The sequence below is a fragment of the Leclercia sp. LSNIH1 genome (assembly GCF_002902985.1).
In the GTDB taxonomy this organism is placed as follows: domain Bacteria; phylum Pseudomonadota; class Gammaproteobacteria; order Enterobacterales; family Enterobacteriaceae; genus Enterobacter.
Window position 1 is genome coordinate 4,112,307 of the sequence record NZ_CP026167.1, and the last position, 230,686, is coordinate 4,342,992.

Genomic DNA, 230,686 nt, shown 5'->3' on the forward strand with positions numbered 1-230,686 from the left:
AGGCGTGGGACAGCTGCGCTCTGATGCTGAACAGCCAGCCGGAACAGGCGCTCCCGACGCTTATCGATCAGGGCGATGCCGATCAGTTCCTGGCGACCCAGCTCCAGCCAGCCGTACTGGCGGAAGCGGCACGGCAAAAAGCCTGGCCGCTGACGTTACGTATCCAGCCGGGGTACGATCACAGCTATTATTTCATTGCGTCGTTTATTGAAGATCATCTGCGCTTCCATGCGCAGCAGCTGTTGAAGTAAGTGCCAGCCTCATGCCCGGTGGCGCTTCGCTTACCGGGCCTACAAAACCCACACCAGCCCTTAGGCCGGGCAAGCGCAGCGCCGCCCGGCGTTTCAACCATCAGAACTGGTAATCCACCGCCATAAAGTAACGGCGTCCCTCTTCGGTATAGGTGTAGTCGTCGCGGCTGAGATCTTTATCCAGCAGGTTCATGACGCCCGCACGCAGCTTAACGTTTTTGGTTGCCTGCCATGCACCACCCGTGTTCCACACCACATAGCCACCCGGCGTTGCCGCGCCATCGGTAATCGCGCGTTTCTCACCCGTGTAATTCCCCTGCACGTAGAAGGACCACGCCTGGGTCGCCTGCCAGTCCAGCGTGCCGTTTGCGGTATGGAACGGCAGCTCGGAGAGCGGCTTGTTGCCGCCGTTGCTGATATCACGCCCGTCGTTATAGGTGTAATTCAGCGTCATTCGCCAGTCTTCGGCAATGGGGAACTTAATCTCCGTCTCCAGGCCGCGGATACGCGCCTTATTGACGTTGTAGTAGCGGAATACCGGCTCACCGTCACCGTTCAGCCCGACATAGTTAGGGTAGCTCTGCGCCTGGCTAACGCTGGCGGTACGGCTGATGCTGATCCGGTCATCAACGTCGTTCTGGAAAGCGGTGATGCTCCCCTGAACGCCCTCTAACCATCCCTCTTCCCCGCTGTAATACAGCCCCAGCTCGAAACTTTCGCTGGTCTCTGGTTTCAGATCCGGGCTACCGACAATTTCACAGGCACCGCGGCAGGAGCCGGTGGTCCAGTCCGGACTCAGCTGCAACAGCGACGGCGCTTTGAATGCCGTTGCCCAGCCGCCTTTTACCGTTACGGTATCGGTGGCGTTATAAACCAGGTAAGCACGCGGGCTCCAGTGATCGCCGTAGGTTTCATGGTCATCCATGCGTACGCCGGTGGTCAGGGCCAGCGGTTCGAAGATCCGCCATTCATCTTCCAGGAACAGCGCATACTGGCTGGCCGAGGTATTGCTGCTGCTGCCGCCGGTAAGGTTGACCGGATCTTTCAGCTTGTCGTGACGCCACTCTCCGCCGAAGGTCAGCAGCTGGTTAATCTCCCCCAGCGGCAGAACATATTTGCCGTCAATGGAGTTGCTTTCGGACGTAATCGGGTTGGCATTGCCCGGGTTTTTGTTATCCACCTTCTCGCCGTAGAATTTTAGCTCGCTGTTGCCCAGCCCCCAGCGGCCATTGTGGCTCAGGGAGTAGTTCTGACGCTCCAGGCGGTTTTTATCCAGCGAGTCGGAATCCCGATCCTGACGGTCAAAACCATACCCGGCGGTGAAATCGTGGTTTTCGTTCGGGGTCCAGGCAAATTCCACGTTGGCATCACGGCTGGTGAAGCCTTCGATACGCGGGGTTTCGCCCGTGGCGCTGGTGGAAGAGGACTGCGGATCGTCTTTATCACGCTGGGAGACGCTGCCGAAGGCTTTCAGGCCGAGGAGGCCATCCACCAGCGGGCCGCTGGTATAGAACTGCCCGCCGTAGGTGTCGCCGCGATCGCGATGTTCCTGAATAGTCGTGTCGGCAGTGAGGGTGCCGGTCCATTTCTGGCCGATCTTTTTGGTGATGATATTGACCACGCCGCCCAGGGCATCGGAGCCGTAGAGGGAGGACATCGGCCCGCGCACCACTTCGATGCGCTCGATGGCATCCACCGGAACCCAGTTCAGATCAAAGTCGTTATGGCGGAACACGGCATTGCGCGAGTTGACGCGTTTGCCGTCGATCAGGATCAGCGTATAGCTGCTGTCCAGCCCGCGGATACTGACGCCCTTGCGGTTGTCCCCTTCGTTGGTTAACTGCACGCCCGGCACGTCCTGTAACACATCTTTCAGGTTCTGCACCGGCTTACGCTGCAGATCCTGCTGGGTGATGACGCTGATACTGGCGGGGGCATCCTTCAGGTTTTGCTCGTTGGCCGAGGCGGTAACGACCATCGTGTCGCCAGATTCCACCGCCGCAACCGGCAGCGCCAGGGAAAGAGCAGACGCGCACAGCCCTCCCCGAACGAAGGGATTCAACCTAAACATTCCATTTCTCCATGAGGTAAACACAGCAAAATCAAATATGTACTGCTCACATTGCATTGCATGCCGCCCGCTTCTTTGGGCGGGTCGGTCTGGTAATTCTTTGCAGGTGTGGCCGCACCCCCTCCCCTGACCAGGGCGAGAAAGTTGACTCCTTCATCCTTTTGATTACTTTGCTAATGATAAAGCAAACGATAACTATTATCAATTCAATTGTTAAAAGTTATGTCAAGAGAGCATACTGTGGAGAAATAAAAAACCCGCTCGGCTGAGCGGGTTAGAGAGAGGTGATGCGCTTATTTTTTAAAGCTATTCGGGAATTCCATTTCGCTGTAGCGCACAAACTTCGTTCCTTTCGCCAGCTTGTAGCCAAACCAGATGATCAGGAACAGCGGGATACCGATATAGGTGGCCGCAACGCCGCCCCAGTCGATGGTGTCGGCCAGGAAGGCTTCGTAGTTCTGGCCGAGGGTGATGATCAGACAGAGCACAAAGGCGAAGATCGGACCCAGCGGGAAGAAGCCGGAGCGGTATGGCAGGTTGTTAATATCGTAACCCTGCTTCACGTAGCCGCGACGGAAACGGTAATGGCTGATGGCGATGCCCAGCCAGGCGATGAAGCCCGTCATCCCGGAGGTATTCAGCAGCCACAGGTAGACGGTCTGGTTGCCGAACATTGAGGTCAGGAAGCACAGGCAGGCAATCACGGTGGTGGCATAGAGCGCGTTGCGCGGCACACCGCCCCGGGAGAGCTTCGCGAAAATACGCGGCGCTTTGCCATCGCAGGCCAGAGAGTAGAGCATACGGGTAGAGGCATACATCCCGGAATTACCCGCCGACAGCACCGCCGTCAGGATCACCGCGTTCATAACCGCTGCCGCAGAGAGCAGGCCGGCATGCTGGAACACCAGGGTGAACGGGCTGACGCTGATATCTTTCACATCGTTACGCAGCAGGCTCGGATCGGTATATGGAATGATCAGGCTGATAATCAGGATGGCGAACACATAGAACAGCAGGATACGCCAGAAGACCTGACGCACCGCGCGCGGGATGTTCTTCTCCGGGTTTTCAGATTCACCGGCAGCAATGCCGATAAGCTCCGTCCCCTGGAAGGAGAAGCCGACAATCATCGCCACGCCAATCATCGCCGATAATCCCCCCGCAAAGGGTGCATCGCCAACCGTCCAGTTGCTCCAGCCCGCAGGCTCGCTGCCCTGGAAGATACCGACGATCATCGCCAGGCCGACGATAATAAAGATGATCACGGTTGCCACTTTGATCAGGGAGAACCAGTATTCGGCCTCACCAAAGCCGCGCACGGAGATGTAGTTGAGCAGGAAGATCACCGCCAGGAAGAGCGCGCTCCAGATCCAGCCCGGCGTGTCCGGGAACCACCATGTCATGACCAGCTGTGCCGCCACCAGGTCCACGGCGATGGTCACCGCCCAGTTGTACCAGTAGTTCCAGCCCAGCGCGAAGCCAAAGCCTTCTTCAACGTATTTCTGGCCGTAGGTAGAAAAAGAACCGGATACCGGCATGTACGCCGCAAGTTCACCCAGGCTGGTCATCAGGAAGTAGACCATCAGACCGATCAGGATATATGAAAAGAGCGCGCCGCCAGGACCCGCTGCTGAAATCGTCGCGCCAGAGGCGACAAAAAGGCCTGTACCGATAGAGCCGCCAATGGCGATCATCGTCAGGTGACGCGCCTTGAGTTCGCGACGTAGCGCGGGCGCTTCTGTGGTTTTAGTTTCGGAAACCATGTGAAAATGCTGTCCATTCAAAAAATGAGGCGCGATTGTAGCAGACGATCGCCGGCTCTTCCGGCACAAATGCCCTGTTATAAGAGAGCTTCATGACCGGTCCAGGATTATAAGTAAAGCAGAGAATAGTATTGATGCGAGTAATGACTACCGGCGGACAAAACGCCGCCGGGCAGGATTACATTTCGCAGTAACGCAGAAAACGCTGGAGGGAATTAGAGAGGTGCTTCTGGCGGTGATGGATGCGCCACAGGGTGCGCACCAGCTTATTGGGCAATGGCACGGGGATCTCCACCAGCGTTCCGCTCTCCAGCTGTTCGGCAATCACCCGCCGCGACAGGCAGCTGATGCCAAGACCGTGGCGCACCGCATGTTTGATGGCCTCTGAATTGCCGAGCTCCATGCCCATATGGAACTGCGGCAGATGGGAGAGCAGCAGATAATCGACGATCTCACGCGTGCCTGAGCCCTGCTCGCGTAAAATCCACGGCGCCTGAGCCAGCCGCTCCAGGGTCACCTCCTGCTGTAATAAAGAAGAGGCCGGCGAGGCGAAGACCACCAGCTCATCCTCCAGCCAGGGCTCAGCAATAATGTCGGCGTTGTGGCATGGCCCTTCGATAAGGCCAATATCCACCCGAAAATCGATCACCGCGGTGATCACATCCTGGCTGTTGCCAACGCTCATCTCCAGCGGCAGGGTCGGGAAATCCCGGCGATAGCGGGCAATCACTTCAGGCAGGATATAGTTGCCAATGGTGCTGCTGGCGTAGACACGAATGGCGCCGTTATCCTCGCGAAAGAGCTGTTCAATTTCGACCGTTTGCTCCAGCAGCGCCAGCGCGCGCGGGTAGAGCAAACGTCCATGCTCGTTCACCACCAGCCGCTTCCCTACCCGGTCAAAGAGCTGAACCCCCAGCTGACCTTCAAGATCGGTTAACGCGGCGCTGACGGCGGACTGAGAGAGTGCCAGCATCTGAGAGGCCTGCGTAGTCGATCCGCTTTTCAGCACTTCGGCGAAGACTTCAAGCTGGCGTAAGGTAATGTGCATAGTCGCTATCCGGTAAGGTAAGCACCCTGCTTACCACTTATAAAGATTAATTATAAATATATAATCAATTTTATTTTTAAGCCAGCGCGCCGTAACCTTTTAGCCAGAGAAAAGGAGACGGTTATGACAACACTCACCCTACAGCATCATCGTACCGTGTGGCACTACATCCCGGGCCTGGCGCTCAGCGCGCTGGTCACCGGTGTCGCATTATGGGGCGGCAGCATCCCGGCGGTTGCAGGCGCCGGATTCAGCGCCCTGACCCTGGCTATCCTGCTGGGGATGGTGGTCGGAAATACGGTTTATCCGAAGATTTACAAGCCGTGCGACAGCGGCGTCATCTTCGCCAAGCAGCACCTGCTGCGACTCGGGATCATCCTGTATGGCTTTCGTCTGACCTTCGCGCAGATTGCCGACGTCGGAGTAAGCGGTATTGCGATTGATATCTTAACCCTCTCGAGCACCTTTTTACTGGCCTGCTTTATCGGCCAGAAGGTGTTCGGGCTCGACAAACAGACCAGCTGGCTGATTGGTGCAGGCAGCAGCATCTGCGGCGCCGCGGCGGTGCTGGCCACCGAGCCGGTGGTAAAGGCCGAGTCCAGCAAGGTGACCGTGGCGGTGGCGACGGTGGTGATCTTCGGTACCCTGGCGATCTTCCTCTATCCGGCCATGTATCCGCTGGTAGCCCACTGGTTTAGCCCGGAAAACTACGGCATCTACATCGGCTCGACGATGCATGAGGTCGCCCAGGTGGTCGCGGCGGGTCACGCCATCAGCCCGGACGCAGAAAATGCCGCGGTGATCGCCAAAATGCTGCGGGTGATGATGCTGGCCCCGTTCCTGCTGATCCTGGCCGCAAGAGTGAAACAGCTTGCGCCAGCGGGCAACGGTGAGAAGAGCAAAATCACCATCCCCTGGTTCGCCATTCTGTTTATTGTGGTCGCGGTGTTTAACTCGTTCCATCTGCTGCCCAAACCGGTCGTGGATATGCTGGTGACGCTGGATACCATCCTGCTGGCAATGGCGATGGCGGCGCTGGGCTTAACCACCCACGTCAGCGCCCTGAAAAAAGCCGGAGCGAAACCGCTGCTGATGGCGCTGCTGCTCTTTGTCTGGCTGATTGTCGGCGGGGGCGCCATTAACCTGGCGGTGCATAGCCTGATGGCATAAACCGCTGTAGCCTTATCCTGTTAACCCGCTATCATATGCGTTTGCGGGTTAACAGGAGTCCCTTTATGAAATATGTTGGAGCGCACGTCAGCGCTGCCGGCGGTCTGGCAAATGCCGCTATTCGCGCCGCCGAAATCGAGGCGACCGCCTTCGCCCTGTTCACCAAAAATCAGCGCCAGTGGCGCGCCGCGCCGTTAACGACTCAGGTGATTGATGAGTTCAAAGCGGCCTGCGAAAAATACCATTTCTCCCCCGGCCAGATCCTGCCCCACGACAGTTTCCTGATTAACCTCGGTCACCCGGTACAGGAGGCGCTGGATAAATCCCGCGCGGCCTTCCTCGATGAGGTACAGCGCTGCGAGCAGCTCGGTCTGACGCTGCTGAACTTCCATCCCGGCAGCCATCTGGCGCAGATCGACGAAGATGCTTGTCTGGCGCGGATCGCCGAGTCGATCAACATCGTGCTGGCACAGACCCAGGGGGTGACGGCGGTGATTGAAAATACCGCCGGACAGGGCAGCAACCTCGGTTTCCGCTTTGAGCATCTGGCCGCCATCATCGATGCCGTGGAGGATAAATCCCGCATCGGCGTCTGCATTGATACCTGCCACGCCTTTGCCGCCGGTTACGACCTGCGCAGCGCGGAAGCGTGTGCAAAAACCTTCGCCGAGTTCGAGCGCGTCGTGGGCTTTGAGTACCTGCGCGGTATGCACCTCAACGACGCGAAAAGCACCTTTGGCAGCCGCGTTGACCGTCACCACAGCCTGGGTGAAGGCAACATCGGCCATGATGCGTTCCGCTTTATCATGCAGGATCCGCGTTTCGACAACATTCCGCTGGTGCTGGAAACCATCAACCCGGATATCTGGGCCGAGGAGATCGCCTGGCTGAAAGCGCAACAGCATGCCGAGGCGACCGCAGAATGATGAACGAAAGGGAAAAGCAGATCCTGAAGATCCTGCGGCGCAACCCCCTTATTCAGCAGCATGAGATCGCCCAGATCCTCGATATCAGCCGCTCCCGCGTCGCTGCGCACATTATGGACCTGATGCGCAAAGGAGCGATCAAGGGCAAAGGCTATATCCTGACCGAACAGGATTATTGCGTGGCGCTCGGCGCCATCAATATGGATATTCGCGGGGTGGCCGATATTCGTTTTCCTGAACCCTCCTCCCAGCCGGGAGCCATTCAGTGCGCGGCGGGCGGCGTGGCGCGTAACATCGCCCACAACCTCGCGCTGCTGGGGCGCGAGGTGCACCTGATCTCTGCCGTGGGCAGCGATTTTTATGGCGAAACCCTGCTGGAGCAGACCCGCCAGGCGGGCGTTAACGTGCAGAGCACCATCCGCCTGCACGGACAAAGCACCGCAACCTATCTGTCGATTGCCAGTCCGCAGGACGACACTGTGCTGGCGATCAATGATACCCATATCCTGCAGGGGCTGACGCCGCAGCTGCTGAATCACTCCCGGGAACTGCTGGCCCATGCGGGCGTCGTGCTGGCCGACTGTAACCTCACTACGGAAGCGCTGGAGTGGGTCTTTACCCTCGCCGGGGATGTGCCGGTGTTTGTCGACACGGTTTCAGAATTTAAAGCCGACAGGATCAAACCCTGGCTGTCGCGCATCCATACCCTGAAGCCGACGCTGAAGGAGCTGCAGATCCTGGCGGAGTGCGAGGATCGCACGAGTGCCCTCGCCGCCCTGCATGAGAAAGGGGTGCAGCGGATTGTGGTCTGTCTGGAAGATGATTCGGTGCTCTGCAGCGAACAAGGCGCGGAGCCGCTTCTGCTATCGCCGCTCACCCACCCGGTGGTTGACCGCTTTGGTGCCGATGACGCCTTTATGGCGGGGTTGATTTATGGCTTCCTCGACGGGAGCGATTTTACGGAAAGTGCCCGGTTCGCGAGTGCCTGCGCGGCGCTCTCCCGCGCCAGTGAAAGCATCAATAACCCGACGCTGTCGGTAGATAACGTCCTGTCGCTGCTGGAGAGCCAGCCGTAAACAGGCCGGGTAGTTGCCCTACCCGGCCTGCGTCACTAGCCTGCCAGACCAATAAAGAAGCCCGCAATGGTGGCGCTCATCAGGTTAGAGAGCGTGGCCGCCACCAGCGCCCGCACGCCCAACTGGGCAATCTCCGGGGCGCGCTGGGGCGATACCGCAGAAAAGGCGCCCACCACCACGCCAATCGAGCCGAAGTTGGCAAAGCCGCACAGAGCAAAAGAGATGATGGCGATGGTCTTCACATCCAGCTGACCGGCGGTTTGCAGATATGGCGAGAAGTTGAGATAGGCGACAAATTCGTTAATCGCCAGCTTCTGTCCAATCAGGCTGCCTGCGAGCGTGGCATCCTGCCATTCGACCCCCATGAGCCACGCCAGCGGTGCCAGGGCATAGCCAAACAGCCCTTCCAGGCTCAGGCTTTCAATACCCAACCAGCCGCCAATGCCGCCCAGCATACCGTTCAGCAGGGCGATGATCGCCACAAAGGCCATTACCACCGTCGCAACCCCGGCGGCGATTTTTAACCCGGTCATCGCCCCGGTCGCCGCGGCTTCGATAATGCTTTTCGGCGGCGTGTCGCTGAACGACAGGTTATCGAAGGTGACCTGTGACGCCTCCGTGGACGGGCTCAGCAGACGGGCAAACAAAATCCCGCCAGGAATGGCCATTAACGAGGCGGCGAGCAGGTAATCAATCGGCACTCCCATTCCGGCGTAGCCAATCAGCATCGAACCGGCAATGGACGCCATCCCGCTACAAATAGCGGTAAACAGCTCATTGCGGTTCAGCTTATCGACGAAGGGTTTCACGATCGCCGGGATCTCGTTCTGGCCGAGGAAGATGGTGGTCACCGCCACGAAGGATTCAATTTTACTGATACGCAACGCTTTCTGGAAAATGGAGCCCAGAATACGGATCAGCAGCCCCATCACCCCGATGTAGTAGAGCAGGCTTATCAGCGCGGTGACAAAGATAATGGCGGGCAGCACCCGGAAGGCAAAGACGAACCCGGCACCGTCAAACAGCGTATCCATTTTGGGGCCAACCAGCGCGCCAAAGATAAAAGCACTACCGGCATCGCTGTAGGACATTACCTTGCTCACCCCTATCGCGGCCTGTTCAACCAGCCATTTTCCTGGCGGGAAATAGAGCATGATGCCGCCAATTGCCACCTGCAAAATGAAAGCGGCGCCAACGGTACGCAGACTGATACGGCGTTTATTGACCGACAGGAGGAAGGCTATTGCTAACAGCACCGCCATACCCAGCAGACTTCTCATTACATCCATAATGATTTCCTTACCTGAAAACCCGGCGACTGGCCGGGTATCCGTGATTCCACTGTGAAGACAGGCGACGGCAAACTGCCTGTGAAAAGATTACGCGATGCGCTGGTACGCCTTCGCGATGTCGCAGGCCAGACGGGCGTTGTTAAAGACCAGCTGGATATTGGATTTCAGGCTGTCGCCACCGGTTAATTCCGCCACGCGGGCCAGCAGGAACGGCGTGCTGGCTTTGCCGGTCACACCCTGCTCTTCCGCTTCTTTCACCGCCTGATCGATAGCGCCGTTGATGGTCTCTTCAGGCATCGCAAACTGTTCCGGGATAGGATTCGCCACCACCAGGCCGCCGTTAAGGCCGGTCTGCCATTTCACCGCCATTGCGCGTGCGATGGCTTCAGCGCTGTCGAGACGGATGCTGACCTCAAACGGGCTGGTGCGACAGAAAAAGGCAGGCAGGGACTGGGTCTGATAGCCAATTAACGGTACACCGTTGGTTTCCAGATATTCGGTGGTTAACCCGAGGTCGAGAATAGATTTCGCCCCGGCGCAAACCACGGCGACATTGGTTTTCGCCAGCTCCTGTAAATCGGCAGAAATATCAAATGTGTGTTCCGCACCGCGGTGTACACCGCCAATTCCGCCGGTAGCAAAGACCTTAATCCCGGCCATTGCCGCAATAATCATGGTGGAGGCAACCGTGGTCGCGCCATTAATTCCTGCGGCAACCACAAAAGGTAAATCCCGGCGGCTGACTTTGGTCACCGCATGGCCTTCACGGCCTAACAGTTCAATTTCTTCTTTGCTGAGCCCCACTTTCATTACGCCACGAATAATGGCGATAGTGGCGGGAATAACCCCCTGCTGGCGGATCGCATCTTCAACTTCCAGCGCCGTCTGGGCATTTTGCGGGAAAGGCATGCCGTGAGAAATAATGGTGGATTCAAGGGCCACAACCGGCTTGTTATTATTTAAAGCGTCCTGAACCTCAGGAGAAATTTGCAGGAACTCAGCAGATAATTTTAATTCAGACATGTTCTCTCTCCATTAATGCGTTAACATTTTCAGCCGATAAGTCGGGGTTATTGGTATATACGGAAGCGAGCGCCAGCGACGAGCAGCCCTGGGCAAAACGAACGGAATGGGCAAATGTGGCTCCTTCCAGCCAGCAGAAGGCGAGCCCCGCCATCATCGCGTCCCCCGCGCCGGTGACATTGACAAGCCGGGTTTTAAACGGGGCTGACCAGCCGCTTTCGCCCCCTTTCTCGCTGTAATAAACGCCGTCGCCGCCCATGCTTAATACCAGCCGGAACAGGCCGTGCTGGTGAAACCAGGCCGCGACTTTCGGGGCATCCGCCGCGCAGGAGAGCGGAATGCCGCTCAGGGTTTCGGCTTCAATCCGGTTGGGCTTCAGCGTGTGGATATGGCCCAGCCAGTCGCGCACTTTGTTGCATTTCCAGGCCGAGACGGGGTCAACGAATACCGGTGCCTGGCCTGCATTTTCAAATATCCAGCCCAGCGCAGATTCACTGAGATTACAGTCCACCACCACCGCGTTTGCCGCACGCAGAAAGGCCAGGTGGTGGGCCAGATAGTCCGGATTGATGTAGTCAGAAATAGCCATATCATTAATGGCTACCAGCATTTCGCCGGTATTATCCAGCAAGGATAAATAACTGGAGGTGCCTTCGCCCGCGATCACCTGACATTTTTCCACCTGTACGCCAGCGGCCTGGGTTTGTGATAGCAGCGACTGACCGTAAAAGTCATCGCCGACCGCCGAAAGTAGCCAGACATTTTTTCCCAACAGCGCAAGGTTTTGCGCAATATTCCGCCCAACGCCGCCGGGGGTAAATTTAATTTTCCCTGGGTTAGAGTCCGCATAATTAAGCGAGGCGTGTGAATACCCCGCAACATCCATATTCGCAGAACCAATAACAGCAATATAATCCTTTTCACGCATAGAACATCCTCTGGCACGCCGGCCATCGCAATGATAATTAAGCGAGTGAGTGACTTTTAATTCTATTAGAGCACATGTTTATATACGAACACGTGTTTATAGTATTCGCAGGAAGGGTAAAGTAAAGCGGTGGAAAAAAGGGTGTGAAATGGTTATGAACAGAATCACAATTTTTTGTAGAGAGAGTTTTGCTGTCTACAAAAAACTGCGAACAGTAGCACGATAAAAAGCAAAAAAAGGGCAGAGTCGCCTCTGCCCTTTTCGGATGAAGAAAGATTATACTGCTTTTGCGGCAACCGCTTCAGCTTCCGGGCGTTTCAGCACCGCGTAAGAGAGGCCCGCTACCAGGGTACCGGCGATAATCGCAAACAGGTAACCCAGCACTGGCGTAATGGCGCCCGGGATCAGCAGAACAAACAGACCGCCGTGCGGCGCCATCAGTTTCGCGCCAATCGCCATGGAGATAGCGCCGGTCACCGCGCCACCGACGATACAGCATGGCAGAACGCGCATTGGGTCACGGGCAGCGAACGGAATTGCCCCTTCAGTGATAAAGCACAGGCCCAGTACCAGCGCCGCTTTACCGCCTTCCTGCTGCGCCTTGTCGAACTTACGACGGGCAACGATAGTCGCCAGGCCCAGCGCCAGCGGAGGCACCATACCCGCCGCCATAATGGCAGCCATTGGCGCATAGGTCTGGGTACTCAGCAGGCCGACACCGAAGGCGTAAGATGCTTTGTTCACCGGACCACCCATATCGGTACACATCATCGCACCGAGGATAGCACCCAGCAGGACCGCATTGGCGGTGCCCATGGTTTGCAGCCAGTGGGTCAGGCCTTCGAGGATACCCGCAACCGGTTTACCGATCAGGTAGATCATCGCCAGGCCAACCACCAGGCTGGAGATCAGCGGAATGATCAGGATCGGTTTCAGGGCTTCCATACTCTGCGGCAGTTTCAGCTTCGAGCTAATCAGCTTCGCCATGTAGCCTGCGAGGAAGCCCGCGATGATCCCGCCGATAAAGCCAGAGCCGGTGCTCACAGCCAGCATACCGCCGATCAGACCTGGAGTCAGACCCGGACGGTCAGCAATAGAGAACGCAATGTAACCCGCCAGGACCGGCACCATCAGCGCGAACGCCGAGCCGCCGCCAATCTGCATCAGCGCCGCCGCCAGGGTACCCGGCTCTTTAAAGGCTTCGATACCAAAGGCGAAGGAGAGCGCGATACAGAGACCGCCCGCCACCACCATCGGCAGCATATAGGAGACGCCCGTCAGCAGGTGACGATACGCGCCAGCGGACTCTTTTTTGCCTTCAGAAGCCGCAGCCGCGGTGTTGCCGGCAGGCTGGAACGGTTTCGCTTCGGCCTGGGCTTTATCCAGCTCTTGCGCGGTTTTCTTCAGCGCCAGACCGGTGGAGGTGCGGTACATCGGCTTACCGGCAAACTTCGCCAGATCCACTTCGATATCTGCCGCCACAATCACCAGATCCGCAGCCGCCACCTCTTCCGGGGTGATCGCATTACCTGCGCCCACGGAGCCGCGGGTTTCAACTTTTACCCACCAGCCGCGTTTTTTGGCTTCAGTTTCAATGGCTTCAGCCGCCATAAAGGTGTGCGCTACGCCGGTTGGGCAGGCGGTAACCGCCACCACGCGTTTCGGACCCGCAGCAACAGCCGTCTCCGCCGCTGCGACAGGTGCGGTATAGAGTGCCGCATGGCCTTTCGCTTCGCTCAGGAACAGTTCCGGGTGTGCAACGGCGCGGTTGATATCGCCCAGCCACACTTTTTTGCCGTTCAGCGAACTGTCGGCGGGGATTTTGTCGCCGAGAACGATAACCAGTTCGGCATCGCCCGGGTTGTCGATGAAATCAAGGTGTGCTTTATGTCCCGCCGAACCGAGCAGGGTTTTCGCCATATAGGCGCGCGCCTGTCCGAGTGCAGAGTCAATAATCAGCAGCGTTTTCATTATGCCTCTCCTGCTGTCAGTTAAAGGGTTTTAAGTCAACGCGCGCCATCATCGCGGCCAACTGGGTACGATCGGTAATACCGACATTGCTCTGGCTGACGGCCAGGGCTGCAACGGCGGTGGCAAGACGTAAAGTATGTTCACTGGATTCGCGCATCAGCAGGCCATAAATCAGCCCGCCAACCATCGAGTCGCCGGCACCAACGGTGCTGACCACTTCCATCGACGGCGGTTTCGCTATCCATTCGCCGGAGGCGTTAACCCACAGCGCGCCCTCTGCCCCCAGGGAGATGACCACATGAGCGATACCCTGCTCACGCAGCGCATGGGCGGCTTCAATCACATCCTTTAATTCTGGCAGCTTACGGCCTGCCCAGATCTCAAGTTCGCGACGATTAGGTTTCACCAGCCACGGTGCGGCTTTCAGACCGGCCACCAGCGCATCGCGGCTGCTGTCAAAGATGATGCACGGGCACTGGCTGCGCAGACGCGTCATCCAGTCGGTAAAGGCTTCCGGGCTGACGCCGGACGGCAGACTGCCGCTGACGCAGACCATGTCGAACTGACCCAGCCAGCTCAGGGAGTCATTCACAAAACGTTCCCAGTCCGCCTGGGTCACTTCAAAACCGGAGAAGTTCAGATCGGTGACTTCGCCATCTTTCTCGGTCAGCTTCACGTTGATGCGGGTACGCCCCTGCACCACCTGGAAACGGTTGGCGATCCCCAGCTCGCTGAACAGCTGCTGGAAACCATCCTGGTTATCTTTGCCGAGGAAACCGCCGACGGTGACGTCGATACCCAGATCCTTCAGCACTTTGGCAACGTTAATCCCTTTACCTGCCGCGTGCAGGCCAGTGGTACGCACGAGGTTGACTTCGCCGCGTTCAATTTCCGGGCAAAAGCCCACGAGGTCGTAAGCCGGGTTCAGCGTAATAGTGGCAACACGTCTGCTCATTATGCGCCCTCCCCCAGACCCGCCGCGATGGCTTCGCCAATCGCTTTCAGCGCCTGTTCAGCATCCGCACCCTGCGCGGTGAAGCGCAGGCGATGCCCTTTCTTCACGCCCAGCGCGACGACTTTCATCAGGCTACGGCCGTTGGCCGGTTTACCGCTGCCGTCGAGGTTGGTGACGGTCACGTCGCTGTTGAACTGCTTAATGGTATTGACCAGCATGGTGCCAGGACGGGCATGCAGGCCGTGTTCGTTGCGCACGACAAACCCGGCGCTCAGCAGTTCATCGGTGTTCACATCATCGCTGGTCAGCAGCGCCAGCAGGGTCGCAGCATCCGCTTTCAGCAGTTGTTCAGCTTTTTTGTTCAGCAGCAGATCGCTAAGGCGCTTCAGCACCTCAACCGGCTGTTCATCGGCCATGGCGACGGTCACCAGCATCGCCGTGGTTTCGCCGGCGGTATCGAATGCGGTTGTTGCACGGCTGACGGCGATAGCGCTGCGCAGGTTGCCTTCAGCACAGTCGTTCAGCCAGACGCCCTGACCGAGATTCAGCGGTTTATCGTTAATGGCGTGGGCCACGAAGGCGGTATCCACCGCACCGGCCTCTTTCAGGCGACCGGCGTTCAGCGCCTGCAGGGTCACCAGATCGGAGGCGGCTACGTCGAGCGTCAGCGTCTCGTTATCCAGCTTCAGGGCTTCGCTCTGCTTTTCACCCATCAGCAGGGCGCGCAGCTCTTCGGCGGTGGTGGCGGATTTCAGCTGTTCAGCCACGGCGTCGTCGCTCAGGACGTGCGTCAGCTGACGCAGCAGACCGAGGTGTTCGTCGCTGCTGGCGGCAATGCCGATGGCAACATAGGCTACCTGGCCTTCACCCCAGAGCACGCCCTGCGGGAACTGATAGACCTGAACGCCGGTTTTCAGCACCTGATCGCGGGTATCGGTGGTGCCATGCGGAATGGCGATGCCATTGCCAAGGAAAGTAGAGGTCTGCTGCTCACGCGCCAGCATGCCGTCAACGTAGCCGCTAGCGACATTGCCCGCCTCTACCAGCGCGGCAGCAATCTGCCGGATAGCCTCTTCTTTAGTGCCGGCCTGTTCGCCGGGATGAATGTCCTGCACGGATAACTGGAACATGGTTCTCCACTCCTGCTGAAATTGAATCGTTTCAGCTTAAATGTGAATAAAGGCGCCAATCCGTTTGGGTTAGGTAAACCAATTAGCGCTGAAACGTTTCAAGAAGTCTTGCGCTTTCCAGGCATCCTTGCAAGTAAAGCCGCATTTCAGCTTGCAGAATTTAGAGTTACAGCACATTTTTGCTTCAGGCCGCTGCCTTCAGGGGTGAACAGCCGTTCAGCTTCAGCAACTTCAGCAAGCGCAGCGACGGACTGAAAACACGTTTTGATTTTTTGTGGGGTAACTGGCGAGGATATCTGTCTATTTTATGACAAGCGGCGTAAACTCCGCGTCTCTTCATATCACTGATACAGAAACATGCACACCACTCCCGCAGCCGCCTCACCCAAGCCATTTGATTTGACCTCATCGGCGTTTTTGATTGTTGCTTTCCTTACCGGCATTGCCGGCGCGTTACAGACCCCGACGCTGAGCCTGTTCCTCACCAACGAGGTGCATGCCCGCCCGGCCATGGTGGGGTTCTTCTTCACCGGCAGCGCCATTATCGGCATCTTGGTCAGTCAGTTCCTGGCCGGTCGCTCAGATAAGCGGGGCGATCGCAAATCCTTGATCGTCTTCTGCTGTCTGCTGGGTGTCCTGGCCTGCCTGCTGTTCGCCTGGAACCGTAACTACTTTGTGTTGCTGTTTGTCGGCGTATTCCTTAGCAGCTTTGGCTCTACCGCCAACCCGCAGCTGTTTGCCTTAGCCCGCGAACATGCCGACCATACCGGTCGCGAGGCGGTGATGTTCAGCTCGATCCTGCGTGCCCAGGTGTCGCTGGCCTGGGTCGTGGGGCCGCCAGTGGCCTATGCGCTGGCGATGGGCTTTGGCTTCCCGGTGATGTATATCAGCGCCGCCGTGGCGTTTGTGGTCTGCGGCGCGATGGTCTGGTTTTTCCTGCCGACGATGCGCAAGGAGCCGAAGCTGGCAACCGGGGTGCTGGAGTCGCCGCGCCGCAACCGTCGCGACGCCCTGCTGCTCTTTACCATCTGCACGTTAATGTGGGGCACCAACAGCCTCTATATCATTAACATGCCGCTGTTTATCATTAATGAGCTGCATCTCTCCGAGAAGCTGGCGGGGGTAATGATGGGAACCGCTGCCGGGCTGGAGATCCCGACGATGCTGATTGCGGGCTACTACGCAAAACGCTTCGGTAAGCGCTTCCTGATGCGCGTTGCCGCCGTTGCCGGTTTGCTGTTTTACGTCGGGATGCTCACCGCGCACACGCCGGTAGTGTTACTTGGGTTACAGCTGCTGAACGCCATCTATATTGGCATTCTCGCCGGGATCGGCATGCTCTATTTTCAGGATCTGATGCCGGGTCAGGCTGGCGCGGCCACCACGCTTTATACCAACACTACCCGCGTCGGCTGGATCATCGCAGGCTCCGTGGCGGGCGTCGTGGCCGAGATCTGGAGTTATCACGCGGTATTCTGGATTGCGCTGGGGATGTGCATCCTCACCACGCTCTGCCTGACGCGCATTAAGGATATTTAAGGCGCGGTAAGCGTCTCGAGTTCGAGCAGCCAGGTCATGGCCTGGCCGCGCGTATCGCCGCACATCTCCCGCGACGGCTGCAGGCCAGCACACACTTTCGGGCGCGAGCTCGAGCCGAAAATTTTGCAGCGCTGTTGCGCGTCCAGCTGCACGCAGGGGGTATTGGCAGGCTTGCCGTTGGGCATCCCGGGAATGGGGCTGGTGATGGAGGGGGCGGTGCAACATGCTCCGCAGTCCGGACGGCAATCCATATTCGTACTTTACCTGAAAGAAAGCCGCTCCCGCGGGCGTGACGGGCACAGTAACACCTTTTACGTATTGATAGCAAAAGCCACGAAATCCACTTGCCTGAAATGCCGCGCGCGAGTACTTTGACGCGATATTTTTGACCTTCCCGTTAACAGGATTACTGCAATGCCAAGAGCGAACGAAATTAAGAAAGGTATGGTGCTGAATTACAACGGCAAATTGCTGATTGTAAAAGACATCGATATTCAGGCACCCAGCGCCCGTGGCGCAGCAACGCTGTACAAAATGCGTTTCGCCGATGTACGTACCGGTCTGAAAGTTGAAGAGCGTTTCAAAGGCGACGATATCGTGGATACCGTTACCCTGACCCGTCGCTATGTCGATTTCTCGTATGTTGATGGCAACGAGTACGTCTTTATGGATAAAGAAGACTACACGCCATACATCTTCACCAAAGATCAGATTGAAGAAGAGCTGCTGTTTATTCCGGAAGGCGGCATGCCGGACATGCAGGTTCTGACCTGGGATGGCGTTCTGCTGGCGCTGGAGCTGCCGCAGACCGTCGATCTGGAGATCGTGGAAACCGCACCGGGCATTAAAGGCGCATCCGCGTCTGCACGTAACAAACCGGCGACCCTGACCACCGGTCTGGTTGTGCAGGTGCCGGAATACCTCTCCGCAGGCGAGAAAATTCGTATCCATATCGAAGAAAAACGCTATATGGGTCGTGCTGACTAAGTGCGGGCTGTTTTGCCCGGTGGCGCTACGCTTACCGGGCCTACAAAAAACCGGCCATTGAGCCGGTTTTTTTGTGTCTGCTTTTGTAGGCCGGGTAAGGCGAAGCCGCCACCCGGCAATACCGGTTAAAGAAGCTCAGGATATTTGGTCATCTTCAGCGCCAGCTCCACGCCGCGCACTTCCGCCATCCCTTTCAGACGGCCAATGGCCGAATAACCCGGGTTGGTTTTCTTACGCAGATCGTCCAGCATCTGATGCCCGTGATCCGGACGGAATGGAATAGGACGCAGATCTCCCGCCTGCTTACGGCGCTTCTCTTCACGGAGAATGGCATCCACGACTGCCACCATATTCACGTCACCGCCGAGGTGCGCCGCTTCGTGGAAGGTCTTCGGATTCTCTTCCCGGCAGGTTGCCCGCAGGTGGGTAAAGTGAATGCGGTCGCCAAAGGTTTCAATCATCTGCACCAGGTCGTTGTCGGCCCGCACGCCGTAGGAGCCGGTACACATGGTGAAGCCGTTGCTGATGCTGTCGACCGTCTCTTTCAGCCACTGCATATCCTCAATGGTGGAGACGATACGCGGCAGGCCCAGGATAGGACGCGGTGGATCGTCCGGGTGAACGGCCAGACGCACACCCACCTCTTCCGCTACCGGCACAATAGCGCGCAGGAAGACGGCCATATTTTCCCGCAGCTGGGCTTTGTCGATGTTGCCATACTCCGCCAGGCGCGCGCGGAACTGGTCGAGGGTGTAGCCCTCTTCCGCCCCCGGCAGACCAGCGATGATATTGCGGGTCAGCTTTTCGATATCCGCTTCGCTTGCCGCATCGAACCACGCCTGCGCCTGCTGCTGCTCTTCTGCAGTGTAGTCAGCTGCTGCGCCTTCACGCTTCAGGATGTGCAGCTCGAACGCGGCAAAGGCGATCTGGTCAAAACGCAGCGCCTTTGAACCATCCGGCAGCTGATATTCGAGGTCGGTACGCGTCCAGTCAAGGATGGGCATAAAGTTGTAGCACACGGTATCAATGCCGCAGGCCGCGAGGTTGCGAATGCTCTGCTGGTAGTTGGCGATCCAGGTCTGATAGTCGCCGGAGTGGGTTTTAATCTCTTCGTGAACCGGAATACTCTCCACTACCGACCAGGTGAGTCCTTTTTCGGCCAGCAGCGCCTGACGCGCTTTGATCTCTTCTACCGGCCACACCTGACCGTTAGGAATATGGTGCAGCGCGGTGACAACGCCCGTTGCGCCAGCCTGACGCACGTCATCAAGCGAAACAGGATCATTGGGTCCGTACCAACGCCAGGTTTGTTCCATCGATTCACCCTCTAAAGTTGTTATACCAATATTTCGTCATGTGATGACGACTACCATACATGCATGCGGAAACAGGTCAACTCGCCTCGCAATATTGATTGATCCATCTCACAGTTCCCGGATATTTACGGCTTACCAATTCAATTTGCTGTCATATAACTTTACACTCACCTTGTTAATTAATGGTTAATCAGGTGTTTATTTCATGAAGACAATTGCCACCACCGCGCTACCCGCTCACGTGTTGCAGCCGCAGTACGATCGCCAGGCGTTACGCTCCCGTATCGTCCATTTCGGCTTTGGCGCCTTTCATCGCGCCCATCAGGCCCTCCTGACCGACCGGGTGCTCAACGTCAAAGGCGGCAACTGGGGGATCTGTGAGATTAGCCTGTTTAGCGGCGATACGCTGATGAGCCAGCTGCGCGCGCAGGATCATCTCTTTACGGTGCTGGAAAAAGGCGCCGACGGAAATCAACCGATTATCGTCGGGGCGGTACATGAATGCCTGAACGCTAAACTCGATTCGCTGGCGGCCATTATTGAGAAGTTTTGCGAGCCGCAGGTAGCGATCGTCTCCCTGACCATCACGGAAAAGGGTTACTGCATCGATCCGGCCACCGGCAAGCTGGATACCCGCAACGAGCGTATTATTCACGATCTGGAGTACCCGGATGCGCCGCACTCGGCGCCGGGTATCCTGGTCGAAGCCCTGCACCGCCGCCGCGAGCGCGGCCTGGCGCCGTTCAGCGTGCTTTCCTGCGATAACATTCCGGACAACGGCCACGTGGTGAAAAATGCGGTGCTGGGGATGGCCCACAAGCGCTCGCCAGAGCTGGCGGAGTGGATCGCCGCCAACGTCAGCTTCCCGGGCACGATGGTGGACAGGATCGTACCCGCCGCCACCGACGACTCCCTTGCGGAAATCGCCCGCGAAGTGGGCGTCGAGGATCCGTGCGCCATTAGCTGCGAGCCGTTTATTCAGTGGGTGATCGAAGATAACTTTGTTGCCGGCCGCCCGGAGTGGGAAGTGGCCGGAGTACAGATGGTGCAGGACGTCCTCCCCTGGGAGCAGATGAAGCTGCGCATGCTCAACGGCAGCCACTCTTTCCTCGCTTATCTCGGCTATCTGGCCGGTTTCGCCCATATTAATGACTGCATGGCCGACAGCGCGCTGCGTGACGCCGCCCGTCGTCTGATGCTTAACGAACAGGCGACGACGCTGCGCATCACCGGGGTGGATCTGATCGCCTACGCCGACAGCCTGATTGATCGCTTCGCCAACCCGGCACTGCAACACCGCACCTGGCAGATTGCGATGGATGGCAGCCAGAAACTGCCGCAGCGAATGCTGGAGAGTATCCGCCTCCACCTTCAGCGTGACACCGCCTGGCCACTGCTGGCGCTGGGAGTCGCCGGGTGGATGCGCTACGTCAGCGGCGTGGATGATGCGGGCAATGCCATTGACGTGCGCGATCCGCTAAGCGATAAAATTCGCGCCATCATCGAGACCAGCAGCGAGGAGGAGCGCGTGACCGCCCTGCTGGCGCTGAATGAAATTTTTGGCCACGACCTGCCTCAGGAACCCCGGTTCGTGGAGGCCATCACCCAGGCTTACCAGCGTATCAGCCAGTCGGGCGCGCGCCAGGCGATTATCGACACGCTGTCGCTTTAACCTTTATTGCGCTTAAGGCGAGCGGGAAGTCTTCCGTTCGCCCTTCCCCTTCCCAATGCTGTTCTTTTCCGCCAGGATTATTGATAATTGTTATAGCATTACATTTATCACCCTGGAGCACCTGTGACTAAAACCAACCTCATTACCGGTTTTCTCGGCAGCGGGAAAACCACGTCAATACTCCACCTGCTGGCCAATAAAGATCCTGACGAAAAGTGGGCCGTGCTGGTCAATGAATTTGGCGAGATCGGCATTGATGGCGCGTTGATGGCCGATAACGGGGCGCTGATAAAGGAGATCCCAGGGGGATGCATGTGCTGTGTCAACGGCCTGCCGATGCAGGTGGGGCTGAATACCCTGCTGCGACAGGGCAAGCCCGACCGGCTCTTGATTGAACCTACCGGGCTCGGTCACCCAAAGCAGATCCTCGACCTGCTGACCGCCCCGGTCTATGAGCCGTGGATCGATTTACGCGCCACCCTGTGCCTGCTCGATCCCCGTCAGCTGCTGGACGAAAAGTTTGTCCAGAACGAGAATTTCCGCGATCAGCTGGCCGCCGCCGACATCATCATTGCCAATAAAGAGGACCGCGCCACCCCGGAAAGCCGCGCTGCACTGGAACTCTGGTGGCAGCACTTTGGCGGCGAGCGCCAGCTTGCGCACACCACCCAGGGAAGTGTGGACAATGCCCTGCTCGACCTGCCGCGGCGTAATCTTGCTGAATTGCCCGCCAGCGCAGCCCATTCCCACAGCCACGGCGAAAAACAGGGTCTGGCGGCACTGAGTCTGCCTGCGCACCAGCGCTGGCGTCGCAGCCTGAATAGCGGCCAGGGGCATCAGGCCTGTGGCTGGGTCTTCGACGCCGACACCTGCTTCGATACCATCGGTTTACTGGAGTGGGCGCGGCTTGCCCCGGTTGAACGGGTGAAAGGGGTAATGCGTACCCCCGATGGGCTGGTACGGATTAATCGTCAGGGGGAAGATTTCTTCATCGAAACGCAGGGCGTGGCGCCGCCGGACAGCCGAATAGAGTTAATTAGTGCGGTTAACACCGACTGGAATGCCTTACAGTCGAGCTTGTTGAAGCTTCGTTTAAGTTCGGGGAACTAACGTTGCCCTGATTGAATTACTTACGGCGTGATGATGAAAACCCGACTTTTCCCCATTTTATTGCTTAATGTCGCCGGTGTGGCGCTCTTTTTATCCTGGTATCTGCCGGTCAACCACGGTTTCTGGTTCCCGCTGGATAGCGGCATATTCCACTTCTTTAACCGGCAGCTGGGAGAGAGCCGCGCCTTCCTGTGGCTGGTGGCGATCACCAATAACCGTGCCTTTGACGGCTGCTCGCTGCTGGCGATGGGTTATCTGATGCTGACGTTCTGGCGAAAAGAGAGTCCCGCCGGGCGTCGCCGTATTCTGATGATCGGCCTGGTGATGCTACTGACCGCGGTGGTGCTGAACCAGCTGGCGCAGGCCTTAATACCGGTGAAACGCTCAAGTCCGACGCTATTTTTCCCGGATATTTATCGCGTCAGTGAATTGCTGCATATTTCCACAAAAGATGCCTCTAAAGACAGTTTCCCAGGCGATCACGGAATGATGCTGCTTATTTTCAGCGCTTTTATGTGGCGTTATTTCGGGCATAAGACTTTCGCATTAGCCCTGATTATTTTTGTGGTTTTCGCATTCCCTCGGGTAATGATCGGTGCGCACTGGTTCACTGATATTGCCGTCGGGTCGCTTTCGGTGGCGTTGATTGGTCTTCCGTGGTGCCTGATGACCCCATTGAGTGAGCGTTTAATCGCCTTCTTTAATCGTTATCTGCCCGGCAATAAAACAAATTCGAAACAAGTTACTAACAGAAATTAACAATAACCATCAGGGATCATTACCGATCCCTGATAGATTTCCCCCTCGATTTCAGCGCCTTTGTCATCTTCCTGTCACATTAATCACGTTAGAAATTAATGCGTTGTACAGAACTTAACCTAAATTACCCTGCCCGACCACTCTCCTGTCAACGTACTTTTACTATCACAATTACTTATAAAAAAAGTGCGTATTTTTACTCGCATTACCCGCCTCAATCAGGTAATCTCAGACTCGTTTTACCTCAGCGCCACAATTATTATCGTTGTAAATAAATTTGTGCGATTCGCCACAGATTTGACCATAAAGAATTGTCTGATAGTGCGCAGGTATTTAGTCTCGTCTCGCTTGGCATTTTTTATAACGATATTTGTCGTTAAGGACTTCAAGGGAAAATAAACAACATGGTCAAATCTCAACCGATCTTGAGATACTTCTCACGGGTAATCCCGGCGATTGCAGTCGCGGTTCTGCTTTCAGCTTGTAGCGCATCGAACACCGCAAAGAATATGCATCCTGAGACGCGTGTTGTGGGGTCAGAAGACGCCTCTTCACTGCAAGCTTCTCAGGATGAATTTGAAAAAATGGTCAGCAATCTGGATATCAAATCCCGATTAATGGACCAGTATGCCAGCTGGAAGGGCGTGCGCTATCGCCTGGGCGGCGAAACACGTAAAGGCATTGATTGTTCCGGTTTCGTACAGCGTACCTTCCGCGAACAGTTTGGTTTAGAACTTCCGCGTTCAACCTATGAACAACAGGAAATGGGCAAATCGATTTCACGTAACAGCTTACGTACCGGCGATTTAGTTCTGTTCCGTGCGGGTTCAACCGGCCGTCATGTCGGCATCTATATTGGTAACGACCAGTTTGTCCACGCGTCCACCAGCAGTGGTGTGACGATCTCCAGTATGAACGAGCCATACTGGAAAAAGCGCTATAATGAAGCGCGTCGTGTACTGACTCGCAGTTAACCGCCTGTGCTGTCCGTTTCCCTTGACTGACAGCATGGAAAAAAGCACTGCTATGGCAGTGCTTTTTTTTTATCGCAGGACGCGATAATTCTGGACGGCTCGTTCCAGGTTATAGTTTTATCGTTGCGTGAGTTTAGCCGTCATGATAATGCGGGCGGCAAATCAGGATCCCATAACGTTTATGTTTACCCGCCATTTATCTTCCCGCCGAAAGGTGCTGATGCTCAGCGTACTTTCAGCTCTTATCGTCGCCCTGCTCTGCGGCGGTATGCAGTTTTTTTTCAGTTACCATAAACGTGCAGTGAAATACGATAACCTGATTAAAGACCTCCATGACTACATCGAAAGTTATTTTAAAGAGCTGCGCGTTTCTGTTGATGAATTACAGCCACTGACGCTCAGCGAGTGCCAGGATGTACGATCTGAACTCACCTCCCGCGCGTCATTCAGCCTGAACGTCCGCGCCTTTCTGCTGGTGAAAGATAAAATGGCCTTCTGCTCATCAGCAACCGGGCCGATGCATGTCCCGCTCAGCGAACTGGTGCCGAAAATCGACGCAACTAAAGCGGTAGATATGGCCCTGCTGCCGGGTACGCCAATGATGCCGAAAAAACCGGCCATTGTGTTGTGGCATCGTAATCTGCTGATGAAAGATGGGGGGATATTTACCTCCATTAACCTCAACCTGACCCCTTATCTGCTCTACACCGCCCGCCAGGATGAGTTTGCCGGTATTTCTCTGATCATTGGCGATACGGTTTTTTCGACCTATTCAAACCGCATCACCCACGTTTCGGAGCTAAAAGAGCGCCCTGCGCGCTCAAGCAAAATCGAAGGACTGCCGCTCACCGTTAATCTCTACGCCGAAAGCTGGACGATGGAAGATCTGGTCTTTGCACTACTGTTTGGTCTGTTGTGCGGTTCCAGCATCGGGGTACTCTGCTTCTACTGGCTAATGATGCGCGCCAACCCGCGTAAAGAGATCCTGACCGGCATTAAGCAGAATCAGTTTCATGTGGTCTACCAGCCAGTGGTAGGTGCCAGCGATTTGCAGATGCGGGGCGTGGAGGTGTTGATGCGCTGGCAGCATCCCGGCGCGGGGGCGATCCCGCCGGATGCCTTTATTAACTTTGCAGAGGCCCAGCAACTGATTGTGCCGCTGACGCTGCACCTTTTCGATCTGATCCTGCGCGACGCACCGGCGTTAGCGAAACGGCTGCCGCCAGGCTCCAAGCTGGGCATTAACATTTCGCCAGGCCATCTGCACGCCGAGAGCTTTAAAGATGGCATGCGCAAATTTGCCGCCTCGCTGCCGCCGGATCATTTCCAGATTGTGCTCGAAATTACCGAGCGCGACATGCTCAATCAACGGGAAGCGACAAAGCTGTTTGAGTGGCTGCATCTGGAAGGTTTTGAAATCGCCGTGGATGATTTTGGCACCGGACACAGCGCCCTGATCTACCTTGAGCGTTTTACTATGGACTACCTCAAAATCGACCGGGGTTTCGTGAATGCTATCGGGATGGAAACTGTCACCTCGCCGGTACTGGATGCGGTGCTGACCCTGGCGCGGCGGCTGAATATGGTGACCGTCGCCGAAGGTGTCGAAACCCCCGAGCAGGCGAAATGGCTGCGCGATCACGACGTCAATCTGCTGCAGGGCTACTGGATAAGCCGACCCCTGCCCCTGGAGCAATTCCTGAACTGGCAACCTGATATTCACCTTGATCGCGAATAATTGCCCAACCACCGCTACGTCACTTATTATTCAGGTATCTTGCCCGGGCCGAACAGAGAAGGAAAACGTAGCGTAATGATAGTGCGCATTGTGGTGCTGATGGTGGCGTTAATGAGCGGGTTCAGTCAGGCGCAAACCATTAAAGAGAGCGACGCCTTCGCGGTTATTGGCGAGCCAAAATATGCCATCAATTTCGATCACTACGATTACGTCAATTCTGCCGCGCCTAAAGGGGGCGCTGTGACCCTGGCGGCAATTGGCACCTTCGATAATTTCAACCGTTATGCGCTGCGCGGCGTGGCGGCAGAAAGAACCGACGCCCTCTACGACACCCTCTTTACCACCTCAGACGACGAGCCCGGCAGCTATTATCCGCTGGTGGCCGAGACCGCCCGCTATGCCGATGATTTCTCCTGGATGGAGCTGACAATCAACCCGCAGGCGCGGTTTCACGACGGTACGCCGGTCAAGGCCAGCGATGTTGCCTTCACCTTTCACAAATTTATGACCGAGGGCGTCCCCCAGTTCCGGCTGGTCTACAAAGGGGCGACGGTAACGGCCATCGCGCCGTTGACGGTGCGCATTACCCTTGCCAGCCCCAATAAAGAGGACATGCTGAGCCTGCTCACCCTGCCGGTAATGCCGGAAAAGTTCTGGAAAGATCATAAGCTCAGCGATCCGCTCTCCACCCCACCGCTGGCAGGCGGCCCGTATCGCATCACTCGCTGGCGGATGGGGCAATATGTGATTTATTCCCGGGTAAAAGATTACTGGGCGGCAAACCTGCCGGTAAACCGGGGCCGCTGGAATTTCGACACCCTGCGCTACGACTACTATCTGGATGACAACGTGGCCTTTGAAGCCTTTAAAGCGGGTGCCTTTGATATGCGGGTAGAGAGCAGCGCCAAAAACTGGGCCACCCGCTACACCGGGAAGAATTTTGACCGCCACTATATCGTAAAGGAGTCCTTTAAAAATGATTCCGCCCAGGATACGCGCTGGCTGGCGTTTAATATTCAGCGCCCGGTATTTACCGACCGCCGCGTGCGCCAGGCCATCACCCTCGCCTTCGATTTTGAGTGGATGAACAAAGCGCTCTTTTATGGCGCCTACAGCCGTGCCAACAGCTATTTCCAGAATACCGAGTATGCCGCGCAGGGCTACCCGGATGCCGCGGAGCTGACGCTCCTCGACCCATTAAAAGATGCAGTTCCCCCGGAAGTGTTTACGACTCTCTTTCAGCCCCCCGTCTCGAAAGGCGACGGCTTTGATCGTAACAATCTGCTGAAAGCCAGCCAGCTACTGGACGAGGCGGGCTGGGTCATCCGAAATAAACAGCGGGTCAATAAGCAAACCGGCAAACCGCTCAGTTTTGAACTGCTGCTGGCTTCCGGGGGCAACAATCAGTGGGTACTGCCGTTCCAGCACAACCTGGCGCGGCTGGGCATTACCATGAATATCCGCCAGGTGGATAATTCACAGATCACCAACCGGATGCGCAACCGCGATTACGATATGATGCCGCGCCTGTGGCGGGCCATGCCGTGGCCGAGCAGCGATCTGCAGATCTCCTGGGCCTCTCAGTACATTGATTCCACCTACAATTCACCGGGGGTGCAAAACCCGGCGGTGGATAAGTTGATTGCGCAGATCGTCGCCGCGCAGGGGGATAAAGCCAGACTGGTACCGCTTGGCCGGGCGCTGGATCGGGTTCTGACCTGGAACTATTACATGCTGCCCATGTGGTTTATGGGGGAAGACAGGGTCGCCCGCTGGGATAAGTTCGCCCTTCCCGCCCAGCGCCCGATTTATTCTCTCGGGTTTGATACCTGGTGGTATGACGTTAACAAAGCGGCGAAATTACCCGCCGAACGGCGTTAAGGATACGCAATGGGCGCATATTTACTTCGTCGTTTACTGCTGGTGATCCCCACTTTGTGGGCGATCATCACCATCAACTTTTTTATCGTGCAGATTGCTCCAGGCGGCCCGGTGGATCAGGCGATTGCCGCCATCGAGTTTGGTAACAGCGGGACGATGCCCGGCGGAGGCGATGCGGGCATGCGCGCCAGCCACGCCCGCACCGGGGTCGGCAATATCAATGAGAGCCACTATCGCGGCGGGCGCGGGCTCGATCCTGAGGTGATCGCCGAGATCACCCAGCGGTACGGCTTCGACAAACCGATCCATGAGCGCTACTTCAAAATGCTGGGCGACTATCTGCGCTTCGATTTTGGCGACAGCCTGTTTCGCAGCGCGTCGGTGCTGCATCTGATCAAAGAGAGCCTGCCGGTCTCCATTACCCTGGGGCTATGGGGAACGCTGATCATCTATCTGGTCTCCATTCCGTTAGGTATTCGTAAGGCGATGGATAATGGCAGCCGGTTCGACATCTGGAGCAGCACCTTCATTATTATTGGCTATGCCATTCCGGCATTCCTGTTTGCCGTCCTGCTGATCGTCTTTTTCGCCGGGGGTAGCTACTTCGATCTCTTCCCGCTGCGCGGGCTGGTCTCGACCGATTTCAGCAGCCTGCCGTGGTACAAAAAGATAACCGACTACCTGTGGCACATTACCCTGCCGGTGCTGGCGACGGTGATCGGCGGCTTTGCGGCCCTGACCATACTGACCAAAAACGCCTTTCTCGATGAGATCCGCAAGCAGTACGTGGTCACCGCCCGCGCGAAGGGGGTGAGCGAGCGACGCATCCTGTGGAAACATATTTTTCGCAATGCCATGCTGCTGGTCATCGCCGGTTTCCCGGCCACCTTTATCAGCATGTTCTTTACCGGCTCCCTGTTAATTGAGGTGATGTTCTCCCTTAACGGCCTGGGTCTTCTGGGCTACGAGGCCACCGTCTCGCGGGATTACCCGGTGATGTTTGGCACGCTCTATATTTTCACCCTGATTGGCCTGCTGCTGAATATCCTCAGTGATATCTGCTATACGCTGGTCGATCCGCGTATTGATTTTGAGGGTCGCTGATGCTGCGCTTAAGCCCCGTCAACCAGGCCCGCTGGGCTCGCTTTCGTCACAACCGCCGCGGCTACTGGTCGCTATGGATTTTCGCCCTCTTTTTTGCGCTGAGCCTCTGTTCGGAGATCATTGCCAACGACAAACCGCTGCTGGTGCACTTTAACGATCGCTGGTACGTGCCGGTTTTCAAGAATTACAGCGAGAGCGACTTTGGCGGCCCCTTTGCCACCGAGGCGGATTATCAGGACCCGTGGCTACAGGCGCAATTGAATGAGCACGGCTGGGTGCTCTGGACGCCGGTCCGCTTTGGCGCCAACAGCATTAACTTTGCCACTACCACCCCGTTCCCGTCGCCACCCTCGGTACAAAACTGGCTGGGTACCGATGCCAACGGCGGCGATGTACTGGCGCGTATTCTGTACGGTACCCGCATTTCTATACTGTTTGGCCTGCTGCTGACCCTGTTTTCCAGCGTCATGGGAGTGCTGGCCGGGGCGATCCAGGGCTATTACGGCGGCAAGATTGATCTCTGGGGACAGCGGTTTATCGAAGTGTGGTCCGGCATGCCAACGCTGTTTTTAATTATTCTGCTCTCAAGCGTGGTGCAGCCTAACTTCTGGTGGCTACTGGCTATCACGGTGCTGTTTGGCTGGATGGCGCTGGTAGGCGTGGTGCGGGCGGAGTTTCTGCGCACCCGCAACTTCGACTACATTCGCGCCGCCCAGGCGCTGGGGGTAAGCGATCGCGGGATCATTTTCCGCCACATGTTGCCTAATGCGATGGTCGCCACCCTCACCTTCCTGCCGTTTATTCTGTGCAGCTCTATTACCACCCTCACCTCGCTCGATTTTCTCGGCTTCGGCCTGCCGCTGGGCTCGCCTTCTTTGGGGGAGTTGCTGTTGCAGGGCAAAAATAACCTCCAGGCACCGTGGCTTGGGATCACCGCCTTCCTCTCCGTTGCTGTGCTGCTCTCATTGCTGATTTTTATTGGCGAAGCGGTACGCGACGCCTTTGATCCAAATAAGGCGGTTTAAGATGACGCAGCCTTTACTTCACATCGACGCGCTCTCCGTTGCTTTTCGCCAGCAGGGCGAGCTACGCACCGTGGTGAATGATATCTCCCTGGAAATTGACGCCGGCGAGACGCTGGCGCTGGTCGGCGAGTCGGGTTCCGGAAAGAGCGTCACCGCCCTGTCGATCCTGCGTCTGCTCCCCGCCCCGCCGGTGGTCTATCCCCAGGGCGATATCCTGTTTCACGGCCAGTCCCTGCTCCATGCTGACGAGCGCACGCTGCGCGGGGTGCGCGGCAATAAGATCGCCATGATCTTTCAGGAGCCGATGGTGTCGCTGAATCCGCTCCATACTCTTGAAAAACAGCTCTACGAGGTGCTTTCCCTGCATCGCGGTATGCGTAAAGAGGCGGCTCGCGGAGAGATGCTGGATTGTCTCGAACGCACCGGGATCCGCAACGCCGCAAAACGGCTTGCCGATTACCCGCACCAGCTTTCGGGCGGTGAGCGCCAGCGGGTGATGATTGCCATGGCGCTGTTGACCCCTCCGGAACTGCTGATCGCCGATGAGCCCACCACCGCGCTGGATGTTACGGTGCAGGCGCAGATCCTGCAGCTATTACGCGAGCTGCGCGACGAGCTGAACATGAGCCTGCTGTTTATCACCCACAATCTCAGCATTGTGAAAAAGCTGGCCGACCAGGTGGCGGTGATGCAGAACGGTCGCTGCGTGGAGCAGAACCGCGCCGCGCCGCTGCTTGCCGCACCGCAGCATCCCTATACCCAACGCCTGCTCAACAGCGAGCCCGCAGGGGATCCCGTCCCGCTGCCGCAAGATGTTCAGCCGCTGCTGCGGGTCAAGGATCTCTCGGTGGCGTTTCCGCTACGTAAAGGCATCCTGCGCCGGGTGGTGGATAACAAGCAGGTGCTGAACAACGTCAGCTTTACCCTGCGCCCGGGTGAGACCCTGGGGCTGGTGGGTGAGTCTGGCTCCGGCAAGAGCACCACCGGGCTGGCGCTGTTACGCCTGATCGCCTCGAAGGGGGAGATCCTGTTTGACGACAAACCCCTGCATGAGTGGGATCGCCGCCAGATGTTGCCCGTCCGCCACCGGATGCAGGTGGTTTTTCAGGATCCTAACTCTTCTCTTAACCCGCGCCTCAACGTGCAGCAGATCATTGAGGAGGGGCTGCGGGTACACCAGCCTGGCCTGAGCCTGCAGGCGCGTGAAGAGGAGGTCATTCGGGTAATGGGCGAAGTGGGGCTCGACCCGCAGACCCGGCATCGTTACCCCGCCGCCTTTTCCGGCGGCCAGCGCCAGCGGATCGCCATTGCCCGGGCGCTGATTTTGCGCCCGGAGTTGATAATTCTGGATGAGCCGACCTCATCCCTCGATAAAACCGTGCAGGCGCAAATCCTGGCGCTGCTAAAAGATTTACAGCGAAAACACCGTCTGGCCTATATTTTCATCAGCCACGATTTGCAGGTGGTACGTGCGCTATGTCACCAGGTGATTGTGTTACGTCAGGGAGAGGTGGTCGAGCAGGGAGACTGTCAGCGCGTGTTTGCCGCGCCGACGCAGGAGTATACGCGTCAGCTGTTAGCGTTACGCTGACGCTCAGAAAGGATTCTGGCCAGAAAAAGGCTCGGCGATAGCCACACCGACGTTTTTCAGGCGGCAGGTTGCTGCAAACTCATCCTGGCTTTTCACGAACAGGCACGGCTCGCCTTCGCACTCCAGCACCGAGCTGTAAAGCTCAATGTCCGTCAATGCCTGGCTCAGCTTTTCCATCAGCGGCCATGCGTTGCCCTCTTCCGGGCTCAGCAGTTTGAGCGCCACCAGACAATTATCAGGGGTTGTTCCACTTTGCGGAATCGGTTCAACCTTCGAGCCTGCAAAACCAGCCGACCAGCGATAGCTCTGCGGCAAGCGATGCACAATTGAGAGCTGTAATGTATTCACGTTTATTCCCCGGAAGCAAATTTACTTCACAATCTATTTACATTTATAGTAACACAACATTAACCGCCTGCTCTGTTTTTAATAAGAAAACGCTTACACCCACTATTCATGGGTGCAGGGGCCTTGTTTTTCAGGGCTTTCTGACGGTGTTTCAGGTTTATAGCGGCGCTATATGTACCCGTTTCTGTGATCTAACACAACCTTTTTAACTACAAAGATGTGACTATTTACACAAATAGATTTTACATAAAAGAAACAAACAAGAGGTCAAAGAACCGCCTTTTAATTGACCTGCATCAAAAAAGGGCCCCGACAAGGCCCTTTTTTGTGCATCATTTCACCAATTTCTTTGGCCGGCTGGCATAAAGGCAGAAAAGAATCGAGCCGGTGGCGCACAGCGCGATTGACCAGAGCATCGGCCAGGAGCTGTTAAACGTCGCCAGTGAAAGCAACGCGCCGACAATGGCGCCGATACCAAAGCGGAAGGTCCCCGCCAGTGAAGAGGCGGTACCGGCCATATGCGGGAACTCGTCGAGGATGACCGCCATAGCGTTGGACGAGACCATCGATATACAGCCAACAAAGGCCGCAATACCGATTACCAGCGCCCAGAATCCGATATCAAAGTAAGCGGTTACCACCATCCACACCGCCATCACAAACTGGATCCACAGCCCGATACGGAACATATTCAGCGCCCCTACCCGGCGCACGAAGCGGCTGTTGATCATCGTCAGCACGAAGATGAATACCACGTTCAGCGCGAAATAGTAGCCAAATTGCTGCGGTGAGACATGGTTAAGCTCAATGTAGACAAACGGCCCGGCGCTGAGGAATGAGAACATCCCGGCAAAGCTGAAACCGCTGGCCAGCATGTAGCTCAGCACGCGCTTATGGCGAAACAGCGAGGCAAAGTTGCCAAGCGTGGTGCGAATATGAAACTTCTGCCGGTGTTGTGCAGGCAGGGTCTCTTTAATAAAGAAGAAGATCATTGCCGAGGCCAGCAGGGCCGCCAGCGCCAGGATCCAGAAAATAGCGTGCCAGCTAAACCAGACCAGCACCGCTCCCCCGACCATCGGCGCCACCAGCGGCGCGACGGTGGTCACCAGCATGACGAATGACATCATGCGGGAGAACTCCTCCTTCGGGTAGATATCGCGCATCAGGGCATTGATGACCACGCTTGCCGCCGCAGCCGCCAGGCCGTGGAAGAAACGCATCACAATAAGGTAATCGACAGATTGCGCCATCGCGCAGGCCATCGCCGCGCCGGCGAATACCAGCGTACCGCCCAGCACCACCGGTTTGCGCCCCAGGCTGTCGGCCATTGGCCCGTAAAGCAGCTGACCGAGGGCAAAACCGAGAATATAGCTGCTGAGAGTCATCTGTACGCTGCCTGCCGGCACGCCAAACTGCTCGGCGATCACCGGCAGTGCGGGCAGATACATGTCGATGGACAGCGGCATCAGCATGGCCAGCAGGCCAAGAATAAAAACAATGCTGAACGACGAGTGTGGCCTGGTGGTCACAATTAACTCCTGAAATTAGCGTGAAGAGAGGCCAACGCTGGCAATTTCTTCTTCCGTCAACGGGCGGTATTCGCCTGGCTCAAGGTCCGGGTCGAGAGCGATAGCCCCGATCCGTTCGCGATGCAGACCGACCACGTGATTTCCCACGGCGGCAAACATGCGCTTCACCTGATGATAGCGCCCTTCACTGATGGTCAGACGCACTTCGGTTGGGGTAATAACTTCCAGCACGGCGGGTTTGGTCAGATCTTTTTCATTATGCAGCTGGACGCCGTGGGCGAACTGCTCTGCCGTACTGTCGCTCACCGGATTTTCCAGCGTCACCCGGTAGGTCTTTTCGCAATGGTGGCGCGGTGAGGTGATGCGGTGTGACCACTGACCGTCGTCGGTCATCAGCACCAGGCCGGTGGTGTCGATATCCAGACGCCCGGCAGCATGCAGTTTGTGAGCGACCGGCTCATCGAGAAAATAGAGCACGGTGGGATGGTCGGGGTCTTCGGTGGAGCAGACATAGCCTTGCGGTTTATTGAGCATGAAGTAGCGCGGGCCGTTCTGCTGGGTCAGCGAGTTGCCTTTATACTCCACCTGATGCTCAGGCTGGAGTTTAAACGCGCTGTCTCGCACAATGTCGCCATCCACGGTAACGTGGCTGCCGCGGATCAGACGCCCGGCAATAGCGCGGCTTACGCCGAGTTGCTGAGCGATAAACTTATCAAGTCGCATGAAATATTTTAAACCTTACAGGGGCCAGGAGCCGGACAATGCGTCCGGAAAAGAAGCAGTCAGGAACAGTCCAGTATAACGGGCTCTGTGCGCCACTCAAGGGAAAAAGTTTCGTGGCATAATATGAGCGAGATAACCAAACCGAGACCCCATGACCTTTACACTTCGCCCCTACCAGCAGGAAGCCGTGGACGCTACCCTCGCCCACTTTCGTCAGCATAAAGAACCGGCGGCCATTGTCCTGCCCACCGGCGCGGGCAAAAGTCTGGTGATCGCCGAGCTGGCGCGCCTGGCCCGGGGCCGCGTGCTGGTGCTGGCGCACGTCAAAGAGCTGGTGGCGCAGAACCATGCCAAATATCTGGCGCTGGGTCTGGAGGCTGATATTTTTGCCGCCGGCCTACAGCGTAAAGAGAGCCACGGTAAAGTGGTCTTTGGCAGCGTGCAGTCGGTGGCGCGCAATCTGGATAAATTCCAGAGCGAGTTCTCCCTGCTGATTGTCGATGAGTGCCACCGTATCAGCGATGATGACGATAGCCAGTATCAGCAGATCCTGACCCATTTGAAAAATGTTAATCCGCAGATCCGCCTGCTGGGGCTTACCGCCACCCCGTTCCGCCTCGGTAAGGGCTGGATTTATCGCTTTCATTACCACGGCATGGTGCGCGGCAATGAAAAGGCGCTCTTCCGCGACTGCATTTACGAGCTGCCGCTGCGCTACATGATCAAACATGGCTACCTGACGCCACCGGAACGGCTGGATATGCCGGTGGTGCAGTATGATTTCAGCCGGTTGCAGGTGCAGAGTAACGGCCTCTTCAGCGAGGCGGATCTTAACCGCGAGCTGAAAAAACAGGATCGTATTACCCCGCATATCATCAGCCAGATCATGGAGTTTGCCGCCACGCGTAAAGGGGTGATGATTTTTGCCGCCACCGTGGAGCACGCCCGGGAGATCACCGGCCTGCTCCCCGCCAGCGAGGCCCGGCTTATCACCGGCGAAACGCCAGGCAGCGAGCGCGATCGGCTGATTGAGGCGTTTAAGGCGCAGCAGTTCCGCTATCTGGTCAATGTGTCAGTGCTTACTACCGGCTTTGATGCCCCGCACGTGGATCTGATTGCCATTCTGCGCCCGACCGAATCCGTCAGCCTTTACCAGCAGATTGTTGGCCGCGGCCTGCGCTTAGCCCCCGGGAAAACCGACTGCCTGATCCTGGATTATGCCGGGAACCCGCACGACCTGTATGCCCCGGAGGTGGGTACGCCAAAAGGCAAAAGTGACAACGTGCCGGTACAGGTGTTTTGCCCCGCCTGCGGCTTTGCCAATACCTTCTGGGGTAAAACCACCGCCGACGGCACGCTAATCGAACACTTTGGCCGTCGCTGCCAGGGCTGGTTTGAAGATGACGAGGGCCATCGCGAACAGTGTGACTATCGCTTCCGCTTTAAAAACTGCCCCCAGTGCAACGCCGAGAACGATATCGCCGCCCGCCGCTGCCGCACCTGCGATGCGGTGCTGGTCGATCCCGACGATATGCTGAAAGCGGCCCTGAAGCTGAAGGACGCCCTGGTGCTCCGCTGCAGTGGGATGGCGCTGGCACACGGTGCCGATGACAAAGGCGAATGGCTCAAAATCACCTACTACGATGAAGATGGCGCCGATGTAAGTGAGCGCTTCCGTCTGCACACACCCGCCCAACGCACCGCCTTTGAACAGCTGTTTATCCGCCCGCATACCCGCACGCCGGGCGTGCCGCTGCGCTGGATCACCGCGGCGGATATCGTTCATCAACAGCCGCTGCTGCGCCACCCCGATTTTGTGGTGGCGCGGAAAAAAGGGCAGTTCTGGCAGGTGCGAGAAAAAGTGTTTGATTATGAGGGCCGCTTCCGCCGTGCCAATGAATTGCGGGGATAGCGGGACTTTTCATTGATGTGAAAGCCATTTGAGTATAAAATGCCGCCCGCTTCACATCCGTGAGGCAGAACACTCACCTGTTGCTGGGTCGCCTGTAGCAGGATTTTTTATACAGAGAGAAATCAATGTTCACTATCAATGCAGAAGTACGTAAAGAGCAGGGTAAGGGTGCGAGCCGCCGCCTGCGCGCAGCTAACAAATTCCCGGCCATCATCTATGGCGGCGAAGCTGCTCCTGTCGCAATCGAACTGGACCACGACAAAGTGTGGAACATGCAGAACAACGCTGAATTCTACAGCGAAGTGCTGACTCTGGTTGTTGACGGTAAAGAAGAGAAAGTTAAAGCTCAGGCAGTACAGCGTCACGCTTTCAAGCCAAAACTGACTCACATCGACTTCGTTCGCGCGTAATCGCAAACTTGTCGAAAAAAAACCCCGCATTGCGGGGTTTTTTTATGGCCGTTATTTGCCGCCAGAGGTGCGACGCTGCAGCTGATCCCGCAGATTTGGCGGCGTGCCTTTAATGGTCAGCGTGTCGGTCGCCGGATCCCAGAAAATGCGCTCGCCGAGCAACATGGCATCAAAGTTGATGGTTAATCCGCCGCCGCTACCGGCAAATTTGGTGAGCTGACGCAGCGTACTGCGATCCGCCGGGAAGCTCTCTTCCAGCTCGTAGCCTTTCTCCGCCGTAAAGTCCTGGAAGCTCACCTCGCTGACGCCCGCCAGCTCTTTGGAGAGCGATTCCAGTTCAATCTCTTCGCCCGCCTGTTGCTGTTCGTTGCAGTAGGCATAAACCTGCTGGCGCACGTTCTGGCGTTCCGCTTTATCCAGCTCGGCTTCTGCGGTGAAGTCATCCACCGCCTGCAGCAAACCTTTATTCTGCGCTTTGGCATTCAGCCCTTCGCTGGCGCCGAGGAAATCCATAAAGAAGTCGGCCACCTTGCGCCCTACCCGGCCTTTCAGGAAGGTCAGATAGCGGGTGGATTCAGGATTGGTTTCCCATTCGGTCAAATCGATGCGCGCCACGATATCCGCGTGGTTGATGTCCAGATAGTGGGTCGAGCTGATATCCAGCTGCTCGTTGACGCGCATGCTGCTTAAGTTGTTCAGCACCGCCACCAGCAGGTACTCGACCGCCAGGTAACGATAATGGCAGAACAGGACGATGCCGCCGTCGGCAAACGGATATTTTGCCAGCTCATCGCGCAGGCGGCCGGTGGCGGCCCGGCTGAACGCGAGAAAATCGTCTTCACCCTGACGCTGCTGGCGCAGCGCCTGCGCCAGTTCGCTCTCTTCGCTGAACAGGCCGTAGGCTTTGTTTTTGGCACTGTAAACCCGATGCAGCTCCGCCATCATGTCAACAACGGTAGGCGTCGGCTCCAGTAACGAATCGCGCAGCACCAGCTCAAGGGTTTGCTCATCACGCTTGATAAGCTGGTGCAGAGCAATCTGGTTGATATCCAGACTCATGTTAAACTCTCCTTTTAGACCGGGCCGTATTCAACCACCCCCCAGTCATGTATGCAACCGAAGATAAAAAAGGGGAAAAAAAGCTGTTGCTACGGTAATATGTTGCCCTTTCCTCCACAAACAGATTTAGATTTATGCCACAACTCTCCCGCTACAGTGATGAACACGTTGAACAAATGCTCAGTGAGCTGCTCAACGTACTGGAAAAACATAAGGCGCCGACCGACCTTTCCCTGATGGTTCTGGGAAATATGGTGACTAACCTTATCAATACCAGCGTTGCGCCGGCCCAGCGCCAGGCGATCGCGAAATCTTTCGCTCAGGCCTTACAGTCCTCGGTTAACGACGACCAGGCGCACTAAGGGAAACAAACGACAGTTTATGGTGACGAATCGTCAGCGCTACCGTGAAAAAGTCTCCCAGATGGTTAGCTGGGGGCACTGGTTTGCCCTGTTTAACATTCTGCTGGCGATGGTGCTTGGCAGTCGTTATCTGTTTGTCGCCGACTGGCCGACGACGCTTGCCGGACGGGTCTTCTCCTGGATAAGCGTCATTGGCCATTTCAGCTTTCTGGTCTTCTCCACCTATTTACTGATCCTCTTCCCGCTGACGTTTATCGTCATGTCACAGCGGCTGATGCGGTTTATCTCCGCTATCCTCGCCACCGCAGGCATGACGCTGCTGCTTATCGACAGCGAAGTCTTTACCCGTTTTCACCTGCATCTTAATCCCGTCGTCTGGGAACTGGTGATCAATCCCGACCAGAACGAAACGGCGCGCGACTGGCAGCTGATGTTTATCAGCGTGCCGATTATCCTGCTGATTGAGATGCTGTTTGCCACCTGGAGCTGGCAAAAACTGCGCAGCCTGACGCGGCGCCGTCGCTATGCCAAACCGGTGGCCGCCCTCTTTTTTGTCGCCTTTATCGGCTCGCATTTTATGTATATCTGGGCGGACGCTAACTTCTACCGCCCCATCACCATGCAGCGCGCGAACCTGCCGCTCTCCTATCCGATGACCGCTCGTCGTTTCCTGGAGAAACACGGTCTGCTGGATGCCCAGGAGTATCAGCGCCGCCTGATTGAACAAGGGGATCCTGAAGCGGTATCGGTACAATATCCGCTGAGCGATCTGCGCTACCGTGACATGGGTCAGGGGCAAAACGTCCTGTTGATCACCGTCGACGGTCTGAACTACTCGCGCTTTGAGAAACAGATGCCAGCCCTGGCGGAGTTCGCCGAGAAGAACATCAACTTTACTCAGCACATGAGCTCCGGTAACTCAACCGATGCCGGGATCTTTGGCCTGTTCTACGGCATTTCACCTGGCTATATGGACGGCGTGCTGTCATCGCGTATCCCTGCCGCGCTCATCACCGGGCTCAACCAGCAGGGCTACCAGCTGGGGCTGTTCTCTTCGGATGGCTTCAGCAGTCCGCTCTATCGCCAGGCGCTGTTGTCCGACTTCTCTCTGCCGACCGCACAGAGCCAGTCCGACGAACAGACCGCCGGGCAGTGGATCAGCTGGCTTCACCGTTACGCGCAGGACGACAACCGCTGGTTCTCCTGGGTTGCTCTGAACGGCACGACGCTGGATGACAGCAACCAGAAAACCTTTAACCGCCGCTATGCGCAGGCCGCAGGCAATGTTGATACCCAGATTGCCCGGGTGCTGGACGCGCTGCGGGAATCGGGCAAGCTGGAGAATACCGTGGTGGTGATCACCGCCGGTCACGGTGTGCCGCTGGGCAGCGAGCGCAACGATGTCGACTGGGCGCGCCCTCGCCTGCATGTTCCGCTGGTGATCCACTGGCCTGGTACGCCATCCCAGCGCATTAACATGCTGACCGATCATAAAGATGTGATGACTACCCTGATGCAGCGTCTGCTCCACGTCAGCACGCCAGCCAATGAGTATTCCCAGGGTCAGGATCTGTTCAGCGCAACGCGTCGTCATAACTGGGTGACGGCTGCCAGCAACAACACGCTGGCCGTTACAACGCCAACCCTGACGCTGGTGCTGAACAGCAACGGTAATTACAAAACCTATAACCCGCAGGGTGAGAAACTCAACGACCAGACGCCGCAGTTAAGCCTGCTGCTACAGGTGCTGACGGATGAGAAACGGTTCATTGCTAATTGATTTAATATTAATCAGTTAGCCAGAACCACCCTTGCATTAAACGCGGAAATAGGTAGTATAAATTTCACGTGTCGGCACGTAGCGCAGCCTGGTAGCGCACTGTCATGGGGTGTCAGGGGTCGGAGGTTCAAATCCTCTCGTGCCGACCAAAATTTCCCCAAAAAAAACCAACCTTCGCGGTTGGTTTTTTTATGCCTGCAAGAGATGGCTAAAAAGCCAGCCCGATGGCAGGCTGGCTTTTGCACGAACATGCTGCTGATTAGATTTCCGGGGTATGCTTGTACCCGGTCAACATCAGTATCAGGCTCTCTTTAGAAGAGGCAGGGCTGAACTGATAGTGATTACCCTGACGGTCGCCACCGATATACCAGGAGATTTCAGTCTTGCCCGCCGCCAGCGCTTTGCGCACCGCCTTGTCGACATCCACCATCCGGTATTCGCGCTTGTTGTTGAGATAGAGCAGCGCATCGGACGAGTAGTTACAGGCCGGACGATTTTTCCAGGTGACGGTGGCGGGATCCCAGTCGTTGCTCGCCGGATAGAAGAAGATCTGATCCGCGCCGTTAGCCTCGACTTTTCCGCCATAGATCCGCACCCGGTATTTGAACAGAGAAGGATCCTGGCCTTCAGGCAGCGCAGGGATCGTAAACTTAACCAGACTCATCGTTTCGCTGTTACGGGTGCGGCCGCCGTTTTTCCAGTTATCCTGCACCAGCAAGGTCTGCGCCCCAGGTACCGGGGTATCTGGCGTCTCGCTACTCACCCAGACGTTTGCCAGCGCCTTTGAATAGCCGTAGGGGACGTTAGTGCCGCAGTCCATGCCCTGATTCATGCACATCTCAGTCATAAAGCGGGCACCCTCTTCAGTCCAGCCATTCATAAAGTCGGCGTGGGCGGTATAGAGGCTGCCCCAGTGCTCTTCGCGCACATCGCCATTCATGGTGGGATCGAGCGACAACTGGGCTTTGGCGGTATCCAGGGAGGTGATCCCGTGCAGCACCCAGGCCACGTTCATATTTACCGTCGGGATTTTCACCGGATAGCCGGACGGGCACTGCCCTTTCACATCGTAGGTCGCATTCGCCATGCCATGGTGCGGCTGCAGGTGGATACCATCCCAGCAGTTAGGGAACTGGATCCCGATATTAAACTGCACCGCATCTTTGGCTTTTCTCAGCCCACACACTTCACCGACTTTATTGCTGTAGCCTCTGCCGTTAGCGCATAAAAAGGTTATGCGGGCGTTAGGCCCGGTACCGTGGTGATCGCCCGCCAGCAGCGCCAGCCCTGCCGGAAATGGGCTGAGCGGGAACTGTTCCACGTTAGACGCCTGGTAATAGGTTTTTTGGTAGGCGGGTTGAACCACCGTCCCGTCCGGCAGGCGCAGCGACGGCGCCCAGTAAGCTGAGCTGTCGGCTTTGTTATCGCAGGTGGTTTCTGACTGCTTACGCAGTGATTGATAGGTCGAATGGGCGTCCGTGCGGGTGTTGCCGAAAAAGTCGTGCCACATCGCCTGGTTGGTTTTGCCAAACATCATAATGGCGTCATCGCCCAGAGTATGGCTATAAGCACAAACCACGTGCGCCTGCGGGCCTGCATGGGCATAAAGTGACGGCAACAGCAGGGCTGACGCCATCGCGGTATAAAGTGTGGTCCTTTTCATAAGTATCTCCTGATAGAAAGGACCACATTGGTAACAAAACGGCACTCACGCTTCGAATGATTTGCGCAATATTTTTCTGCGCTTGCGCGCTTTACAACGCCGCGGGGGGGTTGCGCAGATATCCCAGCGTCAGCAGGCAGATCGTCGCCCCGGCATAAAAGGTATATTCCGCGCCCCACGTTTCCCAGATGATGCCAGCCCCCAGGCTGGCAACCAGCAGCGCCACGCCGCTCACCATACTGAACAGGCCAAACGCCGTACCGCGCAGGTCGGGGGGTGCCGTCTTCGCAATCATCGCGGTCAGCAGCCCCTGGGTCATCCCCATATGGATGCCCCACAGCGCCACGCCGGCAATAATCCCGATCCAGTGGGTGCTCAGCGCCAGTACAATATCGGCGGCGATCAACACCGCCAGTCCCCACTGGAGCAGGCGCGTATGGCTCATGGCATCGGAGAGTTTGCCAAACGGATAGGCCGAAAACGCGTATAGCAGATTCATGGCGACCATCACCAGCGGGATCAGCGCCAGCGGAATGTCCGCCTGCTGGGCACGCAGCACCAGAAATACCTCACTGAAACGGGCGAGAGTAAAGACAGCGCCGAGGCCAATTACCCACCAGCAGCTGGCGCCGAGGCGTTTCAGGTTCTCTTTTTTGATGGGATTGGACCGTTTATGGGCAACAGGCGTGGCGGGCTCATGCAGGCCCACAAAGAGCAGTAAGACGGCCAGCACGCCGGGGATGACGGCGATCCAGAAGATAGTGCGGAAATCATCGTTCCACAGCAGCATCATGCCGACCGCCAGCAGTGGGCCGAGAAACGCGCCAATGGTATCCATCGACTGACGCAGCCCGTATGCCGCCCCGCGCAGTTCCGGCGGCGTGACGTCAGCTACCAGCGCGTCGCGGGGGGCACCGCGGATCCCCTTTCCTACCCGATCAATCAGACGCGCCCCGAGGATCATCCCCGACGACGAGGCGATCGCAAACAGCGGCTTACTGGCCGCACCCAGACCGTAGCCCAGCAGCGCCAGCCCTTTGCGTTTCCCCAGATAGTCGCTGATGGCACCGGAAAAAACCTTAATGATAAGCGCGGTGGCTTCCGCCAGCCCTTCAATCAGGCCAATGAAAATGACGCTGGCGCCCAGGGTGGTCACCATAAAGAGCGGCAGCAAGCTATGGATAATTTCCGATGAAATATCCATCAGCATACTGACGCCGCCAACAACCCAGACCCCTTTTGGGATCCGGCTCAGCGTGGAAAACCGAGAAACCATGCTCCACTCCTGTAAACGGGGAAAAAATCATTTAACCCGAAAACGGCACAGGAGTGAAACAGGCATTAATCGCGTTGGCGACTCAGTGTTTATCGCTCCCGCCGAGGAAAAATATGCCCAACGGGATAGCCAGCAGCACGGTAAAGACCGTGCTGTAGACCAGCACCATCGCCGACTGCAGCACGTACATGCTGGTGGTCCACTCCGTCAGTGGGATATTGTACTGCTCAACCACGCCAATAATAGTCACACGGCCTACCCCCATCACCGCGATCAGAAAAACCGTCAGCAGTGCCAGCAGAAATTTTTTCCCCGCCGGGGTGTTGAGTTTATTACGTACCATGCGTGTTTCCTTCACAGATAGATAACAATGATTGCAGCTCACCCTACCACGATCGTTCCCCCGGGGCCAATACAGAATTTAAAACCAAATCACAAGGCACTTACCAGTTATATAAACCAGTTAAAAATAAAATTAAGGTAAAAAACACCATTCATGGTAGTGTATGGCCACCGTTTGACATAAAAAGGAATCACTGTGAAAAACGCCGCTAAAAGTCTCATCACTCTGCTGGCTCTGACCTGCGCCAGCGCATACGCCACCCCTGCTGACCAGCCGCTCAGTAAAACGGCCCCCTACCCGCAGGCGGAACAGGGGATGAAGCGCCAGGTCATTGACCTGCCTGAGCAGAAAGATGAAGCGAATTACAAGGTGGAACTGCTGATCGGCCAGACGCTGGAGGTGGATTGCAACGCGCACCGCCTCGGCGGTCAGTTAACCAGCAAGACGCTGGAAGGCTGGGGATATGACTATTACATCTTTGATAAGGTCACTTCGCCGGTTTCCACCATGATGGCCTGTCCGGACGGGAAAAAGACCACAAAATTCATAACCGCGAATCTCGGCGAGCATAGCCTGCTGCGCTACAACAGTAAGTTGCCGATTGTGGTTTATACGCCTGCGGATATCGAGGTGAGATACCGTATCTGGCAGGCTGACGAGAAGGTTGAAAGCGCCGTCACGCGCTAATAAAAAAAGCCGGGTAAATCACCCGGCTTTTTAATATCAGAGTGCGATATCCGCAACCGGTTTGCTTTCCGGCTGGGAGGTCGCCTGCGCCTCAGGCTGAGGCGCCGCATCCGGTGCCTGCGGTTTTTCATACTTCAGCTGCAGCACGCGGCTGGTGTACTCCAGCTCCTGCTCGGTGGCCTCAACGTTGCCGTTCAGCGCCGTACCGTATGAAGGAATAATGGTCTTCAGCTTCGCCTGCCACTCCGGGCTGGCGACTTTGTCTTTAAACACTTTTTCCATCAGGTGCAGCATAATCGGTGCCGCGGTGGAGGCGCCCGGGGAGGCTCCCAGCAGCGCGGCTACAGTGCCTTCTTTATCACTGACCACTTCAGTGCCCAGACGCAGCACGCCGCCTTTTTCCTCATCACGCTTGATGATCTGCACGCGCTGGCCCGCCTGCCACAACCGCCAGTCCGCTTTCTTCGCTTCCGGATAGTACTCTTTCAGCGCCGCAAAGCGATCGTCATCGGAGAGCATCACCTGGCTAATCAGGTATTTCACCAGATCGAAGTTATCCAGACCAACATCAACCATCGGACCCACGTTTGAAGTGGTGGTGGAGCTGAGCAGATCCCACAGCGAACCGTTCTTCAGGAATTTGGTCGAGAAGGTGGCGAACGGCCCGAACAGCACCACGCTCTTACCGTCGAGAACACGTGTATCGATATGCGGCACCGACATCGGCGGTGCGCCCACGGACGCCTGACCATAGACCTTCGCCAGATGGCGATTCACCACCTCCGGGTTTTCCGACACCAGGAACTGGCCGCCAACCGGGAAGCCCGCGTAATTCTCCGCTTCCGGAATACCGGTCTCCTGCAGCAGCTTCAGCGCCGCGCCGCCCGCACCGATAAAGACAAACTTCGCCTTAATGACGTGCTCTTCTTCATTGTGCTTCAGATCGGCGACGGTCACGCTCCAGGAGTTGTCCGCGTTGCGCTTAAAGCCGCGCACTTCGGTATTCAGCGACAGCGTAAAGTTCTCTTTTTTCTGCAGAGAGCCCACCAGCTGACGGGTAATTTCGCCATAGTTAACGTCGGTACCGATTTCCGTACGGGTGGCCGCCACCTTCTGGTTCGGGTCGCGCCCTTCCATCACCAGCGGCGCCCACTCTTTGATCTGGGCGTGATCTTCGGAGTACTTCATGCCGCGGAACAGCGAGCTTTGCTGCAGAGCAGCATAACGTCCGCGCAGGAAGTTCACATTGTCGTCTCCCCAGACAAAGCTCATGTGCGGGACGGTGTTAATGAAACTGTGTGGATCGTGCAGCACACCGCTGTTCACCTGGTGAGACCAGAACTGACGAGAGATCTGAAACGCTTCGTTGATCTCCACCGCTTTCTCAATGCTGATGGAGCCATCTTTCTTCTGTGGGGTGTAGTTCAGCTCCATTAACGCGGAGTGGCCGGTCCCGGCGTTGTTCCAGCCGTTAGAGCTCTCCTGCGCTACCCCGTCCAGGCGTTCAACCATGGTCATGGACCAGTCCGGCTGAAGCTCCTGCAAATAGGTTCCCAGCGTGGCGCTCATGATCCCGCCACCAATTAACAGAACGTCCGTTTCCTGCTCTTGCGATGCCTGAGCCTTCGCCGCCGTGGAGACAGCACTAAGGCTTGCCGCCGCAGCCAGCAGCAGGGCAGTCATTTTTTTCATAATTAATGCCTTCGTAATACGCGTTTGTTCGCTATTTATGCAGATGAAGTCGAGTGCGGCGCCACGGTAGCAATAATTAAATATTGTTTAAAGGTTAAATAATTATTGTAATTATGATAATAAATGTCGCTGCGTTTGTAGGGGTATGGCTAACCCGGTGCTGGAAAAGTGCGCCATTTCTCGCTACTATGCAGCGCTTTGTGATCGCGCGCACAGATAGCTCTGGGCTGCACTCATTCTCCTGACCTGCGAAAAACTATGTCTTCAGTACACGCTTCTCCTTCTGCGCTCTCTATCCTGCGCTCTCCATCGCTGTTTATGCGTGAAACCCTTGCCGGTGTTATCACCGCCCTGGCGCTGATTCCGGAAGTGATCTCGTTTTCCGTCGTCGCGGGAGTCGATCCGAAGGTGAGCCTGTTCGCCTCGGTGGTCCTCTGCCTGGGGCTGTCGGTGATGGGCGGTCGCCCGGCGATGGTGACGGCCGCTGCGGGCTCCGTGGCGCTGGTGATTGGGCCGATGGTGCATCAGCATGGCGCGCAGTATATTCTGCCGGCAGTGCTGCTGGCGGGGCTTATCCAGATCCTGTTCGGCGCGCTGGGAATGGCGCGTCTGATGCGTTTTATTCCCCAGGCGGTGATGACCGGGTTTGTTAACGCCCTCGGGATCCTGATTTTCTTTGCCCAGGTGCCGCATTTCTGGAGCAGAAGCCCGCTGATTGTCGGCCTGTTCGTCCTGACCCTGCTGATTGTGCTGTGGGCGCCCCGCTACATTAAAAGTATCCCTTCCCCGCTGATCGCGATTGTGGTCCTGACGCTCTATACCGTCACCAGCGGCCAGCTGCTGCCGACCGTGGGGGATGAAGGGTCAATTGGCGGCGGGCTGCCGGGGATCACCCAGATGCTGGTGCCGCTGAATCTGCACACCCTGAGCATTATCTGGCCCTGCGCCCTGAGTATCGCCTTTGTCGGCCTGATGGAGTCGCTCCTGACCGCGAAGCTGGTGGATGAGCTGACGGCAACCCCGTCCAGCAAGCGCCGCGAGAGCATGGGGCTGGGCGTGGCCAATATCATGGCGGGCTTCTTTGGCGGGATCGCCGGTTGCGCGATGATCGGTCAGACCATCGTTAACGTCGAAATGGGCAAAGGCCGCAGCCGCGTCTCCACCTTTGCCGCCGGGCTGGTACTGCTGGTGCTGGTTACCGCCCTGAGCGAAGTGATGGCGAAAATTCCGATGGCGGTGCTGGCGGGGATCATGGCGATTGTCGCCATTAAGACCTTCAACTGGCAGAGCATTCGCCCTGCCACGGTGAAAGGCGCGCCGGTTGCGGAAACGCTGGTGATGCTGGTGACCGTCGGGGCCACCGTTTCAACCGGCAACCTGGCAATTGGCGTGGTAGGCGGGATTATCATGATGGTGATCCTCCCTGCCCGCCTGCGACGCAAACACGCCGTTACAGCAGAAACAGTGTCGCCAGCCCAAGGAAAATAAAGAAGCCGCCAGTATCGGTAATGGCGGTGATCATCACGCTCGACCCCACTGCGGGGTCGCGCCCGAGGCGGGTCATGATCATCGGGATGAGAACGCCCATCGTCGCCGCCACCAGCAGGTTCAGCACCATCGCCAGAGTCATTACCCCACCCAGCGCCATATCGCCGTACAGCCACCAGGTCACGCCCCCCATGATGCCGCCCCACACCAGGCCATTAATCAGCGCCACGCCGAGCTCACGCAGGATCAGAAAGGTAAAGTTGCCCGGCTGAATATGCTGAAGCGCCAGGGCGCGCACGATCATGGTGATGGTCTGATTACCGGTATTGCCGCCAATGCCCGCCACGATGGGCATCAGCGAGGCCAGCGCCACCAGCTGGGAGATGGTGTGTTCAAATCCGTCAATGACCCGTGAAGCGATGAAGGCGGTGCAGAGGTTGATCGCCAGCCACGCCCAGCGGGTTTTCACCGCCTTGCTCACCGGGGCATAGACATCCTCTTCGGCACTTAACCCGCCGAGGGCACGCATATCGTTATCGGTCTCTTTGTAGACCACGTCGACGATCTCATCGATGGTCAGGCGCCCCAATAGCTTACCCGCCGGGTCTACTACGCCCGCGCTGAGAAGGTTGTCACGTTCAAAGGTGCGGGCGGCTTTTTCGGCGTCATCTTCCGGGGAAAAGAGCATCGGCTGCGTTTCCATCACCTCGCTGACCAGGGTCTGGGTGCTGTTAAGCAGGATAGTCTGTAGCTCAAGCTCGCCGAGTAGGGTTTTATCCCGGGAGGTCACAAACAGCTTATCGGTGTTCTTTGGCATTTTGCCCAGACGTCGCAGGTAGCGCTGGACCGCGCCCAGCGTGACGTCAGGGCGCACCGTAATGACGCTAAACTCCAGGATTGCACCGACGCGGTCCTGCTCATAGTGCATCACCTGTTGGACCCGGGCACGATCCTGAGGCGGCAGCGACGCCAGCAACTGTCCGGTCAGGTTGCGCGGCAGGTGCTGGACCATGTAGAGCTGGTCGTCGATATCCAGGGTGCGTACCGCGTCGAGAATGGCCTGGTCGCTCATCTCGTCGATCAGATCGTCCCAGACGTTTTCGGAGGCTTCCAGCAGTACCTGACCGCGCTCGTGATCCTCTACCAGCCGCCACAAAGCGTGGCGCTCTTCCGAGGGCAGCGCTTCGAGGGTGTCGGCGAGATCCGGCGGCGGCAAATGGGCTACGAGCGCCCCTACCTCAGCAATATCGTCGGCTAACGTCCCGACATCATATTGCTCAGCCAGGGTCAGTTTACCCAGCAGGGTGGAAGTGAGCGCTTTGTCGGTGGTCATCAGCCAGATCAGGCGCGCACGCTCTTCATCGCGCAGCCTTGCGCTGTTTTTGGTTAATCCAGACATTAAATATCAATCCATTAAATAAGTTGGCATTAAGCATAGCGTGGGGTTGTGTAAATTTTAATAAACGGATGAGAGGAGAGGTTAAAAAAACAGCAGGCGGGGAAAACAAGATCGCAGGCCGGGTGAGGCGAAGCCACCACCCGGCACAGTTACGCTCAGGCGGTACGGGCTACCGCATCACGCGACGCGGCATCACGCTCCGCGCCGGTCAGTTCCGTCAGCTGGCCGCTGCGCATCTCAAGCAGACGGTCAGCATGGATAAAGTAGTGGTCGTCATGGCTGATGGCGAAGATGGTTTTGCCCATCTGCTGCATCAGCGGCAGCAGCACCTGGTAAAACTCGCGACGGAAATGCGGGTCCTGATCGGCAGCCCACTCATCCAGCAGAATAATGTCACGCTCTTCCGCCAGCGCCAGCAGCAGCGCCACGCGCTTCTTCTGGCCTTTTGACAGCTTGAGGTTGAGGATTTTGCCATCCTGCAGCTCCAGCTTGTGGGACATTTGCAGATGCGCCAGCCACTTCTCCACCAGCGCCGGATCGGCCTGCTTGCCTTCCGGGCCCAGCAGTTGATCGAACAGCCAGACGTCGGTAAACACCGCCGAGAAGAGCTTGCGGTAATCCTCCGGTTTTTCAGCGCTGAGCGGTTTACCGTCCAGCAGGATCTCGCCCGACTGGGGCTGATACAGGCCGGTCAGCAGCATCGCCAGCGTCGATTTGCCGCTGCCGTTGCCGCCAATCAGGAACAGCAGCTCACCGCGCTTAAGGGTTAAATTTACCGGCCCGACGGAGAAGGCGTTGTCCTGATACTGGAAGGTGACGTTGCGCAGCTCCAGCGTCTGCCAGTTTGGGAAGGCCTCAGGGCGCGGGAACTCAGGTTTGTACGGCGCCAGGGCAAACTTGCGCAGTTTGTTAAAGGCCACCTGGGCGCTGAGCAGGGTCGGCAGCGCACCGACAGCCGAGAGCAGCGGCGTGCGCAGGAACAGCAGCGTCAGCGAATAGGTCGCGGCGACGTTGGTATCCGCCCAGCCGAGGCTGTTTGCCATCCAGAAGACCAGGCCAATCGCCCCCAGCATCATGATATTCGACCAGTTGACCGCGCTCAGGTGGAAGGTATCGGCCCGGACGATATGGTGGCGATACTCACGGGCATCCGGGATATAGAGATTATTGAAGATGTGCTCGGCGCGCTCGCGGTTCAGGGTCAGCTCTTTGCGCCCTTCCAGCACCGTCTGATAGTCGTTGTAGAGCTTATCTTCGGTTTCGCGCAGCACCGCCATATGTTTGTAGACGCGCGACACCAGCAGGTAGCCGCCCCAGATGGTGATCGCAATCCACAGGGCAGTGATGGCCAGCATTTTGGTGGAGAGCCAGGCCAGATAGACCGCCGATCCAAAGGTCAGGATGATCCCCTGCACCAGCTCCGGCAGACGCACAAAGGCGATGGTGATCGAACGTACGTCGCTAGTCAGTCCGGCCAGCAGCGAGGCGCTGCCCAGTTGCTCGACGCGTTCAACCTGAGTATCCAGAATCCGCTTGATGAACTCGCTGCGCAGGCGGTAGACAAAGTGGTGACCGAGCGTCGTGAGCGCCAGCTGCGAGCCGAGGGTGACGGCCATCAGCAGGACCAGCAGGCCGAGAAATTCCGGCAGCACCATCAGGGTGGTATCAACAGTTTCAATCAAACGCAGGTTGATAAAGGCGATAAGCCCAATACCCAGCGCGGCGCTGAGCAAGCTCAATGCCATCACCGCGATAAACGGCCAGCGGTATTGGCGCCAGACCAGTAACAGGAGTTCCATGCAGAGCAATCCAGACAAGAAAAAACAGCCAGCAGTGTAAACTGCTCGCCGTTTACATCAAGAATAATTCTTATTTTTATTCGCTATCCGCCGCCTGGCGGAAGGTCAGGTTGTAGCGACAGTCGCCGGTAAGAGGATGCGTACCAGGCTTAAGCGGCTGAATACCATGATAAAACAGTCGTGATGCCCCACCCCAGACCACCACGTCGCCATGCTCCAGCAGCAGACGTTTAAGGGGATCGTTACGCCGTAATCCGCCAAACTGGAATACCGCCGGCAGGCCGAGGGAGACTGAGACAATCGGCGCCCGCAGGTCCGCTTCATCTTTATCCTGATGCAATGAGAGCTTAGCCCCAATCGCGTAGCGGTTGATGAGACAGGCATCCGGCTGGAACTCAGGGTAGCCCGCCGCGCAGGCAGCATCGTGGCACAGGGTAGCGAACGCCTCCGGCATCGGCGGCCAGAGGGCATCGGTAAGCGGGTCTTTCGGGGAGTAGAGATAGCCCCGCTGATTGGTGGTCCAGCCCAGCCCGCCGCAGTTGGTCATTGCCACCGACATGGTGTAGCCCCCGGGGGTGACCATCTGGCGGAACGGCGAGACGGTAGCCACCTGTTCGATTGCCTGCATTAATGCAGGCGCCCCAGCCCGGGCGAAGCGGCGCAGGATCACCGCACCGGGCGCCAGCGGCTCCTGCCAGGGTTGTTCATCTGCAAAGAGATCGAGCATCACACCTCCTCTTTTTTCGCTTCCCGACGCAGCAGCGCCGCTTTGCGGGCCGTGCCCCAGCGGTAGCCCGAGAGCCCACCATCACTACGGACCACCCGGTGACAAGGGATGATAACCGCCAGCGTGTTGGCGGCACAGGCCCGGGCCACCGCCCGCACCGCGCCAGGATGGCCAATGGCGTTTGCCACCTGTTGATAGCTTGCCGTCTCGCCGCTACGTATGGCTCGCAGAGCTTGCCAGACCTGGCGCTGAAAAGCGGTGCCGCGAATATCCAGCGGCAGGGGGAGCGCCACGGCGTGGTTATCCACGCTGGCGATCACCCGGGCGACGCGGGCGGCAAAGGCGGCATCTGCCTGTTCCCGCCGGGCGTGAGGAAAAAGGGTCTCCAGCTCGGCAATCAGCGTGCTGTCGTCATCGCCGGGTAAAATGGCGCAGATCCCCCGCACGCTCTCCGCCACCAGGCACCGCCCCAGCGTACAGTCGCTCAGGGCGTAGCGCACGGTGGTCTCTTCCCCGCCGTTGCGGTACTGCTTCGCGGTCATCCCCAGCGTGGCATCGGCGTTGCGATAGTAGCTGCTGCTGTCGGGGAAACCCGCTGCCAGCACGGAGTCAGTAATTTTATCCCCCTGCGCAAGGGCATGGCGTAGCCGTTTCGCCCGGGCCGCCTGCTGCCAGGCTTTCGGGGTCATTCCGGTCGAGGATTTGAACAGACGATGAAGATGATACGGGCTCATCGCCACCTGCTGCGCCAGCTGCTCAAGGGTCAAAGGTTGCTCCTGCTCCAGCAACCGGCAGGCTTTTTCGATGGTGGCGGCGCGCTGCGCCTGCGGGTCCTGTTGATCCGGGCGACAGCGTTTGCAGGGGCGAAAACCCGCCAGCTCCGCACGGTGGGCATCAGGATAAAAGCGGACATTCTCACGCAGAGCATGGCGAGCCCGGCAGGAGGGACGGCAGAAGATGCCGGTGGTCTGCACGGCAAACACAAACTGACCATCGGCACTCTCATCGCGGGCCAGCACCGCCAGCCAGCGTTCATCATCATTATTCAGGTTCGGCTTTTTCATGATCGGCTCCTACTGTAAGCATACTCATAGCCTGCCTGAGCGCCAGCCGACAAAAACCCGCAACCTTGCTTTTTAATTCTTCCCGTTAACGAGGAAACTGGCGAACTGCGGGGACATCCAGGTTTTGAAGCCCTCCCCTTCCCGGGTGATCATATAGACAGCCAGCCCTTGCTGACGCACGACCTCTTTGGCTTTTTCCGTCCCCAGCACCATCAGGCCGGTATCCCAGGCATCGGCCTCCAGGGCCGTCGGGGAGATTACCGTCACCGACACCAGGTTGTGGGTAATCGGACGGCCGGTCTGCGGATCGATTACGTGCGAAATGCGTTTTCCGTCCAGCTCATAATAGTTGCGGTAGCTGCCGGAGGTGCTGATCCCGTGGCCGTTGATATCGAGAATGGCCTGCACGGCGTTTTGCTCATCGGTCGGCTTCTGGATCGCCACGCGCCAGGGCTTATCGCTGGCGTTCATGCCCCGGCTGACCAGCGCCCCGCCTACCGACACCAGATAGCGCGAGATCCCCTCTTCGGCCATTAGCCGGGCCAGGTGATCGGCGGCGTAGCCTTCGCCCACCGTGGAGAGATCGACAAACAGATCGGGAATATCTTTTTGCAGATACTGCTGGCCGGACTGATTAATCACGGACAGATGCTGCAGCCCCGTTTGCGCCCGGGCATCGTCAATCTGCGCCTGATCGGGGGTTTTCACCGGCTGCTTGTTTGGGCCAAAGCCCCAAAGGTTAACCAGGGGACCGACGGTAATATCCATTGCGCCGTTAGTTTTGTAGCCCACCCGCAGCGATTCGGTGACAATGTCCGCCATCGCTTCGCTCACCGGCCAGGGCGACGTACTCTTCGACTGATTAAAGCGCATCAGTGCGGAGTCGTTTTTATAGGTGGACATCAGTTGGTCATCGCCGTCCAGCTGAGCCTGGATCTTCCCACGCAGCTCTTCCGCCCGGGCAGCGGAGAGATCGATGGCGCTGACGCGCCAGAAGGTGCCCATCGTTTTCCCTTCCAGCACCGTCGCGGCGGCGGTTTCGTTCTTTGCAGAGGGAGCAGGTGCGTCACACGCGGTCAGCATAAAAAGTGTTGCCAGCAAGCCGACACGTAAAAAAGTAATTTCCATTCGTTATTATCCTCAAGCCTGAGACCGGCAAGAGTACACCAAAAAGCAGGCTTTGTAAGGGCCTGACGGTAAAACCAAAAAAAGGGGCCATTTGGCCCCTTTCGCAAGAGTACGTAAGACTTAGAACTGGTAAACCAGACCCAGTGCTACGATGTCATCGGTGCTGATGCCTGCACGGTCGGTGAAGGCGTTTTCATCCAGCAGGTTGATTTTGTAATCAACATAGGTGGACATGTTTTTGTTGAAGTAGTAAGTCGCGCCCACATCAACATATTTCAGCAGATCCTGGTCGCCGTTGCCTTCGATGTCCTTACCTTTAGACTGCAGGTAAGCCACGGATGGACGCAGACCGAAGTCGAACTGGTACTGTGCAACCACTTCGAAGTTCTGTGCTTTGTTGGCAAAGCCGTAAACAGCATTAGCGCGGTCGGACTGAGAGTCACCGAAACGGGTTGCATTGTAGGTCTGGGAGTACTGCGCTGCCAGGTACAGGTTGTTTGCGTCATATTTCAGGCCGCCGCTGTACACTTCAGCACGGTCGCCACGGCCGTAAACGCGTGGACCGTTCTGGTCTGCGGTACGTTTAGAAGAGGCTGCTGCCGCACCTACGCTGAAGCCTTCGCCCAGATCGTAAGTCAGGGAGCCGCCGAAGCCGTCGCCGTTCTGTTTCAGCAGGCTACGACCGCCCACGTTTTCACCGCTGACGCTGCCGTTTTTACCCTGATACTGCAGAGCAAAGTTCAGGCCATCAACCAGACCGAAGAAGTCCTGGTTACGGTAGGTAGCAACGCCGTTACCACGGGATTGCAGGAAGTTATCGGCACCGTAAGTGTCGCCGCCGAATTCTGGCAGAACGTCAGTCCAGGAGGTGACGTCATAGATTACGCCGTAGTTACGACCGTAGTCGAAAGAACCTGCTTCAGCGAACTTCAGACCTGCGAAGGCCACACGCGTCCAGGACTGGTTCTCGCTCTCGCTGGTGTTGCCCTGAATCTGGTATTCCCACTGACCGTAGCCAGTGATCTGGTCGTTAACCTGAGTTTCGCCTTTGAAGCCGAGACGCATGTAAGTCTGATCGCCATCAGCGCCATCGTCATCAGAGAAATAGTGCAGACCGTCTACTTTACCGTAGAGATCTAATTTGTTGCCGTCTTTGTTGTAAATTTCAGCCGCATTCGCTGCGCCTGCTACCAGCAGTGCTGGTACCAGGAGGGACAGTACTTTAACTTTCATTATTTTAACCCTCTGTTATATGTCTTTTATTACCACTGCTTACTGATTAACCCTCTTAACCAGTCGGCAAGTTCATTCTCCGCAAAAAAACAGAATAATCCAATAAGAATATGATACGAAAACTTTTAAGATGTTTCATATTGCCACATAGATGTTTCAATTTGTAAATTTTGGGGAACTTTTTGGCCGCACATTTAGTTAAAAAATAGAGCACCAATAATCAAAAACACAAAATAAATCATAAAAATCAGTTGGTTATCCAAAAACAAATTATAGCACTGATTGATAAAACAAAAACCGCAGCGGCGACTAAAATATTTACCGCTATCATCATTAACTTTATTTATTACCGTCATTCAGATTTGAATGTCTGTTTATCCAGAATTGAACCGAATGCAATGCATTCGGTTTTTTTTACTCATCTTTACGCAAACTTGAATAATTTGTGCTACCTGCCTGAAACTATAACGACTATTAATTAAATCTTCGCTTGCTATTTTTAGGCGCATAAATTTCATGGTGATTTTAATTTCTTGTTTATTCGTGCTATTTTTTTCCTATATTGAGACTTATTTGTACACTTTTTATCTGAGCGTACAGATTTAAAACAGTCCATTTTCGTCTCACAGCGACATGAAAAAGTCAGCCCCGGTAGTGGCGTGAGGCTGGAAATTCGATTATTACGCTTTATACTGCCCTATTCGCCTGAAGCGCAGCCATAACGGGTTAAACACATCAATGAGTCAGTCTGAAACCACAGCCGCGAACAAGTTTTCCCTGCTCCCGGGCAGCATTACTCGTTTCTTTCTTCTATTGATCGTTGTGCTGTTAGTGACCATGGGCGTAATGGTGCAGAGCGCCGTGAACACCTGGCTCAAAGACCGCAGCTATCAGATTGTCGATATCAGCCACGCGCTGCATAAACGCATCGACACCTGGCGCTACGCCACCTGGCAGATTTATGACAACATCGCGGCAACCCCTACCACCTCCTCTGCTGAAGGTTTGCAGGAGACGCGCCTGAAACAGGACGTCTACTATCTTGAGAAGACGCGACGCAAAACCGAAGCCCTGATTTTCGGTTCCCACGACAGCGCCACGCTGGAGATGACCCAGCGCATGTCGACCTATCTGGATACGCTTTGGGGCGCTGAGACTGTTCCCTGGTCGATGTACTATCTCAACGGTCAGGACAACAGCATGATCCTGATCTCCACCCTGCCACTTAAAGATCTCTCTTCCGGGTTTAAAGAGTCTACGGTGGGTAATATTGTCGACTCCCGTCGCGCGGAGATGCTCCAGCAGGCTAACGCTTTGGATGAGCGCGAAAGTTTCTCCTCCCTGCGCCGACTGGCATGGCAAAATGGCCACTACTTCACCCTGCGTACGACGTTCAATCAGCCAGGCCATCTGGCCACGGTGGTGGCCTTTGATCTGCCCATCAACGATCTGATCCCGCCGGATATGCCGCTGGAAAGTTTCCGCCTGGAGCAGGACAATAGCGTGCAAAATATGCGCGCGCCAACGGATAAAGAGAGCCCTGACAGCGTCTCCATCTCCTTTAATGGTTCGAAAATCGAAATTGCTTCCGCCCTGAACACCACCGGCATGCGTCTGGTCTGGCAGGTGCCTTTCGGCACGCTGCTGCTGGATACGCTGCAAAATATCCTGTTGCCGCTGCTGCTCAATATTGGTCTGCTGGCGCTGGCGCTGTTCGGTTACAGCACCTTCCGTTCGCAGCCGGGTCGCCAGAGCGATGTTCCCGTGGCAGCCGGTACCCATAATGAGCTGCGCGTCCTGCGCGCGCTGAATGAAGAGATTGTCTCTGTGCTGCCGCTCGGCCTGTTGGTGCACGATCAGGAGGCTAACCGCACGGTGATCAGCAACAAAATCGCCGACCACCTGCTGCCCCACCTGAATCTGCAAAACATCACCAGCATGGCGGATCAGCACCAGGGGGTGATTCAGGCCACGATTAATAATGAGCTGTACGAGATCCGCCAGTTCCGCAGCCAGGTGGCGTCGCGCACGCAAATATTCATTATTCGCGATCAGGATCGCGAGGTGCTGGTGAATAAAAAGCTCAAGCAGGCGCAAAGGCTGTATGAGAAAAACCAGCAGGGCCGCGCAGCGTTTATGCAAAATATCGGCGAAGCGTTCAAGCTGCCGCTGAAGGCGCTTGCCAGCGAAGCCGCCCATTTATCCACCCCGGAGAGCATGCAGCTGTCCGCTCATGCCGATACGCTGGTACGGCTGGTGGATGAGATCCAGCTTGCCAACATGCTGGAAAATGATACCTGGAAGAGCACGGCGTCGCTGTTTTCCATTCAGGATCTGATTGATGAAGTGGTGCCGGAGGTACTGCCTGTCATCAAGCGTAAAGGGCTTCAACTGCTGATCAACAATCCGCTGCGCGCGAACGATGAGCGTCATGGCGACCGCGACGCCCTGCGCCGCATTCTGCTGATGCTGATCCAGTACGCGGTCACTACCACCCAGATCGGCAAAATTACCCTTGAAGTGAGCAGCGATGAATCGGCTGACGACCGCCTCACCTTCCGCATTCTGGATACCGGCGAAGGGGTGACGGCCAGCGAAATTGATAACCTGCACTTCCCGTTCCTCAACGAGACTCAGGGCGACAACTATGGCAAAGCCAATGCCCTCACCTTCTGGCTCTGCGATCAGCTGGCGCGTAAGCTTGGCGGCCATCTGAATATCAAAGCGCGTGAGTCGCTGGGCACCCGTTACTCTCTTCACGTTAAAATGGCGGCCAGCCCGCAGGATGCGGAGGAGGATGAACGCCTGCTGGATGATGTGGTAATAATGGTGGATGTGACCTCAAATGAGATCCGTAATATTGTGGTTCGTCAGCTGGAAAACTGGGGTGCGAGCTGTATCTCGCCGGACGAACGGCTGGCAAGTCAAGAATATGATCTCTTTTTAACAGATAATCCGTCTAATCTTACTGCCTCGGGCTTGCTTTTAAGCGATGATGAGCCAGGCGTGCGGAAAATTGGCCCCGGCCAGGTGCGCGTCAACTTTAATATGAGCAATGCTATGCAGGAAGCTGTACTACAACTAATAGAAGAGCAACTGGCGCAGGAAACGATCCCGGAATCCCCACTGGGCGGCAATGAAAATGCTGAACTTCATGCCAGCGGATATTATTCGCTCTTTGTAGACACAGTTCCAGATGATGTTAAGAGGTTGTATACTGAATCGGCCGTGAACGACTTCGCGGCGCTGGCTCAGACAGCACACCGGCTCAAAGGGGTGTTTGCCATGCTTAATCTGGTTCCAGGCAAGCAATTATGTGAAACGCTGGAACATCTTATTCGTGAGAAAGATGCCGCCAGCATAGAAAAATACATCAGCGACATTGACGCCTACGTCAAAAGCTTGCTGTAGCAAGGTAGCCCTATACATGAACAATATGAACGTAATTATTGCCGATGACCATCCGATTGTACTGTTCGGTATTCGCAAATCACTTGAACAGATCGAGTGGGTGAATGTAGTTGGCGAATTTGAAGATTCCACAGCACTGATTAATAACCTGCCTAAGCTTGATGCGCACGTGCTCATCACCGACCTTTCCATGCCTGGAGATAAGTACGGTGACGGGATTACGCTGATCAAATACATCAAGCGCCATTTCCCGAGCATTTCGATCATCGTGCTGACCATGAACAATAACCCGGCGATTTTAAGTGCGGTTCTGGATCTCGATATCGAAGGCATCGTCCTGAAACAGGGCGCGCCGACCGATCTGCCGAAAGCGCTGGCCGCGCTGCAGAAAGGGAAAAAATTCACGCCGGAAAGCGTCTCCCGCCTGCTGGAAAAAATCAGCGCCGGCGGTTACGGTGACAAACGCCTGTCGCCAAAAGAGAGTGAAGTCCTGCGTCTGTTTGCCGAAGGTTTCCTGGTAACCGAAATTGCCAAGAAGCTGAACCGCAGTATCAAGACCATCAGTAGCCAGAAAAAATCGGCGATGATGAAGCTGGGTGTGGAGAACGATATCGCCCTGCTGAACTATCTCTCTTCCGTGACCCTGAGTCCGGCGGATAAAGAGTAATGAGCTACATGCCCGGCGGCGCTTCGCTTGCACGGGCCTACAGGTAGCGTAGGCCGGGTAAGCGTCAGCGCCACACGGCAATAATAAAAAAGCCCATTTCTGGGCTTTTTTTATCCCCGCGCTCTTCTCACCCGCTCCGCATATACCGACAGCGTCTGTTTCAGGACATCCAGCGTTACCGGCTTGGAAAGACAGCTATCCATCCCCGATTCCAGACAGCGCTGCTTCTCCTCTGCCAGCGCGTTAGCGGTGACACCCACCACCGGCAGCGTCAGACCGAGCTGGCGGATACGCTGGGTCAGGCGATAGCCATCCATATTCGGCATGTTCACATCACTCAGGACAATGTCGATATGGTTTTTGCTCAGCACATTGAGGGCATCCACGCCGTCATTCGCCGTTTTACACTGATAGCCCAGCGAGCCGAGCTGATCGGCCAGCAGGCGGCGGTTAATCGGATGGTCGTCCACCACCAGGATCATCATATCCTCATTCAACGACTGCTCAGATTCCGGCGACGGCAGCGAGGCTGTTCCGTCCGCGCTGTCCATTTCCACACGATAGATGCGCGCCAGCAGCGTAATCAGCTCATGTGGCGAGGCCACGCTGTTCACCCATTCGCCGTGCGCACGCTCCAGGGCGATACCGATATGGCGCCGGCAGAAGATCACCGCCGCTTTACCCTGCCACGGCTTCGTCAGCTCATCGTCGGTGAGAAGCATATCTTCCGCGTCCGGGGTTTGGCCGGCGTAGCGCGCCACCCGAATGCCGTATGAGCCCAGCAGAGACTCCAGGTAGGCATACAGCGAGGCATTATTCACCGCCAGCCAGCAGCGTTTATCGCTTAATCCCTCAATCAGCATGTTGCCCGGAGACTGCGCCGCATAAAGTGGAATACGGATAGTAAACTGACTGCCCATGCCCGGTTCGGTATCCACCGAGATATCGCCGTCCATCATGCTGATCAGTTTTTCACAGATCGCCAGCCCCAGCCCGGTGCCCTGGAAGTTGCGCTGAACCCCCGTCCCCACCTGGAAGAACGGGTCGAAGAGTTTGACCACCTCTTTTGCCGGGATCCCCACCCCGGTGTCGCGCACGCGAATGCTCAGGTAGTCCCCTGCTTTGGCGACATGCATCACAATGCAGCCCATATCGGTGAACTTAATGGCGTTGCTGAGCAGGTTGGAGATCACCTGCTGCAGGCGCATCGGATCGCCCTGCAACGTTAGCGGCACGTCTGGCTCAATAAAGCAGTACAGCCCCAGCTGCTTACGCACCACCAGCGGCAGGTAGTTGGCGCTGATATGGTTCATCACCTCGCGCGGCGAAAATTCGCGCGGTTCAATTTTTAGCTGCTCGGACTCGATCTTAGAGAAGTCGAGAATGTCGCTGATGATTTTCAGCAGCAGGCTGGAAGAGTTGTTCATCGCCGTCACCAGACGGTCAACGCCACGCGGCAACTCTTTGGTCTGCAGCAGATCGAGGTTACCGATAATCCCGTAGAGCGGAGTACGCAATTCGTGACTGACGGTAGCAAGGAACATCGATTTCGACTGGCTGGCCTGTTCGGCGGACTGGGCCATATCCTGCAATGACTCTTCCATTTTGACGCGCGCGGAGACATCCACCAGCACGCAGATCGCCACGTTCTCATTGCGATAGCGCGAATGGACAAAGCTTATCTGCAGGTTGGTGTTGTTACTGGTCAGGACATCGACGAAGTTGACCTGCTGCCCACAGATAATCTGCGTCAGCCGCTGTCGGTCCTCATGGGTGAGCATATTGAGATAGTTATGCGCCAGCTCGTTACTGAGGATGTTGGTCCCGTCAAGGGTGCGTAAAATACAGATCCCCACCGGCGCAGAGGCAACAATCTTACGGTTAAACTGCTCATGCTCTTCAAGACGCTGGGCATCGATCTCCGCCGGAATAAAGATTTTACGCTCGTACATCCGCGCGAGGGTAAATAGCGCAATCCCCACCAGCACGTTCAGCAGTACCGAGTTGAGGATCAGCATCCGAATACGCTCCAGCACCATATCCACCGGTACGGAGTAAACAATGCTCAGCGACGAAGGCGGCAGGCTTTTTTTCAACACCAGGTCACGAAAACCGGCGCTGTAACCAAACCATGAGCGCTCCTGCATCCAGCGAGGATCAACCTTCAGCCGCGATTCCGGCCCGGCCAGCGAAATAAGAGAGTGGCCATTTTCATCAAGAATGGTGACGCCCATCGGCAGATTACCCGGGGTGAAAAAGTTCTCCATGCGGATAGTCTGCTCGATACCGAGCATCGCCTGCAGACGGTTGCCCAGATAGACCGGCGTCAGGGCATAGAAGTACCCTACCCCTGAACGCGGCCCCTGGCTTATCCAGAACAGATTATTACCGCGTTCATCCTGCGGCGCGTTACGGTACTTGATGATCCGCTCGTGCAGGCTTTTCAGCGCGCTGTCACGATCCACCGGCACATCGCGCAGGCCAAAATCGGCCATACAGAGATTTTCGCTGCCAATCAGGAAGACGCGGTTCAGGTCATAGGCTGCCGAGAAGTTATCGCGCCAGTAGCGCATAAACCAGGCCAGTGACTCCAGCGATCCCCGCCATGCGGAGCCCATCGCCGAGCAGTCAGAGTCGGGGAAAAGCGGCTCAAAGTTGGGAGCGTCCGCCTTACTGTCGCGCCCGCGGATAGCCAGAACGCCATTCTCCGCCGTCAGACGGTTCTCGGCGATATACTTGAGCTCCTTCATGACGTCCGCGGTGCGCTGAATATAGCGCTGGGACTGGTCGAAGCTGAGGTTAAACTCCTGACGGATCTCCGCCTCCTTCTGGTGCAGCGCATTGACGATGTAAAACACTGAAAATAGCGCGATAAGCACCCAAATCAGGAGCGCCAGCGCCCGAAAAAGATAGCGAGAAACTTTCAGCGTGGTTCGAAAGGAGACGAGGTATTTCAAGGGGGCGAGGCTCCGCCGTCAGGTTGACAAGGAATGGGTTAAGGTAGCGGTAAATCGCCGCCGTCGCAACGTTCGGTTGTCTGCAATTCAGCGCCGCGACAAAAGAAAAGGGCCGGAAACCGGCCCTTTGTCGTCAGAAGAGATTACTCTTCGGCATCATCTGCCGCATCATCGTCGATTTCCGCTTCCGGCGCGATTTCATCGTCACCTTCTGCCACGCTACCGTCGATTGAATCGAGCTCTTCGTCATCCACTGGCTCAGCAACACGCTGCAGACCCACCACGTTTTCATCTTCCGCAGTACGGATGAGGATCACACCCTGGGTGTTACGCCCGACCACGCTGATTTCCGACACACGGGTACGCACCAGCGTACCGGCATCGGTAATCATCATGATCTGGTCGGCATCATCGACCTGTACCGCGCCCACAACGGAACCATTGCGCTCGGTGACTTTAATCGAGATAACGCCCTGCGTGCCACGGGACTTGGTTGGATATTCGTCCTGGGCAGTACGCTTACCGTAACCATTCTGGGTGACGGTGAGGATTGCGCCTTCGCCACGTGGAACAATCAGGGAGACCACGCTGTCTTCGCCCGCCAGTTTGATCCCGCGGACACCGGTCGCCGTACGGCCCATGGCGCGCACCGCGTTCTCTTTGAAGCGCACCACTTTACCGGCGGCAGAGAAGAGCATCACTTCATCGGAGCCGGAGGTCAGATCCACGCCAATCAGTTCATCGCCTTCGTTCAGGTTGACGGCGATAATGCCGGCAGAACGTGGGCGGCTGAACTCGGTCAGGGCGGTTTTCTTCACCGTACCGCTGGCGGTCGCCATAAAGACGTTCACCCCTTCAGCGTACTCGCGAACCGGCAGGATCGCCGTAATACGTTCGTTTTGTTCCAGCGGCAGCAGGTTGACAATTGGACGTCCACGGGCGCCACGGCTCGCTTCCGGCAGCTGATAAACCTTCATCCAGTACAGACGGCCCCGGCTGGAGAAGCAGAGGATGGTGTCATGGGTGTTGGCCACCAGCAGGCGGTCGATAAAGTCTTCTTCTTTAATACGTGCCGCTGATTTGCCCTTACCGCCACGACGCTGTGCTTCATAGTCGGTTAACGGCTGGTACTTCACGTAGCCCTGGTGAGACAGGGTAACCACAACGTCTTCCTGGTTGATCAGGTCTTCGATGTTGATATCCGCGGAGTTGGCGGTAATTTCCGTGCGACGCTCGTCGCCGAACTGATCGCGGATCAGCTCCAGCTCCTCGCGGATCACCTCCATCAGACGATCGGCGCTGCCGAGGATATGCAGCAGCTCAGCGATCTGCTCCAGCAGCTCTTTGTACTCGTCGAGCAGTTTTTCATGCTCAAGGCCGGTCAGTTTCTGCAGACGCAGATCCAGAATCGCCTGGGCCTGCTGTTCGGTCAGCCAGTATTTGCCCTCGCGAATACCGTACTGCGGCTCCAGCCACTCAGGACGCGCGGCATCGTCACCGGCACGTTCCAGCATCGCAGAGACGTTGCCCAGATCCCACGGCTGGGCGATCAGGCCCGCTTTCGCTTCGGCAGGGGTTGGCGCACGACGGATCAGTTCGATGATCGGATCGATGTTTGCCAGGGCCACCGCCAGCGCTTCAAGGATGTGCGCACGATCGCGGGCTTTACGCAGTTCGAAAATAGTCCGACGGGTCACCACTTCACGGCGGTGACGCACGAACGCGCTCAGAATGTCTTTCAGGTTCATGATCTTCGGCTGACCATGGTGCAGTGCCACCATGTTAATACCGAAGGAGACCTGAAGCTGAGTCAGGGAATAGAGGTTGTTAAGCACCACTTCCCCTACCGCGTCACGTTTGATTTCAATCACGATACGCATGCCGTCTTTGTCAGACTCATCACGCAGCGCGCTGATACCTTCAATACGTTTCTCTTTAACCAGCTCGGCAATCTTCTCGATCAGGCGCGCTTTGTTCACCTGATACGGAATTTCGTGGACGATAATGGTCTCACGGCCAGATTTGGCATCCGCTTCGACTTCGGCGCGGGCACGAATATAGATCTTGCCGCGACCGGTACGGTAGGCCTCTTCGATACCGCGACGGCCATTAATGATGGCGGCGGTCGGGAAGTCCGGGCCCGGGATGTGTTCCATCAGCCCTTCAATGCTGATCTCTTCATCCTCGATATAGGCCAGGCAGCCGTTAATCACTTCGGTGATGTTGTGCGGCGGAATGTTGGTCGCCATACCTACGGCGATACCGGACGAACCGTTTACCAGCAGGTTAGGGATCTTCGTCGGCATAACGTCAGGAATTTTTTCCGTGCCGTCATAGTTGTCGACAAAATCTACCGTCTCTTTTTCCAGATCGGCCATCAGCTCATGGGCAATCTTCGCCAGGCGGATTTCCGTATAACGCATTGCCGCAGCGGAGTCGCCGTCGATAGAACCGAAGTTACCCTGACCATCAACCAGCATGTAACGCAGCGAGAACGGCTGCGCCATACGGACGATAGTGTCGTACACCGCGGAATCACCATGAGGATGGTATTTACCGATTACGTCACCAACGACACGGGCAGATTTTTTGTACGCTTTATTCCAGTCATTGCCCAATACGTTCATGGCGTATAGTACGCGACGGTGTACCGGCTTAAGTCCATCGCGGACATCCGGCAGCGCACGGCCAACAATGACCGACATCGCATAATCCAGATAGGAGCTCTTCAGCTCTTCCTCGATGTTAACCGGTGTAATTTCTCTCGCAAGGTCGCTCATCTAACCGCTATCCCTCTACTGTATCCCGGATTCAAAGGTCGGAAATTATAACACACCCGCTTAGGTTTAAACTAATTTGCTTTGTTATCCTGATATACTTCCTCGTCTTTAAATTACGGAGTAAAAGCGTCCATGAATGCGGAAAAATCCCCGATGGCTGACAACGTCGACCACGAAGAGATCGCCAAATTTGAAGCCGTGGCCTCGCGCTGGTGGGATCTTGAAGGTGAGTTCAAACCGCTGCACCGCATTAACCCTCTGCGCCTGGGCTATATCGCGGAGCGTTCCGGCGGCCTGTTCGGTAAAAAAGTGCTTGATGTGGGGTGCGGCGGCGGCATCCTGGCCGAGAGCATGGCGCGCGAAGGCGCCACGGTGACCGGGCTGGATATGGGCTTCGAGCCACTGCAGGTAGCACGTCTGCACGCGCTGGAGAGCGGTATCCAGTTGGAGTACGTGCAGGAAACGGTTGAAGCCCATGTGGCGGAGCACGCCCACCAGTACGACATCGTCACCTGCATGGAGATGCTGGAGCATGTTCCCGATCCGCAATCGGTGGTGAAAGCCTGTGCCGCGCTGGTGAAGCCGGGCGGTCAGGTGTTCTTCTCCACCATCAACCGCAACGGCAAGGCCTGGCTGATGGCGGTGGTTGGCGCAGAGTACGTGCTGCGAATGGTGCCAAAAGGCACGCACGATGTGAAAAAATTCATCAAGCCGGCAGAATTACTGAGCTGGGTCGACAACACCTGGCTTAAAGAACAGCATATGACCGGCCTGCACTACAATCCCCTGACCGAGAAATTCAAACTGGCGCCAGGCGTGGACGTTAACTACATGCTCCATACCACCGCCAAAAAAGAGCAAGAGTAATTACTCTTTTTCTGACGAATGCGCAGCAGTTTGTTGCGCATTTTTGACAGCCCGTTGAAGAAATCAGCAGTCGATCAAATTTTCATTTTTTTTTCTGGAATATTGACATGTCTTCCAGGCCTTACGGTACGAGGACTTACGCTTTTTTACGCTTTAACAACCTCAATTTAACCTCAAAATCAACTCTTGTACTCAAAAGAATCCTTACTAGAATACTCACCATCTTGCGTTATCCTTATTGTAAAACCCCTATATGTAGTATTTATCCACAGAAGGCTGTGGATAAGCGGGGGATATTTTCATTTTCACGGACAGGTAAAAACCCACATGAATCAGAGTCTGCTGGTGACAAAGCGCGACGGTACCACCGAGCGTATCAATCTGGACAAAATCCATCGAGTTCTCGACTGGGCAGCAGAAGGACTGAATAACGTATCGATCTCCCAGGTTGAACTGCGCTCCCATATCCAGTTCTATGACGGCATCAAAACGTCTGATATCCACGAAACCATTATCAAAGCCGCGGCGGATCTCATCTCCCGCGACGCGCCGGATTATCAGTACCTCGCTGCCCGTCTGGCGATTTTCCACCTGCGTAAAAAAGCCTACGGTCAGTTTGAGCCGCCAGCGCTGTTCGATCATGTCGTGAAGATGGTCGAGCTTGGCAAGTACGACACGCATCTGCTGGAAGACTACACGGAAGAAGAGTTCAAGCAGATGGACGGGTTCATCGATCACTGGCGTGATATGAACTTCTCCTACGCCGCGGTGAAACAGCTGGAAGGGAAATACCTGGTCCAGAACCGCGTGACCGGCGAGATCTACGAAAGCGCTCAGTTCCTCTACATTCTGGTGGCGGCCTGCCTGTTCTCGAACTACCCGCGTGAAACCCGTCTGGAATACGTGAAGCGTTTCTACGATGCGGTTTCCACGTTCAAGATTTCTCTGCCAACGCCAATCATGTCCGGCGTTCGCACCCCAACCCGCCAGTTCAGCTCCTGCGTGCTGATCGAGTGCGGCGACAGCCTGGATTCCATCAACGCGACCTCCAGCGCCATTGTGAAATACGTTTCCCAGCGTGCCGGTATCGGCATCAACGCCGGTCGCATTCGTGCGCTGGGCAGCCCAATTCGTGGCGGTGAAGCGTTCCACACCGGCTGTATCCCGTTCTACAAACACTTCCAGACCGCGGTGAAATCCTGCTCTCAGGGCGGCGTGCGTGGCGGTGCAGCTACCCTCTTCTATCCAATGTGGCACCTGGAAGTAGAAAGCCTGCTGGTGCTGAAAAACAACCGTGGCGTGGAAGGCAACCGCGTGCGTCACATGGACTACGGCGTACAGATCAACAAGCTGATGTATACCCGTCTGCTGAAAGGTGAAGATATTACTCTCTTCAGCCCGTCCGATGTTCCGGGCCTGTATGATGCCTTCTTTGCCGATCAGGATGAGTTCGAGCGTCTGTACAGCAAATATGAAAAAGACGACAGCATCCGTAAACAGCGTGTGAAAGCGGTTGAACTGTTCTCCCTGATGATGCAGGAACGTGCCTCTACCGGCCGTATCTACATTCAGAACGTCGATCACTGCAACACCCACAGCCCGTTCGATCCGGTCGTTGCGCCAGTGCGCCAGTCCAACCTGTGTCTGGAGATCGCCCTGCCGACCAAACCGCTGGAAGATGTGAACGACGAAAACGGCGAAATCGCCCTGTGCACGCTCTCCGCGTTCAACCTGGGCGCCATCAATAGCCTGGACGAACTGGAAGAGCTGGCGGTGCTGGCGGTTCGCGCCCTGGATGCGCTGCTGGATTACCAGGATTACCCAATCCCGGCGGCAAAACGTGGTGCGATGGGTCGTCGTACCCTGGGTATTGGCGTCATTAACTATGCTTACTGGCTGGCGAAAAACGGCAAACGCTACTCCGACGGCAGCGCTAATAACCTGACGCACCAGACCTTCGAAGCCATTCAGTACTACCTGCTGAAAGCCTCGAACGAGCTGGCGAAAGAGCAAGGCGCCTGCCCGTGGTTCAATGAAACCACCTATTCCAAAGGCATTTTGCCGATCGATACCTATAAGAAAGACCTGGATGCGATCGCCAACGAGCCGCTGCATCTTGACTGGGAAGGCCTGCGCGAATCCATCAAGACCCACGGCCTGCGTAACTCCACGCTCTCTGCCCTGATGCCGTCCGAGACCTCCTCGCAGATCTCTAACGCCACCAACGGTATTGAGCCGCCGCGCGGTCATGTCAGCATCAAAGCGTCGAAAGATGGGATCCTGCGCCAGGTGGTACCGGATTATGAGCTGCTGAAAAACAACTACGAGCTGCTGTGGGAGATGCCAAATAACGACGGCTACCTGCAACTGGTGGGGATTATGCAGAAATTTATCGACCAGTCGATCTCTGCCAACACCAACTACGATCCGTCACGCTTCCCGTCCGGGAAAGTGCCGATGCAGCAGCTGCTGAAAGACCTGCTCACCGCCTACAAATTTGGCGTGAAGACCCTGTACTATCAAAACACCCGCGACGGTGCGGAAGATGCGCAGGACGATCTGGCCCCGTCCATTCAGGATGATGGCTGCGAAAGCGGCGCATGTAAGATTTAATGTAAATGCCGGGTGGCGCTACGCTTACCCGGCCTACGATTTTGTTTGCCCGATCTACAAAATCTCTCACAGGACACACTCATGGCATACACCACCTTTTCACAGACGAAAAACGACCAGCTCAAAGAGCCGATGTTCTTCGGCCAGCCGGTCAACGTGGCGCGCTACGATCAGCAAAAATATGACATCTTCGAAAAGCTGATTGAAAAGCAACTCTCTTTCTTCTGGCGTCCGGAAGAAGTTGACGTTTCACGCGACCGCATCGATTTCCAGGCGCTGCCGGAACACGAAAAGCACATTTTCCTCAGCAACCTGAAGTATCAGACGCTGCTGGACTCCATCCAGGGGCGCAGCCCGAACGTGGCATTGCTGCCGCTGATCTCCATCCCGGAGCTGGAGACCTGGGTCGAGACGTGGGCGTTCTCCGAGACGATCCACTCCCGCTCCTATACCCACATCATCCGTAACATCGTCAACGATCCGGCGATTGTCTTCGATGATATCGTCACCAACGAACAGATCCTGAAGCGTGCGGAAGGCATCTCCCACTTCTACGACGATCTGATCGAGATGACCAGCTACTGGCACCTACTGGGTGAAGGCACCCACACCGTAAACGGCAAAACCGTCACCGTGAGCCTGCGCGAGCTGAAGAAGAAGCTCTACCTGTGCCTGATGAGCGTGAACGCGCTGGAAGCGATCCGCTTCTACGTCAGCTTCGCCTGCTCCTTCGCCTTTGCGGAACGCGAGCTGATGGAAGGCAACGCCAAAATCATTCGCCTCATCGCCCGCGATGAAGCCCTGCACTTGACCGGTACCCAGCATATGCTGAACCTGCTGCGCAGCGGCGTGGACGATCCGGAGATGGCCGAGATTGCGGAAGAGTGCAAGCAGGAGAGCTATGACCTGTTTGTCCAGGCGGCACAGCAGGAGAAAGAGTGGGCGGAATATCTGTTCCAGGGCGGCTCCATGATCGGCCTGAACAAAGATATTCTCTGCCAGTACGTCGAGTATATCACCAACATCCGCATGCAGGCGGTCGGCCTGGATCTGCCGTTCCAGACCCGCTCCAACCCGATCCCGTGGATCAACACCTGGCTGGTCTCTGACAACGTGCAGGTGGCGCCGCAGGAGGTGGAAGTGAGCTCCTACCTGGTCGGTCAGATTGACTCCGAAGTCAACACCGACGATTTGAGCGACTTCCAGCTCTGATGAGCCGCGTAACGCTTCGTCTTTCTGGCACAGAGCTTCTGTGCCAGGAAGAGCACCCCTCCCTGCTTATTGCGCTGGAATCCCACCAGATTGCCGTTGAATACCAGTGCCGCGAAGGCTATTGCGGCTCCTGCCGCTGTCGTCTGGTGACCGGTCAGGTTGACTGGATAACTGAACCACTGGCCTTCATCAACGACGGTGAAATTTTGCCCTGCTGCTGCCGGGCGAAAGGGGATATAGAGATCGAGATGTGATTGTGCCGGGTGGCGCTTCGCTTACCCGGCCTACAAAACCGCAGTCCATAGGCCGGGTAAGGCGCAGCCACCACCCGGCAATTTCAGCCTTTATCCTTCAAAAAGCTCACCGCTTTATCCGGGAAGTCCGTAAACAAACCGTCCACGTCCGCCTGCTTATATAACACCTCGTAAAGCTGATTCACGTCTGTGGCGTACGGCGGCAACTGGTCAGCACGCACCGTATACGGATGCACCTGCATCTTGCTGGCATGCGCCTCTTTCACCATCGCCGTTAGCTTCACGTGGCCCGGGGTTGAACCTTCCGCCACCAGCATGTGGTAATCGGGTCCGATCCCGTCGGCGTACTGCGCGATCTGCTTCATCGCACCCGGTTTGAACATCCAGTCGTAGTTGTAATTTACCCACTTGCCGTCTGCCTGCTTCTCCTGGGTTTCATTCCAGTCGGTATAGGCGATCAGCTGAACCAGATTGAGATCCATCCCCATCTTTGGCTCCAGCTCGGTTTTGATGCGCTTCAGTTCCGCGGCGTCAAAACACTGGAGCCAGACTTTGTCCTTCTTGCTGGTGTAGCCGTACTGCTTCAGCACCTCCAGCGTTTTCGCGGCGATATCCTTCCCTTCCTGGTGATGGAACCACGGGGCTTTAATTTCCGGATAGATACCGATATTTTTGCCCGTCGAGTGGTTCAGCCCCTGAACAAACTCAATCTCTTCCTGGAAGGTATGGATGCGGAACTCAGATTTGCCCATCGGGAAACGTCCCGGATAAACCTGCACCTTCTTGCCGTTTTCAATCTCGAAGCCCTCGGTAAACTTCAGAGAGCGGATTTCATCCAGGGTGAAGTCGATGGCATAAAAACGGCCATCTTTACGGGCGCGGTCCGGGAAACGTTCCGCCACATCGGTCACCCGGTCAAGATAGTGGTCATGCAGGACGACCAGCTGGTCGTCCTTTGTCATTACCAGATCCTGCTCCAGATAATCGGCCCCCTGCGCATAGGCCATCGCTTTCGCCGGCAGCGTATGCTCCGGCAGATAGCCGCTTGCGCCGCGATGGGCAATAACGATTTTATCCGCCGCCAGGGCGGATCCGGTCATCAGGCCCGCCAGCAACAGACCGGCCGCTATTTGCGTGAATTTCATGGCAGTGCTCCTTATTGACGACGCGCCAGCACGTCCGCGTGGTGACGTTTTTCACCGATCATCACAACAATCAGCAGCAATACCGCCAGCACGCTGCCGCCGATCATCACCATAAAGCCGCCGTCCCAGCCGAAGAAGTCAACGGTATAGCCTACGATGGCGCTCGCCGCGACCGAACCGCCCAGGTAGCCGAACAGACCGGTAAAGCCTGCCGCCGTGCCTGCCGCTTTTTTCGGTGCCAGTTCCAGGGCATGCAGACCAATCAGCATAACAGGGCCATAAATCAGGAAGCCGATGACGATCATACAGGCCATGTCCACGCCCGGGTTGCCCGGCGGGTTGAGCCAGTAGACGACGGTGGCAATGGTCACGAGGGTCATAAAGAAGACGCCCGTCGTGCCACGGTTGCCCTTAAACACTTTGTCCGACATCCAGCCGCAAATCAGCGTCCCCGGGATCCCGGCGTACTCGTAGAGGAAGTAGGCCCAGGAGGATTTATCCAGCGCAAAATGCTTCACCTCTTTCAGGTAGGTCGGCGACCAGTCGAGGATGCCGTAACGCAGCAGGTAAACAAACACGTTCGCTACCGCGATGTACCACAGCAGTTTGTTCGGCAAGACGTACTTCATGAAGATCTGCTTTGCCGTCAGCTCTTCTTCGTGCTTCTCGCTGTAATCATCCGGATAGTCGTTTTTATACTCTTCAATCGGCGGCAAACCGCAGGACTGCGGCGTGTCGCGCATCAGCGCAAAGGCGATAATCGCTACCAGGATTGCCCCAAAGGCTGGCATATAGAGCGCCGCGTGCCAGTCGTTGAACCAGGCCATCCCCAGCAGGAACAGCAGCGGTGGAAGCCCGCCCCCGACGTTATGGGCGCAGTTCCAGACCGACACGATACCGCCGCGCTCTTTCTGCGACCACCAGTGCACCATGGTGCGTCCGCACGGTGGCCACCCCATCCCCTGGAACCAGCCGCAGAGGAACAGCAGCACAAACATAATGGCGATGCTGGAGGTCGCCCACGGCACAAAGCCCATAAACAGCATGACCGCTGCCGCCAGGATCAGGCCAGCGGGCAGGAACACGCGCGGATTCGAGCGATCCGACACTGACCCCATAATGAATTTCGAAAAACCGTAGGCGATAGAGATCCCCGACAGCGCGAAACCAAGATCGCCGCGTGAGAAGCCCTGTTCCACCAGGTAGGGCATGGCGAGTGCGAAGTTTTTACGTACCAGATAGTACGCCGCATAGCCAAAGAAAATCCCCATGAAGATTTGCCAACGCAGACGGCGGTAGAGAGGGTCTATCTCTGCCTCTGGCAGTCGCGCCCGATGTGGCGCAGGTTTAAAAATACTGAGCATAACAGCCTCCGTGGCCTTTCAAAAAGTGACCGGACATCACGCGCCCGGCTAGAGAGGCGGGGATGTTAAGAAATCACGGTGATTGTTACTGTGAATCAACGCACAGATTGTTACAGAAATATGACAGAATGCGCAAAAAAGCGCATTAAATCACGTTTCACTTTCGAATTTCGCTCGTTTGTGTTCGATATCAAACAAACCACAGTTTTTATGTGGCTAAATGAGACAAAACGAACACTGAGGGATGGCAATGACAATTCACGATCCACGCTATAGCGATGTGATTATCATTGGCGGGGGCGCGACCGGCGCAGGCATCGCCCGCGACTGCGCGCTCAGGGGGCTGAGCGTCACGCTTCTGGAGCGCCATGATATTGCAACAGGCGCAACCGGACGCAATCATGGTCTGCTGCACAGCGGCGCCCGCTACGCCGTCACCGACGGCGAATCGGCCCGCGAATGTATCGCCGAAAACCAGATCCTCCGGCGCATTGCCCGTCACTGCATTGAGCCCACCGACGGTCTGTTTATTACGCTTCCCGAAGACGATCTCGCCTTTCAGTCAACCTTCATTACCGCCTGCCAGGCCGCAGGCATTCAGGCGCAAGCCATTGATCCTGCCCTCGCGCGCCGCATCGAGCCTTCGGTTAATCCAGCATTGACCGGGGCGGTGAAAGTTCCGGACGGCACCGTGGATCCGTTTCGCCTGACGGCGGCCAACATGCTGGACGCCCGCGAGCATAGCGCGCGGATCCTGACCGGCCATCAGGTCACCGGGCTTATCCGTGAGGGGCATCGCATCGTAGGTGTGCGGGTCCTGGATACGCATTACAACGAACACCACGAGCTCTATGCCGCCGTGGTGGTCAACGCGGCGGGGATCTGGGGGCAACGCATCGCGGAATACGCCGATCTCTCTGTGCGCATGTTTCCGGCCAAAGGCTCGCTGCTGATCCTCGACCACCGCATTAATAACCATGTCATCAACCGCTGCCGCAAACCGTCTGACGCAGATATCCTTGTACCGGGCGATACCATCTCGCTAATCGGGACCACCTCCACCCACATTGACTACAGCGAGATTGATTTCAATCGGGTCACCGCAGAAGAGGTCGACATCCTGCTGCGCGAAGGAGAAAAACTGGCGCCGGTGATGGCCCAGACCCGTATCCTGCGCGCCTACGCGGGTGTGCGTCCGCTTGTTGCCAGCGATGACGATCCGAGCGGACGCAACGTCAGCCGTGGCATTGTGCTGCTTGACCACGCCGCGCGCGACGGGCTGAACGGCTTCATCACCATAACCGGGGGTAAATTGATGACCTACCGTCTGATGGCCGAATGGGCGACGGATGCCGTCTGCCGCAAGCTGGGCAATAGCGAACCGTGCGTGACCGCGGAACAGCCCCTGCCCGGCTCGCGCCAGTCCACCGAGAAAACAGTGCAAAAAATTCTCTCCCTGCCCGCCCCCCTGCGCGGTTCGGCTGTCTATCGCCATGGCGACAGAACGCCGTTGTGGCTGGGCGAAGGACGGCTGAGCCGCAGTCTGGTATGCGAGTGCGAGGCCGTTACCGCCGGGGAAGTGCAATACGCGGTGGAGAATCTGACGGTGAATAGCCTGCTCGATCTCCGTCGCCGCACCCGCGTCGGGATGGGCACCTGTCAGGGGGAGCTGTGTGCCTGCCGTGCCGCCGGGCTGTTGCAGCGTTTTCATACCACCACCGCCACCCAGTCGCTCGATCAGCTCAGCGATTTTTTAAACGAGCGCTGGAAAGGCATTCAGCCTGTCGCCTGGGGCGATGCCCTGCGTGAAAGCGAATTTACCCGCTGGGTGTACCAGGGGCTTTGCGGTCTGGAGAAGGAGCAACGCGATGAAATTTGATACGGCGATCGTCGGCGGCGGGCTGGCGGGTCTGCTCTGTGGCATCAAACTCACGAAGCAGGGACTGCGCTGCGCCATTATCACCCGGGGCCAGAGCGCCCTGCACTTCTCGTCGGGCTCGCTGGATCTGCTGGACGAAACGTACCGCGAAAAACTGCCGGCAGAGCATCCTTATCACCTGATCGGCGCGCAGCACATTGACCGCTTTGCCCTGGAAGCCGAATCTCTGCTGGCTGATTGTGGCGCACGTATGCAGGGGAGCGCCAGGCAAAATCACGCGCGCGTCACGCCGCTCGGTACGCTGCGCGCCGCCTGGCTCAGCCCGGAAGAGGTCCCCGTTGCCCCATTCAAGGCCACGCGCGTGCGGGTGGTGGGTATTAGCGGTTTTCTGGATTTTCAGCCCCATCTGGCGGCGGCTTCGCTCAGTCGCCAGGGGGTCAACGCTGAAACGGCAGAGATTGACCTTCCTGAGCTGGATCTCCTGCGCGACAATCCCAGCGAGTTCCGCGCGGTGAATATTGCCCGTTTGCTCGATAACGAAGAGAAATGGCCGCTGCTGTATGAGGCGCTCAAACCGCTTGCAGAGGGATGCGATGCGCTCTTTATGCCAGCCTGCTTTGGCTTAGGTGATAACCGGCTGTGGTGCTGGCTCTCCGATCGCCTGCCCTGCTCGCTCGGCCTGCTGTCGACGCTTCCCCCTTCCGTGCCCGGCATTCGCCTGCATACCCAGCTTCAGCGCCAGTTTGTGGCCCAGGGTGGCGTGTGGATGGCGGGCGATGAGGTGAAAAAAATCACCCTGACAGACGGCACGGTGAGCGAAATCTGGACCCGCAACCACGACGACATTCCGCTTCGCACGCGTTACGCGGTGCTGGCAAGCGGCAGTTTCTTCAGCAACGGTCTGCTGAGCAGCCGGGAGGGCATTCGCGAGGCGATTATGGGGCTGGATGTGCGCCAGAGTGCCTCCCGCGCGGACTGGTATCAGAGCGATTTCTTTTCCCCGCAGCCCTGGCAGCAGTTCGGCGTGATTGTGGATAACCAGCTGCATCCGCAACTTTCCGGAAAGCCAGTTCCAAATCTCTACGCCATCGGTTCGCTTTTGGGCGGATACGATCCTATCGCCCAGGGCTGCGGCGGCGGCGTCTGCGCCATAACGGCGCTCTATGTAGCAGAGCAGATTTGCCAGCGCACGGAGGCTGAACAATGAACGACACCCGCTTTGAAAGCTGCATCAAATGCACGGTCTGCACCACCGTCTGCCCGGTCAGCGGCGTTAACCCGCGCTATCCCGGGCCGAAACAGGCCGGACCGGACGGCGAGCGCCTGCGTCTGAAGGACGGCGCGCTGTACGATGACGCGCTGAAATACTGCATCAACTGCAAACGCTGTGAAGTCGCCTGCCCGTCGGATGTGAAAATCGGCGACATTATTCAGCGCGCCCGGGCACGCTATAGCACGCAAAAACCGTCGCTGCGCGATGCCATTCTCAGCCATACCGACCTGATGGGCAGCGTCTCCACGCCGTTTGCCCCGCTGGTGAACGCCGCGACCTCGCTGAAACCGGTGCGCCAGCTGCTGGATGCCACGCTGAAGATCGACCATCACCGCAGCCTGCCTAAATATTCCCACGGCACCTTCCGCCGCTGGTACAAATCCGTAGCGGCAGACCAGGCGCGGTATGCCGACCAGGTGGCGTTCTTCCATGGCTGCTACGTGAATTACAACCACCCGCAGTTGGGCAAAGATCTGCTGAAAGTGCTGAACGCCATGGGGACAGGCGTGCAGTTGCTGAGCAAGGAGAAGTGCTGCGGTGTGCCGCTGATCGCCAACGGGTTTACCGATAAAGCGCGCAAACAGGCCAGAAGCAACGTCTCGTCGCTGCGCGAGGCCATCATCGATAAAGGCATTCCGGTGCTGGCCACCTCCTCGACCTGCACCTTCACGCTGCGCGATGAGTATCCGCACCTGCTGGAGGTGGACAATACCGGCCTGCGCGAAAAGATTGAGCTGGCGACGCGTTTCCTGTGGCGCAAGCTGGACAGCGGGCAGACGTTACCGCTGAAAAACTTACCCCTGAAAGTGGTCTACCATACGCCCTGCCATATGGAAAAAATGGGCTGGTCGCTCTACACGCTGGAACTGTTGCGGTTAATTCCGGGGCTGGCGCTGACGGTGCTGGATTCGCGCTGCTGCGGCATTGCGGGGACGTACGGCTTTAAGCGTGAAAATTACGAAACATCACAGGCGATTGGCGCGCCGCTGTTCCGCCAGATTGAGGAGAGCGGCGCCGATATCGTGGTGACCGACTGCGAAACCTGCAAGTGGCAGATAGAGATGTCCACCAGCAAGCGCTGCGAACATCCCATCACGCTGCTGGCGAAGGCGTTGGGTTAGCTATCGCCGGGGCCGCCGCCCCGGCAAACCGGTTACTCAACGAACAGCGATTCCACCACGTTGATCCAGCCGTGCTCGCTGGCCACCTCCTTACCTGCCAGCCAGCGACGCAGCATGTTCAGCGCCATCATGGCGCAGACCTCCTGACGCACCGCCAGGCTGTGGCGGCTGATACCCATTTTGACTCTTAAGGCATGGGTCCCTTCCGGCGTGGCGAGCGCAAAATTGAGATACTCTTCATCCAGTCCCCCAACAAACAGCGCCAGACCGGCAAAATGTTTCACCCGGCGTTCTGACGCCCAGCGTGCCGTCTGCGCCAGCGTCTCCTGCTGGAAGGGCACCACTTCGCTGGCCAGCAGTGGGGCACTGGCCCGGTTTAACTGCAACGCCAGCAGGCCACCGGTAAACTGCTCGCTCAGGGTAACGCTCAGCTGGCGCGACTGCAGATGCTTCGCAATCTGCGCTGGTAGCCCTTCCGTACCCTCGAAAATAAGACTTTCGCCCGCCACGCGCTGCACTTCCGGCCAGAGCGCCAGCATCGCCGCTTTCTGCGTCGCAGGCCCGGTCAGCTTGAGTTCAATGATCGGCATGGAAGAGCGATAGCCCATGGATACCCCCGGTGGCAGCGGCAGGTGATCGAGGCTCTGCGCCAGATCGCTTTCCGAGCGGCCAAAGGTGGTCAGGCGCAGGCAGACTGGCGGTTCAGGCAGGGTAAAACGTTGACGAAGGCGCGGCAGGATCTGCTGTTCGACCATCACTTTAAATTCAGACGGGACACCCGGCGTGAAGAACATCAGGCAGCGGTTCAGTTGAACGGCGAAACCGCAGGCGGTACCCACCGGGTTATCGACCAGTTCGGCGCTGGCCGGGATTTCAGCCTGTTTGCGGTTGCTGGGGGCCATCACGCGGCCACGTTCGGAGAAGAAACGCTCCATCTGGGCCAGCCACGCCTCATGCAACACCAGCCCTTCGCCTTTGGCGGTCGCGGCAGCCAGCGCGCTGAGATCGTCGCCGGTGGGGCCGAGCCCACCGTTCACAATCAGCACGTCGCAGTGTTCGCTACGCTCGCGCAGAACAGTCACCAGCGACTCAAGACTGTCGCCTACGGTATTGCGGCGCGTTAACGGTAATCCTTGCTCAAAGAAAAGATCGGCAAGCCAGGCAGCATTGGTATCAATAATCTGTCCATGCAGCACTTCGTCGCCGGTGGATAACATCTCCACGTTAATCATTGTGTTCTCCCGCTTATATGGTGAAAACACTATAGCGCAATCACCGGCACGGAGAGGAGAGAAACTGGCGCGACGGACGCCGCGCCGGAGGGGTTAGAAGCCTGCGCTGACGCCCACGTACGGGCCGTCAGCCAGCGCGTTGTCGCGGTTGCCCTCTTTGCCCGCCAGGTTCAGATAACGATAGCCCGCTTCGATGGTAATCGGACGCATGATGGTCCAGCGCGCACCCGCGTTAGCTTCTTTATAGCTGTCGATACCGCTGGAGAGGGAGTCCGGAGAGTAGTAATACTCGCCGAACAGGCCGAAGCTGTCGCCAATTTTCCACTGCAGACCGCCGCCCACTGCCGCCGCGTAACCTTCGTCACCGTCGTTCGGGTTGGTATAGATGCCTTTACCGCCGACGGTCGCCAGGAATGGACCAAGCGGAACGTTAAAACCGAGGCCCAGGCTTGCCGCATCGCCATCGTCGTCGTTATGCGTCCAGCCGCCGGTCATCGCCAGGCCTGCGCTATCCGTGCCAAGACCAAAGCCCAGGTGGGTATAGTCCTCGCCCGCCGAGCCGTTGAAGGAAATAGCGTTGGCCGCTGCCGATACACACATCAGGCCTAAGCCCATTAATGCCACTTTTTTCATTGTCGTGATCCCGCACAATTTGTTCACAGATATCCAAAACCGCGAGATTTTAACCTGACTGGCTATGGGATCAATGGACTCCGTGTGCGTCGGACAATTAGTTTGTAACGATTTGATAATATCAACATTTACGTCATCAATAAAAAGCGCATTTTGACGCACAGACCGCCCAGATTTTCACTGGCCATCAGTTGAAGATGGCTGCGGTGCAGGCGGGCGATATCGTTGGCCAGCGCCAGCCCAATCCCGGACCCGGTGGCATCTCCTACATTATCCAGCCGATGAAACGGCAGCATGGCCTGGGAAATCTGATCTTCAGCAATTCCCGGTCCGCTGTCCTCCACGCTCAGCTCAACAGCGTCGTTAACCGTGTGCAGAGACACGGTGACGATGCCCTGCTGCGGGGTGTATTTGATCGCATTCTCCAGCAGGTTGGCGCACAGTTCGCCCAGCAGCACCTCATCACCTTCAATCATGACGGATTGCTGAATGCCGTCATAACCTAAATCGATCCCCTTGCTGCGCGCCTGCGCCAGCCGGGAGAAGCAGCAGTTCTGCACCACCTGAACCAGATCCACCGGGGCAAACTGGCGCTCTCCCTGCTCTTTGTGCTTCACCGTGGAGAACTGCAACAGCCGTTCAGTAAGGACGATGGTGTTGTCCAGCGTCACGTTCATGGCGCGTAAACTCTCCTGCCACAGGGCCGGATCGTTTCGCGTCAGGGCAACGGAAACCTGGGTTTTGAGCACCGCCAGCGGCGTTTTGAGCTGATGAGAAGCATCGGCGTTGAAACGCTCCTGGCGGGAAAGCACGCCGCGTAATCTGTCGATATAGCGGTTAAAGGCCACGATCAGCAGCCGCGTTTCTGACCAGGGCAGCAGCTCCGGCAGCGGGGCCAGCAGCCCTGGCTCACGGCGCACCATCAGCGAGGAGAGCTGACGCATCGGGCGCAGCACGCGGCGCAGCAGCCAGGCGGTTAAGACCAGCGTCAGCAGCACCAGCAGCCCCTGCGAAACGAGCGATGAAAACAGGAGCTGTGTGGCGAGATAGCGCCGCGACTGCAAGGTTTCGGCGACGTAGATCTCCGCCATACCGGAAACATTGTCTTCGTTAATTGGCTGGAGCAGCTTCGCCACGCGGATCGCCTGGCCGCGATACTCAGTATGATAAAACCAGGCCAGCGCGGGATAGTGCGTGGTGCGCGACGTGGAGCGGGGCATATTCGGCAGATCGTCATAGCCGGAGATCACCCGCCCCTCCGGGTCAACCACCTTGTAATAGAGGCGATCGTTCATGTTCAGCTCGAAGCTGTCGAGCACCACCCAGGGAACATCGACCAGCAGCTTGCCGTTGTGCACCTCCAGCCGCTCAGAGACGGTACGCGCCGACGATAACAGCGTGCGGTCGTACGCCTGGGTCGCCGCCTGCAGGGCGCTGACGTAACTGTTAAAGGCCGACAATCCCCACAGCAACAGCAGCGGTAGGCCGAGAAAAAGCAGCAGTTGCAGATAAAGCGACTGAGGCTTAACCCACTTCATCGCCGCACTCCAGCACATAGCCCAGCCCGCGCAGGGTGGTGATCCGCACCCCGCTGCCAGTCAGTTTTTTGCGCAGGCGATGAATGTAGAGATCGAGACTCTCGGGGCTGACGTCATCATTCAGGCTAAACACCTGATCGAACAACTGCTGGCGGGAGACGGGCCGGGTGCGGCGATGCATTAGCACCTTCAGCAGTGACAGTTCACGCGGGGTGAGCGAGAGCGGCTCATCGCGCAGCAGGAAAAAACCGTCGTCGTCATACTCCAGCTCCCCAAGACGCTGGCGTTCCTGGGTTCGCCCCTCGCTTCGGCGCAGCAGGGCGCGAAGCCTGGCGTCCAGCTCCTCCAGCTCAAACGGTTTTGGCAGATAATCATCCGCCCCGGCGTTCAGGCCTTTCACCCGATCCGCCACGTTGCTGCGTGCGGTGAGAAACAGCACCGGCAAGGTCTGGCCGCGTTTTCGTAAACGGTGTACCACCTCCAGGCCGTCAAAACCGGGCATACCGATGTCCAGTATCGCCACCGCGTAGTTTTCCCCCTGCAGCAGATGATCGGCAGCGCGCCCGTCAGAAACGCAGTCTACGGCAAAGCCCTCCTGCACCAGCGCTTTCTCCAGCCAGTGAGCCAGCTCACGATTATCTTCCGCCAGTAAGAGACGCATATCACATCCTGTAAAGTTGGTGTCGCGTTGAAAGGGAAATGAAAGGTTATTGTTTTAACAATCACGCAACGGAACCGCTACAAGGTGGTTCACATAATCAGAAAAAAACCCGTACCCGTACCCCCGGATCGCCGGCGTGAGGATAAACGATGAAAAAACAATCACTTTCAACGGTTGCTGCAAGCGTATTAATGTTGAGTGCCTCTGTTGTCCAGGCCCAGGACGCCCCGTCCCGCACCGAATGTATCGCCCCGGCCAAACCGGGCGGCGGTTTTGATCTCACCTGCAAGCTGATTCAGGTCAGCCTGCTGGAGACGAAGGCCATTGAAAAACCGATGCGTGTAACCTACATGCCAGGCGGCGTGGGCGCGGTGGCCTATAACGCGATCGTCGCGCAACGACCGGCGGAAGCCGGCACGGTGGTCGCCTTCTCCGGCGGCTCGCTGCTGAACCTTTCCCAGGGCAAGTTTGGCCGCTACGGCGTGGATGACGTGCGCTGGCTGGCCACCGTCGGTACCGACTACGGCATGATCGCCGTGCGCGCAGATTCCCCGTGGAAATCCCTGAAAGATTTGCTCACCGCCATGGAAAAAGACCCTAACAGCGTGGTGATTGGTGCAGGCGCCTCCATCGGCAGCCAGGACTGGATGAAAGCCGCCCTGCTGGCGCAGCAGGCGAAAGTGGATCCGCACAAAATGCGTTACGTGGCGTTTGAGGGCGGCGGTGAACCAGTGACGGCGCTGATGGGCAACCACGTGCAGGCAGTTTCCGGTGACCTCAGTGAAATGGTGCCCTACCTGAACGGGGATAAAATCCGCGTGCTGGCGGTCTTCTCCCAAAACCGTCTGCCCGGACAGCTGGCAAACGTGCCGACTGCAAAAGAGCAGGGTTATGACCTCGTCTGGCCGATTATCCGCGGCTTCTTTGTCGGGCCAAAAGTGACCGATGCCGAATACCAGTGGTGGGTCGACAACTTTAACAAACTGCAGCAGACAGACGAATTTAAAAAGCAGCGCGATCTGCGCGGGCTGTTTGAGTTCAACCTGAACGGTAAGCAGCTGGACGAGTATGTCAAAAAACAGGTGAATGACTACCGCGAGAAGGCAAAAGCGTTTGGCCTGGCCAAATAACCGGAGGCGCTATGAGCGATCGCATTTTTGCCGGGATCTGGTTGTTGCTCTGCATTGGCGGGATGTTCGTCGCCTGGCAGATCCACAGCGAATACAGCTATGAACCCGTGGGGCCCCGCCCCTTTCCAATGGGCATTGTCGGCCTGATGCTGCTTTGCTCGGTGGCTATGCTGTTACGCCATCCGGATACCGTAGAGTGGCCGCCCAGACGCATTTTGCAGCGGCTGTTGGTAATGGTCATTGTGCTGCTGATGTATGCCTGGGGCTTTGAATGGCTCGGCTTCCCGGTGGCGACCGCCATCCTGACGATGGTGATCGGCATGCTGTTTAACGCCAGCCTCCCTGCGGCGGGGATCTCGGGTGTGGTGATGGGCATTTTCCTGTGGTACGCCTTTGACCGCCTGCTGGATGTGACGCTGCCGCTTGGCGCCTGGCTTAATTAACGGAGCACGCTATGGATACCTGGATTTACCTCTCACAGGGGTTCGCCGTTGCGATGACCCCGGAAAACCTGGTGATCGCCCTGATCGGCTGCTTCGTCGGGACGATCGTCGGTCTGCTGCCCGGACTTGGGCCCATCAACGGGGTCGCTATTTTGCTCCCGCTGGCGTTTGCCCTGCATCTGCCTGCGGAATCAGCGCTGATCCTGCTGGCGACGGTCTACATCGGCTGTGAATATGGCGGCCGAATCTCGTCAATACTGCTCAACGTGCCCGGGGATGCGGCGGCCATTATGACCGCGCTGGATGGTTACCCGATGGCGCGGCAGGGGCGCGGCGGCGTGGCGCTGTCTATTTCCGCCGTCAGTTCGTTCTTTGGCTCGCTGATTGCCATTGGCGGCATCATTCTGTTTGCGCCTGCGCTGGCCCAGTGGTCGCTGGCGTTTGGTCCGGCAGAGTATTTTGCCCTGATGGTCTTCGCCATTGCCTGTCTCGGCAGCATGATGGCGCAAAACCCACTGAAATCGTTTTTGTCTGCGCTGATTGGCTTAGGGTTAGCCACCGTCGGCGTGGATGCCAACACCGGGGTCTATCGTTTTACCTTCGACAGCGTTCACCTCTCCGACGGCGTGCAGTTTATCGTGGTCGTGATTGGTCTGTTCTCTGTCTCTGAGATCTTACTGATGCTGGAACATACCAGCAGCGGGCAGACGCTGGTGCGTAAAACCGGCCGGATGCTCTTTAACGCCAAAGAGGGCGCGCAGTGTATCGGTACTACGCTGCGTTCAGGGGTGATTGGTTTCTTTGTCGGCATTCTGCCGGGTGCCGGAGCAACCATCGCCAGCGCCATCACCTACATGACGGAGAAAAAGCTCAGCGGCAACAGCGACAGCTTTGGCAAAGGCGATATTCGCGGCGTCGCCGCACCTGAGGCGGCCAACAATGCCTCGGCCTGCGGCTCGTTTATTCCCATGCTGACGCTCGGCGTACCCGGCTCCGGTACCACGGCGGTGATGATGGGGGCGCTGACGCTCTACAATATCACCCCAGGACCGGCGATGTTTACCGAACAGCCGGACATCGTCTGGGGTCTGATTGCGGCGCTGCTGATTGCTAACGTCATGCTGCTGGTGATGAACATCCCGCTGATTGGCCTGTTCACCCGTATGTTGACCATTCCGCTGTGGTTCCTGGTCCCCGCGATCGCGGCCGTCTCGGCGGTGGGGGTGTATGCAGTACACAGCACCACCTTCGACCTGATTCTGATGGTGGTGCTGGGGGTGTTCGGCTACATCTTGCGTAAAATGCACTTCCCGATGTCGCCGCTGATTTTAGGGTTTGTGCTGGGTGAGATGCTGGAGCAGAACCTGCGCCGCGCTCTGTCCATCAGCAATGGTAATGTCTCCATTCTGTGGGACAGCAACGTGGCGAAGATCCTGCTGACGCTGGCGATTGTGGTGGTGGTCGTACCGCCGGTGCTGCGCCTGTTTCGCCGCCGTCAGCGTAAGCCGCAGCCCGATATCGGCTAATTACCCTGACAGTTGGGCATTCACCCACTGTGTTAACGCCTGGCGGGAGATCTTAATCCCGCCATTTTTTAGTTCTGCTGGCAGCACCAGCCAGTGCACGGGCTGCTCAAATCGCGCCATTTTGCCCTGTACCCACTCCGGGAAGCGGGTGAAATCCGTTCCCGGTTCACACTCCACTACCGCCACCGGACGCTGACCAAATTCGGCGTCATTCAGCGGGACAATAAAGACCTGGCTGATGTGCGGATGGGTCGCGATAATCCGCTCAAGGCTCTCCGGCTGAATGCCCTCGCCTCCGCTGAAAAAGAGGTTATCCATCCGACCGAGGATCGTCAGGCGACCCTCATGCAGCTCCCCGCGATCGCGGGTGGCAAACCAGCCCTCAGAATTTGTGAGCGGCAGCAGCGCGCCGTCGCGCCAGTAGCCTGAGGCCATGCTTTGCGCCCTGATCCACACTTCACCGTTAACAACCTGCACCTCCCTGCCCGGCAATGCGCAGCCCACGTCCGGCTCACCGTCAGCCTCTTTCGCGCAGACGGTAGAGGCAAACTCCGTCAGGCCGTAGCCACAAAACGTAGAAATACCCTGCGCGCGCGCCTGTTGCGTCAACTCAACGGGGATGGCGGCCCCGCCCAGGAGTACCGCTTTCAGCGCGATGTGCTGGTGTGTATTGAGCAGACGCCAGAGCTGGGTTGGCACCAGCGAGGCATGGGTACACCCCTGCAAGGCCTGCTCCAGCGGCTGCTTCTCGCGCACGGTTAAGCGCGCGCCGGCCTGCAGCCAGCGCCATAAGATCCCCTGCCCGGAGACATGAAACAGCGGCAGCGAAAGCAGCCAGTCATCATCCTCGCCGTAGGGCATCAGCGCGAGGACACCCTCAGCGCTGGCAAGATGCGCCCCGCAGGTATGAACGGCCGCTTTCGGCAGCCCGGTAGAGCCGGAGGTGAGCGTCATTGAGGCCAGCCGCTCAGGCTGCCATGCCACGCTGTATTCGCCAGACTGTGCATGCATGCCAAGCGCGGCGAGTCCCTCATAGTGACCATCCAGCACCAGCGCAAAACGCAGCGTCATTTGCAGAAGCAATACCTCCAGCAGTGGGCGCGGGAGCTGGGGGTTAACGGGAAGAATACGCGCGCCGCACTGGAGCAGCGCCAGCCATGCCAGCAGGGTCTGCGGGTGATTATGGGCAAGCAGCAGCACGCCGTCACCCGCCTCCACGCCCTGCTGATGAAACCCTGCAGCCAGATTGTCGATGCGGGTGCAGAGCTGTTGCCAGCTCAGCACCTCGTCGTTGAGACGCAGAGCCGGTTTATCAGCACGCTGCTCGCGCCAGTGCCGCCACGGCCAGTCACTAAAACTCATTGCAACGGCTCCAGCGCCTCAACGCCCGCGCACGGCAGGGCGCTACCCGGCCACGGGCGAATAAGCTGGGTTTGCATCAGGTTTAACGTATCCAGCCCCGGGATGGTGTCGGGCGTTAACCAGGCGGCAATACGCGCCAGCTGCGTTAGCCCAAGGCTGGATTCGATGGAGGAGCTGATCACCGCCGTCAGCCCTGCGCTATGCGCTGCCGCCACCTGGGCACGCACCTTCGCCAGACTGCCCGTTAGCGTCGGTTTTATGACCACGGCGCTGACGCCCGGCTCGGCGGTAAAGGCAAAGTCCGCCTCGCGCAGGCTTTCGTCCCAGGCGATGGCTATGCCGGTTTCGCGGGCAAAGGCGCGTGAATCCTCACGGGTTTTGCACGGCTCTTCCAGAAAAGCGATGCGACTGCGGTACGCCGGATTGACGTACTTCGCGAACTGCTGCGCCTTAAGCGGCGTCCAGGCGCGGTTGGCATCGAGACGCAGACGCAGATCGGGGATTGCCTCCAGCAAGAGGTTAGCGACCATGCCGTCGCGTACCGCTTCGTAAAGACCGACTTTGATTTTCACCACTTTCTCGCCGGGCATAGCGCTGAGCAGTGCAAACAGCTCATCCGGATCGCCGGTACAGAGCGGCGCGGCACGGTAATCGGCCTTATCAGGCAGGCTGCCGTCGAGCTCTGCGAGCGCACAGCTGATGCCGAACGCGGCGGAAGGGACGTCGGGCTGCGGCGGATTCAGGCCTGTACGCCATTCCTCTACCCATGCCACCAGCGCAGCCTGCGCCTCCTCCAGCGACTCCAGGCTAAAGCCCGGCAGAGGCGAAATCTCGCCCCAGCCCTGCCCTTCGCCCTGCTGCAGTTGCACGAAGAAACCATCACGGGTTTTTAACCGCCGTTCACGCAGCACCACGCCCGCGTCCATCGGTATCTGCCAGCGGTAAACCTGCGCGCTGCGCATTACGGGTTCCGTTTGTATTTGCTGAAGTCCGGCTGGCGCTTCTCGTTAAACGCGTTGCGTCCTTCCTGACCCTCTTCAGTCATGTAGAAGAGCATGGTGGCGTTACCCGCCAGCTCCTGCAGACCGGCCTGGCCGTCGCAGTCGGCGTTCAGGGCCGCTTTCAGGCAGCGCAGCGCCATCGGACTGTTCTGCAGCATTTCACGACACCAACGCACGGTCTCTTTTTCGAGGTCGGCAATCGGCACCACGGTGTTCACCAAGCCCATATCCAGTGCTTCCTGAGCGTTATACTGGCGGCAGAGGAACCAGATTTCACGCGCCTTTTTCTGACCGACAATGCGCGCCATGTAAGAGGCACCCCAGCCGCCGTCGAAGGAGCCGACTTTTGGTCCGGTCTGGCCGAAGATGGCGTTCTCTGCGGCAATGGTCAGATCGCACATCATATGCAGCACGTGACCACCGCCGATGGAGTAGCCCGCCACCATTGCGACAACCGGTTTCGGGCAGGTGCGGATCTGACGCTGGAAGTCGAGCACGTTCAGGTGATGGGTACCCGCATCGTCCTGGTATCCGCCGTAGTCACCGCGTACTTTCTGATCGCCACCGGAGCAGAACGCTTTTTCACCTTCCCCGGTCAGGACGATAACGCCGATGTTGTCGTCATAGCGCGCATCCGCCAGGGCCTGAATCATCTCTTTGACGGTTAACGGGCGAAACGCGTTACGCACCTCTGGACGGTTAATGGTGATTTTGGCGATGCCGTCAGTGGACTTGTGGTAGCGAATGTCGGTATAGCCTTCGGAGCAGTCCAGCCATTCCACCGGTGCATAGAGCATGTTTTCATCAGGGTAGATCATAGAGTGTCCTTAATTGAAAGAGGGAGTATCTGGGCCAGACGCTCAGCCACCGCAGCGGGGTTTTCCCGATGGGCGTTATGTCCGGCGTGAGGAATTTCATGGCGGGTGGCGGTAAGCTGCCGGGCAATATCCCGAAACTTAGGGTCCTGTTCGCCATAGAGATAGAAAAAAGGAAGTGCGCACGAGGCGAGCTCAGGGCGTAAATCGGCTTGTTCGGCAAGCGACGTCGCCTGGAGCATGGCGGCCAGAGCTGGACCATTATTCTGGCTACGCAGGGCGACAAGCTGTTCGCGCTGCGCGGGGGTTAGCGAGGCAAATACCGGCTGCTGATACCAGTCGTCAAATACCGACGCCAGAGGTTCATGGCGCAAGCGTGCCGCCCACTGCGCATCGGAGGCGCGACGGCTCGTCCGCGCGTGTTCATCGCTCAACCCCGGATGCGCCCCCTCCACAATCAGCCCCTGTAGCCCCCCGGGCCGCTGGCAGGCGTGATACATCGCAATGCGGCCGCCGAGGGAGTACCCCACCAGCCAGTAATTTAGTATGTTGTAACTAATCAGAGTGCGATTGAGCAAGCCGTTGAGATGATGGAAATCACTCACCACAATGGAGGCCGACTCTCCGTGTCCCGGGAGATCGAGATAGAGGCGGGAATAATCGCTCAGGCGCTCCCCTGACACCTGCCATTCGCGGCAATCGCCGGAAAAACCGTGCAGGAAAACCAGCCAGGGTTTATCCGGCTGACCTTTACGCTGGGTTCCCGCGAGGATCATAGATGGCTTACCTGCGCCAGCAGGTTTTGCAGCATCTGCGCCCCGTCGCTGTCGTTTACCACCACCTCGATTAGCGTGGTGCCGGGTTTGCTCCACGCCGTGCTGAGCGCGCTCTCCAGCTCCGCCCAGTTTTCCGGGCGCTGATACTTGAGGCTGAACATCGCCGCCGCATGTTCAAACTGCACGTTCTGCGGCATCAGATAAAAGCGTTCCCGTTCGCTCTGCGGCGTCGGCAACAGGGAGAAAATCTGGCCGCCATTGTTGTTGATCACCAGCAGCACAAAGGGCGCCGAAGCCTGACGAAGCAGCGCCAGCGCGTTCAGATCGTACAGCGCCGAGAGATCGCCGACGATCGCCAGCGTCGAACGGGCATTCGCGCGCTGAACCCCTGCTGCGGTTGAAATCAGCCCGTCGATACCGCTGGCGCCACGGTTACTGAATACCGGGTAGCCCGCCGGCAGGCGGGAGAAAGCGTCAATCAGACGCACCACCAGGCTGTTGCCCACAAACAACTGCCCCTGTTCGGGCAGATAGCGATGGATGCGGTGGGCCAGCTGCGCTTCACCGAATGCGTCGCTGTGTTGCGCCGTCAGTTCCCAGGCCTGGCGAGAGAGTTCAGGAATGTCGGTTGCCCAGGGGGCACGTTTTTCCGCCGGATGCAGCTCCAGCCACTCGGCCACGCTGGATACCAACCGACGGCCACGATGGTGCGCGGGATCCAGCCGCCCTTCGCGGGAATCGACCAGCCAGTACTCTTCCGGCCTGCAGGTGGCCTGCCACTGCAGAAGACGTTTACCCGTCAGGCTGCCGCCAAGCTGCACCACAATCTGCGCCTGCTCCAGTTCGGTCACGGCTCTGGCGTTGCCGAGCCAGAGATCCGCGCACGGCAGCGGCTGGCCGGTCTGGGAGAGCACGTCGCCAATCAGCGGCCAGCCAAGCCGTTGCGCCCACTGCGCTACCTGCTTGCCTTCCTCGGCGCTCATCCTGCCCGCGATGACCACACCGCGTTTCTGCCGCCAGAAGAACCAGTCGCGCTGTTGGGGGCTTGAAAGCGCCGCCGGAGCGCGCAGCCAGGGTTTATCGCTCTGCCACCAGTCGCCCAGCGCCTGCTGCCACTCAAGATCGGTATCATCCATTTCGCCATACAGCGGCTCGGCAAACGGACAGTTGATGTGCAGCGCCCCGGCACGCAGTCCGCCCAGGGCGTTATCCACCGTCGAAACCAGCCAGCGGGCGGGAATATCGCGGGTCGGACGCGGCAGCGACAGGGTTTCTGTCGGATGGGTGGCAAAAATCCCCGACTGGCGAATGGCCTGATTGGCGCCGCAGTCGATCAGCTCCGGAGGACGATCTGCCGTCAGCAGCACCAGTTTTTCACCGGTCAGACCGGCTTCGATCAATGCGGGATAGAGGTTAGCCACCGCCGTGCCGGAGGTCACAATCACCGCCACCGGCTCATGGCTGGCTTTTGCCAGCCCCAGCGCCAGATGGCCGAGACCGCGCTCATCAAAATGGGTGTGATGAATAAAGGCGCGGTTTTCGGCGGCGGCCAGGGTCAACGGCGTTGAGCGCGAGCCGGGCGCAATGCAAACATGCCTGACGCCATGGCGGGTCAGGGCTTCAAGGATCACCGCCGCCCAGCGCCGGTTAAAGGAACTCACTGACATGGAATTGTCCGGTATCAATATTGCGACGTAGTATAAATAATAGAGAAAGATGTAATTTTGATATGAATCGGGAATGTATGACTCAGTATTAATCCTTTAGGAGCAGAGAGCGCAGCCCGGCTGCTTTATTTTCAATCTCCTGCCACTCCTGATCGGGGTCAGAACCGCTGACGATCCCCGCCCCGGCATACAGGCGAACACAGCTCTCCTCAACGCTTGCCGAACGCAGCGCCACGCAGAACTCGCTTTGTGCTAACGAGAGATACCCGGCGGAACCGGCATACCACTCCCGGTCGAAGGGTTCATTGTGGGCGATGAAATCCCACGCCGCCTGGCGCGGCAGACCGGCAACGGCCGCGGTAGGCTGCAGGCGCAGCAGGCACTGTTCATCGTCCGGCTGTTGCAGCGCGGTCCAGATGCAGCGGCGTAAATGCTGAACCTTCCGCAAGCGCACGATTTGCGGCGGGAGGACATCAAGCACCCCGTTTTCCCGCTGCAGGCGCTGGCAGATGTCCTCAACCACCAGCATATTTTCCCGCTGGTTTTTATCGTCGGTCATCAGCCAGTTACCCAGCCGTGCGGCATGGGCATCGTCCGGATGGCTGGCAACGGTACCGGCCAGCGCTTCGGTGCGCAGCAGCAAACCGCGCCGCCGCCACAGCCGTTCCGGCGATGAGCCGAGAAACGCCCGGCTGGCATCAGGGCGCATAAAGAAGTGATAGCACTGGAAGTTGACCTGCCGGCTGGCCGCCATCAGCGCGGCGGGGTTTACCGCCTCGTTAAACTGCAAATCTGTCGCCCGGGCCAGCACCACTTTATCGAATGCCCCCCGGCCGATAGCCTCTGTCGCCCGGGTAATCAGCTGAAGCCAGCTGGCCCGGTCAGGGAGATGCGTTTCGCTCACCACCGCCTGCGTGACCGGGGCGACAGGCTGGCTCTCCGCCAAAGTCTGCATAAACTCCCGCGCGCGCTGGGCCTCCGCTTTCAGGGAGGTGTCGCTCCAGAGCACCAGGCGCAACGTTGCGGTCCCGCCGAAGCGCTGCCACAAAAGGCGCGGCAGGAACAGGCTGCCCTGCTTTGGATCGAAGGCATTAACGCCCACCACTCTCAGGTCGGGTGCGTGTGGATAACGGTTTAAAAACTGACGGGCAACGGATAACGAGGAGAAATGCGTTATCGCTCCGAGAGCAGCATACTCTTCGTCGCCATTGCGCTGCTGCCAGTAGAACTGCGGGTAGATGTGCTGGGCATTCAGCCAGCCGAGCGGATCAAACGCGTCGTTGAGGGCAAAGGAGACATCGAGATAATGCAGGCCTGGGGTATCGGGAAAATCGTCAGCTAATTGTTGGCAAAGGCCTTTCAGCGCGGTGGAAATCGAGTGCACGCGAACTTCTCCCAGCTCAAAAACCTCACATTATAAGGGGTACTAAACAGAAAAAGCAGTACCCCGAGTTGGCAGGGAGAAGCGTTCGTGCTGTGTTGTTAACGGCGGGCGAGTAAAATACCCAACACCAGGCCGGCGGCGGCGCCTACGCCAATCCCCTGCCACGGCTTTTCACGGACATAATCATCCGCACGATAGACCGCTTTTTTGGCCTTGTAATAGTATTGATCGGACGCATGACCCACGCGCGTTTTCACATCATGCAGAGCCTGCTCAGCACGCGCTTTTAGCTCAATGTATTTCTGATCGGCCGGATCGCCGGAAGAGCGTAAGACCTCCTCCAGGGTTTCACTCAGCAGGGTCAGATCGTCATCTACATGGTTATCCGATGATTGATAAGACATAGTGTTCTCCATGTGGTTGCATCAGTTCCGTAACTATAGACAATGCTTGACGATTCCGCCTGCTACGCTTGTTGTACCTCTTTCGCCATACCCACGTGCGGAATGCCATCTTCGTCGTAGATATCCGTCACCTGCACAAAGCCAAAACGGGCATAAAAAGTGTGCAGATGCGCCTGCGCCCCGAGGTATAACGCCTTGTCGGGCCAGTTATTTTCGCAGGAACGCAGCGCGTGCTCCATCAGGGCATAGCCCAGCTTCTCGCCCCGCACCTCGCGGCTGATAATCACGCGGCCAATCACAACGGGGGAGAAATCGTCGTCACTTTTCAGAATCCTCGCATACGCCACCAGCCGGTTATCTTTCCAGCCGAGGATATGGCGGTTCTCCCCCACCAGGTCTTCGCCGTCAATGTCCTGATAGGGGCAGGTTTGCTCAACGACAAACACCTCACAGCGCAGTTGAAGTAAGGCGTAAAGCACAGGAACGGACAGCTCGCTATGGTGCAGATCTTGCCACTGGATCATTGGGGTCTCCTTATCGTGAGGGGAGCCGTTATACTAATGACTTTTCGTCCCCGGTGCAGAGGCTGAGTGCATTATGGAGCTGTTTTTTTTAGGAACATCCGCTGGCGTACCGACCCGTACGCGCAACGTTACCTCAATTTTGCTGGATCTCCAGCACCCCACCCGCGGCGGGCTGTGGATGTTTGACTGCGGCGAAGGCACGCAGCACCAGCTGCTGCGCACCGCCGCGCATCCCGGCAAGCTGGATAAAATTTTCATCACTCACCTGCACGGCGATCACCTTTTTGGCCTGCCGGGGCTGCTCTGCAGCCGCTCGATGGCGGGCAATATCCAGCCGCTGACCATTTACGGCCCGCCCGGTATCCGGGAGTTTGTTGAAACCAGCCTGCGGATCAGCGGCTCGTGGACGGATTATCCCCTCGAGATTATTGAGATCAAACCGGGCGTGGTGTTCAAAGATGATGCTTACACGGTAACCGCTGCGGCGCTCAATCACCCCGTGGAGTGTTACGGTTTTCGCATTGAAGAGCGGGATAAACCCGGCGCGCTGGACGGTGCCGCGCTGATTGCCGCGGGAGTGCCCTTCGGCCCGCTGTTTCAGCAGCTAAAACGCGGCGAAAGCGTCACCCTGGAAGATGGCCGGACCATCAACGGTGCGGCGTATCTCTCCCCGCCCCGTCCGGGTAAGAAGCTGGCCCTCTTCGGGGATACCGCCCCCTGCGACAACGCCCTTGCGCTGGCTCAGGGCGTCGATCTGCTGGTGCATGAGGCCACGCTGGAGGTAGCGATGGAGGAGAAAGCCAATAGCCGCGGCCACAGCTCCACGCATCAGGCGGCCAGGCTTGCCCGCGACGCGCAGGTAAAAAAACTGATCGTCACCCACGTCAGCTCCCGTTACGACGCCGAAGGCTGCGCCATGCTGCTGGCGGAGTGTTGCGCCATCTTTGCTGCCAGCGAGCTGGCAGAAGATTTTGCTACCGTGCGCGTTTAATGCTCTGGTTTTCCCCGAAACTGCCGATAACCCTATCAGGCCGGTATTTTTCACTGAGGGGCAAACATGGATAACTTCCAGAAAGACATTGATGACAGGGCAAATCTTACTCTGTCGAACCGATTTGAGCTGCTGCTGTTTCGTCTTGGCCGCTCAATGAATGAAAACAAATCTGAGCTGTTCGGCATCAACGTCTTTAAGCTTCGCGAGATTGTGCCCATGCCCTCGTTCACCAAACCGGCGGGGATGAAGTCGCCCCTGATGGGTATGGTTAATATTCGCGATCAGGTGATCCCGGTTATCGACCTGGCCGCGGTGGCAGGCTGCAAGCCAACGACGGGGCTGAACATTTTGCTGATCACCGAGTATGCCCGTAGCGTCCAGGCGTTTGCCGTGGAGTCGGTCGAAAATATCATGCGCCTGGACTGGAAGCAGGTGCATGCGGCGGAAACCGCGGTCAGCGGACGCTATATCACCAGTATCGCCTGTCTGGATGAGAAGACGGATACCAACGATCTGGCGATGGTGCTGGACGTTGAGCAGATCCTCTATGACATCACTCCGGCTAACCACGACCTGCATGCTACCGATCTGAAAATCACCAAATTCAATATCAAGCCGGGTGCGGTGGCGATTGTGGCAGAAGACTCCAAAGTGGCGCGCTCAATGCTGGAAAAAGGGCTGCAGGCGATGCAGATCCCGGCGCAGCTGCATATCACCGGCAAAGAGGCCTGGGAGAAGATCGGCGTGCTGGCCGCGCAGGCCCAGGCGGAAGGGGTGCCCATTACCGATAAGATCTCGCTGGTGCTGACCGACCTTGAGATGCCGGAGATGGATGGCTTTACCCTGACGCGCAAAATCAAAACCGACGCCATCCTGAAGGATATTCCGGTGGTGATCCACTCTTCCCTGTCCGGTAACGCCAACGAAGATCATATCCGCAAGGTGAAAGCCGATGGATACGTGGCGAAGTTCGAGCTGAACGAGCTGTCATCGGTGATTGAAGAGGTGCTGGAGCGCGCCAACAAGAAAATCGACGGGCCGCTGATTAGCCGTAAGCAGCTGGCTTAAGCCCGGCGGCGCTTCGCTTGCACGGGCCTACGGTTTTGTAGGCCGGGTAAGCGCAGCGACACCCGGCAATAAAAAAACCCGCCGAAGCGGGTTTTTTTTTCTGCCGTTTTTACATCAGCGGCATCGCATGCTGCACGATGGTGATCAGCGGCTGCGGATAGATACCGAAGATCAGCACCAGCAGCGCGGAGATGAGCACCACAATACCGCCGGCGCTGTACTGCCAGTTGCCTGGCGCATCGCGGTTGAGCTGCTGAGGCGCACTCAGGTAGAGGCTCACGGCAACGCGCAGGTAGTAGTAGAGACCAATCGCGGAGCCGATAACGACACCCGCCGTCAGCCACCACAGACCGGCCTGCACACCCACTGCCAGCACATAGAACTTCCCGATAAAGCCGAGCGTCATCGGGATACCTGCCAGCGAGAGCATCATCACGGTCATCACCGCGGAGAGGATCGGACGGTGCCAGAACAGACCACGGTAGGAGAAGAGCGAGTCGGCATCCGGGCCACGGTACGGGCTGGACATCAGGCTCACCACGCCGAAGGCGCCGAGGCTGCTGAACAGGTAACCGGCCAGGTAGACACCCACGGTCTCCATGGACATCTGACCGCTCTGCAGGGCAATCAGCGCCACCATCAGATAGCCGAGGTGGGAGATGGAGGAGTAACCGAGCAGACGCTTGATGTTGGTCTGGCTCAGCGCCATCAGGTTACCGAAGATGATGGAGACAAAGGCGATCACGCCCAGCACTACGCGAACCGCTTCGCTGTCACCCACCGGGGCGTAGAGGAACAGACGCATCACCACCCCGAAGATAGCGATCTTGCTCGCCGTCGCCAGGAAGGTGGATACCGGCGCTGGCGCACCCTGGTAGACGTCTGGCGTCCACAGGTGGAACGGCACCAGAGAGAGTTTAAAGCCGAGGCCAACAATCATCATGCCCAGACCCGCCAGCAGCAGCGGCTCATGCAGCATGCCGTCGCCGAGGCTCTTGCCGAGCGCTTCAAATGAGAGGTTACCGGACTGAGCGTAGAGCAGCGCAATACCAAACAGCAGGAAGGACGAAGCAGCAGCAGACAGGATCGTATACTTGATACTCGCTTCCAGAGAGCGCTTCTGGCGGAAGGCATAACCAATCAGGCCGAACAGCGGCAGCGAGATCAGCTCAATACCGAGGAACAGCGCCGCCAGATGGTTGGCATTCGCCAGCAGAATGCCGCCCAGGGCCGCAATCAGAACCAGCAGGTAAAACTCTTCTCTGTTGTCGTTGTACCCTTCCAGCCACGGGTAGGCAAAGGTGCAGGTCGCCAGACTGGCTAACAGCACCAGCCCGGTGTAGAGCATGGCGAAGCCATCAACGCGCATCAGCGGCGTGACGTCCATCGCCCCCGCCTGGCCAACAAACCAGAGGGAGACTAACGCAGCGTTCAGACCCAGAACCGCCAGCGTGGCATTCAGGAAGTGATTGCGTCGCCACGCAATGGAGAGCATCACAACCACCACCGTCAATCCGACGATCAGCAGCGGTAGCAGCGCAATCAGTTGTTGTGGAGTTATTGTCATGGCGATTTACGGCCTTGTAGTAGAAGCAGAATTAACAAACCACTGCTGGATATTACCCATCGCGGAGTGCGAGGTATCCAGAATCGGCTGCGGGAAGAAGCCCAGCAGCACCAGCAGTACGACCAGCAGCAGGATGATGAACAGCTCGCGCAGCGACATCCCCGGCAGTTCTTTGGCAGCGATCTCACTCTTCGCTTTACCGAAGTAAGCGCGGTGCAGCATCGCCAGCGAGTAAACGGAGGCGAACACCAGACCGAAGGTGGAGATGACGGTGATCGTCGGTACCACCTTGAAGCTGCCGAACAGGATCATAAATTCGCCAACGAAGTTACCGGTCCCCGGCATCCCCAGCGTGGCAACCGCGAAGAACATCGACATCGCTGGCAGCCACTTAATTTTGCTCCACAGACCACCCATCTGACGCATGTCACGGGTGTGCAGACGTTCGTACAGCTGACCACACAGGATGAAGAGACCGGCTGCGGAGAGACCGTGGGCAATCATCTGGATCACCGCGCCCTGGTAGGCCAGCTGGCTGCCGGTGTAGATAGCAATCAGCACGAAGCCCATGTGGGAAACGGAGGTGTAGGCAATCAGACGCTTGATGTCGTACTGCGTGAAGGCCATCCAGGCACCGTAGAAGATACCGATCACACCGAGCCACATGGCAATCGGCGCAAACTCTGCGGAGGCATTCGGGAACAGCGGCAGCGCGAAACGCAGCAGACCGTAGGCCGCGGTTTTCAGCAGGATACCCGCCAGGTCAACGGAACCCGCCGTTGGTGCCTGGGAGTGCGCATCTGGCAGCCAGCCGTGCAGCGGCACCACCGGCATCTTCACCGCAAACGCAATGAAGAAGCCCAGCATCAGCAGGTATTCTACGCCGTGGGACATTGGGGTCTTCAGCAGGTCCTGATAGTTGAAGGTCCAGACGCCGGTCGCGTTGTAGTGCACGAAGACCAGCGCCAGGATGGCAATCAACATCACCAGACCACTCGCCTGGGTATAGATGAAGAACTTGGTGGCCGCCGTGATACGCGTTTTACCGTCGGATGCCTTATGGCCCCACAGCGCGATCAGGAAGTACATCGGCACCAGCATCATCTCCCAGAAGAAGAAGAAGAGGAACATGTCGATGGCAAGGAACACGCCGATCACGCCGCCCAGGATCCACATCAGGTTCAGGTGGAAGAAGCCCTGGTATTTTTCGATTTCTCGCCAGGAGCAAAGCACCGCCAGAACGCCGAGCAGACCGGTCAGCACCACCATCAGCAGCGACAGACCATCAATCGCCAGATGGATGGTGATACCGAAACGCGGGATCCACGGCAGAATAAATTCAGACTGCCACTGCGGAATGCCCGCAGACTGGGTCAGTGAATAGCCGCCCTGCAACCAGAGTTGCAGACCGAGCGCGAGCGTCAATCCCATGGTGATCAGCGCAATCCAGCGCGGCATCTTCACGCCAAAGCGTTCGGTCTGCCAGCACAGGAACCCACCGATAAAGGGAATTAATATTAGCCAGGGTAGTAACATGGCGATTTGCATTCCTTTTTAAGGCCCCCAGAAGGGGCCTGATTTTCAACGAATTCGAATAAAATTCACTTAACGATCAACGCAATACCATCAGCAGCGCCAGCACCACAACCGCGCCGATGCTCATGGACGCTACATACCAGCGCAGATACCCGTTCTCGCTGAACAGCAGGCCTTTACCTGCCAGGCGGGAAAGGATGGCCGGGATGTTCATTACCGCGTTCAGCGGATCGCGTTTGATAAGCCACGCAATGCCGAGGAACGGTTTCACGAAGATCATGTCGTACAGCCAGTCGAAGCCCCACGCGTTATACCACCAGGTGCCCAGCAGACGGCCCGGCGCACTGTTGGCAACCGAGGTGACCAGGGTACGTTTGCCCAGCCACAGCCATGCCGCAATCAGGATACCCGTGATAGCGACCACACCGGAGGTGATTTCAAGCGTCAGAACGCGACCGTGCTCAAGCTCGGTGGTGTCTGGCAGTACGCCCTGCAGCGGTGGCACAATCATCGCGCCAACGAAGGTGGAGAGTACCAGCAGCACAATCAGCGGCAGGTGGTGGGTAATCCCCTTCCCTGCGTGAGCGTGAATTTGTTCTTTACCGTGGAAGACGATGAAAATCATACGGAAGGTATACAGGGAGGTCATAAACGCACCGACCAGACCCGCAACCATCAGATTGATATGCCCGTTCGCCATGGCCCCCGCCAGGATTTCGTCCTTACTGAAGAAGCCCGCGGTGATCAGCGGCAGTGCCGCCAGCGCCGCGCCGCCCACCAGGAAGCAGACGTAAACCAACGGGATGGACTTACGCAGTCCGCCCATTTTGAAGATGTTCTGCTCGTGGTGGCAGGCCAGGATCACCGAACCGGACGAGAGGAACAGCAGCGCTTTGAAGAACGCGTGCGTCATCAGGTGGAAAATAGCCGCGTCCCACGCCTGTACGCCCAGCGCCAGGAACATGTAACCGATCTGGCTCATGGTGGAGTAAGCGAGAACGCGTTTGATGTCGGTCTGGACCAGCGCGGCAAAGCCTGCCAGCACCAGCGTCACCGCACCGACGATACCCACCAGATGCAGAATTTCCGGAGTCATCAGGAACAGGCCATGGGTACGCGCAATCAGGTAAACACCGGCGGTCACCATGGTGGCGGCGTGGATCAGCGCGGAGACAGGGGTTGGACCCGCCATCGCGTCGGCAAGCCAGGTCTGCAACGGCAGCTGTGCAGATTTACCCACAGCGCCACCCAGCAGCATCAGGGTTGCCCACCACAGCATATTGTTGCCGGCTTCGAAGTGCGCCGGTGCCAGTTCCACCATCTCGCGGAAGTTCAGCGTGCCCAGCTCGTTGTAGAGAATGAACAGCGCGAAGGCGAGGAAGACGTCACCCACACGGGTCACAACGAACGCTTTCATGGCCGCTGCGCCATTCTTCGGATCGGTGTAGTAGAACCCGATCAGCAGGTAAGAGCAGAGACCCACCCCTTCCCAGCCGAGGTACATCAGCAGCAGGTTATCCGCCAGCACCAGTACCACCATGCTGGCGATAAACAGGTTGGTGTAGGCGAAGAAGCGGGAGTAACCCTCTTCACCGCGCATATACCAGGAGGCGAACATATGGATCAGGAAGCCGACACCGGTGACCACGGAGAGCATGGTCAGAGAGAGGCCATCCAGCACCAGATTAAAACCGATGTTGAAATCACCCACCGACATCCAGGTCCAGAGTGGAACGCTGGAAGCCTGACGTCCGTTATTAAAGAAGTCGATCCCCGCATACGCTGTGACCAGTGCGGCCAGGCCCACAGAGCCCATGCCGATGGTCGCAGAGAGATTCTCAGACCAGCGGCCGCGTGAGAACGACAGCAGCAGGAAGCCAATCAGCGGAAAAATAATGGTTAAGGCAAGCATGTTCATCCACGCAACTCACTTACTGAATCGATGTTCAGGTTCTGGCGGCGACGATGGAGCTGCAGCAACAGCGCCAGGCCAATACTCGCTTCCGCAGCCGCGAGGCTGATAGCGAGAATGTACATCACCTGACCATCGGTCTGGCCCCAGTAGCTACCGGCAACCACAAAGGCCAGCGCGGAAGCGTTGATCATGATCTCCAGGCCAATCAGCATAAACAGCAGATTGCGGCGGATAACCAGACCGGTTAAGCCCAGCACGAATAAAATCGCGGCGAGGATCAGTCCGTGTTGTAAAGGGATCATGCGTGATCCTCCGTTTTTCTTTTCGCGCTGTCGTCCTTACGGTTGCTCAGCACTTCACCCATGCGCTCTTCGCGACCCACGTGGAAAGCAACGACCAGGCCTGCCAGCAGCAGCATCGAGGCCAGTTCCACCGCCAGTACGTATGGCCCAAACAGGGTGACACCCACCGCTTTGGCGCTGATTGGCGTGCCGTCGATACCCTGGTCGTTCACACCCAGAATGGCGTAAACGATCACCGCCAGCATGATGGCCGACAGAATTGCCGGGCCAATCCACACCTGCGGTTGCAGCCACTGACGTTCCTGCTCGATCTCAGAGCCGCCCAGGTTCAGCATCATCACCACGAAGACGAACAGAACCATGATGGCCCCGGCGTAAACGATGATTTCAAGCGCACCGGCAAAGTGTGCGCCCAGCGCAAAGAACACCCCGGAAATAGCCAGCAGCGAAATGATTAAATAGAGCAGCGCATGCACCGGGTTGGTGTGCGTAATCACTCGCAGCGTAGCCAGGATGGCGATCAGGCCACAGATATAAAAAGCGAATTCCATTGCCCCTCTCCTTACGGTAACAGGCTCTTGACGTCGATAGGCTTGGCTTCGTTCTCTGCTTCGCCCTTATCTTTGCCGTCGATTGCCATACCCGCCATCCGGTAGAAGTTATATTCCGGGTATTTGCCCGGACCGGAAATCAGCAGATCCTCTTTCTCGTACACCAGATCCTGACGTTTGAATTCACCCAGTTCGAAATCGGGGGTCAACTGAATCGCCGTGGTCGGGCACGCTTCTTCACACAGGCCGCAGAAGATGCAGCGTGAGAAGTTAATGCGGAAGAACTCAGGGTACCAGCGACCGTCCACCGTCTCTGCTTTCTGCAGAGAGATACAGCCTACCGGACAGGCTACCGCACACAGGTTACAGGCAACGCAGCGCTCCGAACCGTCCGGATCGCGCGTCAGCACGATACGGCCACGGTAGCGCGGCGGCAGATATACCGGTTCTTCCGGATACATCCGGGTTTCGCGTTTAGAAAACGCGTGCAGGCCGATCATCCAGATACTGCGTACCTGGGTGCCGAAACCTACCAATAATTCTTTTAAGGTCATGATCTCAAAGCCCCTTATGGCTGCTGCCAAAGAATGACAGCCGCCGTTACCAACAAGTTGACGAGCGTCAGCGGCAGGCACACTTTCCAGCCGAAGGACATTACCTGGTCATAACGCGGACGTGGTAATGCAGCGCGAATCAAAATGAACATCATCATGAAGAACGCGGTTTTCAGCGCGAACCAGATGAACGGCGGTAAGAACGGGCCATGCCAGCCACCAAAGAACAGCGTGACCATCAATGCGGAAATGGTGACGATACCGATGTACTCGCCCACGAAGAACAGACCGAACTTCATACCGGAATATTCAATGTGGTAACCGTCAGCCAGTTCCTGCTCGGCTTCTGGCTGGTCAAACGGGTGGCGGTGACACACTGCCACACCGGCGATAGCAAAGGTAACAAAACCAAAGAACTGCGGGATAACGTTCCAGATGTCGGCCTGGTTGTTGACGATGTCGGTCATGTTGAATGAACCGGCCTGCGCCACCACGCCCATCAGGGAGAGACCCAGGAACACTTCGTAGCTGAGCGTCTGCGCAGACGCACGCATCGCACCCAGCAGGGAGTATTTGTTGTTACTGGACCAGCCTGCAAACAGTACCGCGTAAACCGCGAGACCTGCCATCATCAGGAGGAACAGAATGCCGATGTTCAAATCAGCGACCACCCAGGTCGGGCTGACCGGAACGATAGCAAACGCCAGCAGCAGCGAGGTAAAGGCGATCATCGGTGCCAGAGTAAAGATCACGCGATCCGAGAAGCGCGGGATCCAGTCCTCTTTGAAGAACATCTTGATCATGTCCGCGACCAGCTGGAGTGAACCACCCCAGCCCACGCGGTTCGGTCCGTAACGGTTCTGGAACAGACCGAGCAGACGACGTTCACCAAAGCTCATGAACGCACCGCAGGTGACCACCACCAGCAGGATAACAACCGCTTTCAGGATGCTCAGCAGGATATCGATAAGATCCGGCGTTAACCAACTCATGCTTTTGCCTCCTGCAGGTTATCAAGACGCGCGCCGGCCAGCACCGGGGCGATGCCAGGCATACCCATCGGCAGACCCACCTGCCCTGCTGTCAGACCTTCAGAGATAATCAGCGGCAGGCTGATTGTCTGGCCTTCATAGCTAAAGCTGATGTTCGCGCCCGCGTTGACGCCAAGCTTCGCGGCGTCTGCCGGGTTGAGCTTGATGTAAGGCTGCGGCATGCGGGTCTGGAAGACCGGGGAACGCTGTGACAGCTCGTCGCTACCAAACAGATGGTAGTACGGCGCAATACGCCAGTTACCCTCTTCTGCCTGGAAGCGTGCCGGAACGGTGGAGAAGAACGCCAGACCGGTTTCGCTGGCTTCAATCAGGCGTACGCCCGGATCGCCGTGGCGCAGAGAACCACCCACTTCAGCCTGGAACTTGTTCCATGCCTGCGGGGAGTTCCAGCCTGGCGCCCATGCGAATGGGATCTGCGAACGTGGCGCAGACGGCTGGTTGTTCCCTTCCATCGAGAAGGCGAACATGGTGTCTTTATCCTGCGGCTGACGCGGTTCGTGTACGCTGATATTGGCGCGCATTGCAGTACGGCCACTGTAGCGATGCGGTTCACGCGCCAGTTTCTGGCCGCGAATACGGAAGCTCGCTTCCGGCGCCGCATCTTTGATGCCTGCCAGCTGCGGCAGCTTTTCAATAACGGCGTCGATCACGTGGTCGAGCTGCGTCCAGTCCACCTCACGGCTCAGCACGGTGCTGTGCAGGGAGTGCAGCCAGCGCCAGCTTTCCAGCATCAGGGTGGTATTGTCGTAGTAGGCCGGGTCATAAACCTGGAAGAAGCGCTGGGCGCGGCCTTCGTTGTTAATCACCGTCCCGTCGCTTTCCGCGAAGCTTGCCGCAGAGAGCACCAGGTGCGCTTTGTCCATAATGGCGGTGCGCTGATGGTCGATAACCATCACCAGCGGCGCCTTAGAGAGCGCAGCATCTACGCGTGCGGCAGAAGCATGGCGGTGAAGATCGTTTTCAAGTACGACAACGGCATCCGCAGAGCCAGATTCCAGTTCACTCAGCGCCTCTTCCAGAGAGCCGCCGCCGATCATACCCAGACCAATGCTGTTTACCGCACGGGCAATCATGGTTACGCCAACGTCGGCGCCACGGCCTTTCAGCGCTTTGGCCACGTTCGCTGCCGCTTCAATGATCTCGCTGCTGCCGGCGTTGGTACCGGAGATAATCAGGGGTTTCTTCGCACCGGCCAGCGCCTGCACGATAACGTCAACTTTGTTCTGCAGATCGCGATCCAGCTCAACGGCCGGGGCACTGCTGTCCAGGCCGTTAGCAATAGCAAAGCCGAGACGGGCCTGATCTTCCACCGGCGCGCGGTAGGTCCAGGCGGCGATGTCGTCGAGACGGGTGTCATCAACGTTGGTCACGAACAGCGGATGCTTCGCGCGCTGACCGATGTTGAGGATAGCCGCGATCTGCCAGTCAGCCACTTTCTGTGCCGCTGCCATTTCACGCGCTTTCCCTTTCACCGCCTGACGAACCGCCAGGGCTGCGCGAGCGCCGGTCTGGGTCAAATCTTCGCCCAATACCAGTACCGCATCATAGGATTCGATTTCGCGCAGCGCCGGGGTATGGATACCGCCTTCGCGCAGCACTTTCAGCACCAGCTGCAGACGTTCCTGCTCGCCCTGGGCGATACCGGTGTAGAAGTTATCCGCACCCACCAGCTCGCGCAGCGCGAAGTTGCTTTCGATGCTGGCGCGCGGGGAGCCGATACCGATCACTTTCTTCGACTGGCGCAGAATATCCGCCGCGCCCTGCATCGCCTGTTCAGCGTTCAGGGTGATGAAGTCATCGCCACGGCGCTGAACCGGACGACGCGGACGGTCTTTCAGGTTCACATAGCCATAGCCGAAACGACCGCGGTCGCAGAGGAAGTAGTGGTTAACAGTACCGTTGTAACGGTTTTCGATACGACGCAGTTCGCCGTAACGTTCACCCGGGCTGGTGTTACAGCCCAGCGAACACTGCTGGCAGATGCTTGGCGCAAACTGCATGTCCCACTTACGGTTGTAACGCTCGGAGTGAGTTTTATCGGTGAAGACGCCGGTCGGGCAGATCTCTACCAGGTTACCGGAGAATTCGCTCTCAAGCGTACCGTCTTCCGGACGACCGAAGTAGACGTTGTCATGCGCGCCATAGACGCCCAGATCCTGACCATCCGCGTAGTCTTTGTAGTAACGCACGCAGCGGTAGCAGGCGATGCAGCGGTTCATTTCGTGAGAGATGAACGGCCCCAGATCCTGGTTACGGTGGGTACGCTTGGTGAAACGGTAACGACGGAAGCTGTGCCCGGTCATCACGGTCATATCCTGAAGGTGGCAGTTACCGCCCTCTTCACAGACCGGACAGTCGTGCGGGTGGTTGGTCATCAACCACTCCACCACGCTTTCGCGGAACTCTTTGGCTTCCGCATCGTCGATAGAAATAAAGGTACCTTCGGCGGCTGGCGTCATACAGGACATTACCAGGCGACCACGCGTGTCTTCCGCGTTTTGATATTGCTTCACCGCACACTGGCGGCAAGCACCGACGCTCCCCAGCGCCGGATGCCAGCAAAAATACGGAATATCAAGGCCGAGAGACAGACAAGCTTCCAGCAGGTTGTCCGCCCCGTTGACCTCATATTCTTTGCCGTCTACATGAATCGTAGCCATTAGCATGCTTCCAGTTGTCTCGGTCGAAACCGAGCGTTAATCAAAATTCTGTTTTTACCAGCGCGCTTTCAGCAGGTTCGGCTGAATCCCATTGATTGAATGGGTATTGCTGAACGGCTGCTTGATGCCTGCTTCGAATTCGTCGCGGAAATACTTAATCGCGCTCTGCAGCGGCTCAACCGCACCTGGCGCATGCGCACAGAAGGTTTTACCTGGGCCCAGGAATCGACACAGTTGCTCAAGTGTCTCGATATCGCCAGGCTGGCCTTCGCCACGCTCAATAGCACGCAGGATCTTCACGCTCCACGGCAGACCGTCGCGGCACGGCGTACACCAGCCGCAGGACTCGCGGGCAAAGAACTCTTCCAGGTTACGCACCAGCGACACCATGCCAATCTCGTGGTCGACGGCCATCGCCAGCGCCGTACCCAGACGGCTGCCTGCTTTACCAATGCTTTCGAATTCCATCGGCAGGTCAAGGTGCGCTTCGGTCAGGAAGTCTGTCCCTGCCCCACCCGGCTGCCAGGCTTTGAATTTCAGGCCATCACGCATACCGCCGGCGTAGTCTTCAAGAATTTCACGGGCGGTGGTGCCGAACGGCAGTTCCCAGACGCCAGGGTTTTTCACGCGGCCGGAGAAGCCCATCAGCTTGGTACCGGCATCTTTACTTGAGGAGATGCCCTGATACCACTCCACGCCGTTGGCGAGGATAGCCGGAACGTTACACAGGGTTTCGACGTTGTTCACGCAGGTCGGTTTACCCCATACGCCTGAGCTCGCCGGGAATGGCGGCTTGGAGCGCGGGTTGGCGCGACGCCCTTCCAGAGAGTTAATCAGCGCGGTCTCTTCCCCGCAGATATAACGCCCTGCCCCGGTGTGCACGAACAGCTCGAAATCAAACCCGGTGCCGAGAATGTTTTTGCCAAGCAGGCCCGCTTCGGTCGCCTCGGCAATCGCGCGACGCAGGTTCTCTGCCGCTTCGATGTACTCGCCGCGCAGGAAGATGTAGCCGCGATAGGCTTTCAGGGCGAAGGCGGAGATCAGCATGCCTTCCACCAGCAGGTGCGGCAGCTGCTCCATCAGCAGGCGGTCTTTATAGGTGCCCGGCTCCATCTCATCGGCATTACACAGCAGGTAACGGATGTTCATGGATTCGTCTTTTGGCATCAGGCTCCACTTCAGACCGGTGGAAAAGCCTGCGCCACCGCGCCCTTTCAGGCCAGCGTCTTTAACCGCGTTAACGATCTCATCCGGCGCCATGCCGGAGAGGGCTTTACGCGCCCCGGCATAGCCGTTTTTGCTCTGGTACTCTTCGAGCCATACCGGCTGTTTGTCATCACGCAGACGCCAGGTCAGCGGATGCGTCTCAGCAGTACGAATTACAGTTTTCATTTGTACTGCTCCAGCAGGTCAGGAATGGCTTCCGGCGTCAGATAACTGTGAGTGTCCTCATCAATCATCATGGTCGGCCCCTTGTCGCAGTTACCCAGGCAGCAGGTTGGCAGCAGGGTAAAACGACCGTCAAAGGTGGTCTGGCCCGGCTTGATATTGAGCTTCTTCTCAATCGCAGCCTGAATGCCCTGATAACCAGTGATATGGCATACCACGCTGTCGCAGTAGCGGATCACGTGACGGCCTACCGGCTGACGGAAGATCTGGCTGTAGAACGTAGCCACGCCTTCGACGTCACTCGCCGGAATACCCAGCACTTTTGCAATCTCATAGATCGCGCCATCCGGCACCCAACCACGCTGTTTCTGTACGATTTTCAGCGCTTCAATGGACGCCGCACGCGGGTCTTCGTAGTGGTGCATCTCGTGCTCAATGGCGGCACGCTCTGCTTCACTCAGCTCAAAAGCCTCGGTTTGTGGTTGTTGATTCTCGTGCATAATTAGCGGTCCACATCTGACATAACAAAATCGATACTACCCAGATACACAATCAGGTCAGAGACCAGACTGCCGCGAATGGCTGACGGGATCTGCTGCAGGTGCGGGAAGCTTGGCGTACGTACACGGGTACGGTAGCTCATGGTGCTGCCGTCGCTGGTCAGGTAGTAACTGTTGATACCCTTGGTCGCTTCAATCATCTGGAAGGATTCTTGCGCCGGCATAACCGGACCCCAGGAAACCTGCAGGAAGTGCGTGATCAGGGTTTCGATATGCTGCAGCGTGCGCTCTTTCGGTGGCGGCGTGGTCAGCGGGTGATCCGCCTTGAACGGGCCTTCCGGCATGTTGTTGAGGCACTGCTCAAGGATGCGCAGGCTCTGGCGCAGCTCTTCCACTTTCAGCATCACGCGGGTGTAGCAGTCGGAAACACCGCCGCCCAGCGGCACTTCAAAGTCGAAGTTTTCATAGCCAGAGTAAGGACGCGCTTTACGCACGTCGAAATCGATACCGGTGGCGCGCAGGCCAGCACCGGTGGTGCCCCACTCCAGCGCCTCTTTCGCGCCATAGGCAGCAACGCCCTGGGAACGGCCCTTCAGGATGGAGTTACGCAGCGCGGCTTTCTCGTAAGAGGCCAGACGCTTCGGCATCCAGTCGAGGAATTCACGCAGCAGACGATCCCAGCCGCGCGGCAGGTCATGCGCGACGCCGCCAATACGGAACCAGGCCGGGTGCATACGGAAACCGGTGATCGCTTCCACCAGATCGTAAATCTTTTGACGGTCGGTAAAGGCGAAGAAGACCGGGGTCATCGCGCCGACGTCCTGAATGAAGGTGGAGATGTAGAGCAGGTGGCTGTTGATACGGAACAGTTCAGAGAGCATAACGCGAATCACGTTAACGCGATCCGGCACGGTGATGCCTGCCAGTTTCTCAACGGCCAGCACGTACGGCATTTCGTTTACGCAGCCGCCGAGGTACTCGATACGGTCGGTGTACGGAATGTAGCTGTGCCAGGATTGACGCTCACCCATCTTCTCGGCACCACGGTGGTGGTAGCCGATGTCTGGCACGCAGTCGACGATCTCTTCACCATCAAGCTGCAGAATAATACGGAACGCACCGTGCGCGGAGGGGTGGTTTGGACCGAGGTTGAGGAACATGAAGTCCTCGTTGTCGGTGCTGCGCTTCATGCCCCAGTCTTCCGGCTTGAAGGTCAGCGCTTCCATCTCCAGATCCTGCTTGGCTTTGGTCAGCTCAAACGGGTCGAATTCGGTGGCGCGCGCCGGGTAGTCTTTACGTAGCGGGTGGCCGGTCCAGGTCTGCGGCATCATAATGCGCGTCAGATGCGGGTGGCCATCGAAGGTCATGCCAAACATTTCCCAGGTTTCACGCTCATACCAGTTAGCGTTCGGGAAGAGTTTGGTGATCGTCGGCAGATGCATGTCGTTTTCAGACAATGCCACCTTGAGCATGATATCCGTGTTGCGGTCTATTGAGATCAGGTGGTAGAAAACGGAAAAATCCGCCGCGGGTAAACCCTGGCGGTGAGTACGCAGACGTTCGTCCATGCCGTGTAAGTCAAACAGCATGACGTAAGGTTTAGGCAGTTTCTTGAGGAAATCAACCACTTCCAGTAACTGCTCACGCTTCACCCAAACAACGGGTACCCCGGTGCGGGTGGCCTGAACAGTAAAGGCATCCGGCCCAAAACGGTTGCGCAGTTCGCCGATGACCGGGTCATCCAGATGATCCCGTGTTTGCCAGGCGGCGTCTTGCGCGGTTAAGTCGGTCATAGTGTTCACCATTGCAAAAGGTCCGTGGTGACTGTTGGGCGTGGCTTCGCGCTATTTGAATAGTGATATGCGAAGGTTATCTCCATGCCCACAGGCGCAAATTAAATTTCGTCTGGTGTCCGCAGATTGGTCACTGCGATACGTTCACCGCGTTTACGCTCGCGCTCAGACTGCATGTTAGCGCGGTACACGCCCTGGTCACCCACAACCCAGGAGAGCGGGCGGCGTTCTTTGCCAATCGACTCCTGCAACAGCATCAGCGCCTGCATGTAGGCTTCCGGACGCGGTGGGCAGCCCGGGATATAAACGTCAACCGGGATAAACTTATCTACGCCTTGTACGACGGAATAGATGTCGTACATGCCGCCAGAGTTGGCACAAGCGCCCATGGAGATAACCCATTTTGGCTCGAGCATCTGGTCGTACAGACGCTGAATGACCGGTGCCATTTTGGTAAAGCAGGTGCCCGCTACCACCATCAGGTCAGCCTGACGCGGAGATGCACGCAGTACTTCCGCACCAAAACGCGCAACGTCATGCACCGCAGTGAATGACGTCACCATTTCAACGTAGCAGCAAGAAAGGCCAAAGTTGTATGGCCAGATGGAGTTCTTACGACCCCAGTTGACCATATCGTGCATGGCATGCTCGAGCTTGCCCATGTACACGCTTTTGTTGACTTCTTGCTCCAGGGGGTCGGTTACGATCTCCTGCTTTTGCAGGGGGTAACGGTCATTCTCACCGTTAGGATCTATGCGGGTGAGCGTATAATCCATCTTATTGCCTCGCTGTTACTGCTGACGATTAGGGATACTGTTTTCCGGGTTGATACGTTCACGGCGTGAACGTGCAGGTGTCCAGTCCAGCGCGCCAATACGCACCAGATAAACCAGACCGGCCAGTAACACTAAAATGAAAATTGCGGCCTCGACAAAGCCTACCCAGCCACTCTCACGAATGGAGGTCGACCATGCGAACAGGTAAAGCGCTTCCACGTCGAAAATGACGAAGAACATGGCTACCAGATAGAACTTGGCAGACAGGCGTAAACGCGCGGTACCTACCGAATCGATACCCGATTCGAATGGCGTGTTTTTGTGCCTTGCGCGGGCGCGACCGCCCAGGAACCAGCCGCCGACTAGCATCAGGCAGCACAGGCTAATGGCAACGATAAGAAAGATTGCGAATGCCCAGTGATGAGCGATGACTTCTGTGGATGTTGACATACTCATTGCTTACTCATCAAAAGTGATACCTGAAACACTGCTCTTTCTGGCAGATGGGCATCACATCGATTCATGGGGAGGAACAAATAACCGTACACTAACTGTCGAAAATGAGACATAGACAGCAAAATGATGTGGTTTTTTACTCCTTTCTATAACCTTTTGTCAACTTTAACAAAAGTTTCTTCACATTAAATTACATTGATCGAACTTCATTAACATTTAATGCCCTTTACCCTCATTAAGTGTGAGGCGCGTACCTGCGTGGGGGTGTTGAATCGTGTCCGTAATGAACTAATACAAAGATTACCCGCCTATTTTGACAGGATTTGCCGTCGATTCCTCCCCCCAAAGAGGAGTATTTTCTTGATCTGTGACACGCTTTTGTTAATTCAATCAAAAAAACAGCAACATCTTTGCTGCTTTTTTAACATGCCCATTGACATTAGAAAGAACAAGTATAGCGGGGTTTTGGAGAAAGGCAGGATATCTATCAGATTGATAAAACACAAAATTAGCAATGACTTAAATCAAATCCCTGGAATCTCATGCAAAAAAAGAACCACTGTGCGCAGAGGCAGCAGCAGTGGTTCGTTATCGTCTGGACGAATTGTTATCAGATTATTAGGGACCCTTTTACTCGAAATCACTTTCAATGATTACCGAGTCATCCCCTCCTTGTTGAGTCACTGTATTGTACTGCCAGGGGTTATGGTAATCATCCATGGTGCTAAAGATGGTCTGCGCAAGCTCGTTGTTACTGGCCGGATTATGGCACAACAGATATTCCGTATCCGGCAGCGCGGGCAATCCGTCCGCTTTGCCTAACACACGCAAATCGGGGCTCATCATCTCCACCGGGCGTGCCGTTACGCCGAGCCCCGCTTTTACCGCGGCGCGGATCGCAGGCAGCGTGGAGGCGACATAGGCCATTCGCCATGGGACATTGGCAGCATTGAGCGTAGCCAGCACAACGTCGCGGAACGGGCTGGGATCGTCCAGCAGGACTAACGGCACCGGCTCGCCGCGCTGCAGCGTGAACTCGGCGGCGCAGTACCAGTGTGTCGGCGAGGTGCGCAGCGTCAGACATTCGAACTGGCTGGTACGATGGGTGGTCACCACCAGATCGACCTCCTGCTCCTGCAACATATCAACCATAAAGGCGTTGCGTTTCACTCTGACATCAAGAGCAAGTTTCGGGTAAACCGAACTGATGCGATTGAGCAGGAACGGCAGAATGGTGTCGGCCGACTCGTCAGAGGCGCCTAATGTTAAGACACCCTGCAGGTTGCTAAACATTAATGATGAACATGCTTCATCATTGAAGCGCAGGATTTTTCTGGCGTAACCCAGGAGCTGAATACCATGCTCCGTTAACAGCTTATTGCGGCCATGACGGGCAAAAAGCTCTTTACCGACCAGTTGTTCCAGTCGTTGCATTTGTTGGCTTACTGCGGACTGGGTACGGCAAACTGCCGCCGCAGCAGCAGCAAAGGTGTTCAGATCGGCGACCGCCACAAAGGTTCTCAGCAGATCGAGGTCGAGATTCAGTATCGGACGATTTGCATTAATCATATCTTTTCACTTACAGGTTGCTCGTACGGAGCTGCCCCGGGTTTAAGCTGTGTGCGTAAAAGTAATACAGTTCCTTCTGAACGAAATCCGCTGACGTCCCGGTCTGGCAGGGGCCTGCATAATGTAATTGTGCTGGTTATATCAGTGGTCAGAAACAACTTATCTGACGTTATTTTTATTCTCAAAATCGTTCGAGATATATAGGTATTTGCCGGATGATGTAAATTCGATTAAAGAAGATGCATATCCAACGTTAACTTTATCGCAGTACAGGTTGAGCGGCAATGGTATCGCTTAACTTCTCAAGGCAGAGATAATTCCAGCAATTACAATAAACTATTAAAGGTCCAGGCATCAAGGCCTGCTGTGACCTGTTATCTTTCATCGCTAAACCCGGCATACATCTTACCCTAAAACCTTTTTCTTTATAAGCCTTATTGCAAATCCTTTGATTTAACCTGAATGGTAACTAGCTAAACTAATTTTATTAATATTAACGAAAGTTGCGATTTCGTCTTTATTTAGAAATAAACAATAATTGAAACCGGACTTAATGATTAATAATACTTAACATTAATTTCACATGAGCAACGTTAATATAAAAAGGCAGGAAAGCGAATACCAGTGAGTTTCATTCAGCTTTTACGAAAAATCACTACAGGAAACTGTAGCACCACCAGCGCAAGCCGCTCAATTCACCCCTTTTTTACAGTGTAAAATCCATATTAAAACACCCACAACAGGACAAAACACCAACAAAAACCAAAAATACATACGTTAAAGTGATTAACCCATTAAAAAAGAGTTAAAAGATTCAGGGCAAAGCGGCAGCAATGCACAAAATCTTCTTCTGCCAACGCTTCAAAATCGGGCGTTCGAGGAGTACATTGTTTCGTGCTGACTTCCACGGCAGGACGTCGCAATAACAGTGAAAAGGTCAAAGATTCATGTCACCCATCGAAAAATCCAGCAAGTTAGATAACGTTTGTTATGACATTCGTGGCCCGGTTCTTAAAGAGGCAAAGCGTCTCGAAGAAGAAGGTAATAAAGTACTTAAGCTCAATATCGGCAACCCGGCGCCATTTGGTTTTGATGCACCGGATGAAATTCTGGTTGATGTGATTCGCAACCTGCCGACGGCGCAAGGCTACAGCGACTCCAAAGGTCTCTACTCTGCGCGAAAAGCGATCATGCAGCACTATCAGGCGCAGGGTATGCGCGATGTGACTGTAGAAGATATCTACATTGGTAACGGTGTTTCCGAGCTGATTGTCCAGGCGATGCAGGCCCTGCTGAACAGCGGAGACGAAATGCTGGTTCCCGCTCCGGACTACCCGCTCTGGACTGCGGCCGTGTCCCTCTCCAGCGGTAAAGCGGTGCACTACCTGTGTGACGAATCGGCTGACTGGTTCCCGGACCTGGATGATATTCGCGCCAAAATTACGCCGCGCACCCGCGGGATCGTCATCATCAACCCGAACAACCCCACCGGCGCCGTCTATTCCAAAGAGCTGCTGCTGGAGATCGTCGAGCTGGCCCGCCAGCATAATCTGATCATCTTCGCGGATGAGATCTACGACAAAATTCTGTATGACGCCGCGCAGCACCACTCTATTGCCGCGCTGGCGCCGGATCTGTTGACCGTCACCTTTAACGGCCTGTCAAAGACCTATCGTGTTGCGGGCTTCCGCCAGGGCTGGATGGTGCTGAACGGGCCGAAGAAACACGCCAGAGGCTATATCGAAGGCCTTGAGATGCTGGCCTCCATGCGTCTGTGCGCCAACGTTCCGGCCCAGCATGCGATCCAGACCGCACTGGGTGGCTATCAGAGCATCAGCGAATTTATCGTGCCAGGCGGGCGACTGTATGAGCAGCGGCAGCGCGCGTGGGAGCTGATCAACGATATTCCGGGCGTCTCCTGCGTGAAGCCAAACGGCGCCCTCTATATGTTCCCGAAAATCGACATCAAACGCTTCAACATCTTTGACGATCAGAAGATGGTGCTCGACTTCCTGCTGCAGGAAAAAGTGTTGCTGGTACAGGGAACGGCATTTAACTGGCCGTGGCCGGACCATGTTCGCATCGTAACGCTGCCGCGTGAAGATGAGCTGGAGATGGCCATCAGCCGGTTCGGACGCTTCCTCTCCGGATACCATCAGTAAACGATAATCGGGCTGCCACAGGCAGCCCGATTTGCATCTCACCGCCCCTCCCCTCACAATGAAACCTGTCGCTGTGCAGATTTAAGGTAACTTATGAGTCAGAGTCATTTCTTCGCCCATCTTTCCCGACTGAAACTGATCAACCGCTGGCCGCTGATGCGCAATGTGCGCACCGAGAACGTTTCCGAACACAGCCTGCAGGTAGCGATGGTCGCCCACGCGCTGGCCGCCATCAAAAACCGTAAGTTCAATGGTCAGCTAAACGCCGAACGTATCGCGCTGCTGGCTATGTACCACGATGCTTCAGAAGTGCTGACGGGCGATCTGCCCACGCCGGTAAAATACTTCAACTCGCAAATCGCCCAGGAGTACAAGGCGATTGAAAAAATCGCCCAGCAGAAGCTGGTCGACATGGTGCCGGACGAGCTTCGCGATATTTTTGCCCCGTTAATAGACGAGCAGAGCTATAGCGAAGAGGAGCACTTCATTGTGAAGCAGGCCGATGCGCTGTGCGCCTACCTGAAGTGTCTGGAAGAGCTCTCTGCCGGCAATCACGAGTTTTTACTGGCGAAAACGCGTCTGGAGAAGACGCTCGAAGCGCGCCGTAGCGAGGAGATGGACTACTTCATGGAGGTGTTTGTCCCGAGCTTCCAGCTCTCGCTGGATGAGATTAGCCAAGATTCGCCGTTGTGAGTTATGCCCGGCGGCGCTTCGCTTGCCGGGCCTACGGTTTCCAGGCAGCAAGCTTAGCGCCGCCGGGCAAAACTGTCAGAACGGGAACAACATCGGGATCATCACTACGCACACCACCATCACCAGGATCGTGAAGGGCACGCCAAGCTTAACGAAATCGCTAAAGCTGTATCTTCCCGGCCCCAGCACCAGGGTGTTAACCGGTGACGACACCGGCGTCATAAATGCTGCGGAAGCGGCCATCGCCACCATCATGGCGAACGGATAAGGTGAAACTCCCATCGATTTCGCCATCGCCAGCGCAATGGGCGCCATCAATACAGCGGTTGCGGTATTGGAGATAAACAGTCCGATCGTGGCGCACATAACAAACAGGCACATCAGCATCATGTATGGGCCATAGCCGCCGCCGAGCTCCATCAGACCTTTCACCACTAAATCGACACCGCCAGTTTTTTGCAGCGCCAGCGCAAAGGGCATCATGCCGACGATCAAAATGATGCTCGGCCAGTGAATCGCTTTGTAAGCGCTTTCAGCGTCAATACAGCGGAATTTCCCCATCAGCAGACAGGCAATGATCGCCGCCACCGGATTGGGGATTTCGTCGGTCAGCATCAGAGCGACCATCAGCACCAGACAAAAAATGGCGTGCGGTGCCTGGCTATGGGCTGGGGATGCATCGCTGACCTCGACAGGCAGGTTGAGCACCACAAAGTCTCGCCCTCTCTGCCCCAGCTGGGTAATCAGCTTCCAGTTACCCACCACCAGGAAGATATCCCCCAGTTGAAGGGGCTCATCCACCACCGAGCCGTTCATCGCCTCGCCGTCGCGCTTTAACCCCACGACGTTCAGACCGTACCGGGTACGAAAGCCGATTTCGCGAATGGTTTTGCCGAGCAGCTCCGACTCAGGGATCAGCGAGACCTCGGCCATCCCCACATCCAGCGCCTGATCGGAGAAGTACTCCCCGCGCAGGACCATCGGCTCCAGCAGCTGTTCGCTGCAAAATTCACGCAGATCGACCTCTGCCGAAGACATATCAATGAGCAACACGTCCCGGGCGCGAAACTCCGATACACCGTTTACGTTGACGATAACCCGACGAAAACGGCGCCAGCGCTCCACGCCGATGACGTTGGCCCCGTAGCGTTCGCGGAGTTTTAAATCATCCAGACGCTGCCCAATCAGCGGTGAACCGGGGCGGATCGCCAGACGGCGGGCCCGCCCGGTGAGGCGATACTCTTTGATCAGATCGCGAAACGTGCGGCGCTTCCAGCCGTCGCGGGTTTTATCCTGCTTTTCGCTTTTCAGGGCAAAGCGGGTCAACAGCATATAGACAATGCCCATCACCAGGACAACCAGCCCCAGCGGCGTCACGCTGAAGAAGCTGAAACCGTCCAGGCCTTCACGCAGCAGTTCACTGTTTACCACCAGGTTTGGCGGGGTCGCCACCAGCGTCATCATGCCGCTGATAAGGCCGGCAAAGCTCAGCGGCATCATCAGGCGCGACGGCGAAATCTGCATGCGCATGGAGACGCTCAACACCACAGGAATGAAAATAGCCACCACACCGGTGGAGCTCATAAAGGCCCCGAGTCCGGCCACGGTGAGCATCAAAAAGACCAGCATTTTGGTCTCGCTGTTGCCCGCCACGCTTACCAGCCAGGTACCCATGCTGGTTGCCACGCCGGTCCGCACCAGGCCGTCGCCGATGATAAACAGGGCGGCAATGAGAATCACGTTGGGATCGCTAAAGCCTGAAAAGGCTTCCGGTAGGGTTAAGGTGCCGCTCAGCACAAAAGCGACGATCACCAGCAGCGCCACAGCATCCATGCGGATTTTGCCGGTTGCAAAAAGAAGAATGGCGATAAGAAGCAGGCTTAACACCCAGATGAGTTCACCGTTCACAACAGATCCTTGTCAGAAAAGAGTGCGTCAGATAGTGCCATAAAAAAGCCCCAGCAATGTGGGGCTAAATCATGTGATTACATTTTCCGGGTGACTGTTACATTCCCGTCGGGCTCGCGGCTGACGGCGAGTGCCTCCAGCGTGGTAAGCACAAAATCCGCCTCATCCAGACGCGGCGAGTTAGCGGGGACATTGACGGCAATGACGTGGCTTCCGGCATTGAGTCCCGCCAGCACGCCGGCTGCGGCATCTTCTACCACCACACACGCTTCAGGCGCCAGCCCCAGCAGCTCCGCGCCCAGTAAAAAGGCATCGGGCTCCGGCTTGCCGCGCTTGACCCGCTCCGCGGTGATAAAGACTTCCGGCAGCGGCAGGCCTGCCGCTTTATGACGCGCATGAGCCACAGGAACCGAACCGGAGGTGACGATAGCCCAGGGGATCGCCGATTCATTCAGATGGGTGAGCAGCGCCTGGGCCCCCGGCAGCGCGGTAATACCGTCGGTATCGGTGGCCTCGACCTGCTCAAGCCAGCTGAACTCCGCCTGAATTTCCGCTTCACTTTTTCCCTGGAGAAAGTGCCGTAAAGAGGTTATGGCCTGTTTGCCATGGATAAAATTCAGTACGTCCTGATGGTCGATGCCATGTCTGTCGGCCCAACGGCACCAGGAGCGTTCTACAACCGGTAGCGAATCGACCAGCGTACCGTCCAGATCAAACAGAAAACCTTCACACTGCACATCTACCTCCGTCAGGCATTAATAATTTGTTGGATCTCGTTACTGCTCAGGTGGTACTGGCGAGGACAAGCGTGCCATACGCTGAGCATGCGCTGATATTTTTCCCACATCGGGGTCTGGGCATTAAAGCCATGCGTACCGGCATCGAAATGGGTATAGCGTCCTTCGACATTGACCATAAAGCGGACATAGCTCAGGTAACGGGATTCAGTGGCCGCATCAAAACCCAGGAAGGTGACACGACGTTCGTCGATGCTCTGGGCATCTTTCAGGTTGGTCCAGGAGACATGCAGGGCGTGATACATCTCCATGATGTCGATGACGATGCGGCAGGTCTCTTCTTTCAGTTCGCCAAAGTCGCGATCCAGCTCGCGCATCTGTAAACCAAAGCCACGTTCGATGATAGTCTGCAAGCGGCGATAGCGCTCTGCGTTGTCGGGATCAAGCATAGTCATCATTTTGTACTGATTGGACAAAATAAGACGTTGAGCGTGGGTCATTTCCATCTTTCGACTCCTGTTGCGCATGGCAGCTTTAAAAAAGACACGGTAACGGTGGGTTACTGTGCCTTCTTTTGGTCATCGTTTCGATGATCAATCACAAGTCATCGAGGAATGTTTTATCAAGTTGCTTGAATGCCCGCTTCAGCGTATCAGCCAGCGCCTGATAATCGGGTTTCCCCTCTACCGGCGCGAGCGCCTGACCAGCATCCTGCAATTTGCCGCGCACCTCATAGAACCAGGACAACACGGATGGCGGCAGCGGTGTGACCGAGCGTTTGCCGAGCCACCACAGCCCCTGCATCGGCAGACTCAGGGCAAACAGCGCGGTAGCAACAGCAGGACCAAGCTGTCCGCCCAGCGCAATCTGCCAGCACAGAGTAAAGACCGCGAGAGGCGGCATCAGGCGAATAGCGTGACGGGTGGCGCGGATCACCCGGTTTTCAATAAAGACGGGCGCCAGGCGCTTTTCCAGTGGCCACGTCTTTGCATAGTGCTGTCCCCGGCGAAACAGGCTAAAAAAGCTCACGGATGGATTCTCGGGTGTCGACATGGCTTACCTCAACTTCACATATAAAATTTAAAAAATTCGTGCAAAACCACAACTGCTCATGACAACGTTCAAAAACTTTTGTCAGCGCTACCCAGTATCGGGTATCCTGTGCCGGCCTGCAAAGGCCTTAGACGAGGAACGTTCACTCGTCAAATTATCGCACATTATGCCATTGCCGGAAAAATGCGCAAAATGGCATAAAATCATATGTATTCTTTTCGTCATGCCAGAATGTCCTTCAGGCATGATGTTAATCATAAATGTCAGCGATATCTTGCGCTACGATCCTTGACTCACTGACGTTTTTTTAGCCACGTATCAATAATAGGTACTTCCATGTCGAGTAAGTTAGTACTGGTTCTGAACTGCGGTAGCTCTTCCCTGAAATTCGCCATCATCGATGCGCTCAACGGTGAAGAGTACCTTTCTGGTTTGGCCGAATGTTTCCATCTCCCTGAAGCACGTCTGAAGTGGAAAATGGACGGCAGCAAACAGGAAGCGGCTTTAGGTGCAGGCGCCGCTCACAGCGAAGCGCTGAACTTTATCGTTAACACTATTCTGGCACAAAAACCGGAACTGTCCGCCCAGCTGACCGCAATTGGTCACCGTATCGTTCATGGTGGCGAGAAGTACACCAAATCTGTGGTCATCGATGACAGCGTTATTCACGGTATTAAAGACTCAGCCTCTTTTGCACCGCTGCATAACCCGGCTCACCTGATCGGTATCGCTGAAGCACTGAAAGCCTTCCCGCAGCTGAAAGACAAGAACGTGGCCGTATTTGATACCGCGTTCCATCAGACCATGCCGGAAGAGTCTTACCTCTATGCCCTGCCGTATAAACTGTACAAAGAGCACGGCGTTCGTCGCTATGGCGCACACGGCACCAGCCACTTCTACGTCACGCAAGAAGCAGCAAAAATGCTGAACAAGCCGGTAGAAGAAGTGAACATCATCACTTGCCACCTGGGCAACGGCGGTTCTGTTTCTGCTATCCGTAACGGCAAATGTGTTGATACCTCCATGGGTCTGACCCCGCTGGAAGGCCTGGTCATGGGCACCCGCTCCGGTGATATCGATCCAGCGATCATCTTCCACCTGCACGATACCCTGGGTATGAGCGTAGAAGATATCAACAAGATGCTGACCAAAGAGTCTGGCCTGCTGGGTCTGACCGAAGTGACCAGCGACTGCCGTTACGTTGAAGACAACTACGCCGAGAAAGAAGACGCGAAACGTGCAATGGATGTTTACTGCCACCGTCTGGCCAAGTACATCGGCTCTTACACTGCGCTGATGGACGGTCGTCTGGATGGCGTGGTCTTCACCGGCGGTATCGGTGAGAACGCGGCAATGGTGCGCGAACTCTCCCTGGGCAAACTGGGCGTGCTGGGCTTTGATGTTGACCATGAACGTAACCTGGCCGCGCGCTTCGGTAAGTCTGGCTTCATCAACAAAGAAGGCACCACGCTCGCAATGGTTATCCCAACCAATGAAGAGCTGGTCATCGCGCAAGACGCGAGCCGTCTGACTGCCTGATTCCCCACCGCCAGCAATGCTGGCGGTGCTGTTTTGAAGCCCGCCCGTTTTCGGCGGTAACGAAAGAGGATAAATCGTGTCCCGTACTATTATGCTGATCCCGACCGGAACCAGCGTAGGCCTGACCAGCGTCAGCCTCGGTGTTATCCGTGCGATGGAACGCAAAGGCGTTCGTCTGAGCGTGTTTAAGCCAATCGCTCAACCACGTGCTGGTGGCGACGCACCAGACCAGACCACCACTATTGTTCGTGCAAACTCTAACCTGCCAGCCGCTGAACCGCTGAAGATGAGCCACGTTGAGTCTCTGCTCTCCAGCAACCAGAAAGATGTGCTGATGGAAGAGATCATCGCTAACTACCACGCTAACGCCCAGGATGCGGAAGTGGTACTGGTAGAAGGCCTGGTTCCGACGCGCAAGCATCAGTTTGCCCAGTCTCTGAACTTTGAAATCGCCAAGACGCTGAACGCGGAAATCGTGTTTGTGATGTCCCAGGGTACCGATACCCCGGAACAGCTGAAAGAGCGTATAGAGCTGACCCGCAGCAGCTTCGGCGGCGCGAAAAACAGCAACATCACCGGCGTGATTGTTAACAAACTGAACGCACCGGTTGATGAGCAAGGCCGTACCCGCCCTGACCTGTCCGAAATTTTCGACGACTCGTCCAAAGCAAAAATCGTGAAAATCGATCCGGCTAAGCTGCAGGAATTCAGCCCGCTTCCAGTGCTGGGCGCGGTGCAGTGGAGCTTCGATCTGATCGCCACTCGTGCTATCGACATGGCGCGTCACCTGAACGCCACTATCGTGAACGAAGGCGATATCAATACCCGTCGCGTGAAGTCCGTGACTTTCTGTGCGCGTAGCATTCCGCACATGCTGGAGCACTTCCGTGCAGGTTCCCTGCTGGTTACCTCCGCTGACCGTCCTGACGTGCTGGTTGCAGCCTGTCTGGCCGCAATGAACGGCGTGGAGATCGGTGCGATCCTGCTGACCGGTGCCTATGAAATGGACCCACGCGTCAGCAAACTGTGCGAACGCGCATTTGCCACCGGCCTGCCGGTCTTCATGGTGAACACCAACACCTGGCAGACCTCCCTGAGCCTGCAGAGCTTTAACCTGGAAGTGCCGGCTGACGACCATCAGCGTATCGAGAAAGTGCAGGAATACGTTGCCGGTTGCATCAATCCTGACTGGATTGAATCTCTGACCGCGACCTCCGAGCGCAGCCGTCGTCTCTCTCCACCAGCCTTCCGTTATCAGCTCACCGAGCTGGCGCGTAAAGCGGGCAAACGCGTTGTTCTGCCTGAAGGCGACGAACCACGTACCGTTAAAGCCGCGGCAATCTGTGCCGAGCGCGGTATCGCCACCTGTGTGCTGCTGGGTAATCCGGATGAGATCACCCGCGTCGCGGCGTCCCAGGGCGTTGAGCTGGGTGCGGGTATCGAAATCGTGGATCCGGAAGTGGTGCGCGAAAGCTATGTTGCCCGTCTGGTTGAGCTGCGTAAGAGCAAGGGTATGACCGAAGCCGTTGCCCGCGAACAGCTGGAAGACAACGTGGTTCTCGGTACCCTGATGCTGGAGCAGGACGAAGTTGATGGCCTGGTTTCCGGGGCTGTTCACACCACCGCGAACACCATTCGTCCGCCGCTGCAGCTGATCAAAACTGCGCCAGGTAGCTCTCTGGTTTCATCCGTGTTCTTCATGCTGCTGCCGGAACAGGTTTACGTTTACGGTGACTGTGCGATCAACCCGGATCCAACCGCTGAACAGCTGGCAGAGATCGCGATTCAGTCCGCTGACTCCGCGATTGCGTTCGGTATCGAGCCGCGCGTTGCGATGCTCTCCTACTCCACCGGTAACTCTGGTGCAGGTAGCGATGTAGAGAAAGTACGTGAAGCCACCCGTCTGGCGCAGGAAAAACGCCCGGATCTGGTTATCGATGGCCCGCTGCAGTATGACGCCGCAGTTATGGCTGACGTTGCCAAATCTAAAGCGCCTAACTCGCCGGTTGCTGGTCGCGCTACCGTGTTCATCTTCCCGGATCTGAACACCGGTAACACCACTTACAAAGCGGTACAGCGTTCTGCCGACCTGATCTCCATCGGGCCGATGCTGCAGGGTATGCGCAAGCCAGTGAACGACCTGTCTCGTGGCGCGCTGGTAGACGATATCGTCTACACCATCGCCCTCACTGCGATCCAGGCTTCACAGCAGTAAGCTGCTGCCAAACGTAAAAAGGCGACCCCAGGGTCGCCTTTTTTATTATCACCGTTACGCTTCTTCTTGCTTAGCCGGTTCGTTGTTGGCATTGCGGCTCATCCACAGCGCCAGCGCTTTTAACGAATCAGGCGTGAAGTCATCGCAACGGGCGGTGATCTCCGTCGGGGTCATCCAGAAGACTTCGCTGACCTCTTCTTCCTGCAGCGCAAACGGGCCGTGGGAGACGCAGCTGAAGAGGCCTCCCCAGACGCGGCAGTGGCTGTCTTCAAAGTAGAACTGACCGTGTTCGGCAAACGGCACACCGGCAATCCCCAGCTCCTCTTCCGCTTCACGGCGGGCGGAGTCAAGTAACAGCTCATCGGCCTGCACCACACCGCCGGCCGTTGCATCGAGCATGCCGGGCATGAAGTCTTTCGTTTCGGTACGGCGCTGCACCAGGATATTGCCCATACCATCATGCACCACGATATAGGTCGCGCGATGGCGAAGGCGCTGCGCGCGCATCTGCTCGCGGCTCGCCTGGGCGATGACTTCATTGTCTTCGCTGACTATATCTACCCACTCAGTACTTGCCAAATGACTCTGCTCCACCATCGGGAAACCTTCTCTTTATAGCGCTCTCACGGCGCGTTTACTGTTGAGGAGTAAGTTACGGATTAATCCTGGACTCTGCAATAACCTGGCTGTCATTCAGCGTCATAACGCACAAATGGCCCTCTTCCAGCATCCCATAGCTGGGTGGAAACCCGCCTTTAGGCAGGCTGACGGAGCCAGGATTGAAATGAATAATGTCGCCCTTCTTCCCAACCACCGGAATATGAGTATGACCATAAACCAGGACATCGCCAGCATTCAGCGCGGGCAGATTATCCGGACCAAACAGATGGCCGTGGGTGATAAAGAGACGGCAGTCCTCCAGCAAGATCTGCTGCCACGGGGCGGTGATGGGAAAGTGCAGTAACATCTGGTCGACTTCGCTGTCACAGTTGCCCCGCACGGCAATAATGCGCGAGGCAAAAGCATTAAGCCGCTCTGCAACCTCAGCGGGGGCATAGCCTTCGGGTAGCGGATTGCGCGGGCCGTGATTCAGCACATCGCCGAGGACCACCAGCCATTGCGCCCCGCTCTGGTTAAACAGCGAAAGCACTTTTTCGGTCGCCGGTAGCGAGCCGTGAATGTCCGATGCAAACATCAGCTTCATCAGTGACTCCTTGTAGTGAAAAGCCGCCCCATCATACCTGAATCAGCAGGCCTTATCAGCCAGCCCGCTTCGCTGAAAGCGCCACATAACGCTGCACCGAGGCGCGCTGCCACTGGAAGCTGGCGTAATCCACCAGCTGTTGTGGTACGTCATCACCATTGAGCACCAGGCGGTTGAGCATCAGCGCCAGATCGCTATCCGCAATGCACCATTCCCCGAATAAATTCTGATTGCCGTGGGCCAGAAGCGAGGTGGCGGTATCAATCAGCTGGCTTGCCGTGCGCTGGGCAGTTTCGCTCAGGGCCGGTTTTTTCACCCCGGCAAATACCACGTCGGTAGAACGTTCTTCACGGATGGGCATCAGATCGCTGCGCAGCCACGCCTGTATCTGACGCGCGCGGGCGCGTTTTTGCAGATCGAGCGGATAGATCCGCTCCCATTCCGGCGGCGCAAAACGCTCTTCCAGATATTCGGTAATCGCGGAGGATTCGCTGAGTTCAAACCCGTCCACTTCAAGGAGCGGCACGCGACGGGTCAGCCCATAGCCCCGCCACTGCGGCTGACGGTTCTCCCCCCGGCTGAGGTCGATGGTTTTCAGGGCAAAGGGCAATCCCTTTTCGGCCAGCGCGACGTACACGCTCATCACATAGGGTGAAAAATAGTCGGCATCTGACCACAGGGTAATCGCAGGTTGGCTCATAACGTCCTCATAAGGCTTCGCGTGATGGGTAGATATCCAAAATATAACCTCCTGCCCCGGCTGTCACTTGATGAAAACTCACGATTTATCATCACCACCTATACTCGATCTATGTAGAAAAAAGCGCTATGACAGGAGTTGCGATGATTGACCTTTACTACGCCCCGACGCCCAACGGGCATAAGATCACTCTTTTTCTGGAAGAGGCCCAGCTGGACTACCGCATCCTGCCGGTCAATATCAGCAAAGGCGAACAGTTCCGCCCCGAGTTTCTCGCCATTTCCCCCAACAATAAAATTCCGGCGATTGTCGATCGCGATCCGGAGGATGGCGGTACCCCGCTGAGCCTGTTTGAGTCTGGCGAAATATTGCTCTATCTGGCAGAGAAAACCGGCAAGCTACTGAGCGGGGAATTACGCGAACGCCACGTCACGCTGCAGTGGCTCTTCTGGCAGGTTGGCGGCCTGGGGCCGATGATTGGTCAGAACTACCACTTTAACCATGCTGCGCCACAGCCTATCGCCTATGCCATCGAACGTTTCCAGGTCGAAACGCAGCGGCTCTATAACGTCCTGAACAAGCGTCTGGAAAAATCGCCGTGGCTGGGAGGCGAACACTACAGCATCGCGGATATCGCCTGCTGGCCGTGGGTCAACACCCATGAAAACCATCGTGTCGACCTGGCATCATGGCCTGCGGTAAACAACTGGTTTGAACGTATCCGCACCCGCCCGGCAACCGAGCGTGCAATGCAAAAAGCGCAGCAGATATAAACGCTTTCCTCATGTATTATGGTGTCGATAATGACACGGAGGAAGCCTGCAATGTCCCAGCAAGACGCAATTATTCGTATTAAAAATTTACGCCTGCGCACCTTTATTGGAATCAAAGAGGAGGAGCGTGCTAATCGCCAGGATATCGTTATTAACGTGACGATCCACTATCCGGCAGACAAAGCCCGCGCCAGTGAAGACATTAATGATGCGCTGAACTATCGCACCATTACCAAAAGCATTATTCATCTGGTGGAGAATAACCGTTTCTCTTTGCTGGAAAAATTAACTCAGGATGTGCTGGATATCGCACGCGAACATCACTGGGTCACCTATGCTGAAGTCGAGATCGATAAACTTCACGCGCTGCGCTACGCCGACTCCGTCTCGATGACGTTAAGCTGGCAACGCTAAGCGCAACCCTGGAGGTGGTATGAAAATCCTGGTAACCGGCGGCACCGGCCTGATTGGCCGGCATTTAATCCCACGTTTGCAGGTATTAGGCCATGAGCTGACTGTGGTCACGCGCAGCCCTGAGAAGGCGCGCCAGCTTCTCGGCTCCGGCATCGATATCTGGAAAGGGCTGACGGAGCACCAGGATCTCAACGGCTTTGATGCCGTCATCAATCTTGCAGGCGAGCCCATCGCCGACAAGCGCTGGACAAAAGAGCATAAACAGCGTCTGTGCAACAGTCGCTGGAACATCACCCAGCGGCTGGTCGATATGGTTAAGGCCAGCGACACGCCGCCCTCGGTCTTTATCTCCGGTTCGGCTTCAGGTTATTACGGCGATTTAGGCGAGGTGGTGGTGACCGAAGAGGAGCCGCCGCACAATGAATTTACCCATAAGCTGTGCGCCCGCTGGGAGCAGATTGCCTGCGGTGCCCAGAGCGAAAAGACCCGCGTATGCCTGTTGCGCACCGGCGTGGTGCTGGCCCCCAAAGGCGGGATTCTCGGAAAAATGCTGCCGGTATTTAAGCTGGGTCTTGGCGGCCCGGTCGGTAACGGGCGTCAGTACCTGGCGTGGATCCATATCGACGATATGGTCAACGGCATTCTCTGGCTGCTGGATAACGATCTGCGCGGCCCGTTCAATATGGTCTCCCCCTACCCGGTGCGTAACGAGCAGTTTGCCCATGCCCTGGGCCATGCGGTGCATCGCCCTGCCGTAGTTCGCGCGCCCGCCACCGCTATCCGGCTGCTGATGGGGGAATCCTCCGTGCTGGTGCTGGGTGGCCAGCGCGCGCTGCCGAAGCGCCTGGAAGCCTCCGGCTTTGCTTTCAGGTGGTATGACTTAGAAGAGGCCCTGGGAGATGTGGTAGGTTAAATTTACCCTGTCAGATGTTAATTTGTTATCTTCGCTCCCTGTTCAAGGCGCTTTGATGGCAACCATTACCACTCCCCGGCTGACGCTCTCCCCTTTTGAGCCCGCCGACTGGCCTTTTTTCCACAGGCTGCGTGAAGCGCCGGAGATCATGCGCTATATGGCCGCGATCGCCCCGGAAAAAGAGATCCGACGCCTGTTTGCCGCCCGTCTTACCGCCCCGCACATCTTTGTGATCCGCGTCCATGATGATGCCACCCCGCTCGGGGATATTGGCCTGCAAATCAGCTCCCACTACCCTGAAGAGGCCGATATAGGTTACACCGTGATTGCCGCCGCCCAGGGCCAGGGAATAGCCAGCGAGGCGCTGCGTGCCGTGTGTGAATATGCGTTTATCCGGGTGGGCGTAAAAGCGATTAACGCATATGTGCTGGCGGACAACGGCGGATCGGTGCGGGTGTTAGAGAAAGCGGGTTTCATGCGCACCCAGGTACTTGAGCAGGCATATGAGATTAACGGCGTGCGGTATGACGACTGGGTGTACCGACTGGAGGTAAGTGCGGCCTGAATGCCGGGCGGCACTGCGTTTGCCCGGCCTACGGTTTTGTAGGCCCGGTAAGCGTAGCGCCACCGGGCAACAAACTACTTCAACGATCCCTTAAGGAACTGCTGCAGACGCGGGCTCTTCGGGTTGGCCAGCACCTCATCCGGATGCCCCTGCTCTTCGATTACGCCCTGATGGAGGAAAATCACGTGGTTGGAGACGTTACGGGCAAAGCCCATCTCGTGAGTTACCACCACCATGGTTTTCCCCTCTTCAGCAAGCTGCTGCATGATGCGCAGCACTTCCCCCACCAGCTCGGGATCGAGCGCGGAGGTAGGTTCGTCAAAGAGCAACACTTCCGGCTCCATCGCCAGCGCACGGGCGATAGAGACACGCTGCTGCTGACCGCCGGAGAGATGCACCGGGTATTTCATCTGCTGGCGTTCGTCGATACCCACTTTCGCCAGGTATTTCTCCGCCCGGGTACGGGCTTCCTGCTTGCTTAAGCCCAGCACCTGCACCGGCGCTTCCATGACGTTCTCCAGCACCGTCATGTGACTCCAAAGGTTAAAGTGCTGGAACACCATCGTCAGACGAGTACGCAGCAGACGAAGCTGGTGTTTATCCGCCACCTTCAGCTGACCGTCTTTGTCCTGCACCAGATTGATGTTCTCACCGCTGACCACAATCGAGCCGGCACTCGGCTTTTCAAGAAAGTTAATGCAGCGCAGGAAGGTACTTTTACCCGACCCTGAGGAGCCGATAATACTGATCACATCGCCCGCATTAGCCTGCAGCGACACCCCTTTCAGCACTTCATGTTCGCCGTAGCGTTTGTGCAAATCGATAACGTTTAATTTGTTCTCAGCCATCTTCATTCTCAGTGCGTCGAAGGTTTGACATGCTGCAACCAGCGTTTTTCCGCTTTGCGGAACAGGCTAATCAGGACATAAGAGATGATTAAATAGAGCACTGCCGCGATCCCGAAGGCGGTAAAGGGCTGATAGGTCGCCGAGTTAATATCACGGGCAATCTTCAGCAGGTCCGGCACGGTAGCGGTAAAGGCCAGCGCGGTGGAGTGCAGCATTAAAATCACTTCGTTGCTGTAGGCAGGCAGCGCAATACGCAGCGCCGACGGCAGAATAATGCAGCGATAGAGCTTCACCGAAGAGAAGCCATACGCCCGCGCCGCCTCAATTTCACCGTGCGGCACGGAGCGGATCGCGCCGGCAAAGATCTCGGTGGTGTAGGCGCAGGTGTTGAGCGTTAACGCCAGCACGGTACAGTTCAGCCCGCTACGGAAGAACGCGTTCAGCATCTCGGTGCCTTTGACGATTTCCAGCGTGTACATCCCGGAGTAGAAGACCAGCAGCTGCACATAGAGCGGCGTACCGCGGAACACGTAGGTAAACAGCCAGATGGGGAAGCGAATATATTTGTTGCTGGAGACGCGGCCAATGGCGAGGAAAATCGCCAGGATCCCGCCCATTACCACAGAAGAAATCAGCAGCCAGAGGGTGATCGCCACACCGGTAAAACGGTATCCGTCGGTCCACAGCAGGGATTTCCAGTATTCCTGAATAATTTCGATCACAGGTCAGCCCTCTTCACACCCACGGAATAGCGCCGTTCGAGCAGGAGCAGCACGCCATTGGAGACGGTGGTAAACACCAGATAAATCACCCCGCAGACAATCGCGAAGTAGAACGGCTCCCAGGTGCTTTTGCCTGCCAGCTGCGTGGCTTTTACCACATCTTCCAGCCCCAGTAAGGAGACCAGCGCCGTTGCTTTGAGGATAACCTGCCAGTTGTTACCAATTCCCGGCAGCGCAAAGCGCATCATGGCCGGAAACATAATGCGGCGAAACGTCTGTGAGGAGGTAAACCCGAAGGCCGTAGCCGCTTCGATATGCCCTTTCGGCACCGCGAGATAGGCCCCGCGGAAGGTTTCGGTAAAATAGGCGCCATAGATAAAGCCCAGGGTGATGATACCGGCCACCATCGGATCGATATCAATCTGCGCCATACCGATGGCATCCGTAATGCCGTTAAGGGCGATTTGCAGACCGTAGAAGATCAGCAGCATCAGCACCAGGTCAGGCACCCCGCGGATCAGGGTGGTATAGCCCTCAAACAGCAGCGCCATCGCCCGATTCGCAGAGAGCTTCGCGCCCGCGCCTGCAAGGCCTATCAACACGGCCAGCACCACTGAACTGAGAGCCAGTTCAAGGGTGACCAATGCGCCTTGTAAAATTACGCCAGAAAATCCGTACAGCATACCGCCTGCCCTGTCGTGAGTGGTGTAGCCGTGTCTTTTCCCCTCCCTGGACGGAAGGGGCCGCACGTTATTAAGTGGAGGGATTAACCACCGTAGACATCAAAGTCGAAGTATTTCTTCGCCAGTTTTTCGTAAGTGCCGTCGGCGCGCATTTCAGCAAAGGCTTTGTTCAGCGCTTCACGCAGTTCGTTATCCTCTTTACGCAGACCCATACCGGTGCCCACGCCGAAGAGTTTCTCATCCTTGATGGACGGACCGCCAAACTTGTAATCTTTACCAACCGGCTGTTTCAGGAAGCCTTCGCTGGCTGCCACTTCATCCTGGAAGGCGGCGTCAATACGGCCCGCAGTCAGGTCAGCGTAGATATTCTCCTGGCCCTGGTAAGAGACGATTTCAATTCCTTTCGGTGCCCAGTGCTCGTTGCCGAAGGTCTCCTGAGTGGTGCCCTGCAGCACGCCCACACGTTTACCTTTCAGGGATTCAAGGGTTGGCTGAATATCGGAAGATTTCGCTACCACCAGACGCGAGTCCGCTGCATAAAGCTTGTCGGTAAAGGCAATCTCCTGCTGGCGTTTTTCGGTGATAGAGAGGGAAGACATAATGGCATCAATTTTTTTCGCTTTCAGCGAAGGGATCAGCGCATCCAGTGGGTTTTCAACGAAGGTACACTCTGTTTTGATACGTTTGCACAGCTCTTTAGCCAAATCGATATCAAAACCTACCAGTTCACCCTGCGCATTCTTCGATTCGAAGGGGGCATAAGTCGGGTCAGTACCAATACGAACTTTTTGCGGAATTGCTGCAAATGCCGCGGTAGCGCTGGAAAAGGCCAGAGCCAGAGAAAGTGACAAAACCAGTTTTTTCATATCTATCCTCAACAGACTGTCTTCTTACGGGATTTTAACGCCGACGGGGCGCCTTTAATGTGCCACTAATCGACGCGGCAAGGCAAAAGATTATGCCCGGCAAGCGCGAAAAAGTGCATTGCGAGTGCTTAACTATTCACTTTATAACCAACACAGCGCACGATTTGCACCATCCTGGTTCGCAAAGGCCATTGTCGCACCATAACGGGGAGCATTATGGTGCGCACCCGTCAGTTCCGGTTAGTCGCCGTAAACATTGAAGTCGAAGTATTTCTTCGCCAGTTTGTCGTAGGTACCGTCTTTACGCAGTTCAGTGAAAGCTTTGTCAAAGGCCGCCTTCAGCTCGGCATCGTCTTTACGCAGGCCGATCCCGGTGCCGTCGCCGAAATATTTTTTGTCTTTGACTGACGGGCCAGCAAAGGCAAACTCTTTGCCCGCCGGTTGTTTCAGGAAGCCTTCGCTCGCGGCGACTTCATCCTGGAAAGCCGCATCCAGACGCCCTGCCGCCAGATCGGAATAGATCAGATCCTGGTTCTGGTACGCCACTACATCCACGCCCTTCTCACGCCAGTTGGCGTTCGCATAGCCTTCCTGCGTTGAGCCCTGCAGAACGCCTACATGCTTGCCTTTCAGCGAGTCAATGGTTGGCTGGATTGGGGAGCCTTTCGCCGCAATCAGACGTGAATCCGCCGCGTAAAGTTTCTCAGAGAAGGCGATCTCCTGCTGACGCTTTTCGGTAATCGAGAGCGAGGAGATGATCGCGTCAATCTTCTTGGCTTTCAGAGACGGGATCAGCGCGTCGAAGTCGCTGCCCACCCAGGTACATTTCACGGACATGCGTTTGCACATCTCATTTCCCAGGTCGATATCAAACCCAACGAAATCCCCCTTCGCATCTTTCGATGAGAACGGGGCATAGGTTGCGTCTGTACCGATACGTACGTTCTGTGGGAGCGCCGCAAAGCTGCTTGCCGCAGCGCTTAATCCCACCAGCAAAGACAGAGCCAGAACCGTCTTCTTCATACATTACCCTCAAGTGTCGTGATTTTCTTATGTAATAGATTGTGTTGTGTGTTGTTGCAGGCAATCTCTTGCAGGTCTTATGCCATATTGCAGATAACGCAAAATTACGGCGTTAAATATGTTAATGAAAGGTTGCAGGATTACCTTAATGGTGAAAGATAGCAGGTCTGCCAAACGAACCGCAGTGCCTGGAAAGGAAAAAAGGAATTAAATGTTGAGGATATGATCGCTGTTGCAGAATTGCCCTGAAACAGGGCACGTTGCGGTGAAATGCACTCTGGCAGAACAGCCTTACCGTCAGGCGCCCTGCCAGCGGGTAAAGAGATCGTCCGGCAGGTCAATGTCGAACTGATCGAGCACCCGGTTTACGGTCTGATTAATCACATCATCCAGGCTTAGCGGACGGTGATAAAACGCCGGCACCGGCGGCATGATCACCGCCCCCAGTTCAGCGGCCTGGGTCATCAGGCGTAGATGGCCCAGATGCAGCGGGGTTTCGCGCACGCACAATACCAGCGGGCGACGCTCTTTTAATATCACATCGGCCGCACGGGTCACCAGCGTATCGGTATAACTGTTGACGATGCCAGAGAGAGTTTTGATGGAACAGGGCAGGATCACCATGCCCGCCGTTTTAAACGACCCGGAGGAGATGCTGGCGGCGATATCGCGCGCGTCATGCACCACATCGGCCAGCGCCTGAACGTCACGCAGGGAGTAATCGGTTTCGAGAGAGAGGGTCTGACGCGCAGCCTGGCTCATCACCAGATGCGTTTCAACCTCGGCGACGTCGCGCAATACCTGCAACAAACGGACACCGTAAATCGCGCCGCTGGCCCCTGAGATCCCTACAATTAATCGTTTCATGATGTTCGCCCTTTCTGTTACAGGGCTGACTGTGCAGGATTTTGGCGGGAGTTGCAAGCGAGGGCAGATGTCCTCGCCTGCGATAGTGCTTAACCTTCGTTATGCATCTCTAAACTTTCGAGATCGTTCGCCAGCTGGACGGCTTTCGCGTCGTCGTTGCGCAGTGAATCGAGGTAGTCCAGGTAGCCCTGATCCACATCTTTGGTGACGTAGATACCGTTAAACACCGAGCACTCGAACTGCTGAATATCCGGGTTCTCGGCGCGCACCGCGTCGATCAGATCGTTCAGATCCTGGAAAATCAGGCCGTCGGCACCGATGATCTGGCGGATCTCATCCACTTCACGACCGTGGGCAATCAGCTCGTTGGCGGTAGGCATATCGATGCCATACACGTTCGGGAAGCGAATTTCCGGTGCCGCAGAGGCCAGATAGACCTTCTTCGCACCCGCTTCACGGGCCATCTCGATAATCTGCTCAGAGGTGGTGCCGCGCACGATGGAGTCATCCACCAGCAGCACGTTCTTATCGCGGAACTCGGCGCGGTTGGCATTCAGCTTGCGGCGCACCGATTTACGGCGCAGCTGCTGGCCCGGCATGATAAAGGTGCGGCCAACGTAGCGGTTCTTCACGAATCCCTGGCGGTAAGGTTTACCCAGAATACGCGCCATCTCCAGGGCGATATCGCAGGAGGTTTCCGGGATAGGGATCACCACGTCGATATCCAGGTCTTCCCACTCGCGGGCAATCTTCTCGCCGAGCTTGGTTCCCATATTGACGCGGGCGCTGTAGACGGAGATTTTGTCGATGAAAGAGTCCGGGCGAGCGAAGTAGACGTACTCGAACAGGCACGGATTGCTGACCGGATTCTCTGCGCACTGACGGGTAAACAGCTGGCCTTTCTCGGTGATGTAGACCGCTTCGCCAGGTGCGACGTCACGCAGGAACTCAAAGCCCAGGGTATCCAGCGCCACGCTTTCGGAGGCGACCATATACTCGGTGCGGCCATCGCCAATATCGCGCTTGCCCAGCACCAGCGGGCGGATGCCGTTAGGATCGCGGAAGGCGACCATACCGTGGCCGATAATCATCGCGACGCAGGCATAAGCGCCACGGATCAGGCGGTTAGTGGCGGCTACCGCGGCAAAAATGTTGTCAGCTTCCAGCGGATAGTGGCGGAAGTTATCCAGCTCGCTGGCAAAGACGTTGAGCAGGATTTCAGAGTCAGAAGTGGTGTTAATGTGACGACGCTTCTCTTCAAACAGCTTCTTACGCAGCTCGTGAGCATTGGTCAGGTTGCCGTTGTGGGCAAGCGTGATGCCATACGGCGAGTTAACGTAGAACGGCTGAGCTTCAGAGGCGCTGGAACTGCCAGCAGTCGGGTAACGAACGTGACCAATACCCATGTTGCCTTGAAGACGCTGCATATGGCGGGCTTCGAACACATCGTTTACCAGGCCGTTGGCCTTACGTAAACGGAAGCAGTTGTGTGCATCAATGGTGATGATACCCGCAGCATCCTGCCCACGGTGCTGAAGCACCGATAATGCGTCATAAATAGACTGGTTTACCGGCATGAAACCGGCGATACCGACAATACCGCACATTCGTCATTTCCTCGTTAAGCCACATCTCAGGGTTTATGCCCTGGGCAAAAAACTCGACGAGCTTTGCAGATAGTCAAAGAACCATCTGATGATGAAGCTGAACTGCGGGATAAGCTGCGATTTCTGCCAGTCTTCACTTTTTGAGAACCCGGTAAAGGTATCAAGGAAGAATAGTATCGCGGCAACAATCAGCGCGCCTCGCAACGCCCCGAAACAGATCCCCAGCACCCTGTCCGTTCCTGACAACCCGGTTTTCTCGACCAGCTGGCCAATCACGTAGTTAACAATGGCGCCGACAATCAGCGTCGCGATAAACAGCACCGCGATGGCAATCCCATTTCGAACCCGTTCATCTTCAAAGCCCGTGAACCAGACAGACAGGTAAGTGTAGTAATGACTGGCAACAAAGAAGGCACAGCCCCAGGTTACCAGCGATAACGCTTCACGAACAAAGCCACGGATCAGGCTAACCAGACAGGAAAAACCTATCACCGCAATGATGGCGTAATCAATCCAGACCATATGTGTCCCACGATCAAACGCCCTGTCATCCAGTTCGGGGCGAATTCTAACAGAAAAAGAAAACGTTTGCGTAGGGATTTCCTTCCCGCGCGTAAATAAAAAAAGCGCTGAAAAAATACTCAGCGCCCCAGGCGGGTTACCTTCTCAGGCAATCTGCTGCGCCTGTTTTTGCCTTATCCCGTAAACGAGAGAAACCCTCAGTTCACGCTGTAATTCATCACCACGCCGCTCAAACCAGAGAGTTTATTCAGCTCTCCAAGCGATCCCTTCAGCTTGTCTCTCGACGCATCCGGCCCTACGAGAATACGGGTGATTTTACCCTGTACCGGTGTGGTAGGTGAAGTGTAAACGCGATACCCCGCACCACGGAGTTTGGCCACCACCTCGTTGACCTTATCGGCGTTTTTCAGGGCACCGAGCTGCACAACGTAGGCTTTACCGGTCGGGGCCGGTTTCTCTTCTGCCGCCGGTTTGGCCGGTGGGGTTTCTGTCGCCGCCGCCAGCTGCTGGCTGGTGTTATCGCGCTGCGGTTTCGGCTGCGGCTTCTCAACCGGTTTCGGTTTTTGCACCGGTTTTGGCGCATACTGCTCAACCGGCGCCGGAACGGGATCCAGCTCGTTGTTGTTTCCAGCTGCCAGACGCGCCGGATCTAACGATGGCGCCGCGGCATCGCCCGCGCGCACCTCTTCAGCCGCCCCTTCTGGTGGCTGTGCAGGCAGAGCCTGTGTTGCCGGGAGCATGTCCGGCTCATCCCGATCGCCCGGTTTCGGCACCAGCGGGATCGCCGCAAACTCATCCTGATAATGTTTTTTCTGTCCATCAAGCAGCCCGGGGAGAATAATCACCCCCAGCGCCACCAGCACAATGGTGCCTGCTAAACGGTTCTGAAACTTACTTGCCACCGGTTCTCCCCGCATCCATTACGTCCATGACATGTGCCACCGTGTGGAACGAACCACACACCAGCACGGTATCTTCTGGTCTGGCATCGGCCATCGCCGCCCGCCAGGCCTGCGCCACGCTATCAAAGCGCTGCCCTGCGCCGAGATGCGCCATTAACTGTTCGGCAGTCGCCCCGCGTGGGCCTTCCAGAGGGGCACAATACCAGCTATCGACCACACTCTCCATGCAGGCCAGCGTGCCGCCAATATCTTTATCATGAAGCATACCGATAACCGCCAGCACGCGCCCGGTTTTTGGCAATAATTTGAGACGTCCTGCGAGATACGCCGCGGCATGGGGGTTATGCGCCACATCCAGAATCAGACGCGGTGATTCGCTGACTATCTGGAAACGCCCCGGCAGAATCGCATGCTGAATGCCGTCGCGCATCGCCTGCTCCTCTACCGCCAGACCACTGGCGCGCAGTGCGGCCAGCGCCGTCGCAGCATTCGGCTGCGGTACCTGGGGCAGCGGCAGGTTATCCAGCGCGCCCGCCGCGTCTTCAAAGCGCCAGCCGCTTTCCGTCACGCTGTAGCGCCAGTCGACGTCACGGCGCTGCAACAGCGCCCCTTTCTCCTGCGCCACGTCAGCAATAGTGTGCGGCATATCGGGTTCGCCGACGATAGCCGGTTTGCCCGGGCGGAAAATACCGGCTTTTTCACGGCCAATGCTCTCGCGATCGGGCCCCAGCCAGTCGGTATGATCCAGCGCGATGCTGGTGATTACCGCCACATCCGGGTCGACAATATTAGTGGCATCCAGACGTCCGCCTAACCCGACCTCGAGGATCACCACGTCCAGCTGCGCCTGCTTAAAGAGCCACAGCGCCGACAGGGTGCCATATTCAAAATAGGTCAGCGAAATATCGCCGCGCGCGGCTTCGATCTCCGCAAACGAGGCGGTGTGCGCGGATTCAGCCAGCTCCGCATTCTGTACCCGCACGCGCTCGGTATAGCGCACCAGATGAGGTGAGCTGTAGACCCCTACTTTGTAGCCTGCCGCCATCAGCATCGCTTCCAGGGTGCGGCAGGTGGTGCCTTTGCCGTTGGTACCCGCCACGGTGAAGACAAAGGGAGCCGGTTTCAGAACATCAAGGCGCGCCGCGACCTGGCTGACGCGCTCAAGTCCCATGTCGATGGCTTTACTGTGCAGGTTTTCCAGATAAGAAAGCCACGCGGCCAGAGGCGACGTGGCTTGGGGAAGAGTAGTATTTTCCATGTTGCGCGCTTTTCAGTTACGGTTAGAAAGCAAAAGGGCAGCGCCACTGGCCCTGCCCTTTTCAGTTATCAGGCCTCGGGTTCCTGATCCGGTACCACCGCGCCTTCGCGCGGCTCATCCGGGCTCGGCGACGGCAGATTCATCAGCTTCGCCAGAATGCTGGCCAGTTTCAGGCGCATTTCCGGACGGCGAACGATCATGTCGATAGCGCCTTTCTCGATAAGGAACTCACTGCGCTGGAAGCCCGGCGGCAGCTTTTCACGTACCGTTTGTTCAATAACGCGCGGGCCGGCAAAGCCGATCAGCGCTTTCGGTTCAGCGATGTTCAGATCGCCCAGCATCGCAAAACTTGCCGATACGCCGCCCATGGTTGGGTCGGTCAGCACGGAGATGTACGGCAGACCGCGCTCCTGCATTTTCGCCAGCGCTGCGGAGGTTTTTGCCATCTGCATCAGCGACATCAGCGCTTCCTGCATACGGGCACCACCGGAGGCGGAGAAGCAGATCAGCGGACAGTTGTCTTCCAGCGCCTGCTCAACGGCACGCACGAAGCGCGCGCCCACTACGGAGCCCATTGAGCCGCCCATAAAGGAGAACTCAAACGCCGCCGCGACAACCGGCATCTCGTGCAGGGTGCCTTTCATCACCACCAGGGCATCTTTCTCGCCGGTCTCTTTTTGCGCAGAGGCCAGACGGTCTTTGTATTTCTTGGAGTCACGGAACTTCAGCACATCTTTCGGCTCAAGCTCGCTACCCAGTTCAACCAGAGAACCTTCATCCAGCAGGCTATGCAGGCGGTTACGCGCCGACATACGCATGTGGTGATCGCACTTCGGACAAACTTCGAGATTACGCTCCAGTTCGGCGCGGTACAGGACCTGGCCACAGCTGTCACATTTAGTCCACACCCCTTCAGGAATACTCGCTTTGCGGGTTGGGGTGATATTGCTTTTAATTCGTTCAATCCAGCTCATTGATAACCTTTCTGCCTGAACCAGGTTTGCTGCAAGGGGCGCATAATGCCATTTTTGCCCCCGGCAGACCATGAATGTTGCACATTAAAACATAACAGCCCGAAACTTTGGATAAAAAAGTGGTCGAACCGCAGTCGTGCCTTTATTTTACTTGTTTTGCCGCCGCGCGACGGTGACGAATCACTTCGATAACGCCCGGCAGAATGGAAACCACAATAATCCCTACGATCAGCAACTTAAGGTTTTCCTGGATCATAGGAATGGTCCCGAAGAAATAGCCCGCGTAGGTAAAGCTCAGCACCCACAGCAGCGCACCGGTGACGTTATAGAGCGCGAACTGACGGTACGACATATGACCCATACCCGCAACAAACGGGGCAAAGGTTCTGACGATGGGCACAAAGCGCGCGAGAATGATGGTCTTACCGCCGTGTTTCTCATAAAACGCATGGGTTTTATCGAGATAGCTGCGACGGAAAATCTTCGAGTCCGGGTTACTAAATAACCGCTCGCCGAACAGCCGCCCTATAGTGTAGTTCACCGCATCGCCAAGGATGGCGGCAATCAGCATTAACACCACCATCAGGTGAACGTTAAGGTCGTTGGTCTCCAGCGACGCCAGCGCACCCGCCACGAACAGCAGCGAATCGCCCGGCAAGAAGGGCGTCACCACCAGCCCGGTTTCGCAAAACAGGATCAGGAACAGAATGGCATACACCCAGACGCCATAATCAGCGACCAGCTCTGCCAGGTGCACATCGATATGCAGAATGAAATCGATCAGAAAGCGAATTAAATCCATATTGTCTAAACCTTTATTGCCACGGCTATCAGTCCGCTAAGAACAGCGGGCCCATTGGCGGTTTTGGAAGGTCAAACCGATCCGGGTAATCGACCGAGACCAGATAGAGCCCTTCCGCTTTCGCCGTTGCTGCCGCCAGCGTTCTGTCCTTCGCCGCCAGCAACTCTGCAATCCAGCTCTCCGGCTGGTGTCCGGCGCCTACTTCCATCAGGCTGCCTGTAATATTCCTGACCATATGATGAACAAAGGCATTCGCTTTGATATCCACCACCACATACGCGCCATGCCGACTGACGTTAATGTGCATCACGTTGCGCCACGGCGTGCGAGACTGGCACTGCACGGCACGGAACGAGGTGAAGTCGTTTTCGCCAATCAATGCCTGCGCCGCGCGGTGCATGCGATCGGCATCCAGCGGCTCGTAAAAATGGGTGACGCCCTGGCCTAACACCGCCGGACGAAGACGCTGGTTATAGATGATATAGCGGTAGCGGCGCGCGGTGGCGCTGAACCGCGCATGAAAATCATCCGGCACATTTTTGACCCAACGTACCGCGATGTCACCAGGCAAATTCGCATTTACCCCCAGCGTCCAGGCCGCGTCTTTACGCACTGCGGTGGTTTCAAAATGCACCACCTGCCCCGTACCATGGACACCGGCGTCGGTACGCCCCGCGCACAGGACATTGATGGGCTCATTCGCCACCTGAGAGAGCGCTTTTTCCAGCTTTTCCTGGACGCTGCGCACCTCATTCTGACGCTGCCAGCCATAATATTTACTGCCATCGTACTCAATGCCGAGGGCAATCTTATGAACGGGCTTTTGCTCCACTTCAGACATCAGTAGAGATACTCCTGCACCAGTTTTTCAGCGATTTTCACCGCCATCAGCGCGCCGCCGAAACGCACGTTATCGGCGACCGACCAGAACTGGATCTGCTCCGGCATACCGTAATCGTTACGTACACAGCCAATGGAGAGACGCGCGTTGCCCGTTGCGTCGCCCACCTGGGTCGGGAACTCGCGCTCTTCAGACAGCTCAATATCTTCGCCGCGGCCAAAGGCATCGCGCGCCTCTTCCGCAGCCAGCGGACGCATGGCTTCAAAGCTCACCATCTGGGCATGGCCGTAGAACACCGGCGACTGCACACAGTTGGCGGAGATCATCAGTCCGTCGTCCTGCAGGATCTTACGCACTTCATCGATGATACGGCGCTCTTCGCGCACGCTGCCTTCACGATCCGGCAGCAGCGGCAGCATGTTGAACGCCAGCTGACGGCCAAAGAAATCCTCTTCGTCCACCGGAATACCATTCAGCAGCTTCGCGCTCTGCCCTGCCAGGGCATCCACCGCTTTTTTACCGCGGGCAGAGACTGACATCAGGCTGGTTACGGCGATACGGGACAAGCCACCTTCGTCGATGAGCGGTTTCAGGGCGCTAAGCAGCTGGCTGGTCAGGCTGTCCGGGACGGCGATGATGTTACGGTTGCGGTAGTCGGCCAGCACGAAGGGGTTCACCTCCGGCACCACCAGCGGCACGTCCGGTTCAAGGGCAAACAGGCCGCTTAAATCAATGACCAGACAGCCTGCGTTGGTGGCCTCTTCAATATACGCGGCGGAAGCCTCGACCCCGGCCGCGAAAAAGGCCAGCTGCGCCTGGGTCCAGTCGAACTCAGCCGCATCCTGAACCATGACAGATTTACCCGCAAAGCGCAGGTGCTCGCCCGCGCTCTCATTACGCGCCAGGGCATAGATGTCGCCCACCGGGAACTGACGCTCAGCAAGGGTTTCGAACAGGGCTTCGCCCACGGCGCCCGTTGCGCCCAGTATGGCAATGTTCCAGCCTTCAGACATGGTGGTTTACTCCAGAAATAAAAAAGCGTCCCTGGCGGGGTATCCGCCAGGGAGCATTAAGAAGACATTAACGAACCGGGTGATGAACGGCGTTGAAACCCAGCTTATGCAGCAGCGACGCCGCAGCAGGATCATCACACATCACATACAGAGAGGACCATTCGCGGCGCTCAACGTAATGCTTACGCAGCTTGTCAAACTCACCCGGTATACCCGCTACTTTTCGCAGCAGCGCGTCATCGCGGCGCACATCATACACTAAATGCACCAGCCTTTTCAGCGTTCCCTGATCCAGCGGGCCGTGCAGGGTGATGCGGCCAAAATCCGGGGTTGGCAGCAGGGTATCCAGCGCCACCTGCTGGGATTTGCCGATAAACGCGCTATACGCCTCAAACACCTGGGTGGTGCCGCGGGCTTTACCTTCGAGGGTGTAACCCGCGATATGCGCGGTACCGATATCCACTTTGTCCAGCAGGGCCACGTTGAGATCCGGCTCCGGCTCCCACACGTCCAGCACCACGCTCAGATCCTGACCAGTTTCCAGGCGCTGCAGCAGGGCCGCGTTGTCCACCACCGGGCCACGGCAGGCATTAATCAGGATGGTGCCCGGCTTCAGGCGGCTAATCAGAGCGTCGTCTGCCAGATGGCGCGTTTTATACGGCCCGTCTTTAAATAGCGGCGTATGGAAGGTGAGCACGTCACACTCGGCCACCAGCTCATCCAGGCTGCGGAAATCCCCTTCATCGCCACGGTCAGCGCGGGGCGGATCGCACAGCAGCGTGCGGATACCTAACGCCTCAAGGCGCTTTTGCAGGCGGCTGCCGACGTTACCGACACCGACAATGCCTACGGTCCGGCTGGTGAGCGTAAACCCGTCACGCTCGGCCAGCATCAGCAGAGAGGAGAAAACATACTCCACGACGGCAATAGCGTTACAGCCCGGTGCGGCGGAAAAGCCAATCCCGGCCTGCTTCAGCCACGCGTCATCCACATGATCGGTTCCTGCGGTTGCCGTGCCGACAAATTTGATCCCTTTGCCAGACAGCAGCGCCTCATTCACTTTGGTTACCGAGCGCACCATCAGGGCATCGGCATCAGTCAGCTCGGCGAGCGGAATGGGACGTCCAGGAACGGCCTTAACCTCACCCAGGCGGCTGAACAGCTCGCGGGCGTAAGGCATATTTTCATCAACGAGGATTTTCACGTCTGAGTACCTGTTTGAGAGGAAGAAAACCTGTCAAGTGTGCCATAATCTGGCCGCCAGGCATATACGTAAACCTGGTTAACGATGAGTAACGACTTTAAGGATTTTTTGCCGATGCAGCCCATTTCAGGTACGCCGCCACAACCTCCGGGTGATGGCCCGCGTCCATCCCACGTCGCGGGCGAACAGCCCCTCTCCACACAGCAACGCACTGTACTGGAACGTCTGATCACCCGGTTAATCGCTCTGACGTCGCAGCAGAATGCGGAGGTGTGGGCCGGAGTGAAACACGATCTGGGATTAAAGAGTGATGCGCCCATGCTGTCGCGCCACTTCCCTGCTGCGGAGCAAAACCTCAACCAGCGCCTGAACACCGCCCAGCAAAACCACACCACCCGGCAGATGGTCTCCCAGTTGACGGAGCTGCTGACTCAGGGCAATAACCGCCAGGCGGCCAGCGATTTTATTCGCCAGCAGTATGGCCAGACCGCCCTGAACCAGCTGACGCCCGATCAGCTCAAAACGGTGCTGACGCTGCTGCAAAATAATCAGCTCAATATTCCGCAGCCACAGCAGCGCCCGGCCACGGAGCGCCCGCTGCTGCCAGCCGAACACAATACGCTGAAGCAGATGGTGACCAAACTTGCCGCCGCCACGGGCGAGCCGACCAAGCTCATCTGGCAGTCGATGCTGGAACTGTCGGGGGTGAAAGCGGGAGAGTTAATCCCGGCCAGGCAGTTTACCCACCTTGCCACCTGGCTACAGGCACGCCAGACGCTGAGCACGCAAAGCGCGCCAACCCTGCACACCCTGCAGGCCGCGCTGAAACAGCCGCTGGAGGCCCAGGAGTGGGACAGCATTCAGGACTATGCCCGGCAGAACTGGCAGGCGACGCCGCAGACGGTGCTGACTACCGCCCAGGTACAGGATCTGCTCAACGAGATCTTCGTCCGCCGCACCGAGCGTGAAGCTGGCGTGACGGAAGTGCGCAATATCCAGCCGATCTACAGCCCGCTCTTTGCCCCGGTAGTGGAAACCTTCAGAACGCTGTCTGCCCGTCCCGGACTGATGTTGATCGCCTTAATCATTGCGCTGGCGATTTTCTGGCTGGTCGCCTGATGTTTTGCCCGGTAGCGCTCCGCTTACCGGGCCTACAAAAGCACGAACTGTAGGCCGGGTAAGGCGCAGCCGCCACCCGGCAACAAACAGCTAACCCCGGCGAAACGCCACCAGCGTCACCAAAATCCCCACCACCGCTGAAACGGCCCCGGCCAGGAAGACCGACGGATAGCCAAACGAGGTGGCTAACAGCCCCGCCAGCGGCCCGGTTATCCCGTATGAGATATCCTGAAAGGCGGCGTAGCCCCCCAGCGCCGTGCCCCGCACCTGCGGGGCAACGCGTTTAACCACTTCAACACCCAGCGCCGGGAAGATCAGCGAACAGCCGCAGCCGGTCAGGGCTGCCCCCAGCAGGGCTACCGGCGCGCTCGGCGCATGCCAGAGCAACACCAGACCCACGGTTTCAATTACCAGCGACGCCACCGCTACCTTTACGCCACCGAAGCGATCCGGCATCCAGCCGAACAGCACCCGCATCAGGACAAACGCGCCGCCAAAAGCGGTGAGCGTAAACCCGGCCATCGCCCAGCCGCGGCTCATAAAGTAGAGCGAAACGAAGGTGCCAATCACCGCGAAGCCAACGCCCTGCAACGCAAGGCCCAGGCCTGGCTGCCAGATCTGCCCCACCACGCTCCACAGGGAAGGTCGTTCGCCTTTATGGGCCGGAACTTTACGCACCGAGCCGTTAAACGCCCAGGCCAGCAGCGGCAGTGCCATCGTGGTGGCGGCCAGCGCCGCAAAGCCCAACTGACTGTTGATCAAAAGACCCAACGGCGCGCCTGCGGCCAGCGCACCATAGATCGCCATTCCGTTCCATGACATCACTTTGCCGGAACGCGCAGGCCCGACCAGCCCCATCCCCCATGTCAGGGTGCCGGTCAGGAGCTGGCTTTCACCAAAACCGAGAATTAATCGCCCTGCCACCAGCAGCGCGAATTTCCAGGCCGCCTCCACCGGCAGCAGCGCGGCCAGTAGCCATGCACCACCCGCCAGCCCGCAGGCGAACATGCCCTGCAACGCCGAGCGTTTTGCGCCGTGCTGATCCGCCAGCCGTCCGGCATAGCCGCGGGTTAGCACCGTGGCTAAAAACTGAATACCTACGGCGATGCCGACCATGGTGTTGCCATAGCCCAGCTCCTGGTGCACAAACAGCGGGATCACCGGCAACGGCAGGCCGACGGTCATATAGGTAAGGAATACCGCAAAGGCGATACGGAACAGCGAGACGTTGCCGGAAGCGGCGTGTTTATCTGTGGTAACGGCCGTCATGCATAACTCCATGTTCAGGCATAAAAAAAGGGAGCCATCAGGCTCCCTTCTACTATACATTCAAACGCTTATGCTTTGAGCTTACGCATCACCAGCGTGGCGTTGGTGCCGCCGAAACCAAAGCTGTTGGACATGACGGTAGTCAGTTCACGCTCGGTGGTTTCAGTCACGATGTTCAGACCTGCGGCCTGCTCGTCCATCTCTTCAATGTTGATGCTCGGCGCGATAAAGCCGTTTTCCAGCATCAGCAGGGAGTAGATCGCTTCCTGCACGCCAGCCGCACCCAGGGAGTGACCGGTCATGGCTTTGGTGGCGGAGATAGCCGGGCTGTTGTCGCCGAACACTTCACGGATAGCACCCAGCTCTTTCACGTCGCCTACCGGAGTAGAGGTACCGTGGGAGTTCAGGTAGTCGATTGGGGTATCAACGCCGTGCATCGCCATCTTCATGCAGCGCACTGCGCCTTCGCCAGATGGAGCAACCATGTCTGCGCCGTCAGAGGTTGCGCCGTAGCCCACAATCTCAGCATAGATGTGCGCACCGCGGGCCAGCGCGTGTTCCAGCTCTTCAACCACGACCATACCGCCGCCGCCTGCGATAACGAAGCCGTCACGGCTTGCATCATAGGTACGGGAGGCTTTTTCCGGGCATTCGTTGTATTTGGTGGACAGGGCGCCCATCGCATCGAACTCACAGGCCATTTCCCAGCCCAGCTCTTCGCCGCCGCCAGCAAACACGATGTCCTGTTTACCCAGCTGGATCTGCTCTACCGCGTTACCGATACAGTGCGCGGAGGTCGCACAAGCGGAGCTGATGGAGTAGTTTACGCCGTGAATTTTGAACGGGGTTGCCAGGCAAGCGGAAACCGCTGAACCCATCGCTTTGGTCACCACATATGGACCCACCGCTTTCAGGCCGCGCGGGCTGCGCATCGCGTCGGCACCAAACACCTGCGCTTTAGAGGAGCCGCCGGAGCCAGCAATCAGACCCACACGCGGGTTGTTCTGATAAACCTCTTCGCTCAGGCCAGCGTCAGCAATCGCTTCCTGCATAGAGAGATAGGCGTAGATGGAGGCATCGTTCATGAAACGGACCACTTTGCGATCGATCATGCCCGTGGTGTCCAGTTTTACATTACCCCATACGTGGCTACGCATACCGGAATCTTTAAACTCTTCAGAGAAGGTGATCCCGGAGCGTCCTTCACGCAGAGATGCCAGGACTTCCTGCTGGTTATTACCGATGCTGGAAACGATGCCCAAGCCAGTAATCACTGCACGTTTCATTCAATACCTCTGTAAGTCGCACTATTTAAGTTTCGAGTCGCACAATAGCGTACACTTGTACGCCGAACAAGTCCGATCAGCCAATTTCTGTGGAAATTTGCACCATCAGACGCACATCGTTAAGATCGCGGCACAGCCTGTCAGACGAGTAACTTACGTGAAACAAAACGCTATACAACCCGCCAACCTCGAATTCAACGCTGAGGGTACACCTGTTTCCCGAGATTTTGACGATGTCTACTTCTCTAATGATAACGGACTGGAGGAGACGCGTTATGTTTTCCTCGAGGGAAATCAGCTAAATTCCCGTTTTCCGCTGCATCCCCGCGATCTCTTTGTGGTGGCCGAAAGCGGCTTTGGCACCGGGCTGAATTTTCTTACCCTCTGGCAAGCGTTCGATCGCTTTCGTGCGGCACACCCTGACGCTACCCTGCAAAGGTTACATTTCATCAGTTTTGAGAAGTACCCGCTGGCCGCCGACGATCTCCGTCTGGCCCACCAGCACTGGCCGGAATTAGCCCCCTGGGCAGAACAGCTTCAGGCCCAGTGGCCGCTGCCTATCGCAGGCTGCCATCGTTTGCTGCTGGACGGCGGGCGCGTCACGCTCGATATCTGGCTGGGGGATATTAACGAACTCACCGATAAGCTGGATGACTCCCTGAACCAGCAGGTTGACGCCTGGTTCCTCGACGGCTTTGCCCCGGCCAAAAACCCGGATATGTGGACCCCAGAGCTGTTTGCCGCCATGGCGCGTCTGGCGCGGCCCGGTGGCACGCTCGCCACCTTCACCTGCGCCGGTTTTGTCCGTCGTGGCCTGCAGGAAGCGGGCTTCACCATGAAAAAAACCAAAGGCTTTGGCCGCAAGCGCGAAATGCTTGTCGGGGTGATGGAGCAGGATTGCCCCTCCCCTGCCCGCACCCCGTGGTTTGCCCGTCCGGCCAGCGACGGGCGCGAAACCGCCGTGGTGGGCGGCGGGATTGCCAGCGCGCTACTGTCGCTGGCGCTGCTGCGCCGTGGCTGGCAGGTGACGCTCTACTGCGCCGACGATGCCCCGGCAGCGGGCGCCTCCGGCAATCGTCAGGGGGCGCTCTATCCCCTGCTCAGCGCCCAGGATGCTGCACTGAGCCAGTTTTTCCCGGCGGCGTTCACCTTTGCCCGCCGCCTGTACGACACCCTGCCGGTGGCCTTTGATCATGCCTGGTGCGGCGTCACCCAGCTGGGCTGGGATGAAAAGAACCAGAAAAAAATCGACCAGATGCTGGCTCTGGGCCTGCCCGAGCAGATTGCGGTGGCGGTGAACGCCCAACAGGTGGCGGAGAGCACCGGGGTGCCCACCGGCTGCGGCGGGATCCAGTATCCGCTCGGCGGCTGGCTGTGCCCGGCGCAGCTTACCGCAGCGGCGATCGCGCTGGCGCAAACTCTGGGCCTGCAGGTGCGCTATGGCCGCAAGGTAACGTCGCTGGCCCAGACCGACGCCAGGTGGATGTTGCAGTTTGCCGACGGTGAGCAGGCGCAGCATGGCAGCGTGGTGCTGGCGAACGGACACGGCATCAGCCAGTTCAGCCAGACCGCACCACTGCCGGTCTACCCGGTGGGCGGTCAGGTGAGCCATATCCCGGCGGCACCGCGGCTGAGCCAGCTACGTCAGGTGCTCTGCTACGACGGGTATCTGACCCCGCAAAATCCAGCCAACGGCCAGCATTGCATCGGCGCAAGCTATCATCGCGGCCAGACCGAGCCGCGGTACAGCGATGAGGACCAGCAGCATAATCGCCAGCGTCTGCTCGACTGTTTGCCGCAGGCGGCATGGGCGCGTGAGGTGGATGTCAGCGCAGGCGAGGCGCGCAACGGCATTCGCTGCGCCACCCGCGATCATCTGCCGATGACGGGTGCGGTACCGGACTATGAAGCCACGCTGACGGCTTATCAGGATCTCGCCAGCAACACATCCCAGGCGGTCAGCGCCCCGGCGTTCCGGAATTTGTTTATGCTGGGCGGGCTGGGCTCCCGCGGGCTCTGTACGGCGCCGCTGACGGCGGAGGTTCTTGCCGCCCAGATGAGTAACGAGCCGATCCCGCTGGACAGCCACACGCTGGCCGCGCTCAATCCGAACCGGTTATGGGTGAGAAAGTTGTTGAAGGGGAAAAGGGTGAAAGCGTAGGCCCGGTAAGCGTAGCGCCACCGGGCGATTACCGATTAGTTCAGGCTGGCTTTCTGAAACAAGGTTTCCCACATCCCCAGCACTAATGACTGGTCGCGCGGAGAGAGTTCGCCGGCCAGAATCGCTTTTTCCAGGCTGCGGGAAACTTCAGCATGCACCGCGTCCGCAGAGTGGTCGTCACCGGCTTCCAGTTCGGCGACGGCCAGCGTCAGGTGACCACGCAGATAACCGCTGGCAAACAGTTCATCGTCACTGGCGTGCTCCACCATGTCATCAATTAACGCCAGAATGCGTGATTCAAATTCTGCGATCATCTTCTTTCCTCAGTTAAGATCTTCCGGCCACGGGAAGTGTTCCGCCGTGATGTCCGGCGTGTGGTAATAATTCTGTAAAGCCTTGATCAAGCGCGCCGGACGTTCCGGGATGCCTTTCTCAAGATACTCCATCACCTGCGCGTGCACGCGGCGCTGGAAGACAATACGGTCTGGCTCGAAGTCGCCTTCGAGATTGTCGCAGCTGACGTTGAACGGAAATCCTGCCGCCACGCAGAAGAGCCATTCCAGCGCCTGGGGTTTCACTTCCACATCTTCAAATTGCCCCTGGGTCGCGGCGTCACGCCCGTCCGGGCAGTACCAGTAGCCAAAGTCCACCAGCTCGCGGCGCGCTTTACCGGCAATGCACCAGTGGGATATTTCATGCAGACCGCTGGCGTAAAAGCCGTGGGCAAAGACGATCCGGTTGTACGGTAGCTCTGCATCAGCAGGAAGATAGATCGGTTCGTCGTCGCCTTTAATCAGACGGGTATTAAAATCATCAGCAAAACAGCCGTCGAAGATCTCAATCAGCTGTTCATATTTATGCGTACTGTTCATTAGTTCATCCCCAACCAGTGGAGGATCTCCTGTCCGTGGCTGTCATAAAGAAGTTTGGCACTCATGACGGCCGAGACAATGACAATCATCGGACGGATGAGCTGTTGCCCTTTGCTTAACACCAGGCGCGAACCTGCCCGCGCGCCCAGAAATTGTCCGGCCATCATCACAAAGCCTGTCGCCCAAATCACCTTCCCGCCGATGATAAAGAGCAGCAGGCCACCGACGTTAGAGGTGGCATTCAGCACTTTCGCATGGGCGGTGGATTTGGCGAGGTTAAAACCGGCCAGCGTGACAAACGCCAGGGCGTAAAACGACCCGGCCCCGGGCCCGAAGAAGCCGTCATAAAAGCCGACGCAACCGCCCGCGATCAGCGCAAACGGCAGACCGTGCAGGCGGCGCTGCCTGTCCTCTTCACCCAGTTTCGGCATCAGTAAAAAATAGAGACCAATGCAGATGACGAGAATCGGCAAAATCTGGCGCAAAATATCGGACTGCACGTGCTGAACCAGCAGCGCCCCGCTGGTAGAGCCGATAAAGGTCATCAGAATGTTGAGCTTCTGATCGGCGAGGCTCACCACCTTGCGGCGGATAAAATAGAGCGAGGCGGATAACGATCCGCCACACGCCTGCAATTTGTTGGTCGCCAGCGCCTGGGCCGGGCTCATGCCCGCCGCCAGCAGGGCCGGAACCGTCAGTAACCCGCCGCCACCGGCCAGGGCATCAATAAACCCGGCCAGCATGGCGATAAAAAACAGCGCCACCAGCATCAGCGGCGACACCATAAACAACTCAGCAAATTGGTCCATCACAGGGCATGCTCATCCAGTAGCGCCTGGCAGGAAGGCGGCAACGGAGGCGGTGTCTTCTTCTCAGGCTTGGTGGGTCCAGGTTTCGCTGGCTCAAACCAGCTTTGTAATTCCGCGCCGCAGCCATCGCCTGGCGGCGGTAACGGTTGATCTTCACACTCGAGGCTGTTCGCCGGGCATCGCAGGCGCACGTGCATGTGCGCGCGGTGCTGGAACCACGGCCGCACTTTGCGCAGCCAGTCGCGGTCGGTTCCGGCATCTTCGCATAGCTGCTGCTTGATGGCCGGGTTAACGAAGATACGCGTGACGTCGTTATCTTCCGCCGCCAGCTTGATCATGCTGGAGACCTCTGGCGACCAGCGCGACGGCACCACCCGCTTGCCATCGCTGGAGACCAGATCGAGGGCCTGCGGCTTCAGCAGTTGCGAGGATGACCAGCGCGTTTTCGGCAGCTGGAGGAAGATATCGACATCCAGCCCTGTCTGGTGGCTGGCGTGGCCGCCGTTAAAGCGTCCGCCTGCCGGCATCCCCATATCGCCAATCAGCATCGTACCGAGCCCCAGGTTATGCACCTGGTTACCCAGACGCTGAATAAACAGCACCAGGTCCGGGTGGCCGAAGTAGCGGCGCTGGTCGGTACGCATCACCTGATACGTATCCGACTGCAGAGGAAGTTCCTGCGCACCAACGATACAGCCATTAGAGAACGCACCAATGGACTGCGCGCTGCCTGCCACCGGATGGGTGATTTTTTGCCATGGCGTTGCCGCCAGAGCGGCTCCACTGGCAAGCAGCGCCAGCAGAGCAATTGCGGTTTTTTTCATGGTTACCAGCGTGGAATGGTGGTCGTCACATCCGCATTCTGCGCGCGCTGGCGCAGGAAGTGATCCATCAGCACGATCGCCAGCATCGCTTCGGCGATCGGCACTGCGCGGATCCCGACGCAGGGATCGTGACGTCCTTTGGTGATCATCTCAACTTCTTCACCAGAGCGGTTAATGGTGTGGCCCGGCACGGTAATGCTGGAGGTTGGTTTCAGCGCAATGTTGGCGATAATCTGCTGCCCGCTGCTGATGCCGCCTAAAATGCCGCCCGCGTGATTGCTCTGGAAGCCCTGGGCTGTGATCTCGTCCCGGTTCTGACTGCCACGAAGCTGAACCACGTCAAAACCGTCGCCAATCTCCACCCCTTTTACCGCATTGATGCTCATCATCGCATGGGCGATATCAGCATCAAGGCGGTCAAAGACCGGCTCGCCCCAGCCCGGCGGTACGCCGTCAGCCACCACGGTGACTTTGGCGCCAATGGAGTCGCCCTCTTTCTTCAGGGCGCGCATCAGTTCATCAAGCGCTTCCAGCTTCGAGGCGTCGGCGCAGAAGAACGGGTTCTGCTCAACCTGCTCCCAGTCGGCGATCGCCAGCGGGATGTCGCCCATCTGGGTCAGGCAGCCGCGAATGGTGATACCAAACTTCTGTGCGAGGTATTTTTTGGCAATGGCCCCTGCCGCGACGCGCATGGCGGTTTCACGGGCGGAGGAGCGTCCGCCGCCGCGATAGTCGCGAAAACCATATTTCTGCTCGTAGGTATAGTCGGCGTGGCCCGGACGGAACACATCCTTAATGGCGCCGTAGTCCTGGGAACGCTGATCGGTATTCTCAATCAACAGGCCGATGCTGGTGCCGGTGGTGCGTCCTTCAAAGACGCCTGACAGAATTTTGACCTGATCCGGCTCGCGGCGCTGGGTGGTGTAGCGTGACGTGCCTGGACGGCGTCGGTCGAGATCGTGCTGTAAATCGGCTTCAGTCAGTTCGATGCCTGGCGGTACGCCATCGACGATACAGCCCAGCGCCAGCCCGTGGGACTCACCAAACGTCGTCACACGGAATAATTGTCCAATACTGTTTCCTGCCATCACGGCTCCGTTTTCGTTGTTCTGTGTTTGAGCTTTCTGTGTTTGCGCAATGTGGAACGGGCCGAAGCCCGTTGGATTAATCTTTGTAGATGCTGAAGTGTTCGCGCGCGGCGAGAAGCTGCGCTTTGGTCAGCATGAAGACGCCGTCCCCACCGTTGTCGAACTCGAGCCAGGTGAACGGCACATCCGGATATTGCTCCATCAGATGTACCATGCTGTTACCGACTTCACAAATCAGAATGCCGTTGTCGGTGAGATAATCCGGCGCACAGGCCAGAATGCGGCGGGTCAGCTTCAGGCCGTCGGAGCCGGAAGCCAGGCCCAGCTCTGGCTCGTGACGGTATTCGTTTGGCAGGTCTGACATATCTTCTGCGTCAACGTACGGCGGATTGGTCACAATCAGGTCGTACTGCACTTTTGGCAGGTCACGGAACAGATCGGAACGGATCGGCGTGACATGATGGATCAGACCGTGCTCTTCAATATTGTGTTCCGCTACCGCCAGCGCATCAGGAGAGATATCGACAGCATCCACTTCTGCTTCCGGGAAGGCGTACGCGCAGGCAATGGCGATGCAGCCGCTGCCGGTACACATATCCAGGATATGCTCAGGCTGATGGTCAATCAGGCCGGCGAACTGGTTGTTGATCAGCTCACCAATCGGCGAGCGCGGCACCAGCACGCGTTCATCGACAAAAAACTCATGGCCGCAGAACCAGGCTTTGTTGGTGAGGTAGGCCACCGGAATGCGCTCGTTAACGCGACGGATCACGCGCTCAACGATGCGGTGTTTTTCGCTGGAGGTCAGGCGGGCTGCGCGCATATCTTCCGGAATATCCAGCGGCAGATAGAGGGATGGCAAAACCAGCTGTACCGCCTCGTCCCATGGGTTGTCGGTACCATGGCCGTACCAGATATTGGCCGCGCTGAAACGGCTGACCGCCCAACGCAACATGTCCTGAATGGTTTGCAGCTCATTCACCGCTTCATCGACAAAAATTTTATCCACTATGTTCTCCAGGGCATGCTCGCTAAATTTTCGGCGGCTAGTGTGCCATGAAGACGGCGATAAATCAGCATTGTCAGCCGCCGCCGGCATTGAAAAAATGCGTTTTGCCGCGCAGTGAGTCAGGTACACTGTCGGAAATAAGAGATGAGACGACCCCATGAAAAAGAAAATATCGCTCAGCGAGGAGGATCAAACGCTGTTTCGTCAGTTAATGACCGGCACGCGTCAAATCAAGCAGGACACCATTGTCCACCGCCCGCAGCGCAAAAAAGTGAGTGAAGTTCCGGTAAAACGGCTGATTCAGGAGCAGGCCGACGCCAGCCACTACTTTTCCGACGAGTTTCAGCCGCTGCTAAATACGGAAGGTGCGATGAAATATGTGCGCGCGGACGTCAGCCATTTCGAGCTGAAAAAACTGCGTCGGGGAGATTATTCGCCGGAGCTGTTCCTCGATCTGCACGGGCTAACCCAGATGCAGGCGAAACAGGAGCTGGGCGCGCTGATTGCCGCCTGCCGTCGCGAACATGTTTTTTGCGCCTGCGTGATGCACGGCCACGGCAAACATATTCTCAAGCAGCAAACCCCACTGTGGCTGGCTCAGCATCCACACGTGATGGCATTTCATCAGGCACCGAAAGAGTATGGCGGTGATGCCGCCTTGCTGGTGTTAATTGAAGTGGAAGAGTGGCAACCGCCTGAGCTCCCCTGAGAGGCAGGCGGGTGGCTGGATGCTACCCGCCTGGGTCCGTTTTACATCAGATAGCTTTCGCCATCTTCAGATTGCAGGGGCTCATCTGCCAGTTGAAGACGCCAGCACCCGTTTCAGAGAGGGTAACGTTGGCAATGGCAGAGGTGCTGAACATTGGCGGCGTTTCGCCCGGGCAGAGTTCAGCCACCAGATAGCCGACTAACGGCAGATGGGAAATTACCAGCGCAGAGGCGACACCTTCGTTGCACAGCGCCTGAAGATAGGCACTGACAAGACCCACGTCGCCGCACGGGGTAAGCTCTGGCAGAACATCGACATTGGCTGGCAGGTTCATACACTCCCCTACCACATCCAGCGTCTGTTCAGCGCGTAAGAACGGGCTGACGAGGACACGTTCAATATCCACTTTTTGCCCTTTCAACCAGGTAGCCATTTGACGGGACTCGTCACAGCCGCAAGGCGTCAGAGGACGTACAGAGTCACTGGCAGCATCAAGTGCCGCGTCACCGTGACGCATGATAAAAACTTGCATATTGCACCGCTTTTGTTGACCAGGATCACCGGTGTTATTGCCCCGCGTGAACACTTAACGAGGTAAAAACCCGATGGCCGGGCATTGTGCCTGATCCATCCGTTGAATGAAACGCTGTTTTTTACCTCAACGGCGTAAGTATAGTCAATGTCTGTTTACAAATTAGACAGGACCAGCCCCTTCAACGGCGGATTTACTCTTATTTGACCTTAATTTACAAGGTCAGTTTCCTTTGCTGGCCAAAATCGCAGCCCCTGATCCGCCATCTGCAATAATGTGTCACACGGTGTAAACCGCGGCCCATATTGCACAGCCAGTCGTTGTAAAATCGCAACAACTTCACCCGCACCTACGCTATCCATATAGCGGAACGGGCCACCCAGGAAAGGTGGGAAACCAATGCCAAAAACGGCGCCAATGTCGCCATCTCGACCATTTTTAATGACCTTCTCACCAAAGCAGCGCGCCGCTTCGTTGAGCATCATCATCACGCAGCGTTCCGCGCACTGGGTCGCAGAGAGTTTGCCCTCGCCGCCAGGCTTAATAAGCCCATAAATCGCCGGGTCTACCCGCTTCTTGCTTTTACGCCCTTTTGGCTCGTAAAGATAGAAACCGCGGCCATTTTTTCTGCCTTTGCGATCGTCATTCAAAATTGCAGAAACAATGTTTGCGGGCGCGCTAAACCGTTCTCCATAAGCGCTTTCCAGCACAGGTATAATTTTAGTGCCGGTATCGATTCCCACCTCATCCAAAAGTTGGATTGGGCCGACGGGGAAACCAAACTTCACCAGCGCATTATCGATATGCTCGACCTTTTCGCCTTCGGTCAGCAGGCGCATAGCCTCGTTGATATAGGGGGCCAGAATGCGGTTGACGTAGAACCCGGCTTTATCAGCCACCACCACCGGCGTTTTGCCCTGCATTTTTGCCAGCTTAACGACGGTGGCAATGGTCTGCGGGCTGGTTCCGGCATGGGGGATAACCTCCACCAGAGGCATTTTTTCTACCGGACTAAAGAAATGCAGCCCAATCACCTGCTCAGGGCGCGCGGCCTGGGCCGCAATATCGCCGATAGGCAATGAGGAGGTATTAGAGGCAAAAATGGTGTGCGGCGCACAGTTCGCTTCGACCTCGGCCACCATCTGCTGTTTCAGCGCCAGGTCTTCAAATACTGCCTCAATCACCACATCGCGATGACGGAATCCGCTGTAGTCAGTGGTGCCGGAGATCAGCGCCAGCTCGCGATCGCGCTCGCTGGCTTTGATATGGCGGCGTTTGACCTTTTTATCAAGCAGCTGCCAGCTGTACTGCAGGGCGTGGTTGATCCCTTTCGGATTGATGTCTTTGATCCGCACCGGTAATTTGCCTTTGCTGGCGCTGACGAAGGCGATCCCGCCCCCCATCAGGCCACCGCCCAGCACGCCAATTGACGCCAGCGGCGCAGGCTCGGCTTCGCTGCCGGGATCTTTCTTCACGTCGGTGCTGGCAAAAAAGATGCTGCGCAGCGCCTGAGACTGCGGCGTCATCGCCAGCTCGCCAAAGGCTTTCGCTTCTGCAGCATAGCCGCTGCTGCTGCCCTGAGTCAGACCGGTATGGATAACCTCAAGAATGCGTTTTGTCGCCGGGTAGTTGCCCTGGGTTTTTTGCTCGGTTTTGTTCGCCACCATTTTAAACAGCAGCGCACGGCCCAGCGGCCCTGCCAGCACGCGCTCGCGCACCGGTAAGCGACGGCTATCGGGTTTGCCTTTCAGCGCGCGCGCCACGGCGGCCTCCAGCAGAATGGAATGCGGAACCACCTCATCTACCAGCCCGACTTTCAGGGCCTGACGCGGACGCAGCTGTTTGCCGGCGAGGATCATCTCCAGCGCCGTGCTGACGCCCACCAGTCGCGGCAGGCGCTGGGTGCCGCCTGAGCCCGGCAGTAAGCCAAGCTGCACCTCCGGCAGGCCCAGCACCGTTTTGGCGTCGTCGGTACAAATTCGTCCGTGGCAGGCTAGCGCCAGCTCCAGGCCGCCGCCGAGACAGGCGCCGTTGATCGCCGCAATCACCGGAATGGTCAGGGCGTGAATTTCGGCCATGATCTGCTGCCCCTGACGGGCCAGGTCTTCCGCTTCCTGGGCGCTTTCAGCGCGGGCAATCATGTTGATATCGGCCCCGGCGATAAAGTTATCCGGCTTGGCCGAGATAAATACCAGCCCGCGCAAGGCTTTGTTTTCTCGCACCTGTTTGAGGATAGCGCGAACCTGACCGCCAAACTCCGCTTTCAGGGTATTCATCTTTTCGCCTGGGGCGTCAATGGTGACGACCGCCACGTTGTCCGGACGCACGTCCAGGGTGAATGCCGTTGTCATCTCCATTACTCTACCTCCAGAACCATTGCGGCACCCAGGCCACCCGCAGCACAGGCGGTGACCAGTCCAAACCCACCGCCGCGACGGCGCAACTCATGCAGCGTCTGGGTGATCATCCTCGCCCCGGTCGCGGCAAAGGGGTGGCCATACGCAATGGAGCCCCCCAGCACGTTAAATTTGCTTTCGTCCACTTCGCCGGTGGCGTGGGCGCGGCCCAGCACATCCCGGGCAAAACGATCGCTTGCCAGCAGTTGCAGGTTGGCCAGGGTTTGCGCGGCAAAGGCTTCATGCATGTCGATGAGCGTCAGATCGCCCATCGTCAGTCCGGCGCGCTCCAGCGCCAGCGGCGTGGACCAGGCCGGCCCCAGCAGCATATCCTGCCAGACATCAATGGCGGTAAAGGCATAGCTGCGCAGATAGCCGAGCGGCTTCAGGCCCAGCTCTCTGGCGCGGGATTCGGTCATCAGGATCACCGCTGCCGCGCCGTCGGTTAACGGCGTGCTGTTCGCCGCCGTGACGGTGCCATGTTTGCGGTCGAATGCCGGACGCAGTTTCGCATAATCCGCCAGCGTAGAGGTGCCGCGAATATTGTTATCCTGGCTTAGCGGTTCGCGGAATGGTGGGGTGTAGGCGGTCATCACCTCCTCCGCCAGCTTGCCTTCTGCCCAGGCTTCTGCGGCGCGCTGATGCGAGCGGTGCGCCAGGGCATCCTGCTGCTCACGGGTGATGCCATAGGTTTTCGCCATCTGCTCGGCGGTATCCCCCATTCGCAGCCCGGTGGAGTATTCCGCCACGGCGGGGGGAACAGGAAGGAGATCGCGCAGACGCAGGCGCGAGAACAGTGACAGCCGCTGCCCGGTGGTGCGGGCCTTGTTGACGTCCACCAGCACACGCGCGAGCTTTTTGCTGACGCCAATCGGCAGAACTGAGGAGGAGTCGGCACCCCCGGCTATCCCGACGCGAATGGTACCGGTTATCAGGCTTTCTGCCACGTTCGCCACTGCCTGAAAGCTGGTGGCGCAGGCACGGCTGACGCTGTAAGCATCGGTGTGGACATTCATTCCGGTGCCAAGCACGATTTCACGGGCGATATTCGGCGCTTCCGGCATTTGCACGACCTGGCCAAAGACCAACTGTTCAATCACCTCGGGCGGGATTTCGCTGCGAGCCAGCAGCTCCCCTACAACCATTTTTCCCAGATCGACGGCAGGTACGCCATGATACGCCGTCGCCTGACGGGCAAATGGCGTGCGTAATCCACTGACAATGGCAATGCGATCCCCCTGACGGGTGATTAGCGGTAATGCCTGACTCATAACGCTCCCCTGTGAATAACAAATGCGCAAAGTGGTCTGACCTGATAACAGTCTTAACTAAATTTTTACATTAGCCAATCGGGGAGAGGAAAAATTGCGAGCGAACACACAGAGAGGAGACGAAACGCCTCCCGGAAGGGAGGCGCGGGAAGGGATTAACGCAGACCGAGTTGAAAAATCAGGGATTCTGCTTCGCAGCTGAACACGAAGTCGATGTCCAGACGAACGCCACCTTCCACTTCAGTGAAGTTGGCGTTGATAGCACACGGTTCAGACTCCACGCCGCGGGCTTTTTCGGTCAGCGCGGCCAGCGTCTCTTCGGCGTCGGCACGGCGGGTAAACTCACGGCTGTAAGAGGCGGTGCAATCCGTGTTGTCCACAATGGTGCCCACATCCATACAGCAGCAAACCGGGGTTTCATCAGCACTGCATTTACTCATAGTAGATTTCCTCTTCATTCGCGCATGGCGCGAGATAAACACGATGCTGATATTTTACGCGCCGGGCGGGAGCGGCTCCAGTTGTTAATGGCTTTAAACCGGGTAAGTGAGCAATATCACAAGTAAAAATGATCTAAAACAAAAATCACCCATTAGGAGGACGCGAACTGGTCACAATTTTGCCAACCAGATCCCGTTTCGAAAAACATATCGGTAAATATTCATAAACACCCTTGCAACATTCTATCTGGTCAGACCTATACTCTCGCCACTGGTCTGATTTCTAAGTGTTACCACAGACCCTACACTTCGCGCTCCTGTTACGGTATGTAACAAAAATTGAATAAAAATAACTCAATGAGGTTATGGTCATGAGCCAGAAAACCCTGTTCAAAAAAACTGCGCTGGCAGTCGCAGTGGCAATCGTCTCCACCTCCGCCTGGTCAGCGGGCTTTCAGTTGAATGAGTTCTCTTCCTCAGGCCTGGGCCGCGCCTATTCCGGGGAAGGTGCTATCGCTGATGACGCAGGGAACGCGAGCCGTAACCCTGCCCTGATCATGATGTTTGATCGTCCCACCTTCTCCGCAGGTGCCATCTTTGTTGACCCTGACGTGGATATCTCCGGACGCTCGCGAACGGGCGCAAGCCTGAATGCGGATAACATCGCGCCAACAGCATGGGTGCCAAACCTGCACTTTGTCGCACCAATCAACGATCAATTCGGCTGGGGCGCATCCGTCACCTCTAACTACGGACTGGCGACCGAGTTCAATAACAACTACGCAGCAGGGGCATACGGCGGTACCACCGACCTGGAGACCCTCAACCTGAACCTGAGCGGTGCTTATCGCCTGGATAATCACTGGAGTTTCGGTGTTGGCTTTGATGCGGTCTATGCGAAAGCGAAAATTGAGCGCTACGCGGGTGACCTGGGTCGCATCGTTGCAGGCTCCGGGGCATTACCTCCGGCTCTGGCACGACAGGTCGCGGGGATCCCGGGAGATACCCAGATTGCCTACCTGAAAGGTGATGAGTGGGGCTTTGGCTGGAACGCCGGTATTCTGTATGAAATCGATAAGAACAACCGGTATGGCTTGACCTACCGCTCTGAAGTGAAAATCGATTTCGATGGCGACTATAAGAGCAGCCTGCCTTCAGCCTATAACCAGATCCTCGGCAACTTTGGTCTGCCAATGGGGACGGATGGCCGCACCACTGGCGGTTCTCTGACCCTGAATTTACCTGAGATGTGGGAACTGTCCGGTTATAACAGAGTCGCGCCGCAATGGGCCATCCACTATAGCCTGACCTACACGAGCTGGAGCCAGTTCCAGGAGCTGAAAGCGACTAACAGCGGCGGTGATACGCTCTTCTATAAAGACGAAAGCTTCCGTGATGCTTACCGCATCGCTCTGGGTACCACCTACTACATGGACGATAACTGGACATTCCGTACCGGTATTGCCTTCGATGACAGCCCGGTTCCGGCAGACAAACGCTCTATCTCCATTCCGGATCAGGATCGCTTCTGGCTGAGCGCCGGTGCGACCTATGCATTCAACAAAGATGCCTCCATCGATGCGGGTGTCTCTTATATGCATGGTCAGAAAGTGACGTTCCAGGAAGGTCCGTATGAGTTCTCTTCTGAAGGTAAAGCCTGGCTCTATGGCATGAACTTCAACTACGCGTTCTAATCACGCAGGGATAAAAAAGGTGAGCCTCGCGCTCACCTTTTCTTTTTTATTCCGCATCAATCTCGGAGAGTTCATTCTCGATCGCTTTGGCGTTCGGGTTATCTTCCGGTTTCAGCTTACCGCCGTTAGCAATGAAGTCGTGATTCTGGAAGTACGCTTCACGCACCATGAGATACGGATCGGAAGACTGACGCAGCAGACCGTCTGAATCAAGCAGTTGCGCGCGCGTCTCCACCCCTTCCAGCGTCCATTTACCCACCGACAGCGGCCAGGTCAGCCACGACAGCACCGGATAGAGCGTATCGACCATATCACCGCCGTCATCACGCAACGTGAAGCTACCGTAGAACGGCAGATGCACGTACGGGCCGTAACCCACATTGTAGTGACCCAGCGTACTACCGAAGCGGTGCGGCTGTTCGCGCTGCAGCTTCGGATTCGCCATCCCGGCAACGTCAATAAAGCCACCCATACCTAACAGGGTGTTCAGGAAGAAGCGGGTAAAGTGGACCATCCCCTGATAGGGATCGCCCTGCAGGAAGTAGTTCGCCATCACCGCTGGCTCTTCGAGGTTGCTGGTGAAGTTGCTCAGCCCGTTACGGGCAGGCTGTGGAACATAATCCCGCCATGCCACCGCAACCGGACGCACCACATACGGATCCAGCACGTTATAGTTGAAGTTGTACATGGTGCGGTTAAATCCTTCCAGAGGATCGGAGCGCCCCTGCTGCTCGCCAGAGCTGGCGCAGCCCATCAGCAACGTGGTGCTCAACGCAACCACCGACAGCCGAAGTTTCATATCTTTCTCCCTGTTAAGTATGGCTATCAGCAAAAGCCATCCGTCATGGCGCTTTCGCGCTCTGTCTGTAAACGTGTAAGTGATTGTATCAGCGCGTTTACTGATGTCTACGACCACAAATCGGGGCAATAAACACTCTCTGGTATGATCTCAGAATAGCCTGGCTTTAGGTTTTCGTTTGGCTGGCAATTTTATACGGCCTTTGTCGGCGATGTATCGCCTTTATTGCCATTACAGGAATTTAAGAGCTTCCCCACGGGCGGCGGGAGAAAAAGCGCTACGCTTAAAGGTGTCTGCAACCTATGGAGCATTGCGATGGACGAGCTAAAAGAAGAAAAAATTGATAGCCATACCGAAGAGCTGGAAGTTGAAAGCGAGGAGAATCGCCGGGGAAAGAAGATTGAGGTTGACGAGGATCACCTGCCCTCACGCGCGATGGCAATCCACGAACATATTCGCCAGGACGGTGAAAAAGAACTGGAGCGCGACGCCATGGCGCTGTTCTGGTCGGCCATTGCCGCCGGATTATCGATGGGCGCCTCCCTGCTGGCAAAAGGGATTTTTCATGTCGAGCTTGAAGGGGTACCCGGCGGGATAATCATCGAAAACCTCGGATACACCTTTGGCTTTATCATCGTGATTATGGCGCGCCAGCAGCTCTTCACCGAGAATACCGTCACCGCCGTACTGCCGGTGATGCAAAGCCCAACCTGGGGCAATTTCGGCCTGCTGATGCGCCTGTGGAGCGTGGTACTGCTCGGCAATATTATCGGTACCGGTGTCGCCGCCTGGGCGTTCGAGTTTATGCCGATATTTGATGAGCCCACCCGCGACGCCTTTGTGAAAATCGGGATGGGAGTCATGGAAAACAGCCCGGCAGAGATGTTCGCCAACGCGATCATCTCCGGCTGGATTGTCGCCACCATGGTCTGGATGTTCCCGGCGGCCGGTTCAGCGAAAATCGTGGTCATTATTTTGATGACCTGGCTTATCGCTCTGGCCGATACCACTCATATCGTGGTGGGTACGGTAGAGATTTTATATCTGGTCTTTAACGGCACCATTCACTGGAGCGAGTTTTTCTGGCCCTTCGCGATCCCTACTCTGGCAGGCAATATCTGCGGCGGCACCTTTATTTTTGCCTTGCTGAGCCATGCGCAAATCCGTAACGATATGTCGAATAAGCGCAAAGCCGAGCTTAAGGCCCAGCAGGAGGAAGCGGAAGAAGATAAAAAAGCGGTGTGAGTGGCGACACTTTAAGCAGTCAGGCGGTCACGCGCTTAACGCATTGTATAAATGACGTTATACTCGTGCCGCTTTGTCCCCTTAGTTAAATGGATATAACGAGCCCCTCCTAAGGGCTAGTTGCAGGTTCGATTCCTGCAGGGGACACCAGAGACTTGTTCGACAACGTCCTGAGATAACCACCAAACTCCTAAAAAACAATAAGTTATCCATAACCTATTGTTCATCAAAAACCGTTAACGTCCACCTACATCAACCTTGCTTTGTTGGTATATCTGTTGGTATCGTAAGTTCGATATGTTTTGTACCAACACTAGGGGGTGCAACCAATGGCGCTAACTGATGTAAAAGTTAAATCTGCAAAACCTTCCAGTAAGCCAATCAAGCTCACTGACGGGTTTGGTATGCATCTACTTGTGCACCCTAATGGTTCAAAGTATTGGCGTTTTCAATACCGCTTCACTGGTAAACAAAAGATGCTGGCGCTTGGCGTCTACCCTGCCGTCTCCCTAGCTGAAGCAAGGGAGAGACGTGACAGTGCCAGAAAACTGATTGCTAATGGCATTGATCCCAGCGAAAAGAAAAAAGCGGAAAAAATTGAAGAGAGTGGCGCTTTAACTTTTGAAACGGTAGCAAGAAGCTGGCATTCCAGCAATAAAACATGGTCAGAAGGCCACCGCACACTGATAATCAACAGCCTAACCACGCATGTTTTTCCGATAATTGGTCAGAGAAATGTTACTGACCTGAAAACTCGTGATTTACTGGTTCCTGTAAAAAAAGCTGAACTGAACGGGCATCTGGAACTGGCCTCACGGCTTCAACAGCGTATCACCGCCATTATGCGCTATGCCGTACATAATGCCCTTATTGAGCATAACCCTGCTTATGATCTGGCGGGAGCAATAGCAACAGCCAAAAGTGTTCATCGTCCAGCCCTTCCCCTTGAACGTATTGCTGAATTGATGGAAAGGATAGAGGCATACAAAGGTAAGGGACTTACCCAATTGGCTGTTCGATTGTGTTTGCTGACCTTTATCCGTTCCAGCGAGTTACGATTTGCGCGTTGGTCAGAGTTTGATTTCAAAAATGCGCTATGGACGATTCCTGCAGAACGAGAACCTCTTAAAAACGTCAAGTTCTCTCATCGCGGCTCAAAGATGAAGACTCCCCATCTGGTACCGCTGAGTAAGCAGAGTCTCGCCGTTCTGAAAGAGATTAAAGCTATCAGTGGCGCTCATAAATTTGTATTCGCAGGTTTTAGCTATGCTGACAAGCCTATCAGTGAAAACACAATTAATAAGGCATTACGTGCTATGGGCTATAACACTCAAAAAGACGTTTGTTGCCACGGATTCCGCACAATGGCCTGTAGCGCTCTGATTGAATCAGGATTATGGTCAAGAGATGCCGTTGAACGACAGATGAGTCACCAAGAACGTAGCTCTGTTCGAGCCGCATACATCCATAAGGCTGAACATCTGGATGAACGCCGCCTGATGCTCCAGTGGTGGGCTGATTTCCTTGATGCCAACAGCAGCAGTATGATCAGGCCGTTTGAGTTTGCCCAAAGGAATCAAAGCTAACTGCCTGATAACCCATCATATAACATCATGTAATCCTTTGTTTTAACGATGTTTGAATAGCCATCGCCCTGTGATGGCTACTACACCATTCTATTATGAATTTTCAGCAATATTTGATATCGTAGCAATATTGAATACCGAGGAAATAACCATGATATCAGGTCTTGATGGTGGAATTTTCATCCTTAGCTCAATGGCTAAAGAAAGAGTCAAATCAGGTCTACTTGACAGAGCAACAATAGAAGGCTCTAAAGGCGAGTATACCGTGATTTTTGATGGTTCAGAGTGGGAAGGTAAGCCATTAGTCCTATGCAGCTCCAGACAGCCTTATGAAGCAAGAGTCTTCAAAAGCATAGATGGTGCGGCGGCAGAACTACTACGCATAGGACTAAATGAAGCTTCAATCAAAAACACCATCAAATCGAACACTAAATAATCAGGTTTAAAATGGACATGCAAAAAGAAACGATTTTTTCAGAAGTAGAAACTGCTAACAGTAAGCAGCTTGCTGTTTTGAAGGCTAACTTCCCACAGTGTTTTGATAAGAATGGGGTATTCATTCAAGAAAAGTTGCTTGAGATCGTCAAGTCGTCGGATGTTGAACTCTCTAAAGAATCATACAGCTTAAACTGGCTGGGTAAGTCCTATGCCCGGCTGTTGGCTAACCTACCACCGAAGACGTTGCTCACCGAAGATAAAGACCATAACCAACGTGAAGAGAACAAGAACAGTCAGAATCTGTTGATCAAAGGGGATAACCTCGAAGTATTAAAGCATATGGCGAATGCTTATTCTGAAAAGATTAAAATGATTTATATTGATCCTCCATATAATACTGGTTCAGATGGATTTGTATATAATGATGAGCGTAATTTCACGGCAGAACAGCTTTCTGAATTGGCAGGAATCGATCTTGATGAGGCTACACGAATCCTCAATTTTACCGTCAAAGGTTCAAGTAGTCATAGTGCATGGCTAACATTCATTTACCCCCGTCTTTATATTGCTCGTGAACTTCTCCGTGAAGATGGCGTTATCTTTATTTCAATAGATGATAATGAAATCGCGCAATTAAAACTTTTATGTGATGAAATATTCGGAGAAGAAAACTTTCTATCTCAAATAATAGTACAATCAAATAAGCGTGGCCAAACTTACAAGGAAATAGCTAAATGCCATGAGTATATTTTAGTTTACTATAAATCAAATAAATCAAATCTCGGAGAGTTGGAGAAGGTGGGCGGGACGCTTCCCTTTGAAGATTCTTATGGGCCTTATGATCTTTGGGAGCTGCGAAATCGTAATCCTAAATTTGGAAGGCATAATCGACCAAATCTTTTCTATCCAATATATGTCGATGAAAATCATATAAACGAGGAAGGTCTTTCACGAGTATCCTTAACGAAAACAGCAGAATGTACAACTCCTGTCTATCCAATGAACAGTGAAGGAGGAGAGAGCTGCTGGAGGTGGGGAAAAGATAAACTTCAAAAAGAAGGTATTAATAGTGAACCGCGTATAGTATGGGCAAAAAAGAAACGTGATGGTGGCTGGAATATTTATGAAAAATCAAGAAAAAGCACTACCAAAGCAAAATCTATTTGGCTTGATACTAAATTTATAAATGAGCAAGGCACTATCGAATCAGGTAAACTACAAATGAGTGGTGCTCTTCAATTTCCTAAGCCGTTAGAATTAATGAAGCAATGTATTATTTTAGGGACTGGAGAAGACGACATTATTCTTGATTTTTTTGCTGGTTCCGGCACGACTGCCCATGCCGTTATGGAGCTGAATGCTGAGGAAAACTCTGAAAGAAAATTCATAACAGTTCAGATCCCAGAAAAATGCTCTAAAGATAGCATTGCATTTAAATCAGGTTTTGAAACGATTTTTGATATTACAAAAGAACGACTGAAAAGAGCTTGTGAAAAAATAGGCTTAGAGCATATTGATTACAAGGGTAATTTAGGGTTCAAATCATTTGAAACAGTTGATGATTTTCGGATGAAAGATGAATCTGAGCTAACGCTTTCTAACCATACATTCTTTGATGATGCTGTGTTGACACCTGAACAGTATGACACCCTATTGACTACATGGTGTGTATATGATGGTAGCTTGTTAACAACGCCAATTGAAGATATTGAGCTTAATGGCTACAAAGCACACTTGTGCGATGGTCGTCTGTATCTGATTGCGCCTAATTTCACCAGCGAAGCACTTAAAGCTTTACTTCAAAAGCTGGATGCAGACAAAGACTTTGCCCCTAACAAAGTTGTATTTTATGGCAGCAACTTCGAAAGTGCGAAACAGATGGAACTCAATGAAGCACTAAAAAGTTATGCTAATAAAAAATCTATTGATTTAGATTTGGTGGTAAGGAACTAATCATGTCTAAAGGATTCACATTCGAAAAGAATTTACCTCATCAAAAGGCTGGCGTTGATTCGGTGATGAATGTCTTTGTATCCGCCATACCTCATCAGACGGATCATGTTGCTATTCGCCTGTTAGCTAATCCAGAACTGAATCTATCTGAACAACAATACTACAACAACATAAAAAATGTTCAGGAATTCAATGGCATTGAGCACTTAAAAGATAATTACGATGCTAAAAGCAAAGTAATTGATGTTTCTATGGAGACAGGTACAGGTAAAACTTATACTTACACCAAAACAATTTTTGACCTGAACAAATCATTTGGCATTAACAAGTTTATCATCATTGTTCCGACTCTATCGATCAAAGCCGGAACCGTTAACTTTTTAAAAAGTGATGCTTTAAAAGAACACTTTCGAGATGATTACGAGCGTGAACTAAAGACTTATGTAGTTGAGAGTCAGAAAAACTCTGGTAAAAATACAAAATCGTATATGCCTCAAGCTATTCATGATTTTGTTGAAGCTAGTAATTTCAATAAGAAATATATACACATCCTTGTGATCAACTCAGGAATGATTAACTCCAAGTCTTTAACTGACACTTATGATGTTGGTTTGCTTGATAATCAGTTTGATACATCATTTGCTGCTCTAAGTGCGGTTAAACCATTTATTATTATTGATGAACCTCATAAATTCCCTACAGCTAAAAAAACATGGGAGAATATTGAGAAATTCAATGCTCAATATATTATTCGTTACGGCGCAACCTTTAGTGAAGGCTATAAAAATTTAGTTTATCGCCTGACAGCCGTAGATGCATTTAATGAAGATCTTGTTAAAGGCATTGATGCTTACATTGAAGATATTGTTGGTGATGGTAGCGCCAACCTCAAGTTCGTAAAATCTGACGGTAAAGAAGCTATTTTTGAGCTTACCGAAAATGGTAACAAAAAAACGTTCAAATTAGCAAAAGATGAATCGCTATCGAAAACACATAGCGCAATTCATGATTTAACACTCGATGCGTTAAATAAAAGCACTGCAGTGTTGAGTAATGGTATTGAACTAAAAATTGGTAGTTCAATAAACCCCTACTCTTACGATCAGACGCTCGCTGATAACATGATGCTTAAAGCTGTCAAAGAACACTTTAAGTTAGAAAAAGAGTATCTGACACAAAGACCACGTATAAAGCCTATTACTCTTTTCTTCATTGATGATATTGAAGGCTACCGTGATGGTAATGATATTGCCGGAAGCCTGAAAACTAAGTTCGAAGAATACGTTCTGTCAGAAGCGAATGAACTTATAAAAACAGAGAAGGATGAGTTTTATCGAAACTACCTTGAAAAAACTATTCAGGATGTATCTTCTGTTCATGGTGGTTATTTTTCGAAAGATAACAGTGATAAAGATGATAAAATTGAGCAGGAAATCAACGAAATCCTTCATGACAAAGAGCTTCTTTTATCTTTAGAAAATCCTCGCCGTTTCATTTTCTCTAAGTGGACGTTGCGTGAGGGGTGGGATAACCCAAATGTCTTTCAGATTTGTAAGCTCCGTTCGAGCGGTAGCACCACATCTAAACTTCAAGAGGTAGGGCGTGGTTTACGTCTTCCCGTGAATGAATACATGTGCCGAGTGAAAGATCGCAATTTCACACTCAACTACTATGTTGATTTTACGGAAAAAGATTTTGTTGATTCTCTTGTCAAAGAGGTTAACGATAGCTCCTTCAAAGAAACTGTTCCAAGTAAGTTTACTCAAGAGCTTAAGGATAAAATCTTATCTCAGTATCCTGAACTTTCATCCAGAACACTAATGAATGAAATTTTTGATGCTGAAATCATCGATGAGAATGAAAACTTTAAAGACTCTGGTACCTATACTCGCTTAAAAGATAAATATCCAGCAGCATTCCCTACCGGAGTTAAACCAAACAAAATCAAAAAATCCACTGATGGTAAAAAACGTACTAAAATGCGTGTTGGCAAGTTCAGTGAACTGAAAGAACTGTGGGATTTGATCAATCAAAAAGCTGTGATTGAATATAAAATAAATAGCGAGAGTGAATTCTTATCAATATTCAAGTCGTTCATGCTCGAAGAAAAAGATAGATTTACTAAATCAGGCGTTCATACTCGCATTGATAGGATTTATATCCATAATGATACGGCAATGTCGAAAAGCATAATTAGTGATGATGATAACTTTGCTAAACTCAACACAATGAGTTATCGAGAATTTCTTGATAACTTATCACAAACAATGTTTGCTAAACACGATACCTGCATAAGGTTTTTTGTGATATAAAAGACACTATCAATATCACTGACTACCTGAACATTCAAACTATCAGAAAGATTAAATCTGGCTTTAGCAAGTATTTGTTGAACAATTCGTTTAACAAGTTCAGTCTTGGCTACAATGTGATATCAAACTCTATTCATCCTACAAAGTTGACTAATGCAGATGGTAATCCTTTAAATGAGGTATTATCAAGTGATCTTGGTGTATTGCAGGATAATACAAAATCACCATTGGATTCTTATCTTTTTGAAGAAGTATTTTATGACTCAGAGCTTGAACGGCTCAACATAACAGATGGAGAGATCCAGTCTGTATCTGTTTTCACAAAGATACCGAAGAATTCCATTAAGATCCCGGTTGCGGGTGGTTATACATATTCTCCTGACTTTGCTTACGTTGTTAAAACCACCAAAGGTGATTATCTAAACTTTATCATTGAAACAAAAAACGTAGACGGAAAAGATAGCCTGCGGCTTGAAGAGAAGCGTAAGATTGAACATGCTCAGGCACTGTTCAATCAAATAAGTACAACGGTCAATGTGGAGTTTAAAACGCAGTTTGCTGATGATAGCATTGCTAATTTAATTAAGAGTAGCATTCATTAATCCTTTTCCCCTCACTGTTCATTCATTAGTGAGGGGGAACTGATATAAATGCGAAAGGATATTTGTGTTTTTTTAAATAGCTGTGAATATAAGAGTATTACTATTACCACCGGCTGAACACTGCGTAGCAGTTTTAGCCACATCCAGCACATCACCTGCTGCTTTCACATTCGCCGCGACTCCTACGCCAACCTCATAGAAATTTCCTGCTGCTGCAGTTACTATTTTGGTACATTCCGCTGCAGGAACATTAGAATAAGTAATGTTAAAAGAAGAACCGGGTGCTTTTGATGGACCAGTTGCTGCAGCTCCCAATATAACATCACCTTTAAATGCATTAATTGGTTTCACTGCTGACTCAGAGCCACTCAACATATTATCCGGAAAAATCTTAGCCTGAACTGCTACCGTATTTGAAAGCCCAGTAAAACTTGATGCTGAAGTATATAACGATTTAACACCAGCCTGAATAGTGGCTATATTATTACTTTCTGCCTGCGCACGCTGTGAAGCCTGTACTTTAGGGTAAACAATAAATGCTGCAACCACTAATGCAGATATAATCCCAAGAACCAACAGAAGTTCTAAGAGCGAGAATCCTTTCTTGCTTTTTTTGTATTTAATTAATACTGCTTTTTTCATTTCCTTTATATCTCCTTAGTTATTTGGATAGATATAAAAGAGATAAACCAGATAAAATATTAAACAAGACTTTTATATTCTTTATATACTCTTATCCGATAAGCGGACTACCTGATAAAAACAAAAAAAGACCAGATCATTCTGGTCTTTTTTTGGAAGCGAGCTTCGTTGACTTTATTAAAAACCATCAAAGATTTACAAGATTGAATATGGAGTTATTCTTCTTTGATAGTAATTAAACGTTACAATTTACTTTCAAACATGTCAAATTTAATTGTTTGATTATGCCATTATTTTTTAATCCTCTTATAAACTCCGTTTCCTTGTGAAATATCGAGTTGAATATTAATACCACTACCCATAAACTTATATATTACCATGATAAAGTGAACTCTCGTTCAACGAATGCCTGATTTACCGACATCTGGATCACTCCATTTGAATATGTGAAACTTCCGGGGTAGCAGCTCCCACATCCATCTCCCCACCAACGGGTTATCCTTTCGCTAACTAATTTTATTTCAGAGCGTGTAATACCATCTCGCCAGAAAGTCAAATCAGTATAAACGTCTTTCCTACAACTATTGCTGGAGTTGTTTCCTGCATGACAAGATAAAATTATTTTTAGCGGTTTTGGAGCATCTGCTGCATAATTTATTCTTCGCCAAATCCCATCCTGACAGGAAATAATAGCCCCTGTGGATTCCTTACTGATTAATCCTTGGGTAGGACAGGCTGTTCCTACAACCTCAGTCGAGTTAGGTAAAAAATAGTTTGCGTCGATAGTTTTATCTGAATGAATATTTCCGGTAGCCTCTATATTTCCACTTACCTTCACATATCCACTAAGTACCCCTCCGGTGGTTTTAACATTTTTACCATTATATGCGGTAATAGTATTTGCATCAGTCATATTCCAACCACCACCCCATTTCTGAAAGTATATACCTCCATCACCTAATGTTCTGAACCAGTTCTGCGTGTATGTCTCGCCTCTAGATTGGATATTTTCGGCTGAAACAGTGTTATTAGCATTTATTGAACCATTGACCTGAGCACTACCGCCAACACGGATATGTGCACCGACAACTGTATCTCCAGTGGAATTCAGAACATTAGCAGTCGCAGTTCCTGCAGCAGTTATATCTTGGACATTCTTGATGCTTTTACCTCCCATATTAAGATCCCCCGTCATCGGCAATGTGCCATCACGACGAAGATAAACAGAATACATGGTGGAATCATATCCTACGCGATAGGCCATCAATCCAGCACTTGTGATATTACTGTAATCTGTAGATGCCTCTTTCCATGCACCCTGTAAACCTGATGCTAACGTTGCTGATTGCGTCATACCACTATCAATACCTGCCGCTTGCATCGCTCGACCCAATAAATCGTAACGATACTTATCCCCTTCCATCCAAGGCAAAGTCGTTGTAATAAGACCATTAACTACATAGTTAGGTGATATTCCTGAACGTTTTAATATAATTTTATATGAAGATTTTAGCGCATTAATACCGGTGTATGACGCAGGTAATAACCCTTCATTAACCAGTGTCTGGTATGTAATTTCGCAGCCTGAAGCATTACAGACACGGGGACCCGGATCGCTTGACTGACTGCTGCTTAAAGTCAGAGTGGAAAGTTTATCATATCGGATATTAATATAACCATTAACCGCCTCCCCGACCTGTTTAATTTGCTGACCAACAGCATTAGCTATAATCGTTTCCTGTTCATTTTTCATATCCTGAAAACGCATAAATGCCATCATGCTACCCACACCCAGCACCAATACGAGTTCTAACAGGGAGAACCCTTTCTTATTTTGTTTTTTCATTTTCATCGTCCTTTTTTATTTCACGTATTAATTAATTATCAAAAATAAACAGGAGGTCAAGACCGATGAATATATAATCAATGCAAAGATTAATAATAAAAATTAAAATGATCCGATTTTATCTCTCACTATCCGGTTTGTGGTATCATTACAATGATTTTATACATTCAGGATAAAAGACAATGACAGACGCTATTAAAACACTTAATAACATCCGTACCCTTCGCGCTCAGGCACGAGAAACAGATCTGGCTACACTTGAAGAGATGCTGGAGAAATTAACTTCTATTGTCGAAGACAGACGCCAAGAGGAAACAATCGCAAAGCAACAAAATGCTGAACGTCAGGGCAAAATCGAAGCCCTGCGTGCGCAACTGCTTGAAGATGGCATTGACCCGTCTGAGCTGCTGGGTAATGTTAAATCATCACGTCCTGCTGCTGTCCGTGCTCCTCGTCCTGCAAAGTACAAATACATCGACGAAAATGGCGATGAGAAAACGTGGACAGGTCAGGGGCGAACACCAAAAGTGATTGCAGCTGCACTAGAAAGCGGTAAGGTTCTGGAAGATTTTGCCATTTGATTAAGAGTTTTAATTTGCTGCCAAGGATGGTGGTGAAAATTGGCTACCGCGCCCTCTGGGGCTTGCTCAACAGCTCCCCAGCCTAAAACAAGTTTTAAGCCGAAGAGCTGTTCGGACGTGAAATTATTTTATGGTCTGAATTTCTTGAGAACTCTTTCAATGTAGATTTGTCCATTAACTTTATACCGTTCGATATCATGAGTATGTAACGATGGAACTTCTAACAATAAACCAAAGAGTAATTGCTTATCTACCTCACTTATATCACAGTTTAAAACCTTAGCAACCTCTGCACCAAGAATTATTTTTTGTCGTGTGTTTTCTTTTTTACTGTCTCTTTTTTCTTTGGCTTTAAGGTAATTTAATTTGTTTTGTGCTCCAGCAATTTTCTGCTCAAGTGTTTTCTTAATTTCCAGCCTGCTTCTATCACTCTGAAAAACATTGCCAGTTAGATAGGTATTTTTTATTTCATCATCACTCATTATTTACTCCATTGATTTATATGGTTATAAGGAATATTAGTTCTAAACTCATCATCTGAAAGTGCTCGTTTGATTGATTTAATCCGGGAACGGAACTGTTTCTTTTCCTGTTCCTTTTTGAACTCAACTCTTATTTCTGTGATTATCTTTTCTGCTTCACTATACGCTTTTTCCAGATCAGTATAGATTCCATTATCAAGTAATCGTTTTGCTTCAAGATCGATGGCTTCATCGTTATTTTTATACATAAAACCTCCTTGTCTTTATTTCCTTAACACCAATTAACATAATTAAGAAATTAATCAATAGTATATAGGGGTTATTTTAATCATATCTTCAGGTCTTTTAATGGGCTTTAAAATTATCTCTATAACTAACTACATTCAGAAGTGTTCATGGTAAGCGCTGTAAATAGTAAGAAAGGGCCAACTGGCCCTTTCTTTAACACTTATGCGCACTCAGGAAGACTCAAAAGGTTATTAGGCTGTTCACCATCATTTTGTGTTTTTAAGTATTTGTTACCTGAAGCACTAACAGCAACAATGACCCACACTGAATGCCCTCCTGCATTAACATAAAACCTCCATTTCCCAGATTCTATTCCGCTTATAGCCTCTTGCTGTGTGAGCTTCCATCTGGTGCCATCAGCATTCTTACCACCTATATGAGTTATCCTTTCATGAGCACTCTGGCGATTGCTTTTATTGATGCATAATACTTGATGTTCGGACATTTTAGCCTCATTATAATTGCTATATGTAATTAATAAACTGATCATCATTTTCATTGCATTAAATTGCTTTAATAAATGATGCACACTGAGTTTAGGTCATATCCTCACGATTTCCAGTCCACAAAAACTAAATAACGCACTTTGTAATTTATGCAACACAAGTGATAGCAACTACTAACTTAAAATATCTGATACTCTCCGCGTTACTTATTTTTGTTTATATGTGATTTTCATTTCACCTTTCGGTTTTCCACCCTAGTTTTTAAACTTCACCTGTTAATTATATAAAGGAGAAGTCATCTCTAGATTTAACTGTTTTATTTATGCTTTAGTTTTCCCGCCTTACGGCGGGATAAATTAACACTCTTCCTGTCCTTCGGACGCTATCAAAGTCCAATCCGTGTTATATCGCGGAATACTTCGCCCGCCCATCCATATTGCGCCGCTTAATTCGGCGGTTTGTTTTACAGCCATTCATATATTTAGTATTAATTAATAAAGGCAAGCCTTATACATTGCCGTAATTTTTTGAGCCATTTATGGCGATAAAAAATAAAGCAATGCCCACTTACGCATTATCGCTTCGCTCTAATGCCGTGGGGTCTACCGACGGTTGCCTGCCGCAGGCTAAAACCGTTTCCTTCGGAAACAAAATCAAGGTCAACGTCAACCCCGGCGTTTTCCTTACGTAAAACGAAAAGCAGCATTTGGCATTGAGGAATACTTGGATGGCGATATACAGTTTTAAAATGGAGAACATCAGCAGAGGCGAAGGCCAGTCTTCGGTTAACTCTGCTGCATATCGTCACCGTAAAGTTTTCTTCGATAACAGAACGGGTGAAGTTTGTGGTCGCAAAACAGCACATAAAAAGGACCTTGCCTTTGCGCAGATTTTTGCACCTGAACATACCCCTCCTGCCCTGATTGTTGACAGTGAAACACTCTGGAATGCTGTTGAAGCCTCAGAGAAGAGAAAAGATGCCCGCCTTGCCAAAGAGTTTAAGATTGCCCTCCCCGCTGAGCTAACACCAGAGCAGAACATTGAACTCACTGCAGCTTTTGTTCTTGAGCACTTTACCAAGCAAGGCATCATTGCCGATGTTGTTATTCACGATATTAATGGTCATAACCCACATATCCATATAATGGGAACCACCCGTGAGGTTCTTTCTACCGGCTTTGGTAAAAAGGTCCGTGAGTGGGACAAGCCTGAAACCCTTGATAGCTGGCGTAAAGGCTGGCAGGACATCTGTAATGGCTTCCTTGAGCTGTATGGTCACGATGAACGCATTGATCACCGTTCTATCAGGGTTCAGTATGAGGAAGCCCTAGAACAGGCTACCGCTGCTGCTACCAATGAAGAGAAAGCAATCTGGCTGGCTAAAGCTATTGAAACAAACCGCGACCCAATACTTCATATCCCTCGTGATCGTTGGGGCACTGTAGCCGCTCAGGAACAACGTGCTGCAGAGCAAGCCATACGTGATGAGCAGAAAAAAGAAGCTGTTGAAGCCTACTTTGCCTTTAAGGATTTACCATTAGACATCGTTGTTGATGTTGCCAGCTTTACGGTTCATGCACTTTCTGAACCTGAAGAAATTGTTATCCCGGATAATACCGGGAAAGCTTCATCTTCAGACACGCAAAAACCTGTTCTGGTTGCTCCTGCGCCTCATACACGCACTACACTGAAAACTCCATCCACTTCAACGGCAAGAGCACTTAAACGCGCTCCTTTTAAAGCTAAGAGGAAGCATGTTGAACCTCGTCAGAGCGGTGTGTTTAAGCGTTTCACGCTGTTGCTAGTAGATTATTTAAAAGAGAAATTCGTCTGGGCCAAGAAGAAGCCAGCCCCTGTTTCAGTCGATGCTGAACACGATAAGCGTATAGCTGAAAACTATGTCTTCGATGAGGTTCAGGGCATCTATGTGCCACGCGCTGAACATGAAAGATGTGCCAGATTTAACAGTGACACTTATAGTCCAACCAAAGATGAGATCAGGCGTTTTCCAAATCGTCCTAAGCACGATCAGACTGAACGTAATATCAGTCTAGATCTGATGACTCCCATACAGTCAGAAAGTCAAAAAAAATATATACCGCGTTTAAAACCGCCAAATCATAGATAACAGGACAAAGGAGATAATGATTATTTCCAATATCTCCGTTTGTTTTTTTTGGCATGTGTTATTAAAATAATAAATTGCTAATCAATCATTTTTAAATTGTGAAACAGCCGTAATAAAATCATCTTCCCATCGCTGCGCTCTAATTGTTCTAGGGTGCGGCGCTCTAAGCGTATACTTCGGAAGCTCTGGGTGATTTAATTTTGAAAAGTGTTTCTTTGGCAATCCATGAACATTATAAAAAACCAGATCTTGGTATAAGTCTCTCAGTCTTTTATCATACTTGTGATTTGTAAAAAATATACATACATCGGGTTTGAGAATGCTAATTTCCTCTTTAACCAAATAGTCTAGCGAAGCAATGTCTTGTGCAAGTTCTGTACGATCTGGTGAGCCGCAATCCACATCAAATCTATTTAGATTAGACCATGCAATAGCATATGGCTCAATATTCAGTGATCTTTCTACTTTCCTAATTACATTCCAAAAAGGACTACTGTAGTATGATGATCCAAAATTGAACTCTTGATAAGTGGTTCGCTGCTCTATTATTGAGAGAGATTTATTCCAGCCAAACGTCTCCTGCCCCACAACCATTAGCTTTAATTTCTGAGATGAATAATTACTGATATTTAAAAGAAGTGGTCCATGTAGATTTTTATCTGAATGCTTTTTACTATATTCATTGAGAGCATTAATATTCTTGATGTATAACTGACTTAGTTTGTTATTCATTACCTATTCACCATAAAAATTTTAGTTAATAAAATACGAATAATATTTCGTGATTTTATGCCTCAAAAGAAAACAAGTCAATTCACAGATTGCTATATAGCTATACCAAATAGTAACTCTCTAAAGGGAATACAAGGCCGGTGAGTATGCTCTGAACAATCGCAAAACATCACGAACCACGAACCGGACTTAACGATACAGATCTTGGCATCAATGCAATTGAGAATTGTATAGACACTTATTCAATACTTGCCTTTCCATATTTAAGTAATGATAAGATAAAAAACCTAATAAAAATAAATAAACAGAATATAGCCATACTCCACTACCATTCATTCCACCACCATTTATAGTAAGTCAAAATTGGTTGACTGGTGTATGTCATCCATGCTCATATGCTTGAATAGCTAATTTAAATGAGGTTGTTCACAAAATGCACGAATTTCATCATTTTACGACAGCAATTGGTTTAAAAGGTATTCTGGATTCTGGGCGTATTCTGGCGACTGATACTTATGTTAATGAAGCAATAAAGCTTAAATCAGTTAGCCTTACAACCGATTTATCCCCTGAAGGGCATGGTCTACCTGATGGACGTGAGATTACTGACAAGCAAGCTTTAGTATTCGGCCACAGATGTTTTACTATTAATAATAAAACATACTGTCTAAATCACAGAGAGTTCTGACTAAAAATTAACCCACAAAATTTAGACATTATTGCTGCAGTAGATTTTCATCTAAATGATATGTTTATGATAAAATGCTTGGCAGCCTCAGCATATTATCCTCACGGTGAAGCTGAAGAACAAGTACACTTAGAGGAAATAGCAAGGATGGTAAAAGATCCTACTTTTCTAGGAAAATCTCCTACATGGTATTATTGTTTACAGGATATTCCTTTAGCTTCTTTAGTACTGATTGAAAAACTTTCCATTGATGGGAGTTATCAAACAGTATCTTCGGAAACGATTTATTCTCATTTGAATAAGAATCCCTTCTTACAAGGGTAGATTCATTTTGTTCGGGGGATATGACATCCCCTTTCATTGCACAATTATGGATTTTCATTAATTAACCTCTATCATAAAATATATAATTATTTAAACCATCCATACTGTTATGTCAAATATTAGTCCTAATTTTATTTTTTATACTTGCAAAATAAAAAACCACATCCTGTTTTATGAGATGTGGTTTAAATACTTATAATTTAATATTACATTCCTCGCCTAAACACAACATTGTCAGAGAAGATCGCCTTGCCAGCGACAAACCCAACAGCTGCAATTATCGGTAGGCTGATAGCAGCCCCTGCCATGCCTGTAGACATACCAATCAGTACAGACAAGCCGAAGGACAATAAGATAGCAATAGCAGCATACCAGCTGGCTCTCTTTCAATCAAAACGGACACTGAATTGTATTGTTTTCCATGATAGACCCCTTAGAGCGCTTTCCAGCCATTGCTGGTTTTAACAAGATTAATTTTGCCGTCTTCAGGTTCATTCATACCCTTGACGCTGGAGAACGCTTTTTTGTCTACCCACGAAGGAACATCCGTCAACTTCCACGCATAAGACACGCGAACAACTTTCTGATTACCGTTTCCCGGTTCGGTCCATTCCTTTATCTCAGAAACTTCCCGATGACCAACACAGGCACCTTTCTCACGGTCCCAAAACTCAACCTCTTGGCCCTTGTCCGTGACTTCCAGAACATCGACACTGCTAAAGCCATTTGCCTGCTGTGAAACAGTGAGCAGCCCCTGTTCAACAAGTCCTTTCAGGATTTCGTCACTGGCACTGTATCCGGCAGAACGGTAGCCGCGATTAACCTTAACCGGAAAACCTTTGTTGAATACAATGTTATTGTCCTGCAGGGAGTAGCACAGCTTCGATTGTGATATTTTCGCGTTGATCGCTTTCTCAAAATCGCCTTTTTCACCGCATCCCGTCAAAGCAAGAGCTGTGCAAGTAACGAGTAAAATCTTCTTCATCTTCCTATCCATCCTGATAATCAAAAATGCTGTTATGTAGAGTTAGTCTGCAGCGCATCTGTAGTCGTTAAGGCTTGTTCTTACTGGCATAAAGCAACAAAACCACCTGATAGGATTCAATTATTTTTGTGGGCCGTCATATCGTTTGCAACGATCAAAATAAAATTAACGATAGATGCTGGCTATCATATTTTTATATTCGATCGTACACACCAATTATAACACCGATCGATAAATCATTTTCAATCGTTATTATCTATCAATAGTTTATTATAGATCTGTAATATCGATCATCTTCTTGCTAGAGGAATCGTTAATGAGTAGAGTAAACCAGAGGACCACCAGACAGTTTACGAGCTGATTCAAGTGGATAGAGCGTTGGACCATGAGATAAGCGGTTAATGTCGATTTATGGCCTTTAAATAGCTTTGATTAATGCATCATCAGGTAAAACAACCATGAAGTATGCCGTTAGCTGATTAGATAAAAACTCACAGGCTTTTGATAAGCGGCTTTCTTCTTCAGCCATTAACACAAATTTAAGTAGCCAGAGGTATCTCACATCTGGTCCCGGCGTCTTTACGCCTATTTTTTCGTTTACTGTTTATATGGAGTTAACATGAAAAAACTGTTTATCGCTGCTCTGGTGAGCCTGCCTCTTACAGCTTGCACAACCTACGGCAACAAATCTCTGAAAGACGAATCCCAACAAACCGTAAAAGCCAAAATCGTTAAAGGGAAAACTACTCAGCAAGATGTTATTAATGCATTCGGGGAACCACAAACGCGAGCTACCAATGACGGTCAGGAAATGTGGTCCTACTCCAGCATGTCAGGCGAGAGTCAGATCTCGAACTACATCCCCGGTCTGGCCCTGCTTAAAAACAGCAACACAGCTCACATGAACTCCCTTGAGATCTGGTTCAAGGGGAATGTTGTTGAGCGATATAATTTCAGTCAGACGGCGAGTAAGGTTTCTCGTGGGTTGCTGGATTGAATGATATAAAACTCCGGCCAAATCCTATCATCTACTCTTAAATACCAATAGTGTCAATGAACCTCACCAGCGTTGAGCTTCATTGACACTGTAGACGCACACCTTCTTCTATTATCCACCTATTTGTGATGCCTACATCCTGCTAAATGAGAAAGCTATAGTTAGATCAGTGCTTTCTCATTTTATATGATAGATACCCTATTTAACCAAGAGTTATTTCTTGCTCTGGATTATATCATTAACATGACTAATAGGAATATAACTAGCGATACTTCTCCATATTCTCTCTCCTTCGCAATTTATGGTCTATCACATTAAATTTAATTTTTTCAAAGTCGTCATAAGAGAAACCAAGATTTTTAAGTATGAAAAGCTCAATCAACAGCTCCAACTTTAACGTTAAGTAGAATAGATCTATACCATCTGGAATATTTGTATACTTGCTGTCATTGTAATGCGTATAATAATTTCTCGTATCCCTTAATAAAACATCTAACCCTTCACGAGATTCATTGTCGAGAAAATCCACATATGCTTCATCTAGAATAACATCCTCTATTCTTTGTATATAGGTTTTATCGTTATCTTTAGTTAATTTCCTATGCAAACATTCAATTACTTGAGAGTATGTTATAAACTTTAAAACCAAGTCCAATTTATTCATGCTAGGGAGAAAATATAATCTCAGCAAATGCTCTGCTTCACTCATGATTAAATTCCATTTACAAAAAACATTCTGGACATCATTAGTGTTGTAATGGAACAAGCAAAAGTTATTACCTTGAATCGTTTCGCTTGAAAATGAAGGTTTGTAATTAATTGTAAAAACTTCATCTTCATCATCAATTATTTTATATCCATACTGCCTTACTATATTTTTTGCACCAAATGATATAAAAGTAATGACTTTGTGTAATACATCTTGCACGTAATCGTAGTCCAATAATTTATTGGATGCGATAGCTATTTGAGAGGTTCTTTTCCCTGATTGAAAAGAATGTGTTGATGTAATAATAATATTAACATCATTATATTTTAATGATACTTTTTTTTGCATCAAATTATCATAGTTTTGAATTTCATGATAACAATTTTCAAAAAACCAATTATCACAGTCAATATTACAAGAGAACTCTTTTATCTTTAAACTTCCCACATCATCTAAATAACTAGTGCCAACTATAAGAATAGAACCAAACAAAATACATTTTTGTACTGGCTCACACCCAAAACTTATCCCACCCGTTGTTTTTATTTTATACATAGGGCTGGGGATTGAAATATAAGAATCACTAAACTTACAGTATATATTTTCTTCTATTACTTTATCATTATTACTAAATGGTTTGTCAGTATTAAGTTCAAATGAGCCATCCTCATATATTATTAACTTACCTGATATATTTTTCCCTTTCTCATCATTGATAAAGAAATCACCATTAATTTCATTAACTATTTTATTCATCGCAACCTTCATAATAATTAATTGTAAAAAATGTTATATCTAACTCTCATTTTATGATTCATTCTCACACAACGCAACCGCAATATTAATTCTATCGACAGTCTGAGATGATGGCCCATAAAGATCGCCCTCAATTTCATGTTTAAACTCACCGTTCCTGAAGATTACAGCATACTTCAGCTAAGGCTTCACGTAGGTCCTGCAGGCCAAGCGCGTTTATCAGCTTCGACGTATATGAAGCATTGGCTTATATCCTGCAGTACCCATCATCATCCAGAACACTAACGGGGCGTGTTGGGAGACAGGCTGTTGTAGATTTTGGTTTCTGGCATCAGCGATCTTATTGTCTCTTCGCTGACTTGGCTGAGTTCAGAGACTAACCTTCTATAAACATTAACCATTCGTTCCTTATCACAATCATCCGCTGATTCAGACAGGAAAAAATAATCGTAATCTTCAACATATATGTTATTACCGTTTTCAAGGGTAAGTTTTACACCTTGCTCGTGCTCTTCAATGTCTTTAACTATACAGGTCATAAATGGTATTTTTCCATTTTCATGAAAGAGCGTAATTATTTTAAAATTATTCATTTTTATTTTCCCTTTTTATAGTTTCGATACTACATTTGTTTTAGAATGATCAAACTTAACTCAAGCAATATTACATCCCCACATGAGATACTCGTGCACACCTTAATTTACTCGATCTCTGAATATCACCTTCGTGAACAAATCTTCGCCCTGAATATTATCCCAATCTAACGGTTCTTCTGGCGGTAGAAGCGTTTCTCCCTTGGTAGCAATAGCTCCATCCGCGCTTTTATCCATCATTTTCGCTTGGGATCTTTTAGCCTGTAATCTTGCGATTAACAAATCAATATCCTCTTGGTCATTAACATCTTCTATCACTGACTGAATCGACCTGCTTTTCACTTCAGCATTGCTATTTGTATCGCGCCTACCAAAATCATTTTCGCTTTGTTCTTCCATTGTTTCTTTCTTTTTTCTAATCTCTGAAACAAAGCGAGCACGATCACCATTGAACACAATAGCAGGATTTATAAAATACCAGTTTTTTTCATTCGTTTTAGCAATAATACGTTTCTCAATAAGTTCTTTTATACCTCTGTAAAAGATAGATTCAGACAAGACGAAGTGATCTATCTTTTCTGCAAGCGACATTGCTTTTTTACAGCTCAGGTAAAAGTGATCTTTACCTATCGCATCCTGATAGATACGGAGAAATATGAAAAACACCTTGTACGCTGTTTTCGTTAAATCAAAATATGCTTTTATCTGGGAAGTGTAGAGCTTAATGAATTCTTCTTTATCGACCTCTTGTGTATGTACTATATTGGCAAAATAAGATTTGCTGGTATCCTTCCTTTCAATAAGTTCTGTTCCTCTTGAAACAGTCAGGTTCTTCTTTCTTGTTTCAATCTTTATCTCTGTCTCAAAGCAAAAAGGATTTAAGCCTAAATCTAAATCAACTTCTATTTCATTCATCACGACATTACCTCTTATTTTTTTATTTATAATTAAATACCATGCACAAAATAGATATCAAGTTTTTTGCATATTTTTTTGCAAAAATATTTTAGAAATCGCAAGTATTCCAGTGACTATAATTTAAAGCACTGTCATTTTTAACCAATAAAATGACATAGAAACTGACTACAGAGTCAGGAAAGCTCACTGTACAGTCAGGAATACTGACCACAGAGTCAGGAACACTGACCGTACAGTCAGTCCCGTTTATTTGTTCAATCCCTTATACAGCAAGGGCTACAAGCCGATTTTGTCTCAATTTAATTTTGCAAGAAGTAAGAGATAATACTTAAGAGGATAAACAGAAACCGGGCGATTTTTATGATCGCCACATGGGGTTTCAACCTTAAAATGATTAACCATTTTCGGGTTGCATTTTTTATTGCAGAGCTTTCCTTTTTATTACATTAAAAATCCTTTTTTTGAAAATCATCACCATCTATGAGCTGACGCTCATGTGCTAAAGCACGGCTACGCCCTGACGCTGACATTAATCTATTTTTACTTTCATTAGGTAGTTTCCATACTGGCTAGGAAAATAAAAAAGGATCGTATTTAGATCGTTTCCTCATCCTGCTTTAAAAAAGATCCCATAGCCGTGTAAAGTGTTAACTCTGTAAAACGGGGTATTTACTCTTCACTGAATGAAAAATATGCACATAAGCAGCACTTCGTGATTGTCTTGAACAATCACATTGCTGGAACAGGGTTCATCCCTGTTAATGATGGATTTATCCATACAGAATTGCGGCGATAGCCGCTATGTAGTAAAAGAAAACAATAACATATCCCTAAAAACCAGCAGCGCTTAGTGATTGTCTTATACAATCACTTGCTGTCTATCATTAAAAGTAAAGATATGACAGATGATAAAACGGAACCATTTGACTGGCACACTCCAATCTTAAACCATTAAAATCATTATATTAAAATATTTCTACAGTGAAATTTTTCTGTACTGAAACCAAACATCTTTCTTTGAAAACTCTGTTATATTTAAAAACCATCGGAATCAGTGAACGTAATTTCGCAAAAATGTATTTTATTTCATTTTTTCACATTTATTTTTGACAATGACATGTTCTGCATTATATAAATATAAACAATAATAATAATAAAAGGAAAGACACATGAGCATTGATTACAATAAAATAATGGCATTAAGCAGTGAAGGAGTGGAAGATTACATATGCAGAAATAATTTTACTGATAAGCAAAAGCTAGAGATATACGGATTCCACAATAGAAACCGAAAAGATAAAGCAACAGCAAATGTAAACAAAGAACATAGCTCTGATATACAACAGAGAATAGTCTATGTTCACGCTTTTTTAGATAATCTGGAAACGCTCGGGTAGAACATGTCGGGTGCAGAATATACAATAATGATCCGTTTATGTAAGCTCATGCAGCATGGAAATTTGATCGCCAGCGTATCACAATCAGCTCTTGCAGAAGAGCTTGCCATGAGTAGATCTAACGTAAGTAAATGCTGGCAGAAACTTATAAATAAAAATATTCTGGTTCAAGAAGGAAAACATACAATGATAAATGCGAATCTATTTCTATAGGGCTAGTACAGGACGTTAAATCCCATAAGTTCAAAAATCACTGAGAACAGTCAGTTAAGGCATAAAAACGTATTTATCTCAGTTTGCGAAGATACTATATTTATTAGCAACGTTTAAAAAATAAATAATGAAGATGATAAATCATCTTTCTCTACTCCTGATGTTGCAACTCAGTATCAGCAAACAAGATGTTGGATGATTATTCCGAATAAGTCGATAAGGAAGAAGCATGCAATAGTTATTAAAATTTAAAAATAAAAGGGTTTATGAAAAGTAAAATAATAGTGCGTGAGAAAAATTATTTGGGTGGTGTTATAATATTCTTTCAGATGGATGGGGAGAAATATTATTATGAGCCTATATCTTCACATTATGTAAAAAACTCTATTAAAAAGGTTTCATGCATAGATATTGAAGATGAGTATAAACCCTACTTAGACAAACTAAATAGTGATATAGACTTAGAAAGAGATGGTGGCAGCATACTATATGCAGATAATGTTTTGGCATTTAAAAAAGAACCATCATACTCTCTATGTAAAAAAGTATTGAAAAACTCCGGGGTAAATATACAGTATTTAAATAACCCTACACATGAGTTGTGTAATATCGCGATTCAAAACAATGGATACAATCTTAAACATGTTATCCCTTTTATTAAAGAAGAAGACTTAAACGGTTTTTATAGAATTGCAGTGAAGAACAATGGAATGGCTCTTAGGCTAATCCCTAACCCTTCGTATGATTTACAGTTAATGGCGGTAAAAAACTGTGGCGCTGCCTTAAAATATGTTGATAACCCCACAAGGGAGATAGCTTTAGAGGCAGCAAGAAATCACACCGCTATTTTAGAATTCGAAAACAGGGATATAGTTGAAAAATACATAGATGATGATTTTATTCGTGAATCTGAAGATATTGAATTTCTTCCCCTTATGATGTTTAGAGAATCCATCAAATTCTTTAAAGAGTTAAAGGTTCATCTGGTGATATTAATGGAATATTTCAAAGCTAAATCATTATCATAAAAGGCTCATACTGAGCCTTCTTTAGCCCTTGCAAACATTCGTATTAGAGGCAAGCACTCAGCAGATCACTGGAAATAATTTACAGTCTAGATAATTTATTTATCTTTTATTATCATTATCAATTAAATTTTATTCTATTTTTACTTCTCATATCCTGAGAAACAGGTTCAGATAAAGACTGTTTTACATTTTTTAATTTATCTTTAAAACTTATAACCTTTTCATGCGTCTGAGTATAAAGTTTATTAAACACTTCAATGCCCAAAAACTCTCTTGCTGCATCTAATGTCCTGCTCATATGATTTTCTCTTTTAACGGCAAAATCAACTTGAGATGCCATTTCTTTAGTTAGCGTCTGAACTCTATTTATATAAGTATCTTTTGCTACTGGATCATTTATATCAGTTGGAAGCATTCCAACAGAAAAATGAGGTGCCTCTTTAAATGCTTCCGATCTGGAAACGACTACATCCCTTTCTTTAACATCACCTTCATTTTTTATTTTTTCACTAAATCCTTCTTTGTTAAACCACACCCCCAAAGAACTGGATACTCTCTCAGCATGTTTAACTCTCATTACAGCTCGATTATCAAACATAGCTGTATGAAGTTCTTCTGAAAGATTTCTGTTGCCTTGCTTGAGTATTTCTTCCTGCACTCTTTTCAATGCAGCATTATCAATGCCAGTATCAATATTGAATATTTTTTCATCAGCTTGTCTTTTAACTTGGTAAAATTGTTCGTTAACACTTATTATATCATCTAGGTTATCGACTTCTGCCTGTTCTTTCACTATCGCTACAGGTTCTGGTGTTGGTGCTATGTCTAAAGACTCACCAGCATATAGCTTATTGAAAACTTCAACACCTAAAAGCTGTTTAGCGGCCTCAATGGTATTGTTCATATGGCTTTCTCTACTAACCGCAAAACTAAGCTGATATTCCATATCTTTGGTTAATTGTTCTACCCTTTTTATATAAGCATCCTTTACATCTGGCTGATCTATATTATGTTGATACATACCAACAGAAAAGTAAGGTGCGTCTTTGAATGCTTCGGATTTAGATGCCACTACCTCTCTTTCTTTTACATCACCTTCTGATTTTATTTTATCGCTAAAAGCACCTGTATCAAACCATTCGTTCAATGAACTTGAAACTCGCTCCGCATGTTTGACTCTCATTACAGCGCTATTCTCAAACATTGCTTTATGCAACTCTTCTGCAAGACCTCTATTCCCCTGTTTTAAAACAGCTTGTTGAACCCTTCTTAAGGCTTCATTATCTATTCCTGTATCAGCATTGAATATTTTATTGTTTGCTTCAGCTTTTGCCTTATAAAATCTTTCATTTATTTCTGATATTTCTTCCCAAGTACTCTCTTTCATATTATCACCTATATATTTTGTTGATATATTTATTATATTTTATATTAACAACTAGTAAATATATGGCATTGATATATTTTATTATTTGAAAAAAACTCACGATGTACTAAGGGATAAAATCACTAATTTGACACTTCCTCTATATTTAATAAAATATACTCATTGATATTATTATGGCGAGGAAATATATGAGAAAAGTACAATTAGACAACAATGATTTATTAACATATTTTAATACGATTGAAGAACTCAAAAATCATCCATCAATGGAAGAATATAGAACTGGATATCGTAAGCTACGTGATGATGATGCATTTGCATATGAAATAAACAAATATAGGTCTGCACATACCACACTGCGCAGACTGGATAAGAAAAGACAATCTCTTTTGGCTAGCTTTATTAGTGAGCTTAATCCTATAAGTCACTCAGCCGCTAACACCGCTGCTAAATCATCAGGAAATTTTGATTTAATTAATGAAAGAATACTTTACAGAAAAACCATCGAAGAAAAAAGTGATGCTGAAATCATGGCTCTGGTGATAAAACAACGCACAGAGGCCACCCTTGCGTTCCAGCGCTCTGTTGAGCTGAGTCTTAAACAGCTTTCTTCTATCTCATCAGATTTTGAATCATCAAATAAAAACAGAAGAAAAATGTCTATCTAAATGCATGATGCTCTATCCATATTGGCCGCCACACCAATATGGTATCGACATTTATAATTCATCTGGTGATATACGATCACGCCCCATTTTCTCAAGCAACTGTTGTAATCTCTTGGCTCTCAATTTCTGAGCCTTTTTCTCACCAATCTCCTGATAGTATTCTTCCCGGCGTTCCGCAACGACTTGACGGAACTTCTTCAAAAGCTGTTCCAGTGTTTTCATATCTGTTGTCGCAGCTTCAGCTTGTATTTTTTTATACATATACATAACATGAAATTCATCAATCATATGGTTATCTCCGTTTGATTACAGGATTATTTCCCTCTGCACGAGGGAATATTGCCATGTTTCAATACTGATTCACAGTCATTTTTAACTTCCAGAAAATACGTTCATCCACATCATCCGGTTTGATGTTTTTCAGTACAAGCTCAATGATATGTTCTTTATGCCAGTATAAGATAGTATCTTTCAACTCATCCATATTGATCTCAGATACATCTTTGCCTCTTCCACTTTTAACAGAGTCTTCAACTTCACAAGCAATCAAAACATCATAAAGTATCTCTGATAACATTTCCCCTGTTAAAATATTCATGGCTGTTTCAGGCTGTTTTTCAGAGATACTATAGATCGTTTCGCAATATCCCTGTAATACATTTGTGATAAGATTTATTGCCATTTTATTGCTTTCATTTAAAACAATCTCTTTCATACTGATTCCTTTTCTTAAGTTAAATATTAGATAAATATTAGATAAATAGCGAGAAGGTATTAATACTATTGATTAGATACTATATTGATGATTACAGAACCATATTCCAGATCCATCTCATCATACAGTGTCTCATTTACATAACGATTTAAATAATCTAACAAGGTCTTATCATTCATTATTTCTTCGACAGAGCTACCTCTTAATGCGATAAATATATCCAAGCTCTCTTGGATAAGATTCATCACTTTAGGTGTTTTTTCACATAACATACTTACGATTACTGACATATCATTCTTCATCTGTTTTTCCTATTGTTTATAGTTAGCCCCTTCCGGGGCAAGATTAGTTCTTACTTTCTAAAGTTTTCTGAATACCCTACCAGCAGCGCTGCTACTTGTTCAAAGTTAACCTCATGAATATCACCACAGTTTTCTTCTTGCTTGGTGAATCTCTCAAAGTTATTCTGAATATGGTCAATCACATAAATAATAAATGGACTCATAAAATCAGGATCATCCAAATAATCATTGGCATCTCCATCGCCATTAACTTCCATAAACATATTCCAGCTTGCGCAAAATGATCTACAAGTAAGATCATAAAAAAGTTCTGTTGATTTGTTTTCAATAATATTTTCTTTAGTCATATTTATACCCTCATAATTAAATGCTTTTTATTCATTTCGTTTGTTATTAGCCCCTTGCGGGGCCGAATAGATGACGCCAGCGATTATGTATGCAAAATATAGTGACTCATCATATGATGTATCTGCCTCAGGTTGACAAGCACTTCATCAAAATATACGTTTTTAAGCGATGCTTTATATTTATGTTTTTTCAAGAACTCATTAAAATCTTTCTTACCATTCTCTATTATTGATTTTAAAACACCTTCCATATAACCATCATCTTCAAGATTATGATAGAATCTTTCCCCCATATACTCATGCATACATCGCAAATAGTAGTCATAGTCTTCGCCACTTTTCAGAACAAAGTATTTTGTATCATCATTACTAACATTTATTCCTATTTTTTGCACTTTCATTTTCGCTTCCTCTTATATGTTATTTATTATTTTTGCGTGAATCGGAAATAGTATTTTCAATCCATGCATCGATCTCACTTTCCACAAATGCTACAGTTCTTGCCCCTATGATTACCTTATCTGGGAATCGGCCTTCCTTTATAAGCTCATACATTGTGGTTCTACCAAATCCGACTCTTCTCAGCACTTCAGGAATACGGATTAATCTTTTTCCAGCGATTTCATTTCTCATTTGTCTTTTCCTCTGTTGTTTCGACAAGAGCTATAGTAGGAAAAAATGAGATCGCTGGATGCAGAGATTGGCAAACAAGATTTTTTGCGAAAGTGGCAGGGCGTGGTTTTAGGGGAAAATGGGAGTTTGTGGATTTCGCTGATTTTGAAGGATGGGGACCAGACTTGACAGTGATCCCCTACATGCAGAAAGTGAGTTACTTCCCTTTTTTCTCGTCCTCCTCTTCTTTTTCGTTCATCTTCATCGCTTCGGCTACCTTAGTATCCATCATGTAATCGTTTTTACTCAGCCAGAGGTTAAACAGTCGATCAAATTCGCGCGTGAGCACTTTTTCAGCAAACGGCTTGTCGGTATCCTTGATTTGAGAGCCGCCTCTGATGACTTCAGAGTCGTTAGGGTAGAGGAGACGGGAAAACTGCTCATAAGAGATCTTGGCATCATTCCGCTTCGCCCAAAGCAGCAGATCAAGCATTGGGATAACCCTGAGGTTGATCACCTTTTTGACAGTGCTTAGTCCAAACCGAAACGAACCAATTGCTGGCTCGCCAACGGTATACTCCTTTCGCCATTGAGGAAGCATTCTTTTGATATGCTCAATAACCTCATCGTCAGTCAGAAACTTAATGTTTAACCACAAATACAGTGGATGCCCATCATCAAACTCGTCAATGTCTCTCAGCTTCCGCATCCCATCCTCTTTTGATGTCGGGACAGACGATGCATCGGATGAGTAACCTACTCTGTGAAGTAGATCAAGGTCCCGTAGCCGTGCCTCGTAGCGGCTAATGTCGTTGACGGTCATATGCCTGACATGCAGCCGCGCATCCACTAAAGGGTTTTTCTTTTTTGTAGTTGGGGCGGTTCTTTCTATCGAACTCGCTAAAAGAGGATGACCAGCCAGAATCTTGGCTTCTTCTTGCAGATAGCGTTCATGCCGAGGGTGCTCTTCTTTACTAAAATCATGTCGGTGCAATGGTACACGCCGACTGATTTCATAACTCAGGTCGTTAACTGTGATCTCTTGAAGGACATCATAGTTGCTTAACTTGAACCACTGCTTAACAGCCTTCATTGTGTCACTGGCTTTCATCTGTATTACCATTTCCTGACTGCATTAACAGCGTAAACGCCGATTTATCTTTTGGTTAAGTTACGTCAAGACTCTTGGTGTAGCGGGTTAGGCCGCTGAAAGAAAGCGTTTTTTATCTAAATCGTTCAAGATGCCTTTAGCTGGTTCTGTGTTCGATGTTTATCATCCAGAGATGTACGCCAAAGGCCAGTGGCGTAATGAATTGATTTTAATTGACAATATTGTTATTCACGGCTGAAAATGTTGGTACATTTGTTGTTATAAATACTTAAGCATTATTAATTACACCTAAATAACATAGGATTAAGTGAATGTTCGATTCCTGCAGGGGACACTTTCCTGCCGTCAGATTTACCATTTTTTCCCGCAACTTCGTAAGTTACTTTCTGTTCAATAGCACCCATAAACACAACTTAACGGGTTGCTGTAATGTACTCTCCCGCCATCAGAACGTATCCCTGGCTTACCAGGTAATACAAAATTGAACGGAGAAGTTGATGAAAAAGATCCTGATCGCACTGGCTTTAATCGCCCCATGCTCAGCCTTTGCTGGGGTTGTGTTTCACCCTGTAGAACGCGCAGCCGTGGTCGCAAATTCCGCCCACCCGGTAGCGGCTGCAACGGTTACCGCGCAGGCAAGAAATCACCGTGCCGCCAGGGTAGATGCCGTTAACTGCAACGATGGGCATTGCGTACAGCGCGGTAACGTCATTCGCTAAGCGTTACGGAGCCCCGAAAGCTCGGGGCTCTCACCAGATGTTATTTCATCGAATCATTCAGCAGTGACAACACTACCTGTGACGTCTGGTTGGCTTTGGTCATTAACGAGGCGAACGTTTCCTGGAGCATCTGCGCCCGGGCCATACTGGACACTTCCGCGGCATAGTCCGCATCTTCAATCCGCGAGCGGGACGCACTGACCGCAACAGACATTGTCGCCTGGAGATTTTGCGTGGACTCCAACCGGTTCGCCACAGCGCCCAGCGTGCTGCGTCTTTCATCAACCTGTTTAATGGCATTATCGAGCGCGGCCAGAGGGTTCTCAGGATTTTTCAGGCGGATCTCATCGCCGACTTCATCGATATTCAGGGTCGTGTAGTTGGTCGCCGCATCCGTAGAGGCACTAAAAGACGCCTGGTAGTAGATCTGGAGATCCCCCAGACCATTCAACGTTTTTAGCAGGAAGCGGGCAGGATTCTCATCAGTCAAAACCAGAGTGGCTTTTTTTGTCTCAGTGCCGTTCACCACATCCATGTAGTAATTACCGTCTGCGTCCAGGCGCAGCACATCGTTTGAGATATTCCCTTTGGCATCGGTATAACGCACGTTGACCTTCGCAGGATCCATCGTGACCCGTGACGACCCGTTGACCTGATTCACATCAGAGAAATTATTCAGGCTGGTGGCGTTATTCGCCGTCACCACAAGCGAACTGTTTGTACCATCAGTCGTGGTCGTTACTGAGGCAGTGTAATAGTTAAAATTACCGTTGCCATCGTCCACTTCCATAATGTACTGGCTGCCTGACTTCAGGAGTCGGGAACTGGAGCCGGAAAGCGGATTATTACTCGCATCCCTGAAGCTCAACGCTGCGGTCGTGGCATCAATATTGGGCGTAGTCGTTACGACAGCCGGAAGCGTAGCGAAATCCGTATCCAGTTTTGCCGTGGTGCTGGTCATTTGTGCGGTGACGGCACCCGATGAACCGTAGCTCAGGGTTGCAGGATAATACAAATCATCCTGCTCAATATAATACTGGCCGTTTGATTCTCTTAATGTCGGCGCGGGACTATTGCTTAACATTCCCCCGTTGGTATCGATATAGCTCACCGAAGTAATGGTCCGGCTACTTAGCTGGGTGACGCTGCTGTAGAGAGGCGTTCCATTGGTGGCACTGATATTTACAGTTCCGGTTCCGCTGGCGGTATCCCAGCTTGCGGCCGTGGTGGCCTGATAATAAGCCGGCTTGCCGTCGGCTCCCGTGTCCTGAATGTAATACCGGCCATCAGTGGCGTTTCGCACCAATTGCGGCGAGTTGTATGAGCCCGTCGGATACCAGGTTACGCTGACATTACCGCTGTTCAGGTCGATATTACTGGCATTTCCAGAAACCTGATTGATATCTGAAACCTTACCGCTGATGCCACGAATAACGAAATCCTTCAGGCCGATACTCTCTACGCTGAAATTTTTCGATAAATCGAGGGAGATTTTTTCATTATCCCGGGTGCCGACCTGAAAACCGACGGTACCCGCACTGCCATTCAACAGATTGATGCCGTTAAAGTCGACAGCGCCGTTCAGGCGGTCGATCTCTTTAAGGTTTAAGTTGATTTCGGCCTGAATGGTATCGGCATCCACCAGGGTATTGGATTCACTGAGCCCTTTGACTGTAAGCTCGCGAATACGCTGCAAACGATTGTTAATTTCATCCATTGCGCCTTCGGCCGTCTGAATCATCGACAAGCCATCACCAGCATTCCGCTGCGCCTGCTGCAGCCCATTTTGCTGGCTGGTCATGCGGTTAGCAATCGCCTGGTTGGCCGCATTGTCCTTCGCGCTATTGATACGCATGCCGGAAGACAAATTGCGGATAGACTGCTCCAGGGCAGAGGTGTTTTTTGCAGATTGACCCCGCAGCGTTAACGCCATCAGGTTAGTTTTTAGGCTCAGCATTTCGATATACCGATACAGGTTTCTCTGAAGCTGTTATCGGTCGTACAGTAGATTAGTTGATGATTTATTTGAGCCTTAACCAAATTTGGTAGGGGGCGTGGCGCATAATTGCGAATATGTTAATGCGTTCCAGCGTTAAGAAGATGCCCAAAAACCGATAATAACCCTGCCAGTGGCGAGGTTTAAGGAGGATTACATGCCAAAAGCACTACTCATCATCGATATGCAGAATTTTGTCACAGAGAGAATTCAGCAGGGCGTGGATTACTTCCCGCATAACAGCATTGAAAACATGACCTCTGTAATTGAAAAATTCAGAAAATCAGGCCTTCCCGTCATCCACGTTCGCCACCAGACGCCTGAACAGGGCTCGCTTTTCCATCCCAGCTCCTCCTCCAGCTTACCCCTGGACGCCTTTAAAGAATCAGCGAACGAACCGGTCTTTATCAAACACACCTCCTCCGCGTTCAGCTCAACGGGATTACTGGATTATCTTCAGGATGCGCAAATTTCAGAGGTTGTTGTCACTGGCGCGGTGGCCGGATTTTGCGTTAACTCCACCGTCAGGATGGGTGCCGACCCTGGATTAAAGATGACGGTGCTAAAAGATGCGGTAATCAGCTTTGAACTGAGTCAAGCTCAGCTCAGCGCAAAAGTCATTCATGATGTCACCCTTGCGCTGCTTGCGGCCGATTTTGCCCAGGTTATCCCTGCAGTGGAATTACAGGTATAATCTGCCCATCATTTGACAGATTTCAGAAACGACGATGACCAAACTCACACTACAAGAGCAGATGCTGAAAGCTGGCTTAGTCAGCAGTAAAAAGCTGGAAAAAGTGCAGCGCACCGCCAAAAAGTCCCGCGTCCAGGCGCGTGAGGCCCGGGAAGCGGTAGAAGTGAATAAGCAGGCGCAAATTGAGCGCGACAAAGAGCTTAGCGAACAGCAAAAGCAGGCGACGCTGGCAAAAGAGTATAAGGCGCAGATCAAGCAGTTGATTGAGATGAACCGCATCGTCATTGCCAAAGGCGATATCGGCTTTAACTTCACCGACGGCAATCTGATTAAAAAAATCACTGTGGATAAAATCACGCAAAAACAGCTGATCAATGGCCGTCTGGCGATTGCGCGTCTGGTTGCTGAAGCGGGTCGCGAGAGCGAATACGCCATCATCCCTGCCGTTGTGGCGAATAAAATTATGCAGCGTGATGCGAGCTATATCGTCTTCAGCGGCGAGCTGACGCAGGAAGCGAAGGATGAAGACGATCCATACGCCGATTTTGTCGTGCCTGACGATTTGATGTGGTAACACTTAAAGGCCACCTCCCGGCGAGGTGGCCTTTCTCCATACTTATTAACGCTCGTGGAACGCCTCCGCTCTGGCGCGCAGAATCGGTTTCAGCAGATAGGCCATCACCGTTTTCTTACCGGTAATAATATCCACCGACGCCACCATTCCCGGAATAATTAACAGCGGCTTTTCATCCGTGCCGAGATGGTTTTTATCGGTGCGCAGGCGAATCACGTAAAAACTTTTCCCGTCTTTGTCGGTTACCGTATCAGGGCTGATCTGCTCCAGCGTTCCCTTCAGGCCGCCATAGATGGTGTAGTCGTAGGCGGTGAACTTCACCGTTGCTTCCTGGCCCGGACGTAAAAACGCAATGTCCTGCGGGCGGATTTTGGCCTCCACCAGCAGCTTGTCGTCCAGCGGTACAATCTCCACCAGGTCGTTGCCCGGCTGGATCACGCCGCCGATGGTGTTGACCATCAGCTGTTGCACCACGCCGCGCACCGGCGAAGTGACCAGGGTACGGTTCACCCGGTCGGAAATCGCCTTGCCCGAGGCCTCTATCTTGCTGAGATCGGTTCGCGCCTCGTTGAGCTGCCCCAGCGCCTCGCTGCGATAACGCCCGCGCGTTTCGCTGACTTTGCTCTCAATCTCCTTGATGGCCGCTTCCGCCCGCGGGATGGCGAGTGTCACGGAGTCGAGCTGTCCCTGGGTTTCTACCACGCCACGACGCAGGCGGAGCACTTCGACTTTGGAGATCGCCCCTTTCGCCACCAGCGGTTCAGACATGGCGACCTCCTGCTGTTGCAGCCCCAGGCTACGACGGTACTGGCTGGCCTTGCCCTGGAAGTCGAGCAGCTCCTGCTTCTTCTGGATAAGCTGTTCGTTGAGCCCCGCCAGTTCGCTCTGAATGCGTTTGTTTACGCTGGCGAAAAGCTCCATCTCACCGCTGGCGATCTCCGGCGCCTGCTTCACTATTTCCGGCGCCAGGGTCAGGGTTGTGGCATCGTTCAACTGCGCGGTCAGACGTTGGATGCGCGCCTGCAGCGCCAGCCGATCGGCCTCGCTCTCCCCGGCGTTGGAACGAAACTGAGTATCATCCAGGCGCAGCAGCGGCGCGCCGGCCTTCACCACCTCGCCTTCATGCACAAAGACCTCGGCGACGATCCCCCCTTCGAGGTTCTGCACTTTCTGCAGACGGGACGAGGGGATCGCCCGCCCTTCCCCGCGCGTCACTTCGTCAATACTGGCCAGCGATGCCCAGAGGATCATGGCGATAAAGAAGGCGAAGATTGCCCACAGCGTGACGCGTACCACCCGGGGGGCATCATCCAGCAACGCTTTGTTGACCTCGTTGGTGGTAAACGGCGCGGGCTGTTTATCTCCTGACAGCCAGCTCATCAGGCGGCTAAGCATCTCAACGATTCGCATGAATTTGTCCCTTCTTCAGCGCACTCATGACGCTCTCTTTCGGGCCATCGGCAATGATTTTGCCGTTGTCGACAATAATCAGACGATCCACCAGCGTCAGCAGCGACGCACGATGGGTGACCATCAGCAGCGTTTTGTTGGCAATCACCGGTACGAGCGCCTTTTTGATCAAATCTTCGCTGGTGTTATCCATCGAACTGGTGGGTTCGTCCATTAACAACACCGGCGGGTCGAGCAGTAGCGCCCGCGCCAGGGCGACAGCCTGCCGCTGGCCGCCGGAAAGGCTCATTCCCCGCTCACCCACCTGCATGTTGTAACCGGAGGGGTGACGACGGGCAAACTCGTGCACCCCGGTCAGGGTAGCCACCCGCAGCATCGTCTCGTCATCAACGTAGCTGGCGCCATACACCAGGTTCTCCCGCAGGGTGCCGCTGAACAGATGAATATCCTGCGGCGCGTAGCCGATGTTGTGCCGCAGGTCGTGAACATCGATCTGACGGGCATCGATGCCGTCGATCAGCACATTCCCGCTGTCCGGCTGGTAAAACCCGACCAGCAGTTTCGCCAGCGAGCTTTTCCCGGACCCACTGCGGCCGATGATCCCCACCTTCTCCCCGGGCTGGATCGTCAGCGAGACGTTGCTGAGCGAGGCATACTGATTGCCGGGATAGATAAAGGTCACATCGCGCAGCTCAATGGCGCCGGAGAGGGTTTCCCGCTTCAGCGGCACTTCGTCGTCCTGCACCTCCTGCTCAAGATCCATCATCCGGTCGATGGTGGCCTTGGTCATTCGCGCACGCTGGTAGCGGGTGATGAGGCTACACAGCTGGCCGATGGGCATCATGGCGCGACGGTGCAGCAGATAGCAGGCAATCAGCCCGCCCATGCTCAGGTTGCCGCCGATAATGATGTAGACCCCGGCCACGATCAGGGCCACGCCGCTGAACTGCTGCAGCCAGGCAGTAAAGTTCACCGCCACATAGGAGAGCGACTTCACCCGCAGTTCCAGCTTGCTCAGCTGACCGGTGAGGTGCTCCCACTGATACTGACGCTCGCTCTGGGCGTTGTTGATTTTGATGGCATCCAGGCCGGTGAGTGTCTCCACCAGCATCGCCTGGCGTTCGTTGGAGAGCTGATAGGTCTTCCTGACCCGCGACATCAGCGGACGCTGGATCAACCAGTTCACCAGCAGCGCCAGCGGATAAGCGAGCAGCGGGATAAACACCAGCGGGCCGCCAATGATGCCAATCACCAGCAGGATCAGCAGGGTAAAGGGGAGATCGATAAAGGCGGTCAGCGTCAGCGACGACAGAAAATCACGAATCGACTGGAACTCCTGGAAATTCTGCGCAAAGCTGCCCACCCGCTGCGGGCGGAGCTTCATCTTCATCCCCAGCAGCCGCTCGAACAGCGCCGAGGAGACCACGAGGTCGGTTTTTTTGTTTCACGATGACTCCAGCCCGGTAGTTCGCTGGACTGCGACGTAGCCCGATACAACAGGTTTATCAATAGCTTACGCGCGTCCATCATATGCCGGTGCTTTCTGAAACTTGACCCGGTTCTCCCTCGCGCCGCTCCTATCTGGCTCCTGGAATCCGGGTCGTTCCAAGGAGTCATCATGGCAAAGATCAAGCTCACCAAGACCGCCGTAGAGTCGGCGCAACCCCAGGCGAAGGACATCGAACTACGGGATACCGTCGTGCCCGGCTTCCTTTGCAAGATTACCCCGACGGGACGCCGGGTGTTCATGCTCCAGTACCGCACGAACTCTGGCCAGCCCCGCAAGCCCTCGCTGGGACTCTACGGGGAGCTAACCGTCGAACAGGCGCGGGTCAAAGCGCAGGACTGGCTGGCCGAGGTTCGCCGGGGTGGTGATCCCGGCGGTGCCAAGGCCGAGGCGCGCAAGGCGCCCACGATGGCCGAGTTGTGCAAAAAGTTCATGGAGGACTACTCCAAGAAGCGCAACAAGGTCAGCACGCAGGACGGCTACCAGGGCGTCATCGACCGCAACATCATCCCGCTGCTGGGCCGCAAGAAGGTGCATGACGTGAAGCGGCCCGACATTGCGGGGCTCATGGAAAAGCTGGCCTACAAGCCGACCGAGGCCAACAAGACCTTCGGCGTGCTGCGCAAGATGTTCAACTTGGCCGAAGTCTGGGGCTTCCGCCCGGACGGTACGAATCCGTGCCGCCACGTCCCGATGTACCCGCCGGGCAAGGAAACCCGGCTCATCGTGGACGAGGAAATGGTGCGGATCTTCCGCCAGTTGGAGAAACTGGAGGCGGAGGGGCTGGAGAACTACGTCATCCCGTTGGCGATCCGGCTGCAATTCGAGTTTGCGGCGCGGCGCTCCGAAATCTGCCCGCTCGAATGGAGCTGGCTGGACTTCGAGAACCGGCGCGTGGTGTGGCCCGACAGCAAGGTTGGCGGCATTTCCAAGCCCATGAGCGAGGAAGCCTATCGGCTGCTTTCGACGGCGCCGCGTCTGGAAGGCTGCCCTTACGTCCTGCCGTCGCCGAACGACCCGGCCAAGCACCTGACCTTTGGCGAGCACTATGGCGGCTGGTGCCGGACGCTCAAGGCCGCCAGCGTGCCGCACGTAGGCACGCACGGCATCCGTCATCGCTCGACCACCGACATTGCCAATTCCGGTGTGCCGACCAAAGTGGGAATGAAGCTGACGGGCCACAAGACCGTGGCGATGTTCATGCACTACGTCCACACCGAGGACAAGCCGGTGCGCGAGGCGGCCGAGCTGGTGGCCAGCCGCCGCCAAGCCATCACGGGCGCGCGGCAGCTTGCGGAGGCGGTGGCATGAACGGGCGCCGGCCATCAGCAGCATCGCTCGCAGCGCCCGCGGCGCTGCTGGGCGACATTCGGGCACTGATCGAGGCGGCGCGCAAGCGCGCCGCCTCGACGGTGAATAGCGAGCTTACGATGCTCTACTGGCGCATCGGCCAACGCATCCACACGCAGGTCTTGGACAGGCGCCGGGGCGCCTACGGCAAGGAAGTTCTGCCCACCTTGGCTGCGCAGTTGGTGGAGGAGTACGGCAGCAGCTTTGCAGAGCAGAACTTGCGCCGCATGGTGCAGTTCGCCGCCACCTTCCCCGACGAGCGAATTCTCGTATCACTGATACGAGAATTGAGCTGGACGCACTTCATCGCCCTGATGCCGCTGAAAGACCCGCTCCAGCGGGACTACTACGCACAGATGGCCAGCACCCAACGCTGGAGCGTGCGGACGCTGCGCGAGCGTATCGACTCGATGCTGTACGAGCGCACGGCGCTTTCCCAAAAGCCGGAAGAAACCATAGCGCAGGAGTTGGCGACCCTGCGCGATGCGCAGCGCATGTCGCCGGCCCTGGTCATGCGCGACCCGTACATCCTCGACTTCCTGGGCCTGCGGGACACTTGGCAGGAAGGCGACTTGGAAGCGGCGATCATCCGTGAAATGGAGTCCTTCCTGCTGGAGCTGGGCGCGGGCTTCTCATTCGTCGCCCGGCAGAAGCGCATTCCGATCGACGACGAGGATTTCCACCTTGACCTTCTGTTCTACAACCGCAAGCTGCGGCGGCTGGTTGCGGTGGAGTTGAAGGTAGGTGACTTCAAGGCGGCCTACAAAGGGCAGATGGAGCTTTACCTTCGGTGGCTAGACAAGCACGAACGGGAGCCGGAGGAAGCCTCGCCGCTCGGGATCATCCTTTGCACCGGCAAGAAGCGCGAGCAGATCGAATTGCTGGAGCTGGACAAGTCCGGCATCCACGTTGCCGAGTATCTGACCGCCTTGCCGCCGAGGGGCGTGCTGGTGGAGCGGCTGCAACAGGCAACGCAACGGGCGCAGTTGCAAATCGAGCAGCGCAAGACGGACAACGAGTAGTCCTGTCCCAAGCAGTCGGGCGTCCCGGCGTGCCGCCGTCGCGCTGTCGTGCTGCGCATCGAGCTTCGCTGCGCGAGTCTCGCCCCTGTCGGGCTTCCATCACTGACGCCTCCGTCCCGGCTCGTTGATCCGGGCCTGCGCGCTCCGCTTGCCAAAAATCGACTCTGTGCAGTGGGCGGGTGTGGGCGGTCTTGCTGTTCCCTTCACCGTATCACGGCGTTCTCGCCGTCAAGGGCGGCGCGCGCCATGCGCGCTTGCGTCCTGGCGGCCGTCTGCGACCCCTGACTGCTTGCGCTGCGCCGTGCTGCCGCCGGTTCCGGGCAATTCCGCCCGAGCAACCGGAGCACGATCATGTCGCAACTGTCCTTTCCCTCGTTCGATTCCTGTCTGCTGGTGCGCGACGCGCACGGGCGCTATCTACCGGCATCGGCCGACGACATTCTGGAAGCTGCGCGCCAGGTCATTGACCGGAAAATGCAGCGCGGAGCAGAGTTCACTTCGCCGGCGGCGGTCAAGGAATACTTGCGTACAAAGTTGGCCAGCTTCGAGCATGAGGTGTTCGTAGTGCTGTTCATGGATACGCGCCATCGTCTGATCGAATACAGGGAGATGTTCCACGGCACTATTGACGGTGCGTCGGTGTATCCGCGCGAAGTGGTCAAGGAGGCGCTGCGGCTCAATGCGGCGGCGGTCGTCGTTTCGCACAACCATCCGAGCGGAAACCCCGAGCCGAGCGCGGCTGACCGGGCGCTGACCCAGCGGCTCAAGGAAGCGTTGGGTCTGGTGGACGTGCGCGTGCTCGATCACATCATCGTTGCGGGCAACGAAACGGCATCGTTCGCCGAGCATGGGCTGATCTAGCCCAAGGGGCTTCGGCCCCTTTTTGCTGCGCCTGGTGGCATAGCTATGGCCCTCGCGGCCTGATGCTCAGGCCGTCGCAACCTGAATCATCTCGTCGTAATGTTTCTTGTCCACCTCTTCCAGCCACTGGAAGATGTTCCCGATGACGCTGTGGCTTTCGCCTGCCAAGTTTTCTGCGGATTCCTCTGTTATCTCAATAACGTCGCTATGTGAATACTTATTGATAAAGCGGTAGATTTTTTCTTTAAGCTCTGGTGTCGTGATGGTGCAATCTTTTAGGCCAGCCTCCATCAATTGACTAATGTCGCTTCGCCGCCTTGGATATTTGAAGGTAAAAAACGATTCAACAAGCTTTCGGGCGAGGTTGGCGGTCAAGAACGCCTCATCTCGATTGAGTGTCGTGTGCGCCCTATATTCGTAAAGCTTCTTGAAGATATAGTGGTACTCGGAACCGTAGTTCTTGAGTGAGTCGTCGGCATCCACAAGTAGGGAGTGACGAGGGGAGCCAGGTGGCGCATCCAGGCGATAAAAGAAGCAATTCTCGGCGTTGCCTTTTTTGACTCGATTCCTATTGGTGCCAGTGAACCAGTCTCTCACTAGCTTAAAGTAAGTGAAGTTGTGAGTCAGCACAAAAAGTTGCTTGGCTTCAGTGCATTGCGTTCTCAAAAACGAGTAGGCGTGAAACAAGTGATTAGAATCAAAGCTTGAGACCGGATCGTCAACGACGACGATCGTATCCTTGATGTTATTTCCATTTTCTTTGAGCTTCGTGATGAAATAGACAAATGCAATCGCAGTCTTCTCACCTTCGCTCAAATTCCCATCGTGCTCACCAACCCCGTTTCTGATGATCTCATAGCCTTTCTTCTTCTGATTGAAGTTCAGGCAAAGCTCAGAGCGGCCAATGAAGCGATGCAGGATGTCATTGAACTCCTTTGCCCCGACCGTTTCATTCGAGAGCGCCGCTTCTATGGCTCCGACCTCTAGACTAATTTTTTCAATTTCCTTATGGTCGTTCTTTGCTTCTGACTCAAGGTCATTGCACTTCTTCTCACTTCCAGCATAGTCAAACTCTTGCACCTCAGCCGCAGCAAAGTGAAGCTCCAGTGCCACCTTGCTTTTTGAGGTCTCAGATTTGAAATTTGAAGTCTTATTGTTGTGCTTTCCAACGAGAGCAACAATCGACTTCAGGATGTCATTGAAATTGGTGACATCGTCTTCAACCACATCCGAGATCTGAATGTCTGTCTTCCCAGGGTCTGTGATCTTGGCCTTCAGGGCTTCCCGCCAGGCGTCCATTTGCTGGTCGATCTTTTCAGCAGCAGTTGCGTAGTCCTTTTGAAGCTTTTCTGCCTCGGCCGATAGTTCTTTATAAAACTCGGTCGATGCGGGAAACTGATTAGCTGGAGCGCCTTGAGATTCAATCCATGTCGCCGCATTCTGAAGTCGGCTCTGAAACTCCGTGAACTCCTTGCTGAAGTGGGCAGCAAGCGCCTCGGCACGAAGCTGGGCGAACGGAGAGCCGCAGAACTCGCAGGATTGCGAGTCGTGGTTTTTATGGATTTCCAAGCCTGCTTGAACCCATTCGCGGATGTCCGGGTTATCGGTAAGCCGCTGGATTGCTTGATTGACCGCCGTAGTCCCAATCAAATCTCTGATGCGGCCCGCCGCTTTCTTAAAGTAGTCCGGCTCAATGGCCGTTGAGGCGAAAGCAATGCTTGGAAGCTGATCTGGCTTGGCGGCATTCGTAAGGTCGATAACCCTCTCATCTGGAAGAACCGACTCCGCCTTGATAATTGTCTCGCCGTTATTCTGTATGAAGTTGGAGAGCTTGCGGCGGTCGTAATTCAAGTAATAACTGTCGCTCGTATCAATCGCCTGAAGTCCAAGCTTCATTTTCTTGGCAGCATTGGTCAGGAACTTCTCTAATGCCTCACGCTGCTTCTTGATATCGCTTTGCTTGTCGTCGTGAGCCTTCTTTTTCGACTGAAGCTCGCTCTTCAGCTTCTCCAGCTTCTGCAAGTCATCAATCTTCTCTTTCGCAATAAGAAGGATGCTCTTTACGGATTTGTCCCAATCAATGTTCTCATGCACGAAGCGTTGATTGAAAACATGAATATTCAATTGGGATGAGTGGAGTGTGGATTCCGTGATCGTTGAGCCATCCTCCAGAACTACTGAAAATTGGCCCGTGCTGAAGCGGGGAACCATCGAGCGAAGCTCAAAGCAAGAGAATAGATTCGATAACGTTGACTTGCCTGTTCCATTCCAACCATAGACCAGGTTGTACCGGCCGAACTTTTGGATCTTCGTTCCATTGAAGTCGCTGAAGATTCCGAACTGTTTGAGGCGGTTGATGCAGACAATCATCTCTAGATCTCCGTGTTCTTGCTTTCCCATCATTAGCTTGCGAAACAAATGGTAAACGAAGAGTCCTCTTGCGTCTCCGCTTCGCGGATCGCGCTGCTCCAGGTTCGCTAGTCGCTCATCCCTGGCGGGACTGGCTTCGCCAGCCTTCCGCATCGCTGACGCCTACGGCCCGGCTTCCAGCTTCGGGCCTGCGCGCTTCGCTTGCGTGCGGTCAGCACAAAGGGATGGCCGTTGCCTTGTCCAGCCGTCTCCCCTGACTTCATCACCTTACCCGCGACCGTAGCCCGCGCCCGTGTGCCGTCAAGGCGCGCAGGGCCGTGTCCTCGGCTGCGCCTGCGGGCCGCACCCACCCTGCGCTTGGCTCCTTGACGGCCCCCGTCCGCGCGCTCCTTTGGCCGCGGGCGATGAACTCAGGAAAGACGGTGGCAACAGGGCCAACCGGGTTCCTCGTGCCGACCGCACCAAACAGCCGAAAGGCTGGGCTCCGAATCTAGAAATCCGGTGTGCGGTGTGAACAGCAAACCTCTTTTGTCAGGAGAAAGACCATGCAACTCGCATCCCGTTTCGCTTTCCGCTCCCCCTCGCTGCGCAGCGATTACCCGCTGTCCGACGACCAGATTCACCGCGTGGCCCCGTCCATCTTCGCGGATGCCCCGCACGAGAGCCGTTCGCAGCGGTACGCCTATATCCCCACCGCCGCCGTGCTGACCGAGCTTCGCAAAGAAGGCTTCCAGCCTTTCATGGTGACGCAAACCCGCGTGCGCGACGAAGGCAAGCGCGAGCACACCAAACACATGATTCGCTTGCGCCATGCCAGCCAGATCAACGGCGCGGAGGCCAACGAAATCGTGCTGCTGAACTCGCACGACGGCACCAGCAGCTATCAGATGCTGGCCGGAATGTTCCGGTTCGTGTGCAGCAATGGCCTTGTTTGCGGCAACACCGTGGCCGATGTGCGAGTGCCCCATAAAGGCGACGTGGCCGGTCTGGTCATTGAGGGCGCTTACGAAGTCTTGAGCGGTTTCGATCGGGTGAAGGAATCGCGCGATGCCATGCGCGGCATCACCTTGGACGATGGCGAATCCGAAGTGTTCGCCCGCGCCGCGCTCGCCCTCAAGTACGACGACCCCGACAAGCCCGCGCCCATCACGGAATCGCAAATCCTGATGCCGCGCCGCTTCGACGACCGCCGCCCCGACCTGTGGAGCGTGTTCAACCGCACCCAAGAAAACCTGACCCAAGGCGGGCTGCGTGGCCGCAGCGCCAACGGGCGCCGACAGCAAACCCGCCCGGTGCAGGGCATCGACCAAAACATCCGACTGAATCGCGCCCTCTGGCTGCTGGCCGATGGCATGCGCCAGTTGAAAGCCTGAATCCCCACGCGGCAGGGGCAGGCAGCAGCCCTTGTCGCTTTCTTCGCTGCTGCATTCCTGAACCGATAGGAGTTATCACCATGAACGCCGTTACCCAAACCGAAGCCCGCGCCATCAACACCGCCGCCGCTATCCCGCTGGAAGCCGCTGACCCGACCAAGAACCTGATTCTGGTTCCGCTGTCGCGGCTGGTGTCGCGCCCCACTGGCCGCAACGTGCGCAAGACCCCGCGCATGTCCATTCCCGAACTCGCCGCCAGCATCCAGCGTGTCGGCCTGCTGCAAAACCTCATCGTGATTGCCGCCGCCGACGGCGAGCATTACGAAGTCGTGGCCGGTGGCCGTCGCCTCGCAGCGTTGAAGCTGCTGGCGAAGAAGCACCGCATCAGCAAGGAATGGGAGGTGCCTTGCCTGCAGGTGGCCGATGGCACCGCACGCACGGCCAGCCTGACCGAGAACGTGCAGCGCGAAGCCATGCACCCCGCCGACCAGTTCGAGGCGTTCGCCGCGCTGGTGGCCGAAGGCCGCAGCATCGAGGATATCGCAGCGGATTTTTCCGTCACGCCGCTGGTGGTGCAGCGCCGCTTGAAACTCGCCAACGTCTCGCCGCGCCTGCTGGCCGACTATCGCGCCGAGGCCGTGAGCCTTGACCAGTTGATGGCCCTTGCCATCACCGACGACCACGCCGCGCAGGAAGCCGCGTTCTACGATGCGCCGACATGGCAGCGCAGCCCGCACAACCTGCGCGACCGTCTGACCGAACGCGAAATCGACGCCTACCGGCATCCGCTGGTGCGCTTTGTCGGGCTGGACGGCTACGAGCAGGAAGGCGGTGGCATCCGCCGCGACCTGTTCGCGGAGGGCGACAAAGGCGTGTATCTGACCGATGCCGCACTGCTGGAACGGCTGGCGCAGGACAAGCTGGCAGGTATCGCCGCCAAGGTGCAGGCCGAGGGCTGGGCGTGGGTGGATGCCACGCCGGGCATGACCCATGCCGATCTGCAAGCCTTCCAGCGTGCGCCAAGGGAACGCCGCAGTCCGAACAAGCGCGACGCGCAGCGCATCGAGAAGCTGCAAACCAAGCTGCACGAACTGGCCGAAGCCGTGGATGCCGCGCTGGACGACGAAGACGAAGAAAAGGCCGATGCCTTGCAGGAAGAAGGCGAACGCCTGGGCGAGCAGTTGCAGGCGCTGGAAGAAGGCTTGCTGGACTATGCGGCCAATGTGAAGGCCGCAGCCGGTGCCATCGTCACCATCGACCGCGACGGGCAGGCCGCGATTCATCGCGGGCTGCTGCGCGAAGCCGAAGCCAAGGCGCTGCGCACGCTGGAACGACTGCGGCAGGGTTTCGGCAGCGAAGGCGAAGCCGCAAACGAGGACGAAGGCGAGGACGACGAGCAGCCCAAGACCGCCACCATGTCCGACCGACTGGCGCAGCGGTTGAGCGCGCACCGTACCGCCGCGCTGCAAATCGAAGTGGCCCGGCATCCGCAAGCCGCGCTGGCCGCCGTGGTGCATGGCATGGTGCAGACCGTCTTGCAGGAAAGCCACTACGGCCACGACCTGCCGCTGGGCGTGCGCCTCACGGTGCAAGACCGGCTGGAAGGCATGGCCCCGGACTGGCCGGAATCACCCGCCGCCGTGGCGCTGCGCGAACTGCAACAGGTGGCAGGCGAAACCTTGCCGGAGGACAGCGCCGAACTGTTCGCCGCGCTGCTGGCGAAATCACAGGATGAACTGGTGCGGCTGCTGGCCGTGTGCTTAGCTTCCACGGTGGACGTGGTGACGCCTCGCGCCACGCCGCACCAGCCCGGCGCGGAACTGGCGCAGGCCGTGGGGCTGGATATGGCCGCGTGGTGGCAGCCCACCAATGAGGGTTACTTCCGGCATGTGCCGAAGGCCGCGATTCTGGAAGCCGTTGGCGGGTTCGCGCCCTCGCACGTCACCCGACTGGCGAAGTTGAAGAAGGGCGACATTGCCAGCGAAGCCGAACGGCTCGCCGCTGGCACCGGCTGGATGCCCGCCATCTTCCGCACCGAAGGCCCGCAGCAGGCCGGGCAGGACGCGCCGGCGGATGGCGAAGCCGAAGCACAGGAAGAAGCGGCCGCCGTGGCGGATGTCCAGCCGCAGGCCGAGGCTTTGGCCGCGTGACTTCGCACCGTAGATAGCGCCCCGGTTCCGGCCGGGGCGCTTCATATTGAGGATGCCTGCCATGACCCACCAACCCGCAAACCGCCCCCGTATGGCTGCGACCTATGCCTCCGGCACGGTGCGCGCCCGCCGCTGGCACGGCGACGGCGACGTGCGCGGCTACCGTCCGCCGCGTGGCTGGACGGCCCGCGCCGACCTGACCGATCTGCATCCCCTCACGGGCCGCGCCTTGCCGCGCGCCGTGTGGTGGATCATCGAAACCAAGAAATAACGAGCCGCACTGGCCCCAAGCCGTGCCGCCTTGGGGCCGGTGGTCGAAAACTCCGGGCGCGGCGGTGGCCGCGCCCGGTTTCACTGCTAAAAAAAAGCCCCATCGCCGCCTTCGGTCGGCGGCGATGGGGCCACGCACAAGGGCGCTCGTGCGCGAAATCCACGAAGCCAGCAAGTGTGGCGGCGCATCGCGCCGCCAACGATTCGACCGAGCCCCGCCGCAATGGGCGGGGCTGGTGTGGCTACGCCCCGGCTTGCTGCGGCAGGTTGCACGAAAGCGTGCCGTCCCCGACGCTGGCGGTTCGTTGTCTGTACGTCACGAAAGACGGTTCACCGACACGCCGCCCAGCCTCGCTTCTATGGAGCTTCCACACCACGCCTCAGTATGTGGCCGTGAGCTGCGGCAGGGGCGCTCTGGCCTTGTCGTCGGGGCATTGACCTGGCCCGCGTCAGGGCGCAAGCCGGTGCAGCCGTCACGCGGGGATGCCGAGTTGGCCACGTCTCCATTCGGGAGCGGGCGGCCTGTGCGTCCTTGTCTTGTTGTGAATCCTGGCGGTGGCGCGGCTGCGCCTTGGGCTTCATGGCCGCAACCTTGCAGCGAAAACAATTTCCCCTGCGCTGCGCGCATTCCTCGCGGGACAAATTCTTTTCGCTTCCAGGTTCTCCACGTTGTTGCGACCGCTGCGCGGTGCGACCAGCCCATCCCCCGCCGGCCGGATCACAACAAGGACGCACTGGCGCGACCTTGTTCAACCCGAAAGGAGAAACATCATGGCTAACATCGGCACCTTCACCGCAGAGAAAGACGGCTTCACCGGCACGCTTCGCACCCTGACGCTCAACGTCAAGGTCAAGCTGGTTCCCAACGACAAGGGCGACACCGAGAACGCCCCCGACTTCCACCTGCAAGCGGCTGGCCACGAAGTCGGCGCAGCGTGGAAGAAGACCAGCGAGGCCGGGCGGGAATACCTGTCCGTATCCATCGACGACCCTTCGTTCCCGGCGACGGTCTATGCCCGCCTGATCGAGAACGAGGACGGCACGCACGACCTGATCTGGTCGCGCAACAAGCCGAAGGCGGCCTGACAGCCGCTTACCGCGTCCCGCCCACTGCGGCGGGGCGCGATGCTGCTGATCGCAGCACCGCACGCGCAGGATTTCTGCTGCTGCCGCGTGCTGGATACGCCCGTCACCGCGGGCCTGCATGCGTGCCTTGTGGCTCGCAATCCGTGTCAACGAGCGGTGTGTGGCGTGTCGGCGCTGTAAGCGCCGCCGGGCTTTCGGGCTTCGCCCCGTGCCGGCAAGCCGTCACGGCCATCCGGCTTCAATCCCTCACGCCTTCGCGCCTGCGGCGCTGCGCGCTCCGCTTGCTGCAATTCAGTACCACACGCCAACGCGCTACGGCGTGTCGGGCTCTTCCAATATCGCCCTGAGTTCCTGGCGCACCTGTGCCAGCAATTCATCAGCTTCGCGGGTGCTGTCACCGGCATAAGCCAATGTGAGCAGCGTGAGCGGATGCACTTCCATGACCTCGCACAGATCGGCCAGCTTCTGGATGGTTGGGCTTTTCAGGTCGCGCTCCAGCGTGCTCATGTAGGTGCGACTGGACACGTTGGAGAACGCTTCCTGGCTCAAACCACGCGCCTTCCTTACCGTCCGAATCGCCGCTGCCAATGAGTTCTTCGCTGCCACCTATGGTTTCCCCAAAAAACCAAGATGACAGCCCATTGCGCCCTATAGGACTACAATCTATAGTGTTCATTTGGTGGTGATGTTTTCCTTTTCCGTGCTTTTACGGAGATCCGCATCTGCGGATTTCCTCAGACCCAGGGAACCGCGTCCGTGTCTTTCCTGACTTCCACCAATACGCCTTCGTGCCTCTCCGCTTTTGCGGCTTCGTGCGCTTGCGCATACGTGCATCCGTCCGCAGGCACAGATGCGCCTCGGCGATTGCGTGTGTTCGTGGAAGGGGCGCGGCCTTGACCACGCTTGTCACCGAGGAAGACCGGGTGCACCTACTGGCCCACGGCCTCACCCGCGCCGCAGGCCAGGAATGTGACCCGCTGCCCGTGGTGCGCCTGTTCACACCGGACGCACATGCGACCTGGCTATTGGCCGCGCTCGATCCGACCGATGGCGATACGGCCTACGGCCTGATCGACCTCGGGATCGGGATGCCTGCCCTGGCGACGGTGAAGCTGTCCGATCTGGCGTCCATCGTCGGGCCGCTCAAGCAGCCCGTGATACGAGATCGGTACTTCCAGCCGACGCGGCCGCTGTCGGAATACGTTCGACTGGCTCAGGAAAACGGTTCGATCACCGATTGACGCATTCCAGCGCGACCAGGCAAAAAGTATCGCATTGTGACTATTTCGGTCTTAGCCAAGACCTGGCAAGTCTTGATCCGCATGCTTGCACCAGGGTGGTGCGCTCCTGACCAAAACAGTCATGATGCCAGGCGCGAGATTCGGCACGGTGTTCAATGCTGCACCCCATTTCCGGGCGGTGCAGTCGTCGCATTTAGACGATTTCGGCAATGCACTGGAGCGAATCTGTCTTGACACCAGCAGTTAAAGCGTAACCCGAGTTTGATGACCACTTGATGGCGATTCGATAGCTCCCGCACAGCGGAATTGTGGCGACGTTCCCAGAAACAGGGAGGTTTCGCCATGACTGACCGCAGCAGCCAACACTGGTATCCCACGGCCGCGTATCTCTACACGCTGCACCTCGATGGCCCAGCGCTGGCTTGGGAGTATTTGCGCAGGAATGCAAGCTACCGGCGCGACTGGCTACGCCGGCGTCGCAAGCCAGATGCGGCGCAGGCCTGGGGCCTGCGCCTGCTGGAAGATCCCGGCCTGGATGCGCGCGATGCACATCCTGCTTGGTTCCCCGATCACGACGGCGTGGTGCAGCTATACCCCGACGCCGACCCACCACCCGATGCGCATACCTTCGAGTTCTGGCGCATTCCTGGGCGCAAGCAACTGACCCACGACGGCAAGCGCCTGGTGCTTGTATCGCATTGGCCAGGCTGCTGCGTTCGGCTCGCACTCGCACCCGACCTAGAAGATGGCTCGGCCTATCTCTACGCCACACGCGCCTGCGCCACGCCCTGTGCGCGCTACCGCACGCTCGCTGCGAAGCTGGATGCGCTATCTGCCGCAACCGTGGCCGCGCCTGTGGCAACAGCCCGCTCTCGCCCCACGCCCGCCGCGCTGCTGGAACTGCATACCTTGCAAGCGCTCGACGCGACCCTCGCGGGAGCCTCTTTGCGCGAAGTGGCCGAAGGTCTGTTCGGCGCGGATGCCGTCGCGGCCGACTGGCACAAAGACAGTGCATTGCGTGCCCGCGTGCGGCGGCTGGTACGCCGCGGCGATGAGCTGATGCACGGCGGCTACCGCCGACTAGCGCAGCTTCCAATGTTCCCGTCGCATTAGGGGGGACGTTTCTCGACCCGTGCGAATCGTCCCTTAGCAAGAAGCCTTGCTTTCTTGAGAGTGCCTCTATCCGGCCGCGTGGTGTGGCCGGGCTTGATGGAGGTACATCCCATGCGACCTGCTCCCTCGCGGCCTGCCGCCGCTGCCGTCACTGCGACCTCGCAGCCTCAACGCTACCTGACAAACGACGAAGCCGCCGACTACCTGCGGCTGTCGCCGCGCACGCTGGAGAAGCAGCGGGTGATCGGCGGCGGCCCCAAGTTCCGCAAGTTCGGCCGCCGCGTCATGTACGCGGTGTCCGACCTCGATGCCTGGGCCGACCAGCGCAGCTACGAGGCCACGTCCGATCCCGAATACGCCGAGCGCCACGCGGGCGACTACCGTGATGGCCGCTGATCGTCGGCGCGTGGGTGGCCTTCGCCATGTCCAGCCCGCCAGGGCAAGCCTTGCCGCAGCGCGAACAGCTCGATCTGTTCCGAGCGCTGCCGGGCGACATGGCGCCACGCGATTCCCAGGACTTGATGGCCTTTCCGTTCTTCTCGCTTGCCAAGTCGCGGCGCACGGCGCCGATCGACTTCCGCAGCGGGAACGTCACCATTCGCGTGGAAGGCACGCAGGAGCACGGCATCGCAACGATATGGGATGCCGACGTGCTGATATGGGCCGCCTCGCAGATCGTGGAGGCGCGCGACGCGGGCCTGCGCCCGTCGCGCTGGATACGCGCCACGCCTTACGAGATTTTGCGCTTCATCGGGCGCGGCACGTCCCTCAACGACTACCAGCGCCTGAAGGCCGCCCTCGACCGGCTGCAATCGACCACGGTGGCCACGTCCATCCGCGAAACCACGGGAAGGCGCTTGCATCGCTTCTCGTGGATCAACGAGTGGAAGGAACTCGCCGACGCCAGCGGCACCCCGCTGGGCATCGAGCTGATCTTGCCGGACTGGTTCTATGCCGGCGTGCTCGACGCCGCCCTGGTGCTGACCATCGACCCGGCCTATTTCCGCTTGAAAGGCGGTATCGAACGCTGGCTGTACCGCCTGGTGCGCAAGCATGGCGGGCGGCAGGAGCACGGCTGGCAATTCGACTTCCGACACCTGTACCGCAAATCCGGCAGCGCGGCCCGCTTCTCGGACTTCGCCTACGACGTGCGCGCCCTGGTGGCGCGGCAGTCGTTGCCCGGCTACGTCCTCGGCATCGAGCGGATGCCGGACGACAACACCGAGCTGCTGACCTTCCGGCCCGTGCCGCACGCGGCACGGGGATAACTGCGGGAGAACCTGTGGACGGCCTCGTGCTATCAGGAGTACCGGGTATCGTGCTATCAGGAGTACGACCCTCGTGCTATCAGGAGTACGAAAACGCCGGAAAGCCAACAACGGCGCGGGTTTGCGTTCCCTCTAACTTACCTAACAAGAAATACATAACTTTTAGTAGAAGCGCGCCGTTTCGGTGGACAACCACGAAATGGCACGCCCAGGCCGGCTTTCCAGCTCGGAGGGCCGCGCCATGATCTTCGCGTTTCTCAACCAGAAAGGCGGCGTCGGCAAGACCACGCTCGCCACGCACATCGCCGGCGAACTGGCGATGCGCGGCCTGCATGTCATCCTGCTGGATGCCGACCCGCAGGGGTCATCGCTCGACTGGACGCAGCGGCGTAGCCAGCAGGGCCTGCCCCGTCTGTTCAGCGCCGTGGGCCTTGCCCGCGAAACGCTGCATCAGGAAGCGCCAGAACTCGCCAGGCGGGCCGATCACATCATCATCGACGGCCCGCCGCGCATCGCCGCCCTCGCGCGCTCCGCGCTGCTGGCGGCCGAGCGCGTGCTGATCCCCGTGCAGCCCAGCCCCTACGACGTATGGGCTTCTGCCGAGATGGTCGCACTGATCCGCGAAGCACAGGTGTTCCGGCCAGCGCTACGCGCGGCCTTCGTCATCAACCGGCGCGTCAGCACCACCATCATCGGCAGGGAGGCACGGCAATCGCTGGCCGAACAGCCGCTGCCCGCGCTGCGCTCGGAGATCCACCAGCGCATCGTCTTTGCCGACAGCGTAGCCGCTGGCCGGCTCGCCCGCGAAACCGCGCCCGACAGCGCCGCTGCCCGCGAGATCGCCGCGCTCACCGACGAACTGCTGCGGTGGCCGACATGACTGGAAAGCCATCACCACGCAGCAAGCGCGTCGGCATCGGTGTACGTCCCCCAGCGAATCCGCACGCCGAAGCGTGGATTCGCCAGGGCGACGCAGATGCCTTGCAGAAAGGCGACCTCTACACCGCTCGACTGACGCTTGACATCACGCCCGCCATGCGGGCGCGCATCAAGGTGTCGGCCTTCACGCGAGGCGTGACCGTAGCCGAACTGCTGCGCAGCCTGCTGGAGCGGGAGTTTCCCCCGGAGGGCACGCCGTGAACGCATCCGCTTCGACCGCCCACACCCCCAAAGCAAGTGCGCCCACGGCTGCACCGCCGCCGGCGCCTTCGACACTCGCCGGCCAGGCCGGCAACGTGCCGCTGACGCGCGTGGCGCTGACCTACATCGAACCCCGCTTCAAGCTCTACCTGCGCTTCGGCGAACCGGCGCGCACGCTCCAGCTCGACCGCTGGCGGCGCTGCGCCGTGTTCCTGCCGAACGCGGTTCTGTGCCGCATCCGTTGGCAGGCCAACGACTACGGCACGATCCGCTGGCAGCTCATGGTGATGCAGACCGCCACGCCGCTGGACGCCGTGCAACGCATCCCCGGCGTGCAGCCGGGCGCGCGTCTGCTGTTGCACGCCGAAGGCGATGCCAACGTTCGCGCCGTGCTGGAACGCATCGACGACATCGAGGCGCTGGGCATCGCAGCCGCAGACACATCGCCCGCGTACTGGCGCACGCTCGCGAACCGGCTCGCAGCGCGCTCGGCGTTACCCACATACACCACAGAACGGCACGCCGCCTGGCTGGCAGGGAGGGCATTGCCATGACCACGATTTCCACGACCGGCCCCGTGCCGCATCCTCGCTCGCGCCTGCGCACTCGCCTCGTGCTGGCAGGCTTCGCCACCGTCGGCCTCGCTGCGCTGGCCTGGGCTGCGTTCGTGCAGCCCCTGCCGCGAATGGCCTACAACCCGTCCGACAGCGTGGCGGTCGGTTGGTATCGCATCGAACCGTTCGACCCGCGCACCGCCTCGCGGCCACGTCCGCTGTCCGTGGACAGCATCGTGCTGGTGCCGCTGCCCGACAGGGCCGCCATGCTGGCTGCGCAGCGCAGTTACCTACCGACCCGCGTTCCGCTGCTCAAACGTGTGGGCGCAGTCGCGCCACAACACGTCTGCATCGTCGCCGGCCAGGTTCGCATCGACGGCGTGCCGGTGGCCGCCGCCCTGCCTGCCGACCGGCAGGGCCGACCGCTGCCATCCTTGCAGCTTTGCCGCCGTCTCGAACCGGGCGAACTGTTCCTCTTGAGCGTGACCAACCCAGCGTCGTTCGACAGCCGCTATTTCGGGCCGGTCAGTGCATCCACCGCGATCGGCGTTGCGCATCCGATCTGGCTGGAGACACGTCCATGATGGCCGCCGATTCGCTGCACTTTGCCGCGCCTCTCATCGTGCCATCGGGCATGTCGTTCTACTGTTCGTCGCCTTGTCATCGCACGTGCAGTGCGGGTGCATTCGCACCGCACTTCGCGCTGCCTTCGGCGCAGCCGTCCAACGTGCAGGCGTCTTGCCTCGAACGCGCCTGGCCTGCGGCCATTGGCGTGTTCGCCGGCGGGCTGGCTGCTGGTGCAGCAGCGCCGCCGGGCCGCCGATGCCCGGAGCGGGAGCGAGGGGCAAAGGCGGAAGGCAAGACAAAAGGACGCGGCACCGGGCCGCGTCGAAGGCCTGTCTGCACATGGGGGTGGCGCGGCACGGAGCGGCTTTGCCGCCGTGCCGCGTGGGGCGCGAGGCCCGCGCCAATGCAGGCATGTCCGCGTGCTTCGCACGCCCGGAGACGCCGGAGCTTGCCAGGGGCGCTGCCATGACCGACCGCCGCGACGACGATTTCCGGGTGCGCCCTGGCGCGCCGAAGAACCGAGGCAAAGGCCAGGGCCAGAGCTTCGTTTCCAAGGTGCTCAAGCGGGCTGGCAAAGCCAGCGGCGGCAAGTCGGCGGTGCGCCGTCCTGTCGCTGGCGGGAGCGGCCAGCACGCGGGCCAGCGGCCCGGCTCACGGCTTGGGCGCGGCCATACGGCAGCGCGCTTCGCAGGTGCAAAGCTGACACCCATGTCACGGCGCGTGACCGTCAAGACGCTGCTGGTCAACCAGCGCAACGCCAGCCCGCAGTCGCTCGCCAAGCACCTGCGCTACATCGAGCGCGACGGTGCCGGCCGGGACGGCGAGCCGGGCCGTGCCTACGGGCCGCAGACCGACCATGCCGACCTCGATGCCTTCAAGGAACGCTGCCAGGACGACCGACACCATTTCCGTTTCATTGTTTCCCCGGAAGACGGAGCCGAGCTGGACGACCTGCGCACCTACACCCGGCACCTGATGAACCGCATGGAGGCCGACCTGGGAACGCGGCTGGATTGGGTGGCGGTCGATCACTGGAACACCGACAACCCGCACACGCACCTGATCGTGCGCGGACGCGACGATACCGGCAGAGACCTCGTCATCGCGGGCGACTACATCGCCCACGGCTTCCGCCATCGCGCCGCCGAGCTGGCGACGGAATGGCTGGGGCCGCGCACCGAACTGGAGATCCAGCAGACCTGGCAGCGCGAGGTGAAGCAAGAGCGGTGGACGAGCCTCGACCGCACGTTGCAGCGCGAGGTCGGCGAGGATGACCGGGTGCGGATCGAACGCTTCAACGAACCGACGTTGCAACGCCAGCGCCTGCTACTGATCGGCCGGCTGCAACGCTTGCAGCGGCTCGGCCTGGCCGACGAGGTGCAGCCCAGCACCTGGGCCATCCATGCCGACGCTGAGAAGACCCTGCGTGCCCTGGGCGAGCGTGGCGACATCATCCGCACCATGCAGCGCGCCATGAGCGGCCAGCCGCGCGAGCTGGCGGTATTCGAGCCGGCCGACGACGGCCGTACCCTCGTCGGCCGCGTGGCCGCCAAGGGGCTGGCCGACGAGCTGCACGACCGCGGCTATCTGGTCATCGACGGCGTGGACGGCAAGGCCCACTACGTCGCTTTGAACGCCCGCGACGAACTGGCGAGCTACCCCACCGGCGCGGTGGTGGAGGTGCGTGGTTCCGCCGAGGTACGGGCGGCGGACAAGAACATCGCCGCACTGGCGAGCGATGGCCTGTACCGTACCGATCATCACCTGGCGATCGAGCAAGGCCGAGCCAAGCCCGGCCGCGACCCGCAGGAAGTCGTCGCGGCCCACGTCCGACGGCTGGAAGCCCTGCGCCGGGCCGGCATCGTGGAGCGCGTGGCGGAAGGGCTATGGAAAGTGCCGGACGACCTATCCGAGCGTGGGCGCCAGTACGATGCGCAGCGACTGGGCGGCGTGGCCGTGGACCTGAAATCTCACCTGCCGATCGAGCGGCAGGCCCGCGTGATCGGCGCCACCTGGCTCGACCAGCAACTGATCGGCGGCGGCCGGGGATTGGGCGACCTGGGCTTTGGTGGCGATGCCAAGCAAGCCTTGCAGCAGCGCGCCGACTTCCTCGAAGAACAGGGGCTGGCCCAGCGGCGTGGGCAGCGGGTGATTCTCTCCCGGAATCTGCTGGAAACGCTGCGCAATCGGGAGCTGGCGCAGGCCGCCCAGCACATTGCCGCCGATAGTGGGTTGGAGCATCGGCACGTCACAGACGGGCAGCGCGTAGCCGGCATCTACCGGCGCTCGGTCATTCTCGCCAGCGGTCGCTATGCGCTGCTCGATGACGGCATGGGGTTCAGTCTGGTGCCTTGGCGGCCGATAATCGAGCCACGACTGGGGCAGCAGATCGCCGCGACTGTACGCGGCGGCGGTGTGTCATGGGAGGTTGGACGGCAACGAGGTCCTGGGATTGGATAGGGGCCGTAGGCTGTCGTACCGAGTTAAGGTGTCGAGCAGCGTTCTGGCCCTAGCTTCTGTGCTCCGTTAAGGCGACTAGTCTGTGCTTATCGCCGACGCTGTGGGTGCATGGTTGCTTGCCGATTCCGGTGCAACTCGCAAACGCGCTGCCCCGACCTGAACTGCCCATTCAACGATCTGCCCGGCCAACACGTCCGTCGCGACACCGAACGCGCTCACCACATCTGCCTCTCGCTTGCTGCCTGTAGCTTGGATTGCTTCGAAGCGTCTACTGGCAATAGCAGTCCGTTTGGCCGGATCGACCAGTTGCACATCGAGCCGAACCCGAACCGCGGCGATCGCTTCAGTGCCGCGGTATTCGAGCTGGAACGCCCGTAGCGTACTGCGCAACTCCATATCGGCGCTCATTGGCGTGCTATCGGTAATCACCGAAGTCGACCGCCCATCGCGCATGAAGGCTTCGACGATTCGGTCGCGTAGCAGCACCGGTGCGGGGTCGGCCCAACGCACTCCTTGCCAAGCCGACAAGCGACCATCGGGCTGCGCAATGAAAAGCCGCTCCGAATCCAGGACGCGACTACTCTCAGGGGCGTAGACGCGCAGCGCCCCAGGTCCAGGAACGGCGCGTGGCGTACTCTCCGCCTGGGCGATGTGATAGTCGGGCAGTTTGTAGGTGACCATTGGAGCTGTTTTGGGAAGCACACTGCACGCGGACAAGCCGAGTACTAGCGTCATAGTCGCGGCAGCGACGGGAATCATCCTGGCGGAAGTGTTCACGGCTTGGTTTCCTCAATGTTCTCTCCACCGAGCAGGTATTGCGCCGGATTGCGATCCAGTCGGCGCAGCACGGTGTTTAGATTGGCCAGCGCCTGCTGGAGTTCGTGCATGGCAGGGCCTGTGGCGGCCATGCCTTGGTTCAGCGATTCCTGATTGTTTTGCAGTAGCGTCTCAACCCTGAAAGCGGCGCGTTCGAGGGATGCCGTTGCATCACGCGTGTTCACCATGATTTGCTTACCATCGTTATTTAGTAGCAGGTTGGCATCGCGAAGAGTGCTATTTGCTTGGCGCACGGCAGCTGTCGATTCTCTGCTTGCTTCGGTCAGATTGCTGATTAACGTCGCGATCTCGGCCCTCTGGTCAGCGACCGCGCCCGTAGTCTGTTCGAGATTCACTAGACTGCGGTGCACAAGAGCCAAATTCTCCTTCGACAGTAACTCCTGCGTGCGCAGCAAGATGCCGTTGAGTGTCGTCATGCTGTTACCCTCGCCGGAGACCAGGGATGCCATCGCCGAACGTGGCGCGAGGATCAACGGTTCCTCGTCCTCTTTCCGATCCAGCAATGGCACGTTTGGCCCACCGTCGCTCAACTCGATCACCGCGTTGCCGGTAATTCCCGTGATGACCAATTCAGCGCGGGTATCCTGCCGGACCGGGATGGTGGCATTGATACGCACGCGCGCTATCGCCCGCCTTGGGTCAGGCGGCGAAAGAGAAAGTGCAACGACTTCGCCAATCGTGATTCCGCTGTACTGAACCTGGCTGCCGGGCGTAAGCCCGGTCACTGGCTCATCGAACATGATCCGGTAATACTGGTAATCGTGGTCGGAACGTGTGTCGCTGAGCCAGAGCGCGAAGCCGATACCAATCGCACCGAGCAGCACGACGAACAGACCAATGAATACATGATGGGCACGTGGCTCCATGATCAGACCACCTCGTTTTCAGAGTGTAAATATTGCGTGCGCCCAGCCCAATGCGTGCGCGACGGAAGAATGATGCAGATGCGGAAGGGTTTCATGGCTGCGTCTCTTGGCTGGAAGCACCAGTGGCCTGTGCGGCCGCACGGCCACGGGGGCCGTGAAAGTATTCCTGTATCCACGGGTGCTTGAATCGCTCGACTGCCTCGATGCCGTCGTTGATGAGTACCTTCTGGTTCGCCAGGACCGCGACACGGTCGCATATGGTGTACAGCGTATCGAGGTCGTGGGTTACCAGAAACACCGTGAGACCCAGTGCATTGCGCAGGGTCAGAATCAATTGGTCGAAAGATGCAGCCCCGATTGGATCCAGTCCTGCGGTGGGTTCGTCAAGAAACAGGATGTTCGCATCAAGCGCCAAGGCTCTCGCCAGTGCTGCTCGTTTCACCATGCCTCCGGACAACGAGGCCGGATATTTGTCTCCCGCTCCGGCAGGCAACCCCACCAAGCCCAGCTTGCTTCTTGCCAAACGCTCGGCAAGAGGCCGCGCCAGACCGACATGCTCGATTAAAGGAAGAGCGACGTTCTCCAAGACGGTCAGCGATGAATACAACGCGCCCTTCTGGAACAGAATGCCGAACCTTCGCTCCATACGCGCGCGTGCAAGCCATTGGGCTCGCAGTAGGTCGCGCCCCCCGATACGGACCACGCCCGAATGCGGCTTCTGCAGCCCGACGATGCTACGCAAGAGCACGGATTTCCCGGTGCCTGATCCTCCCACCACGCCAAGGATTTCCCCGCGTCGCACGTCCAGGTCCAGGTCCTGATGGACCTGCTGGGTTCCAAACCTGTTGTCTAGGCCGCGCACTTCAATAGCGTGTCGCACACCGTTGTCGGTGTCTTCCTTCACCGCGCTCACCAGCCCATCTCCATGAAGAACAGTGCAGCGATGGCATCGATCAGGATCACCATGAAGATTGATTGCACAACACTAGAAGTCGTGTGGTCGCCTACCGACTCAGCGCTACCGGCGACCTTGAACCCTTCATGGCAGCCGATAGCGGCGATCATCACCGCGAAGAGCGGGGACTTGCTCATTCCGACAAGAAAATGGCGCACCTCGATTTTTTCCTGCACGATGGCAAGGAACTGTGCAGGAGGAATCTCCAAGCTCAGTGCGCATACAGTGGCGCCGCCCACAATGCCAGCCAAGATGCCTACTAATGTGAGCAGTGGCAAGGACACAAGAAGCGCCAGCACGCGTGGCAGCACCAGCAACTCGATGGGGTCGAGCGCGTTGGAGCGAAGCGCATCGATCTCTTCATTTGCCTTCATCGAACCGATTTGGGCGGTATACGCGCTTGCGGTACGGCCTGCAATCAATATGGCCGGGAGCAGCACTCCGAACTCGCGCATGAACGAGAAGGCGACCAGATGCACCGAGAAGATGCTCGCACCGAAGTTGGCCAGCACCGTTGCGCCCAGGAACGCCACCACCATTCCTACCATGAAGCTCAGTAGCGCCACGATGGGAATGGCGTCCACCGCTGACCGCTGGATTTGAGCGATCACCGAGGTCGTGCGCCAGCGACGCGGGTGACGAACGGTACGGCTCCATGTTTCGATGATCTGACCCACGAACCCGGCCAGACCAAGACACGCACGACAGCCCTGTTCCACGGTCAGGCCTATGCGTCCCAGACCGCGGAGCAGAGGATTCCCGCTCACCGCTGCTTTGTCCGTCTTCTGCTGAGCGGTAGCAGCGGCGGCAAGCGCTTTCATTAGGGCGAGGCGATCCGGGGACAGATTTGGAGCTGCCTCCGGCCGGTCGAGTATCGAGTCTGGCCCGAGAATTTCCACCAGCAGAGCCGCGCCGGCGGTGTCCAGTCTCTGGACTTGCGTCCAGTCGAGCAAGGGAGTGGCGTACCCCTCGGCATGGCTGATGCGGGCGGCGGACACGGATTTTGCCAGACTGGCGTAGTGCTCTATCGTCCAGTCGCCACCCGCCAGCCATTTGTGATCACCGCCGACCATGGCATCCTGCCGGAGCCAAGCCTGTGAAGCGTTGCTCATGGCTGCGTGTCCCGCCAAGCGCTGTCGATGCGCTCGATGCAGTTCGTGATCGCCGCTTTGGCATGACCCAGCAATGTGTACGAACCGGCGAACTCTTTAATGACGTTGCCGCGCTCGAAGCAACTGGCGGCAGCAACGCGTCGTCCCGTACTTACATCGACTGCTTCGAACTCTAGGCTGGCACCGCCCGTCGTCACGGGTCCAACCAGCAGGGTCGTCATTGCATTGACTGCCCGATTCGGTGTCTGCAGTTCGGTGACCGCTACACGCACCCGAACCTGTCCCGTGCCACCTGGGGTGGCGGGACTTTTGCCTTCCTGGCGTTTCAGTTCGCTCGTCACATGGTCTAGCACTTCACGCTGCTGCGCGTCATCGAGCCCATCGATGCGACCCGAGGCGGTCTTGATCTGCGCATCTTCCACCACGACAGCGGCATAACGCTTGGGCTCGAATCCCGCTGCGCGGTACATCAGTACGTTCTCGTATCGTGTCGGCGATAACTTCTCGTAGTCGCCGAGAAATCCGGAGCGCGTCATGCTGTTGGTCGCGCATCCAGAGAGCGCGGCTGCTACGCAAAAAAAAATGCCGCCGCGGATCAATGCAGTTTTGCTCTTCATAATGGGTCTCCTTGATCAAACGAAACTAAGACAGGCAATGCCTGCTGCGATGAGGGCGGTGCCAGACCAGCGCGTCACTGATGCGAGATCGCCTAGCAAGAGGGCGCCGATACCCAAGTTTCCAAGTAGCCCGATTCCTGCCCAGGCTGCAGAGGCCGCGCTGATCGGAATCCGCTTGAGCGCGAGCCACAAATCTCCGGCAAACCTGCGCTCGTGATTGGCTTGTACCGCGTCGAACGCCCGGATCATCTCGTCGATCAGTGTCACGAACAAATCGCGTTTGGTCTTGAAATGATAGAGAAACGCCCCTTTGCTCAACCCGGCCCGCACGACGACGGCGTCCAGCGTCAGACGACTGGCGCCTTCCTCCAGCACCAGTTCGCGAGCGGCCTGCAGGATGCGCTCGCGAGTTAGCTGGGCTCCTTGCTGGAGAACGGGCTGCGCATCGGTGCTGCTATGGGCGGTGGACGGGGGGGGCAACTTTGTTTTCGCGCGAGGCGGCATGGTCGTGCTCCAAAAAAAGCTTGAGTCATATACAGTCCAGTCGGTATAGTAGAAGGCGTAAAACAGTCCGTCAAGACTTTTTCGGAATGCAAGGACCTGCCATGTCTCAAATTCTTGAACGCTATCGCCTCATGGCCATGATTTCGCCGCTAATGCTTCTTGCGGCTTGCAGCCATGCTCCGCACTCTGCCGATCCGCCTCGCCTGGATGTACCGGCCCATTTCTCAAATGAAGAGGGAGGTGAAGGCATCCTGGACAAATCATCCCGCCGTACTCTTCCCGTCGACTGGTGGACGGCCTACGGCGATCCACAGCTCAATGTCCTAGTCCGGGCGGCGCTGGAGCGCAACACCGAACTGTCGATTGCGCGCGCGCGCGTCGACGAGGCCTCGGCCGCCACGCGGCGAGCACGGGCCTCCCTGCTCCCCTCGTTGTCCGCGGGCACGCAGGCAACTCGAGGACGCGACTATTCAGAGAACGTTGCGATCGGCAATGATGGCCGCGCCACGTTGTCTGCATCGTGGGAGGCAGACCTGTCGGGGCGGCTTTCGCAGGCAGCAGAAGGTGCGCGCCTGGATGCGGTGGCAGCCGAACAAGCGTGGGTTGCCACGCGTTGGCAGGTCGCGTTTGAAACAGTGTCGGCGGCTGTGCAGCAGCGCCAAGCCAGTGAACTCGAAGCGCTCGCCACGGCGCGGCTGGCATCCGCCGAGCGACTCGTCTTGCTGACACAACGGAAGTTCGAGGCCGGACAAGCTACCGGCTTCGACATCGAGCGAACCCGCTCCGGCGTCGTCGCACTGCGTGTGGAGCAAGAGCAACTTCGGCGTGCGCGCGGCGAGGCGACGCATGCACTTGATGTACTAGCGGGACAAACGCCCGGAGCGTCTGCAGCTTCTCCGACTCTTGCTTCACTCGCCGCCCCCAATTGGACACCGACACGCATACCTGCGGACCTGCTGAGTGAGCGGCCCGACGTGCGCGCCGCCGAAGCGAAGTTCGCAGCCGAAACCGCGCGCTGGAACGCAGCCGAAGGCGAACGCTTCCCTAAGCTGGTGTTGGACCTGAGCGGCGGACGGCAGCGCGTTGAGAGTGCGGGGACGCGCATTACCGGCAACATTTTTTCACTTGGGGCCGGGGTTTCGTTGCCGATCTTCGATGGTGGCGCGATCCGTGCCGGCATCGAGACCGGAGAGGCGCGCAGCCGAGCTGCGCGCGCGGAGTTCGAGCGCACTTTGTTGAGTGCATTGCAGGACGTAGAGAACGCATACCTCGGTTGGCATACGCAGCACGCCGCACTGGAGCATCAGACCGAGGGGGTCGCAGTCGCGGAGCGTCAGCTCGATCGCAGCCGCCGTCTGTTTGAGGCGGGACAAGTGGACGCCACGGTGGTGGCCGAGGCTGAGGCGGGGGTGATGTCAGCGCAGGCTTCGCTGATCCGCACGCGGGCCGAGACAGCCGTGCAATGGGGTGTGCTGGCAAAAGCACTATCCGGCCCACCTGTTTGATCGGGGAAGCTTGCTGGAGCAGCTTGCGAAGGCTAGATAGCGTGGCGCAAGGCGAAGGTGGTGAGGCCTAAGTGAGGAGGAATGCGAACATGGAAATTCGGCATCTGCGCTACTTTCTAGCGGTGGCAGAGGAACTGCACTTTGCCCGAGCCGCAGAGCGCCTCCACATCGAGACATCGCCGCTGTCGCGCGCCATCAAAGAGCTTGAAGAGGAGTTGGGCGTAGCGCTATTTGCGAGAACCACTCGGAGCACCCGCTTGACTCGTGCAGGCAGACTCTTCTTTGAGAGCGTACCCCGTGTCTTCGCAGCTTTGCAGCAGGCGCGCGACAGTGTGAACGCCGCAGCCAATGGCTTTCATTGCCAGCTCCGTATTGCATTGTCTGATGGAATCACGCCATCGCGCCTGCCTGCGTTGTTGGCGCTCTGCCGGCAGGAAGAGCCGGAAGTGGAAGTTCGCTTCTTCGAAGTGCCTTTGTCACAGCAAATCAAGGGATTGTGTGGCGAACTGTACGATCTCGGCTTCGCTCAATCGGATGAAGTCGGCGAAGGCATCATCGCCGTGCCGGTGTGGAGTGACCCTCTGATGGTAGCTGTGCCCGCACGGCACCCCTTGCTATCCCACAAACAGATTCCCCTGGAAGAGCTGTTGCGGTATCCGCTGGTGCTCTGCGACGCGGTGGCGTGTGAGGGCCATGCTCGGCAAGTTGAACGGGTGCTACGTCGCGTGGACATTGAGCCTCTAATTGCCGAACGCGTGACTTCCAGCGATCTAATGATGGTCCTGGTTTCGGCGGGACTTGCACTAGGCCTCACAGGAGGTGCGCATATTACTGCCAGCAGGGAACAGGGTGTGGTCGCACGGCCGCTGACTGGAGGTTCGCCCATGCTCACGACCTATCTGCTACGACCGGCCAGCGAGCCGTCAGAAATACTGACTCGCTTCATGGAACGCGTTCATTCGATCAAATCTCCAGACGCCAAAAGTCGGCGGTAAACCATCACACAATCTCCCAAGGAAACTTAACCATGAAGAAGATTGCTCTCATATTGCTTTCCTCGACACTGGCAGCCTGCAGCCCATCCGGGAAACCAGATAAAGGCAACCTTCCGACGGTCGATGAATTAGCGCTCAATCCTGAGCGGCTGAAAAAGTTGCGCCAGCAATGCAAGTTGGATCGTCCTATGCTGGGCGACCAACTATGTAACCGGGTTGCCGAGGCTACGCGAAAGCGCTTTTACGAAGATGGCGATGTGCCCTACACCACACCTAAAGAGCCGCCGAAGTTCTAAGCTGGTGGTCACGCTGGAGTATGTATGCCGGATATGAAAAACTTGAAGGAGAATTGCAATGGGCTGGATCTATCTTGTTTTGGCTGGATTGTTTGAAATCGGATGGCCGGTCGGGCTGAAAATGGCGCAAGAGCCAACATCGCGTTGGAGTGGGGTCGCAGTAGCCGTCTCTTTCATGACAATTAGCGGCGCCTTCCTATGGCTTGCTCAGCGTCAGATACCGATTGGGACTGCTTATGCGGTGTGGACGGGTATCGGAGCGGCGGGAACGTTCTTAGTCGGAATTCATTTCTATGGCGACCCAACCTCCCTGATGCGATACCTTGGCGTGGCGCTGATCATCCTGGGCGTTATCACGCTCAAGTTATCGAGTTGAGTACTAGCTCCTTTGATAGCGTAGTCACTGGGACACCCTGCGACACAGACTGGATCGGGTTCTGGGAACTCGCACGGTCACCTCCTCCTAGTCGTTATATGTGGTGAGCTTGCCGCAGCCTCGGGAGAGTTCGAGCCAGTGCGCGTAAGGCGGTGGAGCAGCCATTCCGGGTGCTCCACCTTCAGCTCCTGCAAAGGTGGAGAAAGAGTGTGGGTTGGCTAGCATGGCGCGGCCAAGAATCACCAAACCCATCTACCTGCCAGCGATCACGTGCTCGGCCATTCGCGGATCGTCGATGCCCCAACTCACTGCCACAGGTAGCCCAGTCTCGCGGCTCATGCGTTTGGCAAAGGGGCTGACGCGACGGCCGGCAACCAGCGGCTGGCCATTCGCTTCCTTGACATTAACCAGTCCGGCTCGGCCGTGGCAGGCCGCCGCGACCACCCTGCCGTCAGCCCAAGCGCCCGACAGCAGATTGACGAGCGCCCCGCTCCGGGTAAGTCCCACATGGTGCCATGGCCGCCGGGCAGGAACATCACCGCACCCCCTTCCGGGGCGATGCTGTCGATCTTCAGCGAGCCTTCGAGCTTGTCCATCGACACCTTGTCATCGAGGAAGCATTCCACGCTCGGCGGGTTCATGCCTTCGCTCGCTATGGAATGAGGATCCACCGGAATCTCGCCGCCGGCGATTGACGCAATATCCACATTGGCACCTGCATCGACCAAGGCGTAGTACGGGGTGGACTGTTCCTCGAACCACACGCCGGTCAGGCGCGGGTCGTCGCCCATCGTTGCCTGCGAAGTCAAAACCAGCAGAATCTCGAGGGGAGTTCCCATCATGGTTTTCTCAGTTCAGACGCTTGGGATCAAGCGGCCAGCGACCATTACGCCTGCTTGGCTTTGCGCGCTGTCTCGACCAAGCTGTCGAGCCAGTCCTGATGGCCGTTGATCATCGGGTTGGGTTTGGCGTTGTGCAGCTCCTCGGCCGGCTTGCCCTTCTGCGTTTCCTGCGTGAGGATGCGCACGCGCCCGCCGTCCAGGTTCTCGACCAGCCAGGCGTGATGCACATCCAGGCGCGTATCTGTGCCTTCCTCGCCGGACCAGCCGTGCCAGGCCACGCGGCCGGGTTGCCCATCCGCAGGTGCCACGTACTCGTTGCACTGCCCCTCTACCGGGAAGCCGAAGGTCTCGAAATAAAATCGATCGCCGTCGGCCAGTACCGGGCCTTTGCCGCCATGAAAGCGCACGTTAGCCGAGTTGGCGTAGTAGCTTGGCCACAGCGATGGTGTGACGAGTAGCGGCCATACGTCGGCCGCGCTCAAGCCGGCGGCGATGATCTCATTAGAGGCGAAATTCTCAGTAAAGCCCGGCGTGTAGCCTTCGGGCCAGAGGATGGCGTTCTGTTGCTTGCTCATATCGAAGCTCCTTCACAAAATGTCAATGACGCAACAGGGGTGGCTGCGTCATTCAAGTGGTCATAGAGCAATCATGAGCCTCCCTGTGAAATAAGTGAAATCCTAATTTTTTATTTTTGAAATCATATAATTTGATATCAGCGTCTAGGTTCTGCCATCCGCCGACAAGGCTATCTCGCAGCGGTGCTACGAAAGGGTCCGTCTCCAATTGAGCCGGCTGATTGCATATTTGTAGTGCGAGGCAGAGTTGTGCTGAGCATGACGATGAGAGCCATCTTGCCTACTTGTTGTTAGCACAGGAAGTGAACAGCAGTGCTCGTATCCAGCGATGTGCTGGATCGTGATGGGTGCGTTCGTGCCAAGCAGCCGTCTTGGTGAACCCCGGTATCTTCATCGGCGGCAGGGAGATAGCCAGCTTGTCCATACCGGCGACCAAGCGGCTCGGCAAGATCGCGACCATGTCACTGGCACGCAGGATGTCTGGCAAGATCAGAAAGCTCTTGACCGACAGTGTGACGCTTCGTTGTTTGCCCAACTGTTCTAGCGCATCGTCGGTGACGCCGCGGAAACCTCCACCATCGTAGGAAACAAGCGCATGGTCGAGAGCACAGAACTGCTTAACTGTCAGCTTGCGCCCCATAGCCGCTGGATGGTCTTCCCGCAGGACACACACGTAGTGCTCCTTGAATAGCTCTCGGGCATGCAGATTTGGCGGAGTGATCTCTGGCGTCAGGAGGGCTAGATCGATTTGACCGCGCTCAAGCTGGTTCTGTAGCAGTCCGCTCTCGACTGGCACTAATGAGACTCGAACGCGCGGTGCGTGCTGTTTGAGTGCCGATAGAAATGGGACAGCAATGGCACGCAGCGCATAGTCCGTCGCGGCGATGGAGAAGGTCAGTTGTGCGGTGGCCGGGTCGAAAGAAGGTGGCTGGAGCAGCGCGTCGATTTCCGCTAGCACCTGTTTGACAGATATCCCTATGTCTAGCGCCCGCTGCGTCGGAACGATGCCCCGCTGCGCACGCGCGAACAGCGGGTCGCCGAAGCTTTCACGCAGCCGCGCAAGCATGCCGCTCAAGGCCGGTTGGGTTAGTCCAAGACGTGCTGCCGCCCGTGTCACGTTGCGTTCGTCCAACAATACGTCCAGCGCCTTGAGTAAGTTGAGATCCATGCTCTTGATATCTTTCATTCTTATCCAGATTTCAATAAATAATTCTTTCCCATGATATCTAGATTCTGCTCATGAGGGGAGCGAGACCCAGCGAGAATTTTTTTCTGGGCAACCTCTTGGAAACTCCAAATGCGCCATAGGGTGCTTTAGTTTGCGGCGTTTGTCTTCGACTCGCCCCGCCGCTCATTCTTTCTTTTCCCTCGACCGTTGTGCTCAAAACGGTCTTTGACGGGCACCCACGCGGCACCGATCCTCGCTCTATGCGGCACGTTCCTGTGCCGCTTTTGAACGAGGAATCAGTGCAGGGAAATCGGAGGCCAGTCAATGCAAGCTCAGGGCGTACTGTTCGGGCAGATCGCCGCCGTATTCGGCATCGTGATCGCCGGCGTGTGGGGTGCAACGCAATGGACAGCCGCCGCCCTGGGCTATCAACTACGCCTTGGCTCGCCATGGTTCGACTTCTTTGGAACCCCGGTCTATCACCCTTGGCGGCTGTTCGAGTGGTGGTTCTTCTTTGATGCCTACGCGCCGCACGTCTTCGATATCGGCGGGGCCATCGCGGGTGGAAGTGGTCTGGTGGCCGTGGTGGTCGCCATCGCCATGTCGGTGTGGCGCTCGCGGCAAGCGCGCCTTGTCACCACCTACGGTTCGGCACGCTGGGCCGATGCGGAAGACATACGCAAAGCTGGGCTGATCCAGCCCGACGGGGTTTTCCTCGGGCTGCATCGCGGCCAGTACCTCCGCCATGAAGGCCCGGAACACGTCCTGACCTTCGCACCAACGCGCTCGGGCAAGGGTGTGGGCCTGGTCGTTCCCACCTTGTTGAGTTGGCCCGCATCCGTCGTCGTTCACGACATCAAAGGCGAGAACTGGACGCTCACCGCAGGCTGGCGTTCGCGGTTTAGCCACTGCCTCCTGTTCAACCCCACGGATGCGCAGTCGGCAGCCTACAACCCGCTGCTGGAAGTGAGGCGCGGCGCGCACGAAGTGCGCGACGTGCAGAACGTGGCCGACATTCTTGTCGATCCCGATGGCGCACTCGAACGCCGGAACCATTGGGAAAAGACCAGTCACGCGCTGTTGGTCGGCGCCATCCTGCATGTGCTGTACGCAGGCGAGGACAAGACGCTGCGCGGCGTCGCCAACTTCCTCAGCGACCCGGCGTGTCCGTTCGAGCTGACGCTGCACCGGATGATGACGACGAAGCACCTGGGCGATGCGCCTCACCCGGTTGTCGCATCCGCTGCCCGCGAAGTGCTTAACAAGTCGGACAACGAGCGATCGGGCGTGCTCTCCACCGCCATGTCGTTTCTCGGCCTGTACCGCGACCCGACCGTGGCCGAAGTCACATCGCGCTGCGATTGGCGCATCGCCGACCTGATTTCCGCCGAGCACCCGGTATCGCTCTATCTGGTGGTGCCGCCCTCCGACATAAGCCGCACCAAGCCGCTGATCCGGCTCATCTTGAACCAGATCGGGCGGCGGCTGACCGAATCGCTCGACGGCAGCGATGGCATCGCGCGCCGGCACAAGCTGCTGCTGATGCTGGACGAGTTTCCGGCGCTGGGCCGCCTCGATTTTTTCGAGTCCGCGCTTGCCTTCATGGCCGGGTACGGCATCCGCAGCTTTCTCATCGCTCAAAGCCTGAACCAGATCGACAAGGCGTATGGGCAGAACCATTCCATCCTCGACAACTGCCATGTCCGGGTGACTTTCGCCACCAACGACGAAAGGACGGCGAAAAGGATTTCAGAAACCCTCGGCACCGCCACCGAGCTTCGCGCGCAGCGCAACTACGCCGGCCACCGGCTCGCTCCGTGGCTGGGGCACCTGATGGTGTCGCGTCAGGAAACTGCACGGCCGCTGTTGACGCCCGGCGAGGTGATGCAGCTTCCACCTGATGACGCCGTGGTCATGGTGTCCAGCGTCGCCCCGATCCGCGCGAAGAAGCTGCGCTACTACGCCGACGCCAATTTCAAGAATCGCGTCCTGCCACCGCCCGCGCTCGTAGCCGGGAGGTACGCCGACGCGCCGCCAGCCCGCCCCGACGACTGGAGCGGCTTGGCGATCCCGGCCGTACCTGCGGCGCCGGCCTCGGCATCCGCCGATGGCCTGGGCGGCACCGATGACGGCGGCCCACGCCGCCAGCCCGAACTCTCCGAAACCGTCGCCTACGACCCCGAGCCGGACGCACATGCGAACGACCTGGCGCTGCTCGATGACGACGACCTGGCGCTGCCGCTTCCCGGCCAGCTCGACCCGGCCATGCAGCGCACGGCCCGGCTGGCTTCCCTCGACCCCAACGACGGAATCGACCTATGAGCCAATACCGCCTCAATCTTTTCATCCAGCCCGAGCACGCCCAGCGCCTGGACGAACTGGCCGCCAAGAAAGGCGTGTCCAAGTCGTCCATCGTCGCAGCGGCCTTGGCGTCCTGGCTGTCGCCCGATGCTGGCGACCAGCGCGAGGCCGCCATTGCCAAGCGGTTGGATCGACTGTCGCGGCAGACCGAACGCCTGGAGCGCGACCAGAACATCCAGATCGAAACGCTGGCGCTGTTCATCCGCTACTTCCTGACCGTCAGCACGCCGGTGCCCGAAGCCCATCAGGATGCGGCACGCGCCCAGGGCAAGGTGCGCTTCGAGCAGTTCGTCGAACAGTTGGGTCGCCACCTTCTGCGTGGCCGCAGTCTGGTGCGCGACGTGGTGGAGGAACTGCACCCCGATCCGATGCAGATGGATGACGCAGCAGCGATGGCCTCCGCCCATGAACGAACTGCGGAGCGTGCGTCATGAGTGCCGTTCCACAGATCCAGCCCGAACCTCGCTCATCCGCAGCAGCGTCCCAGGATCGCCGCATCCAGATGCTGCGCACTGCAATGGGGCCGCTGATCGCCGCTGCGCTCGAAGACCCGGATGTGGTGGAAATCATGCTCAACCCCGATCGCACCCTGTGGGTGGATCGGCTGTCGTCGGGTCGCTCGCCGCTGGGCGTGGAGATGCCCGAGGCCGATGGTGAACGCATCATCCGCCTGGTCGCCGCGCATGTCGGCGCGGAGGTGCATCGCGGCCAGCCGCTCTTGACCGCCGAGTTGCCGGAAACCGGCGAGCGTTTCGAGGGCATCCTGCCTCCGGCCGCCCCGGGGCCAGCCTTCGCGCTACGCAAGCGGGCCGTGAGCATCATCGGCCTGGATCGCTACGTGGCCGACGGCATCCTGACCGCCGGGCAGGCCGAGTTCCTGCGCCGCGCCGTGCGCGAGCGGCAGAACATCCTAATCGCCGGCGGCACCAGCACCGGCAAGACCACGCTGGCGAACGCGCTGCTGGCCGAGATCGCCGCCACAGGCGACCGCGTGCTGGTGCTCGAAGACACCATCGAGCTGCAATGCGCGGCCCGCGACCATGTGCCGCTGCGCACCCGCGCCGGCGTCGTCACCATGACCGAGCTGGTGCGGGCCACGATGCGCCTGCGGCCTGACCGCGTGATCGTCGGCGAGGTGCGCGGCGGCGAAGCCCTCGACCTCATCAAAGTGTGGGGCACCGGCCACCCCGGCGGCATTGCGACCATCCATGCCGGCTCCGCGCTGGGCGCGTTGCTGCGCCTCGAACAGTTGATTCTCGAAGTCGCTGTGAATCCGCCGCGGGCGCTGATCGCCGAGGCGGTCAACGTCGTCATCAACATCGCCGGACGCGGCCGCAAGCGCCACGTCGAAACCATCGCCCGTGTCGTCGGCTTCGACGGCACCGGCTATCGCCTGGCGGACGCACTGGAAACGCCGTTTCCCGAGCTGACGCCGGTTCCTCTCGCAGCCGACGCCGCTGCACATTCCCGTCCCCCAACCAACTTGGAGAACTGCCATGACGCACGTTGATTCTTTCCGCTTTTCCGTAAATCCGCTTCCTCGCCTGTCCGGCCTGGCGCGGCTGCGCAGCCTCACCCGCCCTGCGAGGCAGGGGCTGCTGCTGGCCGCGCTGCTGCTGTTGCTGGCCGGAACGGCGCAAGCCGCCGGTTCCTCGATGCCGTGGGAGGGGCCCTTGCAGTCGATTCTGGAGTCGATCCAGGGGCCGGTGGCACGCATCGTCGCGGTCATCATCATCATCGCCACGGGCCTGGCGCTGGCCTTCGGCGACACCAGCGGCGGCTTTCGCAAGCTGATCCAGATCGTGTTCGGGTTGAGCATCGCGTTCGCCGCTTCCTCGTTCTTCCTGTCGTTCTTCTCGTTCTCCGGCGGGGCCGTCGTATGAGTACGGCCAGCGACCTTCCAGGCTTCGAGGTGCCGCTGCATCGCTCGCTGACCGAGCCAATCCTGCTGGGCGGCGCGCCGCGCACCGTGGCAATTGCCAACGGCACGCTGGCCGCCGCCGTCGGGCTGGGCCTGCAACTGTGGATTCCCGGCGTGGTGCTCTGGATCGTCGGCCACTCGCTGGCCGTATGGGGTGCGCGCGTCGATCCGCAGTTCATGCAGGTCTTCGCGCGGCATATCAAACACCGCCCGCTTCTGGACGTGTGAGGGGAGGACGCCATGCTGAACCTTGCCGAATATCGTCAGCGCCCGGCCTTGCTTGCCGACTGGCTGCCCTGGGCCGGGCTGGTCGCGCCGGGCGTTGTGCTGAACAAAGATGGTTCGTTTCAACGCACGTTCCAGTTTCGCGGCCCCGACTTGGACAGTGCGACACAGGGCGAGCTGATTGCCACGTCGGCGCGGCAGAACAACGCGCTTCGCCGTACCGGGTCTGGCTGGGCCTTCTATATCGAGGCCGAGCGGATGCGGGCATCGAGCTATCCGCAATCCTCCTTTCCCGAACCACTGTCCTGGCTGGTGGATGAGGAGCGACGCGCGGCGTTCGAGGAGTCGGATGGCCATTTCGAGAGCGTCTATCACTTCACGTTGCAACACCTACCGCCGCAAGAGTCTCGCGCCCGTGCGGCTGGGATGCTGTACGAGAACCGGCCCACTGAGGGTGTGGACTGGCGTGGTCGGCTTGATTCCTTCGTGGCAGAGACCGATCGCGTGTTCGACCTGCTCGATGGTGTGATGCCGGAGATTGCCTGGCTGGACGATAGCCAGACGCTGACCTACCTGCATGCCACAGTCTCCACCCGGCGCTATCGCGTCGGCGTGCCCGACGTGCCGTTCCATATCGACGCACTGCTTGCCGATGCCGCGCTGGTCGGCGGCCTGGCGCCCATGCTGGGCGATCAGCACCTGCGCGTGGTGTCGGTACGAGGCTTCCCGACCTCGACCTGGCCGGGGATCTTGGACGACCTCAACCGCCTGGGCTTTGCGTATCGCTGGAGTACGCGCTTCCTGTGCCTGGACAAAGCCGAGGCGGAACGGGAATTGGGGCGCTTGCGGCGCCAATGGTTCGCCAAGCGCAAGAACGTCATCGCGCTGCTGCGCGAAACGATCTTTCAGCAGGAAAGCCCGCTGGTCGATACCGATGCCAGCAACAAGGCCGCCGACGCCGATGCCGCCTTGCAGGAGCTGGGCAGCGATCAAGTCGCCTTCGGCTACCTCACCGCCACGGTGACGGTGCTCGACGCCGACCCGGCCGTGGCCGACGAGAAGCTGCGCATGGTGGAGCGCGTCATCCAGGGCCGGGGTTTCGTGACCATCCCCGAAACCCTCAACGCAGTCGATGCCTGGCTGTCGTCCGTCCCCGGCAACGCATACGCGAACGTGCGTCAGCCCATCGTTTCGACGCTGAACCTGGCGCACATGATGCCGATGTCAGCGGTATGGGCTGGGCCGGAGAAGAACGAACACCTCGATGGCCCGCCGCTGATCGTCACCCGCACCGATGGCGCGACGCCGTTCCGGCTGGTGACGCACATCGGCGACGTGGGGCACACCCTTGTCGCCGGGCCGACCGGCATGGGCAAGTCGGTGCTGCTCGCCATCTTGGCCATGCAGTTCCGGCGCTACTTCGGCTCGCGGATCTTCGCCTTCGACATGGGCCGCTCGATGCGCGCCACCATCTTCGGCCTTGGCGGTGAGCACTATGACCTCGGCGCCGATGGCGGCATCGCCTTCCAGCCACTCGCGCGAATTGCCCACGAGGGCTACCGCACCTGGGCCGCCGAATGGGTGGAGGGCCGGCTGCTGCACGAAGGCGTGACGGTCGGCCCGGACGAGAAGGCTGCCATCTGGTCGGCGCTGAGAAGCCTTGCCGGTGCGCCGGTGGAGCAGCGCACCATGACCGGCTTGTCGGTGTTATTGCAGTTTAACGCGCTGCGCCAAGCGCTCGCGCCCTATGTGCTGGGCGGCGCACACGGCAAGCTGCTGGACGCTGACCACGACCGGCTGGGCATGGCCGACGTGCAGGGCTTCGAGATGGAAGAACTGATGCACAGCCCGGCCGCCGTGCAAGCGGTGCTGCGCTACCTGTTCGCCCGCTTCGACGAACGTTTCGACGGCGCGCCCACGCTGTTGATCCTCGATGAAGCGTGGCTGTTCCTCAATGAGCCGTCCTTCGCGGCCCGCATCCGGCAATGGCTCAAGACGCTCAGAAAAAAGAACGTCAGCGTCATCTTCGCCACGCAGTCGCTGGCCGACATCAAGGACTCGACCATCGCGCCAGCCATCATCGAAAGCTGCGCGAGCAGGATCTTCTTACCTAACCCGCAGGCCACCGAGCCGCAGATTCGCACGATCTACGAAGGCTTCGGCTTGAGCAGCCGCCAGATTGAGATCGTGGCGACCGCCCAGCCCAAGCGCGATTACTACTACCAGTCGCGCCTCGGCAATCGCCTGTTCGACCTCGACCTGGGGCCTGTCGCGCTCGCATTCGCGAGCGCATCCACCCCTCAAGACCAACGCGACATTGACCGCGTGCTGACGCAGGCCGGCGCTCCCGGCTTCGCCGGCGCGTGGCTGCGCCATCGCGGCCTCGGCTGGGCCGCCGACCTGCTGCCGTCCGCTCCGGCGGCAGCTTCCTTTCTCGCTTCTCAACCGCTGGAGGTTTCGCCATGATGACCAAGCCCCGTTTGCTCTCTGTCTCACTCGCTGCTGTGCTGTCGGTATCGCTGTTGGCCGTGCAGCCCGCATCCGCGCTGACGGTGTTCGACCCGTCCAACTTCGTGCAGAACACGCTGACCGCCGTGCGCACGCTGGAACAGATCAACAACCAGATCAACCAGCTCCAGAACGAGGCGCAGATGTTGATGAACCAGGCCAGGAACCTGGCAAATCTCGACTTCAACATCGTCAACCGCCTGCGCTCGACGCTCGCCACCACCGAGCGCCTGATCGCCGAGGCGCGCGGCTTGGCCTACGACGTGCAGAGCATGGATGCCACGTTCGCCCGCCTGTACCCGGAACAGTACGCCTCCACCATCAGCGGCGACCGCATGGCACAGGATGCCCGCGAACGCTGGCAGAACACCTTGAACGGCCTGCACACCGCGATGCGGATGCAGGCGCAGGTGTCGCAGAACCTCGCCCAAGACGAAAGCGCGCTGGCCGACCTCGTGAGCCAGAGCCAGTCGGCCACCGGCGCGCTGCAAGCGATGCAGGCGACGAACCAGCTCCTGGCTTTGCAGGCCAAGCAGTCGATCCAGGCGCAGCAGCTCCAGATCACGCAAGACCGGGCCGCTTCGCTGGAACTGGCGCGGCAAGCGGCGGCTATGGAGCGCGCCCGCGAAGTGCGGCGGCGCTTCCTCGGCACCGGCACGCCGTACACGCCGCAGTCCGTCAACTTCTACAACAACTGACCGGAGGCGGCCATGCGATGCGCTTCCGTCCTGCTGGCCGTGCTGCTGACCGCGTGCGGCCAGCAGCCGGCCGAGAACCTGGCCGACGCCCTGGCCGCAGATCCGGTGCGGCTCAAGGCGTTGCGCGGGCAATGCGCGGTCGACCGGCAGGCCATGGGCGAGGATGCCTGCCGCGCCGCCGCCGAAGCCTTCCGGCGGCGCTTCTTCGCCGGCCATACCGGGCCGGATGAATACAACTCGCTGGCTGAACTCCCGCCGATTCCGCCGAGCTTCGATACGCCCGCAGATGAATTGCCAGAGGGCGCCGTTCCGCTCACTCCGCCCGAGGATTCGCCATGAACGACGTGACCATCATCGACCGTTTCCTCGATACGTTCTCGCGCTACATCGACTCGGGCTTCGGCTTATTGCAGGGCGAAGTGGCATTTCTCACCGCCACGCTCATCGTCATCGACATGACGATCGCTGGCCTGTATTGGGCCATGAGCCACGCCACCGGCCAGGGCGACGACGTGATCGCCAAGCTGCTGCGCAAGGTGCTCTATGTCGGCGCGTTCGCCTACATCATCGGCAACTTCAACTGGCTGGCGAGCATCGTGTTCCGCTCGTTCGCCGGCTTGGGAATCACCGCTACCGGCTCGGCCATCACGATGGAGAACTTTCTTCAGCCGGGCCGGCTGGCGAAGACCGGCATCGACGCAGCCGCGCCGATTCTGGAACAGATCGGGGACATGGCTGGGTTCCCCGAGGTGTTCGTGAACATCGACCCTATCGTGGTTCTGTTCATCGCCTGGCTGGTGGTGATCCTCTGCTTCTTCGTGCTGGCCGTACAGCTTTTCATCACGCTGATCGAGTTCAAACTGACTACGCTCGCCGGCTTCGTCTTGATCCCGTTTGCACTCTGGAACAAGACCTCGTTCCTCGCGGAAAAGGTGCTAGGCAACGTGGTGTCGTCAGGCATCAAGGTCTTGGTGCTGGCCGTCATCGTCGGCATTGGTTCCGGGCTGTTTGCCGAGTTCCAGGTACATCCCGACGAACCA

At 55.5% G+C, this 230,686-nt stretch carries 212 protein-coding genes, 2 tRNA genes and 5 pseudogenes (2 of these 219 only partly in view); 95 read left to right on the top strand and 124 right to left on the bottom strand.

The genetic code is table 11. From position 1 onward, the window contains the following. On the top strand, window positions 1–251 hold the end of the coding sequence (gene fghA / locus C2U54_RS20340; protein ID WP_103180334.1) for an S-formylglutathione hydrolase. 586 nt of this gene lie to the left of the window's left edge; the window shows 251 of its 837 coding nt (coding positions 587–837); its start codon lies beyond the left edge, outside the window; its stop codon occupies window positions 249–251. A 100-nt stretch (window positions 252–351) separates the two neighbouring features. Here fghA and cirA read toward each other — a convergent pair whose 3' ends face one another. The 3 genes from cirA to yieE form a co-directional block, all read right to left on the bottom strand. Then, the gene (gene cirA / locus C2U54_RS20345) at window positions 352–2,322 is read right to left on the bottom strand and encodes a catecholate siderophore receptor CirA (protein ID WP_103180336.1); all 1,971 of its coding nucleotides are present in this window, start codon (window positions 2,320–2,322) and stop codon (window positions 352–354) included. Between the two features lie 293 nt (window positions 2,323–2,615). Beyond that, window positions 2,616–4,085: an amino acid permease gene (locus tag C2U54_RS20355; protein WP_103180338.1), complete on the bottom strand. Its 1,470-nt coding sequence runs from the start codon at window positions 4,083–4,085 to the stop codon at window positions 2,616–2,618. Window positions 4,086–4,263: 178 nt separating this feature from the next. Then, on the bottom strand, window positions 4,264–5,133 hold the full coding sequence (yieE, locus tag C2U54_RS20360) for a DNA-binding transcriptional regulator YeiE (protein WP_103180339.1): 870 nt from the start codon (window positions 5,131–5,133) through the stop codon (window positions 4,264–4,266). Between the two features lie 123 nt (window positions 5,134–5,256). Between yieE and C2U54_RS20365 the strand changes: the two genes are divergently transcribed. The 3 genes from C2U54_RS20365 (at window position 5,257) to C2U54_RS20375 (ending at window position 8,305) form a co-directional block, all read left to right on the top strand. Beyond that, window positions 5,257–6,303 carry a YeiH family protein gene (locus C2U54_RS20365; RefSeq protein WP_103180341.1) on the top strand — a complete coding sequence of 349 codons (1,047 nt, stop codon included), beginning with the start codon at window positions 5,257–5,259 and terminating at the stop codon, window positions 6,301–6,303. A gap of 65 nt (window positions 6,304–6,368) precedes the next feature. Then, the gene (gene nfo, locus C2U54_RS20370) at window positions 6,369–7,229 is read left to right on the top strand and encodes a deoxyribonuclease IV (RefSeq protein ID WP_103180343.1); all 861 of its coding nucleotides are present in this window, start codon (window positions 6,369–6,371) and stop codon (window positions 7,227–7,229) included. Then, window positions 7,229–8,305, top strand: a complete 1,077-nt coding sequence (locus C2U54_RS20375) for a sugar kinase (protein WP_103181112.1) — start codon at window positions 7,229–7,231, stop codon at window positions 8,303–8,305. Before nfo ends, C2U54_RS20375 begins: the two co-directional genes overlap by 1 nt. A gap of 35 nt (window positions 8,306–8,340) precedes the next feature. Here C2U54_RS20375 and C2U54_RS20380 read toward each other — a convergent pair whose 3' ends face one another. The 6 genes from C2U54_RS20380 to fruB all read right to left on the bottom strand — a co-directional run bounded on the left by C2U54_RS20380 (window position 8,341) and on the right by fruB (window position 15,604). Beyond that, window positions 8,341–9,594 (bottom strand): NupC/NupG family nucleoside CNT transporter, encoded by a 1,254-nt coding sequence (locus tag C2U54_RS20380; RefSeq protein ID WP_103180345.1) that lies wholly within the window; start codon window positions 9,592–9,594, stop codon window positions 8,341–8,343. Between the two features lie 90 nt (window positions 9,595–9,684). Next, window positions 9,685–10,620: a pseudouridine-5'-phosphate glycosidase gene (locus C2U54_RS20385; protein WP_103180347.1), complete on the bottom strand. Its 936-nt coding sequence runs from the start codon at window positions 10,618–10,620 to the stop codon at window positions 9,685–9,687. Then, window positions 10,613–11,548 (bottom strand): pseudouridine kinase, encoded by a 936-nt coding sequence (locus C2U54_RS20390; protein WP_103180348.1) that lies wholly within the window; start codon window positions 11,546–11,548, stop codon window positions 10,613–10,615. Before C2U54_RS20390 ends, C2U54_RS20385 begins: the two co-directional genes overlap by 8 nt. Before the next feature lie 276 nt (window positions 11,549–11,824). Next, window positions 11,825–13,519 (bottom strand): PTS fructose transporter subunit IIBC, encoded by a 1,695-nt coding sequence (gene fruA, locus C2U54_RS20395; RefSeq protein WP_103180350.1) that lies wholly within the window; start codon window positions 13,517–13,519, stop codon window positions 11,825–11,827. Window positions 13,520–13,535: 16 nt separating this feature from the next. Next, window positions 13,536–14,474, bottom strand: a complete 939-nt coding sequence (gene fruK / locus C2U54_RS20400; RefSeq protein ID WP_103180352.1) for a 1-phosphofructokinase — start codon at window positions 14,472–14,474, stop codon at window positions 13,536–13,538. Further along, on the bottom strand, window positions 14,474–15,604 hold the full coding sequence (fruB, locus tag C2U54_RS20405; protein WP_103180354.1) for a fused PTS fructose transporter subunit IIA/HPr protein: 1,131 nt from the start codon (window positions 15,602–15,604) through the stop codon (window positions 14,474–14,476). Before fruB ends, fruK begins: the two co-directional genes overlap by 1 nt. 357 nt (window positions 15,605–15,961) lie before the next feature. Between fruB and setB the strand changes: the two genes are divergently transcribed. Continuing rightward, the gene (gene setB / locus C2U54_RS20410; protein WP_103180355.1) at window positions 15,962–17,143 is read left to right on the top strand and encodes a sugar efflux transporter SetB; all 1,182 of its coding nucleotides are present in this window, start codon (window positions 15,962–15,964) and stop codon (window positions 17,141–17,143) included. On the opposite strand, the gene C2U54_RS20415 is transcribed toward setB, so the two are convergent. Next, window positions 17,140–17,394 carry a YkgJ family cysteine cluster protein gene (locus tag C2U54_RS20415; RefSeq protein WP_103180356.1) on the bottom strand — a complete coding sequence of 85 codons (255 nt, stop codon included), beginning with the start codon at window positions 17,392–17,394 and terminating at the stop codon, window positions 17,140–17,142. The two genes, setB and C2U54_RS20415, sit on opposite strands and share 4 nt — an antisense overlap. Window positions 17,395–17,557: 163 nt before the next feature. Between C2U54_RS20415 and yeiP the strand changes: the two genes are divergently transcribed. Then, on the top strand, window positions 17,558–18,130 hold the full coding sequence (gene yeiP, locus C2U54_RS20420; protein WP_014884579.1) for an elongation factor P-like protein YeiP: 573 nt from the start codon (window positions 17,558–17,560) through the stop codon (window positions 18,128–18,130). A gap of 125 nt (window positions 18,131–18,255) precedes the next feature. Here the strand turns inward: yeiP and uxuA are convergent, their stop codons facing one another. Then, entirely contained in the window at window positions 18,256–19,446 is a 1,191-nt protein-coding gene (gene uxuA / locus C2U54_RS20425) for a mannonate dehydratase (RefSeq protein WP_103180357.1), read from the bottom strand. Window positions 19,447–19,651: 205 nt separating this feature from the next. On the opposite strand from uxuA, the gene C2U54_RS20430 reads away from it, so the two are divergent. From C2U54_RS20430 to yejF, 9 genes are all read left to right on the top strand, one after another. Continuing rightward, window positions 19,652–21,118 carry a mannitol dehydrogenase family protein gene (locus tag C2U54_RS20430; protein ID WP_103180358.1) on the top strand — a complete coding sequence of 489 codons (1,467 nt, stop codon included), beginning with the start codon at window positions 19,652–19,654 and terminating at the stop codon, window positions 21,116–21,118. A gap of 123 nt (window positions 21,119–21,241) precedes the next feature. Next, window positions 21,242–22,228, top strand: coding sequence for a CobW family GTP-binding protein (locus tag C2U54_RS20435; RefSeq protein ID WP_103180360.1), 987 nt, complete (start codon window positions 21,242–21,244; stop codon window positions 22,226–22,228). Window positions 22,229–22,255: 27 nt separating this feature from the next. Continuing rightward, entirely contained in the window at window positions 22,256–22,987 is a 732-nt protein-coding gene (locus tag C2U54_RS20440) for a phosphatase PAP2 family protein (protein ID WP_103180362.1), read from the top strand. A gap of 404 nt (window positions 22,988–23,391) precedes the next feature. Next, window positions 23,392–23,961, top strand: a complete 570-nt coding sequence (mepS, locus tag C2U54_RS20445; RefSeq protein ID WP_103180364.1) for a bifunctional murein DD-endopeptidase/murein LD-carboxypeptidase — start codon at window positions 23,392–23,394, stop codon at window positions 23,959–23,961. 181 nt (window positions 23,962–24,142) lie between these two features. After that, window positions 24,143–25,699 carry a cyclic di-GMP phosphodiesterase gene (locus C2U54_RS20450; RefSeq protein ID WP_103180365.1) on the top strand — a complete coding sequence of 519 codons (1,557 nt, stop codon included), beginning with the start codon at window positions 24,143–24,145 and terminating at the stop codon, window positions 25,697–25,699. 75 nt (window positions 25,700–25,774) lie between these two features. Then, window positions 25,775–27,580 carry an extracellular solute-binding protein gene (locus tag C2U54_RS20455; RefSeq protein WP_103180367.1) on the top strand — a complete coding sequence of 602 codons (1,806 nt, stop codon included), beginning with the start codon at window positions 25,775–25,777 and terminating at the stop codon, window positions 27,578–27,580. 9 nt (window positions 27,581–27,589) lie between these two features. Continuing rightward, window positions 27,590–28,684, top strand: coding sequence for a microcin C ABC transporter permease YejB (locus C2U54_RS20460; protein WP_103180369.1), 1,095 nt, complete (start codon window positions 27,590–27,592; stop codon window positions 28,682–28,684). Beyond that, window positions 28,684–29,709: an ABC transporter permease gene (locus C2U54_RS20465; protein WP_103180371.1), complete on the top strand. Its 1,026-nt coding sequence runs from the start codon at window positions 28,684–28,686 to the stop codon at window positions 29,707–29,709. Before C2U54_RS20460 ends, C2U54_RS20465 begins: the two co-directional genes overlap by 1 nt. 1 nt (window position 29,710) lies before the next feature. Next, window positions 29,711–31,300, top strand: a complete 1,590-nt coding sequence (gene yejF, locus C2U54_RS20470) for a microcin C ABC transporter ATP-binding protein YejF (protein WP_103180372.1) — start codon at window positions 29,711–29,713, stop codon at window positions 31,298–31,300. A 3-nt stretch (window positions 31,301–31,303) separates the two neighbouring features. Here the strand turns inward: yejF and C2U54_RS20475 are convergent, their stop codons facing one another. From C2U54_RS20475 to rsuA, 3 genes are all read right to left on the bottom strand, one after another. Beyond that, entirely contained in the window at window positions 31,304–31,648 is a 345-nt protein-coding gene (locus tag C2U54_RS20475) for a YejG family protein (protein WP_103180374.1), read from the bottom strand. A 332-nt stretch (window positions 31,649–31,980) separates the two neighbouring features. Then, on the bottom strand, window positions 31,981–33,177 hold the full coding sequence (locus tag C2U54_RS20485; RefSeq protein WP_103180376.1) for a Bcr/CflA family multidrug efflux MFS transporter: 1,197 nt from the start codon (window positions 33,175–33,177) through the stop codon (window positions 31,981–31,983). Between the two features lie 15 nt (window positions 33,178–33,192). Next, entirely contained in the window at window positions 33,193–33,900 is a 708-nt protein-coding gene (gene rsuA / locus C2U54_RS20490) for a 16S rRNA pseudouridine(516) synthase RsuA (protein ID WP_103180378.1), read from the bottom strand. 151 nt (window positions 33,901–34,051) lie between these two features. Here rsuA and C2U54_RS20495 point away from each other — a divergent pair, with 151 nt between their 5' ends. Next, window positions 34,052–35,812: a DEAD/DEAH box helicase gene (locus tag C2U54_RS20495; protein ID WP_103180380.1), complete on the top strand. Its 1,761-nt coding sequence runs from the start codon at window positions 34,052–34,054 to the stop codon at window positions 35,810–35,812. A 125-nt stretch (window positions 35,813–35,937) separates the two neighbouring features. After that, a complete protein-coding gene (gene rplY, locus C2U54_RS20500; protein ID WP_103180382.1) occupies window positions 35,938–36,222 on the top strand; it encodes a 50S ribosomal protein L25 in 285 nt (94 codons plus the stop codon). A 51-nt stretch (window positions 36,223–36,273) separates the two neighbouring features. Here the strand turns inward: rplY and yejK are convergent, their stop codons facing one another. Next, window positions 36,274–37,281: a nucleoid-associated protein YejK gene (yejK, locus tag C2U54_RS20505; RefSeq protein WP_103180383.1), complete on the bottom strand. Its 1,008-nt coding sequence runs from the start codon at window positions 37,279–37,281 to the stop codon at window positions 36,274–36,276. Window positions 37,282–37,415: 134 nt separating this feature from the next. Here yejK and C2U54_RS20510 point away from each other — a divergent pair, with 134 nt between their 5' ends. The 3 genes from C2U54_RS20510 to C2U54_RS20520 all read left to right on the top strand — a co-directional run bounded on the left by C2U54_RS20510 (window position 37,416) and on the right by C2U54_RS20520 (window position 39,572). After that, window positions 37,416–37,643 carry a YejL family protein gene (locus C2U54_RS20510; protein WP_032612681.1) on the top strand — a complete coding sequence of 76 codons (228 nt, stop codon included), beginning with the start codon at window positions 37,416–37,418 and terminating at the stop codon, window positions 37,641–37,643. A gap of 19 nt (window positions 37,644–37,662) precedes the next feature. After that, window positions 37,663–39,423, top strand: a complete 1,761-nt coding sequence (gene yejM / locus C2U54_RS20515; RefSeq protein WP_103180385.1) for an LPS biosynthesis-modulating metalloenzyme YejM — start codon at window positions 37,663–37,665, stop codon at window positions 39,421–39,423. A 72-nt stretch (window positions 39,424–39,495) separates the two neighbouring features. Beyond that, window positions 39,496–39,572 (top strand) — tRNA-Pro (locus C2U54_RS20520). 110 nt (window positions 39,573–39,682) lie between these two features. Here the strand turns inward: C2U54_RS20520 and C2U54_RS20525 are convergent. The 3 genes from C2U54_RS20525 to C2U54_RS20535 form a co-directional block, all read right to left on the bottom strand. Beyond that, on the bottom strand, window positions 39,683–41,086 hold the full coding sequence (locus C2U54_RS20525) for a CBM96 family carbohydrate-binding protein (protein WP_103180387.1): 1,404 nt from the start codon (window positions 41,084–41,086) through the stop codon (window positions 39,683–39,685). 91 nt (window positions 41,087–41,177) lie between these two features. Next, entirely contained in the window at window positions 41,178–42,362 is a 1,185-nt protein-coding gene (locus C2U54_RS20530; RefSeq protein ID WP_103180389.1) for an MFS transporter, read from the bottom strand. Between the two features lie 82 nt (window positions 42,363–42,444). Continuing rightward, on the bottom strand, window positions 42,445–42,705 hold the full coding sequence (locus C2U54_RS20535; protein ID WP_039031021.1) for a DUF2534 family protein: 261 nt from the start codon (window positions 42,703–42,705) through the stop codon (window positions 42,445–42,447). A 195-nt stretch (window positions 42,706–42,900) separates the two neighbouring features. Between C2U54_RS20535 and eco the strand changes: the two genes are divergently transcribed. Beyond that, window positions 42,901–43,392: a serine protease inhibitor ecotin gene (gene eco / locus C2U54_RS20540; protein ID WP_103180391.1), complete on the top strand. Its 492-nt coding sequence runs from the start codon at window positions 42,901–42,903 to the stop codon at window positions 43,390–43,392. Between the two features lie 36 nt (window positions 43,393–43,428). On the opposite strand, the gene mqo is transcribed toward eco, so the two are convergent. Continuing rightward, a complete protein-coding gene (gene mqo, locus C2U54_RS20545; RefSeq protein WP_103180393.1) occupies window positions 43,429–45,084 on the bottom strand; it encodes a malate dehydrogenase (quinone) in 1,656 nt (551 codons plus the stop codon). A gap of 188 nt (window positions 45,085–45,272) precedes the next feature. Between mqo and C2U54_RS20550 the strand changes: the two are divergent. Next, a pseudogene (locus tag C2U54_RS20550) lies at window positions 45,273–46,572 on the top strand (SulP family inorganic anion transporter). Here C2U54_RS20550 and mgtE read toward each other — a convergent pair. From mgtE to C2U54_RS20580, 6 genes are all read right to left on the bottom strand, one after another. Beyond that, the gene (mgtE, locus tag C2U54_RS20555; protein ID WP_103180395.1) at window positions 46,535–47,971 is read right to left on the bottom strand and encodes a magnesium transporter; all 1,437 of its coding nucleotides are present in this window, start codon (window positions 47,969–47,971) and stop codon (window positions 46,535–46,537) included. The pseudogene C2U54_RS20550 and the gene mgtE sit on opposite strands and share 38 nt — an antisense overlap. A 155-nt stretch (window positions 47,972–48,126) precedes the next feature. Continuing rightward, entirely contained in the window at window positions 48,127–49,770 is a 1,644-nt protein-coding gene (locus C2U54_RS20560) for a multidrug ABC transporter permease/ATP-binding protein (RefSeq protein WP_103180396.1), read from the bottom strand. A gap of 76 nt (window positions 49,771–49,846) precedes the next feature. Then, window positions 49,847–50,497, bottom strand: coding sequence for a DNA oxidative demethylase AlkB (gene alkB / locus C2U54_RS20565; RefSeq protein WP_103180398.1), 651 nt, complete (start codon window positions 50,495–50,497; stop codon window positions 49,847–49,849). Then, window positions 50,497–51,561 carry a bifunctional DNA-binding transcriptional regulator/O6-methylguanine-DNA methyltransferase Ada gene (ada, locus tag C2U54_RS20570; protein WP_103180399.1) on the bottom strand — a complete coding sequence of 355 codons (1,065 nt, stop codon included), beginning with the start codon at window positions 51,559–51,561 and terminating at the stop codon, window positions 50,497–50,499. Before ada ends, alkB begins: the two co-directional genes overlap by 1 nt. A gap of 72 nt (window positions 51,562–51,633) precedes the next feature. Continuing rightward, window positions 51,634–52,689: an FAD:protein FMN transferase ApbE gene (gene apbE / locus C2U54_RS20575; protein ID WP_103180401.1), complete on the bottom strand. Its 1,056-nt coding sequence runs from the start codon at window positions 52,687–52,689 to the stop codon at window positions 51,634–51,636. Between the two features lie 120 nt (window positions 52,690–52,809). Beyond that, entirely contained in the window at window positions 52,810–53,922 is a 1,113-nt protein-coding gene (locus C2U54_RS20580; protein WP_103180403.1) for a porin OmpC, read from the bottom strand. Window positions 53,923–54,660: 738 nt separating this feature from the next. Between C2U54_RS20580 and rcsD the strand changes: the two genes are divergently transcribed. Beyond that, window positions 54,661–57,333 (top strand): phosphotransferase RcsD, encoded by a 2,673-nt coding sequence (gene rcsD / locus C2U54_RS20590; RefSeq protein WP_103180405.1) that lies wholly within the window; start codon window positions 54,661–54,663, stop codon window positions 57,331–57,333. Between the two features lie 16 nt (window positions 57,334–57,349). Further along, window positions 57,350–58,000, top strand: coding sequence for a response regulator transcription factor RcsB (rcsB, locus tag C2U54_RS20595; RefSeq protein ID WP_032612710.1), 651 nt, complete (start codon window positions 57,350–57,352; stop codon window positions 57,998–58,000). Between the two features lie 110 nt (window positions 58,001–58,110). On the opposite strand, the gene rcsC is transcribed toward rcsB, so the two are convergent. After that, window positions 58,111–60,957, bottom strand: coding sequence for a two-component system sensor histidine kinase RcsC (rcsC, locus tag C2U54_RS20600; protein ID WP_103180406.1), 2,847 nt, complete (start codon window positions 60,955–60,957; stop codon window positions 58,111–58,113). Window positions 60,958–61,100: 143 nt separating this feature from the next. Continuing rightward, window positions 61,101–63,737 carry a DNA topoisomerase (ATP-hydrolyzing) subunit A gene (gyrA, locus tag C2U54_RS20605; RefSeq protein WP_103180409.1) on the bottom strand — a complete coding sequence of 879 codons (2,637 nt, stop codon included), beginning with the start codon at window positions 63,735–63,737 and terminating at the stop codon, window positions 61,101–61,103. Between the two features lie 132 nt (window positions 63,738–63,869). Here gyrA and ubiG point away from each other — a divergent pair, with 132 nt between their 5' ends. The 4 genes from ubiG (at window position 63,870) to yfaE (ending at window position 68,683) form a co-directional block, all read left to right on the top strand. Continuing rightward, the gene (gene ubiG / locus C2U54_RS20610; RefSeq protein ID WP_103180410.1) at window positions 63,870–64,604 is read left to right on the top strand and encodes a bifunctional 2-polyprenyl-6-hydroxyphenol methylase/3-demethylubiquinol 3-O-methyltransferase UbiG; all 735 of its coding nucleotides are present in this window, start codon (window positions 63,870–63,872) and stop codon (window positions 64,602–64,604) included. Window positions 64,605–64,931: 327 nt separating this feature from the next. Further along, entirely contained in the window at window positions 64,932–67,217 is a 2,286-nt protein-coding gene (nrdA, locus tag C2U54_RS20620; protein WP_103180414.1) for a class 1a ribonucleoside-diphosphate reductase subunit alpha, read from the top strand. Window positions 67,218–67,298: 81 nt separating this feature from the next. Beyond that, window positions 67,299–68,429, top strand: coding sequence for a class Ia ribonucleoside-diphosphate reductase subunit beta (gene nrdB / locus C2U54_RS20625; protein WP_103180415.1), 1,131 nt, complete (start codon window positions 67,299–67,301; stop codon window positions 68,427–68,429). Further along, window positions 68,429–68,683, top strand: a complete 255-nt coding sequence (gene yfaE, locus C2U54_RS20630; RefSeq protein WP_103180417.1) for a class I ribonucleotide reductase maintenance protein YfaE — start codon at window positions 68,429–68,431, stop codon at window positions 68,681–68,683. Before nrdB ends, yfaE begins: the two co-directional genes overlap by 1 nt. An 83-nt stretch (window positions 68,684–68,766) precedes the next feature. Here yfaE and glpQ read toward each other — a convergent pair whose 3' ends face one another. Then, window positions 68,767–69,828: a glycerophosphodiester phosphodiesterase gene (glpQ, locus tag C2U54_RS20635; RefSeq protein WP_103180418.1), complete on the bottom strand. Its 1,062-nt coding sequence runs from the start codon at window positions 69,826–69,828 to the stop codon at window positions 68,767–68,769. Between the two features lie 11 nt (window positions 69,829–69,839). Continuing rightward, a complete protein-coding gene (gene glpT, locus C2U54_RS20640) occupies window positions 69,840–71,192 on the bottom strand; it encodes a glycerol-3-phosphate transporter (RefSeq protein ID WP_103180420.1) in 1,353 nt (450 codons plus the stop codon). Between the two features lie 250 nt (window positions 71,193–71,442). On the opposite strand from glpT, the gene glpA reads away from it, so the two are divergent. Genes glpA through glpC form a run of 3 tightly spaced genes read left to right on the top strand, consistent with a single transcriptional unit; the run spans window position 71,443 to window position 75,465 of the window. Further along, window positions 71,443–73,071, top strand: coding sequence for an anaerobic glycerol-3-phosphate dehydrogenase subunit A (gene glpA / locus C2U54_RS20645; protein ID WP_103180422.1), 1,629 nt, complete (start codon window positions 71,443–71,445; stop codon window positions 73,069–73,071). After that, complete coding sequence (glpB, locus tag C2U54_RS20650) at window positions 73,061–74,278, top strand: glycerol-3-phosphate dehydrogenase subunit GlpB (RefSeq protein ID WP_103180424.1); 1,218 nt, start codon at window positions 73,061–73,063, stop codon at window positions 74,276–74,278. Before glpA ends, glpB begins: the two co-directional genes overlap by 11 nt. Beyond that, complete coding sequence (glpC, locus tag C2U54_RS20655; RefSeq protein WP_103180425.1) at window positions 74,275–75,465, top strand: anaerobic glycerol-3-phosphate dehydrogenase subunit GlpC; 1,191 nt, start codon at window positions 74,275–74,277, stop codon at window positions 75,463–75,465. The genes glpB and glpC overlap by 4 nt, the downstream gene beginning before the upstream one ends. Before the next feature lie 32 nt (window positions 75,466–75,497). On the opposite strand, the gene C2U54_RS20660 is transcribed toward glpC, so the two are convergent. The 4 genes from C2U54_RS20660 to tctD all read right to left on the bottom strand — a co-directional run bounded on the left by C2U54_RS20660 (window position 75,498) and on the right by tctD (window position 79,529). Then, entirely contained in the window at window positions 75,498–76,697 is a 1,200-nt protein-coding gene (locus tag C2U54_RS20660) for a nicotinamide mononucleotide deamidase-related protein YfaY (RefSeq protein WP_103180427.1), read from the bottom strand. Window positions 76,698–76,790: 93 nt separating this feature from the next. Beyond that, the gene (locus C2U54_RS20665) at window positions 76,791–77,330 is read right to left on the bottom strand and encodes a YfaZ family outer membrane protein (protein WP_103180429.1); all 540 of its coding nucleotides are present in this window, start codon (window positions 77,328–77,330) and stop codon (window positions 76,791–76,793) included. Window positions 77,331–77,458: 128 nt separating this feature from the next. Beyond that, a complete protein-coding gene (locus C2U54_RS20670) occupies window positions 77,459–78,868 on the bottom strand; it encodes a sensor histidine kinase (RefSeq protein WP_103180430.1) in 1,410 nt (469 codons plus the stop codon). After that, a complete protein-coding gene (gene tctD / locus C2U54_RS20675; protein WP_103180432.1) occupies window positions 78,855–79,529 on the bottom strand; it encodes a transcriptional regulator TctD in 675 nt (224 codons plus the stop codon). Before tctD ends, C2U54_RS20670 begins: the two co-directional genes overlap by 14 nt. 149 nt (window positions 79,530–79,678) lie before the next feature. Here tctD and C2U54_RS20680 point away from each other — a divergent pair, with 149 nt between their 5' ends. The 3 genes from C2U54_RS20680 to C2U54_RS20690 are packed head-to-tail and all read left to right on the top strand — an operon-like array spanning window position 79,679 to window position 82,628. Next, window positions 79,679–80,659 (top strand): Bug family tripartite tricarboxylate transporter substrate binding protein, encoded by a 981-nt coding sequence (locus C2U54_RS20680; RefSeq protein WP_103180434.1) that lies wholly within the window; start codon window positions 79,679–79,681, stop codon window positions 80,657–80,659. An 11-nt stretch (window positions 80,660–80,670) separates the two neighbouring features. After that, a complete protein-coding gene (locus tag C2U54_RS20685) occupies window positions 80,671–81,102 on the top strand; it encodes a tripartite tricarboxylate transporter TctB family protein (protein ID WP_103180436.1) in 432 nt (143 codons plus the stop codon). An 11-nt stretch (window positions 81,103–81,113) separates the two neighbouring features. Beyond that, window positions 81,114–82,628 (top strand): tripartite tricarboxylate transporter permease, encoded by a 1,515-nt coding sequence (locus C2U54_RS20690; protein WP_103180438.1) that lies wholly within the window; start codon window positions 81,114–81,116, stop codon window positions 82,626–82,628. Here C2U54_RS20690 and menE read toward each other — a convergent pair whose 3' ends face one another. From menE to C2U54_RS20730, 8 genes are all read right to left on the bottom strand, one after another. Then, a complete protein-coding gene (gene menE, locus C2U54_RS20695) occupies window positions 82,629–83,990 on the bottom strand; it encodes an o-succinylbenzoate--CoA ligase (RefSeq protein ID WP_103180440.1) in 1,362 nt (453 codons plus the stop codon). It abuts the gene before it with no gap. Beyond that, window positions 83,987–84,952: an o-succinylbenzoate synthase gene (gene menC / locus C2U54_RS20700; protein WP_103180441.1), complete on the bottom strand. Its 966-nt coding sequence runs from the start codon at window positions 84,950–84,952 to the stop codon at window positions 83,987–83,989. The genes menE and menC overlap by 4 nt, the downstream gene beginning before the upstream one ends. Continuing rightward, window positions 84,952–85,809 (bottom strand): 1,4-dihydroxy-2-naphthoyl-CoA synthase, encoded by an 858-nt coding sequence (menB, locus tag C2U54_RS20705; protein ID WP_103180443.1) that lies wholly within the window; start codon window positions 85,807–85,809, stop codon window positions 84,952–84,954. Before menB ends, menC begins: the two co-directional genes overlap by 1 nt. After that, window positions 85,806–86,582, bottom strand: a complete 777-nt coding sequence (gene menH, locus C2U54_RS20710; protein ID WP_103180445.1) for a 2-succinyl-6-hydroxy-2,4-cyclohexadiene-1-carboxylate synthase — start codon at window positions 86,580–86,582, stop codon at window positions 85,806–85,808. The genes menB and menH overlap by 4 nt, the downstream gene beginning before the upstream one ends. After that, window positions 86,579–88,249, bottom strand: coding sequence for a 2-succinyl-5-enolpyruvyl-6-hydroxy-3-cyclohexene-1-carboxylic-acid synthase (menD, locus tag C2U54_RS20715; RefSeq protein ID WP_103180447.1), 1,671 nt, complete (start codon window positions 88,247–88,249; stop codon window positions 86,579–86,581). The genes menH and menD overlap by 4 nt, the downstream gene beginning before the upstream one ends. An 88-nt stretch (window positions 88,250–88,337) precedes the next feature. After that, window positions 88,338–89,633, bottom strand: coding sequence for an isochorismate synthase MenF (gene menF, locus C2U54_RS20720; protein WP_103180448.1), 1,296 nt, complete (start codon window positions 89,631–89,633; stop codon window positions 88,338–88,340). Between the two features lie 98 nt (window positions 89,634–89,731). Further along, entirely contained in the window at window positions 89,732–90,037 is a 306-nt protein-coding gene (elaB, locus tag C2U54_RS20725) for a stress response protein ElaB (protein ID WP_103180450.1), read from the bottom strand. 62 nt (window positions 90,038–90,099) lie between these two features. Then, window positions 90,100–90,561, bottom strand: a complete 462-nt coding sequence (locus C2U54_RS20730; RefSeq protein WP_103180452.1) for a GNAT family N-acetyltransferase — start codon at window positions 90,559–90,561, stop codon at window positions 90,100–90,102. A 73-nt stretch (window positions 90,562–90,634) separates the two neighbouring features. On the opposite strand from C2U54_RS20730, the gene rnz reads away from it, so the two are divergent. Together rnz and C2U54_RS20740 are read left to right on the top strand one after the other, a co-directional pair. Beyond that, window positions 90,635–91,552, top strand: a complete 918-nt coding sequence (gene rnz, locus C2U54_RS20735; protein ID WP_103180454.1) for a ribonuclease Z — start codon at window positions 90,635–90,637, stop codon at window positions 91,550–91,552. Between the two features lie 66 nt (window positions 91,553–91,618). Then, window positions 91,619–92,623 (top strand): chemotaxis protein, encoded by a 1,005-nt coding sequence (locus tag C2U54_RS20740; RefSeq protein WP_103180456.1) that lies wholly within the window; start codon window positions 91,619–91,621, stop codon window positions 92,621–92,623. A 109-nt stretch (window positions 92,624–92,732) separates the two neighbouring features. Here the strand turns inward: C2U54_RS20740 and nuoN are convergent, their stop codons facing one another. The 14 genes from nuoN to lrhA form a co-directional block, all read right to left on the bottom strand. Further along, window positions 92,733–94,190 (bottom strand): NADH-quinone oxidoreductase subunit NuoN, encoded by a 1,458-nt coding sequence (gene nuoN, locus C2U54_RS20745; protein ID WP_103180457.1) that lies wholly within the window; start codon window positions 94,188–94,190, stop codon window positions 92,733–92,735. Window positions 94,191–94,196: 6 nt separating this feature from the next. After that, window positions 94,197–95,726 (bottom strand): NADH-quinone oxidoreductase subunit M, encoded by a 1,530-nt coding sequence (gene nuoM / locus C2U54_RS20750; protein ID WP_103180459.1) that lies wholly within the window; start codon window positions 95,724–95,726, stop codon window positions 94,197–94,199. Window positions 95,727–95,802: 76 nt separating this feature from the next. Continuing rightward, window positions 95,803–97,644, bottom strand: coding sequence for an NADH-quinone oxidoreductase subunit L (gene nuoL, locus C2U54_RS20755; protein ID WP_103180461.1), 1,842 nt, complete (start codon window positions 97,642–97,644; stop codon window positions 95,803–95,805). Beyond that, on the bottom strand, window positions 97,641–97,943 hold the full coding sequence (nuoK, locus tag C2U54_RS20760; protein ID WP_049841347.1) for an NADH-quinone oxidoreductase subunit NuoK: 303 nt from the start codon (window positions 97,941–97,943) through the stop codon (window positions 97,641–97,643). The genes nuoL and nuoK overlap by 4 nt, the downstream gene beginning before the upstream one ends. After that, on the bottom strand, window positions 97,940–98,494 hold the full coding sequence (gene nuoJ / locus C2U54_RS20765) for an NADH-quinone oxidoreductase subunit J (protein WP_103180463.1): 555 nt from the start codon (window positions 98,492–98,494) through the stop codon (window positions 97,940–97,942). Before nuoJ ends, nuoK begins: the two co-directional genes overlap by 4 nt. A gap of 11 nt (window positions 98,495–98,505) precedes the next feature. Next, window positions 98,506–99,048, bottom strand: coding sequence for an NADH-quinone oxidoreductase subunit NuoI (nuoI, locus tag C2U54_RS20770; protein WP_103180465.1), 543 nt, complete (start codon window positions 99,046–99,048; stop codon window positions 98,506–98,508). 14 nt (window positions 99,049–99,062) lie between these two features. Next, the gene (nuoH, locus tag C2U54_RS20775; protein ID WP_103180466.1) at window positions 99,063–100,040 is read right to left on the bottom strand and encodes an NADH-quinone oxidoreductase subunit NuoH; all 978 of its coding nucleotides are present in this window, start codon (window positions 100,038–100,040) and stop codon (window positions 99,063–99,065) included. Next, complete coding sequence (gene nuoG, locus C2U54_RS20780) at window positions 100,037–102,760, bottom strand: NADH-quinone oxidoreductase subunit NuoG (protein WP_139156354.1); 2,724 nt, start codon at window positions 102,758–102,760, stop codon at window positions 100,037–100,039. Before nuoG ends, nuoH begins: the two co-directional genes overlap by 4 nt. A 54-nt stretch (window positions 102,761–102,814) precedes the next feature. After that, window positions 102,815–104,152 carry an NADH-quinone oxidoreductase subunit NuoF gene (gene nuoF / locus C2U54_RS20785; RefSeq protein ID WP_103180470.1) on the bottom strand — a complete coding sequence of 446 codons (1,338 nt, stop codon included), beginning with the start codon at window positions 104,150–104,152 and terminating at the stop codon, window positions 102,815–102,817. Beyond that, complete coding sequence (gene nuoE, locus C2U54_RS20790; protein ID WP_014170998.1) at window positions 104,149–104,649, bottom strand: NADH-quinone oxidoreductase subunit NuoE; 501 nt, start codon at window positions 104,647–104,649, stop codon at window positions 104,149–104,151. The genes nuoF and nuoE overlap by 4 nt, the downstream gene beginning before the upstream one ends. A gap of 2 nt (window positions 104,650–104,651) precedes the next feature. After that, complete coding sequence (gene nuoC, locus C2U54_RS20795; RefSeq protein ID WP_103180472.1) at window positions 104,652–106,454, bottom strand: NADH-quinone oxidoreductase subunit C/D; 1,803 nt, start codon at window positions 106,452–106,454, stop codon at window positions 104,652–104,654. An 89-nt stretch (window positions 106,455–106,543) separates the two neighbouring features. Then, window positions 106,544–107,218, bottom strand: a complete 675-nt coding sequence (gene nuoB, locus C2U54_RS20800) for an NADH-quinone oxidoreductase subunit NuoB (RefSeq protein ID WP_003861482.1) — start codon at window positions 107,216–107,218, stop codon at window positions 106,544–106,546. 15 nt (window positions 107,219–107,233) lie between these two features. Further along, on the bottom strand, window positions 107,234–107,674 hold the full coding sequence (gene nuoA / locus C2U54_RS20805) for an NADH-quinone oxidoreductase subunit NuoA (protein ID WP_103180473.1): 441 nt from the start codon (window positions 107,672–107,674) through the stop codon (window positions 107,234–107,236). Between the two features lie 630 nt (window positions 107,675–108,304). Continuing rightward, complete coding sequence (gene lrhA, locus C2U54_RS20810; protein WP_103180474.1) at window positions 108,305–109,243, bottom strand: transcriptional regulator LrhA; 939 nt, start codon at window positions 109,241–109,243, stop codon at window positions 108,305–108,307. Between the two features lie 947 nt (window positions 109,244–110,190). On the opposite strand from lrhA, the gene C2U54_RS20815 reads away from it, so the two are divergent. After that, complete coding sequence (locus C2U54_RS20815) at window positions 110,191–111,405, top strand: pyridoxal phosphate-dependent aminotransferase (protein ID WP_103180475.1); 1,215 nt, start codon at window positions 110,191–110,193, stop codon at window positions 111,403–111,405. 93 nt (window positions 111,406–111,498) lie between these two features. Then, window positions 111,499–112,098 (top strand): 5'-deoxynucleotidase, encoded by a 600-nt coding sequence (gene yfbR / locus C2U54_RS20820; RefSeq protein ID WP_103180476.1) that lies wholly within the window; start codon window positions 111,499–111,501, stop codon window positions 112,096–112,098. Between the two features lie 75 nt (window positions 112,099–112,173). On the opposite strand, the gene C2U54_RS20825 is transcribed toward yfbR, so the two are convergent. The 4 genes from C2U54_RS20825 to yfbV form a co-directional block, all read right to left on the bottom strand. Then, on the bottom strand, window positions 112,174–114,006 hold the full coding sequence (locus C2U54_RS20825; RefSeq protein ID WP_103180477.1) for an SLC13 family permease: 1,833 nt from the start codon (window positions 114,004–114,006) through the stop codon (window positions 112,174–112,176). Between the two features lie 77 nt (window positions 114,007–114,083). Next, the gene (locus tag C2U54_RS20830) at window positions 114,084–114,743 is read right to left on the bottom strand and encodes a sugar phosphatase (RefSeq protein WP_103180478.1); all 660 of its coding nucleotides are present in this window, start codon (window positions 114,741–114,743) and stop codon (window positions 114,084–114,086) included. Window positions 114,744–114,754: 11 nt separating this feature from the next. After that, a complete protein-coding gene (locus C2U54_RS20835) occupies window positions 114,755–115,249 on the bottom strand; it encodes a YfbU family protein (protein ID WP_103180480.1) in 495 nt (164 codons plus the stop codon). A 91-nt stretch (window positions 115,250–115,340) separates the two neighbouring features. Beyond that, on the bottom strand, window positions 115,341–115,796 hold the full coding sequence (yfbV, locus tag C2U54_RS20840) for a terminus macrodomain insulation protein YfbV (protein ID WP_103180482.1): 456 nt from the start codon (window positions 115,794–115,796) through the stop codon (window positions 115,341–115,343). A 336-nt stretch (window positions 115,797–116,132) separates the two neighbouring features. Here yfbV and ackA point away from each other — a divergent pair, with 336 nt between their 5' ends. Together ackA and pta are read left to right on the top strand one after the other, a co-directional pair. Further along, on the top strand, window positions 116,133–117,335 hold the full coding sequence (ackA, locus tag C2U54_RS20845) for an acetate kinase (RefSeq protein ID WP_103180484.1): 1,203 nt from the start codon (window positions 116,133–116,135) through the stop codon (window positions 117,333–117,335). A 76-nt stretch (window positions 117,336–117,411) separates the two neighbouring features. Then, window positions 117,412–119,550, top strand: coding sequence for a phosphate acetyltransferase (pta, locus tag C2U54_RS20850; RefSeq protein WP_103180485.1), 2,139 nt, complete (start codon window positions 117,412–117,414; stop codon window positions 119,548–119,550). A gap of 54 nt (window positions 119,551–119,604) precedes the next feature. On the opposite strand, the gene yfcD is transcribed toward pta, so the two are convergent. From yfcD to yfcF, 3 genes are read right to left on the bottom strand one after another with little or no spacing between them, the layout of a single operon-like run. Continuing rightward, window positions 119,605–120,147: an NUDIX hydrolase YfcD gene (gene yfcD / locus C2U54_RS20855; RefSeq protein ID WP_103180487.1), complete on the bottom strand. Its 543-nt coding sequence runs from the start codon at window positions 120,145–120,147 to the stop codon at window positions 119,605–119,607. A 55-nt stretch (window positions 120,148–120,202) separates the two neighbouring features. Next, the gene (yfcE, locus tag C2U54_RS20860; protein WP_139156355.1) at window positions 120,203–120,754 is read right to left on the bottom strand and encodes a phosphodiesterase; all 552 of its coding nucleotides are present in this window, start codon (window positions 120,752–120,754) and stop codon (window positions 120,203–120,205) included. Window positions 120,755–120,809: 55 nt separating this feature from the next. Beyond that, window positions 120,810–121,454 carry a glutathione transferase gene (yfcF, locus tag C2U54_RS20865; protein ID WP_103180490.1) on the bottom strand — a complete coding sequence of 215 codons (645 nt, stop codon included), beginning with the start codon at window positions 121,452–121,454 and terminating at the stop codon, window positions 120,810–120,812. Window positions 121,455–121,597: 143 nt separating this feature from the next. Here yfcF and yfcG point away from each other — a divergent pair, with 143 nt between their 5' ends. Genes yfcG through C2U54_RS20885 form a run of 4 tightly spaced genes read left to right on the top strand, consistent with a single transcriptional unit; the run spans window position 121,598 to window position 124,119 of the window. Beyond that, on the top strand, window positions 121,598–122,227 hold the full coding sequence (yfcG, locus tag C2U54_RS20870; RefSeq protein WP_103180492.1) for a GSH-dependent disulfide bond oxidoreductase: 630 nt from the start codon (window positions 121,598–121,600) through the stop codon (window positions 122,225–122,227). Window positions 122,228–122,278: 51 nt separating this feature from the next. Then, a complete protein-coding gene (gene folX / locus C2U54_RS20875; RefSeq protein WP_103180493.1) occupies window positions 122,279–122,641 on the top strand; it encodes a dihydroneopterin triphosphate 2'-epimerase in 363 nt (120 codons plus the stop codon). A 19-nt stretch (window positions 122,642–122,660) separates the two neighbouring features. Beyond that, window positions 122,661–123,554 (top strand): TIGR01777 family oxidoreductase, encoded by an 894-nt coding sequence (locus C2U54_RS20880; RefSeq protein ID WP_103180495.1) that lies wholly within the window; start codon window positions 122,661–122,663, stop codon window positions 123,552–123,554. Between the two features lie 55 nt (window positions 123,555–123,609). Beyond that, the gene (locus C2U54_RS20885; RefSeq protein ID WP_103180497.1) at window positions 123,610–124,119 is read left to right on the top strand and encodes a GNAT family N-acetyltransferase; all 510 of its coding nucleotides are present in this window, start codon (window positions 123,610–123,612) and stop codon (window positions 124,117–124,119) included. Between the two features lie 74 nt (window positions 124,120–124,193). Here C2U54_RS20885 and hisP read toward each other — a convergent pair whose 3' ends face one another. From hisP to pdxB, 15 genes are all read right to left on the bottom strand, one after another. After that, window positions 124,194–124,967, bottom strand: a complete 774-nt coding sequence (gene hisP, locus C2U54_RS20890; RefSeq protein ID WP_103181114.1) for a histidine ABC transporter ATP-binding protein HisP — start codon at window positions 124,965–124,967, stop codon at window positions 124,194–124,196. An 8-nt stretch (window positions 124,968–124,975) separates the two neighbouring features. Then, window positions 124,976–125,689, bottom strand: coding sequence for a histidine ABC transporter permease HisM (gene hisM / locus C2U54_RS20895; RefSeq protein ID WP_103180499.1), 714 nt, complete (start codon window positions 125,687–125,689; stop codon window positions 124,976–124,978). Next, a complete protein-coding gene (locus C2U54_RS20900; RefSeq protein WP_103180501.1) occupies window positions 125,686–126,372 on the bottom strand; it encodes a histidine ABC transporter permease HisQ in 687 nt (228 codons plus the stop codon). Before C2U54_RS20900 ends, hisM begins: the two co-directional genes overlap by 4 nt. A gap of 83 nt (window positions 126,373–126,455) precedes the next feature. Further along, window positions 126,456–127,238: a histidine ABC transporter substrate-binding protein HisJ gene (gene hisJ / locus C2U54_RS20905; RefSeq protein WP_032612831.1), complete on the bottom strand. Its 783-nt coding sequence runs from the start codon at window positions 127,236–127,238 to the stop codon at window positions 126,456–126,458. 240 nt (window positions 127,239–127,478) lie between these two features. Continuing rightward, window positions 127,479–128,261, bottom strand: a complete 783-nt coding sequence (gene argT / locus C2U54_RS20910) for a lysine/arginine/ornithine ABC transporter substrate-binding protein ArgT (protein ID WP_103180503.1) — start codon at window positions 128,259–128,261, stop codon at window positions 127,479–127,481. A 297-nt stretch (window positions 128,262–128,558) separates the two neighbouring features. Continuing rightward, window positions 128,559–129,128 carry a UbiX family flavin prenyltransferase gene (locus tag C2U54_RS20920; RefSeq protein WP_103180506.1) on the bottom strand — a complete coding sequence of 190 codons (570 nt, stop codon included), beginning with the start codon at window positions 129,126–129,128 and terminating at the stop codon, window positions 128,559–128,561. An 89-nt stretch (window positions 129,129–129,217) separates the two neighbouring features. Beyond that, window positions 129,218–130,735 (bottom strand): amidophosphoribosyltransferase, encoded by a 1,518-nt coding sequence (gene purF, locus C2U54_RS20925; RefSeq protein ID WP_103180507.1) that lies wholly within the window; start codon window positions 130,733–130,735, stop codon window positions 129,218–129,220. 33 nt (window positions 130,736–130,768) lie between these two features. Beyond that, window positions 130,769–131,257, bottom strand: coding sequence for a colicin V production protein (cvpA, locus tag C2U54_RS20930; RefSeq protein WP_103180509.1), 489 nt, complete (start codon window positions 131,255–131,257; stop codon window positions 130,769–130,771). Between the two features lie 197 nt (window positions 131,258–131,454). Beyond that, window positions 131,455–132,159, bottom strand: a complete 705-nt coding sequence (gene dedD / locus C2U54_RS20935) for a cell division protein DedD (RefSeq protein WP_103181115.1) — start codon at window positions 132,157–132,159, stop codon at window positions 131,455–131,457. Then, window positions 132,149–133,417: a bifunctional tetrahydrofolate synthase/dihydrofolate synthase gene (gene folC, locus C2U54_RS20940; protein WP_103180511.1), complete on the bottom strand. Its 1,269-nt coding sequence runs from the start codon at window positions 133,415–133,417 to the stop codon at window positions 132,149–132,151. The genes dedD and folC overlap by 11 nt, the downstream gene beginning before the upstream one ends. Window positions 133,418–133,485: 68 nt before the next feature. After that, complete coding sequence (gene accD / locus C2U54_RS20945) at window positions 133,486–134,391, bottom strand: acetyl-CoA carboxylase, carboxyltransferase subunit beta (RefSeq protein ID WP_103180513.1); 906 nt, start codon at window positions 134,389–134,391, stop codon at window positions 133,486–133,488. A gap of 142 nt (window positions 134,392–134,533) precedes the next feature. Continuing rightward, entirely contained in the window at window positions 134,534–135,193 is a 660-nt protein-coding gene (locus tag C2U54_RS20950; RefSeq protein WP_103180515.1) for a DedA family protein, read from the bottom strand. 28 nt (window positions 135,194–135,221) lie between these two features. After that, window positions 135,222–136,034, bottom strand: coding sequence for a tRNA pseudouridine(38-40) synthase TruA (truA, locus tag C2U54_RS20955; RefSeq protein WP_103180516.1), 813 nt, complete (start codon window positions 136,032–136,034; stop codon window positions 135,222–135,224). Continuing rightward, on the bottom strand, window positions 136,034–137,047 hold the full coding sequence (locus C2U54_RS20960) for an aspartate-semialdehyde dehydrogenase (protein WP_103180518.1): 1,014 nt from the start codon (window positions 137,045–137,047) through the stop codon (window positions 136,034–136,036). The genes truA and C2U54_RS20960 overlap by 1 nt, the downstream gene beginning before the upstream one ends. A 67-nt stretch (window positions 137,048–137,114) precedes the next feature. Then, on the bottom strand, window positions 137,115–138,251 hold the full coding sequence (gene pdxB / locus C2U54_RS20965) for a 4-phosphoerythronate dehydrogenase PdxB (RefSeq protein ID WP_103180521.1): 1,137 nt from the start codon (window positions 138,249–138,251) through the stop codon (window positions 137,115–137,117). 114 nt (window positions 138,252–138,365) lie between these two features. On the opposite strand from pdxB, the gene flk reads away from it, so the two are divergent. Beyond that, window positions 138,366–139,370, top strand: coding sequence for a flagella biosynthesis regulator Flk (gene flk, locus C2U54_RS20970; protein ID WP_103180522.1), 1,005 nt, complete (start codon window positions 138,366–138,368; stop codon window positions 139,368–139,370). Window positions 139,371–139,460: 90 nt separating this feature from the next. Here the strand turns inward: flk and C2U54_RS20975 are convergent, their stop codons facing one another. Continuing rightward, window positions 139,461–140,639: an MFS transporter gene (locus C2U54_RS20975; protein WP_103180524.1), complete on the bottom strand. Its 1,179-nt coding sequence runs from the start codon at window positions 140,637–140,639 to the stop codon at window positions 139,461–139,463. Window positions 140,640–140,707: 68 nt separating this feature from the next. Next, the gene (gene fabB / locus C2U54_RS20980) at window positions 140,708–141,925 is read right to left on the bottom strand and encodes a beta-ketoacyl-ACP synthase I (RefSeq protein WP_103180525.1); all 1,218 of its coding nucleotides are present in this window, start codon (window positions 141,923–141,925) and stop codon (window positions 140,708–140,710) included. A 157-nt stretch (window positions 141,926–142,082) separates the two neighbouring features. On the opposite strand from fabB, the gene mnmC reads away from it, so the two are divergent. Continuing rightward, a complete protein-coding gene (mnmC, locus tag C2U54_RS20985) occupies window positions 142,083–144,086 on the top strand; it encodes a bifunctional tRNA (5-methylaminomethyl-2-thiouridine)(34)-methyltransferase MnmD/FAD-dependent 5-carboxymethylaminomethyl-2-thiouridine(34) oxidoreductase MnmC (RefSeq protein ID WP_168192030.1) in 2,004 nt (667 codons plus the stop codon). Between the two features lie 35 nt (window positions 144,087–144,121). Here mnmC and C2U54_RS20990 read toward each other — a convergent pair whose 3' ends face one another. The 6 genes from C2U54_RS20990 to prmB all read right to left on the bottom strand — a co-directional run bounded on the left by C2U54_RS20990 (window position 144,122) and on the right by prmB (window position 148,688). Further along, a complete protein-coding gene (locus C2U54_RS20990; protein WP_103180529.1) occupies window positions 144,122–144,400 on the bottom strand; it encodes a YfcL family protein in 279 nt (92 codons plus the stop codon). Window positions 144,401–144,409: 9 nt separating this feature from the next. Then, window positions 144,410–144,958, bottom strand: a complete 549-nt coding sequence (locus tag C2U54_RS20995; RefSeq protein WP_103180530.1) for an elongation factor P hydroxylase — start codon at window positions 144,956–144,958, stop codon at window positions 144,410–144,412. Then, window positions 144,958–145,767, bottom strand: coding sequence for a sulfite exporter TauE/SafE family protein (locus C2U54_RS21000; RefSeq protein WP_103180532.1), 810 nt, complete (start codon window positions 145,765–145,767; stop codon window positions 144,958–144,960). Before C2U54_RS21000 ends, C2U54_RS20995 begins: the two co-directional genes overlap by 1 nt. Continuing rightward, window positions 145,767–146,591, bottom strand: a complete 825-nt coding sequence (gene mepA / locus C2U54_RS21005; RefSeq protein WP_103180534.1) for a penicillin-insensitive murein endopeptidase — start codon at window positions 146,589–146,591, stop codon at window positions 145,767–145,769. Before mepA ends, C2U54_RS21000 begins: the two co-directional genes overlap by 1 nt. Before the next feature lie 2 nt (window positions 146,592–146,593). Then, entirely contained in the window at window positions 146,594–147,679 is a 1,086-nt protein-coding gene (gene aroC / locus C2U54_RS21010; protein WP_103180536.1) for a chorismate synthase, read from the bottom strand. 76 nt (window positions 147,680–147,755) lie between these two features. After that, entirely contained in the window at window positions 147,756–148,688 is a 933-nt protein-coding gene (gene prmB / locus C2U54_RS21015; RefSeq protein ID WP_103180537.1) for a 50S ribosomal protein L3 N(5)-glutamine methyltransferase, read from the bottom strand. A gap of 157 nt (window positions 148,689–148,845) precedes the next feature. On the opposite strand from prmB, the gene smrB reads away from it, so the two are divergent. Further along, a complete protein-coding gene (gene smrB / locus C2U54_RS21020) occupies window positions 148,846–149,397 on the top strand; it encodes an endonuclease SmrB (RefSeq protein WP_103180539.1) in 552 nt (183 codons plus the stop codon). Window positions 149,398–149,443: 46 nt separating this feature from the next. On the opposite strand, the gene sixA is transcribed toward smrB, so the two are convergent. The 4 genes from sixA to C2U54_RS21040 form a co-directional block, all read right to left on the bottom strand. Then, window positions 149,444–149,929, bottom strand: a complete 486-nt coding sequence (gene sixA / locus C2U54_RS21025) for a phosphohistidine phosphatase SixA (RefSeq protein ID WP_103180541.1) — start codon at window positions 149,927–149,929, stop codon at window positions 149,444–149,446. A gap of 209 nt (window positions 149,930–150,138) precedes the next feature. Beyond that, the gene (gene fadJ, locus C2U54_RS21030) at window positions 150,139–152,286 is read right to left on the bottom strand and encodes a fatty acid oxidation complex subunit alpha FadJ (RefSeq protein WP_103180543.1); all 2,148 of its coding nucleotides are present in this window, start codon (window positions 152,284–152,286) and stop codon (window positions 150,139–150,141) included. Then, window positions 152,286–153,596, bottom strand: a complete 1,311-nt coding sequence (gene fadI / locus C2U54_RS21035; protein ID WP_103180544.1) for an acetyl-CoA C-acyltransferase FadI — start codon at window positions 153,594–153,596, stop codon at window positions 152,286–152,288. Before fadI ends, fadJ begins: the two co-directional genes overlap by 1 nt. A 155-nt stretch (window positions 153,597–153,751) precedes the next feature. Continuing rightward, the gene (locus tag C2U54_RS21040) at window positions 153,752–154,036 is read right to left on the bottom strand and encodes a YfcZ/YiiS family protein (RefSeq protein WP_103180546.1); all 285 of its coding nucleotides are present in this window, start codon (window positions 154,034–154,036) and stop codon (window positions 153,752–153,754) included. A gap of 371 nt (window positions 154,037–154,407) precedes the next feature. Here C2U54_RS21040 and fadL point away from each other — a divergent pair, with 371 nt between their 5' ends. Beyond that, window positions 154,408–155,730 (top strand): long-chain fatty acid transporter FadL, encoded by a 1,323-nt coding sequence (gene fadL, locus C2U54_RS21045; RefSeq protein ID WP_168192031.1) that lies wholly within the window; start codon window positions 154,408–154,410, stop codon window positions 155,728–155,730. Between the two features lie 46 nt (window positions 155,731–155,776). Here the strand turns inward: fadL and mlaA are convergent, their stop codons facing one another. Continuing rightward, window positions 155,777–156,529: a phospholipid-binding lipoprotein MlaA gene (mlaA, locus tag C2U54_RS21050; RefSeq protein ID WP_103180550.1), complete on the bottom strand. Its 753-nt coding sequence runs from the start codon at window positions 156,527–156,529 to the stop codon at window positions 155,777–155,779. Window positions 156,530–156,844: 315 nt separating this feature from the next. Between mlaA and C2U54_RS21055 the strand changes: the two genes are divergently transcribed. The 6 genes and pseudogenes from C2U54_RS21055 (at window position 156,845) to C2U54_RS21080 (ending at window position 164,665) form a co-directional block, all read left to right on the top strand. Continuing rightward, a complete protein-coding gene (locus tag C2U54_RS21055) occupies window positions 156,845–157,774 on the top strand; it encodes a formate/nitrite transporter family protein (RefSeq protein ID WP_103180551.1) in 930 nt (309 codons plus the stop codon). Window positions 157,775–157,849: 75 nt separating this feature from the next. Next, a tRNA-Arg gene (locus C2U54_RS21060) sits at window positions 157,850–157,924 on the top strand. A 179-nt stretch (window positions 157,925–158,103) separates the two neighbouring features. Further along, on the top strand, window positions 158,104–159,360 hold the full coding sequence (locus C2U54_RS21065) for a tyrosine-type recombinase/integrase (protein ID WP_103180553.1): 1,257 nt from the start codon (window positions 158,104–158,106) through the stop codon (window positions 159,358–159,360). Window positions 159,361–159,433: 73 nt separating this feature from the next. Continuing rightward, window positions 159,434–159,796, top strand: a complete 363-nt coding sequence (locus tag C2U54_RS21070; protein ID WP_226865030.1) for a hypothetical protein — start codon at window positions 159,434–159,436, stop codon at window positions 159,794–159,796. Between the two features lie 11 nt (window positions 159,797–159,807). After that, on the top strand, window positions 159,808–161,751 hold the full coding sequence (locus C2U54_RS21075) for a site-specific DNA-methyltransferase (protein ID WP_103180557.1): 1,944 nt from the start codon (window positions 159,808–159,810) through the stop codon (window positions 161,749–161,751). A 2-nt stretch (window positions 161,752–161,753) separates the two neighbouring features. Continuing rightward, a pseudogene (locus C2U54_RS21080) lies at window positions 161,754–164,665 on the top strand (type III restriction-modification system endonuclease). Between the two features lie 72 nt (window positions 164,666–164,737). Here C2U54_RS21080 and C2U54_RS21085 read toward each other — a convergent pair. Together C2U54_RS21085 and pilV are read right to left on the bottom strand one after the other, a co-directional pair. Beyond that, on the bottom strand, window positions 164,738–165,307 hold the full coding sequence (locus C2U54_RS21085; RefSeq protein ID WP_071605188.1) for a type 4 pilus major pilin: 570 nt from the start codon (window positions 165,305–165,307) through the stop codon (window positions 164,738–164,740). A gap of 373 nt (window positions 165,308–165,680) precedes the next feature. Continuing rightward, on the bottom strand, window positions 165,681–167,153 hold the full coding sequence (gene pilV, locus C2U54_RS21090) for a shufflon system plasmid conjugative transfer pilus tip adhesin PilV (RefSeq protein ID WP_103180559.1): 1,473 nt from the start codon (window positions 167,151–167,153) through the stop codon (window positions 165,681–165,683). Window positions 167,154–167,335: 182 nt separating this feature from the next. Here pilV and C2U54_RS21095 point away from each other — a divergent pair, with 182 nt between their 5' ends. After that, window positions 167,336–167,734 (top strand): H-NS family histone-like protein, encoded by a 399-nt coding sequence (locus C2U54_RS21095; RefSeq protein ID WP_038918508.1) that lies wholly within the window; start codon window positions 167,336–167,338, stop codon window positions 167,732–167,734. 128 nt (window positions 167,735–167,862) lie between these two features. Here the strand turns inward: C2U54_RS21095 and C2U54_RS21100 are convergent, their stop codons facing one another. From C2U54_RS21100 to C2U54_RS21110, 3 genes are all read right to left on the bottom strand, one after another. Continuing rightward, entirely contained in the window at window positions 167,863–168,216 is a 354-nt protein-coding gene (locus C2U54_RS21100) for a conjugal transfer protein TraD (RefSeq protein ID WP_103180560.1), read from the bottom strand. Next, window positions 168,216–168,464, bottom strand: a complete 249-nt coding sequence (locus C2U54_RS21105) for a hypothetical protein (RefSeq protein WP_103180562.1) — start codon at window positions 168,462–168,464, stop codon at window positions 168,216–168,218. Before C2U54_RS21105 ends, C2U54_RS21100 begins: the two co-directional genes overlap by 1 nt. Window positions 168,465–168,664: 200 nt before the next feature. Beyond that, window positions 168,665–169,003 carry a DUF3892 domain-containing protein gene (locus C2U54_RS21110; RefSeq protein WP_225087654.1) on the bottom strand — a complete coding sequence of 113 codons (339 nt, stop codon included), beginning with the start codon at window positions 169,001–169,003 and terminating at the stop codon, window positions 168,665–168,667. 674 nt (window positions 169,004–169,677) lie between these two features. On the opposite strand from C2U54_RS21110, the gene mobQ reads away from it, so the two are divergent. Further along, the gene (mobQ, locus tag C2U54_RS21115) at window positions 169,678–171,078 is read left to right on the top strand and encodes a MobQ family relaxase (RefSeq protein WP_103180563.1); all 1,401 of its coding nucleotides are present in this window, start codon (window positions 169,678–169,680) and stop codon (window positions 171,076–171,078) included. A gap of 81 nt (window positions 171,079–171,159) precedes the next feature. Here the strand turns inward: mobQ and C2U54_RS21120 are convergent, their stop codons facing one another. Continuing rightward, window positions 171,160–171,810: a hypothetical protein gene (locus tag C2U54_RS21120; protein WP_103180564.1), complete on the bottom strand. Its 651-nt coding sequence runs from the start codon at window positions 171,808–171,810 to the stop codon at window positions 171,160–171,162. Between the two features lie 433 nt (window positions 171,811–172,243). On the opposite strand from C2U54_RS21120, the gene C2U54_RS27330 reads away from it, so the two are divergent. Both C2U54_RS27330 and C2U54_RS27335 read left to right on the top strand, forming a co-directional pair. Next, window positions 172,244–172,498: a hypothetical protein gene (locus C2U54_RS27330; protein ID WP_139156356.1), complete on the top strand. Its 255-nt coding sequence runs from the start codon at window positions 172,244–172,246 to the stop codon at window positions 172,496–172,498. 60 nt (window positions 172,499–172,558) lie between these two features. Further along, the gene (locus tag C2U54_RS27335; protein ID WP_139156357.1) at window positions 172,559–172,822 is read left to right on the top strand and encodes a hypothetical protein; all 264 of its coding nucleotides are present in this window, start codon (window positions 172,559–172,561) and stop codon (window positions 172,820–172,822) included. 206 nt (window positions 172,823–173,028) lie between these two features. Here the strand turns inward: C2U54_RS27335 and C2U54_RS21125 are convergent. The 3 genes and pseudogenes from C2U54_RS21125 to C2U54_RS27505 all read right to left on the bottom strand — a co-directional run bounded on the left by C2U54_RS21125 (window position 173,029) and on the right by C2U54_RS27505 (window position 174,369). After that, window positions 173,029–173,212: pseudogene (locus tag C2U54_RS21125) on the bottom strand (hypothetical protein). Between the two features lie 43 nt (window positions 173,213–173,255). Continuing rightward, entirely contained in the window at window positions 173,256–173,807 is a 552-nt protein-coding gene (locus C2U54_RS21130) for a membrane lipoprotein lipid attachment site-containing protein (protein ID WP_103180565.1), read from the bottom strand. Between the two features lie 418 nt (window positions 173,808–174,225). Beyond that, window positions 174,226–174,369: a hypothetical protein gene (locus C2U54_RS27505; protein ID WP_158251031.1), complete on the bottom strand. Its 144-nt coding sequence runs from the start codon at window positions 174,367–174,369 to the stop codon at window positions 174,226–174,228. Between the two features lie 57 nt (window positions 174,370–174,426). Here C2U54_RS27505 and C2U54_RS21135 point away from each other — a divergent pair, with 57 nt between their 5' ends. Then, window positions 174,427–174,804 carry a hypothetical protein gene (locus tag C2U54_RS21135; protein WP_047361940.1) on the top strand — a complete coding sequence of 126 codons (378 nt, stop codon included), beginning with the start codon at window positions 174,427–174,429 and terminating at the stop codon, window positions 174,802–174,804. Between the two features lie 262 nt (window positions 174,805–175,066). Here the strand turns inward: C2U54_RS21135 and C2U54_RS21140 are convergent, their stop codons facing one another. The 3 genes from C2U54_RS21140 to C2U54_RS21150 form a co-directional block, all read right to left on the bottom strand. After that, entirely contained in the window at window positions 175,067–176,269 is a 1,203-nt protein-coding gene (locus C2U54_RS21140; RefSeq protein ID WP_103180566.1) for a HEPN domain-containing protein, read from the bottom strand. 281 nt (window positions 176,270–176,550) lie between these two features. Further along, on the bottom strand, window positions 176,551–176,862 hold the full coding sequence (locus C2U54_RS21145) for a hypothetical protein (protein ID WP_168192032.1): 312 nt from the start codon (window positions 176,860–176,862) through the stop codon (window positions 176,551–176,553). Window positions 176,863–176,964: 102 nt separating this feature from the next. After that, entirely contained in the window at window positions 176,965–177,777 is an 813-nt protein-coding gene (locus C2U54_RS21150; protein ID WP_103180567.1) for a hypothetical protein, read from the bottom strand. A 1,172-nt stretch (window positions 177,778–178,949) separates the two neighbouring features. On the opposite strand from C2U54_RS21150, the pseudogene C2U54_RS27985 reads away from it, so the two are divergent. Next, window positions 178,950–179,504: pseudogene (locus C2U54_RS27985) on the top strand (hypothetical protein); the annotation flags it as partial. 152 nt (window positions 179,505–179,656) lie between these two features. Further along, entirely contained in the window at window positions 179,657–180,418 is a 762-nt protein-coding gene (locus tag C2U54_RS21160; protein ID WP_101705187.1) for a hypothetical protein, read from the top strand. A gap of 118 nt (window positions 180,419–180,536) precedes the next feature. Here the strand turns inward: C2U54_RS21160 and C2U54_RS21165 are convergent, their stop codons facing one another. Continuing rightward, complete coding sequence (locus tag C2U54_RS21165; protein ID WP_103180568.1) at window positions 180,537–181,805, bottom strand: hypothetical protein; 1,269 nt, start codon at window positions 181,803–181,805, stop codon at window positions 180,537–180,539. A gap of 188 nt (window positions 181,806–181,993) precedes the next feature. On the opposite strand from C2U54_RS21165, the gene C2U54_RS21170 reads away from it, so the two are divergent. After that, on the top strand, window positions 181,994–182,473 hold the full coding sequence (locus C2U54_RS21170) for a DUF4756 family protein (protein ID WP_103180569.1): 480 nt from the start codon (window positions 181,994–181,996) through the stop codon (window positions 182,471–182,473). Between the two features lie 51 nt (window positions 182,474–182,524). On the opposite strand, the gene C2U54_RS21175 is transcribed toward C2U54_RS21170, so the two are convergent. The 7 genes from C2U54_RS21175 to C2U54_RS21205 form a co-directional block, all read right to left on the bottom strand. Then, window positions 182,525–182,761 (bottom strand): H-NS family histone-like protein, encoded by a 237-nt coding sequence (locus C2U54_RS21175; protein WP_047361952.1) that lies wholly within the window; start codon window positions 182,759–182,761, stop codon window positions 182,525–182,527. A 61-nt stretch (window positions 182,762–182,822) separates the two neighbouring features. Beyond that, on the bottom strand, window positions 182,823–183,188 hold the full coding sequence (locus C2U54_RS21180; RefSeq protein WP_103180571.1) for a hypothetical protein: 366 nt from the start codon (window positions 183,186–183,188) through the stop codon (window positions 182,823–182,825). Between the two features lie 65 nt (window positions 183,189–183,253). Continuing rightward, window positions 183,254–183,490: a hypothetical protein gene (locus C2U54_RS21185; protein WP_103180572.1), complete on the bottom strand. Its 237-nt coding sequence runs from the start codon at window positions 183,488–183,490 to the stop codon at window positions 183,254–183,256. 50 nt (window positions 183,491–183,540) lie between these two features. Next, window positions 183,541–183,837 (bottom strand): hypothetical protein, encoded by a 297-nt coding sequence (locus C2U54_RS21190; protein ID WP_103180574.1) that lies wholly within the window; start codon window positions 183,835–183,837, stop codon window positions 183,541–183,543. A gap of 83 nt (window positions 183,838–183,920) precedes the next feature. After that, complete coding sequence (locus tag C2U54_RS21195; protein WP_103180576.1) at window positions 183,921–184,238, bottom strand: hypothetical protein; 318 nt, start codon at window positions 184,236–184,238, stop codon at window positions 183,921–183,923. A 19-nt stretch (window positions 184,239–184,257) separates the two neighbouring features. Further along, entirely contained in the window at window positions 184,258–184,470 is a 213-nt protein-coding gene (locus C2U54_RS21200) for a helix-turn-helix transcriptional regulator (protein WP_101705180.1), read from the bottom strand. Between the two features lie 196 nt (window positions 184,471–184,666). Next, on the bottom strand, window positions 184,667–185,560 hold the full coding sequence (locus tag C2U54_RS21205; protein WP_103181116.1) for a DUF6387 family protein: 894 nt from the start codon (window positions 185,558–185,560) through the stop codon (window positions 184,667–184,669). Window positions 185,561–186,057: 497 nt separating this feature from the next. Here C2U54_RS21205 and C2U54_RS21210 point away from each other — a divergent pair, with 497 nt between their 5' ends. Then, entirely contained in the window at window positions 186,058–186,279 is a 222-nt protein-coding gene (locus C2U54_RS21210) for a hypothetical protein (RefSeq protein ID WP_103180578.1), read from the top strand. Window positions 186,280–186,319: 40 nt separating this feature from the next. Here the strand turns inward: C2U54_RS21210 and C2U54_RS21215 are convergent, their stop codons facing one another. Further along, window positions 186,320–188,236 carry a flagellin N-terminal helical domain-containing protein gene (locus tag C2U54_RS21215; RefSeq protein ID WP_103180580.1) on the bottom strand — a complete coding sequence of 639 codons (1,917 nt, stop codon included), beginning with the start codon at window positions 188,234–188,236 and terminating at the stop codon, window positions 186,320–186,322. A 196-nt stretch (window positions 188,237–188,432) separates the two neighbouring features. Here C2U54_RS21215 and C2U54_RS21220 point away from each other — a divergent pair, with 196 nt between their 5' ends. Both C2U54_RS21220 and C2U54_RS21225 read left to right on the top strand, forming a co-directional pair. Then, window positions 188,433–188,969, top strand: coding sequence for a cysteine hydrolase family protein (locus C2U54_RS21220; RefSeq protein WP_103180582.1), 537 nt, complete (start codon window positions 188,433–188,435; stop codon window positions 188,967–188,969). A gap of 34 nt (window positions 188,970–189,003) precedes the next feature. Next, window positions 189,004–189,543 (top strand): DUF2058 domain-containing protein, encoded by a 540-nt coding sequence (locus C2U54_RS21225; protein WP_103180584.1) that lies wholly within the window; start codon window positions 189,004–189,006, stop codon window positions 189,541–189,543. A gap of 45 nt (window positions 189,544–189,588) precedes the next feature. Here C2U54_RS21225 and C2U54_RS21230 read toward each other — a convergent pair whose 3' ends face one another. Both C2U54_RS21230 and C2U54_RS21235 read right to left on the bottom strand, forming a co-directional pair. Then, complete coding sequence (locus C2U54_RS21230) at window positions 189,589–190,953, bottom strand: HlyD family type I secretion periplasmic adaptor subunit (protein WP_103180586.1); 1,365 nt, start codon at window positions 190,951–190,953, stop codon at window positions 189,589–189,591. After that, window positions 190,940–192,394 (bottom strand): annotated as a pseudogene (locus C2U54_RS21235) (ATP-binding cassette domain-containing protein); the annotation flags it as partial. The gene C2U54_RS21230 and the pseudogene C2U54_RS21235, both read right to left, overlap by 14 nt. A 177-nt stretch (window positions 192,395–192,571) precedes the next feature. On the opposite strand from C2U54_RS21235, the gene C2U54_RS21240 reads away from it, so the two are divergent. The 3 genes from C2U54_RS21240 (at window position 192,572) to radC (ending at window position 195,693) form a co-directional block, all read left to right on the top strand. Next, window positions 192,572–193,771: a tyrosine-type recombinase/integrase gene (locus C2U54_RS21240; RefSeq protein ID WP_014603550.1), complete on the top strand. Its 1,200-nt coding sequence runs from the start codon at window positions 192,572–192,574 to the stop codon at window positions 193,769–193,771. Continuing rightward, window positions 193,768–194,832: a PDDEXK nuclease domain-containing protein gene (locus tag C2U54_RS21245; protein ID WP_016487843.1), complete on the top strand. Its 1,065-nt coding sequence runs from the start codon at window positions 193,768–193,770 to the stop codon at window positions 194,830–194,832. The genes C2U54_RS21240 and C2U54_RS21245 overlap by 4 nt, the downstream gene beginning before the upstream one ends. Before the next feature lie 351 nt (window positions 194,833–195,183). Further along, the gene (gene radC / locus C2U54_RS21250; RefSeq protein ID WP_016487841.1) at window positions 195,184–195,693 is read left to right on the top strand and encodes a RadC family protein; all 510 of its coding nucleotides are present in this window, start codon (window positions 195,184–195,186) and stop codon (window positions 195,691–195,693) included. Window positions 195,694–195,759: 66 nt separating this feature from the next. Here radC and C2U54_RS21255 read toward each other — a convergent pair whose 3' ends face one another. Next, window positions 195,760–198,216, bottom strand: a complete 2,457-nt coding sequence (locus C2U54_RS21255; protein ID WP_016487840.1) for an ATP-binding protein — start codon at window positions 198,214–198,216, stop codon at window positions 195,760–195,762. Window positions 198,217–198,608: 392 nt separating this feature from the next. Between C2U54_RS21255 and C2U54_RS21260 the strand changes: the two genes are divergently transcribed. The 5 genes from C2U54_RS21260 to C2U54_RS27515 all read left to right on the top strand — a co-directional run bounded on the left by C2U54_RS21260 (window position 198,609) and on the right by C2U54_RS27515 (window position 203,122). Further along, window positions 198,609–199,436 carry a DUF932 domain-containing protein gene (locus C2U54_RS21260; RefSeq protein WP_003092327.1) on the top strand — a complete coding sequence of 276 codons (828 nt, stop codon included), beginning with the start codon at window positions 198,609–198,611 and terminating at the stop codon, window positions 199,434–199,436. An 80-nt stretch (window positions 199,437–199,516) separates the two neighbouring features. Beyond that, entirely contained in the window at window positions 199,517–201,586 is a 2,070-nt protein-coding gene (locus tag C2U54_RS21265; RefSeq protein WP_006379606.1) for a ParB/RepB/Spo0J family partition protein, read from the top strand. A gap of 61 nt (window positions 201,587–201,647) precedes the next feature. Further along, window positions 201,648–201,857, top strand: coding sequence for a hypothetical protein (locus C2U54_RS21270; RefSeq protein ID WP_016487839.1), 210 nt, complete (start codon window positions 201,648–201,650; stop codon window positions 201,855–201,857). A 770-nt stretch (window positions 201,858–202,627) separates the two neighbouring features. Beyond that, a complete protein-coding gene (locus C2U54_RS21285) occupies window positions 202,628–202,942 on the top strand; it encodes a DUF736 domain-containing protein (protein WP_001273857.1) in 315 nt (104 codons plus the stop codon). Between the two features lie 39 nt (window positions 202,943–202,981). Then, window positions 202,982–203,122, top strand: a complete 141-nt coding sequence (locus C2U54_RS27515; protein ID WP_001641504.1) for a hypothetical protein — start codon at window positions 202,982–202,984, stop codon at window positions 203,120–203,122. A gap of 132 nt (window positions 203,123–203,254) precedes the next feature. Here C2U54_RS27515 and C2U54_RS21290 read toward each other — a convergent pair whose 3' ends face one another. Beyond that, entirely contained in the window at window positions 203,255–203,491 is a 237-nt protein-coding gene (locus tag C2U54_RS21290) for a hypothetical protein (protein WP_000076429.1), read from the bottom strand. A gap of 344 nt (window positions 203,492–203,835) precedes the next feature. On the opposite strand from C2U54_RS21290, the gene C2U54_RS21295 reads away from it, so the two are divergent. From C2U54_RS21295 to C2U54_RS21345, 9 genes are all read left to right on the top strand, one after another. Next, window positions 203,836–204,183: a DUF2958 domain-containing protein gene (locus C2U54_RS21295; protein ID WP_016487838.1), complete on the top strand. Its 348-nt coding sequence runs from the start codon at window positions 203,836–203,838 to the stop codon at window positions 204,181–204,183. 342 nt (window positions 204,184–204,525) lie between these two features. Next, window positions 204,526–205,296, top strand: a complete 771-nt coding sequence (locus tag C2U54_RS21300; RefSeq protein WP_006379424.1) for a DUF2285 domain-containing protein — start codon at window positions 204,526–204,528, stop codon at window positions 205,294–205,296. Window positions 205,297–205,407: 111 nt separating this feature from the next. Then, the gene (locus C2U54_RS21305) at window positions 205,408–205,692 is read left to right on the top strand and encodes a helix-turn-helix transcriptional regulator (protein WP_001247107.1); all 285 of its coding nucleotides are present in this window, start codon (window positions 205,408–205,410) and stop codon (window positions 205,690–205,692) included. 50 nt (window positions 205,693–205,742) lie between these two features. Beyond that, entirely contained in the window at window positions 205,743–206,564 is an 822-nt protein-coding gene (locus C2U54_RS21310) for a replication initiator protein A (protein WP_022580213.1), read from the top strand. Between the two features lie 241 nt (window positions 206,565–206,805). Further along, window positions 206,806–207,444 carry a ParA family partition ATPase gene (gene parA / locus C2U54_RS21320; RefSeq protein WP_003092312.1) on the top strand — a complete coding sequence of 213 codons (639 nt, stop codon included), beginning with the start codon at window positions 206,806–206,808 and terminating at the stop codon, window positions 207,442–207,444. Next, window positions 207,441–207,704: a hypothetical protein gene (locus C2U54_RS21325; protein WP_022652187.1), complete on the top strand. Its 264-nt coding sequence runs from the start codon at window positions 207,441–207,443 to the stop codon at window positions 207,702–207,704. The genes parA and C2U54_RS21325 overlap by 4 nt, the downstream gene beginning before the upstream one ends. Further along, window positions 207,701–208,258: a DUF2840 domain-containing protein gene (locus tag C2U54_RS21330; RefSeq protein WP_006379346.1), complete on the top strand. Its 558-nt coding sequence runs from the start codon at window positions 207,701–207,703 to the stop codon at window positions 208,256–208,258. Before C2U54_RS21325 ends, C2U54_RS21330 begins: the two co-directional genes overlap by 4 nt. Next, entirely contained in the window at window positions 208,255–208,842 is a 588-nt protein-coding gene (locus tag C2U54_RS21335) for a S26 family signal peptidase (protein ID WP_006379345.1), read from the top strand. Before C2U54_RS21330 ends, C2U54_RS21335 begins: the two co-directional genes overlap by 4 nt. A 448-nt stretch (window positions 208,843–209,290) precedes the next feature. Further along, window positions 209,291–211,285: a relaxase/mobilization nuclease and DUF3363 domain-containing protein gene (locus tag C2U54_RS21345; RefSeq protein WP_016487835.1), complete on the top strand. Its 1,995-nt coding sequence runs from the start codon at window positions 209,291–209,293 to the stop codon at window positions 211,283–211,285. A 75-nt stretch (window positions 211,286–211,360) separates the two neighbouring features. On the opposite strand, the gene C2U54_RS21350 is transcribed toward C2U54_RS21345, so the two are convergent. From C2U54_RS21350 to C2U54_RS27800, 6 genes are all read right to left on the bottom strand, one after another. Next, entirely contained in the window at window positions 211,361–211,966 is a 606-nt protein-coding gene (locus C2U54_RS21350) for an ABC-type transport auxiliary lipoprotein family protein (RefSeq protein ID WP_223231737.1), read from the bottom strand. A gap of 92 nt (window positions 211,967–212,058) precedes the next feature. Beyond that, on the bottom strand, window positions 212,059–212,988 hold the full coding sequence (locus C2U54_RS21355; RefSeq protein WP_016487833.1) for an MlaD family protein: 930 nt from the start codon (window positions 212,986–212,988) through the stop codon (window positions 212,059–212,061). Window positions 212,989–213,079: 91 nt separating this feature from the next. Then, window positions 213,080–213,901 carry an ABC transporter ATP-binding protein gene (locus C2U54_RS21360; RefSeq protein WP_016487832.1) on the bottom strand — a complete coding sequence of 274 codons (822 nt, stop codon included), beginning with the start codon at window positions 213,899–213,901 and terminating at the stop codon, window positions 213,080–213,082. After that, a complete protein-coding gene (locus tag C2U54_RS21365; protein WP_016487831.1) occupies window positions 213,898–215,055 on the bottom strand; it encodes an MlaE family ABC transporter permease in 1,158 nt (385 codons plus the stop codon). The genes C2U54_RS21360 and C2U54_RS21365 overlap by 4 nt, the downstream gene beginning before the upstream one ends. Continuing rightward, the gene (locus tag C2U54_RS21370; protein ID WP_016487830.1) at window positions 215,052–215,672 is read right to left on the bottom strand and encodes a DUF3313 family protein; all 621 of its coding nucleotides are present in this window, start codon (window positions 215,670–215,672) and stop codon (window positions 215,052–215,054) included. The genes C2U54_RS21365 and C2U54_RS21370 overlap by 4 nt, the downstream gene beginning before the upstream one ends. Before the next feature lie 15 nt (window positions 215,673–215,687). After that, complete coding sequence (locus C2U54_RS27800; protein WP_022652185.1) at window positions 215,688–216,176, bottom strand: TetR family transcriptional regulator; 489 nt, start codon at window positions 216,174–216,176, stop codon at window positions 215,688–215,690. 101 nt (window positions 216,177–216,277) lie between these two features. Between C2U54_RS27800 and C2U54_RS21380 the strand changes: the two genes are divergently transcribed. The 4 genes from C2U54_RS21380 (at window position 216,278) to C2U54_RS21395 (ending at window position 219,348) form a co-directional block, all read left to right on the top strand. Beyond that, the gene (locus C2U54_RS21380; RefSeq protein WP_016487825.1) at window positions 216,278–217,681 is read left to right on the top strand and encodes an efflux transporter outer membrane subunit; all 1,404 of its coding nucleotides are present in this window, start codon (window positions 216,278–216,280) and stop codon (window positions 217,679–217,681) included. Between the two features lie 89 nt (window positions 217,682–217,770). Further along, complete coding sequence (locus tag C2U54_RS21385) at window positions 217,771–218,676, top strand: LysR family transcriptional regulator (protein WP_006378999.1); 906 nt, start codon at window positions 217,771–217,773, stop codon at window positions 218,674–218,676. Between the two features lie 32 nt (window positions 218,677–218,708). After that, window positions 218,709–218,972, top strand: a complete 264-nt coding sequence (locus C2U54_RS21390; RefSeq protein ID WP_016487824.1) for an EexN family lipoprotein — start codon at window positions 218,709–218,711, stop codon at window positions 218,970–218,972. A 58-nt stretch (window positions 218,973–219,030) separates the two neighbouring features. Continuing rightward, window positions 219,031–219,348, top strand: coding sequence for a DMT family transporter (locus C2U54_RS21395; protein WP_000539741.1), 318 nt, complete (start codon window positions 219,031–219,033; stop codon window positions 219,346–219,348). Between the two features lie 335 nt (window positions 219,349–219,683). Here the strand turns inward: C2U54_RS21395 and C2U54_RS21400 are convergent, their stop codons facing one another. The 3 genes from C2U54_RS21400 to C2U54_RS21410 form a co-directional block, all read right to left on the bottom strand. Next, complete coding sequence (locus C2U54_RS21400) at window positions 219,684–220,190, bottom strand: hypothetical protein (RefSeq protein WP_006378996.1); 507 nt, start codon at window positions 220,188–220,190, stop codon at window positions 219,684–219,686. A 44-nt stretch (window positions 220,191–220,234) separates the two neighbouring features. Next, complete coding sequence (locus C2U54_RS21405; RefSeq protein WP_016487823.1) at window positions 220,235–220,765, bottom strand: polyketide cyclase; 531 nt, start codon at window positions 220,763–220,765, stop codon at window positions 220,235–220,237. Between the two features lie 280 nt (window positions 220,766–221,045). Further along, window positions 221,046–221,951: a LysR family transcriptional regulator gene (locus C2U54_RS21410; RefSeq protein WP_006378991.1), complete on the bottom strand. Its 906-nt coding sequence runs from the start codon at window positions 221,949–221,951 to the stop codon at window positions 221,046–221,048. Between the two features lie 306 nt (window positions 221,952–222,257). Here C2U54_RS21410 and C2U54_RS21415 point away from each other — a divergent pair, with 306 nt between their 5' ends. The 9 genes in view from C2U54_RS21415 to trbL are tightly spaced (at most 12 nt apart) and all read left to right on the top strand, a layout consistent with a single transcriptional unit that may run on beyond the window. Beyond that, window positions 222,258–224,255: a conjugal transfer protein TraG gene (locus C2U54_RS21415; RefSeq protein ID WP_016487822.1), complete on the top strand. Its 1,998-nt coding sequence runs from the start codon at window positions 222,258–222,260 to the stop codon at window positions 224,253–224,255. Next, entirely contained in the window at window positions 224,252–224,728 is a 477-nt protein-coding gene (locus C2U54_RS21420; protein ID WP_006378865.1) for a CopG family transcriptional regulator, read from the top strand. The genes C2U54_RS21415 and C2U54_RS21420 overlap by 4 nt, the downstream gene beginning before the upstream one ends. Then, window positions 224,725–225,804: a P-type conjugative transfer ATPase TrbB gene (trbB, locus tag C2U54_RS21425; RefSeq protein ID WP_022652184.1), complete on the top strand. Its 1,080-nt coding sequence runs from the start codon at window positions 224,725–224,727 to the stop codon at window positions 225,802–225,804. The genes C2U54_RS21420 and trbB overlap by 4 nt, the downstream gene beginning before the upstream one ends. Next, window positions 225,791–226,177: a TrbC/VirB2 family protein gene (locus C2U54_RS21430; protein WP_006378803.1), complete on the top strand. Its 387-nt coding sequence runs from the start codon at window positions 225,791–225,793 to the stop codon at window positions 226,175–226,177. The genes trbB and C2U54_RS21430 overlap by 14 nt, the downstream gene beginning before the upstream one ends. Further along, window positions 226,174–226,443: a VirB3 family type IV secretion system protein gene (locus C2U54_RS21435; RefSeq protein ID WP_006378802.1), complete on the top strand. Its 270-nt coding sequence runs from the start codon at window positions 226,174–226,176 to the stop codon at window positions 226,441–226,443. The genes C2U54_RS21430 and C2U54_RS21435 overlap by 4 nt, the downstream gene beginning before the upstream one ends. A 12-nt stretch (window positions 226,444–226,455) precedes the next feature. Further along, complete coding sequence (trbE, locus tag C2U54_RS21440; RefSeq protein ID WP_006378801.1) at window positions 226,456–228,906, top strand: conjugal transfer protein TrbE; 2,451 nt, start codon at window positions 226,456–226,458, stop codon at window positions 228,904–228,906. Beyond that, a complete protein-coding gene (gene trbJ / locus C2U54_RS21445; protein WP_006378800.1) occupies window positions 228,903–229,646 on the top strand; it encodes a P-type conjugative transfer protein TrbJ in 744 nt (247 codons plus the stop codon). Before trbE ends, trbJ begins: the two co-directional genes overlap by 4 nt. Before the next feature lie 12 nt (window positions 229,647–229,658). Then, window positions 229,659–229,985 carry a hypothetical protein gene (locus tag C2U54_RS21450; protein WP_006378798.1) on the top strand — a complete coding sequence of 109 codons (327 nt, stop codon included), beginning with the start codon at window positions 229,659–229,661 and terminating at the stop codon, window positions 229,983–229,985. After that, window positions 229,982–230,686, top strand: partial view of a P-type conjugative transfer protein TrbL gene (gene trbL, locus C2U54_RS21455; RefSeq protein ID WP_006378795.1) — the 5' portion only. Its footprint extends 663 nt past the window's final position; 705 of the gene's 1,368 nt are visible here — the first part of the coding sequence; its start codon is at window positions 229,982–229,984; the stop codon falls past the right edge of the window. Before C2U54_RS21450 ends, trbL begins: the two co-directional genes overlap by 4 nt.

Excerpts from the sequence above, each read along its gene's own strand:
- C2U54_RS21040 (WP_103180546.1), bottom strand. The coding sequence starts at position 154,036 with ATGAGTAAATGCAGTGCTGATGAAACCCCGGTTTGCTGCTGTATGGAT.
- glpA (WP_103180422.1), top strand. The coding sequence starts at position 71,443 with ATGACAATTCACGATCCACGCTATAGCGATGTGATTATCATTGGCGGG.
- cvpA (WP_103180509.1), bottom strand. The coding sequence starts at position 131,257 with ATGGTCTGGATTGATTACGCCATCATTGCGGTGATAGGTTTTTCCTGT.
- C2U54_RS20670 (WP_103180430.1), bottom strand. The coding sequence starts at position 78,868 with ATGAAGTGGGTTAAGCCTCAGTCGCTTTATCTGCAACTGCTGCTTTTT.
- C2U54_RS21390 (WP_016487824.1), top strand. The coding sequence starts at position 218,709 with ATGAAGAAGATTGCTCTCATATTGCTTTCCTCGACACTGGCAGCCTGC.
- glpB (WP_103180424.1), top strand. The coding sequence starts at position 73,061 with ATGAAATTTGATACGGCGATCGTCGGCGGCGGGCTGGCGGGTCTGCTC.
- C2U54_RS21405 (WP_016487823.1), bottom strand. The coding sequence starts at position 220,765 with ATGAGCAAGCAACAGAACGCCATCCTCTGGCCCGAAGGCTACACGCCG.
- hisP (WP_103181114.1), bottom strand. The coding sequence starts at position 124,967 with ATGGCTGAGAACAAATTAAACGTTATCGATTTGCACAAACGCTACGGC.
- aroC (WP_103180536.1), bottom strand. The coding sequence starts at position 147,679 with ATGGCAGGAAACAGTATTGGACAATTATTCCGTGTGACGACGTTTGGT.
- C2U54_RS21230 (WP_103180586.1), bottom strand. The coding sequence starts at position 190,953 with ATGCGAATCGTTGAGATGCTTAGCCGCCTGATGAGCTGGCTGTCAGGA.
- flk (WP_103180522.1), top strand. The coding sequence starts at position 138,366 with ATGCAGCCCATTTCAGGTACGCCGCCACAACCTCCGGGTGATGGCCCG.
- tctD (WP_103180432.1), bottom strand. The coding sequence starts at position 79,529 with ATGCGTCTCTTACTGGCGGAAGATAATCGTGAGCTGGCTCACTGGCTG.
- C2U54_RS20835 (WP_103180480.1), bottom strand. The coding sequence starts at position 115,249 with ATGGAAATGACCCACGCTCAACGTCTTATTTTGTCCAATCAGTACAAA.
- C2U54_RS20660 (WP_103180427.1), bottom strand. The coding sequence starts at position 76,697 with ATGATTAACGTGGAGATGTTATCCACCGGCGACGAAGTGCTGCATGGA.
- C2U54_RS21190 (WP_103180574.1), bottom strand. The coding sequence starts at position 183,837 with ATGACTAAAGAAAATATTATTGAAAACAAATCAACAGAACTTTTTTAT.
- C2U54_RS20390 (WP_103180348.1), bottom strand. The coding sequence starts at position 11,548 with ATGCGTGAAAAGGATTATATTGCTGTTATTGGTTCTGCGAATATGGAT.
- C2U54_RS21065 (WP_103180553.1), top strand. The coding sequence starts at position 158,104 with ATGGCGCTAACTGATGTAAAAGTTAAATCTGCAAAACCTTCCAGTAAG.
- fruB (WP_103180354.1), bottom strand. The coding sequence starts at position 15,604 with ATGTTCCAGTTATCCGTGCAGGACATTCATCCCGGCGAACAGGCCGGC.
- C2U54_RS21200 (WP_101705180.1), bottom strand. The coding sequence starts at position 184,470 with ATGAGAAATGAAATCGCTGGAAAAAGATTAATCCGTATTCCTGAAGTG.
- C2U54_RS20815 (WP_103180475.1), top strand. The coding sequence starts at position 110,191 with ATGTCACCCATCGAAAAATCCAGCAAGTTAGATAACGTTTGTTATGAC.
- C2U54_RS20665 (WP_103180429.1), bottom strand. The coding sequence starts at position 77,330 with ATGAAAAAAGTGGCATTAATGGGCTTAGGCCTGATGTGTGTATCGGCA.
- C2U54_RS21000 (WP_103180532.1), bottom strand. The coding sequence starts at position 145,767 with ATGGACCAATTTGCTGAGTTGTTTATGGTGTCGCCGCTGATGCTGGTG.
- cirA (WP_103180336.1), bottom strand. The coding sequence starts at position 2,322 with ATGTTTAGGTTGAATCCCTTCGTTCGGGGAGGGCTGTGCGCGTCTGCT.
- C2U54_RS20885 (WP_103180497.1), top strand. The coding sequence starts at position 123,610 with ATGGCAACCATTACCACTCCCCGGCTGACGCTCTCCCCTTTTGAGCCC.
- smrB (WP_103180539.1), top strand. The coding sequence starts at position 148,846 with ATGAAAAAGAAAATATCGCTCAGCGAGGAGGATCAAACGCTGTTTCGT.
- C2U54_RS21210 (WP_103180578.1), top strand. The coding sequence starts at position 186,058 with ATGAAAAAGATCCTGATCGCACTGGCTTTAATCGCCCCATGCTCAGCC.
- C2U54_RS20525 (WP_103180387.1), bottom strand. The coding sequence starts at position 41,086 with ATGAAAAGGACCACACTTTATACCGCGATGGCGTCAGCCCTGCTGTTG.
- C2U54_RS21335 (WP_006379345.1), top strand. The coding sequence starts at position 208,255 with ATGACCACGATTTCCACGACCGGCCCCGTGCCGCATCCTCGCTCGCGC.
- C2U54_RS20730 (WP_103180452.1), bottom strand. The coding sequence starts at position 90,561 with ATGATCCAGTGGCAAGATCTGCACCATAGCGAGCTGTCCGTTCCTGTG.
- trbJ (WP_006378800.1), top strand. The coding sequence starts at position 228,903 with ATGATGACCAAGCCCCGTTTGCTCTCTGTCTCACTCGCTGCTGTGCTG.
- folC (WP_103180511.1), bottom strand. The coding sequence starts at position 133,417 with ATGGAAAATACTACTCTTCCCCAAGCCACGTCGCCTCTGGCCGCGTGG.
- nuoK (WP_049841347.1), bottom strand. The coding sequence starts at position 97,943 with ATGATCCCTTTACAACACGGACTGATCCTCGCCGCGATTTTATTCGTG.
- C2U54_RS27800 (WP_022652185.1), bottom strand. The coding sequence starts at position 216,176 with ATGCCGCCTCGCGCGAAAACAAAGTTGCCCCCCCCGTCCACCGCCCAT.
- nuoC (WP_103180472.1), bottom strand. The coding sequence starts at position 106,454 with ATGGTGAACACTATGACCGACTTAACCGCGCAAGACGCCGCCTGGCAA.
- menB (WP_103180443.1), bottom strand. The coding sequence starts at position 85,809 with ATGATCTACCCTGATGAAAACATGCTCTATGCACCGGTGGAATGGCTG.
- yfcG (WP_103180492.1), top strand. The coding sequence starts at position 121,598 with ATGATTGACCTTTACTACGCCCCGACGCCCAACGGGCATAAGATCACT.
- yejK (WP_103180383.1), bottom strand. The coding sequence starts at position 37,281 with ATGAGTCTGGATATCAACCAGATTGCTCTGCACCAGCTTATCAAGCGT.
- menC (WP_103180441.1), bottom strand. The coding sequence starts at position 84,952 with ATGCGCAGCGCGCAGGTTTACCGCTGGCAGATACCGATGGACGCGGGC.
- yeiP (WP_014884579.1), top strand. The coding sequence starts at position 17,558 with ATGCCAAGAGCGAACGAAATTAAGAAAGGTATGGTGCTGAATTACAAC.
- nuoN (WP_103180457.1), bottom strand. The coding sequence starts at position 94,190 with ATGACAATAACTCCACAACAACTGATTGCGCTGCTACCGCTGCTGATC.
- mobQ (WP_103180563.1), top strand. The coding sequence starts at position 169,678 with ATGGCGATATACAGTTTTAAAATGGAGAACATCAGCAGAGGCGAAGGC.
- yfcE (WP_139156355.1), bottom strand. The coding sequence starts at position 120,754 with ATGAAGCTGATGTTTGCATCGGACATTCACGGCTCGCTACCGGCGACC.
- C2U54_RS21150 (WP_103180567.1), bottom strand. The coding sequence starts at position 177,777 with ATGAATGAAATAGAAGTTGATTTAGATTTAGGCTTAAATCCTTTTTGC.
- glpT (WP_103180420.1), bottom strand. The coding sequence starts at position 71,192 with ATGCTCAGTATTTTTAAACCTGCGCCACATCGGGCGCGACTGCCAGAG.
- C2U54_RS21255 (WP_016487840.1), bottom strand. The coding sequence starts at position 198,216 with ATGCGGAAGGCTGGCGAAGCCAGTCCCGCCAGGGATGAGCGACTAGCG.
- C2U54_RS21370 (WP_016487830.1), bottom strand. The coding sequence starts at position 215,672 with ATGAAGAGCAAAACTGCATTGATCCGCGGCGGCATTTTTTTTTGCGTA.
- C2U54_RS21400 (WP_006378996.1), bottom strand. The coding sequence starts at position 220,190 with ATGATGGGAACTCCCCTCGAGATTCTGCTGGTTTTGACTTCGCAGGCA.
- C2U54_RS21130 (WP_103180565.1), bottom strand. The coding sequence starts at position 173,807 with ATGAAGAAGATTTTACTCGTTACTTGCACAGCTCTTGCTTTGACGGGA.
- rplY (WP_103180382.1), top strand. The coding sequence starts at position 35,938 with ATGTTCACTATCAATGCAGAAGTACGTAAAGAGCAGGGTAAGGGTGCG.
- nuoG (WP_139156354.1), bottom strand. The coding sequence starts at position 102,760 with ATGGCTACGATTCATGTAGACGGCAAAGAATATGAGGTCAACGGGGCG.
- nuoF (WP_103180470.1), bottom strand. The coding sequence starts at position 104,152 with ATGAAAACTGTAATTCGTACTGCTGAGACGCATCCGCTGACCTGGCGT.
- nuoB (WP_003861482.1), bottom strand. The coding sequence starts at position 107,218 with ATGGATTATACGCTCACCCGCATAGATCCTAACGGTGAGAATGACCGT.
- C2U54_RS21380 (WP_016487825.1), top strand. The coding sequence starts at position 216,278 with ATGTCTCAAATTCTTGAACGCTATCGCCTCATGGCCATGATTTCGCCG.
- nfo (WP_103180343.1), top strand. The coding sequence starts at position 6,369 with ATGAAATATGTTGGAGCGCACGTCAGCGCTGCCGGCGGTCTGGCAAAT.
- nuoA (WP_103180473.1), bottom strand. The coding sequence starts at position 107,674 with ATGAGTATGTCAACATCCACAGAAGTCATCGCTCATCACTGGGCATTC.
- nuoH (WP_103180466.1), bottom strand. The coding sequence starts at position 100,040 with ATGAGTTGGTTAACGCCGGATCTTATCGATATCCTGCTGAGCATCCTG.
- glpC (WP_103180425.1), top strand. The coding sequence starts at position 74,275 with ATGAACGACACCCGCTTTGAAAGCTGCATCAAATGCACGGTCTGCACC.
- ubiG (WP_103180410.1), top strand. The coding sequence starts at position 63,870 with ATGAATGCGGAAAAATCCCCGATGGCTGACAACGTCGACCACGAAGAG.
- rcsB (WP_032612710.1), top strand. The coding sequence starts at position 57,350 with ATGAACAATATGAACGTAATTATTGCCGATGACCATCCGATTGTACTG.
- C2U54_RS20680 (WP_103180434.1), top strand. The coding sequence starts at position 79,679 with ATGAAAAAACAATCACTTTCAACGGTTGCTGCAAGCGTATTAATGTTG.
- C2U54_RS21220 (WP_103180582.1), top strand. The coding sequence starts at position 188,433 with ATGCCAAAAGCACTACTCATCATCGATATGCAGAATTTTGTCACAGAG.
- C2U54_RS21285 (WP_001273857.1), top strand. The coding sequence starts at position 202,628 with ATGGCTAACATCGGCACCTTCACCGCAGAGAAAGACGGCTTCACCGGC.
- C2U54_RS21240 (WP_014603550.1), top strand. The coding sequence starts at position 192,572 with ATGGCAAAGATCAAGCTCACCAAGACCGCCGTAGAGTCGGCGCAACCC.
- argT (WP_103180503.1), bottom strand. The coding sequence starts at position 128,261 with ATGAAGAAGACGGTTCTGGCTCTGTCTTTGCTGGTGGGATTAAGCGCT.
- C2U54_RS21430 (WP_006378803.1), top strand. The coding sequence starts at position 225,791 with ATGACGCACGTTGATTCTTTCCGCTTTTCCGTAAATCCGCTTCCTCGC.
- C2U54_RS20950 (WP_103180515.1), bottom strand. The coding sequence starts at position 135,193 with ATGGATTTAATTCGCTTTCTGATCGATTTCATTCTGCATATCGATGTG.
- uxuA (WP_103180357.1), bottom strand. The coding sequence starts at position 19,446 with ATGGAACAAACCTGGCGTTGGTACGGACCCAATGATCCTGTTTCGCTT.
- C2U54_RS20430 (WP_103180358.1), top strand. The coding sequence starts at position 19,652 with ATGAAGACAATTGCCACCACCGCGCTACCCGCTCACGTGTTGCAGCCG.
- purF (WP_103180507.1), bottom strand. The coding sequence starts at position 130,735 with ATGTGCGGTATTGTCGGTATCGCCGGTTTCATGCCGGTAAACCAGTCT.
- C2U54_RS20990 (WP_103180529.1), bottom strand. The coding sequence starts at position 144,400 with ATGATCGCAGAATTTGAATCACGCATTCTGGCGTTAATTGATGACATG.
- C2U54_RS20530 (WP_103180389.1), bottom strand. The coding sequence starts at position 42,362 with ATGGTTTCTCGGTTTTCCACGCTGAGCCGGATCCCAAAAGGGGTCTGG.
- fadJ (WP_103180543.1), bottom strand. The coding sequence starts at position 152,286 with ATGGAGATGACAACGGCATTCACCCTGGACGTGCGTCCGGACAACGTG.
- C2U54_RS21350 (WP_223231737.1), bottom strand. The coding sequence starts at position 211,966 with ATGGTCACCTACAAACTGCCCGACTATCACATCGCCCAGGCGGAGAGT.
- glpQ (WP_103180418.1), bottom strand. The coding sequence starts at position 69,828 with ATGAAATTCACGCAAATAGCGGCCGGTCTGTTGCTGGCGGGCCTGATG.
- menE (WP_103180440.1), bottom strand. The coding sequence starts at position 83,990 with ATGAGTTTTAGTGACTGGCCGTGGCGGCACTGGCGCGAGCAGCGTGCT.
- C2U54_RS27330 (WP_139156356.1), top strand. The coding sequence starts at position 172,244 with ATGCACGAATTTCATCATTTTACGACAGCAATTGGTTTAAAAGGTATT.
- C2U54_RS21100 (WP_103180560.1), bottom strand. The coding sequence starts at position 168,216 with ATGAGTGATGATGAAATAAAAAATACCTATCTAACTGGCAATGTTTTT.
- rcsD (WP_103180405.1), top strand. The coding sequence starts at position 54,661 with ATGAGTCAGTCTGAAACCACAGCCGCGAACAAGTTTTCCCTGCTCCCG.
- nuoJ (WP_103180463.1), bottom strand. The coding sequence starts at position 98,494 with ATGGAATTCGCTTTTTATATCTGTGGCCTGATCGCCATCCTGGCTACG.
- nuoM (WP_103180459.1), bottom strand. The coding sequence starts at position 95,726 with ATGTTACTACCCTGGCTAATATTAATTCCCTTTATCGGTGGGTTCCTG.
- C2U54_RS21175 (WP_047361952.1), bottom strand. The coding sequence starts at position 182,761 with ATGATTGATGAATTTCATGTTATGTATATGTATAAAAAAATACAAGCT.
- yejM (WP_103180385.1), top strand. The coding sequence starts at position 37,663 with ATGGTGACGAATCGTCAGCGCTACCGTGAAAAAGTCTCCCAGATGGTT.
- ada (WP_103180399.1), bottom strand. The coding sequence starts at position 51,561 with ATGAAAAAGCCGAACCTGAATAATGATGATGAACGCTGGCTGGCGGTG.
- setB (WP_103180355.1), top strand. The coding sequence starts at position 15,962 with ATGCACACCACTCCCGCAGCCGCCTCACCCAAGCCATTTGATTTGACC.
- C2U54_RS21185 (WP_103180572.1), bottom strand. The coding sequence starts at position 183,490 with ATGAAGAATGATATGTCAGTAATCGTAAGTATGTTATGTGAAAAAACA.
- C2U54_RS21450 (WP_006378798.1), top strand. The coding sequence starts at position 229,659 with ATGCGATGCGCTTCCGTCCTGCTGGCCGTGCTGCTGACCGCGTGCGGC.
- fadL (WP_168192031.1), top strand. The coding sequence starts at position 154,408 with ATGAGCCAGAAAACCCTGTTCAAAAAAACTGCGCTGGCAGTCGCAGTG.
- C2U54_RS21075 (WP_103180557.1), top strand. The coding sequence starts at position 159,808 with ATGGACATGCAAAAAGAAACGATTTTTTCAGAAGTAGAAACTGCTAAC.
- radC (WP_016487841.1), top strand. The coding sequence starts at position 195,184 with ATGTCGCAACTGTCCTTTCCCTCGTTCGATTCCTGTCTGCTGGTGCGC.
- C2U54_RS20580 (WP_103180403.1), bottom strand. The coding sequence starts at position 53,922 with ATGAAAGTTAAAGTACTGTCCCTCCTGGTACCAGCACTGCTGGTAGCA.
- C2U54_RS21325 (WP_022652187.1), top strand. The coding sequence starts at position 207,441 with ATGACTGGAAAGCCATCACCACGCAGCAAGCGCGTCGGCATCGGTGTA.
- yfcF (WP_103180490.1), bottom strand. The coding sequence starts at position 121,454 with ATGAGCCAACCTGCGATTACCCTGTGGTCAGATGCCGACTATTTTTCA.
- C2U54_RS20385 (WP_103180347.1), bottom strand. The coding sequence starts at position 10,620 with ATGTCTGAATTAAAATTATCTGCTGAGTTCCTGCAAATTTCTCCTGAG.
- rsuA (WP_103180378.1), bottom strand. The coding sequence starts at position 33,900 with ATGCGACTTGATAAGTTTATCGCTCAGCAACTCGGCGTAAGCCGCGCT.
- sixA (WP_103180541.1), bottom strand. The coding sequence starts at position 149,929 with ATGCAAGTTTTTATCATGCGTCACGGTGACGCGGCACTTGATGCTGCC.
- nrdB (WP_103180415.1), top strand. The coding sequence starts at position 67,299 with ATGGCATACACCACCTTTTCACAGACGAAAAACGACCAGCTCAAAGAG.
- yfbR (WP_103180476.1), top strand. The coding sequence starts at position 111,499 with ATGAGTCAGAGTCATTTCTTCGCCCATCTTTCCCGACTGAAACTGATC.
- C2U54_RS21165 (WP_103180568.1), bottom strand. The coding sequence starts at position 181,805 with ATGAAAGAGAGTACTTGGGAAGAAATATCAGAAATAAATGAAAGATTT.
- fruA (WP_103180350.1), bottom strand. The coding sequence starts at position 13,519 with ATGAAAACGCTGCTGATTATTGACTCTGCACTCGGACAGGCGCGCGCC.
- mepS (WP_103180364.1), top strand. The coding sequence starts at position 23,392 with ATGGTCAAATCTCAACCGATCTTGAGATACTTCTCACGGGTAATCCCG.
- C2U54_RS21265 (WP_006379606.1), top strand. The coding sequence starts at position 199,517 with ATGAACGCCGTTACCCAAACCGAAGCCCGCGCCATCAACACCGCCGCC.
- yejF (WP_103180372.1), top strand. The coding sequence starts at position 29,711 with ATGACGCAGCCTTTACTTCACATCGACGCGCTCTCCGTTGCTTTTCGC.
- folX (WP_103180493.1), top strand. The coding sequence starts at position 122,279 with ATGTCCCAGCAAGACGCAATTATTCGTATTAAAAATTTACGCCTGCGC.
- hisJ (WP_032612831.1), bottom strand. The coding sequence starts at position 127,238 with ATGAAAAAACTGGTTTTGTCACTTTCTCTGGCTCTGGCCTTTTCCAGC.
- C2U54_RS27335 (WP_139156357.1), top strand. The coding sequence starts at position 172,559 with ATGTTTATGATAAAATGCTTGGCAGCCTCAGCATATTATCCTCACGGT.
- C2U54_RS20495 (WP_103180380.1), top strand. The coding sequence starts at position 34,052 with ATGACCTTTACACTTCGCCCCTACCAGCAGGAAGCCGTGGACGCTACC.
- C2U54_RS20355 (WP_103180338.1), bottom strand. The coding sequence starts at position 4,085 with ATGGTTTCCGAAACTAAAACCACAGAAGCGCCCGCGCTACGTCGCGAA.
- fadI (WP_103180544.1), bottom strand. The coding sequence starts at position 153,596 with ATGAGTCAGGCATTACCGCTAATCACCCGTCAGGGGGATCGCATTGCC.
- C2U54_RS21055 (WP_103180551.1), top strand. The coding sequence starts at position 156,845 with ATGGACGAGCTAAAAGAAGAAAAAATTGATAGCCATACCGAAGAGCTG.
- C2U54_RS21205 (WP_103181116.1), bottom strand. The coding sequence starts at position 185,560 with ATGAAAGCCAGTGACACAATGAAGGCTGTTAAGCAGTGGTTCAAGTTA.
- C2U54_RS21180 (WP_103180571.1), bottom strand. The coding sequence starts at position 183,188 with ATGAAAGAGATTGTTTTAAATGAAAGCAATAAAATGGCAATAAATCTT.
- menD (WP_103180447.1), bottom strand. The coding sequence starts at position 88,249 with ATGTCAGTGAGTTCCTTTAACCGGCGCTGGGCGGCGGTGATCCTTGAA.
- ackA (WP_103180484.1), top strand. The coding sequence starts at position 116,133 with ATGTCGAGTAAGTTAGTACTGGTTCTGAACTGCGGTAGCTCTTCCCTG.
- C2U54_RS20975 (WP_103180524.1), bottom strand. The coding sequence starts at position 140,639 with ATGACGGCCGTTACCACAGATAAACACGCCGCTTCCGGCAACGTCTCG.
- C2U54_RS20450 (WP_103180365.1), top strand. The coding sequence starts at position 24,143 with ATGTTTACCCGCCATTTATCTTCCCGCCGAAAGGTGCTGATGCTCAGC.
- pilV (WP_103180559.1), bottom strand. The coding sequence starts at position 167,153 with ATGAAAAAACAAAATAAGAAAGGGTTCTCCCTGTTAGAACTCGTATTG.
- fruK (WP_103180352.1), bottom strand. The coding sequence starts at position 14,474 with ATGAGCAGACGTGTTGCCACTATTACGCTGAACCCGGCTTACGACCTC.
- C2U54_RS20460 (WP_103180369.1), top strand. The coding sequence starts at position 27,590 with ATGGGCGCATATTTACTTCGTCGTTTACTGCTGGTGATCCCCACTTTG.
- alkB (WP_103180398.1), bottom strand. The coding sequence starts at position 50,497 with ATGCTCGATCTCTTTGCAGATGAACAACCCTGGCAGGAGCCGCTGGCG.
- C2U54_RS21160 (WP_101705187.1), top strand. The coding sequence starts at position 179,657 with ATGAAAAGTAAAATAATAGTGCGTGAGAAAAATTATTTGGGTGGTGTT.
- trbE (WP_006378801.1), top strand. The coding sequence starts at position 226,456 with ATGCTGAACCTTGCCGAATATCGTCAGCGCCCGGCCTTGCTTGCCGAC.
- C2U54_RS20375 (WP_103181112.1), top strand. The coding sequence starts at position 7,229 with ATGAACGAAAGGGAAAAGCAGATCCTGAAGATCCTGCGGCGCAACCCC.
- C2U54_RS21395 (WP_000539741.1), top strand. The coding sequence starts at position 219,031 with ATGGGCTGGATCTATCTTGTTTTGGCTGGATTGTTTGAAATCGGATGG.
- C2U54_RS21145 (WP_168192032.1), bottom strand. The coding sequence starts at position 176,862 with ATGAATAATTTTAAAATAATTACGCTCTTTCATGAAAATGGAAAAATA.
- C2U54_RS20465 (WP_103180371.1), top strand. The coding sequence starts at position 28,684 with ATGCTGCGCTTAAGCCCCGTCAACCAGGCCCGCTGGGCTCGCTTTCGT.
- lrhA (WP_103180474.1), bottom strand. The coding sequence starts at position 109,243 with ATGATTAATGCAAATCGTCCGATACTGAATCTCGACCTCGATCTGCTG.
- C2U54_RS21215 (WP_103180580.1), bottom strand. The coding sequence starts at position 188,236 with ATGCTGAGCCTAAAAACTAACCTGATGGCGTTAACGCTGCGGGGTCAA.
- C2U54_RS21195 (WP_103180576.1), bottom strand. The coding sequence starts at position 184,238 with ATGAAAGTGCAAAAAATAGGAATAAATGTTAGTAATGATGATACAAAA.
- nuoL (WP_103180461.1), bottom strand. The coding sequence starts at position 97,644 with ATGAACATGCTTGCCTTAACCATTATTTTTCCGCTGATTGGCTTCCTG.
- nuoI (WP_103180465.1), bottom strand. The coding sequence starts at position 99,048 with ATGACCTTAAAAGAATTATTGGTAGGTTTCGGCACCCAGGTACGCAGT.
- C2U54_RS20510 (WP_032612681.1), top strand. The coding sequence starts at position 37,416 with ATGCCACAACTCTCCCGCTACAGTGATGAACACGTTGAACAAATGCTC.
- C2U54_RS20995 (WP_103180530.1), bottom strand. The coding sequence starts at position 144,958 with ATGAACAGTACGCATAAATATGAACAGCTGATTGAGATCTTCGACGGC.
- C2U54_RS21135 (WP_047361940.1), top strand. The coding sequence starts at position 174,427 with ATGAAAAAACTGTTTATCGCTGCTCTGGTGAGCCTGCCTCTTACAGCT.
- trbB (WP_022652184.1), top strand. The coding sequence starts at position 224,725 with ATGAGTGCCGTTCCACAGATCCAGCCCGAACCTCGCTCATCCGCAGCA.
- C2U54_RS21225 (WP_103180584.1), top strand. The coding sequence starts at position 189,004 with ATGACCAAACTCACACTACAAGAGCAGATGCTGAAAGCTGGCTTAGTC.
- C2U54_RS20880 (WP_103180495.1), top strand. The coding sequence starts at position 122,661 with ATGAAAATCCTGGTAACCGGCGGCACCGGCCTGATTGGCCGGCATTTA.
- C2U54_RS20900 (WP_103180501.1), bottom strand. The coding sequence starts at position 126,372 with ATGCTGTACGGATTTTCTGGCGTAATTTTACAAGGCGCATTGGTCACC.
- apbE (WP_103180401.1), bottom strand. The coding sequence starts at position 52,689 with ATGGAAATTACTTTTTTACGTGTCGGCTTGCTGGCAACACTTTTTATG.
- menH (WP_103180445.1), bottom strand. The coding sequence starts at position 86,582 with ATGATCCTCGCGGGAACCCAGCGTAAAGGTCAGCCGGATAAACCCTGG.
- C2U54_RS21435 (WP_006378802.1), top strand. The coding sequence starts at position 226,174 with ATGAGTACGGCCAGCGACCTTCCAGGCTTCGAGGTGCCGCTGCATCGC.
- C2U54_RS21270 (WP_016487839.1), top strand. The coding sequence starts at position 201,648 with ATGACCCACCAACCCGCAAACCGCCCCCGTATGGCTGCGACCTATGCC.
- C2U54_RS21140 (WP_103180566.1), bottom strand. The coding sequence starts at position 176,269 with ATGAATAAAATAGTTAATGAAATTAATGGTGATTTCTTTATCAATGAT.
- fabB (WP_103180525.1), bottom strand. The coding sequence starts at position 141,925 with ATGAAACGTGCAGTGATTACTGGCTTGGGCATCGTTTCCAGCATCGGT.
- accD (WP_103180513.1), bottom strand. The coding sequence starts at position 134,391 with ATGAGCTGGATTGAACGAATTAAAAGCAATATCACCCCAACCCGCAAA.
- C2U54_RS21300 (WP_006379424.1), top strand. The coding sequence starts at position 204,526 with ATGACTGACCGCAGCAGCCAACACTGGTATCCCACGGCCGCGTATCTC.
- mqo (WP_103180393.1), bottom strand. The coding sequence starts at position 45,084 with ATGAAAAAAATGACTGCCCTGCTGCTGGCTGCGGCGGCAAGCCTTAGT.
- C2U54_RS20455 (WP_103180367.1), top strand. The coding sequence starts at position 25,775 with ATGATAGTGCGCATTGTGGTGCTGATGGTGGCGTTAATGAGCGGGTTC.
- C2U54_RS21345 (WP_016487835.1), top strand. The coding sequence starts at position 209,291 with ATGACCGACCGCCGCGACGACGATTTCCGGGTGCGCCCTGGCGCGCCG.
- nrdA (WP_103180414.1), top strand. The coding sequence starts at position 64,932 with ATGAATCAGAGTCTGCTGGTGACAAAGCGCGACGGTACCACCGAGCGT.
- yfcD (WP_103180487.1), bottom strand. The coding sequence starts at position 120,147 with ATGGTGGAGCAGAGTCATTTGGCAAGTACTGAGTGGGTAGATATAGTC.
- C2U54_RS21415 (WP_016487822.1), top strand. The coding sequence starts at position 222,258 with ATGCAAGCTCAGGGCGTACTGTTCGGGCAGATCGCCGCCGTATTCGGC.
- C2U54_RS21105 (WP_103180562.1), bottom strand. The coding sequence starts at position 168,464 with ATGTATAAAAATAACGATGAAGCCATCGATCTTGAAGCAAAACGATTA.
- C2U54_RS21085 (WP_071605188.1), bottom strand. The coding sequence starts at position 165,307 with ATGAAAAAAGCAGTATTAATTAAATACAAAAAAAGCAAGAAAGGATTC.
- mepA (WP_103180534.1), bottom strand. The coding sequence starts at position 146,591 with ATGAAAAAAACCGCAATTGCTCTGCTGGCGCTGCTTGCCAGTGGAGCC.
- yieE (WP_103180339.1), bottom strand. The coding sequence starts at position 5,133 with ATGCACATTACCTTACGCCAGCTTGAAGTCTTCGCCGAAGTGCTGAAA.
- C2U54_RS21110 (WP_225087654.1), bottom strand. The coding sequence starts at position 169,003 with ATGAAAATGATGATCAGTTTATTAATTACATATAGCAATTATAATGAG.
- C2U54_RS21245 (WP_016487843.1), top strand. The coding sequence starts at position 193,768 with ATGAACGGGCGCCGGCCATCAGCAGCATCGCTCGCAGCGCCCGCGGCG.
- rnz (WP_103180454.1), top strand. The coding sequence starts at position 90,635 with ATGGAGCTGTTTTTTTTAGGAACATCCGCTGGCGTACCGACCCGTACG.
- C2U54_RS20415 (WP_103180356.1), bottom strand. The coding sequence starts at position 17,394 with ATGGATTGCCGTCCGGACTGCGGAGCATGTTGCACCGCCCCCTCCATC.
- yfbV (WP_103180482.1), bottom strand. The coding sequence starts at position 115,796 with ATGTCGACACCCGAGAATCCATCCGTGAGCTTTTTTAGCCTGTTTCGC.
- C2U54_RS20380 (WP_103180345.1), bottom strand. The coding sequence starts at position 9,594 with ATGGATGTAATGAGAAGTCTGCTGGGTATGGCGGTGCTGTTAGCAATA.
- C2U54_RS21420 (WP_006378865.1), top strand. The coding sequence starts at position 224,252 with ATGAGCCAATACCGCCTCAATCTTTTCATCCAGCCCGAGCACGCCCAG.
- C2U54_RS20740 (WP_103180456.1), top strand. The coding sequence starts at position 91,619 with ATGGATAACTTCCAGAAAGACATTGATGACAGGGCAAATCTTACTCTG.
- C2U54_RS20365 (WP_103180341.1), top strand. The coding sequence starts at position 5,257 with ATGACAACACTCACCCTACAGCATCATCGTACCGTGTGGCACTACATC.
- parA (WP_003092312.1), top strand. The coding sequence starts at position 206,806 with ATGATCTTCGCGTTTCTCAACCAGAAAGGCGGCGTCGGCAAGACCACG.
- mgtE (WP_103180395.1), bottom strand. The coding sequence starts at position 47,971 with ATGTCTGGATTAACCAAAAACAGCGCAAGGCTGCGCGATGAAGAGCGT.
- C2U54_RS20960 (WP_103180518.1), bottom strand. The coding sequence starts at position 137,047 with ATGTCTGAAGGCTGGAACATTGCCATACTGGGCGCAACGGGCGCCGTG.
- C2U54_RS21355 (WP_016487833.1), bottom strand. The coding sequence starts at position 212,988 with ATGGAGCCACGTGCCCATCATGTATTCATTGGTCTGTTCGTCGTGCTG.
- C2U54_RS20535 (WP_039031021.1), bottom strand. The coding sequence starts at position 42,705 with ATGGTACGTAATAAACTCAACACCCCGGCGGGGAAAAAATTTCTGCTG.
- C2U54_RS20685 (WP_103180436.1), top strand. The coding sequence starts at position 80,671 with ATGAGCGATCGCATTTTTGCCGGGATCTGGTTGTTGCTCTGCATTGGC.
- nuoE (WP_014170998.1), bottom strand. The coding sequence starts at position 104,649 with ATGCACGAGAATCAACAACCACAAACCGAGGCTTTTGAGCTGAGTGAA.
- C2U54_RS21095 (WP_038918508.1), top strand. The coding sequence starts at position 167,336 with ATGACAGACGCTATTAAAACACTTAATAACATCCGTACCCTTCGCGCT.
- C2U54_RS21385 (WP_006378999.1), top strand. The coding sequence starts at position 217,771 with ATGGAAATTCGGCATCTGCGCTACTTTCTAGCGGTGGCAGAGGAACTG.
- C2U54_RS21365 (WP_016487831.1), bottom strand. The coding sequence starts at position 215,055 with ATGAGCAACGCTTCACAGGCTTGGCTCCGGCAGGATGCCATGGTCGGC.
- gyrA (WP_103180409.1), bottom strand. The coding sequence starts at position 63,737 with ATGAGCGACCTTGCGAGAGAAATTACACCGGTTAACATCGAGGAAGAG.
- C2U54_RS21260 (WP_003092327.1), top strand. The coding sequence starts at position 198,609 with ATGCAACTCGCATCCCGTTTCGCTTTCCGCTCCCCCTCGCTGCGCAGC.
- C2U54_RS20690 (WP_103180438.1), top strand. The coding sequence starts at position 81,114 with ATGGATACCTGGATTTACCTCTCACAGGGGTTCGCCGTTGCGATGACC.
- C2U54_RS21410 (WP_006378991.1), bottom strand. The coding sequence starts at position 221,951 with ATGAAAGATATCAAGAGCATGGATCTCAACTTACTCAAGGCGCTGGAC.
- mlaA (WP_103180550.1), bottom strand. The coding sequence starts at position 156,529 with ATGAAACTTCGGCTGTCGGTGGTTGCGTTGAGCACCACGTTGCTGATG.
- truA (WP_103180516.1), bottom strand. The coding sequence starts at position 136,034 with ATGTCTGAAGTGGAGCAAAAGCCCGTTCATAAGATTGCCCTCGGCATT.
- C2U54_RS27515 (WP_001641504.1), top strand. The coding sequence starts at position 202,982 with ATGCTGCTGATCGCAGCACCGCACGCGCAGGATTTCTGCTGCTGCCGC.
- C2U54_RS21305 (WP_001247107.1), top strand. The coding sequence starts at position 205,408 with ATGCGACCTGCTCCCTCGCGGCCTGCCGCCGCTGCCGTCACTGCGACC.
- C2U54_RS20920 (WP_103180506.1), bottom strand. The coding sequence starts at position 129,128 with ATGAAACGATTAATTGTAGGGATCTCAGGGGCCAGCGGCGCGATTTAC.
- C2U54_RS21120 (WP_103180564.1), bottom strand. The coding sequence starts at position 171,810 with ATGAATAACAAACTAAGTCAGTTATACATCAAGAATATTAATGCTCTC.
- yfaE (WP_103180417.1), top strand. The coding sequence starts at position 68,429 with ATGAGCCGCGTAACGCTTCGTCTTTCTGGCACAGAGCTTCTGTGCCAG.
- elaB (WP_103180450.1), bottom strand. The coding sequence starts at position 90,037 with ATGTCTTATCAATCATCGGATAACCATGTAGATGACGATCTGACCCTG.
- C2U54_RS21070 (WP_226865030.1), top strand. The coding sequence starts at position 159,434 with ATGGCTACTACACCATTCTATTATGAATTTTCAGCAATATTTGATATC.
- C2U54_RS21170 (WP_103180569.1), top strand. The coding sequence starts at position 181,994 with ATGAGAAAAGTACAATTAGACAACAATGATTTATTAACATATTTTAAT.
- C2U54_RS20560 (WP_103180396.1), bottom strand. The coding sequence starts at position 49,770 with ATGGAACTCCTGTTACTGGTCTGGCGCCAATACCGCTGGCCGTTTATC.